We start from the raw sequence: 230,686 nt of genomic DNA, 5'->3' as shown, positions 1-230,686 counted from the left end.
TCCCTGCCCCACGCGCACCTGCGGCATGCCGTGTTCCCGGTCGCCCGAACCGTCCACGACCTCGTCATAGGCCACAACAGAATCGACCCGGCGTACAAAGGCCCCAAACGGCAGCTTGTCATCGGAATCGATGGTCCAGACCTGCGACGTCGACCCCTGATTATGCTTGACCCGCAACGGGTTCGTCGGCTGGACCGAAACATTGTGATAGGTGTTCGCTTCGAACGTCACGTTCTTGGATTTCGCAAAATCCAGCCCGGCAAAGCTGGTGTCGACACGGTCAGCCCGCTCAATCGACCCGTTGATGCAGCGGAACTTGTTTCCGGTCACGGTGACCCCGTTCAGATAATGGCCAACCCCGTATGGCTTGATCACGACAAAGGCAAACCAGTTTGCCACCGACCCGGCGAGAAAGATGTTATCGGTGATGCTGAGCGCGCTGAACGAAAACCCGTTGCTATGATCAGGGGTCGGATCGTGCTCGTTGGTCCACTCGATCAAGCAATTGTCGACATAGTTCCCGGAAATCGTCGAACTGGAATGCGATCCCGACAGAACGACCCCTGCCGAACGAACCCCGCTCACGTCGTCATCGCCCTGAAACAGGTGGTTACCGATGATCATGGTGTTGCTGCCTTGAAACAGCGCACAATGCAGGAACCGGGTCGACCTGTTATGGCGAAACTTCACGTCATTTGCGTTGGCATTCACTGCAATCGACGTCCGCGTTGCGACGCTTTCGCTGTCCTCGGATGACAGGAACTGACACTGGTCGATCAGCATGCCCTGACAGCCGCCACCAATTGACGTCACCCCGCGATCCTTCGGCCGGCTGATAAAGCAATCGCGAATGTTAAAGGTCGACCCGCTCGGTGACAGCCGGATCGCGCTGCATTCGCCTTCGCACTGCAGCTCGACGTCCGAAAGCCCGAACTTGCTGAACGACTCGAACCCACTGAAATCCAACATGTATTTGAACGACCGGAACGTGAAGGTCTGGGTGCCGGCCGCATCATACAGCGGCGCGCTCAGGGTGATTTCCTGAGCCCCGGCGTTCACCGACCGCACATAGACTTCACGCCCGACCCCGTTGCCCTCGACCAGGCAACCGACAGGGATATTGGCGGCGTTGCTGACATTGCTCAGCTTGCGTGAATCCGACGTAGAATAGGTCGCCTGCGAGGTGAAGACATCCGTGTCCCATGCCGAACTTTCGCTGGCCTCAAGTTGCCCATTCCGGATGACCCGCCGTGTCGCATAGCTGGTCTTGTTGGGCACCGCAGCCTGCATATCAATCGGCCCGGTCACCTTGATCTTGCGACCGCCCAGATCAAGACTGTCGTGGTCAGCATTGTTCAGCAATGCTTGAAACGCCTTGCGAAACGCCAGTTCTTCGCTTCCGAAGGCTGCGATATAGCTCGGAAGGCCGAAATCCTTTAGCAACAGCAGCATCTTGTCCGTCGGCATCTCGATGGTGCCTTCAAAGTCGACCTCGGCATTCAGCGTGACGGTTTCGCCCAGAAAATACTCGCCCTCAGGCACCAGGATCCGGCGCCCGCCGGCCGCCTCATCGGCCGCTTCAAAGGCTGCGGAATCATCCGTCACGCCATCGCCGACAGCCCCGAAGTCACGCACATCGACCACCCCAAGCATGTCGCGCAGAAAAACGTTCGACACATCCACGATCTCGACATCGTCAATCCGCACCACGCCGCCACTGGCCCCGATCAGGTCCAGCCCGAAATGGCCATAGACAGGGGCGGTGCCCCACACCATATCGACGCCGCCGCGCGTGCCTGACCCGACAATGGCCGTCACCTCGACCACTTCGCCATAGCTTGTCAGCGCCACCGACGGGCCGGTCTCGTCCAGATCCGACACATGGTTTTCATTACTATCGCCCGCCCAGGCCGCGATGCGCACCGACGGCAGGCTGCCACTGATCGCCTTGATCTTCACGCGCACCTGCAGGTAACAGCCCGGGACGATCGGCGTCTGCCCCGTATACCTCAGCTTTTGCGTCGAATTCACTTTCTGCAGTTCCAGACAGCCGCCGAAATCCTGATCCGCCGGAACGAACACCGCGTTTGTTGCGGTGTCATAAGTATCCGACCCTGACGTGCCGTTCCCGCTCGACCAGACGTTCAGACCGTCCTCGAAAGCAGTCGGCATGAACACCACGCCATCTGTGATTGCCTTGTTCATTCTGGTCCCTTTCCCAAATCAGCCCGCCAACCAATCGGGCGCGCGTCTCAACTTGGCACCGGGTCAGGCCCGGATGCGGGAAAGGGAGTAGCCTTTTGGCGTTAACCTTGGCTCACACCACCGTCACGGTGAGGTGATCAAGCGTTAACATCTGGCGGGGCGATGTACTGGACACCGTTGATTTTCCATCCGTTTTCGGTTTCGATCATCTGATAATCCAGCAGGTGCGCGGCGCCCGCAGTATCCCGGATCAGAATCCGCTGCCACAGCGCCCCGCCGATGTCGCGCAGCTCAAGATACTGCACCTCAGCCGGGCGCCAGACCATCGGATAGCCCTCGCGCACCATCCGCCCGAAATTCTCAGGTGTTCCGAAAATTCCTTGTATCGAAGGGCTGGCAAAGGTGAACGCGGTTTCGAAATCATCGACCAGAAACGCCTCGATCTGGCCCCCGATGGTGGTTTCGATTTCGCGTGATTGGGCAAAGCTGCCTACCGTCAGCGCGCACCAAAATGCCGCTGCTATCAGAATGATCCGCATCAAAACCTCCGCCGTTGCCTGACCAAACAGCTAGGCCGGCCACAGCGGACGTCAAAACCTAAAGTACAAACCGAAACGCCCGGCGCAATTCTTCCACTGCGTTGTCCTGGTACCAGCGCCCATGAGACACGATCACCTGCTCGGGGCCCCAGCCGATCATCGTTTCGACGGCTTCGCGCAGTTGATCCCGGTTCTTGCGGAACGTCATCCGCATGTCGCGCGGCATTTTACCGTCCGGATCCGCGATCCCCACCAAACGGAAAACAGGCCGCAGATACCAGCGCACTTTCCTGGGTTCGAAATTCTCGATCAGGTCGGTCAATATCAGCGTCTTCGAGGCTGTATGAAAGAACACCGCCTCGCGGTGCACGGTACTGCCTTCGACGATCATCTGGTCGATCTGGCCCAGCCACGGCAGGTTCGGCCCCGCCCATAATTCCTGATCAAACGTGATCGACCGGCCTTGCGACTCTGCCCGCTCGACAACGCCCGGCGCGGCCCAGGCCCGCGCTTTGGGATACGCGGCCTGCCATTCCGGGATCGAGGCATAGTGGATCCAGTTCGGCGCAACCAGATGGTCAACCGACCCCAGCGCGTCGATTTCCGCCCTCAACGTATTCGTCAACAAGGTCGGCGAATGCACCCAAAGCCCGCCACTGCGCAACCGCACCACGGTACACCGCGTTGGAAACGGCAATCCATAAAACCGGATCTCGGGCCCGTCGATGATCCAGATGTCCTCGCCCACCGGTTTCAGGGTGTTCAGCGGTTCATATCCGGTCATGGGAAACACTCCGTATTAATTAATCAAATAGCCGTTTCTTCAAGGTAAACACGTCTTTATTACAAATGCTTCGTTTCTCTGGCAATCAATTCCTTTAACCGGCATCCGACGACCCCAAGACAAAAGACCGTTTCGTAAAGGCCCGTCAATTAGACCCCGGCCCAACGTGACAAAACGGACGCATCCCCCCATTGGCAATCAACACGACAGCCGACAGACACCCAAGTCTATCCAACGCGCCCTGTCAGCCTGCCTAAACCGACAAGACTGCCAAACTGTTAACTGAATTCACCCGCCAGCGCCTTGTCGATCAAAGCAACCGTTTCATCGACACCATACAGCGCGATAAACCCGCCAAAGCGGGGTCCCTGACTTGCGCCCAGCAGAACCTCGTACAGCGCCTTGAACCAGCCCCGCAGCGGATCAAACCGATCCCGGCCCACGGCGTAAACCTCAGATTGCAGCGCTTCGTCATCGACCGGGCCATCCCAGGCTTTCAGGCGATCGCGCAGATCTTCCAGCGCCTCGCGCTCCAGATCGGTGGGCGCACGGAACACCTTTGTTGGCTTCACAAAATCGTTGTAATAGCGCACCGCATATCCGGCCGCATCGTCCAGATCCTTATGCGTTTCAGGCGTCGCATCCGGCGCATAGCGACGGATAAAGCCCCACAAGGTTTCCTTGTCCTCGGCCCCGGCCACAGACGCCAGGTTCAGCAGCATCGAATAGGACACCACCATCGTCGACTCAGGCACGTTACCGCCATGGATATGCCAGACCGGATTGGCAACCTTCTGCTTGGCATCCTGTCCCGGATAGGCCTTCAGCTGCTGATGATATTCATCCATCGCCCGCGGGATCACGTCGAAATACATCCGCTTTGCCGTTTTCGGCTTTTGATACATGAAATACCCAAGCGACTCGGTCGACGCATAGGTCAGCCATTCGTCAATCGACAGGCCATTGCCTTTCGATTTCGAAATTTTCTCACCATTCTGATCCAGAAACAACTCATAGGTGAAATGTTCGGGCTTTTTACCACCCAGAATTTCGCAAATCCGGTCGTAAATCGGCGTATTGGTCGAATGGTCTTTGCCATACATTTCGAAATCGACATCCAGCGCCGCCCAGCGCGCGCCGAAATCGGGTTTCCACTGCAATTTCACATTTCCGCCGGTGACCGGCAGCGTCCACTCGCGCCCATCCTCGTCGTCAAAGGTGATCGTGTGATCCTGTGCGTTCACCTCTTTCATCGGCACGTACAACACGCGACCGGTTTCAGGGTGGATCGGCAGGAAAATCGAATAGGTCTGCCGCCGCTCTTCCCTCAGCGACTTCAGCATCACCTTCATCACGTCGTCATAGCGTTCGCAGGCGCGTTTCAGCACCTCGTCAAACTGTCCGGTCCTGTAGAATTCGGTGGCCGAGTAAAACTCGTACTCAAACCCGAACGTATCCAGAAACCGTCGCAGCATGGCGTTGTTGTGATCCCCAAAACTGTCGAACTCGCCAAACGGATCGGGCACCGAGGTCAGCGGCTTTTGCAGGTGATCGTGCAATTCTTTGTTGTTCGGAACGTTTTCCGGCACTTTGCGCATGCCATCCAGATCGTCCGAAAAACAGATCAGACGGGTCGGGATATCGCTGATCGCCTCAAACGCGTTGCGCACCATCGTGGTCCGCGCGACTTCGCCAAAGGTGCCGATATGCGGCAGACCCGACGGGCCATAACCGGTTTCGAACAGGACAGTATCCTTGCCGGTTTTCTCCAGCCGTTTGACCAGCTTGCGCGCCTCTTCGAAAGGCCAGGCTTTTGATTCAAGGGCAGCTTCACGCAGGTCCGACATGTTTCACTCCGGAGGAAAAGGTTGCACATCCCGCGCAACGTTGCGCCGCTACCTATTGTGCTGGGGGAATGACGTCAATATTCTGCACTGCGACAAGGTATTTATTGAATAGGATCTGCCCGGTGACCGAATCCAACACAAACGTGCTCAGCCCACAGGATTGCCTCGTCGCTCTGATGATCGCAGTTTCCGCCTCCGATGATACCATCCGCACCGCCGAACTGGTCAAGATCCAGTCGGCCGTGAACATGCTGCCGGTCTTTGCCGACTATCAGGACGAGCGCACCAAACGCATGGCCCAGATCGTGTTCGACCTGTTCGATCAGGAAGACGGGCTAGACGCCCTGTTTGGTCTGATCCGCAACAACCTGCCCGAACGGCTGTTTGAAACCGCCTATGCGCTGGCCTGCGACGTCGCCGCCGCCGATGGATCACTCGCCGACACCGAGCTGCGCCTGCTCGAAGAAATCCGCTACGAGCTTGACATCGACCGCCTGCACGCCGCCGCCATCGAACGCGGCGCCCGCGCCCGGCATCTGACCTGATCCGCAATGCAAAATCCGCCAGCCAACCCAGTGATGCCCCGCCTTTACGCCCGGGTGCTTGCTGGGTTGGTGGCCCTTTTGATGACCACGATCCCTGGCTGGGCCGACCAGCTCAGGGTGTATATCGACAAATCCGAACAGATGATGTCGGTAAGTCTGGATGACGAGCTGCTCTATCGCTGGCCAGTCTCGACCGCCCGCCCCGGCAAAGTGACCCCAAACGGTGTGTTCACGCCCCAGTCGATGAAGCGCATGCATTACTCGACGCTCTACAACAACGCGCCGATGCCGTTTTCGATCTTCTTCTCCGGCAATTACGCCATCCACGGCACGACCCAGATCAAAAAACTAGGCTGCGTCGCCTCCGCCGGCTGCATCCGCCTGCACCCCGACAACGCCGAGATCCTGTTCAACATGACGCTTGAGGCCGGCATGCCCAACACCCGGATTATTATCCGGGATTAACGCATTTTTCCAAATATCTAGCGTTATTAATACCTTCTCAGGAATACGGCCCAGAGCGAAACACTTCGGTCGGAAGAGAGAACGCGTCACTCGCGCCACGGTTGATTTTCACTAAATAGTAAGCTAGTGTCCCCAACGTTTAATACGGTTTCTTTTTGAAAAACTCATTTGACTATTTATTGGAGGAGTTCAGCTATGGCTGGAATGCACCATGGACTTACACGGCTAGACCAACTTGTTAAAACATGTTTGCAAGGGGCGGGTCCCGCAAAACCATTTGCACAAACCCTTGGGCGCCTAATGCCGCCTAACCCTGTATATATCAAGAAAATCACACACACCGATGTCATCAATGCGCTACACGACCTGTCCGAGACTATGCGCGCCACCGATAACAAAGCCGGTCCCGCCGATGCAGGCATGACGTTTTTCGGCCAGTTCGTTGATCACGACATTACCCTCGACGCGACTTCTGCACTTGGCACCCGAATAGATCCGGCAACCATCCCGAACGTCAGGACACCCAGCCTGGATCTGGACTGTGTCTATGGCGCTGGACCCGAGGCCACTCCGGTTCTCTACGGCAAAGATGAGCAAGAACATTTCCTTGTCTTCGGGCGCCATGCAAACCCTCTCGACCTTGCGCGCACCTGTGCGGGCAAGGCTTTGATCGGCGACCCCCGTAACGACGAAAACGTGATTGTCGCGCAAATCCAAGGGCTCTTTATTCAACTTCACAACATCCTGATGAGCATGGCCCTGGAAGGAGGTGTCGCAGCTGACGACATCAAAACCTGCGCTCAGGACGGAATTGCAAAAAAGGTCTGGCACGATCACGTCAACCCGGCGCTGACCAATTTCGAAGAGGTTCGGCGTTTTATCAGGCTGCACTATCAATGGATCGTCTGGAACGAACTCTTGCCTGCATTTGTTGATCAAACCTGCCTGGACAGCGCCATTAATGGTGATCTTTTTGACTGGGATGCGCCGGTCATGCCGGTAGAATTCTCGGGGGCGTGCTATCGTTTCGGACATGCAACAGTGCAGTTTGAGTACAAGCTTCAATCGGATCAAGAGGCCAAAGGCCTGTTTGCAACGGTCGGCTTTGCACCCCGCCCCAAGGACGCAAACATCGATATGGGTTTGTTCTTTGAAATGACCGGTGGGTTGCAGGCGCAAAAAGCCCGCCCTGTCGGCCTTGGTCTCGGCTCAGCGTTGCTGGATTTGCCGTTTGTGCACAACCCGATCGAACTTGCGGACATCGAAGTAACGCTGACCCTGGCTCAATCTCGAAACCTTGCGCTCCGCAATATGGTGCGCGACCGGTACACCTATCAATTGGCCAGCGGGCAGCAGGCCGCCGCATTGTTCGGCACTGCGCTCGTGGACGTACCAGAACCGCTTGCCGCATTGGGCTTCAAGAAAACACCGCTTTGGTACTATGCTCTGCAAGAGGCCGAGGAGCACGGCAATGGCAAGCTGACCGGCGCAGGCGGGAACATCGTTGCAGGCGTCTTCGCCAATCTGTTGAAGCGCGATCCAACCACCTATGTGCATATTCCTCACTTCCAAACCTGGTCTGGCTTTGGTGGGCAGTCGTCCTGCATCGCGGGCATTGCGGCCTTTGTCGAAGACCACAGGGACATGATTGCTTCACCCGAAAAACTGATGTGTGGATGAATCTGAATTGAATAAGGGCGGGGTGTATTACCTCGCCCAACATTTCTTTTAGTTCGAAGAACAGTTGGCAGCCACTTTTTGCGCTGCTTTCGGCTTTTTCGTCAGCGCCAGCTAGTCCTTGTCTTTGTCTTTGTCAGAGACCAAGGGTAATCGACTGCACCATGCTCTGAAGATTCAACTCCCATAAAGCGATCCCCAGCGCTCGATCAGCTTCTGCTGCAGTTTCTTGGCCTGGCGGTTCCAATGGGCTCCGCCCTGCGGCCGCTCGCGATCGGCTTTCTTGATCCGTGCCCGGCGGCCCTCATCCGCTGCGAAGATGGCAAAGGCCAGCTCGGTCCCGTCGGCCGCCGTCATATAGCCGCCCAGCCCGGACACAAAGTTCAGCGTGCCGGTTTTGGCATCCACCTTGATCGGGTGCGCCTTGTTCACCCGCCCTTGTGAATCCCGCATCAGAAACGGTTTCAGCAGGTGGCGCAGGTTCTCTTCCTGACGCACCTTGACCAACGCGCCCACCAGATCAGAGGGCGGCATCCGCGACGCGCTGCCAAGCCCCGAATGATCGACCAGCTTCGTGTTCATCATCCCCAGCGCCATGGCCGCCCAACGCGACATCTCGGCCGCGGACTCGCGCAGCGATCCGGGCCGGTGCCCGCGCGCGACCGAGGCCGCCATCCCAACCGTTTCCGCCGTCAGGTTGTTGGAATACTTCAGCATCGCCTTCAGGATATCGTCCAACCGGCCACTGTCATGCGACGCAATCGTGCGCGCCCCCGGCGGCAACCTGTGGATCACCTTGGCCTGTTTCAGAACAATCCCGTTCGACCGCGCCAGCGTGCGAAACACATCGCCCGCATACAGCGCAGGCTTGCGCACCGGCAAGGTCCGCACCCCGCCCTTGCCCAATGCCGAACTGGCAACCGACCACTGATCCACACCGTTCTGATCCGAATAGGCGTAAACCGGCAAATTCCGCCGCACGATCCGCATCTTCGCCATACTGACCGCAGGGCGATACTTGGCCGTGCGCCCATCCATTGTGGCGACATAGCCATTGGCGGTCAGTTTCCACTCAAAATGCACCCGGTTGAAGTTCAGGCCAATCCCCGACACAGCCGGGCTATAGGCCAGATGATCGGGCTGGTCGGTGTCGATGGTCTTCACATAGGGCAGCATCCCGTCATACACCTCGAACGCCCCCCGCACCTCGCGCACACCGGCGGCCTTCAACGCAGCCGCCAGCCCGGCCAGCGCATCGGTATCCAGGGTCGGGTCTGCCCCGCCCGCCAAAATCAGATCGCCGTTCAGAACCCCATTCGCAATGGCCCCGCGCGTCAACAAACGGGTCCGAAACCGATGCCCCGGCCCCATGGCATCCAACGCGTACAAAGCGGTCAGAGCCTTGGCGACACTGGCAGGCGGCATACCGGTTTCACCGTTCACGGCCTCAAGCTGCAGGCCGGACGTCACATCTGCTACCGCACAGGCGACCTCTCCCGGCAGTCCGAACCGGGCGATCAGCCCATCGGCCCCGCCCCCGGCCCGGCGCGCAAAATCCGCACCGCGCAATTGCGGGCGCAACGACGCAACCGGCGCATTTGCCAGGGCCGCACTGTTCAAAGCGGTCGCAGCCACCCCTCCCAGAAACAATCGACGTGTGAACATGCTTTTCATGGTTCAGAAGAGTCTCAGATATTTGCGGCAATCAATCGAGCAGAAATGGGAGATTTAACGGAAAATTGAGGCAAAATGCGGCGGTTGATGCGCCGAGGCCTCATTTAGCCCAGCCGCCCCGCGCCCGGATCTTGGTGGAACTCAGGTTACTCATCGGGACATTGACAAAACACCAGGCCGGCGCCTCGGCCCGCGCCAACAGATGGCTCGCAACCCCGTCCAGCCGATGCTGCTGAAACAACCGCGCTGCCGGTGACATCCGCGCCGATATCCGGTCACCGGGCCGCGCGATCACGCCAATTGGCACCGCCTGCACGATATCGCGCCAATCCTGCCACAGATGAAACTGCGCCAGGTTATCCGCCCCCATCAACCACACGAACCGCACACCGGGATAGCGCTTGCGCAGGGCGGCAATCGTATCCGCCGTGGCGACCGTCCCAAGACGCGCCTCGATATCGGTGACCGTCACTTTCGGATGCTGCATGACGTCCTGAGCGACCGCCATCCGGTCACCCATCGGCGCGGGGCCGTTTTCTTTCAGCGGGTTACCGGGGCTCACCAGCCACCACACCCGGTCCAGCCCGAAGCGTTTCAACGCCTCGCGCGTGATGTGAACATGCCCGTCATGCGCCGGATCAAACGATCCGCCCAACAGGCCAATGCTTTGACCCGCGCGTGCAAATGGCCGATTTTCCACCGATGTCCCCAACTCGCCCCTCTTGGCGGTTGTCGCCACAGCAGCCCGAACTGTCAACGCCTGCCTTGCAGCCGCGCCCTGCCCCGCTAAAGTCTGTCCCATGACAGCGAAACCAGACATCTCCCTGCACATCGTCGACCCGCAAGACGCCGACGCCCTCTATTGCCTGACCGAATATTATGCCGAACTTGGCCGCCGCTTCAAAACCGGCTTCGACGTCTCGCTCAGCCGCGACCCCGACGCCGACGCCCTGCGCCCCCCGGTCGGCGCCTTCCTTATCGCCAAGTTCAACGATACCCCCATCGGCTGCGCAGGCCTCAAAGGCGACGGTGGCGCAATCGCCGAAGTCAAACGCGTCTGGGTCGCCCCCACCGCCCGCGGGCTTGGCCTTGGCCGCCAGATGATGACACGTATCGAGGCTCAGGCCCGAACCCTCAACATCACCACCCTGCGGCTGGACACCAACACCGCCCTGCCCGAAGCAATTACGATGTACAAATCCTTCGGCTGGACCGAAATCCCCCGATACAACGACGACCCTTATGCGCAGGTGTTTTTCGAGAAACGCCTGTAAAGCGCGAGACGCGCCAGACCCGGTATTCGTCGCCAAGCCGATCCCGTCACGCGAATTGGGCGCGCAGGGTTCCGCCCGCACCCACGTGGCCTGTTGTCGCATTCGGGGGCCGTTGACGTTGTGCACACCAAGCGCTGTTCGTAATTTCAACGCGTGCGCATCAAACCGGAGGCCAACGCAATGAGCACGGAAAGCCTGAAACCGTTATCCGATTTCGCCCAGAACACGTACTCTCAAACCGGCGAAGACGGGATTCTGGCCGAATGCCTGTCGCGCATATCCAAGACGACGGAACTTGATAAATGGTGTGTCGAATTCGGTGCATGGGACGGCGTCCACTTGTCCAATACCTGCCGACTGATCCGCGAAGATGGCTATTCCGCCGTTCTGGTTGAAGGCAACGAACAGCGGTTCAGGGAACAACAGCAGAACTTGCCCGAAGACCGCGTGTTAAAGTTCCTGCGGTGGGTGTCGCTGTCGGGCGAAGGGCGGTTGGAAACCATTTTGGCGGAAACCCCGATCCCGCATGATTTTGATTTCCTGTCGATCGACATTGACGGCTGCGACTGGCACATCTGGAACTCGATCGAAGCCTACCGCCCAAAGGTCGTCTGCATTGAATTCAACCCCACGATTCCCAATTGCCTGCCGTACGTGCAGCCCGCCGACTTTGAGGTCAAACACGGCAACGGCCCCCGTGCCCTGTGCGACCTTGCCGGCAAGAAAGGCTATGTTCTGGCCACGGTCACCGGGGCAAACCTGATTTTCGTCGAAGCCTCTCTGGCAGACGCGGTGCTTGGCTCGGCACGCCCTACGCTTGACGAACTGCGCCCCGAAGAAGGCTACGTGAGTTACGTCTTTGCGGGCTACAACGGCGAGGTCGTGTCGACCGGTCCGGTCAACCTTTTCTGGCATCACCTAAAACTGGGCCCGAACCGGATGCGGGTGCTGCCCAAAAGCCTCTGCACCTATCCCGACGACTACACCCCGTGGCAGCGGATACGCTACAAACTCCGACGTGAACTCTGGCGTGCGCGCTACGGCAAAAGCGGCTAGGCGTCGCAAATCCACCCGTCACGGGGTATCCCATCACGCCAGCCCTGCGCGGTCTGTACCGCTGGCCAATCGACGGAACAGGTACAGAATGGGAACACATCCTTCCCGGCAATCTATCTTGATCCGAAGGGGTGCAAATTTTCCTACACCTTGCTGTCCAAACGTGGCGACACACCCAGGTCAATCGACGTGTGCACCAACAAACCGTGATTGCAGCGCCGCCCTCAACCGGCTAAATCGCTTGCTAGTCGAGGTGAAGGAAAAATCATGGCAGCCTATCAGTACGTCTATCACATGTCCGGAGTCTCCAAGACCTATCCCGGCGGCAAGAAATGTTTCGAGAACATCCATCTCAACTTCCTTCCCGGTGTGAAGATCGGTGTGGTCGGCGTCAACGGCGCCGGTAAATCGACCCTGATGAAGATCATGGCGGGCCTTGATACCGATTACACCGGCGAGGCCTGGGCCGCCGAAGGCGCCAAGGTCGGCTATCTCCCGCAGGAACCGCAGCTCGACGAAAGCCTTAACGTGCGGGACAACGTCATGCTGGGCGTCGCCGCGAAAAAGGCGATCCTCGACAAGTACAACGAACTGGCGATGAACTATTCCGAAGAAACCGCCGACGAAATGGCCGCCCTTCAGGACCAGATCGACGCCGAAAACCTCTGGGATCTCGACAGCCAGGTCGACGTCAGCATGGAGGCCCTGCGCTGCCCCCCCGATGACGCCGAAATCGCCAGCCTCTCGGGCGGTGAAAAACGCCGCGTTGCGCTGTGCAAATTGCTGCTCGAAGCGCCCGACATGCTGCTGCTCGACGAACCGACCAACCACCTCGACGCCGAAACCATCGCCTGGCTGCAACAGCACCTGATCGACTACAAGGGCACCATCCTGATCGTCACCCACGACCGCTATTTCCTCGACGATATCACCAGCTGGATCCTCGAACTCGACCGCGGCCGCGGCATCCCCTACGAAGGCAACTATTCCGCCTGGCTCGAACAAAAAGCCAAGCGCCTCCAGCAAGAGGCCCGCGAAGACAAGGCCAAGCAAAAGACGCTGGAACGCGAACTCGAATGGATGCGCCAGGGCCAAAAGGCCCGTCAGGCCAAGTCCAAGGCCCGGATCGCCGCCTATAACGAAATGGCGGGCCAGTCCGAGCGTGACAAGGTCGGACGCGCCCAGATCGTCATCCCCAACGGCCCGCGTCTGGGCTCCAAGGTGATCGAAGTCACCAACATCGCCAAGCATTACGGCGACAAGCAACTGATCGAAGACCTGTCCTTTGACCTGCCCCCCGGCGGCATCGTCGGCGTCATCGGTCCCAACGGGGCCGGTAAATCGACGCTGTTCAAGATGCTCACCGGTCAGGAACAACCCGATTCAGGCACCATTGAATTTGGCGACACGGTCAAACTCTCCTATGTCGACCAGTCCCGCGACGACCTGCTGCCCAACGAAACCGTGTGGGAGGCCATCTCGGGCGGCGCCGAACTCATCGAACTGGGTGACGCCCAGGTCAACTCCCGCGCCTATTGCTCGTCCTTCAACTTCAAGGGCGGCGATCAGCAGAAGAAAGTCTCCCTGCTTTCGGGCGGCGAACGCAACCGCGTCCACATGGCCCGCCTGCTGAAAGAAGGCGGCAACGTCCTGCTGCTTGACGAACCGACCAACGACCTTGACGTCGAAACCCTGCGCGCCCTGGAAGACGCCATCGCCGACTTCGCCGGCTGCGCCGTGGTCATCTCGCACGACCGGTTCTTCCTCGACCGCCTGTGTACCCACATCCTCGCCTTCGAAGGCGACGCCCACGTGGAATGGTTCGAAGGCAACTTCGCAGATTACGAAGAAGACAAGAAACGTAGACTGGGGGCCGACGCGCTGGAGCCGAAACGCTTGAAGCACAAGAAGTTTGTGAGGTGAGACGATCGTAACTATTGCATGTATCGCACAAGAAATAGTCGAAAAATTACACAGCTGCTGGTGCTGCTTGAAATGAGCCAACATGTAACGAGTGCAACTAATTGAAAGAAATACCTAAAGCGACCCAAAACCAGATATGCAAGAAAATGCACCACCACTCTCCTGATCAGCTCATAGACGTCAATTTCTGTACAGAAATCATGAAACTGCCACTCGAACTCTACTGCAAACAAAACCCTGCTTAGGGAAACGCACTACAGCAATCATCTTTGAATTTTACATGCTATGCCATGCTGGATCAGCGTGTATAGTAAAGGCGTGAATCAGCTTAGAGGATTGCAGGATGACATCTTTCAACACCACTGGGAAATTCAAGAACGAATCTACTTTCATCGCCGAGACGGCGGCAATTTTTTCAACGTTCGTAACGTACGCAGAAGGTGCATCTGCAATTTTTGACTCGATCAACAAGGGAATAGAAACGGCGAAGTCTTTGTTTGACATCATCGATGATCTTTTCTCCGGAGATACAGATCCACGAGCTTGGGCAACTATTTCCATCGGAGCCAACGGATTTTTCATGGATCCCGTCGTAAGGCAGTTGGATGGTGGGAAAGTAATAGAAACTGAAGAACATGCCGCGCAAGTTGTTTCCACACTGAACGATATTATTTCGGGTGTCGGTATGGACCTTAACTCAATTAACTTCAGGGATAATATTGAATTTTTTCACGTTGCTCACTTTGAGGATAACTATTTTTTGATTACTGACTACTTAGTACTACCGTCAGGAGTTCAAGACGGAATTTTCACGAACCTTCAGAACTCAGGTGTCGCGTATGGCACCAAGGAGTATTCAGATTCCTTTTTCGGGAAGATGCTCATCAAAATCCTTCAACAAGTTGACTTCTCTGCGGCTGGATTGACTGACGTTGAAGTGGCGTACATCGCAACCAATTTGCAGTATGCGCTTGGATCAGCGAACCCTGTGGAGGCATTAAAGGGCGTTATGTCCTACAGTGAAGAACTGGGGCTAGAGATATATCCTAATACAACATTTGGAACTGCAGCCAGTGATACATTGAGTGGGGACAGTAAGTTTTTTGCCTCCGGTGAGGGCGCGGATACTATAAACGCCAACTCAAGAGATAACATTATTGATGCAGGAGACGGGGATGATTTCATCTATGCCCAGTCAGGGAATGACCTTGTTCAAGGTGGAATAGGAAGTGATCGCATTTGGGGAGGTGCAGGTAACGATCTGATTTACGGATCCTCGATAGCCTTAAACGGACAAAGTGATGTAGTCGATGGGGACGACCGTATTTTCGGCGGAAGAGGCAATGATGAAATATATGGAAATCAGTCCAATGATATTATCTCGGGTGGCGTGGGAGACGACCTATTGTTTGGTGGGCGCGGGAATGACCGAGTTGTGGGCGGCCCCGGAAGCGACCAACTGTTTGGCAATGGCGGCTCCGATAGACTGATTGGAGGCTCTGGTGATGATGAATTCTACATAGATGTCGCAGTAAGCGACATGGATAGAGTTGCTGATCGTTCTGGGAACGATGTTCTTTTCCTGCAAGGCGGTGCGACCGTCGAAAATACACAGGTTCAACATGGTAGGCGGACTACTACAATTCTGGTTAACGGTGAAGCAGAGGTAGTGATAGTAAACAATGGAGCTTTTAACCCGGTTGTTGAACAAATTTCATTTGAATCTGGAGACTACATTCTACTCTAGAACATGCTAGACGGATCACTTTTGGCCGTTTTCATGTCAAAATACAGTGTGGCACCCTCTGTCGATACCGTAAAAGCCACTGGCTAAGAACACGGCAATCTCTTGACCACAGAGATCCCTGACCTGATCGGGGATCTCTTCATTCCCAAATGCAAAAAGCCAACCCCATTGCCTTCCCCACCATCCCGACTATCCTGCCCAAGTCGAAGGTTTTTCCCTTCTCATCAGGCAGATCCGCCATGGCCACCGCACATCCGACGTTTGATCGTCCGCAGAACAACCTGCGCGGCCTTCTTCTGATGCTGGCCGGGTTTTTTATGTTCTCGATGGCTGATCTGGCGGCCAAAATCCTCACCGCCGAATTTCACCCGATTCAGATCGTCTGGACCCGCCAGTTGGGGTTAACCACCGCCGTGATCATCCTGATTGCCTTGCGCGGCCCGTCCCTGTTGCGCAGCGTTGCGCCCAGGTTGCAGATCGCGCGGGGCCTTTGTGCCATCGTCTCAGCGTTGTTGTTTGTCTATGCGCTGCGCTATGTGCCGCTGGCCGATGCGGTCGCCGTGACTTTCGTGGCACCTTTCATGGTCACCATTCTCAGCGCCCTGATCCTGCGCGAATCGGTCGGCATCCGGCGCTGGTCGGCTGTTGTGATCGGTTTTATCGGCACGCTGATCGTCATCCGCCCCGGGATGGGGGTGTTCCACCCGGCCATCTTCCTTGTCGTTCTTGCCGCCTCGGCCTTTGCCGCGCGCCAGATCCTGTCGCGTTATCTGGGCAGCCGCGACCGCACCGAAACGACGCTGGCTTTTACCGCCGGCACGTCGATCCTGCTGCTGTTCCCGCCCCTGTTCTTCGTCTGGAAAACCCCGACAGACCTCTCCACCATCGGCCTCATGGCGCTGATGGCCGTACTGGCCGCCTGCGGAGAGTTCCTGATCATCAAGGCGCTTGAAATCGCCTTGGCCGTGGTCGTGACCCCCGCGCATTATTCACTGATCCTGTTCGGGTCATTCTGGGGCTTCATGGCCTTCGGCCACCTGCCCGACGGCTGGACCCTGATAGGTGCCGCGATCATCGTCGCCTCGGGCCTCTACATGATGATCCGCGAGGCGCGTCTGGCTGCTGCCAAGTAACGGCCCCGCGTTAACAACCAATTAAATTTGCGGGGGTTTGAGCCGGTTTGGTTTTGTACAAAACGGGCAATGCCCCCCTTCAGGGCTGTACAAAACGGACCAAACGCAGGGTATTTACCTTCCGCGACGGTTGCGCATATGCAACCCGAGGGTGCGGAAGAAACGGGTAAAACTGAACTTCATACATTTCCAAAACTCGCGCATCGTTTTTATGTCATCCGACGCGGGTGACCTCCCTGGTGGCAGGCTGGCGGATGCACATCCGTGCAATCCAACCGCAGAGCGTAAAGCCTGCTGATTACAGTTACATCGTTGATTTTGAACAGTTTTTACTCACCTCACCCTCGGCTTTTCCGGACCAGAATGGTCTTTCGCCTGACATCGTGTCTGGCAACACATCGGCATCGCCTTCGTTCGGCGTGGGGTGGAAAATCCAAGAAACATGGGGGCAATCTTCTGGGTCATGGCAAGGGTCTCCCTGTTCAAAATTATCGTTTGATCCCCTACCCTTGCGCATAGAAACGGTTTCATCTGTGAACTCTGTCACACAATCGAAACAAATCCTGATTTTGCGTAAAAACGGCGAAATTGGCCAAATTCATGCCCTAATCTCGCCCCAATCGCCTGCTTTTCTGCCCACAATCAGAACAGTCGGACAGACGGACATCACATGGCCCTTATTCTTATCGCTTTCGGCAGTTTCATCGGCTTCGGCGTCGCGTTGGTACAATGCCTTGTGATGGAAGCCAGCGCCTTAGAAGGCCTAACTACGTATTTCGCGTTCGGGTTCGGCCTGCCGATCACAGTCGGACTGGCAAAGTGGAGCCAGATCAAGTTGCGCCACTTGTTCCAGACTTCACCTCTTCTTGGGGTTCAGCGGGCGGACAGCTGACAGGCTTTCGCCACTTTGGTTACATTCCGCAGTTCCTTTCAGCGTCGGTGGAATCACCCTGACCGTCCCGCCCGACAATCGAGTCCGTCGCACCAGAACGGCGCGCACCGCATTGACCCGGGTGAGTGATCACCCGCCGCCACGATCACCAGACATCGTGGCGGCGTAGGAAATCCTTTACCATCGGTCGGTATCGTGATTCGATGCCTCCTGAATACCGCCACACTCATTTACAAAGGCTTGCTTCATGAAACTGACCGCTCTGATCACAGCTTTTTCCGTCCTCGCCGCTCCCGCTGTTTCCGAGGATTTGTTGCTTAAGGATGCGCTTGCATTCAGCGGGCAGATTTTTCACATCGACACGGGCGTTCCCGGTCTGGTCATCGCAGCAGTCCGCAATGGCGAAACTGCGGTCTATGGGTTTGGCGAAACCGAAAAGGGCAACGGACAGGCGCCGGATGCGGATACGGTCATCGGGGTTGGATCGATCACCAAAACCTTCACGGGCCTCACGTTGGCAAATCTGGTCCAGGACGGAACGGCCTCGCTCACGGATCTGGCCGGCCCTTTCATTGATATCATCGAAAAAATGCCCGAACAGGATGGCCATCAGATCCGATTGATTGACCTTGCGACTCATTCTGCCGGAACACCGCGTGAGCTTGCGGCGTTTGACGGGATCGAACGTTACAGCGACGAGTCATTTGTCGCCAACGTCAACGGTGCCCCTTTGCTGTTTTCTCCAGGGACTGGTGTTCTTTACTCCAATGTCGGGTTTGATCTTCTAGCCATGGCGCTCGCCGGGGCGGCCGGAAAATCATATGATGCGCTTTTGCAAGAACAGGTTCTTGACCCCATCAAATTAACTGCGACCAGCTATGCCCGCCCCACCGGAAACAACGTGATGACTGGGTATGACTGGAATGGAAACAAGATGGACCCCGGCCCGGCGATCCCGAACAGGCAAGGCGCGTCACAGCTGCATACCACTGCGAACGACATGCTGGAGTATCTAAAGTGGAACCTTGATCGCTTTGCAGACCCGGATAGTGAGGCACGTAACATCAGCCACGCGGCCTGGTTGATCCGAGACGGGCTGAACCCTGTGTATGGCTTGGACGAATCCGGCCAGATGGATGCAATGGGCCTTGGTTGGGTCATCATGATGCCCGACGGGGATCGCCCCTTGATTCTGCAAAAGGCCGGGGGAACCAACGGTGTTTTCAGCTATGTTGCGTTTGCACCCAACCGAGATGTCGGGGTCTTTATGTCGATTAATCAATTCAATTTTGCAGCGGGAATTGAAATGGCCGAGCTCGTCAACGACCTGATCATGACTCTGGCCCCGCGCTAACGCGCCATCAGACGCGGTTTCCGCCCAAAAACAACGGCCCGATCCTATTGAGACCGCTGTGACAAGGTGTGTTGCTCGGCATTTTCCCGCTTAGGTTGATTTATTTTCAAAAATTTCTCGCTCATCTTATATTTTGAAGTTATCATTAGTTGAGGGATTCGATTCCCCACTCACCTTTAGGTTGCCCACACCCCACCTCATTCGATTGTTTCGCCCTTCTCACCAGTTTCGACTTACATCAGGACCGTTGCCGCATGGCACTTATCCTTATCATCGTCGGCAGTTTCATCGGTTTAGTAGTAGCTTTACTGAAGTGCACCGTCATGGATGCAAGTCTGACCGACGGCCTGATCAGCTATTTCGCCTTTGCTTTGGGGCTGCCGGTCACCGTCGGACTGGCCAAGTGGATCCAAGGCAAACTGCGCGGTGTCTTCCACTCCGCGCCGGTTCTGCGAATCAAACAAACAGACAACTGACAGGCTTTTCCTGAGCGGGCAGGCTTGCTCCTGCTCAATCCTGGGCTGGGACGACCACCAAGACATAGCCAAAACCCGGTGCGATTGATATGAACAAGGGCGTTGGCCAGCGCCCGAGCGGGCCCTTGATCACTAAAAAAGACCGTGGAATTGACGGAGCCTGACCATGCGTTTTCTTTTCCTCGCGCTTTCGGCTGTGATTCTGACGGCCTGTGGCCAAGTCGACTATGACAAAGCTCCGACAGGCACGTTCACGGGCAGTCTGTTCGTCATGTGGATCGGCGAAGGCGGGCGCAGCGGCGATGGCAGTTTCGTCTTTGTCCCCAACCCACGCGATCCATTGCAATTCGTTCGCGCCGAAGGCCATGGCAGCGTCAGCAGGATCCAGCCCGAGATGATCTATACCGACGGGGGATCGATCCCACGCGCCGCGCAGTTGTTTAACGGCTTTGCGCCCTGGGGTTATGCTCCGGCCTATATGATTCATGACTGGCTGTTCGTGGCCAGGCACTGCTTGACCGACGAAACCCCAACCAAGGCAGAAGAAACCATTTCCGCGATGGCGTTTCAGGAAAGCGCCGAAATCATCGCCGAGGCGATCAAGACGCTGATCGACTCGGGCAAGGTTCAGCAAAACGACATCGCACCGCGGGTGATTTCAGGAACCGTGGCTGGCCCGATTTCTTATGCAAAGTGGGAGGCCAAGGGCGCTTGTGCCGCAAATCGAGTGTCTGAGGCCGATAAAGCCGCAGCCGAGGCCGCGATTCCCGGATCATCAAAAGCCCAGTTGAGCCGCATGGGACGCGTCGCCGGGGACGGAACTGTCGTGCCGGTCAAACCTGCCGAACTGGTGGCGACCCTGACGTTCTGAACGTCAGGACTGAACCCAACCAACGATCTGGTTTTCCTGCATCGCGCCCGACTGACGTTTCACTTCGCGCCCACCCGCAAACGCGACCATCGTCGGAATGCCACGAATGCGATAGGTTGCGCCCGCCTTCTGGTGGTCCTCGGTGTTCAGCTTGACCAGTCTTGCCTGCCCTCGCAACGTGTTGGCCGCCTTGGAAAACTCTGGCGCCATCATCCGGCAGGGGCCGCACCAGGGCGCCCAGAAATCTGCAACCAGCGGCAGATCGTCGTTCTTGGCCGCCTTGGCCAGGATCTTTGGATCGACTTCGACGGCTTTGCCGGGCATCAGCACCGCACCGCAAACGCCGCATTTTCCGCCCGATGCCAGTTTGTCTTCCGGCACCCGGTTCAACTGTCCGCACTCCAAACAGGTCAGTTTCTTTCCAGCCATCTCTGGTTTTTCCCCAAAATCACATTCCAAAATCCATATAAGTCTAAGGTGCGGCGTTTCCAACCCCGCAGAAACCGTTGGAAAAACGTCCCACTTTGTACACGATCCCGTGCCTGCCCATTGACCAAAGGACGAACCATGGCATCATAAGCGTTCAGAATCTTTGTATCTCGGGCCATATCATGATTTCACGTCGCACGTTTCTTGCAACATCCGCCGCTACTGCAACAGCAGCCAGTCTGCCCGAACTTGGATTGGCTCAGGCCGACGCGTTCGACCCGACTCCACAATACGTTCGGATCAAGAAAGACTTTCAGCCCGGACAGATGCTGATCTTGCCGCGATCCTATTATTTGTACTACGTGACCGAGCCGCGTCAGGCGCTTCGGTACGGGGTGGGTGTTGGCAAGGCCGGGCTTGAGTTTTCAGGAACCGCCGTCATTCAGGTCAAGAAAGAGTGGCCAACATGGCGTCCGACCGACGAAATGATTGAGCGCAGCCCGCAGACTTATGGGCGGTTCAAAGACAATGATTACGTCCAACCCGGTGGCCCCGAAAACCCTCTGGGTGCGCGCGCGTTGTACCTGTTTCAAAACGGCGTTGACACGTATTTCCGCATTCACGGGACCACCCAGCCAGAAAGCATCGGGCAATCCTGGTCGAACGGCTGCATCCGGATGCTGAACGAACATGTCACAGATCTGTACGAACGGGTTCCGGTCGGAACCGTCGTAACGGTTCTGTAAACCTGGCATCAGAGATGACGCAGCGGACCCCGCTGAGGTGTCCGGCAGAACGACTGAAATCACCGAACGGAGGCGCGACATGCGTCAGGTCGCCAGCCCGTTAACAAGGCGTGTGGTGCAGAGCGTTTGTCTGTTGACGAGCGCTTTGTTGGCAGCCCCTGTTCTGGGCGAAACCGCCTTTACGCCGCCAGATCCGGCGCAGATCACCATGCTGAAAGACAGACTGGACCCGCTTCAGCTTTTGTCTTTTGCTGCCGGGTACGAATACTGCGGTTACCTGTTCCAAAAAGATGACGGGACGCTCGTGTTCACAGACATGGTGCGCGGCGGTCACAATGGATGCACGCCTGAGATGCCGGAAAACGGCCTGACACGGATTGCATCACTGCACACACACGGTGCCTATGACCCATCCGTTCCGGCCGAATTTCCAACCGTGCGCGATATGGAAAGCGACCGGGCCGAAGGCGTGAATGGATACATTTCGACCCCCGGAGGGCGGCTGTGGTACATCGACAGTCAGGCGATGGTGACCGTCCAGCTTTGCGGTCTGAACTGCCTGCCGCAAGATCCGCTGTTTCACGCGGGCGACGATGGTCCGATCGCTGAAACCTATACGTATGAACAACTCAAAGCCGTGGAAACGCTACAGTAATCGGCACAGCCTTACGGCGCATTCCAATCGACATCATCCGCTTTCTGAACGACCAGACGCCCGTCTGGCCAGGGCACCATCAGGGGCCTGGCAGCATCTTCATCGCCGTTCAGCCAAGTCCGGATATCCTCGGGTCGCAGGATGACCCCCATTCGGTCGTGAATTTCGGCCACGTCACCCGACGGGGCACAGGTCACGGTGGCCAGTTGCGGCACGGCCTGCCCGCCCGGAGCGGTCCAGACATCCGTGATCGCGGCAAAAAACAATCCACGGCCATCCACAGGCGCAATCCGCCATGCTGTCTTGCGCCGGGCCTTTCCCGTCCACTCATACCAGCCATCAAGCGGCACAACCGCCCGACCAACCCCGTCGAATGCCGATTTGTCGAACACCGTTTCTGACCGCGCGTTGATGATGGTTTCCATGACCGGTCGCCCACGTGCGTTGACGCGCCCGACGGGGATCATCCCCCAGCGCATCTGCTTCAGCCCGTCCGAGGTAATTGCGACTACCTCTTGCCCCGGCTTGATGTTGCGTCGGGGCGGGTCGTGCGCGTGATATCCGGGATCAAGCCCCAGATCCCGGGCGATACCGGCCACAGGTGTCGTCAGAAAAAACCGGCCGGGCATTGGCGGACCTCTTGCACAGATCAATCTGGGTGACAGTGTCCGACAGCCAAATGCCTCTGGCAAGTCATCTCAGTCAGCGTCAGCCCGTTCGACAAGGTCCAGCACAAAAGGCCCCAACCCGTTGACCACCCGTTTCACACCTTCAGCGTTAGGATGAATGCCGTCGGCTTGAAAAAAGTCGCGGGCTTGCGCCGGATCTTGCCCTTCGGACATCAACCCGATGAAAAAGCTTTCGACGAACAGAGCGTCATAATCCAGGGCCAGTTCGGGATACATTGCATCAAAAGCCGCTTTGTAGTCGGGGCCGTAGTTTCCCGGCGCCTGTATGCCGATCAACAGAACCTCGACACCCCCGCCCTGCGCCGCCTCAAGGATGGTCGTCAGGTTGGCGCGCGCTGCATCCGGATCAATCCCGCGCAACAGGTCGTTTCCACCCAGCGCAACGATCATCGCATCGACATCGGGCGTCAGCGTCCAGCCCGCCCGCGCAGCGCCACCCGCCGTTGTATCACCCGAGACACCGGCATTGATCAAAGCAACGTCCGCCCCTTTTGCGTCAAGCCAGGTTTGCAGCTGAGGAACGAACCCATCCTCGGGCGGCAGGCCATAGCCTTGGGTCAGACTGTCGCCCAGGGCGGCCACCGTGACGGTATCGGCCGTGGCCACAAAGCCGCACATCGAGAAAACAAGGCTGATCAGAAACTTGCGCATCGGCAGGAATGCTCCATATCCAAGTGACACCACAAAGGCGCGGGGGCCTATGACCGATCCCATCCTTTCGCTCAAAGATGCCGCTTTGTCGCTGAATGGCAATGCCGGACGTATCGATATCCTGCATGGCATCACGCTGGATGTCCGCCCGAAAGAGACCTTGGCGCTTGTCGGCCCCTCGGGATCGGGCAAATCGTCCTTGCTGATGCTGATGGGCGGGCTTGAGCGCGCCACAAGTGGCACGATATCCGCACTCGGCCGTGACCTGACAGCGCTGGACGAAGACGCACTGGCCCGGTTTCGGCGCGATCACATGGGCGTTGTGTTTCAGTCCTTTCATCTGATCCCGACCATGACTGCGTTGGAAAACGTGGCGACACCGCTGGAACTGGCCGGTGATCGCAATGCGTTTGCCCGCGCCGCAGATGAGCTTGCCAATGTCGGCCTGTCGCATCGCGCCGAACATTACCCGGCGCAGTTGTCCGGCGGCGAACAGCAACGGGTGGCTCTGGCACGTGCCGCAGCACCGAGGCCCGATATTCTGCTTGCGGACGAACCCACCGGCAATCTGGACGAAACCAATGGGGCGGCGATCATGGATCTGCTGCTCGACCTGCGCGACCAGTACGGATCGACGCTGGTGCTGGTCACCCATGCTACGGATCTGGCCAACCGCTGTGACCGGGTGATCCGGCTGCGGGACGGGCGTATCGCCGAAACCCCGGCACAGGACGCGGCTGAATGAGCCTTGCTCTATCGGCCCGCCTTGCCCGGCGCGAACTGCGCGGTGGCTTGCGCGGCTTTCGCATCTTTCTGGCCTGCCTTGCCCTTGGCGTGGCCGCCATTGCTGCGGTCGGATCGGTGCGTGCCAGCATCGAAGCCGGATTGGCCCGTGAGGGTGCTGCGCTTCTTGGCGGCGATGCCGAGATGGAGTTCACCTATCGCTTTGCCTCTGATGTTGAACAGGCGTGGATGACCAAAACCGCCCTGAACGTCTCGGAAGTCGTCGATTTTCGTTCAATGGCCGTGGTCGACATCAACGGTCAGGTCGAACGTGGCCTGACCCAGGTGAAATCCGTCGACGCGGCCTACCCCCTGATCGGAGCTGTGCAACTGACGCCCAACATGCCTCTGAACACTGCACTGGCCGGCAAAGACGGGCTGCCCGGGGCGGTGATGGAACGTGTCCTGATCGATCGGCTTGGTTTGTCGGTTGGTGACCGATTTCGTCTTGGCACACAGGATTTTGTGTTGATGGCAACGCTGGCCCATGAACCTGACGGCGCTGGCGACGGCTTTGGTCTGGGGCCGCGCACGTTGGTGACGACCGAGGCATTGGGCGCGTCGGGTTTGCTTGCGCCCGGCACGTTGTTTTCCACCAAATACCGGCTGGATTTACCCGAGGGCGTTGATCTTGCAAAGCTTGAGAACGAGGCCCAACAGGCCTTCGCCGACAACGGCCTGCGCTGGACCGATGCCCGCAACGGGGCCCCGGGCGTGGCCCTGTTCGTTGAGCGTCTGGGCGCGTTTCTGGTACTTGTTGGCCTGTCCGGGCTGGCTGTCGGCGGTGTCGGGGTTTCGGCAGCTGTGCGCGCCTACCTTGCCGGAAAGACCGGCGTAATCGCCACGCTGCGGACTTTGGGCGCGGATCGGGCGACAGTTTTCCAGACCTACTTCATCCAGATTGGTCTGTTGTCGATTGTCGGCATCACCATCGGTATCGCCCTTGGCGGGGTGCTCCCGATCCTGCTGGGGCCACTGATCGAAGCCCGGCTTCCGGTTCCTGCGGTGTTCACACTCTATCCCGCGCCATTGGGCGAAGCCGCGCTTTATGGCCTGTTGACCGCGTTCGTCTTCACCCTCTGGCCACTGGCCCGCACAGAAGAGGTTCGGGCCGCCGCCCTGTTTCGCGAGGCACTGACCGCAGCCCGATTGCTTCCCGGCCCACGCTATCTGGTCACAATTGCCGCCGGGCTGGCCCTGTTGATCGGGTCCGCTGCGTGGTTCAGCGGGTCGCCGCGTCTGACGCTTTGGACCGCCGCAGGCATCGCAGGGGCATTGGTTCTGTTGTCGATGGCAGCTTTTCTGATTCGCCTGATCGCCCGGAAAGGCAAAACCGCCGCCCGGGGCCGCCCGGCCCTCAGATGGGCGCTCGATTCGATCGGCGGCGGACAGGAAGGCGCGGGATCGGTGGTTCTGTCTCTGGGTCTGGGCCTGTCCGTTTTGGCCGCCGTTGGCCAGATCGACGGCAATCTGCGCACGGCGATTTCCGGCAACCTGCCTGACGTTGCACCGTCATACTTTTTTGTCGATATCCAGAAAGACCAGATGCCGGGCTTTATGGACCGGCTGGAAACCGACCCAGCCGTCAGCCGCATTGAAACCGCGCCGATGTTGCGCGGTGTGATTACCCGGATCAATGGCCAGCCTGCCCGCGACGTTGCAGGCAATCACTGGGTGCTGGACGGCGACCGGGGCGTTACCTATTCTGTCGCGCCACCAACCAACGCCCGCATCACCGCCGGCACATGGTGGGAAGAAGACTATTCTGGCCCGCCCCAGATCAGTTTCGCCGATGAAGAGGCGGAAGAGATGGGCCTGAAACTTGGTGATGCCCTGACGGTCAATATCCTGGGACGGGACATCACAGCCACCATAACCAGTTTCCGCGAGGTTGATTTTTCGACGGCGGGTATGGGGTTCATCCTGTCAATGAACCCATCAGCGCTGGCCGGTGCCCCGCACAGTTTTATCGCGACCGTTTATGCCCAAGAACAAGCCGAAGCCGCCATCCTGCGCGATCTGGCGGGCCAGTTCCCCAACATCACCGCCATCCGCGTGCGTGACGCGATCAACCGGGTGTCGGACCTGTTGGCGGGACTGGCCGCCGCCACATCTTATGGCGCAGGGATTTCGCTTTTGACCGGGTTTCTCGTGCTGATCGGTGCGGCGGCGGCGGGCGAAACTGCGCGCACCTATGAATCCGCCGTGCTGAAAACGCTGGGCGCGTCACGCCGCAGCATATTACTGAGCTTCGTGTTGCGCGGCGCCATGCTGGGCGCGGCTGCCGGGATCGTGGCACTGGCCACCGGGTTGATCGGGGGGTGGCTGGTCAGCGAACGTGTACTGGAAACCGGATTCACAGTGATCTGGCCATCGGCCATTGCGATCATTCTGGGCGGAATCGGGGCGACTCTGATCGCGGGTATCCTGTTTGCGTGGCGACCCCTCGCCGCCCGCCCGGCCCAAATTCTCAGAGCCCGCGAATAACCATCACCGGGAGCATTGCACCGGCTGCAGGATTTGCATCAACTCGGTGTTGTCACAGACCAGCGCCTCAAGCGTGATTTCGTCCAATGAGGCATAAAATGCCTGCGCCGCATCGGCCAAGGCCACTTTCAGGCGGCATGCCTTCACCAATGGGCAGGTGTTGTCGGCATCCGCAAAACATTCGGCAATCGGAAGCCCGCCTTCGATGTGGCGGAACACCTGACCGATATAGATGTCGTTAGCGTCGCGGGCCAAGGTCATGCCCCCATTGCGACCGCGCTGGGTTCGCAAATAGTTAAGCTGACTCAATTGGTTGATCACCTGAGCCAGATGGTTTTCCGATATGTTGCAGCACTCAGCGATCTCGGCCTTGGTGACAAGCCGGTCCCGATGGGCAGCGCAATACATCATCAGACGAATTGCTATATTGGTTCGCTTGGTAATACGCAATTGACGTCCCCCCATTTGACTATGACGATTATACATCGCACATCGCGCTAAAACATGGTTTGACATACATCAATTATTCCGAAATTGCGTCAGAAGGGCCAATCGAATGGCGGATCCCTATTTCTTTGGCTACGGCAGTCTGGTGAACCGGACGACGCATGATTTCCCAATGCCACGCCGGGCGACGCTAAAAGGATGGCGCCGCGCCTGGCGACACACAGATTTACGCCCGGTCGCATTTCTGACCGCAATCCCGGACAGCGACGGTGAGATCGACGGGCTAATCGCACATGTCCCGGATGACGATTGGGATGCGCTGGATCAGCGCGAATGGGCCTACGACCGAATCCCGGTGACTGATCGTGTGACCCACCCTCTCAGTCAGGACATCGAGGTTGCCGTTTATGCTGTGCCCGAAGATCGCCATAGCGCGCCAACCGACAAACACCCAATCTTGCTGAGCTATCTCGACGTGGTGTTACAGGGCTATTTGCATGAATTCGGCGAAGACGGCGTCAGGCGTTTTCTGTCGACCACCGATGGATGGGACGCGCCTGTTCTGAATGACCGCGCTGCGCCAAAATACCCCCGGCACAGGCTGTTAAGCGCCGGGGAAATCGCGTTTGTGGATGAGTGTCTGCAATCCGTAGCCGCGCGGATATCCGACACCACGTCCTGAACGCCGACTTGCGTTAGACTTTTGGCAAGGTCTGAAGCAACGGCATCAAAGCCGCCATTTCCGGTCCGCGCTCTTGCCCGGTCAGAGCCTTGCGCAATGGCATGAACAGTTTCTTGCCTTTGCGGCCCGTCGCGTCTTTCACGGCCGATGTCCAGTTGCTCCAGGTGTCACCGTCAAACGGGCCATCGGGCAGCATCGCCAGGGCCTGCGCAATAAAGTCCCTGTCTTCGTCATCGATCAGCGGCTCGGCCCCATCGCGGCACAGGCTCCACCACCGGTCGAGATCGCCCAAGGTCGAGATGTTGTCGCGCGCCATCAGCCAGAACGCCTCTGCGATCTCGTCAGGCACGCCCAGAGTGGACACCGTGTCCTTCACATCGGCCAGTGGCAGCCGCTGAAGGTAATGGGCGGTCAACGGAAACAGGTCCTGTTCGTCAAACTTGGTCGGCGCGGCGCCAAACCGGGTGATGTCGAACCCATCGATCAGCTCTGCCATCTCGTTGCGCAGATCCACCGGATCGGACGACCCCAGTCGCGCCATCTGGCTAAGCAATGCCATCGGCTGCACACCCTGCTCACGCAGATCACGCAGGGCCAGTGTGCCCAATCGTTTCGACAGCGCTTCGCCCTGTGGGCCGGTCAACAGCGAGTGGTGCGCAAATCGCGGATGGTCCTGTCCAAGGGCCGACATGATCTGGATCTGGGTGGCAGTGTTGGTCACATGATCCGATCCCCGCACCACATCCGTCACGCCCATTTCAGTATCGTCCACAACCGAGGCCAAAGTGTACAACACTTGCCCATCGCCCCGGATCAGCACCGGATCCGAAACCGAGGCCGCATCGATCGAGATATCGCCCAGAATACCGTCCGCCCATTCGATGCGTTCATGATCCAGCTTGAAGCGCCACACACCCGCGCCACGCTCGGCCCGCAACGCGGATTTTTCATCTTCGCTCAGCTGCAACGCCGCCCGGTCATAGACTGGCGGTTTGCCCATGTTCAGCTGCTTCTTGCGCTTGAGATCCAGTTCCGTGGGGCTTTCGAAGGCCTCGTAAAACCGACCCATGTCGCGCAGGCGGTCTGCGGCGTCGGCGTAGCGGTCCAGACGCGTGGACTGCCGTTCAACCCTGTCCCAATGCAGGCCCAACCACTCAAGATCCTGTTTGATCGCGTCGACGTATTCTTCTTTCGACCGCTCGGGGTCGGTGTCGTCGATGCGCAGAATGAAGGTGCCGCCAGCCTTGCGCGCGATGAGATAGTTCATCAGCGCCGTGCGCAGGTTGCCGACGTGAATATAGCCGGTGGGCGATGGGGCAAAACGGGTCGTGGTCATGGGAGACTCCTATCGGGCCAGCGCCCTTTCCCACAAGGCGCGTGGTTTGTCCAGCAATCCGCCTTTAACGCGCCTTCCGCGCGTGCCTGCGGCGCGGGTATTTATACCAAGAAAGAAGCCGGGATCAGGTTGGTGCGATCGGCCAGCGGGTCTGTAGGTCAGCCAACCCGGCGCGGATCAATTCAGCCAGAACATCCAGATCGATATCGGCCAGTTTGTTGACATAGAGACAGGACTTGCCGATGCGGTGTTTCCCAAGCCGAGCCAGGATCGGTGTGAAATCTGCATAACCGGGCATGATATAGATCGAGTGTGTCGTCTTGCGCGGTGAAAACCCGGTGGCCAGAAAATCACCCTCACGCCCGCTGTCATAAACATAGTGATACTGGCCATAACCAACGATGGACGGCCCCCACATGTGCGGCTGAAACCCGGTCACGTTTCGAAACAGGGCATCAAGCTGGCGAGACTCATCTGCTTTGCGATCCGGAGCGACGGACTCCAGAAAGGCTGAAACATCGACATTCGTCAGAATTGTCTTATTTTTGGTCATAACGTGATCGTTACCTGTGTTTGTCGATTTTCTCGCAGTAAACTTGGTGTCACGGTCGCCCTGACACAAAGCTGCGCTATCTTCACCTGCATGGCAACAAGAGGGTTCTGAACCATGACCAAGGATTTGACTACTATAAGCCGCCGGTCCCTTATGGGAGCCGCCGCCGCGCTGCCGCTGGCCGCTGCTGCCACCGGCGTGTCAACTGGCGCCGCCACAGCCGCCGGCCATGGCGGCGGCGCGCCGATGCCGAAGTCGCGGTCGTTCAAACTGGGCGATTTCAGCGTGACAACATTGCTGGATGGCAGCGTTTCCCGCGACGGCGTCAAGGACATCTTTGGAGGCAACGCCTCGGACGAGGCGTTTGCTCAAGTGTCTGCCGAGAACTTTATCTCGGCCGAAGCGGCGCAGTTCTATTTCACCCCGACGCTGGTCGACACAGGCAGCGAGCTGATCCTGTTTGACACCGGGTTGGGGCGTGGCGGGATCGTCGCCGCATTGGCAGAAGCTGGCGTGACCCCGGATCAGATCGACGTGGTTGTTCTGACGCACATGCATCCGGACCATATCGGCGGCCTGATGACGGACGGCGCGGCGACCTTTGCCAACGCGCGGTATGTCACCGGATCGACCGAGTATAATTTCTGGAGCAAGATGGAGGCCGGCAACCGGGTCGGCGATCTGGTCGCCAAGAACGTGACGCCGCTGGCCGAGAAGATGGCGTTCATCGAGGACGGAGCCAGCGTTTCCTCAGGCATCACCGCTATGGAGGCGTTCGGGCATACTCCGGGTCACATGACCTTCATGCTGGAAAGCGGCGGGCGGCAGCTGGTGCTGACAGCGGATCTGGCCAACCACTATGTCTGGTCCTTTGCGCACCCTGAATGGGTTGTCAGCTTTGACAGCGACAAGGACATGGCCACGGCGTCGCGGCGCAAAATCTTGGGTATGTTGGCCGCTGATCAAGTGCCGATGATCGGCTATCACATGCCGTTCCCTGCGGCCGGGTTTGTCGCCCCCCGCGGTGACGGGTTCCGCTATGTTCCGGTCAGCTATCAGTTGATGGGATGAGACAGGGTGGGGTCCGGCCTGTCCAGGCCCCAACGCCGCGCCCACATCGTATCGCCTGAAACGCCCGCTACAAGTGTATCCGGCTGCCGTCGGAAAAGCGCGACAGCCGGAACGGGGTCGGGTCAACCAAAGGCGTGTCGCCGGTGACAAGATCAGCAGCGAGCTTGCCAGCCGCCGGACCGATGCCAAATCCATGGCCCGAGAACCCGGTGGAAATCAGCAATCCGGGAAGCTCTTCAACCGGAGAGATCACCGGAATGGCGTCCGGTGTCACGTCGATCATCCCGGCCCAGCTTTGTACGATTTCGGCACTTTCAAGAACCGGAAAGGCAGAGCGTGCCCGCGCCCAGCTTTGTCGCAGAATGCGTTGTGATGGTTCGGGATCGAGGATCCGGCACAGCTCGAACGGAGTGCGCTCATCCGGGGCCCAGCGCCGTGCCTGCCCGGCTTCCTCGCGCCAGCGGCCCGACAGGCGGAAGCGCAGGGATTGCCGCTCTTCCATGAAGGCCGGCAGAAACCTGAGACCCAGTCGAAAGCTATCAGGAACAATGTCGACGATGTTTTCACTGCCCGAGGCAACGGTATAGCCGCCGTCTTCCCGTTTGCGCAGGGCAAAGCCCTTGGCCCAGATCGACGCTTCGGGGCCGCCTTCGATCGCAGTTGTCCGCATCACCGTGTTCAGGGTCTTGAGCTGAGGTAATTCGATCCCAGCATTGCCCGCGAACAACCGGGACCATGCGCCGCCCGCCAGCACAACCGCGTCACAGGCGACCCGGCCGCGTTCAGTGACGACACCGGTCACCCGCCCCGCCTGAATGTCGAGGCTGCGAACGGCGCATCCAGTAATCACCTTCGCACCCCGGTCGCGGGCACCTTCGGCAATCGCCGGGGCGACCCATTGCGGTTCGGCCCGGCCGTCCATCGGGGTATGGAGCGCCCCTTTGACTTTCATCTGGTGCCCCCGCATCAACTGGTCCAGATCTTTACCCTCAACCATCCGGCACTCGATCTGATGTGGGTCCAGTTGCCTGATCCAGCGGGCGTGCAGATCATAAGATTTCTGCGTCGCCGTGGTGAAGAGAATCCCGGTTTTGCGGTACCCTGTCTTGCGCCCGAGGCGGACATCAAGCCCTTCCCAGATGCGGACCGCTTCCAGCATCAGCGGAATTTCTCGGGGGTCGCGCATCGACAGCCGAACCCAGCCCCAGTTGCGGCTGGATTGTTCAGCTCCGATCTGGCCTTTTTCGCAGATCAGGACAGAGAGACCGCGTTCTGCAAGTTCCAGCGCTGTCGAGGTTCCGATGATGCCTCCGCCAATCACAATCACATCGACCTTTGCCGGCAGGGACGGATCGGGGTGGAACGCCGAAACGGCGGGACCTGGCATGTCGGGAACCTCTTTTAAGCAGCTTTCCGGATTCACCATTCAGATATGAATCGGTTAGACAATCCTCAAACGCTGTGCCCGGATCAGAAGACATAAGGATTGGGCAGGATCGCAACGGTATTGGCCTATCACGGCCCTTTTCCACGCCTGCCCCAGGGTCAATTGAGGGATCGTCCACAGAGGGTGAGATGTTGGATTGTGATCGCGCGTTTTTTACATCGGTGAGTTGACCGGATAGACCGGGCTTTTTCTATAACAAATGGGCGGTTTACGTGATGGTCCTGGTGGACGAGATTTCGGTGGCCCGATGTCTGCTGCAGATCGACCCTTCGAAACTGAAGGGCGGCGGGCGGGGCAAGGGGGCGCTGCCCCCTCTTGGCCATTGGCCAATTCACCCCCGGGGTACTTCCAACAAGAAAGAAGCCCTTGGACCGGTTTCAGCTGTCGTCGCGCCAGCGGTTGACGATGGGGTAGCGACGGTCGAGCCAGAAGGCGTGTTTGGTCAGCCGGGCACCCGGCGCGGACTGGAAGCGCTTGTATTCACTGATATAAATCAGATGTTCGACCTTTTTAGCAGTGGCCCGGTCGAACCCGGCGGCGACGCAATCGGCGATCGAGCCGTCCTGATCGACGAGAATGTCGAGCAATGCATCTAGTTCGGGGTAGTCCGGCAGGCTGTCGCTGTCTTTTTGATCTTCGCGCAACTCGGCGGTCGGGGGTTTGTCGATGACGCGTTGGGGGATGACTTCGCCCTCTGGGCCCATCATCCAGTCGCGTTTTGTACAATTCCGCCAACGGCAGGTTTCGAAAACGCGCGTTTTGTACATGTCCTTGATCGGGTTATAGCCCCCCGCCATGTCGCCATAGATCGTGGCATAGCCGACCGCGACTTCGGATTTGTTGCCGGTGGTCAACAGCATCTCGCCGAACTTGTTCGAGAGCGCCATCAGCAGCAGCCCGCGCAGGCGGGACTGGATGTTTTCTTCGGCCAGCCCTGGCTCGAGCCCCTCAAACAGCGGCGCCAGCGTGTTGGTGATTGCCGCGCGGCCTTCGCTGATCGGAACATAGTCATATCGACAACCCAGTGCCCTGGCGACGGCCTTGGCATCATCGAGCGACTCTTGCGAGGTGTATTCGGACGGCAGCATCACGCAGCGGACGTTTTCGGCGCCCAGCGCATCGACTGCGATGGTGGCGACAATGGCTGAATCGATGCCGCCGGACAGGCCCAGCAGAACCTTCTTGAAGCCGGTCTTGCGCATGTAATCACGCAATGACAGCACCATGACCTGATAGTCCTGCTCCCACTCGGACGCATGAACATGCACCTCGCCCGGGACGATCTGCCAGCCGTCGTCCCCCCGTTCGAGATCGACATGGCTGATCGCGGCATCGAATTGCGGCATCTGGAAGGCCAGTTTGCCACCGGGGTTCAGCCCGAAGGTGGCGCCATCGAACACCTGATCATCCTGACCGCCGACCATATTGAGATAGATCAGCGGCAGGCCGGTTTCGATCACCCGCGATACCATCAGCGTCAACCGCGTATCATGCTTGCCGCGGTAATAGGGCGAGCCATTGGGAACCAGCAGGAATTCGGCCCCGGTTTCAGCCAGAGTTTCGGCGACGTCCTCGTGCCAGGCATCTTCGCAGATCGGCGATCCGATCCGGGTGTTGCCAACCGAATAAGGTCCGCCCAGCGGTCCGGCATCATAGACGCGAACCTCGTCAAAGACGGTTTCATTGGGCAGATGGTGTTTCAGCACGGTGCTGGTGATCTTGCCGCCCTTGAGGATCAGGTAGGCGTTGAAAAGTTCGGCCCCTTCGACCCACGGGCTGCCGATGGCAAGCGCGGGGCCATCGGCGCAGGCCTCGGCCAGGGCACGAACCTCTGAGATGGCGGCGGTATGGAACGCCGGTTTCATCACCAGATCCTGCGCATTGTAGCCGGTGATAAACATTTCCGGCAGTGCAACCAGATCCGCGCCCGCGGCACGCCCCTGCTCCCACGCGTCACGGGCCTGTGCGGCGTTTCCCTTCAAATCCCCCACGACGGGATTCAGCTGCGCGAGTGTGATCCGGAACCGGTCGGCCATTGTCGCCCTCATGTCCTGCTTGCTTCCCTGTCCTTTATCAGATCAGGCCCCGGGGGAAAGGGGGTGGAAAAGCGGTTTCGCCCTGAACCGGAAAAGGCGTTGCCCGATGCGGCGGGCTCGCCTAAGTTTTAGAAACCCGGACATAACGGGAGATGGATGAGCAGGCGGGATACGCAGATGACCAATTTTGGCAAAACGGCTTTGGCCCTTGGTGCGGCTTTGGCCCTGAGCGGGCAAGCGGTGGCGCAGGATGCGCAGGTTCTGACAACGCAGGACGATATCGGCGGCGTGTACGAAGGGTCGTTTCGCGGCGGGCTGCAGCATGGGGTCGGCAGTTATTCGCTTCCGAACGGATATGATTATTCTGGCGAATGGGTCGATGGCGAGATCAAGGGCAAGGGCACCGCGCGCTTTCCCAACGGATCGGTCTATGAAGGCGAATTCGCCAAAGGCAAGCCCGAAGGCGTCGGCAAGATCACCTTTGCCGATGGCGGCACCTATGAAGGCGAATGGATCGGCGGCGTGATCAATGGTCAGGGCATTGCGGTTTATGCCAACGGCGTGCGGTATGAAGGCGCGTTCCAGAATGCCCGCCACCACGGTCAGGGCGTAATGACCAGCCCCGGTGGATACACGTATGCGGGCGGCTGGATCGAGGGCGAAAAGGACGGCAAAGGCAAGATCACCTATCCCGATGGCGCAACCTATGAGGGCGAAATCGTTCAGGGTCAGTTGCAGGGTGAAGGCACGCTCAGCCTGCCTGACGGTCTGATCTATACCGGGATGTGGGCCGATGGTCAGATCAGCGGGGTTGGCACGCTGACCCAGCCAAATGGCGATGTATACGAAGGCGAATTTGTCGCCGGACGCCGCGAAGGGCGCGGCAAGGTCATTTATGCCAACGGCTATGTCTATCAGGGTGAGTTCGCGGATGACCGCCGCCATGGGCAAGGCACGTTTACCGGCACCGATGGCTATGTCTATTCCGGGTCGTGGATTGCCGGGCAGATCGAAGGCGAAGGTCAGGTGACCTATCCTGACGGGTCCGTCTATGTCGGCCAGTTCCGCGCGGATCTGTCGGATGGCAAGGGCAAGATCACCTATCCCGACGGATCGACCTATGAGGGCGACTGGGTGGCCGGTGTGATCGACGGCGAAGGCACGGCGGTTTATGCGAATGGTGTGGTCTATAAGGGCGCTTTCGTGAACGCCAAGAACAATGGCTTTGGCATCATCACCTATCCCGACGGATATCGGTATGAAGGCGATTGGGCCGATGGCAAGCGCAGTGGAAATGGCAAGGCAACCTATGCCGACGGATCGGTCTATACCGGGCAGTTCGTCGACGGCCAGCGCGCGGGTGACGGCGAGATCAAGATGGCCAACGGCTTTAGCTATAAGGGCCAGTGGCAGGACGGCAAGATCAGCGGCAGTGGCGTGGCGACCTATGCCAATGGCGATATTTACGAGGGTAATTTTCTGAACGGCAAGCGTCAGGGTCAGGGCACCATGCGCTATGCCACCGGGCAGGAAGCGACCGGAGACTGGCAGAACGGCGCCCTGAGCGAAGATGGCTGAGGCCGTTTTGCGGGCATGAATACACTTGCTTTTCTGCTGCCAGACGCAGATTTAACGCGCCAGCGCGCGTTATGTTACAGCTTTTTGTCGGCTTTGAAACACAGCCCCGATCCGGATGCGATCCGCTGGGTAGTGGTAAGCCCCAAGGACGTAAGGCGGGACGATCTGCCAGCTGACCATGTGATCTTGCCACAGTCCGACACGCCCCGCATTACCGCGCTTCAGGCAGTTTGCGCCGATGCAACCGGCAAGGTTTGCCTGATCGATACCGCCACAGATTTCCGGGCCGATCCGGCGCGGTTGTTCGACCGGATCGACGCCGATCATGCGTTGCTGCACGGGGCCGACGGGGTGATGGGCGGGGCCGACGGAAGCAAGGCAATCGATGTTGATACGGTATCGGCAGAGGACGTGCCTTCCCGTGCACCGCGTTTCTCCCCCGCAGTGATCGGTCTTGATCCTTCAGGATTCACCCTGATCCCGGACATGCTGGCCCTGTCCGGGCAATTGCACGTTTCGAACGCGGAAGACCTGGCCATCTCGACCGCTTTATCGCGTACCCTGCAGATCGAAACCTGCGAAGACCTTATTGTGCGGCACACCGGCCATCGGCGGCACATTTATCACGGCCGATTGCAGCACTTGTTCCCTGACGGGCGCGTTGCCGATGCCCGTGCCATGGCCAACGCCCTGCCCCGGATCACGGCCCCGCCACAGCCACTGGCGCTCAAGATCCGGGCCCGGGTTTATGGCCTGACACATCGTCTGAACAAGCCCGAGCGCGCGGCCTATCTGGCCTATCTCTGCAGCCTGTCCGCTCCGACGCAGGATGGCCGCAGCGTGTGGGCCAATATCACCCTTGATATGATCCTGGAGAACGGAACCGATATCGACCGGTCTGCGCGGGTCTTCACAGCCTTTGCGCCAGATGCGCTGGCCGGAACAGGCTTGTCCCCCGACACGCAGGCGCGCTGGTCAGACTACTGGGCCAGCACCTCACGGTGACCCGCAATTACCACGGAACCACCTTGCCCGCCCAATCATAAAACCCACCGGTGTGCTCAGCCGTAAGCCCGTCGATCACAGCCAGTAAATTCTCTGCCGCGTCCACGGGCGGCACCGAGGCATGCCGGCCCACATACTTGCGCGTGAACTCTGTCTGCACCGTGCCCGGGTGCAACGCCACCACGGCCGCATCCGGGTGACTGCGCGCCAGCTCGATCGCAGCCGTATGCACGATCTGGTTCACGGCCGCCTTGGCCGCCCGATAGCTGACCCAGCCGCCCAACCGGTTGTCCCCGATGGAACCCACACGCGCCGACAACACGGCCAGCACCGACCGCCCCCGCCGTGGCAACAAGCGATGCGCCTGTTTCAGGATCAGCGCAGGCCCGACCGCGTTCAGCACGAACTGGTCCATCATCGCTTCAGCTGCCACCGCCCGGATCGATTTCTCTGGCGCCGCGCCGTCAATCTCCAGCGCCCCCGTGGCCACCACCACCAGATCAAAGGGCCCCGAAACAGCCTCCAACGCCGCTTCCGCCGCTGCGACCTGCATCAGATCGAACCCGTCAACTGAGCGCGACAACCCGGTCACCGCCACGCCTTTTTCCTCCAGCGCGACACCCAGCGCGCCACCAATCCCGCCGGAAGCCCCAATAATCAATGCATTTTCCATACGACTCGACCTAGCCGAATACCCCGCAACGTCCAGCTTCTTTCTTGACAAAAATACCCCCGCCGGAGGCATCCAACAGTCACATCCCCACAAACCGGCGATTTTCCGGCTTCCCATTTCAATTTGCAGTTCCTATACATTCTTGCATGAACAGCTTGGCGCATAATCCGACTCTGACCGCTTTTTGCGGCGCGTCGCTGCGCGGCCTCCTGCTCCTAATTCGCCTCTGAGCGTGCCCACCGGCGCGACCGCTCAGAGGGGACTGCCTGCGCGCCAATAGGCTTTAGGACAGAACGAAAGATACCAGACATGACCACTGCATCCGAACAAGACCGCGTCTTGATTTTCGACACCACCCTGCGTGACGGCGAACAGTCGCCCGGCGCGACCATGACCCATGACGAAAAGCTCGAGATTGCCGGGCTGCTTGACGACATGGGCGTCGACATCATCGAAGCCGGATTCCCGATCGCCTCGGAAGGGGATTTCAACGCCGTCTCCGAAATCGCGAAGAATGCGAAAAACAGCCGCATCTGTGGGCTGGCACGGGCCAATTTCGCCGATATCGACCGTTGTTGGGAGGCCGTGAAACACGCCAGGCAAAACCGGATTCACACGTTCATCGGCACCTCGCCGCTGCACCGTGCCATCCCGAACCTGACCATGGACGAGATGGCTGATAAGATCCACGAAACCGTCAGCCACGCCCGCAACCTGTGTGACAACGTGCAATGGTCGCCAATGGATGCGACCCGGACGGAATGGGATTACCTGTGCCGCGTGGTCGAGATTGCCATCAAGGCAGGCGCCACTACGATCAACATCCCCGACACGGTCGGCTACACTGCTCCCGTTGAAAGCGCGGATCTGATCAGGCGTCTGATCGAAACGGTGCCGGGCGGTGATGAGGTGATTTTTGCCACGCATTGCCACAACGACCTCGGTATGGCGACGGCCAATTCGCTGGCTGCTGTCGATGGCGGGGCGCGGCAAATCGAATGCACCATCAACGGGCTGGGCGAACGCGCAGGCAACACCGCACTGGAAGAAGTCGTCATGGCGCTGAAAGTGCGAAATGATATCATGCCGTATCGAACCCGCATCGACACCACCAAGATCATGCACATCTCACGCCGTGTCGCCGCTGTGTCCGGCTTTGCAGTACAGTTCAACAAGGCAATCGTCGGCAAGAACGCGTTCGCCCATGAAAGTGGCATCCATCAAGACGGCATGCTGAAGAACGCCGAAACATTCGAGATCATGCGCCCCGAGGATGTCGGCCTGTCAGGATCCAGCCTGCCATTGGGCAAACACTCGGGCCGGGCTGCGCTGCGCGACAAGCTGAACCAGCTTGGGTACGAGGTTGGCGACAATCAGCTGAAGGACATCTTTGTGCGGTTCAAGGCGTTGGCCGACCGCAAGAAAGAGGTCTTTGATGACGACATCATGGCGCTGGTCACGACGTCAACCGACCCGGAATCGGATCGTTTGCAGCTGGTGTCGCTTAGGGTGCTGTGCGGTACCGGTGGTCCGGCGGAAGCCACGCTTGAGATGGAAATCGACGGCACAGACATGACGGCGACCCAATCCGGCGATGGGCCTGTCGACGCGACGTTTCGGGCGGTGCGAGAATTGCACCCGAATAAGGCGCGCCTGCAATTGTATCAGGTCCACGCGGTCACCGAAGGCACCGATGCGCAGGCGACAGTTAGTGTGCGGCTGGAAGAAGACGGCATCATAGCCACCGGCCAGTCGGCGGATACCGATACCGTTGTTGCTTCGGCCAAGGCCTATATCCACGCTTTGAACCGCCTGCTCGTGCGGCGTGAAAAGACTGGTCCCGGTGCCGACGTACGTGAAATCTCGTATAAAGACGTCACTTGAGGACCTGCAAAGCGAAAGCCTCCCGCGCCCGCGGTCGACCGGCTTCGCCGACCGACCTGGCGGCCTTGGGCCCAGCGCCGCGCCGAAGGCGCGGCGCTGCCTCCCCCCAACGCTTTCGGCGACATCTTCGATGTTGCAAAAAGGGGCGGGAGCGCTTCGCTTGTGATCCGGACTTGCCCCAAATCCCACCCTTTCGGATGTGCCCTTACGCTTGACAGGCCAGGTTGAAACAAGTCGTCCTTGTTGGGCCAAGACACTCTGAACGAAAGGGCCAGGCATGGCAGACACTCTGATCACTTCAGAAGTGAACCTCGACGCCTTGGGCGGTCAAACGGGTTTCCTGCGCGTGCCGCATTCGGTGACCCGCAGTGCGTATGGATGGCTGCCGGTGCCGATCAGCGTCGTGAACAACGGCAAGGGGCCGACCGTCCTGTTGATGGCCGGCAATCATGGCGACGAATACGAAGGCCAGATTGCCATCGCGCGGCTTTGTCGGGACCTGACGCCAGACCAGATCCAGGGTCGGATCATCCTGCTGCCACAAGCCAACGCTCCGGCGGCGCAGGCCGGGACGCGGACATCTCCCATCGACAACGGCAATCTGAACCGGACCTTTCCAGGCGACCCGAAAGGCACGCCGACCGAGATGATCGCGCATTACATCGAAGAGGTCTTGCTGCCGCTTTGTGATTATGCCGTGGATCTGCATTCGGGCGGCGCATCGCTGTTTTATCCGCCAACCTTGCTGCGCAATCAAGGACATACGCCCGAGGCAGCGGCGGCGTTGGAGCAGTTGGAAACGGCGTTTGATCTGCCTTATGCATGGGTATTTCAAGGCGGTGGCGGGCCGGGGTCGACTGCACGCACCGCTTTGGGCGCTGCGAACCGAAAGGGTGTGATCTGCGTGATGGCAGAGCTTGGCGGTGCCGGGGCCGTTGACCGGGATATTCTGGCCCAGACCGAACGTGGCTTGAAACGAGTCCTGCATAGTTTGGGACTGTTGCCGGGCTATGCCCCCGACGCGGTACGGGGCACGCGCAGAGCGGCCACCAAAGGGTCGGTCTATGCCTATGATACGGGTCTGTTCGAACCGTTCAAAGATATCGGCGAAGATGTCACTGTAGGAGAGATCGTCGGATTGATCCATTTGGTCGACACGCCCTGGTGTGGTCCGATCCCGGTGCATTCGCCTTACGACGGATTCGTGCTGTGCAATCGCCCACTTGCGCAGGTGCAGCGGGGCGATGCCTTGTTTCAGGTGGCCGATGATGTCGCCTGACTTCGACTAAGAAATCGATCGCCGTGAGGTTCCAGCGCTCAAAACCCATCGCAGTGTGCTGGGCGCGGACGGGATGGATCTGTTTCCGGCAGGCGTTGCCGATATGGATTTCCGCGCGCCCGATTGCGTGACGCGGGCCATGCAGACCCGATTGGATCATGGCGTGTTTGGCTATGAAACCGTGCCGGACGGGCTGATGCCTGCGCTGACCGGCTGGTTGAAGCGGCGGCATGGCTGGACCGTGCAGACCAAGCATATCCTGCGGGCGCCAAACGTGTTGAACGCCCTGTCGATGGCACTTTGCGGGTCCACGGAACAAGGCGATGGGGTGATTGTTCAGCCACCCGTGTTCTTTGATTTTTACGATATCCTGCGCGAGAATGACCGAAAAATCGTGCGCAATCCGTTGGTTCTGGCTGACGGGCGATACAGTTTTGACTTTAACGGGCTTGAGCGCTGCGCCCGCGATCCGGACGTCAAGGTACTGCTGCTGTGCAACCCGCACAATCCGATGGGGCGGGTCTGGACAGAAAGCGAGTTGCGCAGGCTGGGCCAGATTTGTGCGCGCCACAAAGTTCTGGTGATCAGCGACGAAATGCACGGCGATCTGGCGCTGTCCGGGCACCGCTATGTCCCGTTTGCGTCGCTGGGGTCAGAGTTTGCCACCAATTCGGTGACCTGTCTGTCGCCCGCCAAAAGCTTCAACATCGCGGCCTGTTGTTCGGCATTTACCGTGGTGCCGGATGACACCCGCCGTGCAACGTTTATGGCTGCGAACAGCCGCCTGACGGTCAACAAGAACAACGCGTTTGCCAATGTAGCAATGCAGGCGGCGTATGCCGGGGGAGACGCATGGCTGGAGTCCGTTCTGGACTATATCGAAGGCAATCTTGACCTTGTGCGTGACCGGCTGGCCCGGCTGCCTCAGGTTGATCTGATCGACCCTGAAGGGACGTTCCTGCTGTGGCTGGATTTCCGGGCCTTGGGCCTGCCCCCTGACGAACTGACTGCGTTCCTAAGACAAAAAGCAGAATGGGCCGTAACGTCCGGGCAGGCCTTTGGGCCAGAAGGCAACGGGTTTGCCCGGCTCAATATCGGATGCACCCGCGCGCGGTTATCCCGCGCTTTGGACCAGTTGGAAACCGCGATTACCCGACACGGGTGACACTTATCCAGCTTACCGGATCTTACCAAACAGTTTGTCGATCTCGGCCGCCGCATCCTTGATGCCATAAGGCGCGTTCACGGTAAACAGACCTGATCCGATCATCCGGTGGCCGTCGCGCACCGGTGGGAACCGGACTTCGTGCCGGAATACGTCCGGCAGGTCTTGGGCCTCAAGCGCATCAAGCATCGATACATGCGCCCCTGACGTCAGGATCGGGTACCAAAGCGCGATGATCCCGACGTTCCACTTTCGGTGCAACCGCGCGATGCGGGTCGACATGTCTTTATAGTCGCTTTCAGTCTCATAACTCGGGTCAATCAAGGCCAGCCCCCGTCGCGGTGTTGGCGGGGTGATTGACTGGGCCAATTCGTAGCCATCCTGACGATAGACATTGGCCCCGAAAGGTCGCATCGCCTGTTTTAGGGCGGCGTATTCCTGGGGGTGCAGTTCGGCCAGATGCATCGTGTCGCCGGGACGCAGCAGGTTGGCGGCAAGCACGGGCGATCCCGGATAGGCCATCGCGCCGTATTGCGCCCGGATATCGGCGACCGCCTTCATCAACGGGTGATCCTGAAAACCGCCTGTTTCCAGCACTTTGGCGATCCCGGCCTGAGCCTCTCCGGTCTTGAGCGCCTCGGTTGCATCCAGCTGATAAAGACCCCGCCCGGCATGCGTTTCGATATAGCTGAGCGGCTTGTCCTTACGTGTGAGATAGCTGAGCATCCATGCCAGCAACGCGTGTTTCTGGACGTCGGCAAGGTTTCCCGCATGATAGATGTGTTGGTAGGACAGCATTGCGCGTATACCCTTTGAAGCGCCGGAAGCGGATTGGCGCTGATCTGCGTGGATTCGACCCTTTCACACGGGACCGACGCGCCCTATAAACCACATTTCCTGCGTCTGGCGAGTCGCAGGTTACCAATAAACATTTTCAGGCAGGATCACGGGATACATGTCGATCTTCGGAAACTTGGGCGGATTGTTCACATCCGACATGGCAATTGACCTCGGAACAGCAAACACGCTGGTCTATGTCAAAGGTCGTGGCGTGATCCTGAGCGAACCATCGGTTGTGGCGTATCACGTCAAGGACGGCGTGAAGAAGGTTCTTGCCGTAGGTGAGGACGCCAAGCTGATGCTGGGCCGTACCCCCGGCAGCATCGAGGCGATCCGCCCGATGCGCGAAGGCGTAATTGCCGATTTCGACACAGCCGAAGAAATGATCAAGCATTTCATTCGCAAAGTTCACAAACGGTCGACCTTTTCAAAACCCAAGGTCATCGTCTGCGTGCCGCATGGCGCGACTCCGGTTGAAAAGCGCGCGATCCGCTCGTCGGTTCTGGCCGCTGGCGCCCGTCGCGCCGGCCTGATTGCCGAACCGATTGCTGCGGCCATCGGGGCCGGCATGCCGATCACCGATCCGACCGGCAACATGGTCGTGGACATTGGTGGCGGGACCACCGAAGTGGCAGTTCTGTCGCTGGGCGACATCGTATATGCCCGCTCGGTCCGCGTCGGTGGCGACCGGATGGACGAGGCGATCATCAGCTATCTGCGGCGTCAGCAAAACCTGTTGGTCGGCGAATCAACGGCTGAGCGTATCAAGACAAGCATCGGCACAGCCCGGATGCCCGATGACGGGCGCGGAGCCTCGATGCAGATCCGTGGACGTGACCTGTTGAACGGCGTCCCGAAGGAAATCGAAGTCAGCCAGGCCCAGGTGGCCGAAGCGCTGGCCGAACCGGTGCAGGCGATCTGCGAAGCCGTGATGACCGCGCTGGAAGCAACCCCGCCCGATCTGGCTGCTGATATCGTTGACCGGGGCGTCATGCTGACCGGCGGCGGCGCGTTGCTGGGCGATTTGGATCTGGCGCTGCGCGAACAAACCGGGCTGGCCGTGTCGATTGCCGACGAAAGCCTGAACTGTGTGGCGTTGGGTACCGGCAAAGCGCTGGAATTCGAAAAACAGCTACGCCACGCGATTGACTACGAAAGCTAAGGCGCGCATTTTTTCGCAGTACGGCTGAGAACGTTGCGCCGGGTGCGCCGAAAGGAGCCCATTGGCCAAGGACCGATCACAGCGCGAGGATTATACCACCCCCCTGCGTCGTCTGATCCTGGGGATACTGGTGCTGTGCCTGCTGGGTGTCTTTCTGATTTGGCGCATCGACAGCCCCCGGGTGGAACGCTTTCGCGCGCAGGTGGTCGACCGGGTGGTGCCCTCGATGGATTGGGCGATGGCCCCGGTCACCGGGTTCATCAACCTGGTCCGCGATTTCCAAAGCTATCAACGGCTGGCCGAACAGAACCAGGAATTGCGCAGCGAGTTGCGACAGATGCAGGCCTGGAAAGAGGCCGCGCTGCAGCTTGAGCAGGAAAACGCTCGGTTGCTGGATCTGAACAATGTGCGGCTGGACCCACGACTGACTTATATCACCGGCGTTGTGATGGCCGACAGCGGGTCGCCATTCCGCCAGTCGGTGCTGCTGAATGTCGGCGCGCGCGATGGGGTCATTGACGGCTGGGCAGCGATGGATGGCATCGGGCTTGTCGGTCGAATCTCGGGCACCGGGCAGAATACGGCGCGGGTGATCCTGCTGACCGATGCCGCCAGTTCGGTGCCTGCACATATCCAGCCCTCGGGCCAGACGGCCATCATCGCGGGCGACAACACAGCGACCCCTTTGCTGGCGTTTCTTGAAAACCCCGATCTGGTGCGCCCCGGCGACCGCGTGATCACCTCGGGCGATGGCGGCGTTTTTCCTGCCGGGCTGCTGATAGGGCAAGTCGCCGCCGACCCCACCGGACGATTGCGCGTGCGGCTGTCGGCTGATTTCGAACGGCTAGAGTTCCTGAGGGTGTTACGCCACTACGGCACCGAAAATATCTCGGATCCGGGCGGGCTTATCGGGTCTGCCGTGGCCATCGATGACCCCGCACCCGAAGCTGAAGGGGATGGAGATGGCTAACATGTCACCATCGCACCTGTGGTTGATGCGGGGCGCTTTCATCGGGCTGGCGCTATTGGCGATGTTCTGCCACCTGCTGCCGCTTAGCACGTTGCCCAGCCGTCTGGCCCCTCCTGACGTGTTGCTGGCGTTCACGTTCGCCTGGGTGCTGCGACGCCCGGATTACGCCCCGGCCCTGTCAATTGCATTTGTGTTTTTCCTGGCCGATCTGCTGTTGCAGCGGCCACCGGGATTGATGGCGGCCCTCGTCCTTCTGGGATGCACATACCTTATGACCCGCGCGGCCGGCATGCGCGAAGCCAGTTTTGCCGGGGAATGGCTGGCCGTCTGTCTGACCATTATCGGCATTACGGTATTGAACCGTGTTACACTGTGGGTGCTTGCCGTCGACCAGGCGCAACTGGGCCCGGTCCTGATCCAGATGATTCTGACCATGTTGTTCTATCCCGTCGCCGCGCTGGTCACACATTTCGTTCTGCGTGTCCGCAAGCTGACCCCGGGTGACGCCGAAGCAATCGGAGCCCGCGCATGAGACGCAATCCACGCGAACTGGGCTTTTTGCAGCGTAAAACCGGGCGACGGGCGTTGCTTATGGGCGGTCTGCAAATGGCCTTTGCCGGCGGTCTGGCGATGCGGATGCGACATCTTCAGGTCGATCAGGCGGACCAGTTCAGGCTGCTGGCCGAAGAGAACCGCATCAACATCCGCCTGATCCCGCCCGCACGGGGCAAGATCTTTGACCGCAACGGCAACACGATTGCACAGAACGTGCCCAGCTATCGCATCGTCATCGTGCGTGAAGATGCAGGCGACGTCGACAAGGTCATCGCAAACCTGTCCCATCTGATCGAACTTGACCCCGAAGATCTGGACAGGGCACGGGCCGAGATGCGGCGCAGCCCACCATTTCTGCCGATTACCCTGTCCGACCGGATCGGATGGGAAGACATTTCAAAAGTGTCCGTCAACGCCCCGGCATTGCCCGGCATCACGCCCGAGGTCGGCCTGACCCGAGTTTATCCGCTGGGGGCGGATTTTGCCCATGTTGTGGGCTATGTCGGCCCGGTCAGCGACTATGACCTCAGCCGTATCGAAGACCCTGAACCGGTGCTCCGCATCCCGCGTTTTCAGATCGGCAAAGTTGGTCTGGAGGCCAAGCGCGAAGGGTTGCTGCGCGGTAAGGCCGGGGCCAAACGGGTCGAGGTCAACGCCACAGGGCGGGTGATGCGGGAACTGGACCGGCAAGAGGGGCAGCCCGGCGCCGATGTACAGCTGACGGTGGATGCGCAACTGCAGAACTATGTGCAGGCGCGGCTGGGGCTTGAAAGTGCGTCGGCCGTGATCATCGATTGTGAAACCGGCGATCTGCGCGCCATCGCGTCGTCGCCGACCTTTGATCCCAACCTGTTCGTGCGCGGCATCTCAGTTGCCGATTATCGCGGGCTGACCGAAGACAACTTCCGCCCCCTGGCCTCAAAATCGGTCCAAGGTATTTATCCCCCCGGATCGACCTTCAAGATGATCACCGCGTTGGCGGCTCTTGAAGACGGGCTGATCGGATCGGATGACACCGTGTATTGCCCCGGTTTTCTTGAAGTCGCGGGGCGCCGGTTCCACTGCTGGCGGCGGGGCGGGCACGGTCACATGGACCTGCTAAATTCGCTCAAACAAAGCTGCGACGTCTATTTCTATGATGTCGCTCTGAAAGTCGGGATCGACAAGATCTCGGCCATGGCGAAACGATTTGGCCTGGGGATGCGCCACGATATACCGATGTCGGCGGTGGCCAGCGGACTGGCTCCGAACAAGGAATGGAAGCAACGTGTCCACGGGCAGGACTGGCTGATCGGCGACACGGCCAACGCGTCCATCGGACAGGGCTTTATGCTGGCCTCGCCCATGCAACTGGCCGTGATGACGGCCCGCATTGCCACCGGGCGCAGTATCGAACCCCGGCTGGTCAAATCGATTGACGGGGTCGAACAGCCAAAAGGCACAGGGGAGCCGATGGGATTGAACGAAAACCATCTGCGCCACGTGCGCCGGGGCATGTATGAGGTGTCAAACAACCGACGCGGTACAGGCTATTCCAGCCGTATCATTGCCGACGGTCAGCGGATGGCGGGCAAGACCGGCACCAGTCAGGTTCGCAACATTACGGCCGCAGAACGCGCCGCCGGGGTGATCCGCAACGAAGATCTGCCGTGGGAGCGGCGCGACCACGCCTTGTTCGTGTGTTTCGCCCCGTTTGATCGCCCGAAGTATGCGGTTTCAGTGGTGGTCGAACATGGCGGCGGGGGATCCAAGGCCGCTGCCCCGATCGCCCGCGATGTCCTGTTGCAGGCGCTTTATGGTGACACTCCGCCACTCGCTGCCTATCCGAAAAAAGATCAGGGTCGCATCAAGGCCCAGCAAGAGCGCCTGAAACGCGAATTGCTCAAGGCCGCAAGCGGAAGCGACCGGGCATGAGTTATCTTGAAACCCGCGTCAAATCCACGCCGACCGGCCTGCGCAAGGTTCTGTTTCTGAACTGGCCACTGGTTCTGCTTTTGACGTCTGTGGCGGGTGTCGGGTTTCTGATGCTGTATTCCGTAGCTGGGGGGTCGTTTATACCCTGGGCCGAACCACAGATGAAACGTTTTGCCCTTGGTATGACCGGCATGTTCATGGTCGCCATGGTGCCGATCTGGTTCTGGCGCAACATGGCCGCTGTGGCCTATGGCATGTCGATCCTGTTGCTGATCTCGGTTGAGTTTTTCGGCGCTGTCGGAATGGGCGCGCAACGTTGGATCGACCTGGGTTTCATGCGTTTGCAACCATCCGAGTTGATGAAGATCACGCTGGTGATGTTTCTGGCCGCCTATTACGACTGGCTGCCCGCCAAGCGCAATTCGCGCCCTTTCTGGGTGCTGATCCCTGTCCTGATCATCCTTCTGCCCACGTTCCTCGTGTTGCGTCAGCCCGACCTCGGCACCTCGATCCTGTTGCTGACTGCGGGCGGAGCGATGATGTTTCTGGCCGGCGTTCACTGGGCTTACTTCGCCGCTGTCATCGCCGCTGGTGTCGGTTTGGTATCTGCCGTTTTCGAAAGCCGGGGCACTGACTGGCAGTTGTTGAAGGACTACCAGTACCGCCGGATCGACACGTTTCTGGACCCGTCCACCGACCCGCTGGGCGCAGGATATCACATCACTCAATCCAAGATCGCGCTGGGATCTGGCGGCTGGACCGGACGCGGGTTCATGCAGGGCACCCAGAGCCGGCTGAACTTTCTGCCCGAAAAGCACACCGATTTCATCTTTACGACGTTGGCCGAGGAATTCGGCTTTGTCGGGGGCATCTCACTTTTGGGGCTCTACACGCTGATCATCCTGTTCTGCATCGCCACGGCCTTGTCCTGTCGTGATCGGTTTTCGTCGCTGATGACCTTGGGTGTCGCGGTCACTTTTTTCCTGTTCTTTGCCGTCAATATGTCGATGGTCATGGGCCTCGCACCGGTCGTGGGCGTGCCCCTGCCAATGGTCAGTTATGGCGGCTCGGCGATGCTTGTGCTGATGGGGGCCTTTGGCCTTGTGCAAAGCGCCCATATCCACCGACCCAGATAAAGGTTTCCCGATGACTGTGAATGTCCTGTTTGCCGCCAAGGCAGAGCGTTGGTCCGTCTACGAAGGCCCCCTGACCCGCGCCCTGACCAAGGCCGGCGTCGATTTCGATCTGCGCACCGACTTTGCGCCCGAGCAGGTTGACTATATCGTCTATGCGCCCAACAGCGACGTGCAGGATTTCACGCCCTACACCCGTCTGAAAGCGGTTTTGAACCTGTGGGCCGGGGTCGAAGACGTCGCGCCAAACACGACGCTGACCGTTCCGTTGGCACGGATGGTGGATCACGGGCTAAGCCGTGGCATGACCGAATGGGTCACCGGCCATGTCCTGCGTCATCATCTGGGGATGGATGCGCATATCCTTGGCCAGGACGGTGTCTGGCGCAAAGACATCCCGCCTCTGGCCCGGGATCGCCCGATCAGCATCCTTGGCCTTGGCACCCTTGGCCAGGATGCAGCAACCGCGTTGACGATGCTTGGCTTCTCGGTGACCGGGTGGAGCAGGTCGGAAAAATCGATTGACGGCGTCACCTGCCTTTACGGGGACGTTGGCCTGCGGCAGACTCTGAGCGGTGCCGAAATCGTCGTCCTCTTGTTGCCTGACACGCCTGCGACGCGTGATATCCTGAACGCTGAAACGCTGGCCCTTCTGCCGCGCGGCGCGGTGATCATCAACCCTGGACGTGGCCCGCTGATCGACGATGATGCACTGCTGGCAGCGCTGGACAGCGGTCAGGTTGGCCATGCAACTTTGGATGTATTCCGAACCGAGCCCCTGCCGGCCAATGATCCCTATTGGGCCCACCCCAAGGTGACGGTGACGCCGCATATCGCATCGGAAACCCGGTCAGAAACAGCTGCAGAAGTCATCGCCGAAAACATCCGTCGTGGCGAAAGCCAGGAACCCTTCCTGCATCTGGTGGACCGCTCATTAGGCTACTGATACGTCCTCAGCCACCCGTGGTTTTTGAGTATTTGCAAAGAGAAGATGACCATGTCCCTCTATCTTCTCTTTGACAAATACTCTCGCCGAAGGCGGCGCCACGTTACAGCCCAAGGTCAAGTCTAAGCTTTTTCTTCAGCTTGGCGACGACCATGTCGTATGACGCCGCGATGTGCTGTTTCAGTTCCGGGTCTGACAAGCCAGGCGAGCCGTATTGCTGCACCCATTTCAGCCCACGTGAGGCCATGTAGGGCGCGGGACGCAGGCCCGGCATGTCGGACAGGATTTCAAAGGCAAGGTCTGACACCTTGAACGTGAACGCATCTGCCCCGTCATTCCAGCCGCAGATCGCAAAGACCTTGCCGCCCACCTTCCACACATCCGCATTGCCCCATTGCACAACGTGAGTGCTGGCGCGGAACGATGCGCAGAAGGTGTTGAATTCATCCCGGGTCATGCCGCGTCCAGCAGACCCCGGCCCTTAAGCAAAGCTTCGACCCCCGGAAGGCGGCCCCGGAATGCCGTATAAAGGTCAGCCGGGTCCTTCGAGCCACCGGTCGACAGAATGTTGTCTTCCAGCGCCTTGGCGCGTTCCGTATCGAAGGCACCACCTGCCTCTTCAAAGGCTGCAAAGGCGTCGGCGTCCATAACTTCGGACCACATGTAGCTGTAGTAGCCGCTAGAATATCCGTCACCTGCAAAGACATGCGCGAAATGCGGGGTCGCGTGGCGCATACCTATCGCGTGCGGCATCCCCAGATCGGCCAGAACCTCGGCCTGTTTCGCCATCGGATCTGCCGGTGCGTCGCCTTCGTGAAATGCCAGATCGACCAGCGCCGAGGCGACATATTCAACTGTCCCAAAACCCTGATCGAAGTTGGCAGCCTCAAGCACCTTGTCGAGCATCGCCTGCGGCATCGCGGCGCCGGTTTCAGCATGGGTGGCGAATTCGGTCAGCACTTCGGGGACTTCCAGCCAGTGTTCGTACAATTGGCTGGGCAGTTCGACAAAATCGCGCGCGACGGATGTGCCCGAGATGCTGTCATAGGTCACGTTTGACAGCATCTGGTGCAGCGCATGGCCGAATTCGTGAAACAGCGTGCGCGCATCGTCATAGGACAACAGCGCCGGGTCGCCTTTGGCGAAGTTGCAAACATTGATGACAATCGGGGTCTGCACCTTGGGGAACTTGGCCTGGCTGCGCATCGCACTGCACCATGCACCTGAGCGCTTTGATCCGCGTGCAAAATAATCGCCGATGAACACCGCGACATGTTCACCGTCGCGGGTGACGTCCCATGCGCGGCAATCGGGGTGGTAAAGCGGAACATCAAGCGGTGTGAATTCCAACCCGAACAAACGAGTGGCACAGCTAAACGCTGCCTCGATCATCCGGTCAAGCTGGAGGTACGGTTTGAGCGTCGCCTCATCCAGATCATGTTCGGCCTTGCGGCGTTTTTCGGAGTAATAGCGCCAGTCCCAAGGCTCAAGCTCGGCGTTGATACCATCCTGACGCATCATCGCTTCCAACACGTCCGCATCGGCTTCGGCGCGGGCGCGGGCGGGACCCCAGACATCCATCAGCAGCTTGCGCACCGCGTCCGGAGTTTTCGCCATTTCGGGCTCAAGTTTGTAGGCGGCGAAGCTGTCATACCCAAGCAGCTTGGCCCGCTCCTGACGCAGTTGCAGGGTTTCGGCGGCAATGGCGCGGTTGTCGGTCTCGCCGCCATTTGCTCCGCGTGCGGTCCATGCCTGATAGGCTTTTTCGCGTAAGTCGCGGCGGGGCGAAAACTGCAGGAAAGGTACAATCAGAGAGCGTGACAGGGTGACCACAGGGCCACCGGCCTCTTTTTCCACCCCGGCAGCGCGCGCGGCATCGACAACGAAACCAGGCAGGCCTTCCAGATCCTCTTCGGTCAGCGGCATGAACCAGTCGCGTTCATCCGCCAGCAGGTTCTGGGTGAAATTTGTTCCCAGCACAGCAAGCCGCGCCTTGATGGCTTTCATCCGGTCATCATCCGCGCCTTCCAGTGCGGCACCCGAGCGGACAAAGCCGCGATGGGTCAGCATCAGGACACGGGCCTGTTCGTCGGCCAGGCCAAGGTCATCTTTGCGCGCCCAAAGGTCTGCCACGCGGGCAAACAGCGCCTTGTTTGACGAAATCTCGGAGAAATGCGCTGCCAGTTTGGGAGAAAAGTCGCGTTGCAACTGCTCACGCGCCTGATTGCTGTCGGCCCCGGCCACGCTGAAGAATACGGAAAGAACCTTGTCCATTGCTTCACCCGCGGCTTCAAGCGCTTCCACCGTATTGGAAAAGGTTGCAGGGTCAGGATTGCCTGCGATCGCGTCGATTTCAGCCTGATGCGCAATCAGGGCCTCATCCAGCGCTGGCGCAAAATCTTCGTCAGAAATCATGTCGAACGGGGCAATCTGGAACGGGGTCTGCCAGTCGCTGAGGATCGGGTTCGTCATCGGGGTCTCCTTTGAGTGGCAAGCTATGCAGCCATGAGGCAATGTCCAGAGGGGTGATGCATTTCATGGGCGGGGACTTGCCAAACCCGCGTCCGCCACCGACGCTGCTGACAGCGCATGTCAGGAGGCCGCCATGAAACGAAACACACCCACCGGATTGATGACAACCGCCATTCACGCCGGCGAAACTCCTGACGTGGGGACAGGCGCGTCGTCGCCCCCGATCCATATGTCGTCGGCATATGTGTCACATGAGGTGTCAGGGTTTTCAGCCCATGATCTGACGGATGACAGCCCCTATTGCTATACACGCTGGGCCAATCCGACAGTTGCCATGCTGGAAGGCAAAATTGCTGCACTGCAGGGAACCGAGGCCTGTCTGGCCCTGGCATCCGGCATGGCCGCCGCTGCAGCACTCTTTTTCACGTTTCTGTCAAAAGGCGATCACGCGCTGGTTTCGGATGTGTCTTATGCCGGGGTGGCGGAACTGGCGCGCGACACCCTGCCCCGGATGGGCATCGAGGTGACGGCTGTGGATTTTTCGAATTTGGACGCCGTCGCGGCGGCGCTCCGGCCCAATACCAAACTTGTTCACTCGGAATCTCCGGCCAATCCAATCTTGCGACTGACAGATCTGTCAGCCGTTTCCAGGCTGGCCCACGACGCCGGGGCGCTGCATTCGACGGATGCAACTTTTGCCTCACCTCTGGGAATGGATACTGCGGCACTGGGGATCGATCTGGTGATGCATTCGATCACGAAATACGTCGGTGGTCATGGAGATGCCGTTGGTGGTGCTGTGGCGGGTCGGGCAGACCCGATCAAGCAGATGCGGGTTGAAGCCGGCATTCATCATGGCGGCATACTGTCGCCTTTCAACGCCTGGCTGATCGCCCGGGGGGCCTCGACCTTGCCGCTGCGGATGAAAGCACATCAGGCCGGTGCGCTGGCCGTGGCCGAGTGGCTGGAATCGCATCCGAAGGTGACGCAAGTCGTGTATCCCGGTCTGGCCTCGCACCCGCAGGCGGATCTGGTTCGGCGGCAGATGTCGAACACATCCGGCATGGTCTCGTTTCAGGTTGGAGGCGTTGCGACCGGAGAGGCGCTGGCCCAGCAGATGATCGACCGGATGGAAGTCATCCATTATGCCGTGTCGCTTGGCCATCACCGCAGCCTGATTTTCTGGATGGAAACCGAAGCGCTGATGAACACGTCTTTCCGGCTGGAGGGCGCCCAACGCGACAGTTATCGCGCGTTTGCTGGCGACGGCATATTCCGCCTGTCTGTCGGTCTGGAAGATGCCGAGGATCTGATCGCGGATCTGGATCGGGCGTTAAGCTAAACGCAGAGCTCCCGCCCCCCGGAGCCCCCCTCCTTCGGAGGACTGTCCGGGCGTTGGGCCAAGCCGTGCATGACCAAAGGCCATGCCCGGCGGTTGCGCCCTGTTTCAGCCCCCCCCGCAGACCGGACAGTCAGAACGACGTTTCAGGCGGATCTTGCGGGTCTCGCCATAGAGCGCGTCATAAATCAGCATCTCGCCCCGCAACGCCTGCCCTGCACCAGTCACGACTTTGATCGCCTCAACAGCCATCATCGCGCCCACAACACCCGGCAGAGGTCCAATTACCCCGGCCTCGGCGCAGCTGGGGGCAAGGCCAGGTGCCGGGGCTTCGGGAAAAATACACTGATAGCATGGCCCCCCCTGCGCCGGGTCGAACACGCTCAGCTGCCCTTCCCATTGCGACAGCGCGCCGGACACAAGCGGTTTGCCCAACGCCGCTGCGACGCGGTTCGACAGATACCGGGTTTCGAAATTGTCGGTGCCATCCAGAATCACATCATAGGCGGCGAAAAGATCCCTCGCGACCGTTTCGTCCAGCCGCCGGTGATACGGGCGCACCACAACATGCGGGTTCTGGGCCTCCATCGCGGCCTGTGCGGAAAACACTTTCGGCATGCCGATCCGGCCGTCCGTATGGATCACCTGACGCTGCAGGTTGGCGTTTTCGACGATATCGTCATCGATGACGCCGATCGTCCCGATACCCGCCGCCGCAAGGTATTGCAGCGCAGGCGCGCCAAGCCCGCCTGCCCCGATTACCAGGACCTGCGCCTGTTTCAGCTTTTTCTGGCCCGGCCCGCCCAATTCGCGCAGCACAATATGGCGGGCGTATCGCTCAAGCTCCGATGTTGTGAAAAGCGGCCCTTGGGTCTCGTCCATCATCTCAGCCTTGTCCTTTGAAACAACCTGCCGTTTCAGGGCCCGTATTCCGGCACCATACAAAACGGCCAAACCGGCGAAACCGCCCAAAAGCAGCCACAGAGCCGGATCTTCGCCGGTGGCCAGCCGCAGGGGATGCCCGTCGGGCAACACCAGATGCAATGCAAGCACGCTGGCGAACAACACGGCCAGCATCACGGTGCGGGCCTGACGCGATGCGCCGCTCGCGTACCCGACACCCCATAAGATCGCCGCAAGAGCGAAAACCAGCAGCATCAGCCCCGCCCGGTCGAACCGAAGCCACCCGTGCCCCGCTCCGTATCGCTCAATTCCTCGACAAGGTGGAAGGTGGCCTGCACCACGGGCGCGATCACCATTTGGGCGATCCGATCACCATGCCCTACTTCAAACGGCTCTTGCCCCGCATTCATCATGATCACACCAAGTGGACCGCGATAATCACTGTCGATGGTGCCCGGCGCGTTGAGCAGGGTGAGTCCGTGTTTCAGCGCCAATCCGGACCGCGGGCGGATCTGCACTTCGTACCCATCCGGAATTTCCAGCCTCAGCCCGGTCGGCACCAACACCCGCGCGCCCGGCAAAATCACCACCGCGCTCCGGTCCGGAAAACTCGCCCGCAGGTCCGCTCCCGCCGCACCTGCGGTCTCATAAGATGGCAACGGCACCGCCCGGTCCGCACTTTCGTCATAGATTACCCGGATCGCCACCATTGCCTGCGCTCCTGTTTCTTTCTTGTTTCAAATACCCAAAAATCCGACGTTAGCCACGCCCACCCAAGGCCTCGGCCATGCGTGCGGCCAGCCGCCTTGCGACCTCGTCCTTGCCCAGACGGGGCCAGTCCTCGGCGCCAGCGTCCGAGATCAGGACAACTGCGTTTTCCGACCCGCCCATGATCCCGGTTGCCGGGCTTACGTCATTGGCGACGATCCAGTCACAGCCCTTACGGATGCGTTTGGCCATCGCATGGGCCACGACATCATCGGTTTCCGCGGCAAATCCGACCACCAGGGCCGGACGGCCTTCGGTCATCTGCGACACGGTTTTCAGAATGTCGGGGTTTTCGGCGAACTCCAGGACTGGCAGGCCATCCCGGCTTTTCTTCAGCTTCTTGTCCGACGCGCTGGCCATACGCCAGTCGGCAACGGCCGCCGCGAACACGCCGGCGTCCACCGGCAGACTGCTTTGCACCGCAGCCAGCATTTGCTGAGCGGTCTCAACGGTCTTCACCTCGACACCCGCGGGTGGAGGTACGTCTGCAGGTCCGGTCACAAACACAACATGCGCCCCCAGATCCCGCAGTGCGGCGGCCATGGCCGCCCCTTGCGCGCCGGATGATCGGTTCGCGATATAGCGGACCGGATCGATGGGCTCATGCGTTGGCCCCGACGTCACAAGAACGCGTTTTCCGGCCAGCGCCCCCCCCGACAGCGCGGTTTCGACCGCAGCGACAATCTCAGCCGGCTCCGACATTCGACCAGCGCCAAATTCACCGCAAGCCATGCCGCCCTCATTCGGGCCGATGAACCGGATGCCGTCAGATTTCAACCGGTTCAGGTTGCGCTGGGTTGCGGGGTGTTCCCACATCCGCACGTTCATCGCGGGCGCGGCCAAGACATCCGTATCCGTCGCCAACAGCAGGGTCGATGCCAGATCATTGGCAAGACCGTTTGCCATTTTCGCCATCAGGTCTGCCGTGGCCGGGGCCACGACGATCAGATCGGCACTGCGTGACAGCTCGATGTGGCCCATTTCGGCCTCATCCGTCAGATCGAACAAATCGCGGAACACCTTGCACCCGGCCAGCGCCGAAACCGATAACGGCGTGACAAATTGTTCGCCCGCTCGCGTCAGAACCGGGGTGACCGTCGCGCCCTTGTCCTGCAGTCGTCGGATCAGCTCCAACGACTTATAGGCGGCAATGCCACCGCCAATGATCAGCAAAATGCGTTTTCCTGCCAGCATCTGTGCCGCCCCTTTGAAACCGATCCGACCATAGGCGTGCCACGCAGGATCTGCCAGAGCCTATTCGGACTCCTGCTTTTCGAACGCCGCGCAGGGATCAGGCCGCTCGACCGCCGGGCTATCTACCACCGCGTCAAAGATACCGCGCACGGATCCGTCTTCGGACTGGCCCAGTGAAAACACGCGCAGAGCCGGCTGTACCCGCTTGAGATAGACTGACACGCCCCAGTCCTTGCGCGCGTGACCGTTTCCGGTGACCACGACAATTGGTCCGCCCGTATCGTCAAAGGCTCTGATCGTGGCTTTGGCCAGCGTTGCATCACGCAGTCGTTGAACGTCGACCATTTTGGGCAGCAGTTCAGGCGGCATCGCATTACAATGCGCCTCTTGTTGATGCGCTTCACGCACTGATTGCTGCGCTGGATCCAACCTTATCCCTAAACCATATTCACCCGACCCCGCGCCAAAGGCGGGCCCGATGCCAAGCTCCATCGCCTTGCTCGCTGCGGCCCGAGGCACAAGCCCGCCATACTGTTGCAGGTCTTCGGCGGCCACCAGCACCGGGCGATAAAGGTCGAAATTGGGCCAGTGCGCCTTGGCCCATTCGATCACGGCCTCAAAGTTCGCAGGATTATCCAAGGCACCTGCATTTATGCGGGCGGCTGTCTCATCGGTCAGCATTTCCCATACAATGGCGCTGGGCTGCAGCGTTTCGATAATCTCAGCCTGCAGCATATGGTGGTCCGGATTATCGTGGATCTCTCCTAAAAGGATGACATCCGCCTGACGCATCCGGTTGACAAGGTCATCAGTCAAAGAAGCCGCCCCTGAAGGGACGGCCAGCAATGCCAACAGGGCACTTTTCAGAATCAAAGCAAGTTTCATGCGAGGAAGTGTTGCACCTCGCGCGACTGAGCTTCAAGGCTCTTCCGCATCTTCTGAAACGCTGCCGCCTCAAGCTGGCGCACGCGTTCCTTGGACAGGCTCAGTTCCTGTCCCAGACTTTCCAGCGTCCGTGGGCTTTCGCGCAGCTTGCGTTCACGGATAATCAACCGTTCGCGGTCACTGAGGCTTTTCATCGCCGCCAGCAGCCAGTCGCGCAGCTGTTCACGATCATGACTGTCCTCGACAATCTCGGCGCCTTGCGCACTGTCGTCTTCCAGCACGTCGATCCATTCGCGCCCATCTTCGTCAGCGGTCTGAACCGCGTTCAGTGAAAAATCAGAGCCCGCCAGCCGGCCCTCCATCATCTCGACATCGCGCATCGGCACGCCGATCTCGGTTGCGATCATCTGGTTCAACTGATGTCTATCCAGAGTCTCGCCCTGCGCCTGGGCCTCACGTTCGAACTGCGCCTGAACCCGACGCATATTGAAGAAGAGCGATTTTTGCGACGATGTCGATCCGGTCCGCACCATTGACCAGTTGCGCATCACATAGTCCTGAATGCTGGCTTTGATCCACCAGACCGCATAGGTCGAAAACCGCACACCCCGATCAGGGTCAAACTTGTCTGCCGCTTTCATCAGGCCCAGACCGGCCTCCTGGATCAGATCGTTCATCGGTGCGCCGTAACGTCGGAACTTGGCTGCCATCGATATTGCAAGCCGCATGTACGCAGTGATCAGACGATGCAGCGAAGCCTCGTCCCGCTGGTCGCGCCAGGCATAAGCCAGCTTCAGTTCCGTCTCTGCATCCAGAAGTTCAGCCTTCATGGCCTGCCGGGACATTGTCGTATCGTAAGAAGTGTCTAGTGGCATTGAATTTCCCCCGATTGACCGGTGTCTGCACACCTTCTTGCCTTGGTTGTCCTTGATAGATACGCAGGACCGGGGACGTTGGTTCAATCGAAGGGTAAAAAAGTTGCTCGCCAGAGTCACATTCATTTTCGGCGGAGCTGCGTCAGGCAAGTCCGAATTCGCCGAGAAATTCGTTGAAAGCTCAGGAAAACCAAAGACCTACCTTGCCACTTCACAAGTGCTTGATGGCGAAATGCAATCCAAGGTTGAGCTTCATAAAGCCCGGCGATCCAGCGACTGGGCCCTGCTGGAAGAACCGATGAACCTGGCTGATCCGTTGTCGCGCTTGTCGGCAGACGGGATTTGCCTGATCGATTGCGCCACGATGTGGCTAACGAACCAATTGCTGGCCGACACCGATCTGGACACCGCGCAAACCCAGCTTATCTGTGCAATCAACGCGTGCCCCGCCGAACTGGTCATCGTCTCAAATGAGGTCGGCATGGGCATTGTCCCTGACAACGCCATGGCGCGCAGGTTCCGCGAAGCGCAAGGGCGACTCAACATCGCCATGGCGGCGCGCGCCGACCTTGCCGTTTTTGTCGCTGCTGGCCTGCCCCTAGTTCTGAAAGGCACCCTTCCATGACCCGTCTGCACCTTGTCCGTCACGGCCCCACCCATGCCAAAGCCATGGTCGGGTGGACCGATCTGCCTGCTGATCTCAGCGACCACGCGGCGATTGCCCGGCTGGATGACCATCTGCCGGCAGACGCCGTGCTGATCTCATCTGACCTGACGCGGTCGGTTCATACGGCGGATGCTATACAAGGCGCCCGACGCCGCCTACCGCATGATGCCCAACTACGCGAGATCAACTTCGGGGCCTGGGAAATGCGCAATTTCCGCGAGATCGAGGCCGAAGATCCCGACCGCATCCATGCCTATTGGACCAATCCTGGCGACGTACGTCCGCCGGATGGCGAAAGCTGGCACCAAGTGCGCGCCCGGGTAGACGCAGCTATCGATACGCTGATCGCAGCGCACCCGGATCAGGATCTGGTGATCGTCGTCCATTTCGGTGTCATCGTAACGCAGATCCAGCGCGCGCTGGATCTGGAATCGACCGAGGCATTCGGGCACAAGATCGACAACCTGTCCGTCACCCGGATCACCCGACTCCCCGACGGCTGGGACGTTGGGCTGATCAATCACAATCCGTGACGCATACACGCACAAATCGTCACTTTACCTGCAGATTGAAGCGCATTTAACCTGCCTCCATGACTTATGATATTTATCTCGGCGACCAGACTTTTTCGAGCTGGTCTTTGCGCGGCTGGCTGATGCTTGAAAAGTTCGGCCTGCCTTATCGGGCTCACATGGTGGGTCTTTATAGCGGCACGATGGCTGACGATCTTGCCCCGCTTACCCCCGCCCGGCTTGTGCCCACATTGCGCACCCCCGAAGGCCTGGTTGTCGGCGAAAGCCTGACCATTGGCGAAACCCTGGCTGAACGACATCCGCAGGCCGGCCTGTGGCCCGCCGACCCCGCCCAACGCGCCACGGCCCGCTGGCTGTGCGCGGAAATGGTGTCGGGCTTTTTCGCATTGCGCGGCGATTGCCCGATGCAGTTGTTGCGCGTGTATCAGGGGTTTGCCCCCTCGGACGCTGTGAAAACAGATCTCGCACGTATCGAAACCCTGTGGGACCATGCCCGCGCCATATCGGGTGCGCAGTCTGGCCCACTGTTTGGCACTTACTCGCTTGCGGATGTATTCTATACGCCCGTCGCCGCCCGGATCGTCGGATTTGATTTGCCCGTCAGCGCTGCGTCGCGCGCCTATTGCCTTGATCTGCTGTCCGATCCGGCGGTCCGGGCCTGGCGCGCCGAAGGGCTGAAAACCCGCTACGACCCCGAGCCCTACGCTCAGGATCTGGCCGCAACCGATTGGCCCGTGCCCGCCTGAACCCTTTCATCTCTTTGCCAAATACGCGCAGCACGTGGCTGACATCCCGCACGCGTTAACCATTCCGAAACCACCTGTCCGTTAGCCGTTAACCAGTTGGCAATGGAGAGCAAGCATGGTGTCTCGCGCCTATACAGTCGCGTTTCAGGGGGTCGAGGCCCGGCTGGTCGAGGTGCAATGCGCCGTGACCCCGGGCCTGCCTGCCTTTGCCATCGTCGGCTTGCCCGACAAAGCCGTGTCCGAAGCGCGCGACCGGGTGCGCAGTGCTTTGACGTCCATGGCCATCGCGCTGCCGTCCAAGCGGATCACCATCAACCTGTCCCCCGCCGATCTGCCAAAAGAAGGCAGCCATTTTGACTTGCCGGTGGCCCTTGCCCTGCTCGCAGCGCTTGAGATCGTGCCACAAGACACTGCCGAATCCACTGTCGCGCTGGGGGAATTGTCGCTGGACGGCACGCTAGTTCCGGTGCTGGGCGCGTTGCCCGCTGCCATGACCGCCGCTGAAGAACACCGCACCCTGCTGTGCCCCGCCGCGTCAGGCGCCGAGGCTGCATGGGTCGGCGCAACGCAAGTGATCGGTGCCCAGTCCCTGACGGATGTTGTGCGCCATTTCACGGGCCAATCCCCGATTGCGCCTGCGCAACCCGGCGAGGTTTGCGCTGATCCGCTGACCCGCGACCTGCGCGAGGTCAAGGGACAGGAACGCGCCAAACGGGCGCTCGAAATCGCGGCTGCCGGGCGGCACCACCTGATGATGGTGGGTACGCCGGGGTCCGGCAAATCCATGCTCGCCGCCCGCATTCCCGGAATCTTGCCGCAACTGACGGCTGGCGAAGCGCTTGAGACCTCGATGATCCATTCGCTCAGCGGTCTGCTGGACGAAGGCGGCATCACCCGAACCCGGCCGTTTCGCGAACCCCATCACACCGCCTCGATGGCCGCCATTGTCGGGGGTGGGCGCGGCGCGAAACCCGGCGAGATCAGCCTGGCCCACAATGGCGTGCTGTTCATGGACGAGTTTCCTGAATTTCCCCGAACGGTGCTGGAAACGCTGCGCCAGCCGATTGAAACCGGCGAGGTCATGGTGGCCCGCGCCAATGCCCATGTGAAATACCCCTGCCGGTTCATGCTGGTGGCCGCTGCCAACCCCTGCAAATGCGGATACCTCTCCGACCCGGCCCGCGCCTGCGCCCGGGTGCCACAATGTGGGGATGATTATCTGGGGCGGATATCGGGGCCTTTGATGGATCGGTTTGACCTGCGGGTCGAAGTCCCGCCAGTGGCCTTCGCAGATCTCGACTTACCGCCTTCGGGCGACGATTCAGCCACGGTAGCGGCCCGCGTCGCCGCTGCGCGGGCCGTGCAGATCAATCGGTTCTCGCCGGAAACAGGCTTGCGTCAAAATGCCGATGCCGAGGGCAAGGCTTTGGAAAGCATGGCAACACCCGATGCAGAAGGCCGGGAATTGCTGGTGCGTGTGGCCGAACGATTCGGCCTGTCTGCGCGTGGCTATCACCGGGTGTTACGGGTCGCCCGCACAATCGCCGACCTTGAAGGATCACCAGACGTGCGCCGCCCGCATGTGGCCGAGGCGCTAAGTTTCAGGTTGACCACAGCCACGGCGATGGCCGCCTAGGACAGGCGCGCTTCGATTGCGTCCCAGACTTTGGCGGCAATGTTGACCCCGTCAAACCGCTCAAGCTCCTGAATACCGGTTGGCGAGGTCACGTTGATCTCGGTCAGGTAGTGTCCGATCACGTCGATCCCGACAAAAATCTGGCCCTTTTCGCGCAAAAGCGGACCAATGGCGGCACAAATCTCAAGATCGCGCTCGCTAAGGCCGATTTTTTCAGGTCGTCCGCCGACATGCATATTGGACCGGGTTTCACCCGCTGCGGGCACGCGGTTGATTGCGCCCACGGCCTCGCCGTCAATCAGAATCACACGTTTGTCGCCGTCCCGCACGGCAGGAAGGTATTTCTGAACGATCAGCGGTTCGCGGCTGAACCCGGTGAACAGTTCATGCAACGAACTGAGGTTGCGATCATTTGCGTCCAGACGGAACACTCCGGCCCCGCCATTGCCGTAAAGCGGTTTCAGAATGATGTCGCCATGCTTTTCCTTGAACGCACGGATCGTTGTCAGATCCCGCGCGATGGTGGTGGGCGGCGTCAGGTCCGGGAAATCAAGCACCAGCAGCTTTTCAGGGTAATTCCGCACCCAGAATGGATCGTTAACCACCAAAGTCTGGCCCTTCAGGCGATCCAGAAGATGCGTGGAGGTGATGTAGTGCATGTCAAACGGCGGATCCTGGCGCAACCAGACCACGTCAAAATCGGACAGATCGACCTCGCGTTCTTCGCCCAGTATCGCCGGTGTGCCGGCGACGCGCTGCACTGTCATATCCTGACCGCGCGCTGTGACCCGCCCTTCCTGATAGGCCAACTGGTCCGGGCCATAGAAGAACAAGTGGTGCCCGCGCGCCTGCGCCTCTTCCGCCAACCGGAATGAGCTGTCGGCATTAATGTCGACGGTCCCGATCGGATCCATCTGAAACGCGATTTTCATAAGCTTTCCCCTATCGGTGCACAGTGCTGGGAATTACATGGCCCACTGCGTCAGAGGGATCAATGGGATCAGGTCGCGAAAAAGGCGTTTTCGATGATTTGATATTGCCCGGCACCATCGACCAGCGCGACATCAAAGCGGACGTTGGTCATCATGCCGTCTGGTTCCGTTGCCAGAAACTCTTCCGCCGTACGGCTGATCCGCTGCATCTGACGGGCACTCAGATGTTCGGCAGCTTGGGCAAAGTCACGGCTTTTCTTGACTTCGACAAACACCAGCCCGTTGTCATGACGTGTCACCAGATCGATTTCACCCGTGAGCCCGCGCCATCTTCGTTTTGTGATCTCAAATCCGCGCCGCTCATAGTCCTGCGCGATTTGCAGTTCAGCCGCCTCGCCCGCAAGATGGGCCATTTGCCCACGTAGTATTCTGTTCAAGCCGCGCCCTTTCCGACAAACCTCACGCTTTGGCGAGTTGCAGGGCAAGCTGGTACACGGTACGGCGCGGCAACCCGTGCATCCGGGCGACCAAATCTGCGGCATCGCGCACCGATTGCGTTTCCATCGCCTGGCGCAGATCTGATTCTAGGTCTGAATCACTAACAGATGGTGAACGCCCGCGATCGACCAGCACGACAATCTCACCTTTCAGCTTTTCGGTTGCCAAGGCGCTGGCAAGTTCGCCCAGCGTATCCCGGCGGACTTCCTCGAACTTTTTGGTCAACTCCCGGCACATGGCCGCCTGCCGGTCATCCCCCAGAACCGCCGCCATATCCGACAGGCTTGCGCCAATACGTTTGGGGGATTCATAAAAAACCAGCGTGCCGGGCACGCCGCGCAATTCTTCCAGACGGGTGCGGCGTGCCGATTTCGCATTGGGAAGAAACCCCGCAAAAAAGAACGAATCCGTCGGTAGGCCCGCCAGCGTCAAGGCCACCAGAACCGCTGATGGCCCCGGCGCCGAGGTCACGGTAAACCCTGCCTCAGCCGCAGCCCGGCTGAGATCAAATCCCGGATCGGCAATAAGCGGCATCCCGGCTTCCGACGCATAGGCGACCGATTTGCCTTCGGCCAAAGCCTCAAGCAGCCGCGCCCGCGACCCGGCACCGGAATGGTCGTGATAGCTGAGCACGCGCCGGCCATTCAGCGGAACGGCGTGAATATCCATCAAACGCCTGAGACTGCGGGTGTCTTCAGCCGCAATCACATCGGCCGAGGCCAACACATCCAGCGCACGTAAAGTGATGTCTCGGGCCGTCCCGATCGGGGTCCCGACGAAGTAGAGTCCCGGGGACAAAGTGACCATCTGATGATTCAACGCTGGACCCGACCTTTCTGACGTTTATTATCCCGCTGCAACAGAGACACGGCACGCTATGCCGGAGCAGGGAGTTTTAGAGAGTACATGTTCGCCCTTTTCAAGCCGGCCCGCAAGGCAAGCACATTGCTTGCCAGCCTTGCCGCCGCCGTTTTCCTCTCCGCTTGCGAACCCATCAGCCTGGGTGGCGGCGGAGGGCCAACCATAAACACCTCGAACCCCGTGCCGGTGGCGTTGCTGATCCCGGCCGGGTCCGCTCAGTCCGGGGACGCCCTTTTGGCGAAAAGCCTTGAAAACGCCGCACGGTTGGCGATGGCAGACCTGCAGAACGTGACAATCGATCTGCGCGTATATGACACCGCGGGCAGTTCGACCACGGCTGCTGCGGTGGCGGCTCAGGCCGTGAACGAAGGCGCCTTGATCCTTCTGGGGCCAGTTTATGCCGAAGCGGCCAACGCCGCTGGCATCGCGGCCGCCCAGAAAGGCGTCAATGTTCTGGCCTTTTCGAACAACACAACGATTGCGGGTGGCAACGTCTTTGTGCTTGGCCCAACCTTTGACAACACAGCCAACCGGCTAACGAAATTCGCCGTCAAACAGGGCAAGTCCAACATCGTGATGGTGCACAGCAACGATGTGGCAGGTCAGGTTGGCCGGAACGCCATTCAGAAAGCTGTCGGGAACTCAAAGGCCAACCTGGCCGCGACTGTCCCGTTTGAGCTGTCCCAACAGGGCGTGATCAACGCGGTGCCACAAATCAAGAGCGCCGTCGATCAGTCGGGCGCGGATGCGATCTTTATGACCGCGAACACTTCGGATGCGCTGCCGCTGTTCACACAATTGCTGCCCGAGGCTGGCGTTTCGCCAACCGTGACCCAGTATATCGGCCTGACCCGTTGGGATATCCCCAGCCAGACGCTGGCATTGCCAGGCGTTCAGGGCGGTTGGTTCGCGATGCCGGATCCGGCCAAGACACAGCAGTTCAACGCCCGCTATCAGGCCACCTATGGTGGTGCACCGCATCCCATTGGTGGCTTGGCCTATGACGGTATTGCCGCGATTGGCGCGCTTGTGGGGGCCGGAAAATCCGATGCCCTGACCGGTGCGGCCCTTACGCAGGGTGCCGGTTTCCAGGGTGTCAGCGGTATCTTCCGCCTGCGTCCGGACGGCACCAACGAACGCGGTCTGGCCGTCGCCTCAATTCAGAACAAACAGGTGGTTGTGATTGACCCTGCCCCAACAAGCTTCTCCGGCGCCGGCTTCTGAGCCGGCCCACGGCCCGGCCCTCTTTCCCGAGGTTCCGGGCCCCCTGATCTGCAAGACCGCCGACATCTTTGATGCCGACTCAGTCCGGGCTGAAATCGACGCGTTTGCGGCGACGTCTCCGGACAATGCAGCTTTGCGCGCTGAAACCGTGCGGATTTTGCGGGCAACTAAGGACAAGGGCCGCGCAGCCATCGCCGATGCCTTTGCCGAGCAGCCGTTTGCCGCGCGTCCGTTGACCCGGTCCTATACCTATATGACCGACGGGCTTGTCACGATGGCGCTTTACGTCGCCCGAACCTATCTGCATCCGATGAACAACCCGACCAGCGGCGAGCGGATCGCACTGATCGCCGTTGGTGGCTATGGACGGGGCGAAATGGCGCCGTATTCGGATGTCGACCTGCTGTTTCTGACGCCCTACAAAATCACCGCCTGGGCCGAGAGCGTCATCGAATCGATGCTCTATATCCTGTGGGATCTGAAGCTGAAGGTTGGTCATGCCAGCCGCACCATCAAAGACTGCATCCGCATGGGTGGCGAGGATTATACGATCCGCACTGCGTTGCTGGAACACCGGTTTCTGGACGGTCACGCGCCGCTGGCCAAGGAACTCGACGAACGCCTGAACGCCGAATTGTTTTCGGATACCGGGCGCGACTTTATCGAAGCCAAGCTGGCCGAACGTGACAACCGCCACAAAAAGCAGGGCCAGCGTTATATGGTCGAGCCCAATGTCAAAGAGGGCAAAGGGGGTCTGCGCGATCTGCAATCGCTGTTCTGGATCGCCAAGTACATTCATGGCGTTCAGGACGCGGCCGAGTTGGTGCCCTTGGGCGTGTTCCGCCCCGAAGAATTCGAAACATTCGTTCAAGCCGAAGATTTCCTGTGGGCCGTGCGCGCGCACATGCATCTGGCGACGGGTCGCCCGACCGAACAGCTGACCTTCGACCTTCAGGTCGAGGTTGCTGAGCGGATGGGATATCGCGATCAGGCCGGGCGGCGGGGCGTTGAAATCTTCATGCAGCAGTACTTCCGCGAGGCCACTGCCGTTGGCGATCTGACGCGGATCTTCCTGACCAAGCTGGAAGCCACCCATGTGCGCAACGAACCGCTGCTGGAACGTCTGTTTCGCCGCAAACCCCGGGTCCGCGATGGGTTCTCGATCGTCAACGGACGCCTGGCAATCGCCGATCCCGACACGTTTTTTACCGATAAGACCAATATCCTACGCCTGTTCCAGGAAGGGCTGCGCACCGGTCTGCTGATCCACCCCGATGCCATGCGCCACATTCAGGCCAACCTTGATCTGATCGACGATGGCATGCGCAACAGCAAGGAAGCGCAGAAAATCTTCCTCGACATTCTGCTCAAGCACGGCAACCCCGAACGGGGCCTGCGGCGGATGAATGAACTGGGCGTGCTGGCGGCTTTCATACCCGAGTTCGAGCCCATCGTCGCAATGATGCAATTCAATATGTATCACAGCTATACGGTCGACGAACACACCATCCAGTGCATCAAGAACCTGGCTGAAATCGAACGTGGCGAACTGACCGAACCCCTGCCCATCGCGTCACGCATTCTGGCGGATGGCGTGAACCGGCGGGTACTGTACGTCGCGTTGATGCTGCATGACATCGGCAAAGGTCGGCCCGAAGATCACTCGATCCTGGGATCACACATTGCGCGCAAAGTGGCCCCCCGTCTGGGTCTGAAAAAGGCCGAAGCCGAAACCGTCGAATGGCTGGTGCGGTATCATTTGCTGATGTCGGATATGGCGCAGAAACGCGACATTGCGGACCCGCGTACGGTGCGCGATTTTGCCAAGGCGGTGAAATCGGTCGAACGTCTGGACCTTCTGACCGTGCTGACCGTTTGTGACATTCGGGGCGTAGGGCCGGACACGTGGAACAACTGGAAAGCGGCGCTGATCCGCGCGCTCTATCGTCAGACGCGGCGCGCCATGGAAGAAGGCATGGAAGACCTCAACCGCGAAAACCGCGGTACCGAGGCCAAGCAAACCCTGCGGGCCGCGCTTCCCGACTGGCCCAAATCGGCGCTTAAGGTCGAAACCGGGCGGCACTACCCGCCCTACTGGCAAGGGCTGCACGTCACTGCGCATGTTGATTTTGCTGAAATGCTGCGCGAACTTGAAGACAACGGCGACACGTCTGAAATCAAGATCCGCATGCACCCCGACGAAGACCGCGACGCAACGCGCGCCTGTTTCGTGATGGAAGACCATCCCGGCATCTTCTCGCGGCTGGCCGGTGCACTGGCGCTGGTCGGAGCCAATGTCGTCGATGCCCGCAGCTATACGACCAAGGATGGCTATGTCACCGGCGCGTTCTGGATTCAGGACGGCGATGGATCGCCTTACGAGGCCTCGCGCCTGCCCCGCCTGACCCAGATGATCCACAAGACCCTCAAAGGCGAAGTTGTCGCCCGCGATGCGCTCAAAACCCGCGACAAGATCAAGAAACGGGAAAAGGCGTTCAATGTGCCGACGCATATCACCTTTGATAATGACGGGTCGGATATCTACACCATCATCGAAGTGGATACCCGTGACCGCCCCGGCCTGCTCTATGATCTTGCGCGTTCGCTGGCGGGATTGAACGTTTATATCGCCAACGCGGTCATCGCGACCTACGGCGAACAGGTGGTCGATACGTTCTATGTAAAGGACATGTTCGGGTTGAAGTATTACTCGGCGTCCAAGCAGAAATCTCTGGAAGCCAAATTGCGCAAAGCCATCTCCGAAGGAGCCGAGCGGGCCGAGGACAATCGATAGCCCGGCCTTTCGGTCGCCGTTTCGACGGGGCAAACGCCGGGCATAAGGAGAAACACGGCGCCAGATGCGCGCCAGCAAGGAACCGCAGACGCCCATGAAACCCATCCGCCTGATGTCGGGCTTCTTCACTGTGGGCGTCTGGACGCTGGCCAGCCGGGTGCTGGGCTTCGTCCGTGATGCGATGATCCTGGCCTTTCTGGGCACCGGACCGTTGTACGAGGCCTATGTCGTGGCCTTTCGTCTGCCCAACATGTTCCGCCGCTTCTTCGCCGAAGGCGCGTTCAACATGGCTTTTGTGCCGATGTTCTCCAAAAAGCTCGAAAGCGACGACGCGCCGCGTGAATTTGCCGAACAGGCGTTTTCCGGCCTCGCCTCTGTCCTGATTGTTCTGACGTTGGTTGCACAGGTTGCAATGCCTTGGCTGGTCTATGGTCTGGCCAGCGGGTTTGCCGGGCAAGACCAGTTCGATCTGTCAGTCGAATTCGGGCGCATCGCTTTCCCTTACATCCTGTTCATCTCGCTCGCGGCGTTGCTGTCGGGTGTTTTGAACGCCACGGGCCGGTTTGCCGCCGCCGCCGCTGCACCTGTTTTGCTGAACGTCATTCTGGTCACCGCGATGGCGATTGCCGCTATGATGGGCAAAGACGTGGCGCGGGCGTTGATCTGGATGATCCCACTCGCCGGCGTGGCACAACTGGCCCTTGTGTGGTTTGCCGCCAAGCGGGCTGGATTTCCACTGTACCTCCGCCGCCCCCGCTGGACGCCAGAGATGGCCCGGCTGGTGGCCATCGCCGTCCCGGCCGCGCTGGCCGGTGGTGTGGTGCAGGTCAACTTGCTGGTGGGCCAGCAGGTTGCCAGCTATTTCGACAAGGCCGTCGGGTGGCTCTATGCGGCAGACCGGCTGTATCAATTGCCGCTGGGCGTTGTCGGCATCGCGATCGGAGTCGTCTTGCTGCCGGATCTGTCGCGCCGTCTGGCGGCTGACGATCATCACGGCGCGCGCAACGCGTTTTCGCGCGCGGGTGAGGTGTCGCTGGCATTGACCATCCCCTCTGCCGTGGCCCTGATCGTGATCCCGGTGCCGCTGGTGTCAGTGTTGTTCGAACGCGGGCAACTGGTGCATTCCGACAGTCTTGCCATCGCGCAGGCCGTAGCGATCTATGGCTTGGGATTGCCGTCTTTCGTGCTGCAAAAAATCCTGCAACCACTGTTCTTTGCCAGGGAAGACACCCGCTCCCCGTTCCGCTATGCGCTTGTTGCCATGGTGGTGAATGCTTTTGTCGCCGTCGGATTGACGCCAGTGCTTGGCTGGTTGGCCCCGGCTGTCGCCACCACTCTGGCGGGCTGGATCATGGTCGCATTGCTGGTCCGCGGGGGCCGCGCCTTTGGCGATGTCGCCCGGTTCGATGCCCGGTTCTGGGGCAGGATCTGGCGGATCGTGGCAGCGGCTCTGATCATGGGCGTGGTGCTGTTTGCGGCGCAGTATGCTTTGGCCGATGTCTTGCGCACCAGTGGCGTGCGGTATCTGGCGCTGGCCGCCTTGGTAGCCATCGGCATTGTCGTCTATTTCGGCGCGGGTCAGGTGATCGGCGCGTTTCGCTTGGCCGAGTTCAAACAAGCCGTGCGGCGCGGGAGCAGATAGCGAAATGGACACGGCACAACCGCTCTCCTGCCCGGCTGGAACGGTCCTGTTCCGTCCCGGTGAGGAATGCCCAGGTTTTGTGCGGCTGACGTCCGGCACGATCCGCGTGACCCTGACCGCCCCGAACGGGCGCGAAGTGGTGCTGTATCGCGTTGGCCCCGGCGATGTCTGCCTGCAGACCTTTGCCTGCCTGACCGAGGGGCGCAGTTATGCGGCGCAGGGCACGGCCGAAACCGCGATCATTGCCGAAGTTTTGCCCCACAGGCTGTTCAGGGCAGAACTGGCGCATAATGAAACATTTCGATCAGAAGTCCTGTCCGCCGTTGCTCGCCGTTTTGCTGACTATGAACGTTTGGTCGAAGACGTCGCGCTAACCGGCTTTGATGCCCGGCTGGCCCGCGCCTTGCTGCGGCTTGAGACGTCAGATGGGCGGATCACCATCACACACGAAGCCCTCGCGGCCGAAACCGCATCGGGCCGCGCGTTCGTCAGCCGCCGATTGCGCGAATTCACGCGGATGGGGTTGATCGAACAAGGGCGCGGCTGGCTGATCGTACGAAACCGGGGCGATTTGGTACGGATTGCCGCAGAAGAACGGTGACACTGTCACCGACGCACCCAAACCAGTCAGGGTAAACTGGCGCGAACCTGTTCCAACCCCGAAAGGACTCGCACCATGCTTCGTAACGAAGGCACCCTGGACCGCGCTCTGCGCATCATTGCCGGCCTCATCCTGTTGGCACTTGTGTTCATCGGGCCAAAGACCCTTTGGGGTCTGGTCGGTCTTGTGCCCCTGATCACCGGTCTACTGGGCAACTGCCCGGTTTATCAGATCTTTGGCTTCAACACTTGCCCGCTGAAAAAAGGGTGAAACGCCGCCTGAGAATTTTCGACGAAAATTCTTGCGCCTGAAACCACTGTTCAGTCCCGGCGGATGAGGTTGCGGATCGCGGCCCAGCCGCCCGGGACCAGAAAGAACGACAAGCCGAATCCGGTTGCGAACCCGGCCAGATCAGCGACCCAGTCGTTGTTGCCGCCGAACAGCAAGCCGAACAGCAACTGAATTCCCATCAGCATTGCGATCAGCGAAAACGCCCGCGTCTGGTTGGCGCCGACCGTCGCCAGCGACCGCCACAGCAAGAACGTGAACGCCCCGATCAGGCCATAGACGGCCGGGAACCCCCCGATCAGCCACGTCGCGTCGGGCAACACCAATCCATAAACAAGCGCGCCGCCAATGCCAGACACCACGAAGACCAGCAACATGGCGATGCTGCCAAAGGCTTCGGCCACCATTTTGCCCATCGCAAGCACGAACACCCCGGCAAACAGGGCCTGGGTGAAGGACACATGAACGAACGAGTAGGACACGAACCGGATCAGATGTTCGGTCGGCCAGACGTTATTCTGTCGCATCCATGCAAAAATCTCGCTCGAAAACGCATATCGGTTGATCGCGTCCAGCCTCCAGCCCACCGCTTCGGGGCCGCCGATCAACCCGCGCGTGCCCAAGAAAAACGTCACCTCGATGCCCATGATCACCAGAAACAGGGCCGCCACCACGGGCGGAAGCGGATTGACCGCTGGAATGTTGGGGTCGCTGCTCATGTGCCGGCCTCCTTGGGCTTCTATTCGTGCGGCGCCGGTTGACGCCACCCTGCCCCCTCGGTAAGCGACTGAGGCCGTATTTTCCAGACGGGAGTTTGCACGATGAGCGATACAGCCTTCACCCCACGAGTGTTTTCGGGGATCCAGCCTTCGGGCAACCTGCACCTTGGCAACTATCTGGGGGCGCTGAAGCGCTTTGTCGACTGGCAGGGCAAAGGCGTCGAAACCGTCTATTGCATGGTCGATCTGCATGCGATCACCGTCTGGCAAAACCCTGCGGACCTGCGCCATTCCACGCGCGAGTTGTGCGCCGGGTTTATCGCCGCCGGGCTTGATCCGGAAAAGTCGATCCTGATCAATCAAAGCCAGGTGCCGGAGCACGCGCAACTGGCGTGGATCTTCAACTGCGTCGCCCGTATGGGCTGGATGCAGCGGATGACCCAGTGGAAAGACAAGGCCGGCAAGAACCAGCAGAATGCCTCGCTGGGCCTGTTTGCCTATCCGGCGCTGATGGCAGCCGACATTCTGGTCTATCACGCGACGCATGTGCCGGTGGGCGAAGACCAGAAACAACATCTGGAACTGACCCGCGACATCGCGATCAAGTTCAACAACGACTTCGGCGTCGATTTCTTTCCGGTCACCGAACCGGTGATCGAAGGCGCCGCCACGCGGGTGATGAGCCTGCGGGACGGGTCAAAGAAGATGTCGAAGTCGGATGTGTCGGACATGAGCCGGATCAACATGACGGATGATGCCGACACCATCGCCAAGAAAATCCGCAAGGCCAAGACCGACCCCGAGGCGTTGCCCTCGGAGGCGGAAGGCCTGGAAGAACGCCCCGAAGCGCGCAATCTGGTTGAGATTTACGCTGCGTTGAACGAACAGTCGGTGGATCAGGTTCTGGCCGATGTCGGGGGCAAACAGTTTTCCGAGTTCAAACCGATGCTGGCGGAACTTGCGGTCGAAAAGCTGGCCCCAATTTCATCCGAGATGGCCCGGTTGATGAACGACACGTCCGAGATCGACAAGATCCTGTCGCGCGGCGCGCAACGTGCGCGCGAGGTCACGGCCCCTGTCCTGCGCAAGACCTATGACATTGTTGGCATGGTCCCACCGGTCGAGACGTGATGCGGAGCGGGGCGCGTCCAGCGCGCCCCGGCCCCAAATTTCTTACTTCGGCAGGATTACCGCGTCGATGACGTGGATAACGCCGTTTTCAGCTTCGATATCGGCGGTAACGACGTTGGCCGCGTCGACCATGACACCGTTGTCCAGATCGATGGTAATCATGCCGCCCTGAACTGTGGTTGCCTTCATGTCATCGACCAGATCGGTCGACATGACCTTGCCCGGCACCACGTGATAGGTAAGGATCGCGACCAGTTGATCCTTGTTTTCAGGCTTGAGCAAGGTTTCAACCGTGCCTTCCGGCAGTTTAGCAAACGCTTCGTCCGTGGGGGCAAACACGGTGAAAGGGCCGTCGCCTTTCAGAGTGTCGACCAAACCGGCAGCCGTGACGGCTGCAACCAGCGTGTTGAAGGACCCAGCACCCGCCGCAATGTCGACGATGTCTTTGGAATGACCGCCTGCAAGGGCGGCGGTTGCGGACGCAAAGCCCATGAGTGCGGAAACGGCGGTGGCGATGATTGTTTTACGCATGTCAGATCTCCTGATGTGACGCTCATGATCGAGCATGAGAGGACTACGCAGCAGTTTGGCGGCTGGATGTTGCCCTTACCGCCCGATTTGTCCTTGACCGGTTAAGGCAAACCGCTAAGCCCGTGTTTTCACTCCGGGCAAATCAACAAATAGTGACAGATTTTCGGTCGTTCTGACTGATCTGGTTGTGCTTACCATCCGCTGGCCGGCCCTCAGAAAAGGCAAAGTTCCGCTGGACGTTGCGTACCCTTCTTCCTAGTCTCCGCCCGTCAAGATGGAGGTCAGCATGGCAACCGGCAAAAACATCCGCACGTATTTCAACGGCACATGGCATGACGGTGACGTCCCGATCATGAGCGCCGCAGACCATGGTGCGTGGCTGGGATCGGGTGTGTTCGACGGGGCCCGCTTTGTGAATGGCCTGACCCCTGATCTGGACAAGCATTGCGCCCGCACCAACCGGTCAGCCGAAGCGCTGATGGTCACGCCCACCGTTTCGACGCAAGACATGGTCGAGATCGCGCTGGAGGGTCTGAAAGCTTATGACAGCGGAACGGCCGTTTACATTCGACCGATGTATTGGGGTATCGATGGTGATGTCACGGCAATTGTACCCAGTGCAGACACCACCGGCTTTGCACTGTGTCTCGAAGAGATCCCATTGGCCCCGGCCACAGCGTCAGCAACGCTGACCAAGACGCGATTCCGCCGTCCGGTTCTGGAAGACGCCGTTGTGAACGCCAAGGCTGGCTGCCTGTATCCAAACAATGCCCGGATGCTGGTCGAAGCACGCTCAAAAGGCTTTGCCAACGCCCTGGTTACCGATGCAATGGGCAATGTCGCCGAAACCGCCACCGCCAACATCTTTATGGTGCGCGACGGCGAGGTGTTTACACCGATTGCCAACGGAACCTTCCTGGCCGGGATCACCCGCGCGCGTCATATGCAGAACATGCGGGCCGACGGGATGACGGTTCATGAAACCGTGCTGACCTATAAGGACTTTGACGAAGCGGATGAGGTGTTCATGTCTGGAAACATGAACAAGGTCACAGCGGTTACCGCGTTTGACGATACGCAGTATCAATCGGGCCCCGTGACTCGCCGCGTGCGCGAGATGTATTGGGATTGGGCGGCCTCTGCCGCCTGACCCCTGCTGTTGCCAGACCACACAGGCTGCGGCAAGATCGCCCCAAAGGAGATGCCATATGCGCAAGTTTCTTGTTATTCTGGACGACAGCCGCGAATGCCTGAACGCCATGCGCTTTGCAGCGATGCGCGCCGCCCATACCGGCGGCGGTGTATGCATCCTGTCGATCATTCCGCCGGACGAGTTCAATCACTGGATTGGGGTTGGCGATATCATGCGGGAAGAAAGCCGCGAACGTATTCATGCGCATTACGAGGTCTTCGCCAAATGGATGCGGGACAAGCAGGGTGTCGACCCCGAACTGGTGATCCGCGAAGGCGATCCAATTCCTGAAATCATCGCTCAGGTCAAAGAAGACCCGGAAATCGGGGTGCTGGTTCTGGGGGCTGGTGTCGACAAGAAAGGCCCCGGTCCGCTGGTCACGCAGATGACTAAATCCGCCGGGTCTTTGCCTATCCCGATCACTATCGTTCCCGGTGACATGAGCAAAGAAAAGCTCGAAGCGATCACCTGACCGGCATGGCGCGTGTTTTGGAATTCTGGTTCGAATTCGCGTCGCCCTATTCCTATCTCAGCGCGATGCGGATCATGCCGATGGCCCATGCGGCAGGCGTAGACGTTGTGTGGAAACCCTTCCTGCTGGGGCCGATCTTTGCTGCGCAAGGCTGGTCGGACAGCCCGTTCAACATCTATCCCGCCAAGGGCCGGTACATGTGGCGTGACATGGAACGCCGCGCGGCCCAACTTGAATTGCCGTTTCAGCGCCCCGAACCCTTTCCGCAAAACGGGTTGATGGCGGCTCGTCTGAGTTTGGCGGCTCTGGATCACCCGCAAGGGCACGCGTTTTGCCAAAACGTCTATTCTGCGCAATTCGCCAAGGGTCAGGATATTTCCGACCCAGGCGTTCTGCACCAATGTCTTGAGGCGACCGGGTTGGATGCAGCTTTGTTCGAACAGGCAAAAAGCGACCGGATCAAGCAGGCGTTGCGCACACAAACCGAGGCCGCGCAGACGGCGGGAATCTTCGGCGCGCCCAGCTTTGTTGCAAGTGATGAGCTGTTCTGGGGCGATGATCGGCTAGAAGACGCGCTGGATCACGCGGCGCAAATTCCAGTTTAGAACCATTCCAAACCTTGACTTGGGCGGCTTTGGGCCGCATATCCAAGGGCGACACAATGGAGATGCGCGATGTTCATCCAGACTGAATCGACCCCGAACCCGGCGACTTTGAAATTCCTGCCCGGCCAGACCGTGCTGGATGCAGGTACTGCCGATTTCCCCACCGCAGAGACAGCCCAGAAATCACCACTGGCTGAACGGATCTTTGCGGTCAGCGGCGTGACCGGTGTGTTCTTCGGAAATGATTTCGTCACCGTGACCAAATCCGAAGGCGTCGAGTGGGATCACATCAAACCCGCAATTCTGGGTGCCGTGATGGAGCATTACCAGTCAGGCCAACCTGTCATGCAAGGCGACGCGAGCACAGATTCGGGCCATGCCGAGTTCACCGGCGAAGAAGCCGAAATCGTTGGCCAGATCAAGGAACTGCTGGACAGCCGCGTGCGGCCTGCCGTGGCGCAAGATGGTGGCGACATCACGTTCCACGGCTTTGAACGCGGTGTTGTTTACCTGCACATGCAGGGCGCATGCGCCGGTTGCCCATCTTCGACGCTGACCCTGAAAATGGGCATCGAGAACCTTCTGCGCCATTACATTCCTGAAGTAACCGAGGTTCGCCCGGTTGCCGTCTGACACAGACTCGGGGGGCAATTTTGGGGTTACCGGGCGCTGCTATTGCGGTGCGACGACGTTTTCGTCTGCCCAAGGCCCCAGCGTTGTCACCTATTGTCATTGTCAGGACTGCAGGCGCAGCACCGGGGCTCCGGTGGGCGCTTTTGCAGCTTTCGCAACAAAAAACGTACGGTTTTCGCCTGAACGGGGTACGCCGGTGTCGATCAATCCCGGTGTGAACCGTTGGTATTGTCAGACCTGCCACTCGCCTCTGGCAGCGACCTATGACTATCTTCCGGGCATGATCTACATCCCGCTTGGCACAATTGATCAGGCAGATGACCTGCAGCCGCAATTGCACAGCCATGATGATCGCCGGTTAAGCTGGTTTCATATCGACGATCATCTGCCCCGACAAACTGGCAGTGCGCGCGACGCTTTGAACGCAAAGTCCGGATCGCAGGGATAAATACCGCCGTGACCGACACGCCTTTGATCCTGGCATTTGACACGTCCGCCGCCTATTGCGCAGCGGCATTGATGTTGGGCGACCAGTTGCTTGAAACCCGCGCGGAAGACATGACACGCGGACAGGCTGAACGGCTGATGCCCTTGATGGAAGAACTGTTGCAGGATCACGCAAAGACCTGGTCCGATCTGGATGCGATCGGTGTTGGCGTCGGACCGGGCAACTTTACCGGAATTCGGATTGCGGTCTCGGCGGCGCGTGGTCTTGCACTGGGACTTGGCGCGCCTGCCTATGGGGTTTCGGGCTTTGATGCCCGCGCCGAGGCTGTCAGGTGTCCGGGTTTGGCATCGGTCCCGGCCCCGCGCGATCAAGTTTACCTGCGCGATGCTGCAGGCGAAACCGCCCTGATGCCGTTGGAACAAGCCAAAGCGACGGCGGCGCAAGCCGGTTTGGCGCTGTTGCCCCAACCCACCCCGCAGGATCTGGCCGCCGCCATCGGTCGGGTCGCGCTGTCCCGCTGGCCCAAGATTCCCGAAGCCCCGGCCCCGCTGTATCTGCGCGCTGCAGACGCGGCGCCGTCAAGCGACACGCCTCCGGTGCTGCTGGATCCATGACGCCCCACGACATGGCGGCGACGCACGCCGCTACCTTTACCCATTCGCGCCCATGGACCGAAGCCGAATTCGCGGCCTTCCTGAACGACCCCACCTGCTTTGTTGTCGGCGATGCCCGCGCGTTTGCTTTGGTGCGGGTCATTCTGGACACAGCCGAGCTGCTGACAATCGCCACACATCCCGACCATCAGCGCCAGGGTCTGGCCCGCGTCGTGATGAGAGACTGGCAAGCCAAAGCGCACGCAAAAGGGGCCGAACAGGCGTTTCTGGAAGTCGCGACGGACAACACGGCCGCCATAGCCTTGTACGAAGCATGTGGATTCGCACACAGCGGGACGCGGAGGGGGTATTACCGCCGCGAACACGGCCCGGCAGTTGATGCAATTGTCATGGCCTGCCCATTGCCCTCACGGCAAGTGACCTGATTCCCGACTAATTGGTAAAATACCGGTTGACCGTCCTGCCCGGCTGCGGCCTTAATTGCTGCATAATTCATAAACAGTTCGGTTGACTGACGGGTTCTGCCCCTTCGGTCCAAAACAGAACACCAATCGGGAGCACTCGAATGACTTTAATGAAATCCCTCATGGGCGCTGTTGCGTCGTTCGCATTGACCGCTGGCATGGCTTTGGCCGAACCGGCGTTGATCTTCGATTTGGGCGGCAAGTTCGACAAGTCGTTCAACGAAGCCGCCTTTAACGGCGCGCAGCGTTGGGCCGAAGAAACCGGCGGCAGCTTCCGCGAGATCGAGCTGCAGTCTGAAGCCCAGCGTGAGCAGGCTCTGCGCCGCTTTGCCGAAGCGGGCGCCAACCCGGTGATCACAACTGGCTTTGCCTTTGCCACACCGGTCGAGGCTGTCGCGGGTGATTATCCTGACACGAAATTCGTCAATATCGATGGCTGGATGCCCGAAGTTCCGGCTAACGTGCAGCTGATCGCCTTCCAGGAACATCAGGGATCGTACCTTGTTGGCATGCTTGCCGCGATGGCATCGAAATCCGGTACCATTGGCTTTATCGGCGGCATGGACATCCCGCTGATCCGTCACTTTGGCTGCGGATACGCTCAGGGCGCCAAAGCGGTGAACCCCGACATCAACATCGTTGCCAACATGACCGGCACAACACCGACTGCATGGAATGACCCGGTCAAGGGGTCGGAACTGACCAAGGCCCAGATCAGCCAGGGCGCTGACGTTGTCTATGCTGCTGCTGGTGGGACCGGCGTTGGTGTTCTGCAGACAGCCGCCGACGAAGGCATTCTGTCGATCGGTGTGGACAGCAACCAGAACCACATGCACCCGGGCAAGGTTCTGACCTCGATGCTCAAGCGCGTTGATGTGGCTGTTTACAACTCGATGAAGGCAGGTGCCGACATGGAAACCGGCGGGTTCACCGTTCTGGGTCTGGCCGAAGAAGGTGTTGGTTGGGCGCTGGACGACAACAACGCAAGCCTGATTTCGGATGAGATGAAGATGGCCGCCAATGACGCCCGTCAGAAGATCATCGACGGCGATATCGAAGTTGTTGCGTATTACACCAACGACAGCTGCCCTGTCCTCGACTTTTAAGACTTACACCTCAGGCCATGACAGATTGCATCCATACACTCTTCTCGGCCTGGGGTGACCCTTCGCCCGATGGGCGCGCCTCCAAGACGGACGCCGCCATCGGGCCCGACTTTTACTATGCCGACCCGAATGCAGCGGACCCGGTCGAGGGGCGCGACGCTTATCTGGCCTATATAGCTCAGTTTTCCGATATGATGCCGGGCGCCAGCGCCAAGGTGGTTTCCGTTTCGCAACACCACGGTCACGCCCGCGCCACGGTCGACTTTTTGAAGGGCGACACACTTATGATGCGTGGTCAGTATTTCGCCGATATCAATGACGCCAAAATTACCCGGCTGATCGGATTTACGGGTACGGGAGATACAGAGTGACCGCACCCGCCATCGAACTCAAAGGTATATCGAAATCCTTTGGCCCGGTTCAGGCCAACAAAGACATTTCGATCAGCGTCGCCCCCGGCACGATCCATGGCATCATTGGTGAGAACGGCGCCGGTAAATCCACCCTGATGAGCATCCTTTACGGGTTTTACAAAGCCGACAAGGGTGAGGTCTGGATCAACGGTAAGCACACCGAGATCCCTGACAGCCAGGCGGCCATCGCCGCAGGCATCGGCATGGTGTTCCAGCATTTCAAACTGGTCGAAAACTTTACCGTTCTGGAAAACATCATTCTGGGGGCCGAGGATGGCCCGTGGTTGCGCCCGTCGCTAAGCAAGGCCGCCAAAATTCTTGATGAACTGGCAACTGAGTACGAACTGAACGTCAACCCCGACGCGCTGATCGAAGAGATCGGCGTCGGGATGCAGCAGCGTGTCGAGATCCTGAAAGCGCTGTACCGGCAGGCCGACATTCTGATTCTGGACGAACCCACCGGTGTGCTGACGCCGCCCGAAGCCGATCAGCTGTTTCGCATCCTCTATCGTCTGCGCGATGAGGGCAAAACCATCATCCTGATTACTCACAAGCTGCGCGAGATCATGGACGCGACCGACACCGTCAGCGTCATGCGCCGTGGTGAAATGACGGCGACCGTGAAAACCGCCGACACCAGCCCCGAAGAACTGGCCGAACTGATGGTCGGTCGCAAGGTGCTGCTTCAGGTCGACAAGGTTCCGGCGAGCCCCGGTGCAAAGGTTCTCGAGATCGAAAACCTGCGCGTCACCGACGATCAGGGCGTCGAGCGCGTGAAAGGTATCGACCTGACCGTGCGCGCCGGAGAGATCCTTGGCATCGCTGGTGTGGCTGGCAACGGGCAGTCCGAACTGCTTGAAGTGCTGGGCGGTATGCGGCCCGGTGTTGGCGTCATCCGTCTGAACGGTGAGCCGCTTCCTTTGACGGGTCCCGGGTCGGATGGTCAGTCGCGCCGTGCAGCCCACATTGCCCATGTGCCAGAAGACCGCCAGCGCGAAGGTCTGATCATGGAGTTTTACGCCTGGGAAAACGTCGCCTTTGGCTATCACCGCGATCAGGCCTATCAGAAAAGCAAATTGTTGATGGACAACACGGCCCTGCGTCAGGATGCCGACGAAAAGATCGAACGCTTTGACGTACGCCCCGCCAATTCATGGCTGACGGCCAAGAACTTCAGCGGCGGCAACCAACAGAAAATCGTCGTCGCACGCGAGATCGAGCGCAATCCGGACCTGCTGCTGATCGGTCAACCAACGCGCGGTGTCGATATCGGCGCGATCGAGTTCATTCACAAGCAGATCGTCGCCCTGCGCGATGCGGGCAAGGCGGTTCTGTTGGTGAGTGTCGAACTGGAAGAGATTTTGTCATTGTCCGACCGTATCGCGGTGATGTTCGACGGGCGTATCATGGGCGAACGTTTGCCGGATGCGACCACCGAAAAAGAACTGGGCCTGCTGATGGCCGGTGTCTCCGGGGAGGCTGCCTGATATGGACAAGATGCCTCATTGGGCCGACGTCGTCCTGATCCCGCTTATCAGCCTGATCCTGGCGGCAATCCTGTCGGCGCTTGTGATCCTTGCAATCGGAGAGGACCCCGTCGCAGCCGTCAAGATGATGGTGAACGGCGCGTTGGGGTCGACCTATGGCTGGGGGTATACGCTGTACTACGCCACCAACTTTATGTTCACCGGGCTTGCCGTCTCGGTCGCCTTTCATGCGCGGATGTTCAACATCGGCGGTGAAGGTCAGGCGATGCTGGGGGGCCTGGGCGTGGCGCTTGTGTGCCTCTACATCCCTTGGCCACACTGGACGCTGGCGTTGGTGTTTGCGTCACTTGGTGCGGCGGTGTTCGGTGCACTCTGGGCCGCGATCCCGGCCTGGCTGCAGGCCAAGCGCGGCAGCCATATCGTGATCACGACCATCATGTTCAACTTCATCGCGGCGGCTGTTCTGAATTACGTACTGGTCAATCTTCTCAGGCCAGCCCGGTCGATGGACCCGGCCTCTGCAAAGTTTCCCGATGCCGTTCATCTGCCGACCCTGCACGATCTTCTGGCCCCGTTCGGGATCGCGTTTTCCAAGTCAGCCCCGGCCAATGTGACCCTGCTTATCGCTTTGGGTGCCTGCGTGCTGGTCTGGGCGCTGATCTGGCGGACCCGGTTGGGATACGAGATCCGCGCTTACGGCCATTCTGAAACCGGCGCGCTTTATGCCGGGATATCGCCAACAAAAATCATCATGATCGCGATGCTGATTTCAGGCGCGCTGGCGGGCATGATGGCCGTCAACAATGTGATGGGCGAGGCCGAGCGTCTGGTTCTGAACGCGACCGAGGGCGCGGGGTTCATCGGGATCGCTGTCGCGCTGATGGGGCGCAACCATCCGTTCGGCGTGTTCCTGGCCGCCATCCTGTTCGGGTTCCTGTACCAAGGCGGGGCTGAACTGGCGCTTTGGACAAAGATCCCGCGCGAATTGATCGTGGTGATTCAGGCATTGGTGATCCTGTTCACCGGCGCGCTCGATAATATGGTCCGGATGCCGCTTGAAAAGCTGTTCCTTGCGCTGCGGCGGAGAAACGCATGATGGATTTCATGACCCTGATTCAGGTGCTCGACAGCACCGTGCGGTTGGCGACCCCGCTGCTGCTGGCCTGCCTTGCCGGGCTTTATTCTGAGCGCGCCGGGATTTTCGACATCGGGCTTGAAGGCAAGATGCTGGTCGCGGCGTTCTTTTCAGCCGCTATCGCCTATGTCTCGGGCTCGGTCTGGCTGGGTCTGCTGGCCGGGATCGGGGCCTCGATGCTTTTGGCCGGGCTGCATGGGTTGGCGTCGATCACGTTTCGCGGCAATCAGCTGATTTCGGGCGTGGCGATCAACTTCCTTGCCGCCGGGATGACAGTGCTGATCGCGCAAGACTGGTTTCAGCAAGGCGGGCGCACCCCGTCGCTGGCCGGAAATGCCCGGTTCAACCCCATCGAACTGCCCTTTGCCGAGGCGCTCAGCGGCGTTCCGTTCTTCGGCCCAATCTATGCTGAGCTTCTGTCCGGGCACTCGATCCTCGTTTACATCGCCTTCCTTGCCGTGCCCGGCACTTGGTGGCTGCTTTATCGCACCCGGTTTGGCCTGCGCCTGCGTGCCGTGGGAGAAAACCCGGCCGCCGTCGATACCGCCGGTGTATCGGTTGTTGGCCTGCGGTACGCTGCGGTTGGCATCTGCGGGATCCTGTGCGGCATTGCGGGCGCGTATCTGGCCACAGCCCTGCAGGCTGGCTTTGTCAAGGACATGACCGCCGGGCGCGGCTTTATCGCGCTTGCGGCGTTGATCTTTGCCAAATGGCGGCCCTGGCAGGCTATGTGGGCCTGTCTGCTGTTCGGGTTTCTGCAAGCCATCGCGCTGAGGTACCAGAATATCGATCTCGGCGGCGTCGTGATCCCTGTGCAGGTGATGGATGCCTTGCCTTACATTCTGACAGTGGTGATTCTTGCCGGGTTTGTCGGCAAGGCAATTCCGCCCCGCGCGGGCGGTGAGCCCTATGTGAAGGAACGGTAGGTCACTTAAGGTGTGAATTATTTCGCACGGATTTGCTGCGCTGCGTCGTCCATGGTTGCTTTTCCCTAAAGGGGCGGTTTAACAAAGTATATGCAGATCTATCTTCCAATCGCCGAGGTTTCGGTCAACGCCTTCCTGCTTCTCGGGTTGGGCGGATTGGTGGGCATTTTATCCGGCATGTTTGGCGTCGGCGGTGGCTTTTTGATGACGCCGCTGCTGTTTTTCATCGGCATCCCCCCTGCTGTTGCTGTCGCAACCGAAGCGAACCAGATCGTGGCGTCGTCGTTTTCAGGGGTCCTCGCGCATTTCCGACGAAAATCCGTCGACATAAAAATGGGGATGGTCTTACAGGCCGGCGGCCTGATCGGCGCTGCTTTGGGCGTTGTCGTCTTCAACTATCTCAAAAAGCTTGGCCAGGTCGATCTGCTGGTCATGCTGTGCTATGTCGTCTTCCTGGGTGTTGTCGGCGCGCTGATGTTCATCGAAAGCCTGAATGCCCTGCGCCGGTCGCGCAAAGGTGGTGCAGGTGCCAAGCCGAAACGCCGCCAACGTGGCTGGATCCATGCCCTGCCGTTCAAGATGCGGTTTCGCACCTCGGGCCTTTATATTTCGGTCATTCCGCCGATCATCGTCGGCATTGTCGTGGGTATTCTGGCCGCGATCATGGGGGTCGGCGGCGGGTTCATCATGGTGCCCGCGATGATCTATATTCTTGGGATGCCAACGAAAGTGGTTGTCGGCACGTCCCTGTTCCAGATCATCTTCGTGACAGCCTTCACCACGATGTTGCACGCCACAACGAACTATACCGTCGATATCGTGCTTGCGGTTTTGCTGCTGATCGGCGGCGTGATCGGTGCACAAATCGGCACCCAGATCGGCGTGCGGCTAAAGGCCGAACAGTTGCGCATCCTGCTGGCCATGATGGTGCTGGTGGTCTGCGGAAAACTGGCGCTTGATCTGCTTCTGCAACCCTCCGAGCTGTTTACGCTTGGCGCAGCAGGAGGGCACTAAAGCATGTTGCGCTGGCTTGCCCCCCTTCTTTTGATCCTGCCAATTATGGCATCGGGTGAAGAGGTCGTATTGGGCCTGTCCCGTGACACCGTGTCGATCACCACCAGTTTTGACGGGTCCGAAATCCTGATCTTCGGCGCGGTCAAACGTGAAATACCGATCATCGACCCACCGCTTGAGGTGGTGATCACCTTGGCAGGCCCGTCTGAACCCGTGGTCGTGCGCCGCAAGGCACGTCGGTTGGGCATCTGGGTCAACACGGATGCGGTCGAGGTCGATGCCGCGCCCAGTTTTTATGCCGTGGCAACCAGTGCACCTTTCGATCAGGCCCTGCGTGACATCGAAGACCTGCGCCACAAGGTATCGATCAACCGCGCCATACGCTCGGTCGGGGCCCCGTCCAACATCACGGACAGCGAAAGCTTTACCGAAGCTGTGATCCGCATCCGCAGTGACTCTGGGCTCTATCAAACACTTGAAAACAAAGTGTCGTTTGACCAGCAAACCCTGTTTCGCACGTCAATCGCCATGCCCGCCGATCTCAGCGAGGGCGATTATGTGACCCGTATCCTGTTGACCCGCAGTGGAGAAGTCGTGTCGGAATATGAAACCACCATCGATGTGCGCAAAGTCGGGCTTGAACGGTGGCTGTACAATCTGTCCCGCCACCAACCCGTGCTGTATGGCCTGATGTCGCTGGCCATCGCTATCGCCGCCGGGTGGGGCGCGTCGGCGGCGTTCCGGATGCTGCGTAACAGCTAAATCTCTTCGGTTTCCAGCGTCAACGGCGCGGCCGGAACCCTAAGGTCATCGACGCGCAACTGGTCCTTTGGCTTGGACAGTCGGTTTCGCACCACCCAGATCAAACGGTCCTGCGCCCGCGTGATTGCTACATAGGCCAGCCGTTTCCACAGTGGTTGACCGGCTTCCACCCGCCCCATGCGCGCCGCGACAAACAGGTCGGGCGCAAAAACCTGCACCGTATCCCACTGGCTGCCCTGCGCCTTGTGGATTGTCACCGCCGCGCCGTGCAGGAACGTCGCGCCCATGCGGGCGGCAAACGGGATAAACGGTTCTTCTTCGTCCGGCTTTTCGATCTTGATGATCGAGGCTGCGCTGACTTGCGGGTCTTCGGCCCCGATGACGTGCAGCCGCGAAAACCCTTGCCGTTTGCCTGCGCCCAGGTACACGACCTGAGCGCCCTTGATCAGCCCACGGGCTTCCAGATCCAGCCGTTTCTTGCGGTGTTTCAACGGCAACTCAATGCCGTCACAAATCAGCGGTTCGCCTGCCAAAAGCGCGTCTTCCGGTGCTTCATAGACTGATCGGAACGCGTTGATCAGCCGAATCCGCGTGGCATTGCGCCAGACCAGAACCGGACTGCGCGCCATCAGATCAACCTCGACCCGCTGCCCCCAGACAACGCGCTCATCCTTCTTGGAAAAGTCTTCGATCATACGCTCGAAGTCCTGAAACTCCAGTTGCGGATCGGCCAACGCATGGGCCAGATCGAGGATCGGATTGTCGGCGTTCTGACGGTGGATCCTGTGCAGTTCCAATCTGCGCGGTCCGGTCAGGCTGTCAAACACCATAGCACCGGATTGGTTCACGGGTGCAAGCTGTGCCGGATCGCCGAACAGCACCAGGTTGGGAAAGATTTCCTGCAGATCGGCCATCTGGCGGTCGTCCAACATCGATGCTTCGTCGACAAACCCGATATCAAGCGGATCATCCCGGCGCTTCCATCCGGTGATGAAATCCGACCCCCGCAAGCCAGCAGCCGCCAAGGCACCGGGGATAGATTTGTTCTGTTCATAGAACGCCGCGGCCCGGTCCAGTGCCTGATCGGTCAGGCCCTCGACCTCGGGGCGTTCACCGTTTCCGGCCAGCCATTCAGCGATACGCTCGTATTCCGGGTCATAGACAGGTGTATACAGAATGCGGTGGATCGTAGTGGCCGGCACACCGCGAAACCGCAGCACACTGGCCGCCTTGTTGGTTGGCGCAAGAATGGCCAAAGTCCGACGATCTTTGCGTTTCTTGCCCTCGTAGTCGCCAGACACGACATCGACACCAGCGTTTTCCAGCGCTTTGTACAGCTCACTCAAAAGCAGTGTTTTGCCAGAACCGGCCTTGCCGATAACCGCTGCCACGCCAATTCCGGCCTCGCGCGGTGGCTTTAACAGGGCGTCGTCCAGATCGACACCGGCCTGCCGCAGCATATCGGAAATGCTGTCAAAGGCCGTTGCCTGATCGTCGGAAAAAGTAAGCTTGGGTGCCGTCATGGCGCGACCCTACAAGGGCTGCCCGGACGGCACCAGACGGATCTACCCGGTTTGTGCAAAGCGTGGCGCGGCGTCGTTGCCAAAATCGCGCGTAAACCAAAGCCGCGACAATTCAGGCGACACTCCGGCCCGTTGTGCGATATGGTTTCGGGCCTCTTGCGTGAACTCCCAAAGGCCAACGCTTATCCGGTCGCGCCCTTCCCCTTCCGAGCCAAGAACCTCGGGCGACGACCCGATCGCGCGATATATCCGCACCATCCGGGCATCGAACACACCAACAAAATGCCGGATGCCAAAGCCTGTCATGATCTCGCCCCCGCCCAGCATCAGGGCCGCCGCCACATTGGCCTTGGCCCCGCGCGCGAGGCAGAAACGAGTGCATTCCCAGATCAGCGGGCTAACCACCGGGCCACCGCCCGTCAGATGTCCGAACACGTCGTTGACCATGGTTCGCCCCGTGGTGGGCAAGAACCGCATCGATCCGCCGTGGCGGCCGTCCGGTTCTTCCCAGATCACGTAAAGCGGGTTCAGATCGTCATAATCGTCGCGTTCTTCACCGTTCACATCAACCCTGACATCCCACTCCAATCGGGTGCGAAACTGGTCGGCGCGATCGAGAAACATCGTGCGGCCAAGTTTGGGAAATTGAGTCAATTCATTCGCATAAATGTAACGCAGCATGAGCTTGTCCCCTTGTCGTCCTGCTGCGTCAGACTTGGGCAAAAATGGTTAATATACGGTCAGCGCGGCGCGCGTCCGGTTACACGACGATCAATCCACGGCTCATCGCGCGAGCAATCGCATGGGTTGTGTTCAACGCTCCCAACTTGAACCGAGCGCTTTCAATATACACGCGAAGCGTGTGTTCTGAGATCGACAACGTGTCCGCCACCTGAGCCCGGTTATAGCCCATCGCCAGCAACGTTATCGAATCCACTTCGCGTGGGGAAAGTGCACGGGCAGGTTCGGGCTGGCGACCGGTTTCAAACTCCAGAGCCTTTCGGTTGAAGAAATGGCCAATCAGGATCAGGTCCCGGTTGTTGGCCTCGGCAAACTCTGCCCATGCGTCATCGTCACAGGTATGGTTGACGGTAAACAGTGCAAATTGCCCGACCGGGCCGCGGATCGGGATCGAAAACCCCTGGTTGCCAACGCCGTGGGCCAGAGCATCCGAAAGAAACTGTCTGGCAGCCTTTCCCGACCAATCCAACTGCTTCCAGTCAACTGGGTGAAACCTTTGAAAACAACCGACAATAACCGGATCAATTCGGATATAGTTCTGGGCGACATAGTGGTTGACCCACGCCTCGCAATAGGTGCCGCATCCATATTGCTCCCCGGCACTGTCGACCCAGTGATAGACGATATGATCCACCCGGAACGCATTGCGCAGTTTCTCAGCAATGTTCTGCAGACCATCAAGCGCTGTGGTGGCGTCCAAGTCCTCCAGTATCTGGTCCAAGTCGACCCTGTTCACCATCAGTTTTCGCCAGCGCCTTTTCTTGCTTTGACGCGATTTCGGCGGCGGCGATCAGCGTGGTGTCATCCAGCTGTTCAGCCAAGGCCCCTAGGTCGTTTGCACTGGCAAATGTCTTCAGGTCCGCCAACACATCAAGTATCCAGTCATGTTGCATTTTTAGCCTCGCCCCGAAGTGGTTAATGAAAGATTAACACAACCATAGCAAGAATATATATGATGTGAAATTCACTGCTTTCCACTCCCCAGATCCGGTGAGGGGCAGGAAACTAACCCCCTGAGAATTCACCTGTCACATCCTCGAAATGGAAAACGCCCGCGAATCAGCAAGGTGATTCGCGGGCGTTGATTTCGTAAAATGGCGGGTCAGTTAACCGCGCGCATCCAAAACCTCTTCCAGCGTGCGCAGGCCAGTCTTGGGCGACTGGACAAGCACCGACATGTTGCCCGGCTTGTGTTCGTTGCGCATCATCTTCATGTGCGCTTCGCGCAGGTCATCCCACGAGAACACTTCGGACATGCACGGATCAAGACGACGCTCCAACATCAGCTGGTTGGCTGAAGCGGCCTGCTTCAGGTGCGCAAAGTGCGAACCCTGCAAACGCTTCTGGTGCATCCAGACATAGCGCACGTCAAAGGTCAGGTTGAAACCGGTGGTTCCGGCGCAGATCACAACCATGCCGCCCTTTTTACAGACGAAAGACGACACCGGGAAAGTGGCTTCGCCGGGGTGTTCGAACACGATGTCGACGTTGTTGCCTTTGCCGGTGATCTCCCAGATCGCAGCACCAAACCGGCGTGCTTCCTTGAACCATGCGGCGTATTCCGGGGTGTTGACTGTGGGCAGTTGACCCCAGCAGTTGAAGTCCTTGCGGTTGATGACGCCCTTGGCGCCAAGCCCCATGACAAAGTCCCGCTTGTCTTCATCCGAGATCACGCCAATGGCATTGGCACCTGCCGTGTTGATCAACTGGATCGCGTAAGATCCCAGACCGCCCGACGCGCCCCAGACCAGGACGTTCTGGCCCGGCTTCAGTTCGTGCGGGTGATGGCCAAACAGCATCCGATAGGCGGTCGCCAGCGTCAGGGTATAACAGGCGCTTTCTTCCCAGGTCAGGTGCTTGGGACGCGGCATCAACTGCTGAGCCTGAACGTTGGTGAACTGCGCAAACGATCCGTCCGGGGTTTCATAGCCCCAGATCCGCTGGCTGGGCGAATACATCGGATCGCCGCCATTGCATTCGACGTCGTCGCCGTCGTCCTGATTACAGTGGATCACGACTTCGTCGCCCACTTTCCAGGATTTCACTTTTGATCCCACGGCCCAAACGATACCCGAGGCATCGGAACCAGCGATGTGATAAGGGGCCTTGTGGCCATCAAACGGTGAGATCGGCTGACCAAGCGACGCCCAGACGCCGTTATAGTTAACCCCTGCGGCCATCACGAGCACGAGAACTTCATGGCTGTCCAGAACGGGCACATCGACCACTTCAAGCTGCATGGCGGTATCCGGTTCGCCGTGACGCTCTTTACGGATGGCCCATGAATACATCTTCTTGGGTACGAACCCCATCGGAGGGATTTCACCCATCTCGTAGAGGTCTTTTTCCGGTGCCTCATACGATACAACATCGTTATTGTTGTCCAAAGCCATCGTGGCCTCCTGTAAAAAAAGGTTGTCGCCGCAACGCAGAATCGCGGTGTTCAGGATGAAATATTGCCCACCACGCAACAATGCAACATCAATTATGCTGATTTTGTAATTTTATGACCCAGCAGGCGCAGAAATTTCCTTCGCAACCGCAGCATCGCCTTCCGGAACGCTGGGCATCAGATGCCGGATCGAATTGGCATAGTACCTAAGTACCGGTTCTTGCCCGGCAACCGGGCTAAAAAGCCCCTCGCCTTCCACAACAATGCCGCGCTCAGTCAGATCGCGCAGCGCGACTTCGACAGTGTATCCCCGGCTACCACGTGGAAGATGCACATAGGTATCTGGTATCTGCTTGAGCAGTGTGTTCAGCCTGCGCTCCAGTTCAATCCGGCTGAGGGGGCCGGTCCTGAGCATCATCCATGCAATCAACGGCACCGGCAGGATCGGGGTCAGCCCACCAATCTGGCGCATCAGGCTGCGGGCCAGCAGCCGTGACACATCCCCCTCGGTTTCGCTGCGCATCTGTTTCAACGAAACCGGAGCGCCAAAACTGACGCCGGCAAAACCAAACCGGTGATACCTGCCGGTGATTCGCAACCAGACCTGATGCAATGCCTGTCCGGTGATCACGCCAATCCGCGCATCAAACCGGCGTTTCTTGTCTTTTGCTGCGCTGATCAGAATTCGATCTTCCAACACATGATCGTAATTCAGGGCGACCGGGACAAATACGACGTCGCGACCATCCATCTGGTGCGCGTCGACGATGTATTTCAGCAGACCCAGTTTGGCGGGCATCAGGGCACCGCTTTGGCTTAGCCCGCCTTCGGGGAACATCGCTTGCGTCACCCCGGCCTGCGTGGCCAGTCGCACGTAACACGACAGCACTTTGCGATAGAGTTCATTGCGGGATTTGCGGCGAATAAAGAAAGCCCCCATTGCGCGGATCAACCGGCTGAGCGGCCAGACCTGCGCCCATTCGCCCACTGCATAAGACAACGCAGAACGTTCTGCCGCCAGATAGGTCACCAGGACATAGTCCATGTTGCTGCGGTGGTTCATGACGAAGACCACAGTCGCGTCTCGGTCAATCTTGCCCAAAGCCTCTTCATCCAGATGCCACAATCGCACCCGGTACAGCGCATTTGACAGGATCCGTGCGGCGCGAATCGCAAAGCCGAAATAGGCCGAGGCCGAAAAGGAGGGCACGATTTCCCGCGCATATCGGCGGGCTTCTTCAAAGGCGACATTCTCGGGGATACCCTGTGCCGTGGCATGTTCAGCCACAGCCTGTGCAACAGCGGGGTCATATATGATGCGTTGGATCATATCGAACCGGCGGGCCAGCTTGAACGGTTGGATTGGCCGGTCCAGGTTTTTGTTCAGGCGCGACACAGCCTTTTCCAACCGGCGCCGAAAAAACCACCGCACCGACGGAATCAACATCCTGTCGAGCGCTGCGATTGCAGCAAAGCCTAGAATCAGAAGCAGCAGCCACAGCGGCATTTCGACGGATTGCGTCATGGGCGCACCGTGCCATCAAATGGACGCGACGACAATCTGAGTTGTTGGCCGCAATGCCGCGCCGCAGCGAATTGACAACCGCACAAAATTGCGCTTTAGAGCGTTGAAGCGAAATATTATTACCGACGCCTGTTACGTGAGGTCCCCGATGACGCAGACGCAGAAAGATCGCCCCTGGTTGATCCGCACTTATGCCGGTCACTCGACCGCCAAAGCATCGAATGAACTGTACCGGAACAACCTGGCCAAAGGTCAGACCGGTCTGTCCGTGGCCTTCGATCTGCCAACGCAGACCGGATACGACAGCGATCATGTGCTGGCGCGTGGTGAGGTCGGCAAGGTCGGTGTTCCGGTCAGCCATCTGGGCGACATGCGCGCGTTGTTCGACCAGATCCCGCTGGAACAGATGAACACGTCGATGACGATTAACGCGACTGCGCCGTGGTTGCTGGCACTCTATATTGCCGTGGCTGAAGAACAGGGTGCGGATGTGTCCAAACTGCAGGGCACGGTGCAAAACGACCTGATCAAGGAATACCTTAGCCGCGGCACCTATGTCTGCCCGCCCAAACCGTCGTTGAAGATGATCGCCGACGTGGCCGAGTACTGTTATACTAACGTGCCCAAATGGAACCCGATGAACGTGTGTTCCTATCACCTGCAAGAGGCTGGCGCGACGCCCGAGCAAGAGCTTTCATACGCTCTGGCCACGGCCATCGCGGTTCTGGACGAATTGCGCCCTCGCGTTCCTGCCGAAGACTTCCCCGCGCTCTGCGGCCGGATTTCGTTCTTTGTGAATGCGGGCATCCGGTTCGTGACCGAGATGTGCAAGATGCGTGCTTTTGTCGATCTGTGGGACGAAATTCTGGAACAACGGTATGGTGTCGAAAACCCCAAATTCCGCCGCTTCCGCTATGGCGTTCAGGTGAATTCGCTTGGATTGACCGAACAACAGCCCGAAAACAACGTTTACCGCATTCTGATCGAGATGCTGGCCGTGACCCTGTCGAAAAAGGCCCGCGCCCGCGCCGTGCAGCTTCCTGCCTGGAACGAAGCCCTTGGCCTGCCCCGTCCGTGGGATCAGCAATGGTCGATGCGGATGCAGCAGATCATGGCGTTTGAAACCGACCTGCTGGAATATGACGACCTGTTCGACAACAACCCCGCCGTTGATCGCAAGGTTGAAGAGTTGAAGGACGGCGCCCGCGCCGAGCTGGCCAACCTTGACAGCATGGGCGGCGCGATCTCATCCATCGAATACATGAAATCCCGCCTTGTAGATTCAAATGCCGAGCGTCTGAACCGTATCGAGGCCGGAGAAACCACTGTTGTGGGGGTCAACAAGTTCACCACGACCGAACCATCGCCGCTGACAACCGGAGACAGCGGCATCATGGTCGTCGACCCGGCTATGGAGCAGGATCAGATCGACCGGTTGAATGGCTGGCGGACCGAACGTGACGATGCCGCCGTGACTGCCACGCTGACCGCGCTGCGCGAGGCTGCGAAAACCGGTGCAAACGTCATGGAGCCGTCAATTGCTGCCGCCAAAGCTGGCGTTACCACCGGCGAATGGGCCGAAGAGATGCGCAAGGTCTATGGCACCTATCGCGGACCGACTGGAGTGTCGGGATCGGTTTCCAACAAGACCGAAGGGCTGGACGACATCCGCGCCGCCGTTGATGCGGTTAGCGACAAGCTGGGCCGCCGTCTGAAATTCCTTGTCGGCAAACCGGGCCTGGATGGACATTCCAACGGGGCCGAACAGATCGCGTTCCGCGCTCGCGATTGCGGGATGGACATTGCCTATGACGGAATCCGTCTGACACCTGAAGAAATCGTGGAAAACGCCCAAAAAGACGACGCCCATGTTGTCGGACTGTCAATTCTGTCAGGCAGCCATGTACCGTTGGTCGAAGAGGTCATGACCCGTATGAAAGCCGCCGGTCTGACGCATATTCCGGTGATTGTCGGTGGCATCATTCCAGATGACGATGCCGAGAAACTGAGGAAAATGGGTGTTTCGAAAGTCTATACTCCGAAGGATTTCGAGCTCAATACGATCATGACCGACATCGTTACTTTGGTCGATCCGGGAAAAATAGCAGCCGAGTGACCGGTTACGTGTCAGATTGCCGCTGATTAGCGTCACCAAATTCCCTATTGTCGTTTCTAATGCCGCGAACTATTTCGCGCATTAGACAATGATAAGGGAGTCTAAAATGGCGATTAATCTCGACGCCATGTCACGCAAAGAACTAATTCAACTAAAGAGTGACATCGACGCGGCGTTGAAATCTGCCGAAGTTCGTGAACGCAAAGAAGCGCTGAAAGCAGCCGAGTCAGCAGCTGCTGAATTCGGGTTTTCTTTGGACGAACTTTCTGGTGGTACAAAAACGCGTGCAGGTAAAACCACTAAATCTCCGGCGAAATACCGGAATCCGGCAAACCCGGAAGATACCTGGACCGGTCGGGGTCGCAAGCCCCGCTGGGTGCACGAAGCCATTTCCAACGGTGTCGACATCACCGAACTGGAAATCTGATCAAGGCGCGTAGAGACAAAAATTGACCATTCATATTGGAGCCAAACCCGGCGATATCGCGGAAACCGTGTTGATGCCGGGCGACCCTTATCGGGCGAAATGGGCCGCTGAGACTTTCTTGACCGACGTAAAGTTAGTCAACGAAGTCAGAGGCATGCTGGGATACACCGGCATGTGGAATGGCAACAGGGTCACGATACAGGGCAGCGGTATGGGGATGCCGTCCTTATCAATCTACGTAAACGAACTGATCCGCGATTATGGTGCAAAGCAACTGATCCGGATCGGATCCTGCGGCGGGATGCAGGATCATGTGAAGGTGCGGGATATCATTCTCGCAATGACCTCAACATCGATCAGCACTCCGTCCAAAGGCATTCTGCGCGAAGTCAATTTCGCGCCTTGCGCCGATTGGCAGCTTTTGGAACGGGCGGCAAAAGCCGCCCGCGAAAAAGGCGCTGACACCCACATCGGAGGGATCTACTCCTCGGATGTGTTCTATGACGAACGTCCTGACCTGAATGAACAGATGGTGCGTCATGGCATTCTGGGTGTCGAAATGGAAGCGGCAGAACTCTATACTCTGGCAGCACGCCACGGGTGTAGGGCTTTGGCGGTTCTGACAGTGTCCGACCATTTATTAACCGGCGAAGCGCTTCCCTCGGACGAACGTGAGCGGGGTTTTGCCGATATGGTCGACATTGCGCTGAAAGCTGCTTTCGACAGATAGCCACCAAGAAACGCTCTGACGCCTCCAAGCGTCAGAGCAAACAAACCTGTTTTCCCCGTTTTCAGTCACACGTTAACGATCTGGTACCGTTTCGTGGTCACAACCCATGTGTACGGTCATACTGATTCAAATTCGGTGCCTTCCAGCCATCCAGTGCCTCGGCCGGCGGTTCAAAAATTTCGACCAAAAGCGGGAAACACGCTGCCGTATCGCTTGAATGTTCAGACGAACAATCTCCACCCGGACAAGCGCTCAACCCGCCCAGCAAATCGATTTCGGCAAAGAAATCCAGATGGTCCCCGGGCCGTACAGGGCTGGCCTTCATGAAATACTGTCCGGTGTCGCGAGTGAACCCGGTGCACATGAACACATTCAACACATCATGGACATGCGGTTCGGCCTGATCCGTCGCAACCCCCAGGTGGTTCCCCAGCGCCCGCGTCAGGTTCGAATGGCAACAATGGTGGTATTGCGATCCTGACAACAGGTTGCCGGTATAAGGGTCGCAGCGCGTGCCAATCACATCATGCACTGACCCTCCGAACGCATCCATCCCGTACCAGTCCAAGGTATCATCGATGATCGTCGCCATCGGCCGCAAACTGGGAAAGCTGCTCCACATCCGCTCACCTGTTGTCAGATGCGTGCCATGCAGCGCCCGTGTTTTGCCCGAATAGAACCGCTCGGACAGGTCATTGGCATTCCACAGATTCAGGTCGCCCACCTGCGGCCCTTCAACCGATGAGATCCGAAAGAAGTGGCCCTGCGGCACCGTAAAGCATCTGGCGTCCCGCGCGGGAACCAGAACTTCGTCCGTCTTGACTGCCCCAGACCGCGCTGAACGGTACAGATCAATGTCAACTTGAGGCAAAGTGTTATTGGGATAGCAAATCACTGGGGCAAGGGCGCGTCGGGCTTGTGCGTCTTCTGGCGGGTCATACGTCATGCGGATCATCCTTTGTGTCAAAAGAACCGAACCGTATTTGGACGCTTTTGGGAAGGGCGTTTACGTGATCAGCCCCGGTCACGGGGCAGCGCACCACAGTGGCGCGGAGTTTCCCCGATAGGGCACCGCGCCTGCGCCCCACAGGACGCACAGGCAAACTTTCGGGTGCCATCGCCGTCCGCCGAGCGATCTTCCCGCCAACGGCACGCACGCGTAAGGGTTGTGGTCCGGTGACGCCAGTATGAATACACAAAGACGCCCACAAGCAGGATCAGAAGCAGGGTCGGCATAGGTCCGTTATCGTAGCCTCTTCTCAGGCATGCAATGCAAAGCGCCCCAGCATCCGATGCCAGGGCGCTTTTATATGCCTGGGCAAGGCGGTCAGGCCGCGTTGTGGTACTGGAACAAGACCAGTTGGCTTGCGTCGATCACAGACTTTGGCATTGGCTCCGGCAAGTAATAGGACCATGCTTCTTCCAAAAGCCGCAGGGCTTCTTTTGCTGGGATTTTCTTGATGGGTTGCACGTTCTTCATGGGTTGCTCCGGAGTTTCGGACACCCTCCCTTGATGCCCATCTAACCCCGGACCGGGCCGCCGACACCCCCCATTTGTGCAGAACCGTATTGCAGGTTTTGCATCTCAGGAAAAAATCCGACGCCGGACATTAATCAGCGAAATTCGGAAACTCCGAAACCGAACATTCAATCATTAGGCACTCCTGCCGAGATACCGGAATGGTTGTTTCCTCATTTTTTGAGTCACTTGATATATTGGAAATGGAATTCATTATTAGCCACTCCCATAAAGGGCCGCGGCCGGACAAGGTGCCAAACAAAAAGAAAATCCCGCGCCTTTTTCAAAGCGCGGGACCAAGTTTCAATTCAATGTGTCGGTCAGACTGTGCGTTCGACCATCATCTTCTTGATCTCGGAAATCGCCTTCGCCGGGTTCAGACCCTTTGGGCAGGTCTTGGCGCAGTTCATAATCGTGTGGCAGCGATACAGCTTGAACGGGTCTTCCAGTTCGTCAAGCCGCTCACCCGTGGCCTCATCTCGGCTGTCGATAATCCAGCGATAGGCGTGCAACAGCGCGGCTGGCCCAAGATACCGATCACCGTTCCACCAATAGCTGGGGCACGATGTCGAGCATGAGGCGCACATGACGCATTCATACAGACCATCCAGTTTCTTGCGGTCTTCGATCGACTGCTTCCACTCTTTTGCGGGGCGGTTGGTTTTGGTTTCCAGCCACGGCATGATCGATGCGTGCTGCGCATAAAAATGCGTCAGATCCGGGATCAGGTCCTTCACCACCGGCAAATGCGGCAACGGATAAATCTTCACGTCGCCCTTGATCTCGTCCAGGCCATAGATACAAGCCAGCGTGTTGATCCCGTCGATGTTCATCGCGCAGGATCCACAGATGCCTTCGCGGCAGGACCGCCGGAAAGTCAACGTCGGATCAATCTCGTTCTTGATCTTGATCAGCGCGTCCAGAACCATCGGGCCGCACTTGTCCATATCGACGAAATAGGTGTCGACGCGCGGGTTCTGCCCGTCATCGGGGTTCCAGCGATAGATCTGGAACTTGCGCAACGTCCCGGCGCCTTCTGGCTTGGGCCAGGTCTTACCCGTTACTACTCTCGAATTCTTGGGCAGCGTGAACTCGGCCATGGTCAGGACTCCTCGGTCTGCGGTTCTTGCGTTTCTGATTTCGGCTGATAATTCAGCCGATCGATCCAGGTTTTATCGGTCTCATAACCCAGCGTGATCAGATCGTCGCCATGACGCTCAAGATATAGCTGAGCTGTTGTCGGCGGCAGGGCCGTGACCCATTGCGCGGCTTTGCCCGACTTGACGTGTGTTTTTGTCCGGCCACCGGAATGGCCACCGAACAGGGAATTCTTGACGAAGATCTCGCAGCTTTTCTGCACTTCTTCGTCGTTAAAGCCAAAGGACTTCAGCACCTGCGTGAACAGCGCGCAGTCTTCGTCGCCGATCAGATCCTCATACCGCAGGTCCAGCGCACGGGGGTTTTCAGCATCCCACTCCAGCATCTGTGTGAGGGTCTTCAGGTGCATCTCGCCCATTTCAAAGGCCAGCTTGTCATCCAGCGTCGCCAGACCCTGCATATGCGCCTGATAGGTCTTGCCGCCCAGATCGGGGCGTTCTTTGAACAGGAACTTCTCGGTCTGCATCTCGGTCGATTCGTGATACCGCGCGCCCGACAACAACACGTCACGCGGATCGCGGATCAGGTGGAACAGGCGCGCATCGGGACGATTGCGCAGCTCGGGCGCAAACCGACCGGCCCAGTTGACCACGATGACGCGGCCCGTATCGGGCACCCGGCCCCATTTTTCCGGCCGGTGAACGCCGATCATCGGAATATCCAGAAGCTGCCCTATCTCGCGAAACACGCGGCGCATCCAGACAGTTCCGGTCTTGTGATGCGTGCCCACGCACAGGACGCGCGGCTCTGTCATCGTCTCGGCATTTTGCTCGGTCATGGTCATCCCGGCACCTCGTCCGACTGAAACAGGGCTTCGCTGTCAAGGATCAGTTTGGCCACCTTGCGCCGTTCTGCGCGGGGCAATTTCGCCCCGTTCACCCGGCGCAAGAATTCAAGCGCCCCAGGGCTCAGGCTTTCATTGCGGCTGCCGCTGACCGGGTTCAGGCTTGCCAAAACAGGCTCGGACACGCCGCACAGGCGCAGCAAGCGTTGGCCAGGGCGATCCCGTTCAGGTTCGTCTTCGACCTTCAGGAAGGTCACGCGATCCGCGCCGACCTGCGCCGCGACGCGCGCCTCAAGATCGGCCCACGTCCCGCAATCAGCCGTCTGCTGCAAGAACGTTTCGCGAGTTTCGGCGTAAGAATCTGACCGGACGGCCTGATTGTAAACGCTGTTTTTCCACCCGGCCATGTCACGCGTGTGAAACACATAGTGCGTCTTGAACGGCGCGAGATGTGCGTCCAGCAAACCAAGGATGTCTTCCAGCTTGGGGTACAGTGTCACCACCCCATCCCGGCCCAGCATCGCGCCTGGCAGGTTTTCGTGCGACAGCAAGGCGGGCTTGCTGCCCTGCTCCAAAGCCTCCCGCATCTGGTCGATCAGACCCGTGAACGAAGCTTCCGGTTCATCCCCCAGACTGTACAGCGCGGCGGATCGCCCAAGGTTGCGCATCAGCGATCCCTTGACCGGCGTCTGGATATCAAGTTGCGCCGACAGCGCATCCCGGTTTTTCTGGACAAAGTGATGGAAAGCGGTCGACGCGGTTTTCTGAACACCACAATGGATGATCACGCGCCGGGCCGCTGTTCTGTCCGTGTCCTGTGCCAAACGGGTCGCCCTTCCGCCCTAGAACGTCCGCGCTTTGGGCGCGATCTTTTTCAGGCTGATGCCACCTTCGGCTTCGGTCGACAACGGGTCAACGATGACGGGACGATAGGTCAGATCGACCTTGGTGCCCTCAATCCGGCTGACCGTGTGCACCCGCCAGTTTTCGTCGTCGCGCGTGGTGAAATCTTCGTGCGCGTGGGCGCCACGGGATTCCTTGCGCGCCTCGGCTCCGACGATGGTCGCCAGCGCGTTGGGCATCAGATTGTCCAGCTCAAGCGTTTCCATCAGGTCCGAGTTCCAGACCAGCGAGCGGTCGGTGACCTTCAGGTCCTTCATCTTTTCAGCCACGGCTGTCATCTTTTCGACGCCTTCCGCCATGGTCTTGGCGGTCCGGAACACGGCCGCATCGGCCTGCATCGTGCGCTGCATCTCAAGCCGCAGATCGGCGGTCGGGATCGCACCATTGGCATTGCGCGCTGCATCGAACCGATCAAACGCCTTGTCAATCGACGCCTGGTTCAGCACCGGGTTGGGCCCATCTGCATCAACGATCTGTCCCGCGCGGATCGACGCCGCGCGGCCAAACACCACAAGGTCGATAAGCGAGTTTGAGCCCAAACGGTTCGCACCGTGCACCGATGCACAGCCCGCTTCACCCGCCGCCATCAGACCCGGCACGATTGCCGTCGGGTCTTCGGCAGTCGGGTTCAGGACCTCGCCCCAATAGTTCGTCGGGATACCGCCCATGTTATAATGCACGGTCGGCAGAACCGGGATCGGTTCCTTGTTGACGTCTACACCGGCAAAGATCTTGGCACTTTCCGAAATGCCCGGCAGGCGTTCGGCCAAGGCTTCGGCAGGCAGGTGGTTCAGGTTCAGGTGGATGTGATCACCATGTTCGCCCACACCGCGACCTTCGCGAATCTCCATCGTCATCGAGCGTGAAACATAGTCACGTGGCGCAAGGTCTTTGTACTGGGGCGCATACCGCTCCATGAACCGTTCGCCTTCGCTGTTGGTCAGGTATCCACCTTCGCCTCGCGCGCCTTCGGTGATCAGACAGCCCGAGCCATAAATGCCGGTCGGGTGAAACTGAACAAACTCCATATCCTGAAGCGGCAGGCCCGCACGGGCCACCATACCGCCACCGTCACCGGTGCAGGTATGGGCCGATGTCGCGCTGAAATAGGCACGGCCATAACCGCCTGTCGCCAGAACGACCATCTTGGCGTTGAAGACGTGCATGGTGCCGTCATCCAGCTTCCAGCAGACCACACCCTGACACTGTCCGTCTTCGGACATGATCAGGTCGATCGCGAAGTATTCGATATAGAATTCGGCGTTGTTCTTCAGCGACTGGCCATACAGCGTGTGCAGGATCGCGTGACCGGTCCGGTCTGCCGCAGCACAGGTCCGCTGCACGGCAGGGCCTTCACCAAATTCAGTGGTGTGTCCACCAAACGGGCGCTGGTAAATCTTGCCTTCTTCGGTACGCGAGAACGGCACACCATAATGTTCCAGCTCGTAAACCGCCTTGGGCGCTTCGCGGGCCAGATATTCCATCGCATCCGTGTCGCCCAGCCAGTCCGAGCCTTTGACCGTGTCATACATATGCCACTGCCAGTTGTCGGGGCCCATGTTCGACAGCGATGCGGCGATGCCGCCCTGTGCTGCAACTGTGTGCGACCTGGTCGGGAACACCTTGGTCACGCAGGCTGTGCGCAACCCTTGTTCGGCCATTCCCAGCGTTGCTCGCAGGCCGGCACCACCGGCGCCAACCACGACCACGTCATATTCATGCGTTTCGTATTCGTAAGCAGCCATACTTCAAAGCTCCGATCTTAAAGGGCGATGCGCGCCAGCGCGAACAGGCCGGTGGCGGCAATGGCGTAAGCGATGCAGGTGCAGAGGATGATAAGAAACTTTTTCTGCAGGCCGCGTGTATAGTCTTCGATGACCACCTGAATGCCGTGGCGGAAGTGGATCATCGACACGGTGATGGTCATGGCGGCGACAATCGCCGGGAACGGACGCTGGTAATAGGCCAGCACCTCTTCATATGTGCCGCCCAATGCGCCGCCAAAGGTCAGCACAAACAGCGGAATCAGAACGGCCAGCCCCACGGCGCTGATGGTCTGTCCCCAGAGGTGTTCGGTGCCGGTGCGCGATGATCCGCGATATTCGGCGCGTTTGCGGTCGGTCAGGAATGCCATTGTCTCAGTCCCCCTCAGACGATCAGCGCGATCAGGATTGTCAGAACACCCGACCCGACGATCACACCCATCGCCATTTTCTCGGCCACATCGACCTCAAGCCCGCGACCTGTGTCCCAGTAAAGGTGACGCAGACCGGACAGGAAGTGATAGCAGACGGCCCAAAGTGCCGCGAACATGACCAGATCGCCGAACATCGACGTCATCAACCCATTCACGGTTGCGAAATATTCAGGCCCGGTCGCAGCGGCCAGAAACCACCAGACAACAAGAAAGGCGGCACCCAGAAGGGCCACACCGGTAATGCGCGCGAAGATCGACGTGACCGAGGTCAGCTGCGGGCGATAGATCGTCAGGTGCGGCGAAAGCGGGCGGTTGCCCCGATTGTCATCGGCCATGATGGCTCCTTTGCGGTTAGCTGACCTTGGTTTTACTCTTTTTTCTCTGCAAGTCACGTCGTCAGACGGGCAATAGGCGCGGTTTTTTGGCGCGGCAACGCAGAAAAATCAAATATGTGATCACGGACCGGAAGGGTGTGATCACAGAAAAATCGCATGTTAGCGCAATACAGGAATCAGTTGCGATTAAAGGCGGCACGCCGAAGATCGTCAGCAGCCCCAGGCAAGGCAGACGACTGTTTGGACACTTCGCGTACCAGCTTCATGCGAATCTTCTCTGGATAGTCGCTAAACCCCGTTGCTGTCACCACAAACGCCCCATCCCCGGTAATCACGTTTTCGAAGAAATAGGCGGTCAGGTCTGGTTCGCTTTCCTCAATGGCAATTGCATTCACGGTGATACCGGCATCGCGCAACGCGCGCCTCAGGTCAGTCGGCGCAATGCCTTCGTTCGACGGGCCATCACCGGACAGATCGATCAGCTTGCGCCGACAGTCCGCCGCGTCTTCAAATGTGGCCAGCGCCACGCCCAGCGCTTCGCCAACGGCGGTGGAGTAGTTGCGCCAGACCCTCGGGTCATTGGCGATCCGCTCAGCCAGCATGTCCAGCGTCGCAAAGGAATCGATGTCGGTCCAGGGGATGGTGATCCGTTGGCGCGTTGATCCGGTCCATTGCAGCAACAAGATGCGCGACCGCCCCCGTACCAACGATTCAGACACCACCGGATCACGCAATGCTGCCGCCAGCCCATCCATCTGGATCCGGTACTCATCGCGGTCGACCGACCCTGAAACATCCACCGCCAACGCCAAGGCCAGATCACAGGCATGCGTCTGCGGTGCGAGGGCCAGAAGCGACCCGATCAGAAGGGTGCGAAAACGGTTCATCCCCGAACCGTAGCAAATCCGGCACGGGGAACCGATCACATTGCCGACAGATCATCGGACACCCTTGGTGTCCCCGCCCGCGAGCGGACCAGTTAAACGGCCCAGCCCGGGAAGATCACTTGGGCATCAAGGCCCAGTAATCCAGATCCAGCAACACATCGGGCAGGTATTTGCCATTCTCGCCTTTCAGCTCAAACGGAGCCCCGCCTTTGGTTGCCACCAGTCGCAGCCGGATTGCTCCGACACCCGGCGCGCTGGTATCGGCCTTGTCCAGCACCTCGGACCACGCTTTGATGGTCTGCCCGGCAAAACACGGATTGGCGTGCGCGCCGCCATTCAGGCCGACAATCATTTGCGCATTGGCCAGACCGTTAAACGACAACGCCCGCGCCATCGAGATCACGTGGCCACCATAAATCAGTCGCCCCTCAGGACGGAAAGTCAGGTCAAAATGCACCTTGGCCGTGTTCTGCCACAGGCGCGTGGCGATCATGTGCTCGGCCTCTTCAACGGTGACGCCATCGACGTGATCGATGGTTTCCCCAATCTCGTAGTCGCCCCAACGATGCGGTTCGCCAGCCAGATCGAAATCGTAATTCGTGAAATCCAATCCATCGGGAACCACCAGTTCGCCAGCAGGCAACACCTTGGCAAGATCCGGGATCACGGTTTCAGGTGCCGGGGCTTCCAGGTTCGCTTTGCGTACCATCACCCAGCGGCAGTATTCCATCACGACTTCGTCGTTCTGGTTCAGACCATAGGTGCGCACATAGACCACACCTGTTTTGCCGTTCGAGTTTTGCTTCAACCCGATCACTTCGGATTCCGAGCGCAACGTATCGCCCGGATACACCGGTTTCAGCCAGCGCCCTTCAGCATACCCCAAGTTGGCCACAGCGTTCAAAGATACATCCGGAACCGTCTTGCCAAACACAACGTGGAACGCCGCAAGATCATCAATCGGGCTGGCAGGCAATCCACTCGCCTGCGCGAACGTATCGGATGAATACAGCGCATGACGCGCCGGATACACCGCATGATACAGCGCACGTTCACCCCCGGACACGGTGCGCGGCACGGCATGTTTCAGCACATCGCCCACAGCGTAATCTTCGAAAAACCGACCCGGATTGGTCTTGGCCTGGGTTTGAGGGGCCATCTACTGCTCTCCTAATTTCATGTCTGCTGTGTAAGCAGCACTAATCTCTTTCGTGACCGCCTGCCCGCAGCGCATCACGCCGCGCGCCGCGTCAAACGCATAGGTCGGCGGGCCGTGAAGGACCCACCCCTTGGCCAGCGCATCGCTGACCTTGTGACAAAAGGCCGAGGTATCGTCTTCGGTCAGCAGGCGATAAATCACAGTCATCCGAACGCCGGTGCCCCCAGCCAGGTGTGGATATAGCCAATCACCACCAGCAGAACGACCGAGGCCGCAACGAAGATCGCGTCTTTCTTGATCTCGCCTTTTTCAGGTGGGGTCCAATCCGGCTCGGCCTTGTTGATCACCGACATCTCGACCACGGCCCAGACACCCAGACCGCCGAACAGGATAAAGGACGGCACATCGCCGTTCACCAGCAGGTGCGCCACAGTCCAGATCAGGAAACCGGTTAACATCGGGTGGCGCATCTTATAGAACAACGCGCCTTTTGACGGGCCGGGGCTGGTAAAGTACAGCGCGAAAACCATCAGCAGGTTGTTAATACCCACCATTGCCGGGCTGCGCCCCCAGAAGAACGCACCATCCGCCATACTATAGCCAAAGATCATCAACAGGATCGACGCGGCGATCGCCAACGCCACCAACCCCTTGCCACGATCGCCCATTTGGGCCCGTGCATCGGGCATGACCCGTTTGAACAGATGTGCGGCCCACCAAAGGGCCACGCCGAGGATCAAAAGAACAAAGCCCATTGCTTGCTACTCCGCTTGCTGGAAAAGACCCCGGCGATTCCCGATTTCAGGATTGCAGGGCGATGATTGCTTCTGCTTTTGCCAGAATCTCACGTGCAGTGACAACATGAAGGTTCTCGACAATCTTGCCTTCGACCACGGCAACGCCCTGCCCGCTGGCTTCGACCTCTTCAAATGCGGTGATCTGACGGCGGGCCAGATCGATCTCGGCCTCGGACGGGGCAAAGGCTGCGTTCGTCACATCGACCTGTGCCGGATGGATCAGCGTCTTGCCGTCAAAGCCCATATCACGCCCCTGATCGCATTCGACCTTCAGCCCCTCGTCATCCTTGAAGGCGTTATAAACACCATCAACGATGATCAGGCCTTCGGCTTTGGCGGCCAGCAGGCACAGCCCCAGACCGGCCATCATCGGCAAACGATCCGCGCGATAGCGGGTCTGCAATTCCTTGGCGAGGTCATTAGTTCCCATCACCATACCTGTCAGAAGCGGGTGCGCGGCGATCTCGGCGGCGTTCAGCATGCCGCGCGGCGTTTCCATCATCGCCCAGACCGGCAAATCACCCGTGATCGCGGCCAGTGCATCGACATCTGCCGCGCTGTTCACCTTGGGCAGCAACACCACATCGGCGTCCATATCCTTGACAGCCTCTGCGTCGGCCTTGCCCCACGGTGTATCCAACCCGTTGATGCGCACGATCTTGACGCGCGAGCCATATCCGCCCTCGGCCAGCGCCGCCTTCAGCGTGTCGCGGGCGTTGTCCTTTTCATCCGCCGATACCGCATCTTCCAGATCGAAGATGATGGCATCCACGGGCAGGCCACGGGCCTTGTCCAAAGCACGGGGCTTTGAGCCGGGAATATATAGAACGGAACGGTAAGGGCGCGAACGGGGATCCATGAATCTCTCCTTGGGTCATAAAGTTGCGCGGAAAGGGGCATTTTTGCACGGAAAGTTCAAGAGCGAATCGCCGCATTGCAGCAACTTGCCTCGACGGATCTGGCGCGCAACGGCCGCAGATCGCTCCGTTAACCCGTTTTCAGCCTTTGAAGCGCAAAGTTTCCCCTGCCGGATCTCGGGGTCGGGGGGCCTTTAGCGGGCACGCAACTGGTCCGGCGCAACTGTTCAATCGGGCGCTGTCACGCATCCGCAGGGGAGCCTGTGCGATGACGATACCGGCACGCCCACTGCCATCGGGGGCGATAAAATGATGAATACCATATTCAAAATGACATTCGGGCTGGGGATCATGGCCCTGGCCGCGCAAAGTGTATCGGCACGGGACAACCGCAACTGCGCGCCGCGCGACTTTGTGCTGGACCGTCTGGCCGAAGGGTACGGTGAAACCCGCCAAAGCATCGGGCTGGCCGCCCAGGGCACTGTGATCGAGGTCTTCGCCTCGGGCGATACCGGCAGTTGGACGATCATTGCCACCATGCCCAACGGGACAACATGTATGGTCGCGTCCGGTCAATCTTTCGAAACGGTGGCCGAAGCTTTGCCCGCCAAAGGCAACGACACCTAAAGCGGCTGGCGTTTCGGCGCGCGGCGCAGGGTCATGCCGAACTTCTCATCCGCCGTATAGCCAAGCTTTTCATAAAACCCGCGCGCGCCCAGATCTTTGCCTGTCAGCAGCATGATCTTGTAGGCGCCCGCCGCCCAGGCCGCTTCCGCCAGGTGCTCCATCACTCTGCGGCCCAGACCAAGACCGTGATGGGCGCGCAAAGTCACCACGTTTTCCACCAGCGCATAAGGCCGCCCGCCAAACGTCATGTTCGGCAACACATGCAGGGTGGCCATCGACACAGGCTGCCCCAGCAGATCGGCCACAAAGACGGTTGTTCCGGGATGGTCCAGCACCTGGGCCATCCGCGCCCGCCCGGCGTCGCCATCGGGCACCTCGATCGTGCCGACCAGATCCTTGTACAACCGTTGCAAAGCCTCAAAATCCGCCAAGTCGGCGGGCCGCAGTGTCACGTCAGTCATGTCATTCCGTCCCAAATCAGTTTCCCCCCGGCAATCAGCAACAGCACATAAGCCACCCGGAAAAATACGACGTCCGGCAAAAGACGATGCGCCTTGATGCCCAGCCAGATCCCGAACAGAGCAAAAGGCATGAGAATCAGGTCGGTCACAAGCAGGTCGACCGACATCAGCCCCAGATACACATAGCCCGCGAGTTTCAGGATATTGACCACCCAGAACGCCAGAACGGTCGTGGCCTGAAACGTGGTTTTCTCCAGCCGCAGCGAAAACAGATAGGCCGTCGCCGCCGGTCCCCCGCCATGGCTGATGAAACTGGCAAATCCCGAGACCAAACCCGCGACCACACCGACACCCTCCGGCAAGGCCGCCCGCGGCGGCCTGATCCAGCCAGACTCCAGCGCCACACGCCACAGCACGAACAAAACCGCAATTGCTCCGATCAGCACCCGCACCGCATCATCGTCCACGATCCGGTACACCAGCACGCCCAACGCCACGCCGGGGACAGCGCCAACCAGCAACACCCGCACAATGCGCGAATCCCATTTGCCCCAATAGGCGCGCAGGTTGGCCAGATCCATCAGCAGCAGTAACGGTATCAGCAGACCCAACGCCTGCCCGGGTGGCAGAACCAGCGCCAGAATCGCCATCGACACAAAATCGGCCCCTGATCCAAAACCGCCCTTGGAAACCCCAAGAAATATGACGGCAGGCACAGCGATCAGGTAAAAACCCGGGTCCGATATCGGCACGATGCGCCTCCGAAAATTCTCGTATTCCACAGACTTTATCGGCACTTCCGGTATGCGCCAACCTGCGACGGTGCGCTGCAGTGCGGCGCATAAAGCTTGCGTGACGGGCCGTTCCGCACTAGGCATCCCGCAAATTTAACCGGACCGGAGATGAATTCCATGGCCAGACCCAAGATCGCGCTTATCGGCGCAGGTAACATCGGCGGCACCCTCGCCCACCTCGCCGCAGTGAAAGAACTTGGCGACGTCGTTCTGTTCGACATTGCCGAAGGCCTGCCCCAGGGCAAAGCCCTTGATATCGCCGAGTCCGGCCCGTCCGAAGGCTTTGACGCCTCGATGAAGGGTACCCAGTCTTATGAAGATATCGCCGGTGCCGACGTCTGCATCGTGACCGCCGGTGTTGCCCGCAAGCCGGGGATGAGCCGTGATGACCTGCTGGGCATCAACCTGAAAGTCATGAAGTCGGTTGGCGAAGGCATTGCCGCCCACGCCCCCGACGCCTTCGTGATCTGCATCACCAACCCGCTCGACGCGATGGTCTGGGCCCTGCAGCAGTTCTCGGGCCTGCCTGCGAACAAGGTCTGCGGCATGGCCGGTGTTCTGGACAGCGCCCGCTTCCGTCACTTCCTCGCCGAAGAATTCAACGTCTCGATGCGCGACGTCACCGCCTTTGTTTTGGGCGGCCACGGCGACACCATGGTGCCGTCGGTTCGCTATTCGACCGTTGCCGGTATCCCGCTGCCCGATCTGATCGACATGGGTTGGACCACGCAGGACAAGATGGACGCCATCGTTCAGCGCACCCGTGACGGCGGCGCCGAAATCGTTGGTCTGCTCAAGACCGGCTCGGCGTTCTACGCCCCGGCCACCAGCGCCATCGAAATGGCCGAAGCCTATCTGAAAGATCAGAAACGCGTTCTGCCTTGCGCCGCCTATTGCGATGGCGACCTGGGCGTCAAGGACATGTATGTCGGCGTTCCGACCGTTATCGGTGCCGGTGGCGTCGAAAAGATCGTCAACATCAAGCTCAACAAAGAAGAGCAGGACATGTTCGACGTATCGGTCAAGGCTGTTCAGGGTCTGGTCGACGCTTGCAAGGCCATCGACAGCTCGCTGGCATAAATCGCTGGCAGAGATTCAGGGCCGGGCGTTTTTACGCCCGGCCTTTTTCGTTTTCAAAAGCCTCGGGTGACACGATACCAGCTGCGCAGCCGGTACAGCGCCTGCTTTACCCGACCGATGTGGCGCTGTTTCAACGGCACTGCATCAAACGATTTGATCGACAGATCTATGTCCTGACCAGCGAACACAGCCTCTAACGCCGGGCGCACGTCAAACGGCTCGCGTCGCAAAAGCCCCATCGCATCCAGCGCATCCGCCTGTTCCGCATCTATCATCTTGCAGCTGGCAACCAGACGGTCCAATCGATCCGTGTCCGCACCCGCCCGCCAGATTTCTTCCAGCTGAGCCCGCCGCCCCGGTGCCGGGAAGGTAAACCAACCCGGCTGCTGCGCAATCTTGCGCTGCATCTTGGCAAGGTAATGCGCCGGCGTCAGCCCATCAAAGTGCAGCAGCCCCGCCGGATAGCTTAAGTTCACAACGGGCAGTTCCTGCCCATCGGGCCCCGTCGGCCCATGCACACCGGGTTTCACATTCAACCCGGTCCGCACAAAGCTTTTGAAGGCACCGTTTCCGGAAAACCCGCCATCCAGATAGCGCAAATCCGCCCGGTATACATCCTCTAGCGCTTGCATCTGATCGGGCGACGGCAACCTTCGGAACAGGCCGTCAAACACCTCAGTCGGCGGCGTTTCCAGCAACCAGACCCGATCCAGCGGCGTGACACCCGCTGCGACCACCGTCTCTGGCAGGTCCGCCAGTTGCCCATGCACATCATCGGGCGCCACAAGAAACTCGTCGGCATCAATATGCAAAAGCCACTCTGTCTCAGCCTGTTCATAGCTGCGTGTGGCGTTCAGAACCTGCCTGACCGGAACCGGCGTCCGCCTGCCAGATTTTCGATCCACAGGAGGTTCGACGCGGCATCCTTCAATGGACCCAAGCGCCTGCATCGCAATCTGATCATCCGTGTCGAAATGCAACACGACCTGATCCGCACCCATGGCAAGGTGATGCGCCACAAACGCCTGCAACAGCGGCAGCGGTTCAGACACCGTGCTTACGACAGTCCAGCTGTTTCGGCTCGGCGACATGATGCCAAGGCTCCCTTTCCGTAAACTTGTCGCAACACAGCGCCCGCTTCAACCGGCTAAACCCATGGTGACCGCGAAACAGGGCGCCCAATGCGTCTTTTTCAAAAGAACCCGCATTATTCGACCGCCAGTTCTGGCAGGTAAGCCGCGTTGCCCCTATGTAGATTGGGGTAAGTTATTTCATAAAGATACAGGCGGTCCCATGGTTTCGGGTGTGCATCGCAAATTGACGACAATCCTCGCAGCGGACGCGGTCGATTACAGCCGTTTGATGGGCGAGGATGAAGTTGCCACCATTACCGCGCTGCGCAGATCACGGCAAATCATCGACGCAGGCATCGACCGGCATGACGGACGCATCGCAAACACGGCGGGCGATGGCCTTATCGCCGAATTCCCCTCCGTGGTCGAGGCCGTCACCTGCGCCATCGAAATCCAGCGCGAACTGACCAATTTGCCTCAGGTCCAGAACGGGGCATCAACACCGCTGCAATTCCGTATGGGCTTGCACCTGGGCGATGTCATTGTTGATGGGCAGGATCTGCTGGGCGACGGTGTCAACCTGGCCTCGCGTCTTGAAGCCATGGCTGACCCAGGTGGTATCCTGTTGTCACAGCAGGTCTATGACCACGTGCATTCCAAACTGTCGATCGGGTTCGAATTTCTTGGCGATAAACGCCCGCGCAATCTGGTCGAAGACGTCCCGGTTTATCGCGTGAAGCCAGTCGAAGCCTCCCGGAACGACCGCTGGACCGCCTCGCTCAGCCACGCTCGCCATGTTGCAGAGCAATCCGTTAACCAAAGTGTCGTTGATCTGACCCATGGCCAGGAGGCGGTGCAGGATGCCGCCCGCAACGCCAGGGTCAACCTCAGCCCACGGGTAAAGAAGGCCGCCATCGTTCTGGGCGTTCTCGCCGTGATCGACCTTTTGAACGGGTTGCCGTTTTTCGTGCAATGGCCCGCGCTGGGAGTACTACTGGCAATCGCCTGGGCGAACGTGCCGGATCATGTCCAGACCCGCCGGCAGCTAAGATATTACCGCGGGGGCGTTGCCCTTGCGGGTCTGTTCGGCATCATGCTGTTTTCTCTGACCGGGCTAGGATGGGTTATTTTGCTGGCTCTGGGGCTTGGCGCTCTGCATCTTCTTCGGCAGGCCAAACCGCAAAAGGCCTGATCCGCCGCACTGCAGCACCCAAAGTTGTCCACAGGGTGATTCTCTTTTTTGATCCTGCAAACCCGATTCTCCGAAATTTTGTGATCACACTTTTTTAACGTGTGATCACAAAATAAGATTTTCAGCACTATTCCCCCACCTGCGTCAAAAAAGCGTTCCCCGCCCCTTGTCTACTTGCGTATACCGACTCCAATCGCAGCTAGACGGGACAGTTTGAAATGAACATCCACGAATACCAGGCAAAAGCACTTCTTCGCACATATGGTGCGCCGGTCAGCGACGGGCGCGTCGTTCTCAAGGCAGAAGATGCAAAAACCGCCGCTGGTGAACTTGACGGGCCGCTTTGGGTCGTCAAGGCACAGATCCACGCCGGTGGCCGCGGCAAGGGCTCTTTCAAAGAAGCCGACGCTGGCGAAAAAGGCGGTGTGCGCCTTGCCAAGTCAGTTCAGGAAGCCGCCGAAGAAGCCAAGAAAATGCTGGGCCGCACCCTTGTGACCCACCAGTCGGGTCCGGCAGGCAAGCAGGTCAACCGCATCTACATCGAAGACGGTTCGGACATCGAATCCGAACTGTACCTCGCGCTGCTGGTTGATCGTCAGACCTCGCGCATTTCGTTTGTCTGCTCGACCGAAGGCGGCATGGACATCGAAGAGGTCGCCGCGTCGACCCCCGAAAAAATCCTGTCCTTCTCGGTTGATCCGGCCACCGGCTATATGCCTTACCACGGCCGCCGCATTGCGTTTTCGCTGGGTCTCAAGGGCGCTCAGGTCAAACAGTGCGTCGCGCTGATGGGCAATCTCTATAAGGCTTTTGTCGAAAAAGACATGGAAATGCTTGAGATCAACCCCCTGATCGTTCTCGAAGGCTCGGGCGACCTGAAAGTTCTTGATGCCAAGATCGGGTTTGACGGCAACGCGGTTTACCGCCACGCCGACATCGCCGAGCTGCGCGACACCACCGAAGAAGACCCAAAAGAGCTTGAGGCGTCCAAGTACGACCTGAACTATATCGCTCTGGACGGTGAAATCGGCTGCATGGTGAACGGTGCGGGCCTCGCCATGGCAACCATGGACATCATCAAGCTGTACGGTGCCGAGCCTGCAAACTTCCTCGACGTTGGCGGCGGCGCCACCAAAGAGAAAGTGACCGAAGCGTTCAAGATCATCACTTCGGACCCGCAGGTCAAAGGCATTCTGGTCAACATCTTCGGCGGCATCATGCGCTGCGACGTCATCGCCGAAGGCGTGGTTGCGGCTGTGAAAGAAGTCGGCCTGAAGGTTCCGCTGGTTGTGCGCCTTGAAGGCACCAACGTGGAAGCCGGCAAAGACATCATCAACAACTCGGGCCTAGACGTGATCGCCGCTGACAACCTCAGCGACGGCGCCGAAAAGATCGTGAAAGCGGTGAAGGGCTAACACACCGTCATGCTGGATCAGTCCGCATATCGCCACTGCCCCGCGTGCGAGGCAACCGGCTCTACGCAGGTGAATGCCTATTCGCCTGACCCGTGGAGCGTTGCGGACTGTGACACATGTAGCTTCGTCTTTCTGCGCAATCCGCCGGACTATGAGGCCCTGGAAGAAGACTTCGCCTGGGAAAAAACCTATCTCACCAAGCAAGACTCTTCCAAAGGCTCGACCGTGTTCAGCCCACTTGCCCGCAAGGTCCGGGTCCGGCTGAACATGTTCCGCGACCAGAACCGCTGGTTCGTGAAATGGTTCGGTACGGGCGGCAAGGTGCTGGATATCGGCTGTGGCACGGGCGACCGTCTTGCCCCGTCCCTGGTCCCTTACGGGATCGAACTGTCCAAAGCCCTGCACGCTCGGGCGGATGCCCATATGAAGGCCCGCGGTGGCGCGTGCGTTCAGGGGGCCGGTGCCGAAACGATCTGGGATTTCGATCCCGGGATGTTCGACGGCATCGTCATGTTTTCGTATCTCGAACACGAGGCCGAGGTCATGAAGGTCCTGAAAGGGGCGCATCGCGCACTGAAAGACGATGGGGGCGTGTTTATCCGCGTGCCCAACTACAGCTCCCTCAATCGCCGTGTAATCGGGCCGAAATGGTGCGGTTTCCGTTATCCCGATCACGTCAACTACTTCACGCTGCAAAGCCTGACGAATGTCGCCGCCCGCGCGGGGTTCACCACGCAACTGGTCAACAAGCTGACCTTGCCGGTGGACGACAACATCTCGGTGCTTTTGCGCAAAATCAAAACCTAAGGAAGGACCAGTAACATGGCTATCCTCGTCGACGAAAACACCAAAGTTATCTGTCAGGGCTTCACCGGAAGCCAGGGCACATTCCACTCGGAACAGGCCATCGCCTATGGCACCAAGATGGTCGGCGGCGTGACCCCCGGCAAAGGCGGCAACGAACATCTCGGCCTGCCCGTCTTCAACTCGGTCCACGAAGCCAAGCATGTGACCGAAGCCAACGCATCCGTCATCTATGTTCCGCCCCCCTTTGCAGCCGACTCGATCCTCGAAGCCATCGACGCCGAGATGGAGCTGATCGTCTGCATCACCGAAGGCATCCCGGTTCTGGACATGATGAAGGTCAAGCGCGCGCTTATGGACAGCTCCAGCCGCCTGATCGGCCCCAACTGCCCCGGTGTCATCACCCCTGACGCCTGCAAGATCGGTATCATGCCCGGCCACATTCACAAGCGCGGCTCGGTCGGCGTTGTGTCCCGGTCCGGTACCCTGACCTATGAGGCCGTCAAGCAGACCGCCGATATCGGTCTGGGCCAGTCGACAGCTGTTGGCATCGGTGGCGACCCGATCAAGGGCACCGAGCATATCGACGTGCTCGACATGTTCCTGAACGATGACGAAACGCATTCGATGATCATGATCGGTGAAATCGGCGGGTCCGCCGAAGAAGAAGCCGCCGAATTCCTGGCCGATCAGCGCAAGAAAGGCCGCTGGAAGCCGACCGCAGGCTTCATCGCAGGCCGCACAGCGCCTCCGGGCCGTCGCATGGGCCACGCCGGTGCCATCGTCGCTGGTGGTAAAGGCGGTGCCGAAGACAAGATCGAAGCGATGAAATCCGCTGGCATCATTGTCGCCGACAGCCCCGCCACATTGGGCGAGGCCGTTTTGAAGGCCATCGCCAAAGGCTAAAACACCTAGAGACGGGCCCGCCAAAGGCCCGTCTCATCTCACCCCGAAACGTCGCGACGGCGGCCTGATCACAGGCCTCTCTCCCGAAGCTTCACGGCGCACCGCATAACAGGACGAACGCAATGGCACATCCACAAGAGATATTATCGCGTTTTCGCGGTAAGCTCGGCTTGTGCATTGAAAAATCTGCGAGGCCGAAACCATGACCTTCACCGACTCCGTAAAGACCTGCTTCTCCAAATACGTCACTTTTTCGGGCCGGGCCAGCCGACCGGAATATTGGTGGTTCTTCCTGTTCGTCTTCATCGCAGGCGCTGTGGCGAACGTGGTGGACTATCAGTTCTTTTCCACCGTCACGACAGTCGCGAATGAAACCGGAAGCTCGACGCAGATCGTGTCGAACGCTCCGGTGGGCGCGATGGTCAGCCTGGTTGTGTTCCTGCCGCATCTGGCCGTGGCCTGGCGGCGGATGCACGATACCGGGCGCAGCGGGCTGTTTGCCCTGTTCCCCTTCCTGCTGACCATTGGCGCGGGCCTTGTGCTGTTCTTCGGCATTGGCGCGGCTGATGCCTTTTCCAGCGGCGGTTCGATGGACATCCTGTTCACCCGCCTGACACTTTTGATCCTGATCCCAACGATAATCGTCCTGATTGTCTCGCCGCTTCTGGTGCTGTGGTGGCTGACCCGCCCCAGCCAGCCCGGCGAAAACAAATACGGTCCCAACCCCCATGAGGCCCTGCAATGATGACGGCCTTACGCCACCTGTCCTGCGTCATCGCGGGTCTTGCACTGCTGTCGACTGCGGCGTGGGCCGAGATGTTCGGCCCCATTGCCGGGACTGTGTATCGTAACGGCGGTGCAAAACTGGTGCTGATTGTGCACGGGGACAGCGGCGCGGGCTACATTTCGGACTTCGCCGCGGACGTCGCCCGGGCCAACCCGACGGCAACCGTCATCCAGATGGCGCGTCCGGGCTATATTCTGAATGGCGAACGCAGCAAGGGATCAAATTCCGGGCTGCGCGACCACCATACGAGGACGAACAACAAGCTACTTGCCGAAGGGTTTTCGGCAGCGTCCCAGAAATATCCGCATGATGAACTGATAGCGGTCGGACATTCAGGCGGCGGCAACCAGATCGGGTCGATCGTGGGCACCGATCCGTCTCTGATCGATACCGCGATCATGTTCTCTGTGCCCTACGACATTCAAAGATGGCGAAACCTGCGCGGCAGCCCCTGGCCGAAAAGCCAATCGCCCGTGCGCTATCTCAAATCCGTCTCGCCCAACACCAAATTGATCGCAGCCACGGGGTCCGAAGACTCCAACACGCTGCCAACCTTTGCCAAAGACTATGTCAAAAAGGCAAAAGCCAAGGGCCTGAACGCCACATATATCGAACTTCCCGGTGGCAATCATGGTTTCAGAACGATCCAAGACCAGGCGCTGGAACTGGTGAACCGGGAAATCCGCAATTAAGTCCGCATCTGACGACTGAGGTACTAAAATGACAGACCAATCGCCCAACGATCTCTTCCACGCCTCAAGCTTCATGCAGGGGCACAACGCCGAGTATCTTGAACAGCTCTATGCCCAGTATGCCAACGACCCCAATGCGGTCGATGCGGCGTGGGCCGAGTTTTTCCGGGCCATGGGCGACAACGAACTGGACGTCAAGAAAGAGGCCGCTGGCCCGTCCTGGGCGCGCGCCGACTGGCCGCCGGTTCCTTCCGATGACCTGACCGCCGCGCTGACCGGTGAATGGGGCGAGACCGAGGTCAAAGCCGCAGGCAAGAAGATCTCTGACAAGGCCGCCGCCAAAGGCGTCGAGGTTTCCGAAGACCAGATCAAGCGCGCCGTGCTGGACTCGATCCGCGCGCTGATGATCATCCGCGCCTATCGGATCCGGGGCCATCTGGTGGCCGATCTTGATCCGCTGGGCATGCAGGATCAGACCCCGCATCCCGAGCTTGATCCCAAGACCTATGGCTTCAGCGATGCCGACATGGATCGCCCGATCTTCATCGACAACGTGCTGGGGCTTCAGGTCGCCTCGATGCGCCAGATCGTCGAGATCGTGAAACGCACCTATTGCGGCACCTTCGCGCTGCAGTACATGCACATTTCCAACCCCGAAGAAGCCGCCTGGCTGAAGGAACGCATCGAAGGTCTGGGCAAGGAAATCGCGTTTTCGCGCGAAGGCCGGCGCGCCATCCTGAACAAGATGGTCGAGGCCGAGGGCTTTGAGAAATTCCTGCACGTCAAATACATGGGCACCAAACGCTTTGGTCTGGACGGTGGCGAAGCGCTGATCCCGGCGATGGAGCAGATCATCAAGCGTGGCGGTGCCATGGGCCTGAAAGAGGTCGTGATCGGCATGCCCCACCGGGGCCGCCTGAACATCCTAGCCAACGTGATGCAGAAACCCTATCGCGCGATCTTCAACGAATTCCAGGGCGGCAGCTTCAAGCCCGAGGATGTCGACGGATCGGGCGACGTGAAATACCACCTCGGCGCCTCGTCCGACCGTGAATTTGACGGCAACACCGTGCACCTGTCCCTGACCGCCAACCCCAGCCACCTTGAGGCAGTGAACCCGGTTGTGCTGGGCAAGGTCCGCGCCAAGCAGGACCAGTTGGGCGATACCGACCGGACCCAGGTTCTGGGCATCCTTCTGCACGGCGATGCAGCTTTTGCCGGTCAGGGTGTCGTGGCCGAAGGCTTCGGTCTGTCCGGCCTGCGCGGCCACCGCACCGGCGGCACCATCCATTTTGTCGTGAACAACCAGATCGGCTTTACAACTGCGCCGCACTTCTCGCGCAGCTCGCCCTATCCGACCGACATCGCCCTGATGGTCGAAGCGCCGATCTTCCACGTCAACGGCGACGACCCCGAAGCCGTGGTGCACGCCGCCAAGGTCGCCACCGAATTCCGCCAGATCTTCCACAAAGATGTGGTCATCGACATGTTCTGCTATCGCCGCTTCGGTCACAACGAAGGCGACGAGCCGATGTTCACCAACCCGATCATGTACAAAAAGATCAAGGGCCACAAAACGACCCTGGCCTTGTACACCGACCGTTTGGTGAAAGACGGGCTGATCCCCGAAGGCGAAATCGAAGACATGAAGGCCGCGTTCCAGGCTTACCTGAATGGCGAATTCGAGACCGGCAAAGACTATAAACCCAACAAGGCTGACTGGCTCGATGGGCGCTGGTCACATCTGGACCGCGAAGGCGAAGAATACGCCCGTGGCGAAACCGCCATCGCCCCCGATACCATGGCTCAGATCGGCACGGCCCTCAGCCGCGCACCCGAAGGCTTTGCCCTGCACAAAACCGTCGGTCGACTTCTGGAAACCAAAGGCAAGATGTTCGAAACCGGCGCTGGTTTTGACTGGGCCACAGCTGAAGCCATCGCCTTCGGCTCGCTTCTGACCGAAGGCTACCCGGTCCGCCTGTCGGGCCAGGACTCGACTCGTGGGACGTTCTCGCAACGCCACTCAGGCCTGATCAGTCAGGACACCGAAGAACGCTACTATCCGCTCAACCACATCCGCGAGGGTCAGGCACATTACGATGTCATCGACTCGATGCTGTCTGAATACGCGGTTCTGGGCTTTGAATATGGCTATTCGCTGGCCGAACCCAACGCGCTGACCCTTTGGGAAGCCCAGTTTGGCGATTTCGCCAATGGTGCCCAGATCATGTTCGATCAGTTCATCAGCTCGGGCGAAAGCAAATGGCTGCGCATGTCCGGCCTTGTCTGCCTGCTGCCGCATGGGTTCGAAGGCCAAGGCCCCGAACACAGCTCGGCCCGTCTGGAACGCTTCCTGCAAATGTGCGGACAGGACAACTGGATCGTGGCGAACGTTTCGACCCCGGCCAACTACTTCCACATCCTGCGCCGTCAGCTGCACCGCTCGTTCCGCAAGCCACTTGTCCTGATGACGCCGAAATCGCTGTTGCGCCACAAGATGTGCGTGTCCAATGCCGAAGATTTCACCACCGGCTCCAGCTTCCACCGGGTACTGTGGGACGATGCCCAGAAAGGCAACTCGGACACCCAACTGGTTGCCGATGACAAGATCAAGCGCGTCGTGATGTGTGCTGGCAAGGTCTATTACGATCTTCTGGAAGAACGCGACGCCCGTGGCATCGACGATGTGTATCTGATGCGTGTCGAACAGTTCTATCCGTTCCCGGCGCATTCCCTGATCAACGAACTGAACCGGTTCAAGCAGGCCGAAATGGTTTGGTGTCAGGAAGAGCCCAAGAACCAGGGCGCATGGACCTTCATCGAACCCAACATCGAATGGGCCCTGACCCGCATTGGCGCCCAGAATCAACGCCCGATCTATGTCGGTCGCGCCACATCGGCCTCGCCCGCGACGGGTCTGGCCAGCCAACACAAAGCCCAACAAGCAGCACTCGTAAACGATGCGCTGACCATCAAAGGATAAAAACGACATGACGACCGAAGTTCGAGTCCCCACTCTGGGTGAATCCGTCACCGAAGCCACGGTTGCCACATGGTTCAAGAAACCGGGCGACGCTGTCGCCGTGGACGAAATGCTCTGCGAGCTGGAAACTGACAAAGTAACCGTCGAAGTCCCCAGCCCCGCCGCCGGTACACTGGGTGACATCATCGCCGCCGAAGGTGAAACCGTTGGTGTTGACGCCCTGCTGGCCACCATCGCCGAAGCCGGTGCAGGTGCCGCAGCGCCCGCCCCAGCGTCCTCTGCCCCTGCCGCCGCGCCCAAATCCGATGCGCCCGCATCTGTCGACGTGATGGTCCCGACCTTGGGCGAAAGCGTGACCGAGGCGACTGTCAGCACATGGTTCAAGGCCGTCGGCGATGCCGTCGCGCAGGACGAAATGCTGTGTGAACTGGAAACCGACAAGGTCTCGGTCGAGGTTCCCGCGCCCGCCGCTGGCGTTCTGGCCGAAATTACCGCTCCCGAAGGCGCCACAGTGGACGCTTCGGCGAAACTGGGCGTGATCTCGGGCGCAGGCGCCGTTGCGGCTCCCGCAGTTGCAGCCCCTGCCGCCGCTGCCCCGGCAGCTTCCGGCAAAGACGTTGCCAATGCGCCGTCTGCCGAAAAAGCCATGGCTCAGGCCGGCCTCAACTCCGATGCCGTCACCGGCACGGGCCGCGATGGCCGCATCATGAAAGAAGACGTGATGAAGGCCATGGCAGCCCCGGCCCCCGCCGCCGCTGCCCCCGCTGCGCCGCGCGCCCCGGTACCTGCCGACGACGCCGCCCGCGAAGAACGGGTGAAAATGACCCGCCTGCGCCAGACCATTGCCAAGCGTCTGAAAGACAGCCAGAACACCGCCGCCATGCTGACCACCTATAACGAGGTCGACATGGGCGAGGTCATGGCTCTGCGCAGCCAGTACAAGGACCAGTTCGAAAAGAAACACGGCGTGCGTCTGGGCTTCATGTCCTTCTTCACCAAGGCCTGCTGCCACGCGCTGAAAGAGGTCCCCGAGGTCAACGCCGAAATCGACGGCACCGACATCGTCTACAAGAACTTCGTCCACATGGGCGTCGCCGCCGGCACGCCGACAGGTCTGGTTGTTCCCGTTATCCGTGACGCCGACGCGATGTCGTTTGCCGAGATCGAAAAGGCCATCGCTGAAAAAGGCCGCCGCGCCCGCGACGGCAAACTGTCCATGGCCGAAATGCAGGGCGGCACGTTCACCCTGTCCAACGGCGGCGTCTACGGCTCGCTGATGTCCTCGCCCATCCTGAACCCACCGCAATCCGGCATCCTCGGCATGCACAAGATTCAGGACCGCCCGATGGCCATCAACGGTCAGGTCGTCATCCGCCCGATGATGTACCTCGCCCTCAGCTATGATCACCGCATCGTCGACGGCAAAGGCGCCGTGACCTTCCTCGTGCGCGTCAAAGAAGCGCTGGAAGATCCACGTCGTTTGCTGATGGATCTGTGATCTCGATGGAGAACTACTCTCCTGCTGAACACCGGTTTCGCTTCGCCGCTTGGGCGGCGTCGCGAGCCGCTTCCAGAGGCTTGAGCGGCTTTTCAACGGCTATCGCCCAAAAGGCACTTAAAGCTGCAAAGCTTTGTGCAATCTGCAATGGCCCTTCAAACCTCCCCGAGAATGCAAACGATTTCGATGCTGCTCATAGGGTTTGGTGCAAGAGTGTGATTGAAGCTTCGGGTCCGAACTCGGTTTTGAGCTACGGGCGAGCCGCAAAACTTGTGAATGTTTACCTGAAAGTTTTGTTTCTCAGCGATTTCGGACTGAAATCTCAGGCCCCTACGGTGGACCGGGCCAGAGTAGACGCGATCCATCCTCCGATAGACAGGGTTCTGCTGACCGAACTCGCGCGGCAAGAACCCACGCACAAAGATTTTTGGAAAGCCATGCGAAACAAGGGCTGGACCAACTTCGACCAAGATGAATACCAAGACGTGATAGCCAAGGTACGAGAGATTACCAACGGCCAGCTTTGGCGTATCGAAGCTTACTGGAAAGGGTCCCAATGACCCCGGAACTCACAGTTCTCACCCTCGCCGCCCTGCTGCAAGTGATCCAGTTCACCCTCTATTCGGTGACGGCACAAAAGCAGGTCGGCACCGACTATGCCGCCTCGCCCCGCGACGAGCCCCGCCAGATCACCGGCACCGCAGGCCGGCTGCAACGCGCCATGAACAACCACTTCGAAGGGCTGATCCTCTTCACCATCGCCTGCACCGTGATCACCCTGTCGAACCAGTCGACCCCGTTCACCGCGACCTGCGCCTGGATCTACCTGGCGGCCCGCATTCTCTATGTGCCTGCCTACGCCTATGGCCTCAGCCCGTGGCGGTCTCTGCTCTGGGTCATTGGTCTTTTCGCGACCGTACTCATGCTTCTGGCAGCTCTCCTATGACTCATCTTCTCTTTGAAAATACTCCGGGGGACGTTGAAAATACCTTCATTTTCAACGTGGGGCAGCGCCCCCTCTCCGGCCAACCGAAAAGGAAAACCTAAATGGCTCAATATGACGTCATCATCATCGGCGCTGGCCCCGGCGGCTATGTCTGCGCCATCCGCTGCGCCCAGCTGGGTCTGAAAACGGCCGTGGTCGAAGGCCGCGACACGCTGGGCGGCACCTGCCTGAACGTCGGCTGTATCCCGTCCAAGGCACTGCTGCATGCATCCCACTCGCTGCACGAGGCCGAGCACAACTTTGCCAAGATGGGCCTCAAAGGCAAATCGCCATCCGTCGACTGGAAACAGATGCTCGCCTATAAGGACGACGTGATCGGCCAGAACACCAAGGGCATCGAATTCCTGTTCAAGAAGAACAAGATCGACTGGCTCAAAGGCTGGGGCTCGATCCCCGCTGCTGGCAAGGTGCAGGTGGGTGACGACATCCACGACGCCAAGAACATCATCATCGCCTCGGGCTCCGAAGCGGCCTCGCTGCCGGGTGTCGAAGTTGACGAAAAGGTCGTTGTCACATCAACCGGCGCGCTGGAACTGGGCAAGATCCCGAAGAAAATGGTCGTGATCGGCGCTGGTGTCATCGGTCTGGAACTGGGCAGCGTCTATGCCCGTCTTGGATCCGAGGTGACGGTTGTCGAATTCCTCGACGTCGTGACCCCCGGCATGGACGCCGAGATCCAGAAGGTGTTCCAGCGCACGCTCAAAAAGCAGGGCCTGTCCTTCATCATGGGCGCCGCCGTGCAAAAGACCGAGGCCAACAAGACCAAGACCAAAGTCACCTACAAGCTGCGCAAGGATGACAACGAACACGTGATCGAGGCCGACACCGTCCTCGTCGCCACGGGCCGCAAACCCTATGTCGAAGGTCTCGGTCTCGACAAGCTGGGCATCGAACTGACCCAGCGCGGTCAGATCAAGGTCGGCGCCGACTGGCAGACCAACGTACCCGGCATCTATGCCATCGGTGACGTGATCGAAGGCCCGATGCTGGCCCACAAGGCCGAAGACGAAGGCATGGCCGCTGCCGAACAGGTCGCGGGCAAACATGGCCACGTCAACTATGGCGTCATCCCCGGTGTGATCTATACCGCACCCGAGGTCGCCAATGTCGGCGAGACCGAGGAAACCCTGAAAGAACAGGGCCGCGCCTATAAGGTCGGCAAGTTCTCGTTCATGGGCAATGGCCGCGCCAAGGCAAACTTTGCCGGGGATGGTTTCGTCAAGATCCTCGCAGACAAAGCCACCGACCGGATTCTCGGTGCGCACATCATCGGCCCCTCGGCAGGTGAGCTGATCCACGAGATCTGCGTCGCGATGGAATTCGGCGCCTCTGCCGAAGATCTCGCCCTGACCTGCCACGCGCACCCGACCTATTCCGAAGCTGTACGCGAGGCCGCTCTGGCCTGCGGCGATGGTCCGATCCACGCGTGATCACATTTTCCGGCCCCAATTGGGGCCGGAAACCGTATTGGTCCCAACGCGGTCCCGGCCGGATTTTTCTAGTTTTCAAACAACAGTTTTACGGTCGCGATGCGAGATCCAAAGAAAACCCTGCTTCTCTCGACTATTTGCGCCACTTGTGTCGCGACTGCTAGTCATGCGGACGGTATCTCCGAAACAAATTACCTTCATATTGACCCCAGAAACGCGATTTCCGTTTTTGCACGTTTCCCCGGTGTAGGCCGCGTGTCGCGACCATTCTTTTTTGACGGCGGCAAAGTTGGGCGGCGTTTGATCCATGGTCGTGATGGGCAAGTTGCGCTGGCTTTGGATGGCCAGGATCAGGCCAATGTCAGCATAGTTTTCGATGAGGATATTTGCGCGTTTGGCGCCAAGATCCGCATCGATACAAAAGGTATTCGCAACAGCGTGAAAGTTACATTTAGTTTCCAATCTCGCAAAGCCGAGAGTGTAGATCAGGAATTGCGCTGGCCCGCTGGCGGAACCACACTGCAATCGTTTAGCAGCGACAACTTCGCATCGCGTTTTGCAGGCGTTCAAATTTCGGCTAGTGCAGACTCTGATCTGGTGGTTAGCGACATCCTGGCGTTGCCATGCGCCATGGCAGTATCCTGAGCCGCTTCATGAGAACATTGCCTAAAGGGAAATTTCGCTACTAACAGCTCTTTCAAGTTTCAGGCCGTCAAAGACGGCGAACAAATCATTGGCCACGGAAACAACGATTTGACCTGCGAGATCTGCGTCGCCATCTAGCTCGGCGCCTCTGCCGAAGATCTCGCCCTGACTTGCCACGCGCACCCGACCTATTCAGAAGCTGTACGCGAGGCCGCACTGGCCTGTGGCGACGGTCCGATCCACGCGTGATCCAATGCGCCGGGCGGGCCTTCTGCCCGGCGCTTGACCTTCCTCTCCCTGCCCCGCACCTTGGCGGCAAGGAGACCCTATGACCCCCTTTGACCTAAACGCCTATCTGGCCCGGATCGGCCTGACGGACGTGCCTTGCACGGCAGACGGGCTGCGCGCGCTTCAGGTTGCACAGCTGCGCGCGATCCCGTTCGAAAGCGTCGATCCCTATCTGGGCCTCATCCCCGACCTGACGCCGCAGGCGATCTTTGACAAGACCGTGCACGACCGCCGGGGCGGATATTGTTTTGAACTCAACACGCTGTTTGGCGCGGCCTTGCAGGCGCTTGGCTTCGAAACGATCCAACGCCTTGGCCGCGTGCGCCGGGTCTCTCCGCTGGGCGGCCCGCGCAGCCACCTTGTCCAGCAAGTCACCATTGATGGCGTCAGATGGCTCGCCGATACCGGCTTTGGCGGCCCGGGGTCACTGGTGCCCTTGCAGATCAACCACGACGCCCCCCAAGAGACGCCTACCGGGCTCTACCGGCTGCGCTGGGACGACCTGACCGGAGAGCACGTGCTTGAAAAACAATCGCAAGACGCATGGACTGCGCTCTATGCTTTTGATGAGGCGTTTGTCGGTCCGTGGGACATCGCCGGGGCCAATCATCTTTGCGCGGTGTGGGATCAGATGCCGTTTCCAAACAACCTGATGCTGGCCGGGTTCGATGGCGACACCCGCATCGGCGTCTTCGGGCGCGATGTGACGATCCAGACCGCCGGGCAGGAAGACCGCCGAAAGATCGCAGACAAATCCGACCTTATCGCCCTGATCAAACGGCTTGGCCTGACCTTTGATCCGGCAACCGTCGACCGGGTCTGGACCAAACTGTCAACCGCCTAGCGCCGCCGCACCTCGACCCGCCTGTTCAGCGCTTTGCCATCAGCCGTCGTGTTGCTGGCAACCGGGGCGCTTTCGCCCTTCCCGACAGCCCCCAGCCGCGCAGCGTCGATGCCGTTCTCGACCAGCCACGTAACGACGGCCGCCGCCCGACGATCTGACAGGTTCTGATTGTAACCATCGTCGCCATCCGCATCGGTATGCCCTTCGATATCCACATTCAGCGCGGGCGCGCTCTGCAAAGCGGCCAGCAACCGCCGCAACGCAGGCAACGCGGAGGGTTTCGGCACATCGCTGTCATATTCGAAATGGATGCCATAAATCCGCACCTCGCCCAGGTCTTCCAACGCTTTCACAATCGGGTCGACTGGGACTTCTGGCGTTTCAGCAGCCACCGATTCGGGGCTGCAGGGGGTAATCGTGCCCTCCGGCGCAACCGGACCACCCCAAACCTTGCGGCTGCGGTGCCGGTACTTGGCCCCTGTCAGCGCGCCGGTACTGTCGCGCGTCAGAAACGCCGTGCCAACGATCCCTTGATCGGATGTCCAGGACAGCAGCGCCACACCCGACTGAACCGCGCCGCTTAGCGTCCCTGTGCTGAGACCGCTGTTTTCCAAATAGCATCCGCTCAGCAAATCGCCGTCCTGATGCAGCTCGATGAAATCCTTGCGCCCGCTCTGAAAGACGCCCGTAAACCGGTCGGGGTCGGTCGGAGGCGTCAGCGTGCCATGGGCGATGACTTCGGAAAAATATACCCATGCTGCCTCTGGCGTTTGCGGCCCCTCAACCGTGAACCGCAACCAGCGTATCGGCATGCCCGGTGCGATATCAGCCAGCGTGGCACCTTCTGGCGCCGCCTTGAACCGGGTAAGCTCCTGATATCCCTGATCCGGGCCCTCGTTCGATCCTGCAACACGCACAAACCCGGCCGACCCGCCCTGAACGCCTCCGGGCCGGGGACCTGCGCCATGCAGGCCCACAGCCGTCAATTCGGCAGGCGCGATCAGTTCAAACACAAAGCTGTAGGGCGGCGGAAATTTCTTGGTCGAGGTGTCCCAGTTGCTGGCCGGGTCTCCGTCAGTCAACGCCAGCGCCGTCGCCGGATCGACACTGGCCGACACCAGCACCGCACCGCTGGCCAGCGTCAACAGATCAGGCTCGGTGGCGTGATCCTGTGCCGCCAACCCGCTTGCCATCACAAGCCCCGCCACGATACCCGTCAGCCGCCCAAACATGTCACGCCCCCTCGCTGTGTCACTATGGGATCACAGGCTAGAACCCGATCGGCGAGTCATCAACTTTTTTCCGGGCTTGGCGCACCGCGCCCAAGCGGGATATCCTGACAGCAGGAGGTCATGATGCAACGACCTGTTGTCTTGTTCTGGGTACTTCTGGCGCTGTGGGCTGCGGCCTATGCCACGTCGCTTTGGCAGCTGTTGCTGACCGATGCCACCGGTGACGGCTTGACCCGTGGGTTGAATCGGGTCTCGGGATTTGTCGGCTGGCAGACGGTGGCCGCCATAATCGCCCTGATGCTGTGGATGGCGGCGCGCTCGTGGGCCGCGGGGGCACTGCGGTGGCTGGCCCGCATCCCCGGATTACTGGCTTTGGGGCTGGTCTTGCTGATCCTCGGCCTGATCGCATGGGCGCACATCATGAAACCCGGTCAAACGCCGACGCCGATGGTGCCCTCACCCGTAACCAAACCCGTCGATCAGTGACCTACCACAGCGTCTTGGACGCCCTTGGCGCCCATTCCCGATCATAGGATTCGCCACCAACTTCGCCATCGGTCAGCTCGGCCAGGATATCACCCGCTGTCGGCAAACCTTCGCTTTGATCGCCTGACACCCATGTCCCGGCCCGCAACAGCGCCCGGGCACATTGCGAATAGATCTCGGTAATCTTGATAACGATAACCGTCGCGGGCAGCCTGCCCTTCTTTTCGAACCGCCCGCGCAAAGACTCATCAACCGTCAGCTGAGCCGTCCCGTTCACCCGGATGACCGTGTTGGACCCGGGTACAAAAAACATCAGCGACACTCGATCGTCCCGCACGATATTGCGCAGCGAGTCCAATCGGTTATTGCCACGCCAATCCGGCATGGCCAGCGTGCCAGGATCCAGTTCCAAAACCACCGGCCCATCATCGCCCCTTGGCGTGGCATCGGTACCTTCGGGCCCCACCGTGCTCAGCACACACAGCCGCGATGTCATGATCCAACGCCGATAGGCCGGGGTCATACGCCGCGCGACTTTGCGCAAAGACGCCTCACCCGGCGTTCCATACTGCGCCTCAAGCGTTTCGATATCCTTAATGAAATCCATCCGGAGCAAACCCCGCTTCCCGCATCAGCTCATTCGACCGGGTTTCCACCCGTTGTTCCAGCTCGGCCATAAAGGCGCCTTTCGGCATGCCCGCCGGCAGAGGGTCCAGAAATTCGACCACGGCCAGACCCGGATTGCGCAGGATACCCTTGCGCGGCCAGAACAGACCCACGTTCAGCGCCACCGGATAACAATCTTCGCCCAGACCTTCGTACAGAACGGCACTGCCAACCTTGTATGATTTGTTGGTTCCCGGCGCCACGCGGGTGCCCTGAGGGTAAATCACCAGCTGCCCGGGTTCTTCGAATTCCTTCGCAACATCCTGCACCATCTTGGCAATCGCCGCGCCCTTGCGGCCCCGATCCACCGGGATACAGCCCAGACGCTTGGCATAAAGGCCGATAAACGGCACCCAAAGCAATTCGCGCTTCATGATGAACTTGGGCTGCGGCAAGGCGTTGAAAATGATCAGAATATCAAAGAATGACTGGTGTTTGGCGGCGACCAGCGTTTCGGTGTCGGGCACGCGTCCCCGCACTTCGGTTTTGATGCCGACCATCCAGCCTGCCATCCAGATCACCGTGCGGGCATAAATCTTGCACGCCGTCAGCGCGCCCTTCTTGGCAATCAGCGCGTAGGGAAAGAACATGATGCCCAGCACCGCCATGAACACATAGATCACGATCTCGAAGATCACGGACCGGGCCCATTGGATCGCCTTGGTCATCAGGCAAGCTCCCTCAATGTACTGCGCGCCGCCAGCCATGTGGCGATAAAGGCGACAACCCCGCCCAGTGTCGGGATCAACAGCGGCAACAGCCACCCCCAGCCCTGAAATCCAAGCCCGGTCAGAAACCCGCCCTCGTCTGACGCCGCTGGCATCAGCAAGACACCAGCCATGCCAATCACCACGCCCACAGCCGCGCCGATCAGGGCCCGGATGGTGAACCGGCGTACAAATGCCCCGGCGATATAGCGGTCGCGCGCGCCGACCAGCCGCAGCACCTCGATCACCTGCGCATTCGCCGCCAGCGACGATTGCGCGGCCAAGGTGATCATCGCCGCCATCGCACCGCCCAGCAACCCGATCGAGATCCAGCCCAACCGGCGCAAGCTGTTGGCCGCAGCCACCAGAGGTTCGCGCCAGCGCGTGTGATCATCCAGTACCGCGCCCGGGACTTCGGTGCTCAGCCGTAAGGTCAGGCCTCGCACATCGTATCCAGGGTCTGCGGCGATGATTTCGATCAGTTGCGGGATCGGCAAATCATCCAGCGGAAGATCCAACCCGAACCAAGGGGCCAACAGTGCGGCCTGTTCTTCCACACTCAGCGCGCGGGCACTGGCCACCCCCGGCGTCTGCTCCAGAATGGTCAGGGCCACCTTGGTCTGCGCTGCCAACTGACCGGATGGGGCCGAAATCCGCAAGGTCGCACTGCGGGCCAGTTCGTCAGCCCAGCGATCCGCCAATCGCCCCGATGCCAATGACAACGCCAAGGCAAACACGGTCAGAAACGCCATCGCGCCCGAAACGAACAAGGTCAGCCGCGCGGTAAACCCGCTGGGCGGCACCATACGGTCGGCCTGCGCGTCGCCGATCAGGAAATTTCGGATCGTTCCCTTGCTCACAAATCCGCCCCCGCCAAGTGTAGCTGCCGGTTCGAAATCCGCAAAACCCTGGCCTGCACATGCGCCTTGGCCGCGCGGATCAGTCCCAAATCGTGGCTGGCGATCAGCACCGCTTTGCCCATCCGGTTCAGCTCCAGCAGCAACTGCAACAGCCGCTGCGACATTTCCCAGTCGACATTGCCCGTCGGTTCATCTGCCAGCACAACATCCGGCGACATGATCAGGGCGCGGGCCAACGCGGCGCGTTGACGTTCCCCGCCAGACAATTCAGGCGGTAAAGCATCTGCCCGATCCGAAAGGCCCACCCAATTCATCAATTCGCGCAGATTGGCGTTTTCCTGCCCCATGTCATGTCCCGACACCATCAGCGGCAGCGCGATATTGTCGGCCAGCGGCAAATGGTCAAGAAAGCGGCAATCCTGGTGCACCACGCCGATCCGGCGGCGCATCATCGCCATCTCGTCCCGGTCACGGGTGCGCATATCTGCGTCAAAGGCCCGCACCGTGCCCGATGTCGGCAGCAGCGCCCCATAGCAAAGCTTCATCAGGGTGGTTTTGCCGGACCCCGACGGGCCGGTCAGAAAATGGAACGATCCGGGCGCAAGGCGCACCGAAACGTCACTCAGCAGCTCTCCGCCGCCATAGCTATAGCCCACATTGTCCAGCTCGATCACGGTTGCCCCCTGACACTCTCGCCACCTTGTGCCTCAGCAAAGCCCCCTTTTCAATGGGCTGAGCGTTGCACGAAACCCCATGTCGCGCGATCTTGCCATAAATTCCCCTTCCCGCAGTTCCCGCGAGCGCATATGATCGCTGAAAAAGAAAATACTGGTAGGCATTGGGGATAGGAGCAGCACATGCGTCTGACATGTCCGAATTGTGGGGCCCAATACGAGGTTCCCGAGGGTGTCGTTCCGACCGAAGGGCGGGACGTGCAGTGTTCGAACTGCGGCAACACGTGGTTTCAACCCCACCCGGACCACCCTCAAGAACAGCCTGAGCCGGAGTCCGAGGTCGAGTCCGAGCCAGATTTCACCCCTGTTCCGGACCCATCCGAACCAGAGCCCGAAACCGCGCCAGAGCCAGAGCCAGAGCCCGAACCCCGGCAGCCCGATCTGGCTGACCCGGCACCAAACCCGGTTGGCGAACGGCAGGAACTGGACAATTCCGTGTCGTCCATTCTGCGCGAAGAAGCCGAGCGCGAAGCCCAGCTGCGCGCCGAAGAAAACTCCGCGATTGAAACACAAGCAGATCTTGGGCTCGAGAATTTTCCCGGCGACGAGGCTGCAATACGCGCCAAACAGGCGCGCGACCGCATGGCCATGATGCGCGGCGAACCGACCGAACCCACCGACCCCGGGTCGCGCCGCTCGCTTTTGCCGGATATCGAAGAGATCAATTCGACCCTGCGCACCCAGAACGAACCGTCCAAAACCGGTAACACGGCGCTGGCCGACGTTGTCGCGCCGCGCAAGAAAAGTGGGTTTTCCCGTGGTTTCGCGCTGGCTCTGATCATCGTTGCGCTATTGGTCGCGATCTATGCCAACGCACCGCTGATTTCCGAAAAGGTGCCGCAGGTCAACTCGATCCTGAACGCCTATGTCGGAGTCATTGATCAGGCCCGTAACTGGCTAGACGATCTGATCGGATCAGCCATCCCGCGCTGATCCGCGTCGCTCAGAACCGGTCCAGCAGTCGTTTCAGGTAATCCAGTTCGATCTCGGGCCGTTCGCCGTCACCGGCGCGGCGCCGTATTTCGTCCAGCAACTCGCGGGCGCGCCGATACACGTCTTCGCCCTGCAAAAGCCCCTCTTCGGTGCCGATAGACCCGTTGTTGCCCCGGCTGCGGCCCAGCGGATCGTCATTGCGCGCCCGCATCTGGCCTTCGGCATTGCCCTGACCCTGCTGCTGGTTCTGCTGATCCTGCGCCATGGCTTCGCCCAATGACCGCATCCCTTCCCGCAACGCTTCCATCGCCTCGGCCTGTCGGTCAATCGCCTCGGCCAGATCGTCTTGGCGCAATGCGCCCTCGGCCTGTTCCATCGCCCGACCGGCCCGGTCCAGCGCGTCGCGGGCGGCATCGCCTTCAGCGGTGCCTTCGCCGGGCATGTTGTTCTGCTGGCGGTTCAATTCATCGCGCAAGGCCTGCTGGCGATCAGCCAAAGCGCCTTCGCCACCGCTTTGATCCCCGTCCTGTCCCTGCTGGTCTCCGCCGGTTCCATCATGGCTTTGGCCCCGACCCTGTCCGCCATCGCGGCCTTCGTTGCCCTGGCTCTGGCCGGATTGCGCGCCCGGATTGAACTGTTCCTGCAAATCGCGAAACGCCTGATCGCTCAGCCCCTGCTGATTGCGCAGGGTTTCCGCCAGACCTTCCATGGCGCGTTGGCCTTCGGACTGGCTGCCCTGTCCCTGGCCTTGGGTCACGCGCATGTTGTCCATCAGTTCCTGAAGTTCCTGCAACGCCTGCTGCGCCTCGGCCATGCGGCCCTGTTCCATCAGTTCCTGAATGCGGTCCATCATCTTTTGCAGATCGTCCTGCGTCATCTGCATCGAATTGCTGTTCTCGGACTGGCGTTCGCCGTTCTGATCGCCCTGCTGCTGCGCCTGACGCGACAACTGCCGCATGTAATCGTCGGTTGCCTCGCGCAGTTCCTGCATCAACTCGGCGATTTCCTGATCCGACGCGCCGTTCTTCATCGCCTCTGACAGGCGTTCCTGCGCGCGACGCAAGCGTTCCAGCGCATCGCCCAGATCGCCATCTTCCAGCAAAATGGCCAGATCCCACAGCGCCTGCGCGATCTCGTCCTGTTTTTCAACGGCCAACCCATGATCGGTAAACGCCTCCAGCCGCCGCAGGATCACCCGCAACCGCAAATAGGCCGTTTCTGACCGGAAAATGTCATCTGGCCGGTGCGAAATCGCGCGCAACATCATCGCAACACGCGGCGCATTTTCCCGCGACCACAACAGATCGCGGCGCTGTTCGATCACCGCCGCCGCCATCGGGTCAAAGAACCGCCGCGCTGGCAGAGCGGCGTGAAACGGCTCGGCCTCGCCGATCTGTCCCGCTGCGTCCTCAATACTCAAGCTGAACACAACCGGCAGGTTCGCCCAGGGGTGCTGTGAAAAATCTTCGATCAGATCTTCGGTGAATTCGTGCCGATCACCCGAGATCGGCATCGGCAATGGCACACTCAACACCTCTCGCGGTTCCGGATCGACCGCCAGACCATACCGCCGATCCAGCGCTGCCAGATCCAGCGCGATCAGCGCCGTGCCTTCCAGTACCCCATAATCATCGCTCGCCGTAAAGGGCAGCGTCATCTGGCCACCAGCGCCCACTTCGGCTTCGCCCGCGACAGCAACTTCGGGTGGCATGTCCGGGATCAGCCCCACGTTCCAACTGCGCCCGCCGGGTCCGTCGATCCGCAATTCACCGGCCTGAGCCGCCGTGAAATCCTGTTCCGGGTCCGAGGCCGAGGGCAATTCGCCCACCCGGCCCGACACGGTTTCAGCCAGCGTCAGCGCGCCAACCTCGCCATAAAACCGCAGCGTAATTCGGCTGCCCTCTGGGATTTCCATCCCGGCATCGTCAATATCGTTCAGGTAAATCGTCGGTCGGCCCGTATAGCGCGGCGGTTCAACCCAGCCTTCCCACGACGGCCCACCGGCCAGCGCATTCGCTGCACCCGGCGTCAGTTCACTGACCGATCCAACACGCCAGATCGATCCGAACACCAAGGCAACGGTCAACGCCAAAAGCGCCACATACCGCAAGGCAAACGGATCGCGCGGTGCCAGCCGCAGATCGGGTTTGGCCGGTTTGGCTTGCGCCGCCCGGTCCGCCATCCGCGCCTGATGCGCGTGCCAGACCGCCGCCGAGGCCGGATCATCGGCCCCGATCGCCTGATCGTCCAGCAAAGTCCGGATCGGATGGCCCTGCAACGTGCCGTCCAGGCGATCCAGCGCAGCATCCCGTGTCGGCCAGCTAAATCGGCGCGCGCCCAGAATCAGTGTCACCACCAGCCCAAGCAGGCTCAGAACCGCGACGCTCCATGTGATTTCGATCGCCAAATTGTCCTGAAGCCCCAGCATCAGAAACGCCAGAACCCCCATCAAAACCGAAATAAACGGCCAGAACGCGCGTAAAAACGCCTCGGCCAGCATGCCAAGACGCGTCAGCATCAAGGGCAGGCGAAGGGTGCGAATGATATTGTCAGGACCAGTTTGGTCTGCCATCGAACGGCGCGCTCCTATCGGCTCGCGCAGGATCGCGTCAGAGCCACTCAGGTATGGTATCGCGATTTATCATTTCGTCAAAGGTCGGGCGTGGGCGGATAACCGCGAATTGATCGCCATGCACCAGAACTTCGGGGATCAGCGGGCGCGAATTGTATTCGCTGGACATCACAGCACCATAGGCCCCGGCGCTGCGAAACGCGATCAGATCGCCAGCGGCCAGGGGGGGCATATCGCGTTGCTTGGCAAACGTATCGCCACTTTCACAGACCGGACCGACGATGTCATAGGGCTGTTCTTCGACACCGACGTCAGGTTCGATCACCGGAATGATGTCGTGATGCGCCTCGTACATGGCGGGACGCACAAGGTCGTTCATCGCGCCGTCCACGATCAGGAAATCGCGCCCCTCGCCGTTCTTCACATAGATGACCTTGGACACCATGATCCCGGCATTCCCGGCGATCAGACGCCCCGGTTCGATTTCGATCTCGCAGCCCAGATGGCCCAAAGTGCGTTTCACCAAAGCCCCATAGTCGGTTGGCAGCGGCGGCGCGTCGTTCGAACGGGTATAGGGAATCCCCAAACCGCCGCCCAGATCCAGCCGGCTGATCTCATGCCCATCCGCACGTAATTGTTCGGTCAGTTCGGCAACTTTCACATAGGCCTGCTCGAACGGGTCCAGTTGAGTCAGCTGGCTGCCGATATGTACATCGATGCCGATAACCTTCAGGCCCGGCAACGTGGCGGCATGGGCATAGACGTCGCGCGCCCGTGCAATCGGGATGCCGAACTTGTTCTCGGACTTGCCCGTCGCGATCTTGGCATGGGTCTTGGCATCAACATCCGGATTCACCCGAATGGTGATCGGGGTGACCTTGCCCAATTCCTCGGCAACTGCGTTGATCACTTCCATCTCGGGCTCGGATTCGACGTTGAACTGGCGAACCCCGCCGACCAGAGCGGTGCGAATCTCGCCTGCGGTCTTGCCAACCCCCGAGAAGACAATTTTGTCGCCGGACACGCCCGCCGCGCGGGCGCGTCGATATTCGCCCTCGGACACCACATCCATGCCCGCGCCCGCTTGCGCCAGCGTTTTCAGAATCGCCTGATTGGACGCGGCTTTCATCGCGTAGCAGACCAGATGGTCCATCCCGTCCAGCGCTTCGTCGAACAGACGGAAATGGCGCAGCAGGGTCGCTGTGGAATAGACATAGAACGGAGTGCCCACCGCAGCCGCAATCTCGGCCACGGGCACATCTTCGGCGTACAAGGCGCCGTCGCGATAAAGAAAGTGATCCATGAAAGCGCGCTTAGGGGAAAGCGCGGCGCGGATCAACGGAAATTGCGGGACGGCATCCGGTCAGAAGGTCGAAGGGGGCCAGCCCCCTCTGCCCTGCGGGCATTCACCCCCGGGATATTTTCAGCAAGAGGAAATGGCAGGCAGACCTCAGGCCTTCTGTTTTTTCTGTGACTTGCGGGCCTCGAACAGCTCTTTCTTGCGGGCATACATCTTTTGCGAGATCGCTGCGGTGTTTTCGAACACCGGCATGAAATCCGGGTTGCGAATGCCGCGCCCGAAAGCCAGTTGATAGAGCGCGTGGAACGGGTTGTCGTTGGCCTCAATAATGGTCGGGCCTTCGGGGGTGATCGCGATGTCCCAGCCGATCACACCGAAATCCGGGAACAGCGCATGGGCGCGGCTGGCGATATCGGGGATCTGGTCGAAGAACGGCACCCGGACATCGGCGAATTTCACACCCGAGACCGGATGTTCGTCGATCAGACGGGCGTTCAGGCCGGTACCGATGCGGCAGCGGCCAAGGCGGCCGTCTTCGGTAATCGAAGCGATCATGCTACCGTCCTGCCAGAAATTGTCCGACATCGCTTTGGGTGACGGAATTTTCCACAGCGAATACAGCATCCGGGGCATCACGCTGTCGCGCACGGTCACCACGCGGATGGTCCCAATGGCGGGACCGGCGACGTCAGTGAGGTCTGAATGCTGCACCAGCGCAGATTGGAACAGGAAGCCATCGGGGTAATCCTGCAGGATTTCGGTGCAGAACGCATCCAGATCGACCGTGCGACCATTGCCCAGCACCAGCTGATCGCCATCGACACCGCTGAGCAGGGCGGAACCAAAGCTGCCTGTGCCGCGCGCGGGCTTGGCAAAGACCGGATATTCGGCAGTGTTTTGCAGGAAGGACCGGATCTCTTGCGGGGTGGCCAGCGACGGGATGTTGCCGAACAACCGATCCGCCTGCGCCACGGCCTGGGTCCGTGTGGCGCGAAAGCCAAGCTCGTTCAGCAGCGCCGTATAGACCACCTTGTCCTGCACAAAGAACCGCGCGCCGGTCAGGTTCGTCGGCGACATGAACACGTTCAGATCATAACTGCCATTGACACCGACATAGGCCCGCTTTTCGTCCATCGACAGCGCCGGGTCATAAAGGCCCGCCGAGTAGTACTCATGTGTGGCCAGTCTGGATGTGCCGCGTGACAGCAGCACCATTTCCTTAAGCTGGCGCACCGGGCTGACGCCGAACTTGCGGGCGACATCGACAATGACAGGGGCTTTGGCGGCACCGGGCGCTTTGGGCGGGGTCACCAGGGCCTTGGTCTGTGTTGCGGTCATCGTCATGTCTCGGCTCCTCAAACAGCGATTTTGTGGCTTTTGAGACCGTCGTAAATGGCGAAAATGGCAAGAATTGGGCCGGATTGTTTCTAATTTGAAAAAAGTTCAGACAACCGGGCGGGTGCGTAAAAACAGATACAGAGGCAAGCCGCAGCTGACACCGATGCAGAACGTTGCCGGGATCGCCACCAGTGCGATCCAGTTGCGGCGCACCGCGACCTCGGCAATCACGAACACCGTCAGCGCAATGGCCGAGATCGTCAGATCCCAGACCAGACCGCTGCTGGCCGCATTGGCATGCCACGCATCGACCATTAACGACATGTTCACCCCATTGGCCGAAAACCACTGGATGAAGTAATACATCGGATGGATCGCGCCCCAGATGGCGAGGGCCAGATAAATCATGCGCAAGGGGGACATCAGGGTGTCTCTTTCATCGGTTGGGTTGGCGATGCCGGGCCAAGGCCGGTCGCCAGTATTGAGATAGCAGCATCGCGGCGCGCGGCAAATGCCTGCGGGTCGGGATTGAACAGCGCCAGGTGGATCGTCAGCCCGTCCAGCATCGCCACCACCGTACGGCCTGCCTGCCCGGGGTCCAGATCGCGGCGCACTTCACCCCGGTCCGCCAAAGCGCGGAACTGATCGCCATAGATATCGCCCAGCCAGTCGAAAAACCCACCGATGACCTCAACCGCACGCGGGTCCTGGAACCCCGGCCCCAGTACGTCAAAGAACATCGACGTCGCGCCCTGCCCATCTGTCGGCATCGACAATCGCACCCCATGCAGAAATTGCTCAAGCGTCTGCGGTGCCGGAAGCTGTGCAATCCGGGTCTGAATTTCCCCGAAGTACCGGCGCAGCAGCGCCAGCATCAACTCGTCCTTGCCCTTGAAATACAGGTACAACGTGCCCTTCGCCATTTGGGCCGCGCGGGCGACGTCATCCATCTTTGTGACGTGGAACCCCTGGGTCATGAAACAGCTTGCCGCCGCATCCAGAATACGGGTCTGCATCTCTTCCCGGTCGACGATTTTTGGCACGTGCGCCCTCCTGTTTGGCGCAATGTGACGCGCCGGCACACCGGGCGCAAGCTTATTATGACTTGACGGTCATTAAAGGACATCCCATTTATGACCCATCAGTCACTAAAAGGGACTACCCCATGACCCAAGCCGAATATCGCCTCGCAGACGGGCGGATCGATCCGTCCAACGCCCCATTGTCCACGGCGGCAAAACTGACGCTTGTTCTGGTGGCCAGCTTTGTCACGCTGGTGCCCGGCGGCCCGGTTGAGACCCGCGATTTCACCGCCCTTGGCGGCCCCGTCTTCTGGGGGTTCAACGCCTTCCTGATCGCCTTGGGCGTGCTGGCCGTGGCCTCATCCATCGCCATGCTGCGCGGATATCGCACCGCCGCGTGGGGCGTTATCGCCTGCGCCTGGGGATACATCTTCGTGGTTCTGCTGGACCTCGGCCATGTCTTCCCGACCTCGCCCGACCCGATCCCGCTGCTGCTGGGTCTGGTCGAAATCCTCGACGTCATCCTCGCCGGGTATGTGATCGCTCTGGCGCATCGCGCCCTCGGCCATTTCTAACCACCAAGCCTCTGACCTCAAACGGTTTTGCGGCGCGGTCCCTGACCCCGTCCCGAAACAGCTATTCCCAAAAGGACCTTAACAATGAAACGTCTTGCATTCTGCTTGCTGCCCCTGATCCTCACCGGTGCCTGCGCGGGCACCGGGGCACAACACCAACCGGTTTTGTCCGCCGTCCCCGGCCCCGGCTATGATCAGGATCTGAATGACTGCAGCGCGCTGGCCAAATCGCAAAGGATCTGGAACCCCGAGACCAAGACACAGGCCGTTCTGGGCGCGACAGTAGGTGCGTTGGCTGGTTTGGCCGATGACACGGTCGACAGTGCCGAAGGCGCAATTGCAGGGGCAATGGTCGGGGCTGCGTCCGGGGCCGCACTCGGAGCCGCCGACATGCGCAACACCCGCAAGGATATTCTTATCGAATGCCTGCGGGATCGCGGCCACCCGGTGGCCGGATAATCACTCGGCCAGTGGTGACACTTCTATTGCAACCGGGCTCAGCCATGTCGTGGCGTTTTGCGTGGGCGGAATGGGTTCCCCATCCACCCCGCAAGCGGCCAGCGCCAGAAACGTCAGCACAGCAGCAACAATTCGTGTCATCCCAGCATCTCCGTCCAGCGGGCCACCTGAGCGCGCACCTGCGCGGGCGCGGTGCCACCATAGGACATTCGTGAATTCACAGAATTCTCGACGCCCAGCACGGTAAACACATCTTCGGTGATGCCCTCGTGAACTCCGGTCATATCCGCAAGGCTCAGGTCGGGCAAATCGCATCCGCGACTTTCCGCCAGCGCCACCAGCGTGCCGGTGATGTGATGCGCATCGCGGAACGGCAGCCCCAGCACCCGCACCAGCCAGTCGGCCAGATCCGTCGCCGTGGAAAACCCTGATCCGGCAGCCGCAGCCAGCGAGGCCTGATTGGCTGTCATATCCTTGACCATGCCCTCCATCGCAGCCAGTGCCAGCATCCAGTTATCAGCGGCGTCAAACACCTGTTCCTTGTCTTCCTGCATGTCCTTGGAATAGGTCAGCGGAAGCCCCTTCATCACCATCATCAACGCGGTATTCGCGCCAAAGATCCGGCCCACCTTGGCGCGGATCAGTTCAGCCGCATCCGGGTTTTTCTTCTGTGGCATGATGGATGACCCGGTCGAAAACCGATCCGACAATTGCACAAACCGGAACTGCGCCGACGACCAGATCACCAATTCTTCCGCGAACCGCGAAAGGTGCATCGCGCAGATTGAGGCGCATGACAGAAACTCCAGCGCAAAATCCCGGTCTGACACCGCATCCAGCGAATTCGCGGCCGGGCGATCAAAGCCCAGCGCCGCCGCCGTCATCTCACGATCAATCGGGAAAGACGTCCCCGCCAATGCCGCCGCGCCAAGCGGCGATTCATTCATCCGCGCCCGCGCATCGCGCACGCGCGAAAGATCGCGGCCAAACATTTCGACATAAGCCATCATGTGATGGCCCCATGTCACCGGCTGCGCGGTCTGCAAATGGGTAAAGCCAGGCATCACCCAATCGGCCCCCGCTTCGGCCTGACCCAACAGCGCCTTGATCAGCGCCAAAATCCCTGATTCCGCCGCATCGAACTGGTCGCGCACCCACAATTTGAAATCGGTCGCCACCTGATCGTTGCGCGACCGCCCCGTGTGCAGACGCCCGGCAGGTTCACCGATCACCTCTTTCAGGCGCGCTTCGACATTCATGTGAATGTCTTCCAACGCGGTCGAAAATACGAAATCGCCGCTTTCGATCTCTGACAACACCGTGAGCAGGCCTTCCCTGATCGCGTCCGCATCGTTATCGCTGATCACGCCTGTTGCGGCCAACATCGCCGCATGGGCCCTTGACCCGGCAATATCCTGCGCCGCCATCCGCTTGTCGAATCCGATAGAAGCATTAATTGCTTCCATGATCGCGTCCGGTCCGGCGGCAAAACGGCCACCCCACATCTGGTTCGAGGTTTTGTCAGTCATATCAGTCCCGAGGAAATACATGCGCCTAGTTCGTCAGCTGATCCTTTATATGGCCCTTGCTCTGGGCGCAAATGCCGCTCTTGCCGCAGACACCGCAACGCTCGAGGCGCTGCGCGATGGCGACATGAAGAAGCTGGTCTTCCTCAGCGACCCCAAACCGGTCTCGGACAAAGAGTTTTTTCTGGCCGATGACGCAGGCACGGGCACGCTGGCAGATTATCAGGGCAAATACGTCCTGCTGAACTTCTGGGCCACATGGTGCGCGCCCTGCCGCAAGGAAATGCCGATGCTGTCCGAGTTGCAGACCGAATTCGGCGGCGACCGGTTCGAGGTCGTGACCCTCGCCACGGGTCGCAACAACCCGGCAGGCATCCGCAAGTTCTTTGCCGATACCGGCATCACCAACCTGCCCCGCCACCAGGACCCGAAACAGGCCATCGCCCGCGACATGGCCGTTCTGGGCCTGCCCATCACCGTGATCCTGAACCCCGAAGGCCTGGAAATCGCCCGCCTGCGCGGTGACGCAACGTGGAATTCGGACAGCGCCAAGGCGATTATCGCCGCCTTGCTCGACCGCTAAAGAAAAGCGACGGTTCGTAGCGATTTCCGGGTTCATTTTCGAGCCTGAAAAGGTCAGGGCGGCGTTCGCCAAACACGCTTTGCCGCGACGCGTCGGCGTCTACAGAAAGTCCTCCGCAGTGATGTCGGCCGCAGTCAGGGTACCGTCACTGTCCTTCACCACAAGCAGGTCACCATCCGCGACGATCTCGACATGTCCCGGTTCCACATCGGTTATCGTGACCGACGCGGTCGGCGCGCCAAAGGTGATCAGGTCAACCCCATCCTCAAAGTCCAGAATCGTGTCCGTTTCGCCATCGGCATAAAAGATGAACAGATCCGCACCGCCGCCGCCAAGATGCAGATCGGCCCCGTCGCCACCGTCCAGCACGTCGTCACCCGCCTGCCCGCGCAGCCAGTCGTCGCCCAGCCCTCCGGTCATCGTGTCGTTGCCCAGCCCGCCAAACAGATCATCATCGCCTTCGCCGCCGCCCAACTGGTCATCGCCCTGTTCGCCATGCAGATCATCGGCTCCACGGCCGCCTCTCAACTCATCGTCGCCGCGCCCGCCGAACAACTCATCGCTGCCGGTTTCGCCCAACAGCGTGTCATCCTCACTGCCGCCGAACAACTCATCATTGCCGATCCCGCCCCGCAGCGTGTCGTTGCCATGACCGCCAACCAGAATGTCCTCTCCGTGATCCCCCAGCAGGATGTCCCCGTCCATTCCGCCATACAGCCGGTCATCGTTGGCCCCGCCACGGATTCGGTCATTGCCACGCAAACCGAACAGCATGTCGCCACCCTCTTTGCCAAGGATCAGGTCATGCTGAAACGTCCCTTCGATAAAGTCGAAGGTGTCCGTGCCCTCGCGCCGATAACTCTCCATCGAAAGCCCAAGCTGTGCCCATGTTCGCCCCTCGATGCTCAGCCCGACAGCCGTTTCAGATATCACCTCCTCCACAACGCTCAGATCAACGCCGCCCCCCGAGCGCAGGTAAAACGCGATTGGCTCGTTGAGTTTTTCCGCATCGACACGAACAACCCGCATGGTTCCCACAACGCCCGCGGCGTCCAGGTACTCGATATCGACAAGCGTCATATGCGTGCCACCCGTTGCGAAATCCGAGTATCCAAGGTCGAAATGCGGGATTGAGACGCTTGGCTCATTCCCGATGGGGGCTGTCCCGGTTTCAGACGAGAACTCCACAAATCGGTCGTCATCATAAGCAAAGAACGTGACATTGGTCAGGTTGATCGGGTTGCCGAACTCATCAATGTCCACCCTCAGCGCGTCACCATATCGGGCTATCTGCCCTTCAGGCACAAAGCTGTACGGGAAGTAGTCGACTCCGAAAGTCGGCGGCAGAACGCCGTCAACCGTCGTGGTCAATCGAACAATGGCCTCGTTCGGATCATGAAATTGCGAGAGCACATAATAATCGTACACGCCGTCCGAAAATTGCAGCATTGGCGCGGTGTCGTCTAACCCGTTTCGCTCAAGGAACATGATGCTGCCAAAACTAATGACCGGCGCATCCGGGCCCAAAGACACGCCGTCGACGACAAATTCGGCCCCGGCTTCCTCAGACTCGAAACGATCATCATTGGGGTCGTTGACTTCCAACGTGACGACATCCACGTTTCCCAGCGCATCGACGCGGGCAACTTCTCCAACATAAACGGTCATGCAAAACACCTCCCAGAACCGAAAATCATTTGATGCAAAACATGCGCATTTTGCGATCCATCTGGATACGGATCAAGTCTTGTCCTGCGTCCCAGCGCTGCTCCGAACCGTGCGGCGGCTGCGCGCGCGCCCCCTTGCCCCCCCGCTTGACGTCGCGACTGCATTGACATCGCCCCTGCAAAACCGATGAAATCCCCCGCAAGGAGGACCCCATGCCGCTTGAACTCCTGCTCGCCCTCGTGGTGATCGGTATCGCTGGCATTGCGCTTTTGCTGCATCTGATGGGCCGGTCAGATCAAACCTATCTGACCACCGAAGACGCGCGCGCGCAGTGGCACCGCCATTTTCCCGATGATGACATCATCGACGTCACCCTGACGCAAGACGCCCACGCCGCCGTTGTACGCACCCGCGAAGGCACCGGGCTGCTCTGGTCCTTCGGAGCCGACACTGTTGGCCGTCACCTGATCGATTTCGACATGATTGAAACCGAACACGGACTGCAGGTGATGTTTCACGACTATGCCTCGCCCAAGGTCACCCTTCACCTGACCGAATTTGAGCGCGCGCATTTCCAGACCCTGATGAGGCCCCTATGAGTGACCTGACCTATCCCGACGTCGTCCAGTGGGCCGTGCCGTTCTTCATCGCCGCCATCCTTGCCGAAGTCGCATGGATCGCGTGGAAGGGGCGCGGCGGACGGTATGAAACCCGCGATGCGGTGACCTCGCTGGTCATGGGCGCGGGCAATGTCGCCTCGGGCATTCTGCTGGGCTTTATTGCCTGGGGGTTCTTCATGTGGCTCTGGCAGATCACGCCGCTGGATCTGGGCACCAGCGTCTGGGTCGTGCTGCTGTGCTTCGTGCTGGATGACCTGCGCTATTACTGGGTGCACCGTTTTGGCCACCGCATCCGCTGGGTCTGGGCCAGCCACGTCAACCACCACTCAAGCCAGCATTACAACCTGACCACGGCGCTGCGGCAGACGTGGACTTATACATTCACCTTCATGATGGTCGTGCGCGCGCCGCTGATCCTGCTGGGGTTCCACCCGGCGATGGTGCTGTTCGTTGGCGGTCTGAACCTGATCTATCAGTTCTGGATCCATACCGAGGCCATCGGCAGAATGCCCCGCTGGTTCGAAACGGTCATGAACACGCCCAGCCATCACCGCGTGCACCACGGTCGCAACGCGCGCTATCTGGATGCGAATTATGCCGGGGTCTTCATTATCTGGGACAAGATGTTCGGCACTTACGTCCCCGAACTGGACGAAGAAAAACCGGACTACGGGCTGGTCCACAATATCGGCACGTTCAACCCGATCCGCGTGGCGTTTCACGAATGGGTCGGCATTTATCAGGACGTCACGCAACCCGGCCTCACCCTGCGCCAGCGCTTGATGTATGCCTTTGCCCCGCCGGGCTACAGCCACGACGGCAGTCGTGACACGTCTGAAGGGATCAAGGCCAAGCATCTGGCACGAAACCCCGCCGACGCCGGAACGCCGGGGTTTGAAACCACCGTACCACACGCCCGCCCTTCTCAAGCAGCCGAGTAACGACCTAACATTCCGTCAGACGACCTTACCCAAAGACAAAATGCTCTGCCGTCAGATCGGCGGCGCTCAGCGTGCCATCGCCATTGTCGATGGTCAGCAATTCGCCGGCAACTGCGACCACAACAAAGTCAAACGCCGTATCGTGGATATCAAGTTCGTGGAATGCCACGCCGAATTCCGACAGGTTGATACGGTCCATATCAAGATCGAAATCCCGGATATGATCCACGTCACCGTCAAAAGACATCACGAAAGTATCACGACCAAAACCACCGAACAGCTGATCGACACCGTCGCCATCCTTCAACAGGTCGCGCCCTGTTCCGCCTGACAGACGGTCATTTCCGGCCCCGCCATCCAGAATGTCCCGCCTGACCTGGCCGCGCAGAAAATCGTTGCCGTCTTCGCCGATCAGCACATCATCTCCGCCGCGTCCGGTGACCACATCATCCCCGTCGCCCGCCGAAACAACATCGTCCGAGGACGACCCGATGATGACGTCGTCTTGTGTTGATCCCAGCGCAGTGCCGCCGCCGGGCGGGATCTCATAGGTGATCTCATCATAGGTCAGCGTTGACGTATTCACCCGAACCAGATCACCCTGAAACGCGATCTCGTCCGCCGTATCCAACCGGTACATGACATTGGGTTCCAGCGGAACGTAATAGAACTCCGCACCCGCTCGGATCACAAGGAAATCGGCATCCTGGGTAAAGCCGAAGGTTGTGGTGAACTCATAGTTGAACACAAAGGTTCTGGCGTTTTCCAGCGGGTCGCTTTGCCCATAGACATGTATTCCGTCCAGGAAAAATGGGCCGCCCGTATGGCTGTCATCCCCAAGAAAACCGTTCGATTGCCAGTCCGTGAAACCGATCAGAACGGTCGAGGATCGCTCAAAAGAGCTGTCATAAGCAAATCGATAGTAAGCCGTCGTGGACGAAATGTCAGAATTCATCAGGTCTGCCATTCGGGACCTCGCATATCAAAAAAATGAAAAGGACGCCCCGAGGCATACCAAAAAAACCGATTCTACTTAAGGATTTTAACCAAAAGTTTACTAAGCTGTGTATCACCCGCGAGTTCAGCATGCCTATGGCAGGTGACGATATGGTCGTTCACCATGCCCACCGCCTGCATGAACGCATAAACAATCGTTGGCCCACAAAACCGAAATCCGGCTTTTTTCAGGTCCTTCGAAATCTGCGTCGATAAAGGAGTCGATGCAGGCACGTCGGCCATCGTTGCCCGGTTGGCCTGCAACGGGGCGCCACCGACGTAATTCCACAGAAACGTGTCAAACCCCTGCTCGGCCTCGATCTTCTGCCACGCCTTGGCGTTGCCGATGGTCGCTTCGATCTTGCCGCGATGTCGCACGATCCCCGGATCCTGCAACAACCGCTCAACCTCGGGCTCGCCCCACTCGGCGATGATGTTCGGGTCGAACCCGGCAAAAGCCGCGCGAAAATTCTCTCGCTTTTTCAGAATGGTCAGCCAGCTCAACCCGGCCTGAAACCCGTCCAGGACCAGCTTTTCCCACAACGCGCGGCTGTCATATTCGGGCACGCCCCAATCGGTGTCGTGATAATCGACATAGATCTGTTCCGATCCGGCCCAGCCACAGCGTTCCATCATGTTCCCCCAGTATTTCAGCCAGTCAGCGATGCCAGATCCAGCAAGTTTGATCCAAATCCGCAGTTTAATGCTCTCGTAAGGCTTATGGCGAATTCTGCGTCCACTGGATAGCCAGATCAACGCCGTGGGGCCACCATGAAACACAAATCCAAGACACTTGCCGACTTGCCCGAAGGGGCAGACAGCCCGCTGAACGTCGCGGTGGCCAACCGCGACCGCTCGATCCTGACAATGGTGAAAGAAGCCGTCAAACACCGCGAATGCCTGCTGGCCTTTCAGCCGGTGATGCAGGCACGCCCACCACAAGGCACCGCGTTCTACGAAGCGTTGATCCGCGTGCTGGACGCCACCGGCCGGGTGATCCCGGCGCGAGACTTCATGCCCCTGGTCGAAACCAGCGAACTGGGCCGCGAAATCGATTGTGCCGCGCTCGAAATGGGCTTGCGCACGCTGGGCCGCAATCCGGGGCTGCGCCTGTCCATCAACATGTCTGCCCGGTCCATTGGGTACCGTCGCTGGATGCGCGTGCTGGACCGGTTTCTCAGCAAGGACAAGACACTGGGCGAACGTCTGATTTTAGAGATCTCGGAACAATCTGTGATGACCGTGCCCGAACTTGCCATCGACTTCATGGACCGGCTGCAGGACCGCGGGATTGCCTTCGCCCTTGACGATTTCGGCGCCGGGTCGATGACCTTCCGCTATTTCCGCGATTTTTTCTTTGACGCGGCCAAGATAGACGGCCAGTTCGTGCGCGGCGTCCAGTCCAATTATGACCAGCAATGCATGGTCCGCGCACTGGTCGGAATGGCACGGGAATTCGACATGTTCACGGTCGCCGAATCCGTCGAATCTGAAAAGGACGCCGAATTTTTGATCTCGATCGGGGTCGATTGCCTGCAAGGATACCTGTTCGGTGCCCCGTCCGTGCACCCCCCGTGGAAGCAACAAAACAAAGACACAGCAAGGGCTTGACCCTGCGGCACCCGCCCTTTGGACACTGAGACACACTGTCCGTTGCTGCAAATGCAGCAATCCGGTATCACCTTTTCCATTGGGACGGGGGTTTGCTGCTGAAAAAGGCGGATCGCCTTTAAGGAGAAAACAATCCGTCCACATGATGGCAGAGGACCGGATCACATGACCAACGTAGTAATCGCATCCGCCGCACGTACCGGTGTCGGCAGCTTCGGCGGATCGTTCGCCAACACACCCGCTCACGACCTGGGCCAGGCTGTTCTTGAGGCGCTTGTTGAACGCGCCGGCATCGACAAGGGCGAAGTTTCGGAAACCATCCTCGGTCAGGTTCTGACCGCAGCTCAGGGCCAGAACCCGGCCCGTCAGGCGCATGTCAACGCGGGCCTGCCACTCGAATCCGCCGCTTGGAGCCTTAACCAGGTCTGTGGCTCGGGTCTGCGCGCCGTCGCACTGGCCGCTCAGCACATTCAGCTGGGGGATGCCGACATCGTCTGCGCCGGTGGTCAGGAAAGCATGACACTCTCGCCCCACGCCGCCGCCCTGCGCGCTGGTCACAAGATGGGCGACATGAAATACATCGACACAATGATCCGTGACGGTCTGTGGGATGCCTTCAACGGCTACCACATGGGCCAGACGGCTGAAAACGTTGCTGAAAAATGGCAGATCAGCCGCGAACAGCAGGATGAATTCGCCGTTGCGTCGCAGAACAAGGCCGAAGCCGCCCAGAAGGCTGGCAAGTTCGAAGACGAGATTATTCCCTTCACCATCAAGACCCGCAAGGGCGACATCGTGATGGACAAGGACGAATACATCCGCCACGGCGCCACCATGGAAGCCATGCAGAAACTGCGCCCCGCTTTCACCAAGGACGGATCGGTCACCGCCGCCAACGCGTCGGGCCTGAACGACGGCGCCGCCGGTGCCCTGCTGATGTCAGCCGAGAACGCCGAAAAGCGCGGCATCGAACCGCTGGCCCGCATCGCGTCTTTCGCCACCGTTGGCCTTGACCCATCGATCATGGGTGTCGGCCCGATCTATGCGTCGCGCAAGGCGCTGGAAAAGGCCGGTTGGAAAGCCGAAGATCTGGATCTGGTCGAAGCCAACGAAGCGTTCGCCGCACAGGCCTGTGCCGTGAACAAGGACATGGGCTGGGATCCGGCCATCGTGAACGTGAACGGCGGCGCCATCGCCATCGGCCACCCGATCGGTGCCTCGGGCGCACGGGTTCTGAACACCCTGTTGTTCGAAATGAAGCGCCGCGACGCCAAGAAAGGCCTCGCCACGCTGTGCATCGGCGGCGGCATGGGCGTTGCCATGTGCGTTGAGCGGTCGTAACGCCCACGACTCGGATTGAATACCGAAGAGGGGCGCCAAATCAGGTGCCCCTTTTTCATTGGACGGTCACTATTTTTCTGCCCTGCGACAAAAAACATACCGCAGTGCGGCAATTTCCTTGCGCAAGAATATTGCGCACCAACCCTTAGTTGCGTAACAGAGTTACCAACACAGCACGCTAAATGGAGGACACCATGGCAAGAGTTGCACTCGTCACAGGCGGATCGCGCGGCATCGGCGAAGCTATTTCCAAGAAACTCAAAGCCGAAGGCTATGACGTTGCAGCAACCTATGCTGGCAACGACGAAGCCGCTGCTGCCTTTACCGAGGCGACCGGCATTAAAACCTACAAGTGGAACGTGGCGGACTACGAATCATCCAAAGCGGGAATCGCGCAGGTCGAGGCCGATCTGGGCCCCATCGATGTCGTCGTCGCCAACGCGGGCATCACCCGCGACGCACCGTTCCACAAGATGACGCCCGAACAGTGGCATCAGGTGATCGACACCAACCTGACCGGCGTGTTCAACACCGTCCACCCGATCTGGCCTGGCATGCGCGAGCGCAAGTTTGGCCGCATCATCGTGATCAGCTCGATCAACGGTCAGAAGGGCCAGTTCGCTCAGGTGAACTATGCCGCGACCAAGGCGGGCGATCTGGGCATTGTGAAATCGCTGGCACAGGAAGGCGCACGCGCAGGCATCACCGCCAACGCAATCTGCCCCGGCTACATCGGCACCGACATGGTCATGGCCGTTCCTGAAAAAGTGCGCGAATCGATCATCGCCCAAATCCCTGCTGGCCGTTTGGGCGAGCCCGAAGAAATCGCACGTTGCGTCGCCTTCCTGGCGGCAGACGATGCGGGCTTTATCAACGGCTCGACCATCTCGGCGAACGGCGCACAGTTCTTCGTCTGATCCCCGATCAAACCTGACCATCAGAACCGCCCCACTTCGGGGCGGTTTTTTTGTACAAAACGGTCAATCGCTGTATTTCCGCCCGTACAAAACGGACGAAGAGCCGCCCATCAGGGCGACTCTCCGCTATCCCGTAAGTCTGCGCGCGCAGCAGTCAGCGGGAAAATCTCGGTGAAAAAATCCAGGAAAACGTCCTGCGCAAAGCCTCACCGCGGTAGGCATGCGCACGTTTGATGGCGTGTTGCACGTTCGGGTTTGTTGTCGATTCAATCATCTTGGCACCCTTTCGGTTCGGTTCAGAATTGCTGGTCTGACCTGAATATGAGCCATTGCAGACAAGTCGACAAACGAGACTTTCCAATGCTTCAGTTAAGTAATACTTGTCTGACATGCCTGATCGTCTGCCCCCTCTGACAGCCCTGCGCGCCTTTGAATCCGCTGCCCGCCACATGTCTTTCGCCCGTGCCGCCGAAGAACTGCACGTCACCCCTGCCGCTTTATCCTTTCAAATCAAATCGTTGGAAGAACATCTCGGGCAACCCCTGTTCATCCGGCTGAACCGTGCCGTCGCACTCACCGAAGCCGGGAAAACCCTGGCCCCCGGGTCGACCGATGGCTTCCAATCTCTGGCCGCAGCCTGGCGTGCGACGCAACGATTGCAGGACAACTCAACGCTCACCGTCACCGCAGGCCCTGCCTTGACCGCCAAGTGGCTGGCACCCCGTCTGTTCGAGTTCGCGCGCCAGCATCCTGAGATCGAATTGCGGTTCTCTGCCTCCCTGCAAACCGTTGATCTTGCTCGTGATAATATCGATGTGGCGATCCGGTTCGGCGAGGGAAACGACGATGGCCTTTATGCCGTTCCCGTGCGCAAGGAATGGATGACACCGGTCATGACACCCGAAATGGCCGAACAGTTTCCAACCCCCCAAAGCCTGACAAAGGCACCGCTGTTGTTCGACGACTCGGTCAGTTTTCTGGACCCACCTTGTGACTGGCCCGCTTGGTTTCGCGCCGCAGGCGTCGATTTCCACCCCGAGCGCGGGTCGCACTTTTCCAACGCGGACCACGCCATCGACGCAGCGGTCGCGGGGGTCGGAGCGGTTCTGGGCCGCCGATCCATGATCATCGGAGACCTTTTGAACGGCAGTCTGGTCGCACCATTCAAGATCGCCGTCGAAACCAATGCCCGGTTCAGATTTCTTTGCCTGACTGGGGCCGAAACACGTCCGCAGATTGCCGCTTTCCGCGATTGGTTTCTTGCCGAGATCGACAAAACCGCGCATATCTCGGACGAATTCGAAATCATCCCAGTTGAGGATATTCCCCCCACATGACACGTGCCCGCGCAACAGCCATCGGCTTTATCGCTGTTCTTTTGTGGGCGCTTCTGGCGCTTTTAACTGTGAAATCGGCACCAACGCCTCCGCTTTTGCTGAACGCGATCTGCTTCACCATCGGCGGAATTTTGGGGCTGATCTGGACCTCGGCAACCGGTGGTCTGGCGCAGCTGCGCGATGTGTCGTGGAAGGTCTATGCCTTTGGAACATTGGGATTATTTGGCTACCATGCGCTTTACTTTTCAGCCCTGCGGCTGGCGCCCGCTGCCGAGGCCGGGTTGATCGCCTATCTCTGGCCGTTGCTGATCGTGCTGTTTTCGGGCCTCCTGCCCGGCGAATCACTGCGTGCGGGCCACCTAGTCGGGGCCTTGCTGGGGTTCGCTGGTGCTGCGCTGATCATTACAGGCGGCGGCGGGGCGGGTTTTCAGACCGAGCACCTGCCCGGTTACGCTCTGGCCCTGCTGTGCGCGCTGACTTGGTCAGGGTATTCGGTGTTTTCACGCAAATTGGGCACTGCGCCGACCAGTTCCGTCGCGGTGTTCTGTCTGGCCACCGCGGTCCTTTCGACCGGCCTGCATCTGGCAATCGAAGACACCGTCTGGCCGCAAGACACAATCGGCTGGATGGCCACGATCGGCCTTGGCCTTGGCCCTGTCGGGTTGGCGTTTTATGTCTGGGATATCGGGGTAAAACGCGGGGACATTCAGATGCTTGGCACGATGTCGTATGCAGCACCGTTGTTGTCGACGTTGATCTTGGTTGCGGTTGGCATCGCTGCGCCAACGTGGATGTTGGTCTTGGCGGCGTTGCTTATCACCGGCGGCGCAGCAATGGCCGCGCGCGCCAGCATGAAATCGGCCTAGGAGGATAGGCGCTCGATCTCTTCTTTAAGTCGTAATTTTTGCTTTTTCAGGGTCGAGATTTGCAGCGCGTCCATACCCGGAGCACGTTCGGCCTGTTCGACCTCTACACTCAGGTTCTCGTGCTTTTTCTTAAGTTCGATTACGTGTGCGCTGACGCTCATGTCGATACTCTCCTGTTTCTGAATAAGCCTGACGAGTTGAGCACAGAAAATCCGACCTGTCACGCCGCAGACGCAGTGCAGTCGTCACAAAACTTTCGACAATTCGTCACGTGAGCGAAGTCTGGCCGTTACGATGGCCAGGCAAGTGCCTTTCCGTGCCGAAGAATGTTCGAAATTTCGGGGAGATAGCTGTCGCCATCGCGGTCATGGCGATCACCTGCATGCAAAATAAGCGGCGCATGCAGGCGAAACGCCGCACGACCGCCTTTGCGGGCCCGCAAGATTACAAGGTCCGGCGCCCTGCCCGTGCGGGCGGCAAGCGGCAGGATTTCGACTGAGCCCAGCCTACCCGCACAGGCGGACAGCATTTCGGGCAGGCGGTCGGTTCTTTGGATCATGTGCAGCGCCCCACGCGGCGCAAGCCGTTTTGCGGCAACGGCGATCCAATCTGTTAGTGGTGTTTCGCCCCCCAAAGCCGTCTGGCGGCCCGGATCGGTCGCACCCGTATGGGCACCAACCCGGAAATAGGGTGGGTTGGCGATGATGTGATCGAACTGGCGTTGCCTCAGATCCGTCGGAAGTGCAGTCAGATCTGCCCGAATGACCTCAAGCGCAAGACCGTTGTTGTCGGCGTTGCGCTCAGCCAATTGCGCATAGTCATCTTGCAGTTCGACACCTACCAGATGCAGACCGTCAATCCTGCGTCCAAGACATAAAATCGCGGCCCCTGCCCCGCATCCAAGCTCAAGAACCGCCTGACCGGCCCGTGCAGGCACGCAAGCCGCCAGAAACACCGGATCCACGCCGGCGCGATATCCGTGGCGCGGCTGCCACAACTGCAATGCCCCGCCCAAAAACCCGTCAAGGGTCAGGTCCTGGTCCGAAAAACCGCTCACTGTCCCAAGGGAATCTGATTGTCTTTCACAACCCGAAGCGCTGCCGGATAATCGTCCTCACGGACCATCAAACGGCGGGGGAAAATCCCGATGCCACCTTCGAGGATGCTCATATTTACGTCCATTTGAAAGCAGTCTATACCCTCACCCTCAAGAAGGGCTGAGGCGAATGCCATCACGGTGGGATCGGTACTTCGGAGCAGTTCCTTCATGAAGGGGATCTAAGGGCAAGGCGCGGGGATTGTCGAGCCTTGCAAACGGGACATTATGAATATCACGACCGTCAGCAAACCGCATGACCGTCTGGCCGATGTGCTGTCAGGCGAGATGGACGCCGTAAATGTGTTGATCCGCGAGCGTATGGCGTCGGATCACGCGCCGCGCATTCCGGAGGTAACCGCACATCTGGTCGAAGCAGGTGGCAAGCGCCTGCGCCCGATGCTGACGCTGGCCGCAGCGCGGCTGTGCGGGTACGAGGGGGCGGATCACGTGAAACTGGCCGCCACCGTCGAGTTCATCCACACCGCGACGTTGCTGCATGACGACGTGGTGGATGAAAGCGGGCAGCGGCGTGGGCGACCCACGGCGAACTTGCTTTGGGATAATAAATCCAGCGTTCTGGTCGGCGATTACCTGTTTGCGCGCAGTTTTCAGCTGATGGTGGAAACCGGGTCGCTGAAGGTGCTCGATATTCTGGCCAATGCGTCCGCGACGATTGCCGAAGGGGAAGTGCTGCAGATGACAGCCGCACAGGATTTGGCGACCGATGAGGCGATTTACCTGCAAGTGGTCCGTGGCAAGACGGCGGCGTTGTTTTCGGCCGCGACCGAAGCCGGCGGCGTGATCGCGGGGGCATCCGAAGATGCGGTTCAGGCGCTGTTTGACTATGGCGACGCGCTGGGAATAGCGTTTCAGATCGCGGATGACCTGCTGGACTATCAAGGCAGCAGTGCTGCAACTGGCAAGAACGTCGGCGACGATTTCCGGGAACGCAAGCTGACCCTGCCGGTGATCAAAGCCGTCGCACAGGCCACATCGGACGAGCGCGCCTTTTGGGAGCGCACCATCGAAAAGGGCAAACAAGGCGACGGCGATCTGGAGCATGCTCTGGAGTTGATGGCCAAATATGCCACGCTCGCGGCCACGCGGGACGACGCGCGGGCCTGGGCCGAAAAGGCCAAAACAGCTCTGGATGCCTTACCCGACCACCCAATTCGCGGGATGCTGTACGATCTGGCGGATTACGTGGTGTCGCGTCTGAACTGAGCCCGGTTCGGGGGGCGTTGCCCCCTTTGGGTATTTATAACAAGAAAGAAGCAGGTAGGCTTACAGAAGCTTTCCGTGCGCGCGCCACCAGTCAGGCCGGACACGGCGGGCCGCCTGAGCTGCACTGCCGTCCTGTGGAAACAGGGCAAAGCAGGTGGCGCCGGATCCGGACATGCCAACATGTAAGGCACCGGTGGCTTCCAGCATGCCAAGCGTTTCTACAATGACCGGCTGCAGTGCAATGGCGGGGGCTTGCAGGTCATTACGGCACGTTTTCAGCCAGGCGATGAAATCAGGCACCCCGGACCATCGCGGCAGATTGACTGACATGGCCGGGTTCTGCTTTTGCCGAAGTGCGGTGAAGACGGATGGGGTCGGCACGCTGACGCGGGGATTGACCAGCAGGATGTCCATATCCGGCAAAGGGGGGGCCGGGCGCAGGATATCTCCGATTCCGAGCATACGACGGGGGGCCGTGTCGAGGCACACGGGCACGTCGGCCCCAAGCGGCAGCAGCGCCGCAAGGTCAGGTATCGGAAGGCTCCACAGGCGGCTTAGCGCCCGCAGTGTCGCTGCCGCATCGGCGGACCCGCCACCGATGCCCGAGGCCACCGGCAGTCGCTTGGTCAATTTGATTGCCGCGCCCTTGTCTGCCAGCAAACGAGCCGCACGCAGCACGAGGTTGTCAGGTTCAACGGCAAGAGACGCAGCTTCAGGGCCATCCAGGGTCAGTGACAGATCGGCGGCATCCCTGACGCAAATTGTATCCCCGATATCTGCGAACACCACCAGACTGTCGAGCAGGTGATAGCAATCCTCGCGCTGGCCGGTCACATGCAGGGTCAGGTTGATCTTTGCCGGGGCGAAGACCTCAATCGTCATTGGCCACGGTCAGGGGCGCGGCGCCTTCTTTGGCGAGGACGGCATCAAGACCGATTTCCAGTTTGCTGCGGATCCGGTCGGGATCGGCTTCGCCATCGGTGTCTTCGGGATCGATGAAGCTGAGCGCGCGTTTCCATTGAAACTCGGCCTCAAGCTTGCGGCCCACGGCCCAATAGACGTCCCCCAGATGGTCGTTGACCACCGGATCAACGGCCATAAGCTCGACGGCCCGCTCCATTTGATCGACGGCCTCGTTATACCGGCCAAGTCGGAACAACACCCACCCGAGGCTGTCGACGATATAGCCGCTGTCAGGACGCGCCGCGACGGCGCGTTCGATCATGTCCAGCGCTTCGTCCAGTTTTTCGTGCTTTTCGACCAGCGAATAGCCGAGATAGTTCAACACCTGGGGCTGGCCCGGGTTCAGGTCCAGCGCGGCGCGAAAATCGGCTTCGGACTTGGACCAATCCTTCAGACGTTCATGGCTGATCCCGCGGGCATACAACAGGAACCAGCGCGACGGCGCGTCTTGTTCTGTGAAGTCGAGCGCGCGGTCATATGCTGCCACCGCACCAGCATAGTCTTCTTGCTGCCGCATCAGATCGCCCAGCGACGAATGCACCAGAGGCAGGGTCGGATAGCTGCGCGACAGCTGTTCCAGAACCTCGATCGCAGCGTCGGGTTTGCCAGCCCGGCGCAGGACTTCGGCGCGGCCAAGTTCGGCGGCATAATAATCGGGGCTGGAGGTTGGCACCTGACGATAGGTCGCCACGGACAGATCAAACTGGCCAAGTTCATCCAGCAGTTCCGCGCTGAGCAACAGCGCATCGATGTGATCGGGGCGCAGATAGGTGGCGACGCGGCCGTAGATGAGCGCATAGTCATCCGCCGCTTCGCCGTTCAGGGCCGCGCCGATGGTGAAAAACACCTCGGCCATGCCATCCTGGACCCTGGACACATGGCTGAACGGCAGGGTTTCGCCAGCGGCAAGGCGGTCAGCCATGTCGGTCAGGCTGGGGTCAAGGCCAGCTCCGAACGCATTGGCAAGCATCTCCATCGCTTCCGGGTTTCTGTCGAGTTGTGACAAGATTTCAACCCGGGCCATGGCGGCGCGGCGTGTCATCGAAATGATGCCGCCGCTTTCATCGGCATAGATCGCCTCGGCACCTTCGAAATCGCCCACCAAGGCCAGCGCCATGGCCTTGTGATACAATGCAAAGCTGCGCAGGCCGTTTTCATCGGCGACCTTGTCGAATTGTTCGAGCGCTTTGGAGACCGATCCAGCCCCCATATGCGCCCAGGCAGCAACCAACCCATCGACCAGCGGGCCGATGCCCTGGGTTTCTGGTGAGAGTTCCAGCAGGGCGGCAAAATCCTGCGCTTTGATCAGGCCAGCGACGGTAACCATGTTGGCGACCTGGCTGTCCAGCCCTTCGGATTGCATGACTTTGGCCACGGGCAGGGCTTTGTCGATCTGGCCCAAGGCCAGTTGCGATAGTACAAGGTTTTCCAGCAGGGCCGGGTTCTTGCTGTCAGCGGCCAATGCGCGGGCATAATAGTCAGCGGCCTCAGAGAAATCGCTTTGGAAAAGCGCTTGTCGGGCGGCCAGATAGGCACCTGCGCCTGACTGGACAGTTACTGTCACCTGGGCTTGGGCCACCGGTGCGAACGATACGGCCAGGGCGGCTGCTGCAACTGCTGTACGAAGGTAGGAAATCACCTGAAACCGCCTCTTTTTCTTGCGTTGTCCTGCAAGCTAGGGCGTTCAGGGGGGCGAGGCAATGGCGCAAGCCGGTTCGCAGGCACCATTGCCGGTTTTCTGCCTACATGTTGGGATAATTCGGCCCGTCGCCGCCCTGCGGGGTCACCCAGTTGATATTCTGGCTGGGGTCTTTGATATCGCAGGTCTTGCAATGCACGCAATTCTGGAAGTTGATCACAAAGCGCGGGTCCTTGCCTTCTTCTTCAACCACTTCGTAGACGCCCGCCGGACAATAGCGCTGCGCCGGTTCGGCGTATTTGCGCAGGTTCATCACGATCGGGATATTGGGGTCTTTCAGCTGCAAGTGGCAGGGCTGGCTTTCTTCGTGGTTGGTCATCGCAAAAGACACGTTGGTCAGACGATCAAAGCTGAGTACGCCATCCGGTTTGGGATAATCGATGGGTTCAAACCGTTCAGCCTGACCCGTGGCCTCGGCGTCGTTCTTGCCATGTTTCAGCGTGCCGAACAGCGAGCCGCCGAACACAGTGTTCCACCACATATCGAACCCGCCCAGCGCGAGCGAGGCATTGAGGCCCCATTTTGACCACATCGGTTTGACGTTCTTGACCTTCTTCAGGTCATTACCGATCTCGCCGTTGCGCACCTCGACTTCATAATCGGACAGTTCGTCACCCGATCGACCACCCTGGATTGCCTTAAAGGCGGCCTCGGCTGCCGCCATACCCGACAGCATCGCATTGTGGTTGCCTTTGATCCGGGGGACATTGACCATGCCGACCGAACAGCCCAGCAATGCCACGCCCGGCGCGACCATCTTGGGCATGGACTGGTATCCACCTTCCGAGATTGCCCGCGCGCCATAGGCAACGCGTTTGCCGCCCTTCAGCAGTTCCGCGACCATCGGGTGATGCTTGAAGCGCTGGAACTCCATATAGGGGAACAGGTACGGGTTCTGATAGTTCAGGTGAACCACGAAGCCGACGTAAACCTGATTGTTGTCAATGTGGTAGATGAACGATCCACCACCGGCATTGGAGTTCAGCGGCCAGCCCATCGTATGGGTGACCGACCCTTCCTTGTGCTTGTCCGGGTCGATTTCCCAGATCTCTTTCATGCCCAGGCCGAATTTCTGCGGTTCTTTGCCTGACTGAAGGTCGTATTTCTCGATGACCTCTTTCGCCAGCGATCCGCGCACGCCTTCGGACAGGAACACATACTTGCCGTGCAGTTCCATGCCCGGTTCGGTGTTGGGTCCGATGGATCCGTCGGGCTCAAGCCCGAAGACACCTGCCACGACGCCTTTGACTTCGCCATTGTCGCCATAAACCAGATCAGAGCACGCCATGCCCGGGAAAATTTCAACACCCAGCTCTTCGGCCTGTTCAGCCATCCAGCGGCAGACATTGCCCATCGAAACGATATAGTTGCCGTGGTTGTTCATCAGCGGCGGCATCGGAAAATTCGGGATCCGCAAGGCGCCGGCTTCACCCAGCATGTAGAACTTGTCTTCCTTCACCGGCGTGTTCAGCGGTGCGCCTTTTTCTTTCCAGTCCGGGATCAGCTCGTTCAGGCCGCACGGGTCCAGAACCGCACCCGACAGGATATGCGCGCCCACTTCCGAGCCCTTTTCAAGGACAACGACGGTCAGGTCTGCATCCAGCTGTTTCAGACGAATGGCAGCCGACAGACCCGCAGGGCCTGCGCCGACGATCACAACGTCATATTCCATCGCTTCGCGTTCAATCTCGGCCATTTTGGGGCTCCTTGGCTAACTGGTCCCAGCTGGGGCTGCTGGCGCAACATTCTTTCGTGGGTGCATACCCTTTGGCAAGCGAAGCGGTCAATCGTAACACTGCGGCAAAGGGCTGCATCGCAGCAATTCAGGGCTCTGGAACGTCGCCCATCAGGTATCTGGGTCCCGCGCCACGGGCATTTGCCCGGTCATCGGGGTTATAGAGCTTGCATTTGGGCAAGCTCAGGCAGCCGCAACCGATACAACCATCCAGATTGTCGCGTAACTTCTGTAGCGTTTCGATTCGGGCATCCAGATGTTCGCGAAAGGTTTCGCTGATTGCGGCCCAGTCTTTCGGCGTCGGCGTTCGCCCGCCGGGAAGCTGGTCCAGCAAGGCGCGGATCTCGGGCAAGGTGAACCCGAACTTCTGTGCGATCATCACAAAGCTGAGCCGCCGGATATCTGCCCGTTCAAATCGCCGCTGGCCGCCGTCGTTGCGCCAGGGCGTGATCAGCCCCTGCGATTCATAGTATCGAATCGCCGACACCGCCAAACCCGTCCGATCCGCCAACGCACCAATTGATAAGCCCTTTGCTGCCATCAAAATTTTTCCTTGACCTAAAGTTAGGTTTAGCAATTACACCTAATGCTGTCAGTCAAACAAGAGGATTTATCATGACCGCTTCACTTGAACATACCAACATGACCGTTGCAGACGCTGATGCCAGCGCAGCCTGGATGTGTGATCTGTTTGGCTGGCATGTGCGCTGGTCAGGGCCCGCAATCAACGGCGGGCGCACTGTGCACGTGGGCACGGACGCACAGTATCTGGCCCTGTTTACCCCCAAAACCCCGACCGATCCAAAAGTGGAAAGCTATGATGTGATCGGTGGGCTGAACCATGTGGGCATTACCGTCGACGACATCGATGACATGGAGGACAAGGTCAAAGCCGCCGGGTTCAAGCCAATCAATCATGCTGATTACGAACCTGGTCGACGGTTCTATTTTCACGACACCGACGGGATCGAATTCGAAGTGGTGCAATATGATTGAGATGCTATGGCTGTGCGCCCCTTCCAACCGATGGCGCAATGGAAGGGACCCAAACCGGCGTCACAGGCGGTTGCCCGCCCTACCTAGGCGGCGCTAAGCCGCAAATTGGCGGGCGGAAACCCTGTCACCTCTTGCATTCCCATGCGCCTTTGAGTCAGGTAATCTGAATTCAGACACGCGCCCCGGCGATTTTAGCGTCGGGGCGCAAAACTTTGCGTGGACAAGAGAAGATGGAAAAACTCCCAATGACGCCCACGGGTTTCGCGGCTCTCGAGGCGGAACTGAAGCTTCTAAAATCGGTTGAACGCCCTGCAGTTATTCAGGCGATTGCCGAGGCGCGCGAATTGGGCGACCTGAAAGAGAACGCCGAATACCATTCAGCGCGCGAAAAACAGGGCTTTATCGAAGGCCGCATCAAAGAGCTTGAGGCTGTGCTATCGCTGGCAGACGTCATCGACCCGAAAAAGCTGTCGGGCGCGATCAAGTTCGGTGCAAAAGTCACGCTGGTGGATGAAGACACGGACGAAGAAAAGACCTGGCAGATCGTGGGCGAACACGAGGCCAAGATCGAAGCCGGGCTTCTTAACATCAAATCTCCTATTGCACGCGCCCTGATTGGCAAGGAAGAAGGCGATAGCGTCGAAGTCCGGACCCCGGGCGGGATTCGTTCGTACGAGGTTCTGGAAATCGCCTTTTCCTGACGGAGTTTGCCGATGACCGATGCGCCAAAAGACAATGATTCGGGCAAGTCCACTCCGTTGGGCCTGTATGACCGACCGCGTCGGGATCAGGTTACTGCCGTCGAGATCATTGCCGTTACGCTAAGTCTGCTCTGGCTGGCCGGGGCTGTGGCATTTTTCGTCTTCGCCCCCAAAGGCGCTACCCAGAACATCGACGGCCTGCGGTTCATCATGACGTTACTGGCCGTGTTCATGCCGGTGGCGATGATCTGGGTCGCGGCCACGGCGGCCCGATCATCACGGGTCATGCGCGAAGAAAGCCAGCGGCTGCAAACCGCGATTGATGCGGTCCGGCAAGCGCAGATCGCCCAGCAGCAGCGCGGCGCAGTCCCGCAAGAAGCCTCGGTTTCGCAAAAGCTGGATGAGATCGCCGAAGCTGCGAAAAAAACCGAAACCACGCTGGCAACGTTCCACACCACGCGGCATCAGCGGATCCGCCCCAATGTTCAACCCGTCGAAACCACCCAAACACCTGCCGATATCGATCAGGGGTCGCTTGCCCTGGGCACCCCGGCCGAAGAATTGTCCCCGCCCCTGCCCACGGATGATTTCATCCTGGCGCTGAATTTCCCGGAAACCGCAGATGACGAGATCGGGTTTGCTGCGCTACGCCGCGCGCTGCGCGACCGCAATGCAGCCAAGCTGATTCAAGCGGCACAGGATGTGCTGACCCTGTTGTCGCAGGAAGGCATCTATATGGATGACCTGCGTCCTGACATGGCCCGTCCCGAGGTTTGGCGCGATTTTGCGCAAGGCGCACGCGGACGGTCTGTGGCCTCACTGGGCGGCGTGCGGGACCGGACGTCGCTGGCACTGACCGCCGCGCGTATGAAGAAAGACCCGATTTTCCGCGACGCCGCGCACCACTTCCTGCGCCGGTTCGACCAGATGTTTGTCGAATTCGAACCGGTGGCAACGGACGCCGAAATCTCATCCCTCGGCGAAACCCGAACAGCGCGGGCCTTTATGTTGCTCGGTCGTGTGGCTGGAACGTTCGACTAACGGCGTCCACTCCTCCGCTGCCCCCTGCCCTGGCCAGACTAAATTGCAAAAGCGGCCTTGCTTTGGTTTTGCATTGCAACATGTTACCTCAAGACGAAGCATTCGCTTCAAAACGAAAAGGGACCCTGTCATGAGGTCAATCTGTAGTAGGCTCTTGTCTGCCAGCATATGCGCTTTTGCATTGTCGGGTCCGGCGTTGGCGCAAGCCCCGACTGGCTGGGGTCACCAGATCGACGGTTTGGCCATCTTTCAGGGAAGCGCGGATCTGAGCGGAGGCGGAACCGTCTCAGCCTCGCGCGCATTTGTGCGGGCTGGGTCATTGTATCGGTTCGGAGACGGCAACTCGATTGGCGTGTCAGCCAGCGTCGGTCAGTTCAACTATGATTTCAGCAATGCCGCGAACCAACCCTGGACCGATATCCGTGATGTCCGTCTGTCTGCCCCGATGCGCTTTCGCGTTGGCGACACAGGCAGCGTGTTTCTGGCACCCCAGGTCCGCTGGGATTATCAAAGCGGGGTCGCCGCGTCAGACGGTCAGACCTATGGCATTTTTGCCGGGATCGCATGGAAGGTCAGTGACCGCCTGACCATCGGTCCGGCCTTTGGCGCATATACCCAACTGGGTGAAGACGGCACCGAGCTTTTCCCCGCCCTGCTGATCGATTGGGATGTTGCTGACAAATGGAACCTCAGCACCGGCACTGGCCCCGGTGCGACGCGCGGCCCCGGCGTGACGCTCAGCTATGCTCACACTGAAAAACTGGAGTTCGCGTTGTCGGTCAGGTCTGAAAGCGTGCGCTTCCGGCTGGACGGAACCGGGCTGGCCCCGAACGGCGTCGGCGAGGATAAAAGTATCCCGGTCGCCCTGTCGGTCAGCTATCGGCCCAATCCCGGGATGTCGTTCAGCGCATTCGTCGGGGCCGAGTTCAATGGCGAACTGACGCTGGACGACGCAGCCGGCACCGAGATCAGCCGGCAAAGCTATGAAACTGCCCCAATTGCGGGTTTGGCGTTTCGCATCCGGTTCTGACCGTGCAATGCAAAACGGCCCCCGAAACCGGAGGCCGCTTGTCTGTTCAGGCTATGCCTTTCAGACTTTTTCTTGCGTGTATTTCTTCAGTTCGACACGGGCCACCTGACGGCGGTGTACGGCATCGGGGCCATCCGCCAGACGCAAGGTGCGAAGGTGGGTCCACGCCACCGCCATTGGCGTTTCCTGGCTGACGCCAGCGCCGCCAAACATCTGGATGGCTTCGTCGACGACCTTCAGCGCAACACGCGGAGCGACCACTTTGATCTGGCTGATCCACGGAGCCGCAGCGCGCGCGTCGCCCTGATCCATGTACCATGCCGCCTTGAGGCACAGCAGGCGGGCCATTTCGATTTCCATCCGACATTCTGCAATGATGTCATAGTTGGCACCAAGATAGGCCAGCTTCTTGCCAAACGCTTCGCGATCCAGCGACCGCTTGCACATACGCTCCAGAGCCATTTCAGCCTGACCGATCGCGCGCATACAGTGGTGGATACGGCCAGGTCCAAGCCGACCTTGCGAAATTTCAAACCCGCGGCCTTCGCCCAGCAGGAGACCGTCAACCGGAACCCGGACATTGGTAAAGCGGATATGCATGTGGCCGTGCGGCGCGTCGTCGTGGCCATAGACCTGCATCGGGCGCAGGATTTCGATCCCTTCGGCGTTGGCGGGCACAACGATCATTGACTGGCGCTTGTGCTTGGGCAGCTCATCCCCACCGGTTTTGACCATGGTGATATAGACCTTGCAGCGCGGATCACCGGCCCCCGAGGACCACCATTTTTCGCCGTTCAGCACGTATTCATCGCCATCCCGCACGCAAGACATACGGATGTTGGTCGCGTCCGAGCTGGCCACATCAGGTTCAGTCATCAAATAGGCCGAGCGGATTTCACCGGCCAGAAGCGGCTTCAGCCATTCTTCTTTCATGGCTTCGGTGCCATAGCGTTCGAACACTTCCATGTTGCCCGTATCCGGGGCAGCACAGTTGAACACTTCGGCTCCCAAAGGGGTTTTGCCCATCTCTTCGGCGAAATAGGCGTATTCGACCGTGGACAACCCAAAGCCCTTGTCGCTGTCGGTCAGCCAGAAGTTCCACAAGCCTGCGGCCTTGGCCTTGGATTTCAGCCCTTCCAGGATTTCGGTTTGACGTGCCGTATAGGTCCAGCGATCTTCTTTCGCGATTTCGGCCTGATACTCTTCTTCCAGCGGCATGATTTCGTCGCGGATCATGTCGCGGACGCGTTCCAGAAGTTTCTGGTTCTCCTCGCGCATGGCAAATGAAATGTTCATCAATAGTCTCCCTCCCGACTGGCAAAGACGGCCTTTGCCCGGCTCTCGCTGGGCAGATTGCGCGGGGATCAGACAAATGTCTAGCGCTCTGACGGTACGTCACACGGCTTCATCCCCCCGCAACCAATGGGTTTTTTCACGCCCACGTCACGCGCAGACGGGCCACTGTAAAGCAGCCAGAACTTGCGGAATGGAATTTCGCCAAGCAAAACAAGGCCTCAGCAGAACTTGGGCAGCCGGGATCCCAGAACACTGGCACATCTTGATGCGTGACATGGCAGTTCGAAACTTTTTTGCAGATATCGACCCAGACAGGATCTACATCGCTTACCCAATGCCTCAAAAGGCTCGCCTCACGTGATCCGGAACGAAAAACGGGCCCCGCAGGGCCCGTCGTCGCGACTCGATGTCAAAGGATCACTCTTTGAGGATTTCTTTTTTCTTCTTTTCGAATTCTTGCTCGCTGATGATCCCACCTTCATATGCGGCCTGCAGGTCCGTCAGCTCCTGACCGGTCGTGGTGGATTTCACACTCGTTTCGGTTTTGGAGTGGCTGCCACACGCTGCAAGCGACACGCTCATCGCCGCAACAACACCGATCAGCACAAGTTTCTTCATCATAATCTGCCCGTCCCTCAAAAATTATGCTCTGGCAAATTCATAGCCAGCCTTCTCTTTCAAGGCAACGGACAGACCATGGGATCATTCTGCCGCTTCGGCATAGTCCTCCATTGGCGGGCAGGAACACACCAGATTGCGGTCACCGAATGCGTTGTCGACCCGGTTTACTGGTGGCCAGTACTTGTCGACCCGGAACGCCCCACGCGGGAAACAGCCCTGTTCGCGGGTATAGGGTCGATCCCAATCGCGCACGAGGTCCTCCATCGTGTGCGGCGCGTTCTTCAGCGGGTTGTTCTCGGCATCCATCTTGCCGTTCTCAATCGCGCGGATCTCTTCACGGATCGCCAGCATCGCATCACAGAACCGGTCCAGCTCGGCCTTGGTTTCGGATTCCGTCGGCTCGATCATCAGGGTGCCAGCCACCGGCCAGCTCATCGTCGGGGCGTGGAACCCGGCATCCATCAGGCGCTTGGCGATATCATCGACATTGACACCTGCGCTGTCGGCAAAGGGACGCGTGTCGATGATGCATTCATGCGCCACCCGGCCTTTACCCCCGCGATACAGCACCTCGTAGGCACCTTGCAGACGTTCAGCCATGTAATTGGCGTTGAGAATCGCAACCCGCGTCGCTTGCGTCAGGCCTTCGCCGCCCATCATCAGGCAGTACGCCCACGAGATCGGCAGGAGTGACGGAGAACCATACGGCGCGGCAGACACCGGCCCTTCGGTCCCACCGGTTTCCGGATGGCCCGGCAGAAACGGGATCAGATGCGCCTTGACGCCGATCGGCCCCATGCCGGGGCCACCCCCCCCATGCGGAATGCAAAACGTCTTGTGCAGGTTCAGGTGGCTGACATCCCCGCCCAGATCGCCCGGGCGGCTCAGCCCGACCATCGCGTTCATGTTGGCCCCATCGATATAGACCTGCCCACCATGGGTATGCGTGATTTCGCAGACGTCCTTGACGGTTTCCTCGAACACACCGTGGGTCGATGGATAGGTGATCATGCACCCGGCCAGGTTTTCGCTGTGTTTCTCGGCCTTGGCGCGGAAATCGTCCAGGTCGATATCACCGTTCTCTGCCGATTTCACCGGCACAACTTTCCAACCGACCATATGGGCGCTGGCCGGGTTGGTGCCATGCGCGCTCATCGGGATCAGGCAGACGTTGCGGTGATTATCGCCATTGGCCCGATGATAGGCAGAAATGGTCAGCAATCCGGCGTATTCGCCCTGCGCACCTGAATTCGGTTGCATCGAAATCGCAGCGTACCCGGTGATATCGCAAAGTTTTGACGACAAATCGTCGATCATCTGCGTGTACCCCGCGGCCTGATCAACGGGCGCAAATGGGTGCAACAGCGAAAACTCGCGCCAACTGAGCGGCATCATCTCGACCGCCGCGTTCAGCTTCATCGTGCAGGACCCAAGCGGGATCATCGCTCGATCCAGCGCCAGATCGCGGTCGGCCAGACGCCGCATATAGCGCATCATCTCGGTCTCGGCACGGTTCATGTGGAAAATCGGGTGTTCCAGATAGGTGGTCTGACGGACCAAACCGTCCGGCAACCGGTATTCGGGAGAAAAATCATCATCCTTCTGGACGATTCCAAAGGCACGCCAAACTGCTTCGATCGTGGCAGGCCGGGTACGTTCGTCCAGCGTGATGCCAACCTTGGTCTTGCCGACCCGGCGCAGGTTCAGACCTTCGCCCACGGCTGCCTGCAACACGCCGCGCTGCAAAAGGCCTACATCCACGGTGACCGTATCAAAGAACTCTTTCGGCTCAACCTCGAACCCGGCGGCCTCAAGCCCTTTGACCATTCGCACGCTCTTGCGGTGAATCCGCTGGGCAATGGCTTTCAGCCCTTCCGGTCCGTGGAACACAGCGTAAAACGACGCCATAACCGCCAACAACGCCTGCGCGGTACAGACATTCGAGGTCGCCTTTTCGCGCCGGATATGCTGTTCGCGGGTTTGCAGCGACAACCGATAGGCCCGGTTGCCATGGCTGTCGATGCTGACCCCGACAATGCGCCCCGGCATCGAACGCGCATATTGCTGCTTGGTCGCCATATAAGCCGCGTGTGGCCCGCCATACCCCACCGGCACCCCAAAACGCTGGGCGCTGCCCACCGCAATGTCGGCCCCCATCGCGCCCGGTTCCTTCAACAGTGTCAAAGACAGCGGATCAGCCGAGATCACACCAATCGCCTTGGCCTCGTGCAGGGCTGCAATCAGGTCGGTGAAGTCACGCAGATGGCCGTATGTGCCGGGATACTGGAACAAGGCCCCGAACACCTGATCGGCCTCCAGATCATCGGGGCTTCCGACAATCACCTCGATCCCCAATGGCGCCGCGCGGGTCTGAACCACGGCAATGTTCTGCGGATGACAATTCTCATCAACAAAGAACGCCTTGGCCTTGGACTTGGCAAGCCGCTGCGCCATCGTCATAGCCTCGGCGCAGGCGGTGGATTCATCCAGAAGCGACGCATTGGCGATTTCCAGACCGGTCAGATCGCTGATCATGGTCTGAAAGTTCAACAACGCCTCTAACCGGCCCTGACTGATCTCGGGCTGATAGGGGGTATAGGCGGTGTACCAGGCCGGGTTTTCAAAGATGTTGCGCTGGATTGCAGGGGGCGTGACCGTGCCATGATACCCCTGTCCGATCAGCGAGGTCAGTACCGTGTTCTTCGCCGCAATGCCGCGCATGTGATGGATCAGCTCTCGCTCGGACATGGGTTTGCCAAAATCCAGCGGCGCGTCCTGCCGGATCGCCTGCGGGATGGTTTCGTCAATCAGCGCTTCCAGACTCTCGACGCCAACGACCTTTAACATGTCTGCCATTTCAGCGGGCGATGGCCCGATGTGGCGGCGATTGGCGAAATCATATGGCAGATAATCGGTCGGGGTGAAGGTCATTGCAGGTACTCCTCTACCGTGCGCCGCCTTGTCCAAGGCGCGCCCCATTCTTCTCTTTGAAAAATACTCCCGCCGGAGGCGTCCCCGGCCGAACCAGCGCGCTAGCCGATGAAGTCTTTATAGGCTGCCTCATCCATGTAGTCGTCCATCGGAGACAGATCCGACGGCTTCATCTTGAAGAACCACGCCTCGCCGGTCGGGTCTTCGTTGACCTTGCCGGGGGTGGCAACCAGTGCGTCGTTCACTTCGACAATCTCGCCGTCCAGAGGGGCCAGAATGTCCGATGCCGCCTTGACGCTTTCGATCACGACAACTTCGTCATCCTTACTGACCTCGGTGCCTTCATCGGGCAGTTCCAGGAACACCACATCGCCCAGCTGTTCGGCGGCAAAGGCGGTGATACCCACAACAATCAGTTCGCCTTCTTCCAGCAACCATTCGTGTTCTTCAGTGTATTTCATGGATTGGATTCCCCTTGGACTATCGTTTTATCGCTTGAAGTTGGCCGCCACGAAGGGCAGCTTTGTGACGGTGACGGGCTGGCGCTTGCCGCGCAATTCGCCGTAGATCGTGGTACCGGGTGCGGCCAGTTCGGCGGGCACATAGCCCATCGCCACCGGCCCACCAACTGTCGGACCAAAACCGCCGGACGTGATTTTTCCGATCACGCCACCACCCTCGGCTTCCGCAAACAGTTCGACACCTTCGCGCATCGGAGCACGCCCATCAGGACGCAACCCAACACGTTTGCGCGGCGCACCATCCGCGATCTGCGCCAGAACCTGCTGCCCCCCCGGAAATCCACCAGACCGTTCCCCGCCGCTGCGACGCACCTTCTGGATCGCCCAGATCAGCCCCGCCTCGACCGGCAAAGTATCGGTGTCGATGTCATGACCATACAGACACAACCCGGCCTCAAGGCGCAGCGAATCCCGCGCGCCAAGACCAATGGCCTGAACATCATCGTGGGCCAAAAGTTTGCGCGCCAGCTGGTCTGCCTGATCCGCAGGCACTGAAATCTCATACCCGTCTTCGCCGGTATAGCCCGAGCGCGAAACCCAGGCCTCGACCCCGTCCAGATCAATCGTACGCACATCCATGAACCGCATGTTCGCCGCGTCTGGTGAGAGTTCCGTCAAAACCGCTTCGGCTGCTGGCCCCTGCAGCGCCAGAAGCGCACGATCTTCAACCGGGGTCACGCGGATATCCGGTTCCAGCGCCGCTTTCATGTTTGCGATGTCCTGCGCCTTGCAGGCCGCATTGACCACAACAAACAGATGATCGCCGCGATTGGCGAACATCAGATCGTCAAGAATGCCGCCCTGTTCGTTCAGGAACAGCCCATAGCGCTGCCGCCCTTCGCCCAGCCCTAGCACATCAACCGGTACCAAGCGCTCAAAGGCACGCGCGGCGGCGTCATAGCTTTCACCCCGCAAGATCACCTGACCCATATGGCTGACGTCAAACAGCCCGGCCTTTTCGCGTGTGTGGGTGTGTTCTTTCATGACTCCCAGCGGATACTGCACCGGCATTTCATAGCCGGCAAAGGGCACCATCTTGGCCCCAAGTTCCACATGAAGATCGTATAATGGTGTTCTCAAAAGATCCGCCATCGTACCGTCCATTTTGTGACCGGAGCGATTTTGGAAATCTCCCGGCATCCCATATCCGACGTGCAGCTGCGCGCCATGCGATGCCCCCTCTGTCCTTTCGCCTGAGATCGTTATCCCTTCGGCGGGTGCGTTTGTGCACCACTCTCCAGAGTGTCGTCGGTAAGCCTGCGGTCCATTGGGCCTGAGAGTTTCCGGGGCGGTTGCTCCTTCGGCACCGGTTCTTGAAAACCAGTTCTCCCACATGCTTGCAGGCACATTAGCGCCACGTCACCCGTGGGACAAGCCCGCAAATGTCGCCCTCAGAACGGATAATGTCGCGATCAGGTCGCACAGGTGAAATCAGAACAGCCCGAAATACTCGGCCTGCTCCCATTCCGACACTGTCGACAGGTACCGCGCCCATTCTGCGCGCTTGATTCTCAGCAGATAATCAACCGTCGCATCGCCCAGTGTCGCGCGATACAGCGGCGATGCGTCGAACGCATCGATGGCGTCTGCCATCGTTTGGGGCAAACGCTCGGCAGCGCTGTCATAGGGGGACACGGTCGGCGGAGGCGGGGCCAAGGTCCTGTTGAGACCGTCCAGCCCGCTGATCAACTGCGCCGCCAGCGCATAATGCGGGTTGGCCGCGCTTTCGGGTGCCCGGTTTTCAACCCGGCTGGCCGGATCACCCGGCATCAGCAACGCCCGTACCATGGCACCGCGATTGTCTTCGCCCCATTGCACGCGGTCCGGGGCCAGTTGGAATGGCTGATAGCGTTTGTATCCATTCACCGTTGGCACAGTCAGCAGGCTGGACGCCCGCGCGTGGGTCAGCAGTCCGGCAATCCACCCCGCTGCTTGCGGTGTCAGACCGGCCTCGTCCGGCATGAACAGGTTGCGCCCGGTCTTCCGGTCAATCAGAGACTGATGGATATGCCAGCCATTGGCGGCGATGTTCTCAAGGTTTGGCTTGGCCATGAAACTGGCATGCAGCCCCTGGGCGGCGCAGACCTCTTTCACCAGCGTGCGAAACATCACCAGATTGTCGGCCTGAGTCATCGGATCGCCGGGATCAAACGTGAATTCGAACTGACTGGGCCCCATTTCGATCTCGACCGACCGCACCGGCAATCCCAGCTTCTGAGCATGGCGGCGCAGCGTGTCGAGGATCGGCTCGACCTCGCCATAGCGCGTTTCGGTGAGAAATTGATACCCTTGGGTCAGCGCCCGCGTGGTGGACGGCGCGCCGGGCATGGTGGTCTGTGCATGATCCAGTGACGGATCAAGGCGCTCAAACACATGAAATTCGACTTCAAGCCCGATGACTGCCGCCAACCCTTGCGCGTCCAGAGCAGCCACAGCGCCTTCCAGAACCGAGCGCGAAGCAAAAGGGATCTGCGTGCCATCGCGAAACACCGGTGTACACAACAGCCATGCAGAATGCGGCGACCATGGCAGCACGCGAAAGCTGTCCGGGTCAGGCACCAGCAACACGTCATTCGCGCCCTGCATCGGCCCGGCGTCGATCCCGGACTCATCCGACCAGACCGGGAACACCGTGCGATGCGACGTGTCTTTCAACAACAAGGTCGATGGCGCCGCAATCCCGCTGGTAAAGGCTGACCGCAAGGCGCTGGCCACAACCGTCTTGCCCCGCAAGACACCATGCTGGTCCGCAAACAGGATGCGCACGGTTTCAAGCCCGTCACGCTTAACCCGATCCAGCACGTCTTGCGCAGTGGCGCAGGCGTCTTTGCTCAGCAGCCCTTGGCGCGCAAGGGCGCCGTCCATCAGATCACTCATGTAATGCCTCTTTGCTCAGACCGGGTCCGGCAAGGCGGCATCCCAGCCGCACGCCTGTCGGCGCGCCATGTCGCTGTCGCGGGTTGCCTGCTCAAGCGCGCCGTCTTCGGCAATCGAGTCGTTGGACACCGGCCCGAAGATCGTCGTGGGGTCAGTGCCATTAAGCATCGGCAAATCGCCTTCGCGTCCTTCGGCCAGCGCCGCGATGGCGTTGCGCAACATCCGGCGATACCGGATGATGCCCACATCGGTTTTGCCCAGATGTTCCTGCGTGCGGTCCTGAATGGCCCCCATGCTTTCCACCGCCCACTGATCGTGCACGTTGATATCAAGGCCCATGCCCGTATAGGTCTGGCTGTCCTGCTCGTCCGGATCATAGCCGTAATTGTTACGCGCGTTTTTCAGCGGCGCATAGTCCGGCAGGCGGTGTTCTTTCAGTCGCTGGTCGCGCATGACCGTCTTGTCCACCGGATCGCCAAAGCTGGTGAACATGGAATACCAGTAACAATTGTGGTCATCGATCGGGACATGCCATTGCGTGATGGTCATTTCGCGGCTGATCGGGATGCAGATCGCTTCGGGAAAGATCTGGTTGGTCACGCGCACATGGGTGCGCCCGTTCTCAAGATGGCGCAGCGCGGTCAGCTTTAGCCCATAGTTGGTTTCATCCACTTTGATCTCGGGCCGGGGATAATCACGCAAAAGCTTCGTCATCGGGATTTCAGTCTTTGCAGCCCCGATCTGAACGCCGTCACGGAACTGCTTGCCATAACTGTCGGCTGGGTCTTCGTCCTGCAAAAACCGATGCAGAAACGATGCATGGGCAGGGTCAATACCAACCTCCATCGCCTGCAACCAGTTGCATTCCCATAGACCCTTGAACGCAAAGACATGCGTATCCGGGGCCCGGAAACAGTCGAAATTCGGGAAAGCGGGCGCATCGCCCGGCCCCATATAGGCCCAGACGATGCCGTTGCGTTCGACAACCGGATACGACGGAGACTGGATCTGTTCATGCATGCGCGAGCCTTCCGGCTCACCCGGTTGTTCGACGCACTGCCCGGTTCGGTCGAAATGCCAGCCGTGAAACGGGCAGCGCAGACCGTTGTCTTCCAAGCGTCCATAACACATGTCGGCACCGCGATGCGGGCAGCGGCGACCAATCAGCCCCAAAGCGCCCGAGCTGTCGCGGAACAAAACAAGGTCTTCGCCCATCAGGCGCACAGGCACCACGGGCCGCCCCGACACCAGCTCATCGCTCAGCGCGGCAGGTTGCCAGTAACGTCGCAAGACTTCGCCGGCATCTGTTCCACGCCCGACGCGGGTCAGGCTGTCGTTCATTTCCTGGCTGATCATGGGGATCTCCTGATTGGCTGTACAACCGAATTGACTTTCATGCACAAAGCGTGCGTTATACGAACAAATGGGTCTATATACGATCATACTGACCGCTTAGTCTGAACCCTGTCAAGCCGAGGCACCCGATGCCCGACGAAAACACTGCACAAAATCGCAATTTGGCGTCAACCTTTGCCAAGGGGCTTGCCGTGCTTGAAGCCTTTGACGGGCTGTCTCCATCGCTGACACTGGCCGAGATCGCCCGCGCTACCGGACAAGACCGCGCCGCCGCGCGTCGGGGGGCGCTGACCTTGCTGGACATGGGGTATCTGCGGCAGGATGATCGGCATTTTTCCCTGACACCCAAAGTTCTGTCGATTGCAGGCGGCTTCCTGCAAGCGCGTGGCTTTGGACGGTTGGTTCAACCCGTGCTGAACCGGCATGCCGTGACGCTCGACACCGAAATCAGCCTTGCAACGCGCGACAGCAGCGCGGTTATGCTGCTGGCCCAATCCACCGTGACCGACGGGCTTGTGTCGCAAGGGTTCACCGCTGGCAGCCGATTGCCGTTGCTACACACCAGCCTTGGCCGGATGCTTCTGGCTGGCGCCCCGGACGAAGTCGCGGCGCGCATCATTTCCCAATCCGGTATCCCGCGCCCCACCGATCACGCGTTGACCACGGCGGACGAAATCCTGACCCGTATCCGGGCAGCGCGGCGTGATGGGTACACGGTCACTGACAGCGAATTCGAACCCGGGATTATCGGGTTGGCCGTACCCGTGACCGGGCCGGGCGCGATGCCGGTCGTGTTGGGCAGTTCATTACCGCGGGGGCGTGATGGGGTCCTGGCCCCGGACCCGATCCTGAAAGGGTTGCAACGCTGCGCGGCAGAGTTGCGCCAGACCGGCGTGCTGGATCGGCTCTGAGCCTTACGGCTGAAGAATCCACTTTCCCTCGGCATTGCGACACACACGGCTGCGAATGTCCAAGGCCTGATCTTGCCCTTTGGGGTGCGCGATCTGCTGAATGGTGGCGCAGCCGTCGGCCATGCCAATCAGAGTCGTTGTCCCATACGCATTGCTGTCAGGATTGGTCCAGTCAGTCGACTTGCCCACCTGAGGGGCCGCAACATCGTACAACTTCCGGGCATTTTCGCTCATGATGGCAAGGTCTTCCGGGCTGAGGCCGGTTTTGCCGACGATCCGGGCAACGCCTTGTGCCTGAGCCGCCCCTGCGCCGATGGCAATAACTGCCAACAACATCACAACGAAACGCTTCATAGGGAACTCCCTTGGAAAAACCTGAACACATCCTGTCTACACTTGTGTTGCGGGCAAGTCCAAGTGACCAAAACCGGCGCTCGCAAGGAACCGGTATATCCCGGGTACCGTGATCACGAAATCGCATTCCTGTTGAATTTGATCAAAAGCCCTGCCAAGCCTGTCGCATGAGACTGGCAATTAATGGATTCGGACGGATTGGCCGCACCATTCTGCGGCAAATCCTGACCACCCCCGTGGGTCAGGAGATCGACGTTGTGCACGTCAATGATATCGCCCCTCTTGAGACCTGTGCGTACCTGTTCCAGTACGACAGCACCTTTGGCCCTTTTCCCGGACAAGTTGAAACCGACCCCGGTGCTCTGAGGATCGCGGACCGCCAGATCCCGATGTCCTGCACGCCGGATATTCGCGATATCGATCTGTCAGGTGTTGATGTTCTGCTTGAATGCACCGGCATCGCGCGCACATCCGATCTGGCCAAGCGCGGGCTTGAGGCCGGGGCGGCAAAGGTTCTGATCTCGGGGCCATCGCCTGCAGCCGAGGTGACGCTGGTGCGTGGCGCCAATGACGACATGTTGGGAGATGCCAAGATCGTGTCGAACGCCTCGTGCACAACAAATGCCCTTGCGCCGCTGGTTCGGGTTCTGGACGAGATTGCCGGGTTGGACCGGGCGCATATGACGACGATCCATTGCTATACCAACAGCCAACCGATGGTGGATGCGCCACGCGGCGATCTTGCCCGCAGCCGCGCCGGAGCGTTGTCGATGGTGCCGACGACCACCAGCGCGACGCAGTTGATCGACGTGGTCCTGCCACATCTGGCCGGGCGGATCAGCGGTGCGGCTGTTCGGGTGCCGACTGCCAGTGTGTCAGCGGTTGATCTTGTGGCGCAACTGCAGACCGACTTTACCCAAGACACATTCGTGTCGGCACTGCGCAAAGCTGTCGAAACCTCGCCAGTGCTGGGGCTGACCGACGTGCCGCTGGTATCATCCGACTTGCGCGCCCGGCCAGAATCCCTTGTGATTGCAACACCTGAAATCCTTATGTCTGGTTCGCGACAAATCAGGGTGTTCGGCTGGTATGATAACGAGTGGGGATTTTCGGCCCGCATGCTGGACGTCGCAGCCCTGATGGCGCAGTCCTGACGATCAGATCATCATCGCTACGCCGATCTTCGACACCCACCGTCAAAACACTACAGTTTGTGACCAACCACCGTATTTTGGGTTTCCTAAGTCTGGATATGGTATGTTACCAGTTAACAAAGACCCTGACACGACTGTTATTATCACCGTCAGGTCAACAGACAGGCAACCTGGGGCCTCGTGATGAGAATTTGGAATGACTTTGGCGCTTCATTGCGCAGCTTTGCGCTGATTTGCGCCCTATGGCCTGCTGGCGCCGCGCTTGCTTTTGAAACGTCGTTAACCGCTCCGGGGTCACCCGAAGAGTTGCAAGAACGGCTTAGCGGGGCCTCGGCTGTCATGGGCGCCCAGAACCGTGGGTTGACCACCCCGCACGAGTTGCTGGCGGCGGCCCAATCCGACTATAACACCATGGTGCAGGTGCTTTATGACGAAGGATATTTCAGCCCGGTCGTGAACATCCGCCTGAATGGGCGCGAGGCTGCGACCATCCCACCGCTGGACGTTCCGTCATCGGTCAGCACCATCGAAATCACGGTCACGGCCGGACCGCAGTTCAAGTTCGGCACCGCCGAAATCGCGCCTGTTGCGCCTGGAACCGAGATTCCGGAAACCTATGCAACCGGTCAGACGGCAACAACCGGCGCGATCCGCGACGCGGCCAGTGCCGGTGTGACCGGCTGGCGGGCTGTGGGGTATCCCAAGGCAGATGTCGGAGATCAGAACATCACCGCAAACCACGTTCAGGCCAGGATTGATTCGCAAGTGGCGTTGAATCCGGGACCAAAACTGAAGTTCGGCAATCTGCGGCTGGAAGGCGATACCGAGGTCCGCGAAAAATCGATCCGTGACATCGCGGGTTTTCCGACCGGCGAGGTTTACGACCCGGACGCCCTGCAAAAGGTCGGCACCCGTCTGCGCCGCACCGGAACATTCTCATCCGTGTCCATTCGCGAAGACGAGGTCCCCAATCCGGACGGAACGCTGGATTTCACCGCGACGATGGAAGACAACCTGCCGCGCCGGTTTTCGTTTGGCGGCGAACTGTCGTCCAACGAAGGGCTTGATCTTTCGTTTATCTGGATCCACCGCAACGTGATGAAGCGCGCCGCGCGGCTGCGTTTCGAAGCAAGCGTTCGCAACATTGGTGGAACCGAAGACATCGATGGTCGGATTGGCGTCAGGCTTGAACAGCCCGACGCGCTGGGTCCCGATGACAGTTTTTTCTATGTGGCCGAGTTTGAGCGGCTGAACCGCACACACTACAAGGTTACGCGCGGCCTGCTCGGCGTGGGTGTCCGGCGAACTTTCTCGGACAACCTGTATGGCGAGTTGTCGTTGCTTTACAACTATTCAAAAGCCGATGACGCGTTTGGGGACAATCGGAAGTTCCAGTATTTGTTCCTTCCTCTCCGTATCGAATGGGACAGACGAGATGACAAGGTAAACGCGAAACGCGGGTTCTTCCTGAACACCCAGTTCATGCCATTTGCGGGTTTGTCAGGTACCGATTCCGGAATCCAGATCTTGGCGGATGGTCGAACATATTTTCCGTTGGGTGAACGGATTGTGCTGGCCGGTCGGCTGCAGGCCGGTTCAATCATCGGTGCCTCGCAACAGGATGTGACTCCGGAACTTTTGTTCTTTTCGGGCGGCGCAGGTTCGGTCAGAGGCCAGCCCTATGAATCCCTTGGTATTCCGGTTCCGCCAAACGGCGACATCGCCGGCGGGAAGTCCTATCTTGCGGCCTCACTCGAAGTGCGGGGCAAGGTTACCGACAAGCTGTCTCTGGTCGGTTTCTATGATGTCGGCGCAGTCGATGCGGATTCTTTCATCAACAACAACTCTGCCATGCACGCAGGGGCCGGTCTTGGTGTTCGGTATGAACTGGGCGGGTTCGGGCCACTGCGTCTGGACCTTGCGTATCCGGTCGACGGGTCCACAGGCGACGGATTGCAGTTTTACATCGGGATAGGTCAGGCATTTTGAGACGGTTTTTATCACTCACACTGGTGCTGATCACCTTTTGCGCCACACCACTGTTCGCGCAGGACGACAAAGAATCCGGCGGCATGCTGGTACGTTTCCTGGAAGACACCCTGTCTTCGGATGACAGATACATCAGTGTACGCGGCGTGACCGGAGCGTTGAGTTCGCGCGCCACAATCGAAGAAATCGCCGTCTCGGACGATGATGGCGTCTGGCTGCGGATCACGGGCGCGGTTCTTGACTGGAACCGCCTTGCACTGGTGCGGGGCCGGTTTTCGGTGAATTCGCTTGCTGCGGACGAGATCGAAATCGCCCGCACGCCCAAACCGGTTCCCGCTGACCCCGAAATCCCGACAGCCGAGGCACAGCCGTTTCAACTGCCGGAACTGCCGGTTGCCATCGAAATCGGAGAGATCCGGGTCGACAAAATATCGTTGGGCGAGCCTCTGATCGGCGTGGCGGCTGAATTGTCGCTAAAGGGCGCGGTCTCGCTTGCCAATGGCGCGTTGGATTCCAACCTTGCCATCACCCGACTTGACCGCCCCGGTGACGAGATCGACCTGATCGCGAAATTCGAAAATGAAACCAGTGAAATCACGGTCGACCTGAAAGCCATCGAAGATCAGGGCGGGTTGATTTCGACCGTTCTGAAAATACCTGACTCGCCGCCCTTGTTGCTGACCGTCAAAGGGTCAGGGCCGGTCACCCAGTTCGCCGCCGATATCTCGCTGGCGACCGACGATGCCCAGCGTCTTGCCGGAACCGTCAAACTGGAAGGCGTGCCGACACCGGATACGCCTGAAGATCAGCCGAGCAACAGTATCGCGTTTACGGCCGATCTGTCCGGCGATGTGACCCCGATGCTACCGGAAGACTATCGCGAGTTTTTCGGCTCGAAAACGCTTCTGAGTGTTGAGGGCCGCAGCGACCCGGACGGACGGTTGGCGATCAACACGCTGGACCTGTCTTCGAATGCCCTATCGCTGCAAGGGCAGGTGTCGCTTGCGCCGGGTGGCGTGATTGAAAAGGTGCAGCTGGATGGCGACATCCTTCCGCCCAGCGGTGACTCTGTCCTGCTCCCACTGTCCCCGCGCACCACGTTGGGCAGCGCGCTGTTCACAGTCCAGCTGGACAAGGCTGCCGGGGATGACTGGAACCTGATCCTGACTGCTGACAAACTGAACCGCCCGGACCTGACGCTTGAACAGGCACAAGTTCTGGCAAACGGCAAACTAACGCAAGACGATGGGTTGAACCTGCAAGGATCAATCCGCGCAGGGCTGACAGCTTTGGTCTTTGCCGATGAAAAGCTGAATACGGCCGTTGGCGAAGACATCACGCTGAACGGTTTCTTCGCACTCGACAAAGACAAAACGCTCGATCTCAAAGGGTTTGAGCTGATCGGAACCGACTATACCGCGACGGTCGATGGTGAAGTCGCCGGACTGGACAGCGGGTTCGAGATGGACGGCGTTATGCGCATCGGCGCGGCGGATCTGTCGCGGTTTTCGGGGCTGGCCGGTCGTGACCTTGCCGGGTCGGTTAACGCCGAACTTGACGGCAAAGGCGCGCCTCTGGGCGGCAGTTTCGATTTCAAACTGGATGTACTGGGGCGTGACCTAAAGGCCGGAATCGATCAGGTCGACGCCTTGATTGCCGGGCAGACCAACCTGTCTCTGGACGCCAAGCGCAGCGAAACCGGGCTGGATATCCGTGACTTCGTCCTGAACGGGTCAGCGCTCAGCGCCAAGGCCAAGGGCCAATTGGCCAGCACCGACAGCGCGCTGACGTTCCAGGCTGCAATCGACAATCTTGGACGCGTTCTGCCTCAGGTCTCGGGCCCGTTGACTCTGAACGGTGATGTCAAACAAGACGGCACAGCTTGGGACGGCGACGTTTCTTTGAAGGGTCCACATTCATCGTTTGCCGATCTGACAGGCCGGTTCGACCCCAAAGGCACGACAGATGTCGATTTCGAAGCGGCCTTCAGCCAGCTTGAACGCTTTGTGCCACAGCTTGAAGGCGCGATGTCGGCCAAGGGCAACCTGAAGCAAACCGACGGAATATGGACAGCAGATGCGTCGATCAAGGGTCCACACACCTCTTTTGCCGACCTCAAAGGCACACTTGATCCGGCTGGCACAGCCGATATCGACTTTGATGCGGCCTTTAGCGAAATCGAACGCTTTGTGCCCCAGATCCGCGGCACGCTGACGGCAAAAGGCAACGCCAAACAAACCGACGGCATCTGGACCGCCGACGCTGCCCTGAAAGGCCCCGACAGTTCATTCGCCGATCTGAAAGGCACCATCGATCCGAAGGGCAAGGCCGACCTAATCTTTGATGCGGCCTTTAACGGTCTGGAACGGTTCGTTCCTGAATTGGTTGGCACGCTCACCGCCAAAGGTACCGCACAGCGTGACGGCACCCTTTGGACAATCAAAACCGATGCCACCGGCCCCGGTGCGATTGAGGCAAATGTGGCCGGAACCTATGACCAAACCGCAGGGACAGCCGATGTCGATGCCACGGGGCAGTTGCGGCTGGACACGGCCAACCTGTTCATTTCGCCCAATCAGGTGGCGGGTCTGGCCAAGTTCGACATGTCTTTGAACGGCAAACCCTCCCTTCAGGCGCTTAGCGGCACCATCACAACGTCGGGCACGACGCTGGCAATCCCGTCAGTGGCGCAGGCGATCGAAAACATCGGAGCGACGGTTGCAATCCGCGACTCGCAAGCCTCAGTAAACGTGACCGGCAATCTGCGTGCAGGTGGCGGGTTCAAAGTGCAGGGCCCGGTGGCACTGACACCACCGTTTGACGGGCGTATCGCGGTCGATCTGGTGAACCTGATCCTGACCGACAATGTCAGCTTTACGTCCTCGGCCAATGGTCAGATCGTGATGGCAGGCCCCCTGACCGGCGGCGCGAACATCGCCGGACAGGTCACGTTTGGTGAAACCAACATCAACCTGAACGCAATTTCGGGCGGCGTCGGTGCGGCCCCGATCCCGCCAATCCGTCACATATCCGAACCCTCCGCAGCTTTTACGACGCGCGAACGCGCGGGTCTGGTCCAGACCGATTCAGGCGGCGGAGGCGGCGCGGGCTTTGGTCTGGACATCGCTTTGCTGGCCCCAAACCGCGTTTTTGCCACCGGCTTTGGTCTGCAGGCAGAATTGGGCGGCGCGCTGCAGATTGGCGGAACAACGACAAACGTTGCGCCCTCGGGCCAGATCGAACTGATCCGCGGGACGCTTGACCTGATCGGACGGCGGTTGGAACTGACCAAGGGAATCGTGTCGCTTCAGGGCGACCTGTCGCCTTACGTCGACTTCGAATCCTCGACCACAACGTCTGACGGTCAGGCCACATTCCAGATCGAAGGACCGATTTCTGCCCCCGTAGTCAGTGTGACGGCCGATCCCGAACGCCCACCCGAAGAGGCGCTGGCAATGCTGTTGTTCGGCAATCGGTTCTCGCAACTCTCACCGTTTGTCATCGCCCAGATGGCCGCCTCGCTTGCCGCGATGAGCGGGTCTGGCGGCGGCACCAAAGCAGGGATCAAAGACGCAACCGGGGTCGACACGCTGGACATCGGCACCGACGCAGGCGGCAACGGCAAAGTCGGCGCCGGAGCCTATATCGCCGACAACATCTATACCGATGTCACCGTAAACACCCGTGGCGAAACCGAGCTGAACCTGAACCTTGATGTGACCGACTCCCTGACCCTGCGTGGAACAGTCGACAGCACCGGAGAATCCGGTATCGGCGTCTATTTTGAGCGGGATTACTAAGTCCCGAAGCCGGAGATATCGATGAGCTTTACCACACGCCCCGAACTTGCCGGGACTTTCGGCATGGCGACCTCGACCCACTGGATCGCGTCTGCCGTGGGCATGAAGATACTGGAACAGGGCGGCACCGCCTTTGATGCCGCTGTCGCCATGGGGTTCGTGCTGCATGTGGTCGAACCGCATCTGAACGGCCCGCTGGGCGATATGCCTGCATTGATCTGGCCTGCGGACGAAGACGCCCCAACGGTGATATGCGGACAAGGCCCTGCGCCTGCCGGTGCCACCATCGCGCATTACAAAGCCGAAGGGTTGGACATGATCCCCGGATCGGGGCTTTTGGCGACCGTCATTCCCGGGGCGTTCGACGCGTGGATGCTGATGCTGCGCGATCATGGACGGCTCAGCCTGCGCGACGTGCTGGAACCGGCGATTCACTATGCACGGCACGGTCATCCGCTGTTGGAGCGCGTCTCTGGCACCATCGCCGGACTGGCTGAGTTCTTTGAACAGGAATGGCCCAGTTCGCATGCCTGTTGGCTACCGGGGGGCGACGTGCCCGAAGCGGGGCAGCTGTTCTGCAATCCCGATCTCGCGCAGACGTGGGACCGGTTGCTGTCTCAGGCTATGACCGAAGGGTCCCGCACGGCGCAGATCGACGCCGCCCGACGGATCTTCCGCGAAGGGTTTATCGCCGAAACGATCGACACATACCTGTCCGATGCCTGCGTCATGGATGCGGCTGGTGGCCGTCGAAAAGGCGTGCTGACCGGCGCGGACATGGCGGGTTGGCAGGCAAACTATGAGCCCGCGCTGGCTCTGGACTATCACGGATGGACCGTCTGGAAATGCGGACCGTGGAGCCAGGGACCCGCGCTATTGCAGTCGCTGAACACCCTGAAGGGGGCCGATCTGGGGGAAATGGACCTGTCCGGGTCTGATTTCGTACATCTTGTGACCGAAACCATGAAACTCAGCTTCGCAGACCGTGAAGCCTATTATGGTGACCCGGTGCAGACGTCGCTTCCCATCGATCATTTGCTGTCGCCGCAATACGGGGCCGAACGGCTTGCGATGATCTCAAATCGCGCCTCGCACGATCAGCGCCCGGGCGCCGTGCCGGGGTACCAAGCGTGGGCCGATGCTGCAATCCACCGTGCGGCTCAGACGTCCGGCGCGCCTGTGGGCGCGGGTGCGGGCGAACCCACGATGGCGCATCTCAGCTCCCGTCGCGGTGATACTGTGCATCTGGATGTGATCGATCAATGGGGCAACATGGTCTCGGCCACGCCGTCTGGCGGGTGGCTGCAATCCTCGCCGATCATTCCCGGACTTGGTATGCCGCTGAATTCGCGGGCGCAGATGTTCTGGCTGGACGAAGGCTTGCCGACCTCGCTGGCCCCGGGGCGCCGTCCGCGAACGACCTTGTCGCCTTCGATGGCGCGTGGCCCGGATGGGACCGCTTTGGCCTTTGGGACACCGGGCGGGGATCAGCAGGATCAGTGGCAGCTGGTTTTCCTTCTGCGCCTGATCCATGGCGGGTTGAACCTGCAGGAAGCTATTGATGCACCGCTGTTTCACACCGGGCATTTTCAGGCTTCGTTTTACCCGCACGAGGTCCGACCCGGGCATCTGATGGTCGAGTCCGGAGTCGACGTGCAAACCATCCGGGCGCTGAAATCAAAGGGGCATAACGTCGAGCTGGCCGAGGCCTGGACCGTTGGCCGCCTGACGGCTGCCTCGCGCCGTCCAGACGGGATGCTGCATGCAGCAGCGACGCCGCGCCTGATGCAAGCCTATGCAATCGGGCGCTGAAAGATCAGACCGGATCGCGGTGTAGCAGACCTGCCGATGTGGCGACGCCGGCAATCCCGCCCAGGGCTGCAGCATCATCGTTGATCAATCGCACCGCCACCCTGTCGGTCTGATCTGCGAAGGGACCGGGTGACTTGAGCTTGTTCAGGAAATGACCGCGTGCAGGTGAGCCAAGGATCCCCCTCGCGACCCCGCCAGCGAAGTAAACGCCGTCAAACGGCAGGTACATATAGATCAGCTGCTGGGTCAAGAGACCCAGTAATTCTGCCAATAAATCAACGGTATGCGCAGCGGCCACGTCGTTTTCATAATTGGCCAGAATGTCCGGCCCAGTAAGCAATGTACCCCCTGCAAGCAGTTGGTGTACCTTTGCCAATCCACGGCCCGAAAACACGTCTTCGTTGGTCACAAACCGCTCGGGCGCATCGCCCCAGGCTGCCGCCAGCGCATGCGAGACCGAGGCCGGGGGACAGGCATGGCCCAGCTCGGCTTCCAGAACCACGGGTTGTTGTTGAGACAGCTTGACCAAGGCCACGTTGAACCCGGTTCCGATGCCCACGACCAGCGCCTGCCCGTTGGTACCGGCGCTGTTTTGGATGGGGCGGATGTGAGACAGCTGATCGGATCTGACCCCCGGCAATGCGTGACCCAAAGCTGCGAGGTCATTCATCAACCGCACGCTATCGGGACCCGGCAAACCCAATTGCCGCGCAATCGTCGGGCGGTGAAACACCCAGTTTCTATTGGTCAATTGCGCACGATCCCGGGTGACTGGCCCCGCAATCGCAATCACACAGCCGTCGAACTTTTGCGGGCCAAAGGCCTCTAAAACCGCTTCGAAACTGGCGTAGCTATCGTTGGAATACCGCTGTGGCGCGCTCAGATTTCCCGAGGGTTCAAGGATCGCGAGGCGCGTGTTTGTACCTCCGACATCGGCGACAAGAACGCTCATCGCCGACCTCTCAAATTCCGCTTTGACCAGACAGTATTACGCATCTTTTACGCTGCGGCCTCGCCCGGTTTTTTGCCCAGAATGATCATGCTCAGCAGGTCATCATCGGTCACATCGTCAACGTCAACAGTACCAACCAGCTTGCCATTCTTCATCACGCTGGCCCGGTCACACAGTTCCAGAACGTCATGAATATCGTGGCTTATCAAGAAGATACCGATACCTTCAGCCTTCAGCTGCTGGATCAGTTCCGACACCATCTGGGTTTCATGCGGACCAAGGGCGGCAGTTGGTTCGTCCATGATCAGGATGCGTGCGTCGAAGTATACGGCACGTGCGATAGCGACGGATTGGCGTTGACCGCCCGATAGTGCTGACACCGGTTCAGCGAACTTCTGGAAATTCGGGTTCAGCCGCGCCATGATCTTGCGGCTTTCGGCTTCCATGGCGTCTTCGTCGACAAATCCCAGCGGCGTTACCAGTTCGCGGCCCAGGAACAGATTGCTGGCCGCGTCCAGATTATCGGCCAGTGCAAGTGTCTGATAAATCGTCTCAATATTATAGGATCGCGCGTCACGAGGGTTTTGGATATCGGCCTTTTCACCGTTGATCAGGATCTCGCCGCTGTCCGCCTGATAGGCCCCCGACAGCATCTTGATCAGGGTCGATTTGCCAGCTCCGTTATGCCCCAGAAGGCCGACGACTTCGCCGGGATAGAGGTCGACGCTGACGTGATCGACGGCGTGGACGCCTCCGAAGGCGATGCACATGTCGCGCATTTCGACCAGCGGTGTACCGCCGTTTGTCCGTTTTGTACTGGTCATGACGCCCCCTTTGTCCGTTTTGTACAAATCATTTCGCGGCTCCTGCGCGCTTGCGGTACTGGATGTCGATCAGAACGGCGAGGACAAGAACGGCCCCGACAACAATGTTCTGAAGCGGTGCATCCACACCGACCATGGCCATGCCCGATTGCAGCGACTGCATGATCAGAGCGCCAAGGATCGCGCCGTAAATCGTGCCCACGCCGCCGCTGAGTGCGGTGCCCCCGATGACGGCAGCGGCGATGACGCGCAGTTCATCCAATGTGCCGATATCGTTCGAATGATTGGCCAGTCGGGCCGACGCGACCACGGCAGACAGAGCACACAGCGTGCCCATCAGGGCGAAGATCTTGACCGTCAGCCAGCGCGTGTTGATGCCGCTGAGTTCCGCCGCGTCGGGGTTGCCGCCGGTGGCAAAGATATAGCGACCAAGCCGGGTGCGCCGCGCCAGCACGGTCATGGCGATGGCCACGAAGATCAGAACCAGAACCGAGATCGGAATGCCGTAGGCCTGAGTGAAGCCTTCGGGCATCACCTCGCCCCGCGCTTCGAACATCCGCTTGAGCTTGCGCGTCGGGATTTCATAGGCATTCAGCGTCGCCACGAAGCCAAGGATCACCGCCGCGGTCAGCCCGGCCAGAACGCCTTCGGCCCAGAGCGGTTTGACGGTGAAGCCATGTTTCTGCTTATTGCGACGGGCCGAGTACAGCGCATACAGCGCGGCCGCAACGGCAATGAGGCCCAGAATCCATGACCCGGTTTCGCCCAGCGTGCCGTTGATGCCGCCGAATTTCATGAACGTCGGGTCCAGCGGGCCGATGGTTTTACCGCTGGTCAGATACCATCCGACGTTGCGCCAGACCAGAAGGCCACCCAGCGTCACGATAAACGCGGGGATTGTCAGATAGCCGACCAGCCAGCCGTGGAACGATCCGATCAGGGCCCCGACAAACAACCCGAACGCGATGGTGATCCACGGGATCAGCGGGTTGCCCAGTTCAAGGCCGAAAATGTTTGGCAGCCACTGGGTCTGCGTCATGGCCATCACAGCCGAGCAGGTTGCCAGAAGCGCGCCGACGCTGAGGTCAATATTGCGGGTGACGATCACAAAGACCATGCCCGTGGCCATGATCGCGACCGAGACGGTCTGGATCGTCAGGTTGAAGATGTTGCGCGGCGTCAGGAACCGGCCACCTGTCAGCAGGTCGAACCCGATGCACAGGATGGCGAACGCTCCGATCATGCCCAGCAGCCTGAGATCAAGATCAAGTTGTTGCACGAAATTCCGGCGCGCTGGCGCGCGGGTCTGGTCAGTATCAGAATGTGTCATGATGTATCCTGCGGTTCAGCACCCCTGCCCCGGACATATCCGGGACAGGGGGATCCGCGAGCGGTTTAGTTGCAGGGGGCCGGGCCGTTGGTCACGCCCTGGCACAGCGCGTCTTTGGTGATCCACTGGGCATCAACAACGGCTGTCAGATTGTCTTTGGTGATCGGCATCGGTGCAAGGAACACGGCGTTCATCTTGGTCCCGGCTGGCGACGTCCATTCCTGGCTGTCTTTGATGCCAAACATCTCGGTGCCTTTGGCAAGCGACACAGCGATAAGCCCGGCAGACCGACCCAGTTCGCGCGCGTCTTTCCAGACCGACACGGTTTGGGTGCCCTTGGCAACACGGTTCAGCGCGGCGTGGTCACCGTCTTGTCCCGACACCGGGATACCGTCCATGCCCTGCGCGGTCAGCGCGGCCACTACGCCACCTGCGGTGCCGTCATTTGACGCCACAACAGCATCAACACCGTTGTCGGTTGCGGTCAGGATCTGCTCCATGTTGCGCTGCGCGTTCGCGGGCAACCAGCCATCGGTGTAGGCTTCGCCAACGATGGTCACGTCGCCTGCGTCAATCGCTGCCTGCAGCACTTCCTGCTGACCGCCGCGCAGGAAATCCGCGTTCGGGTCGGTGGGCGAGCCTTTGATCATAACATACCGGCCCTTGGGCGCGGCTGACAGAACGGCTGCGGCCTGCATACGACCAACTTCGACGTTGTCGAAGGTCAGGTAGAACGCGCGCGGATCTTCGATCAGGCGGTCATAACCGACAACCGGGATGCCTTCGTCGGCTGCGGCCTGAACCGCCGGGCCGATGGCCTGAGCATCCTGAGCCAGGATGATCAGCGCGTCAGCCCCTTGTGCGATCAGGCTTTCGATGTCTGACAATTGCTTGGCCGACGAGCTTTGAGCGTCTGCCGAGATGTATGTCGCACCGGCCTGATCGAGCGCAAATTTGATGGCGGCTTCGTCAGTCTTCCAGCGCTCTTCCTGAAAATTGGACCAGCTGACGCCGACCACAATGTCTTCTGCGAGTGCAGCTGTGCCGATAATCGTACCGGCGATTACCGCCGTCGCGGCTGCAAATAATCTCATGATGTCCTCCCAAGACGTTTTTGGTCGCACCTGTTCACATGTGGCACGACCTGTAAGAGCATCGTGTTTGATTTTAATTTGTAAGTCAAATTAAATCGTATAAGCTGAACAGGCTCTTGATTGCGGGTTCGGTAACGGCCTTACCTGTCAGGACGTTTCCGGCGACCGGCTTTTGGCTGCTGTCCCGGTGAGGAGGAGGATAAATGGCTGTTCTGCAACGAGAACACGGGCGACGCGTCTTGCTGGAACAGATCCGGCAATCGGGGCGTGTGCCGCGGATCGAACTGGCCGACAAGACCGGGATCAGCCGGGCGACGGTCACCACGATCACCGCCGAGTTCCTGCAAAACGGGTTGATAGAAGAGGTCGCGCGCGAGGATTCAGACGGCGATGCCCGCCGCGGGCGTCCGCGAGTCGATCTGAAGATTCGCGGCGATGCCCGGCTGATCGCGGGGGTGAAAGTGTCGAGCCTGAAGCTGTCGCTGGTCTTGCTGGACTTCGAAGGCAGCCAGATTGCCACGTTGGAAACCGAACTGGACCAGACGCGGCAATCGCCGGACAAGCTGGCCGGTGACATTCGCGATGCGGTGGCGCAATTGGCCGAGGTTGCCGGGCATGCGCCTTCGGACGTGTCCGGCGTTGGTATCGGGATTGCCGGGATGGTGCAGGCCGGGGGCGGGTTTGTGCATTGGTCGCCGTCGCTGAACGAACGCAATGTGCAGTTCGGGGCGGTTTTGACCGACGTGTTGGGCGTGCCTGCATTTATCGACAACGATGCAAATCTGGTGGCCGTGGCCGAACATCGGTTCGGGTTGGGCAAGACCCACAACGATTTCATCGTGGTGACGATTGAAAGCGGCGTTGGCATGGGTCTGATGATCGGCGGAGAGCTGTACCGGGGCACGCGCGGCTGCGGGGCAGAATTCGGCCACACCAAGGTACATCTGGACGGGGCGCTTTGCCGCTGCGGGCAGCGCGGCTGTCTTGAGGCTTATGTCGCCGATTACGCCCTGCTGCGCGAAGCGTCGATTGTGGCGGCGACGAATGACGATGAAGACAGCAGCGCGCGGGTCAAATCACTACTGTCTGCCGCGAAACAGGGGGACCCTGCGGCGAAGACAATCGTGGATCGTGCCGGACGGATGTTCGCGATGGGGCTGGCCAATCTGGTCAACATCTTTGACCCCGAACTGATCATTCTGGCGGGCGAGCAGATGCAGTTTGACCACCTGTTTGCGGATGATGTGATCACCGCGATGCGCAAATCCATCGTCCAGATCGACAAGCCGCCCCCCGACGTTGTGATCCACAAATGGGGTGATCTGATGTGGGCGCAGGGCGCTGCGGCCTATGCGTTGGACAAGGTGTCGGAACTGGCGCTGGCCGGGTTGAGTGACCATGCGGCTTGAGGTGTGTCTGGCGCTGACGCTGGCCGGGGCGGCGGTGGCAGAGCCTCGGTTTGAACCGGTTCAGGCCCCCGCCCACAGCTATACCGGCGGATGGGAGCATTTTGTCGGCGGCGGATTGGCCGGGTTCGATTGCGATGCGGATGGCTTGCTGGACTTATACGCAGCGGGCGGCAGTGCGCCTGCGATGTTGATGCGCAACATGTCCACCGACCGGGTCGCGTTTCGGGCGGAGACGCCCAAGGCGCTGGCGGTGACGGGTGTCACCGGCGCGTATCCGTTGGATATCGACGGCGATGGGGTTCTGGATCTTGCCGTGCTGCGCGTTGGCGAGAACATGTTGATGAAAGGCGGCCCGGATTGCACATTTGCGCCCTTCACAGGGCTGGGCTTCACCTCGGGCGCGCGTTGGACCACCGCATTTTCTGCGATGTGGGAGGGTGGGCAGGCGCTGCCAACGCTGGCCTTTGGGAACTATGTCGACCGAACCGATGCCAAGGGGCCGTTTCGGGCTTGTGATGCCAACATGCTGTACCGTCCGCAAGGCGATGGGTATCGCCCGCCTGCCCCGCTGGTTCCCGGGTATTGCCCGCTGTCCATGCTGTTTTACGACTGGAACCGTTCGGGGCAAATGGCGCTGCGGGTCAGCAATGACCGGCACTATTATGTCGATACCGGGCAGGAGCAGTTGTGGGAAATGTCGCCGGTTCCGCGCCTGTACGGTGCAGCCGATGGCTGGCAGGATCACAAGCTGTGGGGCATGGGCATCGCTGCGCGCGATCTTGATCGGGATGGATCAACCGAGGTGTTTATGACCTCGATGGGTGATCAGCGGTTGCAGCGGCTGAGTGGCAGCGGCGGACCTGTGTTCGAAGATGTCCCGTTTGAGATGGGCACCACGGCGCACCGGCCCTATCTGGGCGGCGACGGGCGGCCATCGACCGGCTGGCACGTTGCCTTTGGCGATGTGCAGAATGACGGGCGGGACGATGTTTTCATCGCCAAGGGCAATGTCGAACAGATGCCTGATGCCGCGATGGACGATCCGAATAATCTGTTGATCCAGATGGCCGACGGGCGGTTTTCCGAAGCCGGGGACACAGCCGGACTTGCCAGCCTGCATCGCAGTCGCGGGGCGGTTCTGGCCGATTTCAACGGTGATGGCCTTCTGGACCTTGCGGTTGTGAACCGGCGAGCACCTTTGGAAATCTGGCAGAACGTAACGCCGGACGCGGGGCATTGGCTGTCTGTCAGCCTGTCGCAACCCGGGCCGAACACGCGGGCCGTTGGGGCGTGGATCGAAGTGGATGACGGCAAAACCGTTCAAACGCGCGAGATCACCGTGGGCGGCGGTCATGCCGGTGGCGTCGCGGGGCCTGAGCATTTTGGCCTTGGCCCGGTTGACACAGTGCGACTGCGGGTGATCTGGCCTGATGGCGTCATGTCAGACTGGGCCGACTTGCACGCCGATCAGTCGATTTCGAAAGATCGCGGCGCTGGGGGTCAGAACTAGCTGCCCTGCCCATCCACCGGCAGACCGCTTGGCACGGTGGCCGGGACGCCCAGCCTGCCTTTCAGGCTGATCTCATCGCTAAGCGCATGCAGAAAGGCGATCAGGTCGCTGACCTGCTGGTCGGTCATTGTGCGGGGAGCGAGCGTATTTGCAGCTTCGATCTGTGCGACCTCGCCGGGGTCAGAAAGCACCGCAAGGTCGTCGGCGCCGGGTAAATCGGGAAGGACCGCTGTTGTCAGGTCATACCCGTGCAGTCCGGCGACCGGGTTCAAATGGTGGCGGATAACGGATCCCAGATCCGGATAGCTGCCCGCATGCCCGTAAGGGGCGGTCAGGGCCACGTTTCGCAAAGATGGCGTGCGGAAGCGATAGGCATCTTCGGGATTGCCGGTCACCCGCAAGCGCCCGGTGTCGCGGCTGTGGCGTTCGAACCGCGCCGCTTTTCCGGGACCGATCTGCGGCATGGCGATGGCGTGAAAATCGTGGTCGGTCTGGAACAGGCCAGAGTGGCAGGTACTGCACCCGGCGTCGCCATAGAACTGCGCCATGCCGCGGGCTGCGGGGACGGAAAGAGCTGTGTTGTCTTTGAGGAAGCGGTCGAACGGGCTGTCATCGGCGCGCCATTCAAACGCGATGAAGGCGGCGATGACGTTGGCGATGTCGGTGAAGTGAACGGGTCGCTCGCCAATGACCTGATCGAAGGCGGTGCGATAGTCCGGGATCGCCTCGACCCGGTCCGACAGGATCGACCATGCCCCGCCCGGGCCGGTCAAAAGCCCCTGTCGCACGGCTTGCGCCACGTCGTTTTCCGAATAATGGCCCGCCATTTCATCCGGTGACAGAACCGGGAACATGGATTGTGCGGACAGGGCCGAGGCAAATCCGACTTCCATATCCGCGCCCAAAGGTGTGCGGATGCCGGAGGGGCGGGTCGCGTCCTGTTCCAACCGGCCATCGTGGAAGAACCGGGTGAATTCTGAGGCGCCGAGGTTGAACAGCGCGGGCGAATTGCGGGGAATGCGTTGTTCGGGGCGGTTTTCGGGATCGAATTTTCGGTTCGCTCCCAACCCATGTCCGCCATCGCCAAGGCCAAGGGACAGCCCATCGGAGGTGCCAAAATCGGGGTGGTGGCAGGTGGCGCAGGACACGGTTTTGTTGCCGCTGAGGATGCGGTCGTAGAACAGCAATTGGCCCAAGCGCACCTCGTCCATGTCCACGGCGGGGAAATGGGCCACGGGATCAGGCAGCGGGTCGGCAGCTGTGGTTGAGGCGGTGAAGGCCAACATGGCAGCCAAGAGGTGAGCGCGGATCATGATGCCCCCTTGGGCGCGATGCGCAGGCGCAGGGCCTGTCGATAGGGCTGATCCGGTGTGATCAGGGTCATCGGGAAGTCTGGTGTGTTGATGGCATTCGGGTATTGCTGCGCTTCAAGACAGATCCCGGCGAAGGGGCCATGCGTTTGCCCGGCAAGCGCGGGCGCAGTCGCCTGCAAGGCGTGTGCCGTATAAAGTTGCAGACAGGGCTGGTCGCTCCAAAGCGTCATCGACAGGCCGTTCGGGGCATGCAGGCGGGCCGCCGGAGCGGGGCCGGTCAGCACATAGTTCAGATCGCGGGGCGTTGTGCCGACGGGCCGGGGTTGGCGAAAATCGGCATCGGTGCCGGTGACCTCTGTCGTGGCGCCGGTCGGGATCAGGTGGGTGTCGGTGGGTGTCGTGCGGTCGGCGGCAATGGACAGCATATGGGCAGAGACCGGACCGCTGCCCATCAGGTTGTAATAGGCGTGTTGGGCCAGATTGACCGGCGACGGGCGGTCCGATCTGGCGCGGATGTCATAGGTCAGGTCAAACCCCGACAATGTGATCGTGACCGAGACATCCAGACGACCGGGATAGCCCTGATCCATGTGGGGCGATGTCAGCGTCAGCCGAACCGCCGTGTCACCATCGGGCTCCATATCCCAGATCCGGGTATGGACCCCTTCGGGGCCGCCATGCAGGTGGTTGGGCGGTTCGTTGGCCGGAAGGCGGAAGGTTTCGCCGTTCAGATCAAACTGCGCGCCCGAGATCCGGTTGGCAACGCGCCCGACAATCGCGCCGAGGTACCCTTGGGAGCCGACATAATCCTGCGGATCAGCAAAGCCGAGAACGACCGGCACGCGCCGGTCGCCCATGGGCACGCGCCAGTCTTGCAGGGTGCAGCCAATGTTCAGGATGGCAACGGACACGTCGCCATCGCTGAGAACATGGCGCGTCACGGACATGGCCTAGACGAACCGGTTGACGTAGTTTTCCAGCATTTCCTGACGGCCCGAACGCGGTTCTGGTGCAACGTTTCCGCTGAGGACGCTGGCAAAGATCGTGTCGAGATCGCTGTCGAGCATGGTTTTGGCGTCGGCTGTGTCCCATCCGGCGTAGCGGTCGCTCAGCGCGGTTTCAAGGCCACCATCCTCCAGCATCGCGGCGGCGGCCTTCAGCCCGCGCGCGCAGATGTCCATCCCGCCGACATGGGCGGCGATCAGATCTTCGGCGTCCAGCGATTGGCGGCGCAGTTTGGCGTCGAAATTGGTGCCCCCTGTGGCGAACCCACCTGACTTCAGGATGTGGTAATAGGCCAGCGCGACCTCGGGGACGTTGTTGGGGAACTGGTCGGTGTCCCAGCCGGATTGATAGTCATTCCGGTTCATGTCGATCGATCCCAGCATGCCTTCGGCGGTGGCGGTGGCGATTTCATGTTCAAAAGAATGCCCGGCAAGAATGGCATGGCCCTGTTCGAGGTTCAGTTTGACCTCGTCCTCAAGCCCGTACTTGCGCAGGAAGCCGATGCAGGTGGCGGCGTCATAGTCATACTGGTGCTTTGACGGCTCTTGCGGTTTGGGTTCGACCAGAATCGCGCCCTTGAAGCCGATCTTGTGCTTGTATTCGACCACCATGTTCAGGAAGCGGCCCATATGGTCAAGCTCGCGCCCCAAGTCGGTGTTGAGCAGGGTTTCATAGCCTTCGCGCCCGCCCCAGAGCACATAGTTTTCGCCGCCCAGTTTGTGGGTCGCGTCCATGCAGGTTTTCACGGTCGCGGCGGAATAGGCAAACACATCCGGGTCGGGGTTGGTTGACGCGCCGGACATCCAGCGGCGGTGGCTGAACATATTGGCGGTGCCCCACAACAGTCTGATCTTGCGGGTGGCCATTTTCTCTTGGAAATAGGCAATGATCTCTTCGAAATTGCGCAGCGAGGTTGCGAAATCCGGGCCTTCGGGGCGAATATCGGCGTCGTGCCAGCAGAAATACGGCTGGCCAAGGATGTCGAACATGTCGAAGGCGGCATCGGCCTTGACCCTGGCGCGGCCCATGTCGTCTTGCGGGTGCCAGGGACGTTCGAAGGTTTGTCCGCCGAAGGGGTCTCCGCCCTCCCACGCGAAGCTGTGCCAATAGGCGACGGCGAAGCGCAGGTGGTCTTCCATCCGTTTGCCCATGACGATTTCGTCCGGGTCATAGTGGTGGAAGGCCATGGGGTTTGTGCTGTCGGGACCTTCGAATTTGATCGGGGCGATATCTTTGAAAAAGGATGTCATGGCATGGCTTTCAAAACAGGATATGAGGCGGCGAAATCTGCGTGGGCCGCCGTAAAGGCATCACGCAGGTCAGCGCGCGGATGGATGGTTTCGGCGATGGGCGGCCGGGTCATGATCTGGGTCGGGCTGGTTCCGGTGACCCCGGACATCGCCAGTCGGGCCGCGCCCAGCGCTGCGCCGAAATCGCCCTGTTCGGGCAGGTCCAGCGGCAGGTCGAGCGTTGTGGCGAGCAAATCGACCCAATAGCGCGAGCGCGCTCCACCGCCGATGGCCAGCAGGGTTTCAAGCTGCGCGCCGGTCGATTTCAGCGCATCCAGATTGTCGCGCAGGGCAAAGCTGACGCCTTCCAGCACCGCGCGGGTCAGATCGGCGCGGCTGGTGGCGATATCGAGGTTCAGGAAGGTTCCGCGCACGGCGCTGTCGTTATGCGGCGTGCGTTCACCCGAGAGGTACGGCAAGAAGCGGACCGGGCCGGGGGGTTGAAGCGTGTCGCCCAGTTCTGCGGTCAGTTCGGCGGGTGTCGCGCCGGTCATCCGGGACAGCCAGTTCAGGCAGTCGGTCGCGGCCAATATCACGCCCATCTGGTACCAGGTGTCGGGAACAGCGTGGCAAAACGTGTGCACGGCGCTGTCAGGTTTCGGCGCAAACCCGTCGCGGGCGGCAAGAAGCACGCCGGATGTGCCGAGTGAGACAAACCCGTCGCCTTCGCGCAAGGCCCCTGCCCCGCAGGCCGCGGCAGCGTTGTCTGCGCCTCCGGCGACAACAGCGATGCCTTTGGGAAGGCCGAGATCGATGGCCAAAGGATCGCGCAGGGTGCCGATTACGGCGTTGCCTTCGACCAGATCCGGCATCTGGCTGGGTGCCATTCCGCTGCGGGTCAGCAGGTCATCGGACCATTTGCGCCCCCCCACATCCAGCCAGGACGTTCCGGCGGCATCCGACATTTCGGTGACGCGCCGTCCGGTCAACCACAGGGCAAGATAGTCCTTGGGCAGCATGACGGTGGCGACACGGGCGAACAGATCGGGTTCATGGTCGGCCATCCAGACCAGTTTCGGGGCGGTGAAGCCGGGAAACACGATATTGCCCGAGATGTCGCGGAATGCCGGATCAGCGTCCAGTCGCGCGGCCTGGGCGTGGCTGCGGGTGTCGTTCCACATGATGCAGGGGCGCAGGGGCGTGTCGGAGTGGTCCAGAATGGTCGCGCCGTGCATGTGGCCGGACAGGCCGATGCCGCGCACCTTGGCCACCTGATCGGGGGCTTTTGCAACCAGAGCCGTAAGCGCATCGGTGGCGGCGGTGATCCAGTCGGCGGGCTCCTGTTCGCTCCACCCCGCATGGGGATGCGCCATCGGTACAGCGGCTTCGGTGCTGTGTGACGGCTGCCCGTCCTCAGACACCAAAAGCGCGCGCACCCCGGATGTCCCGAGATCCAATCCGATGAACATGAGTTCCTCCCAAAAACCTGGGGCAAGTGTTTCCGCAATTAATTCAAGTGTCAAATTAAAAATGTTTCAGCCCGGTCAAACCGCGTCTGCCCTTGCGGGCGCTGCTTGTGCCGTTAGGGTTTTATCAGTCCCGAACCATCAGGATCTGCAATGCAAAACTTAGCCCCCCGGATCGACGCGGTCGTGATTGGCCGCAATGAAGGTGCGCGTTTGATCGCGTGTCTCCAGTCGTTGCAGGGGCGGGTTCAGCGTTTGATTTATGTCGATTCGGGGTCAACCGATGGCAGTGTCGATCAGGCCCGCGCCTTGGGGGCCGAGGTCGTCGCGTTGGACATGTCCCTGCCCTTTACCGCGGCGCGGGCGCGCAATGCCGGTTTGGCTTTGGCCCGCGCGGACCTTGTGCAGTTTGTCGATGGCGATTGCACGGTCGATCCCGGTTGGCTGGGCGCTGCGGAGCGGTTTCTAGGGGAACATCCGAACGCGGCCGTCGTCTGTGGACGCCGACGCGAGGCGCATCCCGAGGCGTCAATCTATAATGCGCTGTGCGACCGGGAATGGGACACGCCGGTTGGCGAGGCGCTGGCCTGTGGTGGCGATGCCCTGATGCGGCGCGCGGCGCTGGAGGCCGTGGGCGGGTATCGCGACAGCCTGATTGCGGGGGAAGAACCCGAATTGTGCGTGCGCTTGCGGCAAGCCGGATGGACGATCTGGCGGCTGGACGCCGAGATGACCCGGCATGACGCCAACATCACACGGGTCGGGCAATGGTGGAAACGCGCACGGCGCGCGGGGCATGCCTTTGCCGAAGGGGCGTTTTTGCATGGCGCGCCGCCGGAACGCCACTGGGTGCGCGAAACCCGTCGGGCTGTGTTTTGGGGGGCGGGATTGCCGGTGCTGATCGTGGTTCTGGTGCTGATCACGCCATGGGCATTGATGCTGAGCCTGATTTATCCTGCTCAGGTTGCGCGACTGGCCGTGCGGGACGGGGGCGGCAGATCCGGCTGGGTCTGGGCGTTTTTCACGGTGCTGGGCAAATTTCCCGAGGCGTTGGGCGTGGCCCAGTTTCATCTGGCCCGGCTGAGAGGCAAAAACGCGACGCTGGTCGAATACAAATAGCTCAGGAATTGGCGCGGCGCTGGCGCAGGGCGTTCAGCGTTTCGCGCGGCAGGATGGCAAAGCAACGCACATACCGGGGTACCATGCGGACCGGATCAAGCAGGGTTCGCCAGAACCATTCCAGCCCGACGCGGCGCATCCATAGCGGGGCACGGATCTGGTGGCCGCCCAAAAAATCAAGCCCTGCCCCGACCGAGGCAAAGCCGGTTTTCGGCGTGACCGCGCGCCCGCGCAAAGCCAGTTCTTCCTGTTTCGGGGCCCCCAGAGCGAGAAAACAGAACCCAATATCCTGGGCCTTGATCTGATTCAGAATATCAAGGGCTTCGGCCCCGTTGGGATCGAACTGACCCGAGGGCGATATCGTCAGAGCGATTTCGAGCCCCGGAACCCGTTCGGTCAGAATGCGCCTGGCATCGTCCAGCGCGACCTCGGTGCTGCCGACAAGGGCCAGTTTGACCTTTTCGTCGGCCGCAATCTGACACAACGGTTCTACCAGATCCGACCCCGGCATCACCTGAATCGGATGGCCGGACAGCCCGGAAAGGCGCCCCACGGGCCAGCCATCGGCGACCACCAGATCCTGCAGGGAATAGGCTTTGGCAAAGTCCGGCGATACCGACATCTTGGAGAGATGATCCAGGTTGATCGTGGCAAGCGCAAAGCCTTGGCCTGCGCGAAAACGGCGGCGGACCTCGTCCTCCAGCGCGGTGCGGGTGGGCATGTTGATCGTTACCTTGGTCTTGCCAAAAGTGAATTCCACGCCAATGCCTTTGTTGTTTCCGCTGTACAGCGGCCAAATGAATTGCCCAAAACTTGCCGTTTTGCGCCTTTCAATGCAAGCATGTGCGCATCAGATCCCAAAAATTACCCTGAACACGACACTGCTTGTCTGGCAGGGCGCGACAGTTGGCCAGCGCGGTGCTAGACTGTCTTCATCGCGGCACCTTAGCCGCCAAGAAACACGTTCGAGCATGCCTAATCTTTTCGCCTCATTCATGCTGCTGATCTGGCCGCTGATCTGTTTGCGGCTTTTGCGCAAGCTCCCGCTGGAGCGGGCGATCGTGTGGTGCCTGCTGGGTGGGTTTCTGATCCTGCCGCCCATCGCGGCCTTTGATCTGCCGCTTGTCCCGGCGATGGACAAGTTTTCGATTCCCAGCGTGGCGCTGATGGGGCTTTTGCTGTTTGTTCTGAAGGTTCCGATCACACTGTGGCCGCGCACCCTGATCACGCGGATTCTGCTGATCCTGTTTGTGCTGAGCGTGATCCCGACCGTTCTGACCAATCGTGACCCGATTGAATTCGAGGTTCTGGCGGGCAGTGATCCCGTCAAGTTTATTGTCGGCAGCCTGCCGGGCCTGAGCGTGCGGGACCTGTTTTCGGTCGTGGCCAGCCAGATCATCGTGCTGATCCCGTTTGTGCTGGGTCGGCAATACATGTCGACCGATACCGGGATGCGGGAAATCCTGCTGGGGCTGGTGATCGGGATGCTGATCTATTCGATCCCGGCCCTGATCGAGGTGAGGTTCAGCCCGCAGATCAACGTCTGGGTCTATGGGTTCTTCCAGCATTCGTTCGAACAGATGATGCGCAAAGGCGGGTTTCGCCCGCTGGTGTTCCTGCCCCACGCCCTGTGGCTGGCGTTTTTCATGTTGTCTGCGGTCATCGCGGCAGCGGCCCTGTCACGCATCGTTGGGCCGCCTTTGCGCAGGCGATATCAGGCGGCGGTGGTCTATCTTCTGATCGTGCTGTTTCTGTGCAAAAGCCTGGCGTCCTGGGTGTTTGCGCTGGTGCTGGCGCCGCTGGTTTTGCTTACCTCGGCCAAGATGCAGATCCGGGTGGCCATTCTGTGCGGGATCATCGCGGTGGGCTATCCGATCCTGCGCAATACAGGGGCGATCCCGCTGGATGACATTCTGGTGCAGGCTTATGCGTTCGATGAAGAACGCGGCGGATCGCTGGAGTATCGGTTCAACAACGAAGAGCAGCTGTTGGACCGGGCGGCGGAAAAGCCGTGGTTTGGCTGGGGCGGATGGGGACGCAACCTGATCCGCCATGGCGAAACCGGTGAGATCCTGACGATCCCGGATGGCCGCTGGATCATAGTCTTCGGCACGTTTGGCTGGGTCGGGTACGTTGCCGAGATGGGGTTGCTGGCCTTTCCGCTGATGCTGCTGGGGTTTCAGATGCGAACGTTGCGGTCAAATCAGCTGTCCCCTTATGTCGCGCCGATTTCGATCATATTGGCGGCAACGATGATGGATATGCTGCTGAATGCGACGCTGACCCCTTATACGTGGCTGTGTGCCGGGGCGGTTCTGGGATATTGCGAAAGGCTGCGATATCCTGAGTTCGAACGTCGAAAACCCCGCCTGTTCGGAGACGGGCCGGTGCTGGGTGGACGGGCCAAACCCCATACCACGCGCGATATGATGTGAGGATTGCGCCCTTGGGGTCGGTCCAATCAACATAGAGTTTCCGCCGATTGTCCTTAAAACGGCCACAACTTGGAACGATATGTAAACGTGCCGACAGATGGCGCCAAAAATTCCCCTTTTGGGTCAAACCCAGAATGTACAGATACAGGGTGTTTTCTGCTGAGGCACTGAAGAGAACGAAGCCAAATATTTCGGCCTGTCGTCATGTGTATTATAAGAGTTGTCAAAGTGACGGGCCTGATCGAACGAATGCAGACGCGTTTTGCGCGCTATGGGGACAGGTGATTTGAAACAGTACAGCGGCGACATTGCCATCGTTGGTATGTCTGTTTGCGTGCCGGGGGCGTCCTCGGCCGACGCGTTCTGGACAAATCTGCGTGATGGCGTTGAGTCGATTACCCGGCTTGACGACGAGACGCTGCTGGCCAATGGCGAGCGCCCCGAGACCCTTGCCGACAAGAATTATGTCCCCGCTGCCGCGCTGTTACAGGATTTCGATACGTTCGATGCAGACTTCTTTGGGTTCAGCCCGAAAGAAGCAGCGATCCTGGATCCTCAGCACCGCAAGTTTCTGGAAGTCGCCTGGGAGGCGATGGAAAATGCCGGGCATCCACCCGAGACAATCGATGGCCCGATTGGCGTCTATGCCGGGTGTGGCATGGGCAGCTATTTCTATTTCAACATCTGTTCGAACCCCGGGTTGGTTGACGATGTCGGCATGTTCCTGCTGCGCCATACCGGCAACGACAAGGATTTCCTGTCGACCCGTGTCAGCCATGTGTTTGACCTGAAAGGCCCGTCGATCAACCTGCAGACGGCCTGTTCGACGTCGCTGGTGGCGGTACATTATGCCGCCAAGGCGCTGCGTGACGGTGAATGCGCCATGGCGATTGCAGGCGGTGTGACCATCGAACTGCCGCAGGGGCGCGGATATCTGTACAAGGAAAACGAAATTCTCAGCCCGGACGGGCATTGCCACGCCTTTGATCACCGGGCGCAAGGCACGGTGTTCGGGTCGGGCGCGGGCGCGGTTGCCTTGCGCCGGTTGGAAGACGCGGTGGCGGATGGCGATCATATCTGGGCCGTGATCAAGGGCAGCGCGGTCAACAACGACGGTGCGGCCAAGGCCGGGTATCTGGCCCCGTCGGTGGATGGCCAGTCGGCAGCTGTCAGCATGGCGCTGGAGGCGGCAAAGGTATCGCCCGACACGATTGATTACGTCGAATGCCATGGCACAGGGACCTATCTGGGCGACCCGATCGAGGTCTCGGCACTGACCGAAGCGTATCGCAAATCGACCCGCGACACCGGGTTTTGCCGGATCGGATCGGTGAAGACCAATATCGGTCATCTGGACACGGCGGCTGGCGTCGCCGGGTTGGTGAAGACCACACTGGGCCTGAAGCACGGGCAAATCCCGCCGTCTTTGGGTTATGAAGCGCCAAACCCGGCAATTGATTTTGAGACCAGCCCGTTTCGGGTGAATGATACACTGTCGGAGTGGACCTCGCACAAAGGCCCGCGTCGCGCGGCGATCAATGCGCTGGGGGTTGGTGGCACCAATGCCCACGCGATTCTGGAGGAAGCGCCGGATCGGGGCGCTTCCGATGAAAGCGATTTTCCGTTTCAGATCTTGTGCCTGTCAGGCCGGACCCGCGCCGCGCTGGATGCCAACGCAAAGCAATTGGCCGCGCATTTGCGGGCGAACCCGGACTTGTCGCTGGCCGATGTCGCATACACGTTGAAAGAAGGGCGGCGCGGGTTTGAAAAGCGCCGCGTTTTGGTTGCTGAAACTGCCGCTGAGGCCATCGAAAAGCTTGAAACCGGCAATCCGCGCGAGGTTTTTACCCATGACCGGCTGGGCGATGCGCCAGACACCGTGTTCATGTTCCCCGGTGGGGGCGCGCAATACGCGGGCATGGCGCGTGATCTGTACGAGACCGAGCCGGTGTTTGCCGACTGGATGGATCGGGGGCTGGACCACCTGCAACCCAAGCTGGATTTCGATATCCGCGACGTCTGGCTGCCCGAGCCTGACGGGATCGAGGCGGCCAATGCCCGGCTGACGAAACCGTCGGTTCAGTTGCCGCTGATCATGATCGTTGAATACGCGCTGGCTCAGCTGTGGATCAGTTGGGGCGTGCGGCCAACGGCGCTGGTTGGCCATTCGATGGGCGAGAACACGGCCGCCTGTCTGGCCGGGGTGATGTCATTTGAAGATTGCATCGATCTTGTCCTGCTGCGCGGTCGCTTGTTTGATACGGTGCCAGCGGGGGGCATGATCAGCGTCTCGCTTAGCGAGGACGACTTGCGTGCGATGATCAGCGACGATCTGGATGTCGCCAGCGTGAACGCGCCGCGGCTGTGCGCCGTGTCGGGTCCCCAGGCGGCTCTGGACGCGTTTTCTGAGCGGCTGGACGCACAGGATATCGACCATCAGCGCGTGCAGATCGACATTGCCGCGCATTCGCGGATGCTGGATCCGATCCTGGACGATTTCCGCGCCTTCCTGCGTGGGATCACGTTGAACCCGCCTCAGATGCAGGTGATGTCGAACCGCACCGGAGAACCCCTGACGGCTGAGCAGGCGACCAGCCCGGACTATTGGGTCGAACAACTGCGCAATACGGTGCATTTCGACCAGTGCATCCGCAGCTTGTCAGCCAAAGGCGACCGGGTGTTTCTGGAAGTCGGCCCGGGCAAGGCGCTGAGTTCGCTGGCGCAGATGGCCGATACAGTTGATCCGGGTCAGGTGCTGAGTTCCTTGCGCCACTCCGATCAGGACATGCCGGATGACGCGTATTTCCTAAGCGTGATCGGGCGGCTGTGGGCGTGCGGCGTCACTGCCGACTGGCCGCAAATCTGGGGCGAGGCCACGCGGCACCGTCTGCCGTTGCCCACCTATGCGTTCCAGCGCAGCAAGTATTTTATTGAACCGGGCAAGCAGATCGCCGTGGCCTCGGACACTGCGCTGATGCGCACGGATGATCTGGCCAATTGGGGGTACCGCCCGGCGTGGCGTCCGCGTCTGGCCGACTGTGATCTGGATGTGGCGTCTGAGCTGGATACGCTTGCGCCGCAATCCTGGCTGATTTTTGAGGACGCATGCGGATATGGCGCGGCGGTGGCGGACCGGCTGGTTGAGGCGGGTCAATCGGTTGTCCGCGTCACCCCCGGAGATACCTTTGCGCAGCTGTCCGAAACCGCGTTCATCTTGCCAGCAGAACAAGGGCGGTTCGGGTATGACGCTTTGATCTCGGACCTGGCGGATCAGGGGCGTTTACCGGATCGAATCGGGCATTTCTGGCTGGTCACGCAGGACGAAACCCACCGTCCCGGCAGCAGTTTTTACGACCGCAACCTTGAGCGGGGCTTTTACAGCCTGATGTACCTGTCTCAGGCGTTGGCCGGGATCGAACACGCGGCACAGATGACCGTGATCACAACCGGTGCGGCGCAGGTGAAAGACGAACCACTGCCCTATCCCGAAAAGGCCCTGATCGCGGGGCCACTGGGGGTTATCGCGCATGAAATGCCGGGGATGACCTGCGCGTCGCTTGATATTGTCCTGCCAGACCGCGCCGAACCGGGGTTTTTTGCCAGTCTGCGCGGTGCGGGTGAGCCTGCCCCGGATCATGAGCTGATCAACGCCATTCTGGAAGATCTGTGTGCCGACCCCGGTGACGGGGTTGCCGCGTTGCGCGATGGCAAGCGGTACGGGCGCAGCTATAAGCCTGTGGCGCTTGACGCGCCGGACGATCAGGCCTGGAAACCGGGTGGCACCTATCTAATTACCGGTGGATTTGGCGGGATCGGCCTGACCGTGGCCGCCCAGTTGATGCGCGACAGTCAGGCCAATGTGATCTTGCTGGCCCGCGATCCATTGCCTGCACGATCAGAATGGGAAGCCTATCTGCGCACCCACAGCCCTGCCGACCGGGTTGCGCGGCGCCTGACCGCGCTGCAGGATCTTGAGGCAATTGGCACAGGCGCCGTGATGGCGATCGCCGCCGATGTCTGCAACATCGACCAGATGCGCAGCGCCGTGAGTGAGGCCGAAGAACGCTTCGGTGTGCTGACCGGGGTTCTCCACGCCGCCGGGCATATCAATGACGGCCCGATCCTGACCAAGACCGAAGCCGATGTGGCGCGCGTCTTTGCCCCCAAGATCACCGGCTTGCAGGTGCTGGATCAGATGTTCCCGGACGGGATGCTGGAACTGATGGTGCTGTTTTCGTCGTCCTCGACCGCGACGCGGCCTGCGGGACAGATCGATTATGTCGCCGCGAACGAATACCTGAACGCCTGGGCGCAAAGCCGTGCCGGGGCGGCGACCCGTGTCGTTGCCGTGGATTGGGGGGTCTGGGCCGATGTGGGCATGGCTGCGGATGCGATGGCCTTGCGCCGCAATGCGGGCCAGCCGACCGAGCGTGACCCCGTTGACCTACCGTTGCTGGACGAAACCGGGTTCGACGCGGCGGGCAACCGGATCTTTACCGCGACATACACTGCACAGGATCGCTGGGTTCTGGACCAGCACCGTACAGCGGCGGGCGATGCCCTGCTGCCCGGCACCGGGTTCATCGAACTGATATCAGAGGCGTTGCACGAGCACGGGATCGAAGAGCCCTTTGAAATCTCGGATCTCTATTTCTTCCGCCCGTTGCGGGTTGATGACTCTGCGCCCAAACGTGTGGTGCTGAGGCTGGAGCCTGCCCCCGGCGGGTATGGCGTGACCATTCACAGCAGCGCCGGGGCAGATGAGTCTGCCGGATACCTTCTGAATGCGCAGGCAACCGTTATTCTGGGACGTGCTGCACCCGAGGACGTGGATCTGGACGCCATCGCCGCGCGGTGTCCGCGCGTTGAAAAAGGCACTGTCGGCAGCCGATTGCGGTCTCCGCAAGAGACCCATTTGCGCTTTGGCCCGCGCTGGCATGTGCTAAGCAAAACTGCCTTTGGCGCGGGCGAAGGGCTGGCATCGCTGACCCTGCCCGCCGCGTTTCACAGCGATCTGAGCGACGGGTATCGTATGCATCCGGGTTTGCTGGACCTTGCCACCGGCTGGGCCATCGAATTGGCGGGCAGCTATGGCGGCAAGCACCTGTGGGTTCCGGTGTCATATGGCACGATCCGTATCCTGCGCCCGCTGCCGGCAGAATTGCGCAGCTGGATGCGGCTGTCTGGCGCGCAAGAGGCCGATGGGTTCACGTCGTTCGACATCACGCTGGCGACCCCGGACGGGACGGTTTGCGCCGAAATCCTGGGGTTCCGGATGCAGCGAACCGAAGCGCTTGATTTCTCGACCCCGGCAACACCGGATTCGGACGCCGCAGCCCTTGGGTTGGCGGCGGCGTCATCCGATGTGCCGTTGTCGCCCGACGAGCAGCGTTTGCACCACAACATCAGTCAGGGCATCCGCCCGGACGAAGGCCCCGAGGCCCTGCAACGCGCATTGGCGCTTGGGCTGCCGCAGGTTGTGGTCAGTTCGATAGATTTGCCCGGGCTGATCGAACAGGCGAACCGGGTGTCGGTTGCACAGACCGAAGACGGTCAGAGTTTTGATCGCCCGGATTTGGATACCGATTATGTCGCGCCGCGCAATGATGTGGAAAAGGCACTGGCCGGGCTGTTTGAATCGCTGTTGGGCGTCTCGCAAGTTGGCGTGGATGACAGCTTTTTCGATTTGGGCGGCCATTCCCTGATTGCCGTGCGCCTGTTTGCGCAGATCAAGCGGCTGTACGATGTCGAATTTCCGATCTCGGTTTTGTTCGAAGCGCCCTCGGTTGCGCGGGTGGCCGACATGATCACGACCCGCACCGGCATCACCGGCGAGACCCCGACAGACAACGGCGACGCGCCGCCATCCTTCACCCATCTGGTGGCGTTGCATAAGGGCGAAAGCGGTGGCGAAACGCCGTTCTTCCTGGTCGCCGGTATGTTCGGCAATGTGCTGAACCTGCGCCATCTGGCGTTGATGCTGGGCCGCGAACGTCCGGTTTACGGGCTGCAGGCGCGGGGCCTTATCGGGGATGACGAACCCCATCGCTGCATGGAAGAGGCGGCTGCCGATTACATCGCTGAACTGCGTCAGGTGCGGCCGCATGGCCCTTACCTTTTGGGTGGCTTTTCGGGGGGCGGGATCACCGCCTACGAAATGGCCCGCCAGTTGGAAGCCGAGGGCGAGAAAGTTGCGCTTCTTGCGCTGCTCGACACGCCGTTGCCGATGCGGCCCGCATTGGGGCGTCGGGACAAGGTGGCGATCAAACTACAGGAATTGCAGCGCAAAGGCATAGGGTATTTGTCCGAATGGGCGGGCAACCGACTCCGTTGGGAAATTGAGAAACGCCGCGCTTTGCCGCAAACTGTCAGCGCCGCGCCGGAGTTCAACAATCGCAAGATCGAAGACGCCTTTCGCGAGTCGCTGGGAGCCTATGATCTGCACCCGTGGGACGGGCCGGTCGTGCTGTTCCGTCCGCCTCTGGATCGGCATTGGAAGGTGTCGGGCGGCAAATGGGTCAGCAAGGAGCGTGAGTATGTGTTCGACGACAATGACTGGACGGGCTGGGCCCCGCACACGCAGGTCGTCGAAGTGCCGGGCGATCACGACAGTATGGTACTGGTGCCCAACGTGAGCGTTCTGGCCGAGGAAATGAAAGCGCATATCGACCGCGCCGAAGCTGAGGACCTCGCCTGGACCCCGCAAAGGGCGGCAGAGTAACCAGATGTCTGACCCTTCGATCCTGACGATCATCCTGAACTATCAGACGCCCGACATGACGCTGAAGTCGGCCGAAGCCGCGATGCGCGAAATGGCCGGGCTGCGCGGTGAAATCGTCATTGTCGATAACGGATCGGGCGACGGGTCTTTTGAACGGCTGACAGATCAGGCGAAGGCGCGCGGCTGGACCGGGTCGGGACGGTTGCGGGTGGTCGCGTCGTGCCGCAATGGCGGCTTTGGCGCTGGCATGAACTTTGGCATGCAGGCCGGGTTGTCGGATGGATCACGGGCCGATTTTGTCTATCTGCTGAATTCGGACGCGTGGCCAGAACCTGATGCGATCCGCATCCTGCGGGATTTCCTGATCGATCACCCCAAGGCGGGCATGGCCGGAAGTTATGTAAAGGGTGAAGACGGAGAGCCGCACCGCACCGCGTTTCGGTTTCCCTCGGCCGCCGGCGAATTCGAGATGAGCGCGCGGACCGGGGTGTTTTCGCGCCTGTTCGCCAAGTCTATCGTGCCGATCCCGATCCCGAAGGTCGATACCCGTATCGACTGGACCGCCGGGGCCAGCCTTATGTTGCGCAGCGACATGCTGGATCAGATCGGCGGGTTTGATGAGACGTTTTTCCTGTATTACGAAGAAACCGATCTGTGCCGGCGGGCTGCGCAGGCCGGGTGGGAAACGTGGTACATTCCAAGCAGCGAGGTGGTCCATGTCGGATCTGCCTCGACCGGGATGAAGGAATGGGGCCGTACGCCGCCCTATTGGCTGGATTCACGCCTGTATTATTTCTCAAAGAACCATGGCGCGATCTACGCCGGGCTTGCCACGGTATCGCGCCTGTCGGGCACGCTGATTTATGACCTGCGACGCCTTGTGCAGGGCAAGCCGCAAGCCGATGCCGATTACTTTTTGCGCGACCTGACGGCCCATGCGTGCCGCAACCTGTTCCGCCGTCCGGACATTGCGACGCAAGCCACGTCGATGAAAACCGCCCCTGTCACCGAGGACCGAAAATGACCCAATTTTCCTGCGTTGTTATTGGCAATGAATCGCTGCTGATCGGATGCTCCGAGGCGTTGCTGGACCGGGGGCATGTGATCCGGGCGGTGGTGTCGCGCGACAGCGATATTCGCAAATGGGCAGAGGCCAAGAACCTGCCGGTTCTGGACCGGGTTGGCGCGCTGGAGGACCGGTTTGCACAAGGGTCGTTTGACTGGTTGTTGTCCATCGCGAACCTTGCGGTGATCCCGGACGCGGTGTTGGCGATGCCGTCAAAGGGTGTGATCAATTTCCACGACGGGCCGCTGCCGCGCTATGCCGGTCTGAACACACCGGTCTGGGCGCTGATCAATGACGAAACCCGCTATGGCGTGACGTGGCACATGATCGAAGGCGGCATCGACGAAGGGGACATTCTGGCCCAGCGCATGTTCGATGTGGCCGGGGATGAAACCGCGTTTTCGTTGAATTCCAAGTGCTACGGCGCGGCGATGGATTGCTTTGGTGATGTGGTCGGCCAGCTGGAGGGCGACGGGCCGGAACGTCAGAAACAGGATCTGGGCCAGCGCAGTTATTTCGGGCGCGAAGACCGCCCCGCGGCTGCCGGTCGGATCGATTTCCGGCGCACGGCTGCCGAGATTTCGGCCTTGGTGCGCGCCTTGGATTTTGGGGATTACTGGAACCCCCTGACCCGCCCCAAGATCGATGTGGCAGGCCGGGTGCTGCTGGTGCGCCATGCGTCGCCGGATCCGACATCGTCGTCGGCTTTGCCCGGCACCATTGTTGCGGCAGAACGCGACGCTTTGGTCGTCGCCACCGGTGACGGTTGCGTCCGGTTGGGCGGGTTCAGCGATGTCAGCGGGCTGGGAACCGAAATCAGCGAATGGGTCACGTCGGGTGAAGTTCTGGCCTCGCCCACCGCCGAAGAGGCCGACGCGTTGAGCGCCGTGATCCGCGCAACGATCAACGGTGAAGCCCATTGGCGGCGGGCGTTGCAAAATGCACACCCCGTGGTTGTGCCCCTGGCCACAGGCGGCGGCGCGCCGGATTGGGAATCGGTTCGGCTGTCGGCCCCGGATGGGGTGACCGGAGAGACAGGAGCGCTTGCCGCGCTGGTCTGGGCGCTGCGCAGTGGTGGCGAAGAGATCGCAGATGTTGCGCTGACCGGCCCTGCTGCCGAAACGGCGGCGCAGCAGGCCGAAGGCTATGTGAACGGCTGGGTGCCGTTGCAGATCTGTACTGGCGATACGCTGGCCGAGCTGTCGCAGAAACTGGATGATACAACGGCGCGTTTGCAAACCACAGGGGCCTTTGCCTGCGATCTGATTGCCCGGGATCCTGCCATCACGTTGTCCGCCGTGCCGGGTATCGGTTTGGCCCTGGGCGGTGCTGGCCCAATCGCAGGAACCTGCGCAACCGTGGCCGTGCGCGACAGTCGTGTCACCTTGCACGTCGATCGTGCGCGGTTGGATGAAGACACCGTTGAACTGCTGGCGAAACGGCTGGAAACCGCGATGCAAACGGTCATCGCAGGCAGCGCGGCTACGATAGATCGGGTTAATGTCCTGCCAGCATCCGAGCGGCGCCAGATCCTGGTCGACTCGAATGCCACCGCGCGCGACTATGACCGGTCAGAGACGATCCATCATGCGTTCGAGACGCAGGTCGAACGGACCCCGGGTGCCATTGCCTTGGTGTTCGAAGACCAGAGTTTTACCTATGCCGAGCTGAACGCCCGCGCGAATGCCGTGGCGCAGCAGCTGAGCGATCTGGGCGTTGTGCCCGGTGCGCATGTGGGGCTGTTCGTGCATCGCTCGCCGGATTTGTTGATCGGGGCGCTGGCGATCCTGAAGGCAGGCGCGGCGTATGTGCCGCTTGATCCCGCCTATCCCACCGACCGTCTGGCACATTTTGTTGCCGACAGCCGCGCCAGCGTGATCCTGACGCAAGACGTGCTTGCCGCGCAGATGCCGCAGACCGACGGGCAGGTTCTGGTGCCGGTGGCTGCACGTCAGGACAACAACGTCGATGGCGGGGCCACGGCGGATGATCTGGCCTATCTGATCTATACGTCGGGCTCGACCGGGACGCCGAAGGGCGTGATGGTCGAACACCGAAACGTGGCGAACTTTTTTGCCGGCATGGATGACCGGATCGATCATGATGCGGGCGGTGTTTGGCTGGCGGTGACCAGCCTGAGCTTTGACATTTCGGTGCTGGAATTGTTCTGGACCATTGCGCGTGGCTTCAAGGTGGTGCTGACCAGCGAAGAAAATCGGGCGGTGATTTCGAACGGGCCGATTGCGGTCAGCGACCGGCACATCGATTTCAACCTGATGTACTGGGGAAATGACGACGGACAGGGCCCGAAGAAATACGAATTGCTGCTGGAAGGCGCGAAGTTTGCCGATGCGCATGGATTCAACGCGGTCTGGACCCCTGAACGGCATTTCCATGCGTTCGGCGGCCCCTATCCCAACCCGTCTGTGACCGGTGCCGCCGTGGCTGCCGTGACCGAGAACCTGAGCGTGCGGTCGGGCAGTTGCGTTGCCCCGCTTCATCACCCGGCGCGGATTGCCGAAGAATGGGCGGTGATCGACAATCTGACCAATGGCAAGGCGGCTTTGGGCATTGCGTCGGGCTGGCAACCGGACGATTTCATCCTGCGCCCCGAAAACACGCCGCCGCAGAACAAGCCTGCGATGTTTGAAACCATCGAAATCCTGCGCAAGCTGTGGCGCGGCGAGGAAGTTGCGTTTCCCAAGGCGGACGGATCGAAGCACAGCGTCATCACGCAACCGCGCCCGGTGTCACAAGAGCTTTCGGTCTGGGTTACAACGGCCGGCAACCCCGAGACTTGGCGCGAAGCGGGCAGTATCGGGGCCAATGTGCTGACCCACCTGCTGGGTCAGTCGATTGACGAGGTCGCGGAAAAAATCCGGATCTATCACGCCGCCCTGCGCGAGGCCGACCATGATCCGGCAAAGTTCACCGTCACGCTGATGCTGCACACCTATCTGGACGAGACCAAGGAAAAGGCCGCTGACATCGCGCGCGAGCCGATGAAGGATTACCTGCGCGCGGCGGCCGGGTTGATCAAGCAATATGCCTGGGCGTTCCCGGCGTTCAAGAAACCCAAGGGCGTGAGCAACGCCTTCGAGATGGATCTGGGCGTGCTGAGCGAGGACGAGCTTGAGGCGATCCTTGATTTTGCGTTTGAACGGTATTTTGAGGATTCCGGCCTGTTTGGGACCATTCGGGATGCGCTGGTGCGGGTCGAACAGTTGAAACGGATCGGCGTTGATGAAATCGCCTGCCTGATCGATTACGGCATCGCGCCGGATGTGGTTTTGGAGGGGCTGAAGCCGCTGGCACGGGTTCTGGAACAGGCCAATGCGCCCAGTACCCTGTCCGACAACGATCATTCGATGGCGGCGCAGATCATCCGCCACAACGTCACACATATGCAATGCACCCCGTCGATGGCGCGGATGATTGCGATGAATGACGAAGCGCGGATTGCCCTGGGGCATGTCCAACACCTGATGCTGGGCGGTGAGGCGCTGCCGGGCGAACTGGTCGAAGACCTGCGCGAATGCACTGGCGCCAAGATCCAGAACATGTACGGGCCGACCGAAACCACGATCTGGTCGACCACCGATGATGTCGCGCCCGGGGCGAAGGGCATCGTCAATGTCGGCACGCCCATCGCCAACACCTCGGTCTATGTGCTGGACGCGGCGGGGCAGCCTGCGCCCATCGGCGTGCCGGGAGAGTTGTTCATTGGTGGTGAGGGTGTGACACGGGGCTATTGGCAGCGGGCCGAACTGACCGATGACCGGTTCCTGCCCGATCCGTTTGCGGATGAGGCCGGGCTGACCGTTCCGATGGGCGCGCGGATGTACCGGACCGGCGATCTGGTGCGCTGGCGGGCCGATGGGCGGATCGATTTCCTGGGGCGCACCGACCATCAGGTCAAACTCCGCGGTCAGCGGATCGAACTGGGCGAGATCGAAACCGTAATGGCGGGTTTCCCCGGTGTGCAGGCCGCGGTTGTCATAGCGCGCGAGATTGGATCGGATACGCGGCTGGTGGGCTATATCACGACGAATGCGCCAGTGTCGGATACGGCATTGCGCGATCATCTGGTACAGCATTTGCCGGATGTGATGGTGCCCGCGCATGTGGTCACGCTGGATGCGTTTCCGCTGACGCCGAACAAGAAAATCGACCGCAAGGCCCTGCCCGAACCGATGCTGACCCGCGCCGCGTCTCCGATTGGGGACAGCGCCCCGGTCCAGGGCGACGGGGTCGAAGCACAGATTGCTGCGATCTGGTCGCGCATTCTGGGCGTCGATGGCATCCGCGCCGAGGATAATTTCTTTGCGCTTGGGGGGCATTCTTTGCTGGCCGTACAGGCGCATCGTGAAATCCGCGACAAACTGGGCCGCCCGGATCTGTCGATCACTGACATCTTCCGCTTTCCGACGTTGTCGGGGCTGGCGGGACATCTGGGATCGGACGCGGAGCCGGAAGCGCCGACCGTCGATGAACCGGCACGGGCTGATACCATGTCAAAACGCCGCGCGATGCGCGACCGGCGTCGCATGCGGACCAGTTAAGCGTGCTGTCGCAAGCCCCGCATCAGTCTTGCCTGCGTCTGGCGCGGACTCTGTTCGCACCAGATATCGCCATTGCGGCCTCCGACCCTCGGGTGCTGCACGACATGTTGCCCGATGAGGCGGCCAGCCTGCTGGCGTCGGTGCCCAAACGTCAGCGCGAGTTTTCTGCCGGGCGAAGCGCTGCGCGTCAGGCCATGACCGATCTTGGGCACCCCGCCTTGCCGGTGCTGCAGGGCGCAGACAGAGCCCCGGTCTGGCCGGGCGGGCTTACCGGTAGCATATCGCACTCCAAAACCGCCTGTCTGGGGGTCGTCGGATCGGTGCGCGCGTTGGGTGTGGACGTTGAAGAGGCCGAACCGTTAGAGGCGAACCTGATCCCGATCATCTGCACGCCGCGCGAACAAGACTGGCTGGCGGGGCAAGACCCGGTGATGCTGCGGCTGATTTTCAGCGCCAAGGAATGCGCCTATAAAGCGCAATATACGCTAAGCCGCACGTTGTTCGGGTTTGACGCGCTTGAGCTGACGATTGACGGCTTTGACTTTACCGCCTGCTTTCTGCGCGATATCGCTCCGTTCCAAACCGGCGATACGCTGACCGGGCGTTTTGCGATGGATCGCGATCATATCATCACGGCCATGACGCTTCGGGCGTGAAAGGCGTGTTCAGGTAGGGTAAACCAAGATCATGTTGCACCCCGAAGGAAACCGGATTCCCTGATGCCTCTGCGTGTTTTGTTCGTTCTTGTCCCCGTTCTTTTGATCGTGGTGGCCGTTGTCTGGTGGCTGTGGTTGCGGCCAAGGCAGCCTGACCCGGCAATGGTGGACGCGGCCTATGCCACGTCCTTGCCAGCGCCCGATCGCCCGTTGCGCGTCTTTCATCTGGGTCACAGCCTGGTTGGCCGCGACATGCCTGCGATGCTGGCACAGCTGGCCGCGCCTGAGCATCAGTATGAAAGTCAGCTGGGGTGGGGCACATCGCTGAAACAGCATTGGGAGCCGGGCGAAACCATCAACGGGTTCGACGCGGAAAACGACCATCCCCGGTATCGCGATGCAAAAGAGGCAGTGTCATCGGGCGAATATGATGCCGTGATCCTGACCGAGATGGTCGAGCTGAAAGACGCCATCAAGTATCACGACAGTGCAAAGTACCTGTCGAAATGGGCCGATCTTGCGCGGGCCTCGTCGCCGACCACTCAGGTGTATTTGTACGAAAGCTGGCACCGATTGGATGATGCTGTTGGATGGTTGGCACGCCTGGATACGGATCTGGAAAAGTTGTGGGAGAATAAGGTGCTGCTGCCGGATCTGGCTGGATCCGCTGATCGCGCGATCCATGTGATCCCTGCCGGGCAAGTCATGGCGCGGTTTGTGCGTGCGGTCGAAGACAGGGGCGGCGTTAAGGGTATCAAGGGGCGCGAAGACCTGTTTGCGCGGGAATCCGACGGCACCCTTGACCCGATCCATGTCAACGATCTGGGTGCCTATCTGGTGGCCCTGACGCATTATGCCGTTCTCTATCACCAATCCCCCATCGGGCTGCCGCATGACCTGCTGCGCGCCGACGGCACCCCGGCAGATGCGCCCAGCGCCGAGGCCGCTTTGCTGATGCAGGAGACGGTCTGGGACGTTGTGCGCGGGTACCCCAAGACGGGAGTTGCACAATGAGCTGGTTGTCATCTCTGGTCGGCGTGATCTTTGTCGGGCACAGCCTGTTCGGCCAGACCAATCCGCAGATGCTGAAAGAGGTTCTGGAAAAGACCGCACCACAAGTGCAGGTTTCGGCCCAGATCATCAATGGCGCCCCTCTCAAGCACAATTGGGAGCATGGCGCGGATACTGAAACCAACGCGCGCGATGTTCTGCTGCAAGGCAACACCAACGTCGTCATCCTGACCGAAGCGATCCCGCTGCAGAACCATCTGGAATGGAGCAGCACGACCGAATACGCGCAGCGTTACTATGACCTCGCCGTTGCGTCGCGGCCCGATACCCGGGTGTACCTGCAGGAAACATGGCACAACCTGCTCAGCGGCACCGGGGCCGAGGTGCAGTATGACGACAATGCTGACATCCCATGGCGCACCCGACTGGATCAGGATCTGGCGAAATGGCAGGGCGTCGTTAATACAGTGAATGCGTCGCGCAAGGGCGATACGCCTGAAATGGCGTTGATCCCAGCCGGTCAGGCGATGGCGCGCCTGCAGGATCTGATCGCCGAAGGGGCCGTTGACGGGCTGGGCGACATTCGTGACGTGTTTGAAGATGACATTCATCCCAATGATGTCGGGTTCTATTTCCTGACCATGTTGCAATACGCCGTGCTGACTGGCGAAAGCCCGGTCGGCCTGCCGCACCGGTTGAGTGATCCTTGGGGCGGGTCATACAAGACACCCAATCCGGCACTGGCCAAGGACTTGCAAACCATCGCCTGGGAAACCGCGACAGACCTTGGCACGGTGCCCGAAGGCGCAGCACCCTCCGCGTCAGCCCCCGTCGAAACGGCTGAGTTTGTCGCCGTGGATCCGGCCCCTGTTGCCGTCGCCCCCGACAGTCCTACCCCAGTCGGCCCCGTGCCACTGGCCATCGGTCTGTCAGGGGTCACGGACTGGAGCGCCCAGTCACCGTTTATCGATGTGATGAAAACCGCCCGCCCGTGGATCGGACACCTGCCCCGGCAGTGGGGCGGTGTCACACACGAAGATCTTGAGACTGCCGGATACCTGGACGACCACGGCTGGCCACTGGAAAAACCGCCCGAACTGGGGTCAATCGGGACGATGCTGCTGACCGATCTGCCGGAAGAGGCGGTGTCTCTGGCGGGGCGTTATCGGGTGACGTTCGACGGCAATGGGATCATCGAGGTCAGAGGCCGCGCCCGCAACGTGCGCTATGGCAAGAACCAGATTGAGTTTGATTTCAGCCCCGGCCCCGGATCGGTCGATATGCGCATCCAGCGCACGGACCGGGCGCGCAAGGGCGATTATGTGCGCAACATCACCGTGGTGAAACTGGACCACATCGCGGCATTCGAAGCGGGCGCTGTATTCAACCCGGATTGGCTGGACCGTTTGATGGGATTTCAGACCGTGCGGTTCATGGACTGGATGCTGACCAACCATTCGACCCAATCAGCGTGGGAAAACCGCCCCAAACCTGACGATTATACCTATGCCCGCAAGGGTGTTCCGGTTGAGATCATGGTTGAGCTGGCGAACCGGATCGGGGTGGATGCCTGGTTCAACATGCCTCACCTTGCTGATGACGACTATGTGCGCCGGTTCGCCGAGACCGTGAAGCAAACGCTTTGGTCCGATCTGAAGGCCTATGTGGAATTCTCGAACGAGGTCTGGAACTGGCAGTTCCAGCAGGCCGTCTGGGCCGACACGATGGCGTTGGAGCGGTGGGGCAAAAAGAACGCGTGGCTGCAGTATTACACCATGCGGGCCAGTGAGATTGCCGATATCTGGACCGAGGTTTTCGCGGACGAGGCGGATGACCGGCTGGTCCGGGTGATCACCACGCAGACCGGGTGGCTGGGGCTTGAGGTCGATATGCTGGCGGCCCCGCTGTGGATGGCCGAGAACCCCGAAATGATCGCCCCGCATGAGCATTTCGATGCCTATGCTGTTACCGGATACTTCGGCGGCGGTCTTGGTCTGGAAGACCGCTGGCCGATGATTTCGCAATGGATTGAAGACAGCCGGTTGCAGGCTTTGACCATCGCCAACGACCGCGGGTTGACGGGCGAGGCGCGCACTGCGTTTCTGGAAGACCATCAGTATGATACCGCCATGGCACAGGCGGCTGCGGAAGTGCGGGACGGCATTGTCAGCGACGATCCTGAGGGGTCTTTGAGTGATCTGGTCGAACGGGTGTTCCCCTATCACGCCGAGGTCGCACAGCAGCATGGGCTGGACATGATCATGTACGAAGGCGGCACGCATGTTGTTGGAATTGGCCCGATGGTCGACAATGCCGAGCTGACCGCGTTTCTGCACCGCCTGAACTATAGCGCGGAAATGGGGGCGTTGTATGTCGATCTGATCAAGGGCTGGCAGGCGGCGGGCGGTACATTGTTCAACGCCTATGTCGATGTCTATACGCCGACGAAGTGGGGAAGCTGGGGCACGCTGAGGTATCTGTCTGACGACAACCCGCGTTGGGACGCCCTTGAAAGCTTCAAATGACCCGCATCGCCAGCATTATCCTGCCTGCCCACAACGAGGCGGGTTACATCGAGGCTTGCCTTGGCGCGGTGCTGGAGTCGGCTCCCTTGCCCAAGGGCTGGCGGGGCGAGCTTCTGGTGGTCGCCAATGGCTGTACTGACGATACCATCGCGCTGGCGCAATCTGTCCCGCGTGGCAACGACTGGCCGGTCCGGGTGCTTGAGGTACCAGAGGGCGGAAAGCTGGGCGCGTTGAACCGGGGCGAGGCCGAGGCCCGGGGCGAAGTTCTGATTTATCTGGACGCCGATGTGATCGTCAGCCCTGCGTTGTTGCCCAGTCTGGTGCAGGCGCTGGATGTCCCTGCCCCGCTTTATGCCGGCGGGGTGCCACAGGTGGCCCCGGCCGACAGCCGGGTCACCCGTGCCTATGGCCGGTTCTGGACGCGCCTGCCGTTCACGCGCGACGGTGTGCCGGGGTTTGGGATTTTTGCGATGAACCGCGCCGGGCGAAATCGCTGGGGGGCATGGCCCGACATCATTTCGGACGACACCTTTGCCCGGCTGAGCTTTGCCCCCCAGGAACGCATTGGGGTGCCTGCGGACTATACGTGGCCAATGGTCGAAGGGTTCACCAATCTGGTCCGGGTACGCCGACGTCAGGACGCCGGTGTCAATCAGATCAAGGCCCGCTTTCCCGAGCTGTTGGCAAATGACGACAAGCACCGCGTGTCTTTGGATATGCTGATGCGGCTGTTTCTGTCCGATCCGCTGGGGTTCTGTGTGTATGCGGCGGTTTCAGTCGCGGTTTGGGCTGGGCTGTTTCGCAGCCAGTCCCGCTGGGCGCGTGGGCGTTAAGTGCCTGAAACCGCGCCTTCGATGAACCCGGCAAGCTTGCCCGCCTCGACATCCACGTCATGGCGCATCAGCACGCGCAGGCGACCGGCCTGCCCCATCCGCGCCAGATCCTCATGCGGTGTTGCCGCCATATCCTTGATCGCGCGGGCCAGCGTGTCTGTGTCCCCTGCGGGCACCAGCCAGCCTGTGATCCCCGGCTGAACCAGTTCGGGCATGCCTGCGATATAGGTGGCGATCACCGGGCGGGCGGCGGCCATCGCCTCCATCACCACCATCGGCAGGCCTTCGGCAAAACTGGGCATCACCAACGCATGGGCTGCGGCCAATTCGGCGCGCACTCCGGTTTCCGGCAACCAGCCGGTGAGGGTGATTTTATCCTGCAAGCCATGCGCGGCAATGGCCTGTTCAAGATCACCGCGCATGTCGCCATCGCCCACCAGCGTCAGATGAACCGGGCTGTCGCGTAGCTGGGCCATGGCGTTGACCAGCACCATCTGGCCCTTTTGTTCGACGAACCGCCCGATTGACACCAGACGCAGTGGGCCTGTGGGCAGGGGTTCGGGATCAGAAAACGCGGACGGTTCGATACCGCAATGGACCACCTTCAGGCGTGGCCATGTTGTAAAGGCCGCCCAGCGCGAAAGCTGGCTGCGCCCGAACTGGCTGACACCAACCGCAAAGGCCGCATTGTCGAGCTTGTCGCCCAGCGACAAGGCGCGCGGGGCATCAAATTCTTCCGGGCCGTGGGTGGTAAAGCTGTAGCCTGGCCCGCCAAGCGCCCGCACCAAACGCGCCACCATCGCTGCGTTGGTACCAAAATGCGCATGGATGTGTTGAACGCCGTCCTGATGGCAGCGATCCGCGATGCAAGCGGCCTCGGCCAGATAGATCACATGACGTAGCCTGCCAACCTCGGAGAGGCGGCCTGCGCGCAAGGCGATCCGCAACGCGGCAAAGGTTTGGCCGGGTGATTTGAAAAAGGCCGCTGCCAGCCCGGTCAGCAAGCGTAGCCCCCCCTGATCAAGGATGTATTCGGTACGCTCTGCCTCGCCCAGATCAAGCGGGTCGACCAGTTGCGCATCCGACCGGCGCATCGCCAGTCGCAGCACCGAAAACCCGCGCCGTTCCAACGCCTGCACTTCGCGACGTATGAAGCTGTGCGATGGCTGCGGATAGGTGTTCAGAACATAGGCAATTTTCACGGGCGGCCCTAACGGTTGGTACTGCCACACACCTAGCCTTTGAAAGCCAATGTGAAAAGCGTGCCGCCTGCCTGTGCCGTCAATGGCAGATCGGGGGTAGGATTGTTTCGCAACCGTGGGAATTCGGGACCGTTTTTCCCTGCACCTCGGGGTAACCATCCAGATGGCATGACGCTAAGTTGGTTCCATCACTGACAGGCAGCGTCCCCGATTCGGCAGGACGTGTTCGGGAACAGGACTGACGCAGACCAGATGAGCAGGGTTTCCGCCATCTTTCTTGGTAACAGCCTGATGTCGCGCGTGCTGCGCGGCGGATCGTGGTTGGTCATCGGCTATGGCGGCAATCAGGCCCTGCGGCTGGCCGCAAATCTGATCCTGACGCGGCTGTTGTTCCCCGAAGCCTTCGGTCTGATGACGCTGGTCAACGTGATCCTTGTCGGCTTGCAGATGTTTTCGGATTTCGGGCTGGTGCCGTCGATTGCGCAGAACCCGCGCGGCGATGACCCCGATTTTCTGGATACCGCCTGGACACTTCAGGTGATCCGCGGGTGTGTTCTGTGGGTGGTGACCTGCATGTTGGCCTGGCCCGCCGCACAGTTTTATGGCGAACCGGACCTTATGCTGTACCTGCCCATCGCCGGGCTGACCGTTTTGATCAGCGGGTTCAACACGACGGCGATTGAAACCGCCCACCGGCATCTGTTGGTCGGGCGGGTGACGGCCCTTGATCTGATCAGTCAGGTGCTGGGCGTGGCGATGATGGTCTGGCTGGCCTGGGTCACGCAATCGGTGATCGCGCTGGTGTTGGGCGGGATCATACAAACCACGGTGCGGTGGTTTCTGACCTGGTATCTGCTGCCCGGGCACAGAAACCGCTTCCGGCTGGAACCGGCGGCGGCAAGCAACCTGCTGCATTTCGGCAAATGGCTGTTTTTCAGTACCGTATTCTGGTTCTTCACCAGTCAGGGCGACCGGGTGATCCTTGGGAAATTCCTGCCGCTTGAGATGCTGGGCCTGTACAATATCGGTTTTTTCCTAGCGAGCTTTCCGACCCTGATGGCGCAAAACATCAACGGGCGGCTGCTGATCCCGGTCTATCGAGACAAGCCTGCAAGCGAGTCGCGCAAGAACTTCCTGAACCTGCGCAAGCTGCGGTCAGGCATCACCATGAGCCTGCTTGTGATGTCGATGATCTTTGCGTTCTTCGGGCCGGCCCTTGTCGATCTGATGTATGATGCACGTTACACGCTGTCGGGGCCGATGGTCACTCTGATCGCCTGTTTGCTGACACCTGCGATGATTGTGGTGACCTATGATCAGGCCGCTTTGGCCGCAGGCGACAGCCGGTCTTATTTTTTCTATTCGGCGGCCCGCGCTGCGGCGCAAATCGGATCGATCCTGCTGGGAGTCACCTATTTCGGGCTGGTTGGCGCGATTGTCGGGATGGGGGTGGCAAGTGTCATCAGCTATCCGATGGTCGTCTGGCTGTCGCGCAAACACGGAGTCTGGGATCCGCTGCATGATGCCATCTTTGCGGTTCTGACGATCTTTCCGTCATCGCTTGCGATCTGGCTGCACTGGGATCGGATCGTTGCACTGGCAGCGGCCAGCTAGGCGTCCCCGATCAAAGAACCGCTTCATCCTTCTGCTTGACCTTCGGTCCAAGCCCGAACCACTTTCGCTTGGGGCGGGTGTCAAGAAACGGCACCGACACCACCGGACGGAAGCCGATTTCGCGCTGCATCTGCGCGGCTGAGCGGATCACCGGGCGACGCAGATCGAGCAGGAAGGCGATAAGCAGGGCAAGGCCAACGCTGGCCACGCCCCCCATCAGCGCCAGCTTTTTGCGGCTGCCTGTGATTGGATAATCCGGGATTGTGGCTGGCTCCAGCACGGTCAGGCGCCCGGACTGGGCCTGTGTTTCCAACCGATAGCCGACTTCAGCCTCGGTACGGCGTTCGGCCAGGTTATCAAGCTCGGCCTGCAGCTGTTCCAGTTCGCGTTCATACGCGCCGACGCGCCGTTCCACTTCCGGGGCGGTTTCAACCGAGGCTTCAAGTTCCGCCTTACGATCAGCCAAAAGGACACGTTGCGCTTCGAGCGTGGCAAGTTGTTCGTTGAAATCAGCCAGTTTACGCTCGGCTGTCGCCTTACGCTCGGTCTCGCTGACGTTTTGGGCGGCGCGCTCGATCTCGATCCGCTCGCGCGCGATATCCAGCAGGCCCTGATTAATGGTGGCGATTTCAGAGCGGCGGAATTCGATACTGCCGGGCATCGAGACTTCGTTGGCATTGCGATAGGCCGCAAATTCGTCATCCACGCGCGCAATTTCAGCCCGCAACGTGTCAGCCCGCGCTTCGAAGAAGGCCAGCGTTTCACGCGCCTGTTCGATCCGGGATTCGTTCGTCAGTTCGATTGTGCGTTGCGAGATTTCATGCGCGACCTGTTGGGCCTGCAACGCGGTGGGCATGTCGGCGGAAATTGTCAGGATCGACACCGCGCCATCGTCAAAGCCGCCACTGGGCGCCGCGGCGGTTCCCTGAACCCGCACCGACTGGCGCAGTCTCAGCACAAGTTCGGCCTGGGTCAGACCACGGTACTGTGAATAAAGGTCGTATTTGTCGATGATCTCAAGGACGCTGTCGCGCGCCATCAGGCGTTGTTCGATAAGTTGCAGACGCCGGGCCGATGACCCTTCGGCGGTCGAACGCGCCAGTTCGTCCGCGATTTTGGGTTGCGAGAACTGGATGACTTCGATCGAGCGATACATGTGCTGTTGGCCAAGCGCGAACAGCACGGACAAAACACTGCCAAGAACGATGACCATAGCAATCACAACTGCGCGACGACGCAGCATGTCGATGGCATCATCAAGCGAAAAAATAGAACCCATTCGCCTTTTCCTGTAAATCGGACTTGCCCAAGGCGGCAAACTGCCCGCCCGTTCGCCGGGCCTTGTCGAGTTTAGACCAAATTAAACCGGCAAAACTATGGCGAATTCGCGGTTCCGGAGGGATCAGCTGTCGTAGTCTTCGACGCTTGACCGCCGGGCCCGGTTCAACACCACGCCCAACAAGCCAACCTGATCGCCCATGACCTCTTCGCAGGCGGCAATCTGCGCCGCTGTGGTCTGTTCTGCGTCCGACACCAGCAGCACACAATCGACATGGGCCAGACAGGCCACAAAGTCGTCATGCGACAGCACAGCCGGAAGATCGCAGATCACCACATCCGGATGCACAGTATCGACCATCGCCTCAAGCGTCTCGGTCGCGCCGGTTCCATGCAACAGTTCGGCCGCGAAACGGTCGGGGCTGTCCGCAAGACCCAGGGCCAGCGTATCGCCGACACGCACCAGATGATCGACCGTGGGCACATCCCCCCGCAAAAACCCGTGCATGTCGCCGTGTCCGTGAATATCCAAGGCAGAGGCAACACCGGGGTCGCGCATGTTGAGATCCATCAGAACGACACGGCTGTCAGGAATGCGTGCCAGGCTGAGCGCCAGATTCACCGCCGTAAACGTCGCACCGCAACCTTTGGTCGGGGCCGCAATGGCAACGCGCTTCCAGCCTTTCGATTTGATCCCCTGCAACAATCTGGACCGCAACAGATCAAAGGCCCGGGCCGCCGGATCATCGCGAAAGAAGCTGATGAGAGGCAAATTGCCAAGGATGTGCTTGCGCACGCCGGGACGGACCTGATGCAGGCGATTCCAGTCTTCGGGCAGCGGCACCGGCAGGTTTTCAACAGTCGGTTTAGCCGATGTTTTTTTCTGAACGGGTTCGGTGATCTTTTCCGGTTCGGGCTGATGCACCGCCACCAACTTTCGGTTGGCGGCCTTACGGCGAAAGATCCGGCTTTCCTGCTGATCATCGCTCATTACTTTTTGGTCTTCCCACTGGGCCAGGTTCGGTTGCAGGGTCCGGTCCCCCGCGTCAGCCCACTTAACATAGTCTTTCATACCGCTTACCCCAAATGCTCATTCTGGCCCGGCCCCCCGCGCCCCCGGACGTTTCGGCGTCTGACGTGTTCAGTACCCGGTACGGCGTGCAACCACGCCCACTGTGCGAAACATGATGGCAGCATCCGTCCAAAGCGAAATAGACTGGAAATAGGCGGCATCCACCTGGCACCGGTAATCGAACCGGTTTTCGTTGCGCGCCGACACCTGCCACAATCCCGTGATCCCCGGTTTCACCGCGAAATAGGCTTGCGGATCACCATACAAAGGCAATTGATCAGGCATCATCGGGCGTGGGCCGACAAGGCTCATCTCGCCGGTCAGGACATTCCAGAGTTGCGGAAGTTCGTCCAGCGATGTCGCCCGCAAGAACGCGCCCACATGGGTAATGCGAGGGTCGTTCTTCAGCTTCTGGGTCGCGTCCCATTCGGCCCGCATTTGCGGATCATCCGCCAGGACACGTTCCAGCATCCCGTCCGCATCCCGAACCATTGTCCGCAGTTTCAGCAGATGGAAGACCGACCCATGTTCGCCCAGTCGTTTCTGACGATAGAACGGCAGGCCGCTTTCGAACCAAAGCGCGATGGCGCTTAGCAAAATCACCGGCAGTGCAACGGGCAGTGAGATCGCGACCAGACACAAATCAAGAACCCGCTTGCCGAACCGGCCATACGCGCTAGTTTTCTGGTCAGGTTGAAGAGACCGCGGGGCGTGCGTTACGTTGGCGGCCGCTTTCCCGGGAAACCCGGCGATCTCGGCGCTCGGCAACAAATTGGTCAGAGCGGATGATGCAGCGATGCTGATCTCGCTGCGATCAAGCAGCGCGACCATATTGCTTTCCTGAAACCCATCTTTCATCTGTCACCCAGTCATCTCGGCGTCCTGTGCAGGCACAGTCCATGCGCATGCAGTCCAACCGGTCTTATTTTCTTTCAACCTCGGGAAAAGCAGCTCCCCGGGAATACGATCTGTCTTGGCGGTTAAGGCCCCCCACAGAGCCATTTTGCCGTTGCAGCTAATCAGCGCCAACTTTCGCCCTGAAATCGCCATGATTGAATGTACGTCCGATCTCGAAAGTTTTCAGTACTTCTGAATAAACAGTTTGTTTCCTGCCTCATAAGTGGGAAAAAACCCTGTTTTTTCACCGGGATGAGGAACCAATCGCAGCAGAATTATTCGGATTGTTCACAGATCAAAGGGCAAACCCCTTCCGAATCAAATGCGCGTCAAACCCCCCATCAGTTGACCGACTTTGTGTCACCCTACACCTAAAACGTATAAATTCTTACGAAAATTTCAAATCATGACCCGACGTCAGCCAAGGCTACTGCCCGCTGATTGTCGGTCAAATCCTGGGAAAATCAGTGAGAGCGGAATTGGCCCGGAGTTTTCCCCGTCCACCGTCTGAAGGCATCGTTGAAGGCCCCAGATTGTGAATATCCGAGCAGATATGAAATCTCGGCCAGGGTCAGATCGCTGTCCTTCAGGTAGGATTTCGCAAGCGATGCCCGCAACGAATTCAGCGCCGCCTTGAAACTGGTGCCTTCTTCGGCAAGTCGACGCGACAGCGTGCGCGCGCTCATCCCCAGAGACGAAGCGACGTGGACATGTGTCGCCCGCCCGACCGTCAGATGGGCGGCAATTGCGCGCTCGACATCAAGGATCAGCGACGGGACATTTCGGGATTTGTCGCGCAAGACCATTTCGCAGTGATCCTGCAGTACCAGATGCAAATCATTGTCAGCCGTCAGCAGCGGCAGATCCAGATCCTTCGGCGCAAAATGAACCGCGTTCTCGGCGTCTGCAAACCGGACTTCGCTTTTGAAAAAGCTTTCGAACGCGTCAAGGTTTGTCCGCCGCGCGTGCCGGAAAGACACGCAGCGCGGCGAAAAATCCCGGTTCGCGGCCAGCCGTAAGTCATGGATCAGGCCAGATGCGCCAAATTCGACAAACTGCCGACGGTTGACGTCATGCGGCACGACATACCGCCAGACCAGTTTACCGGTGCGCTGCAGTTCAGACGGGTCAAGTTCGACTGCGTCAGAAAACACCCGCATGTAGCGGATCATGTTGCCAAGGGCATCGCGGATCGTCGGTGACGACATCCCGACATAGCTGATCAGACCCGCCTTGCGGAAATCGCGCTTCTGGCCGCGCTGATGGCCAAGTATGTCGTTCTGGGTCAGGTGAGATGCGTTTTCAAAGAACTGCGCGATTTCGCGAAACGGCAGAACCGGGTGATCGCGAGTCAGAATGTCCGGGCCGACGCCGGTCCCCTCAAAGATCTGCGCTTCGGAATACCCTTCCCGCAGCAGAAACTGCGCCAGGTATTTTACCGCGAATGCCCCGTGGTTTGGCCCTGTGGTCACCGATCCGCCCTGCCTGACCATGTCGTGTTCTTGCGCGGAGCGTTCAGGTAAATGCGTGTCATATTGAGGTCGTTCCGAAATTGAATGCCGAGATATTTTAGGAACCTAGCTGATATCGCAACGACTTTGGCCGAAAATCTGAAAAATCTGTCCAGTTTTCCAAGTGCATTGGCCGCACCCCTGCCCACATGACCTAAAGGCAACTTGCAATGGAGGACGAATGGACCGCCTGACAGAAATGGAAGTTTTCGCGACTGTGGTTGAGCAAGGCGGCTTTACGGACGCTGCCCGCGAACTTGGAATGTCCAAGTCAGCCGTGTCAAAACACATCACCGCGCTAGAGGGTCGTCTGGGCGCACGACTGTTGAATCGCACGACCCGCAAGGTCAATCCGACAGAAATCGGTCTGGTTTATTACGACCGTACAAACCGCGTTCGGACCGAAGCGGATGCCGCCGACGCGTTGGTGGCAGAATTGCATGGCGTTCCGACCGGCGTTCTGACGGTGGCGGCCCCACCGGATCTTGCGGTGCACGTCATCGCGCCACAGCTGGGCGGGTTCCTTGAGCTCTATCCGGGGATTTCGGTTCGGATCGAGCTTGAGCATGGCAAGCTGGATATGATTGGCGAGGGTATCGATGTCGCCATCCGGTGTGGGCATCAGCCTGACAGTACCTTGCTGGCGCGCAAACTGTTCACCTATGGTGCCAGACTGGTGGCAAGCCCGGCCTATATTGCCCGCCACGGAGAACCACGCCTGCTGGATGACCTGAAGGACCATCGCCTGCTGACCCGGTCCAGCCGTCCGGGCAAGACATGGCGATTGGTGTCCTGCGATGGCGATATGCGGGTGATCCCGGTTGATCCGGTCCTGACAGTGAACGACGGACAAGCCCTGCTTGATGCGGCGATCTCTGGCCTTGGCATTGCCCGGTTGCCCGGATTTTTGTGTGATGACGCGATAGAGATGGGGCTTCTGGTCGATGCGATGCCCGCTTTGCCGGTTATGTCCACCGACGTCACGGCCCTGCATGCCTCGGGCAAGTTTACACAACCCAAGGTCAGGGCGTTTGTCGACTATATCGCAGGCGCGCTGGCCCCAAGACGGCATTGATCAGAACGTCTTTGACTTTGACATTGGCGACGGTGCGCGCCCAAATAGACGACGCATCTATTATGCATTTCAGGGAGGACCACGTTCATGCCGAATACACTTCAGGTGTTGTACCCAATCTCGGACGACACGAATTTTGACTATGACTATTATCTGTCCACACACATGCAGCTGGTGGGGGAACATATGGGTCCGCATATCGACCGAACGCTGGTCACCAAAGGGCTTGCCGGCGGGCCAGACGTGCCGCCCGGGTTCTATGCTGTGGCGTCGATCGTCTTCAAAAGTGACGAGGCCATGGGCGCAGCCATGAAGGCGTCCGGACCTGTTCTGGCTGACATCCCGAACTTCACCAACGTTAAGCCCCTCACCCTGATCGGCGAGGCCGTCGGCTAGCAACTTTGCCCCTGCGCCCCCGGGGCCGAACTTCGTCCCGGGGGCGTGCCCCCTTTATCGGCGCAGGCCCAGAGGGGCTCCGATTTGAGGGGACGGCTCTAACCCGGCATGATCGGCTTTCATTCTGGCGAACCGTTGGACCGCCCAGTCAGGATATTCGGCAGATCGGCCCGTGCCGTGATCCACGTTCATCAGGATGGATTCCTGCGTGGCCGTGATGTCGCCGGTTCTGTCCGACACCATTTCCGCAAAGAAATGCAGCCGCTTGCGATCATGATCCAGCAGCCGGAAGCGGACCGCAAACGTCTCGCCCTCCAACATCTCGCGCAGATAGTGCTGATGTGACTGAAGGATGTAAGGCCCCTGCCCGCTGGCGGCGGCATGTTCTTCGCCGATGCCAAGATAGTCTGACAGCAACACGTCCGACGCCTGATCAAAGGCGATCCCATAATAGCCGACATTCATATGCCCGTTATAGTCGATCCACCCCTGTTCGACTTGCCGTTTCTGCACTTCGACCGGCGCTGGGTATGGCCCGTCATGGCCGGTAATCGGGTCTCTGCTCATAACTGCCTCGCAATTGGAACCATGCGGGTCACTTTGCCCGGAACGTGATGGTCCGCCAAGCCATGAACAGTTGCCTTTTGAACGACATCCGCCATTCTGACGACCGAACACGCGACAATGGCAGAGGGCCCCATGAAAGACATTTATCTTACCAAAGACGCGACAGGCCTTGCTGCATTGGTCGAAACCGGCGAGGCGACGCCGGATGAACTGCTTGATATCGCGCTGGAGCTGACAGCCGAGCGCAATCCGGCCTTGAACGCCGTTGTTCATCAACAAGAGGCCGTGGCGCGTTCGGCGATTCAGTCCGGGCTGCCCGATGGGCCGTTCAAGGGCATTCCGTTCCTGATGAAGGATCTGGGGGCCGAGGCGCGCGCCTATCCCACCAACAACGGGTCGCGCCTGTTCGCGGATATGACCTGGGGCTATGATTCCGAGATCTTCTTGCGGATGCAGGCCACTGGCATGGTCAATTTCGCACGCACCACGTCGCCCGAACTTGGCATCGGACCGGTGACGGAATCCCAAGTTTACAACGGGCCGACGCGCAATCCATGGAACACCAACCACACGTCGGGCGGGTCGTCTGGCGGGTCGGGGGCGGCGGTGGCAGCAGGGATTGTTCCGGCCGCGCATGGGTCGGATGGCGGTGGATCTGTGCGTATTCCGGCATCGTCCTGCGGGCTGGTCGGGTTCAAACCGACGCGCGCGCGGTTGCCGGATGGGCCGCAAGCGGGTGAAGGTTGGGGCGGGATGGCGATTGACGGGTTCCTGACCCGGTCCTTGCGCGACACAGCCGCGTTGCTGGATGCCTGCGCCGGGCCGGACCTTGGCGCGCCCTATGCGGCGCCGCCGATGCCCTGCAGTTTTATGCAAGCCATGGGCAAGGACCCTGCGCCGCTGCGGGTGCGCTATAGCCACACGACGCTGAGCGGTGGAACCTTGCATCCAGAGTGTATTGCCGCAGTCGATGCTACATCCACTTTGCTGGCCGGGCTGGGCCATGAGGTTGAGGCGTTCAATCCGGGATTTGATCTGAATGTCGAGGCCATGATGATGGCCTGGACCAAAATCGTGGCCTGCGGTACCGCATTGAGTGTAAACGGAAAACTGGGCGGAAGCCCCTTGGATCCGACCATGATCGAAGGCGTGACGCGCGGGGCGATTGCCTATGCCGAAACCGTGTCCGGAGCGGACTATCTGGCGGCCGTAAATGAGGTCCACGCCTTTGGCCGTCGCATGTCGCGGGCCTTGGTGGATTGCGATGTTCTGGTGACCCCGACGCTGGCTGCGCCGCCGGCTGTGGTGGGGCAATTCAAGCCCGACAATGACGACTTCGTGGACTATCGCAATGGTCCTGGCGGGGTGTTTGAATACTCGCCCTTCACCGCGATTTTCAACGCGTCGGGGCAACCTGCGGTGTCTTTGCCGCTGCACTGGAGCGCGGATGATTTGCCGGTTGGCGTGCATCTGGCGATGCGGTTTGGCGAGGACGCAGAACTGATGTCGCTGTGTGGTCAGATCGAACGCGCGGCCCCCTGGTGGGACAAACAGCAGAGTCTGGTGCTGGGCGGGGTGCGCACGGGCTGAACCGGATTGGAGGGTTTCGGCGGCGTTTCGTACGATCCGGACTCCCGCAAATGGGCCTGATTTGGGCGCTTTGGGGAGTTTGCCCGCGGTTTCGTACGATTGGCAGGTTGCGCACGGTCTGAACAGGCCGCGTTAACCGTTTGAGGTCAGGATGGTCGGGCTTTCGGAGATTAGCCCAATGATCCAGATGGTCACCCTGACCCAGCTACGCGACAACCTTGGCCGATATGTCCGCGCCGCCCAATACGACCAGTCCCGGTTCGTGATCCTGAAAAACGGCCGCGAACGCGCCGGGCTGGTGCCGATGTCGGACCTGACCCTGCTGGACAACGCCGCCACCCGGTCGATGGATTACAAAGCCCTGCAAATCGCAGAAGAGATGCTGCGCTGGCGGATCATTCGGGAGGGGATGGAGGAGGTTGAGAGGTCGAGCTAGTCAATGACTGGCCACCAGATGCGGCTGGGGACATGTTCGAAGCCGAATAAAATACACTTAAGCCCATGACACTGGTATGAAAATGACGGCCACTCATTTTGTGCCAGATCGTCCTGTTCAGGATATTTTCATGGTGTTTCTCCGAATTCAGGTCATAGTCTGAGAACGAAAGAACCCTGGGGAGGAAGACTGAATGCTAAGAAAACTGCACATCGCTGCGGTGCTATCCATTGGATTGAGTGCGGGCGTCACATCGGCACAAGAAGTGCCCACAATGAAGATGACAACCGAAATCCCCGACGGGGTTACGACGCCTGACAACATTCAGACACGTGTGGGTGCACTGAATTTCTTTGACGGGGTGCCAGACGTGGAGTCGGCGCAGAAGGTTTACAACCTGCTCGACTTCACGCATGCCTATCAGGCGTTCCTGGATGGAACAAAGATCGCGTCGATGGACGCCATTCGCAAAGGCATCCTTGAATTTGGCCCGGCGAATACGACGGCTGTTCTGTTTGAAGGCCTTATGGATTCGAAGGCACTGTTTCTGACCGCCAACACAACCAGTGTCTACATGTTCTCGTGGTTGGAACTGGGCGATGAGCCGATGGTCATCGAAACACCACCCAACGTGCTGGGGTTCATCAACGATCACTGGTTCCGTTATGTGATCGATTTCGGGAACCTTGGACCTGACGAAGGCAAAGGTGGCAAGTTTCTGGTCTTGCCCCCGGGTTACGACGGCGAGATCCCGGACGGATATCACGTGGCGCCGACCACGACCTATGGAAACTGGGTGATCTGGAGAGGGTACCAAAAGGACGGATCAACGGATGACGCGATAAACAACACCAAAGAGTTGTTCCGGATGTACCCTCTGTCGCAAAAGGATAACCCACCGGATATGAACTTTGTGAATGCGTCGGGTCAGTTCATGAACACGATCCACCGCATGGATGAAAACATCTTTGACGAAATCAACGATGTTGTTCAGGCTGAACCCCTGATGGGAGAACGCCCTGAGCTTCTTGGTCATCTGGCTGCGATTGGCATCGTGAAGGGGCAGGAATTTGCGCCCGATGAACGTATGCGTGCAATCCTAAAGGCCGCTGCAAGCGCGGGTTCGGTCACCGTCAAGACAATCGTTTCCAAGCCGCGTGACGAACGGTTTTACTGGTATCCCGGCGAAAGCTATTGGCTGACAGCGTTTCCCGGTGGTGCCTATACGTGGGAACTGGATGGCGTAACGGTACATGACATTCGTGCTGGGTTTCATTTCTATGCGACCGGGATTACGCCAGCGATGGCGCTCAAGAAGGTTGGCAAAGGGTCACAATACGCCTTTACCTATCTCGACTCGAATGGAAACCCGTTGGACGGCTCAAAGACCTATAAGGTAAATGTGCCGAAAGACGTACCAGCCAAGGATTTCTGGTCGTTCACGCTGTATGACAACCAGACCCGGTCGATGTTGCAGACCGATGCGCAATTCCCGGCGATCGGCAGCAATGATACGGATGTCGCCCAGAACGAAGATGGCTCATACGACATTTACTTTGCGCCCGAGGCTCCGGAAGGCAAGGAAAGCAACTGGGTCCAGACGGTGCCCGGCAAAGGGTGGAATACGATCTTCCGGCTTTATGGGCCGCTTGAGTCCTGGTTCGACCAGACCTGGCGCCCGGGTGAGATCGAATTGATCGACTATGCCAAGAGCACTGGTGCCTGCTCTTGCGACTAGCAGAGTGATTGGGATAACCCTTGAACCAAATGGTTTTGGGCGGCGTCAGTTTGGCGCCGCCTTTTCTTTTTCCGGGCGTTCCGGGCTATGCGGCGCGCGCTCGGGTTGAAGCGGAATCGCGGGTTTCGGGGTGTTTCGCTCGATGCGTCGCATGACGTCTGCGCCGGGCTGGCGCCGATGTCAGACCTGACCCAGCTGGACAACGCCGCCACCCGGTCGATGGATTACAAAGCCCTGCAAATCGCCGAAGAGTGCTGCGCTGGCGGATCATTCGGGAGGGGATGGAGGAGGTTGAGAGGGGCAACAGTGAGTGAGCCTGGTTCGTCTTGCGTGATGCGACGGACATGCGGCCATCGCATCAATGGCAGCTATGCGGGACAATGCGGCCATCGATGCGCCTGCGCCAAAGTCGGCTTCGTGGATTTCAATCCGCTTTTGAAAACGCAAGATCGGCAGAGTTGCGGTTTGTTATGCCACCAGCCATACAGTCAGGACATAAGCCTTATCCGAGAGTGAACATGGACAATGTCCAACAAAACTGGCGCAACGACGTCGCCCATTTCCTTGCAGGAACTTTGCCCAAGGCTACGGATCGGCCAGGCTGGAATGACATGGCGTCTACGGCCTACCAAATCGGATGCATGGCCTTGGTAAAGCTTGGTTTTGCAGATGCAACAAATTGGGGGGCAGTACCTAAAGATGTTCCTGAACTTCCTGCGACTATGCCGCGATGGGATGACATCTGCATTTCTGTTCTTTGGCTTGCGAACCAACAAAACAAGCTTTCATTCCGCCTACCAAACGGAAGCCTCCCCCCAACTCGCATAGGAAACGGCTTTGTGATCGCGATGAAAGATCCACCACCGTCTCCGACCCCAAATATTACAGCTCGTTTTGGATTGGGCTGCGCACTCTGCAATGATGACGTTTTGCTATTGCTTCAGCAACTTAACCTTGTCTCGAACGGCGGTTGGACGCAACAGGCGGAATTCATTCTGTGGAGAACTTCGCCGAAGAATTGGTCCTTAGAGTTCCTGCACGACGAGCGTTTTTTGGGTGCGGTTCAAAAGGCTTCAGCTACCATTCCCGATGACATAGCGGCAGAGATTTCGGAGTTAACTGAGATTAGCGAAGAACACATCGACGAGCTAATAGCGTTGCATGAGGAGAAGCTCGATGAAGGGCGAGAGAAGTACGGGCCGAAGGCGCGGCTTGGTGAGGTTCCTACACGAGAGCAAGCACAACGCTCTCTCGAATTCTCGCGCAGAAACGCAATAGATTGGGTGTTCTTTCGCCACTGGAGAATCGACGATGGTTGGCTTTCTACGAAAGAGGCTGAAGCAACTCTGGACATCTTTCATGACAGGCTTGCGATTTCGATGCGCAGATCAGTTTTAAATGAATTGCACCCCTCGAAGCCTCAGTTTTTTGAATGAAACCGCATATCGTCCTTAAGGCTCGATCAGTAGCCTTCAGGATTGCCGACGTTCGCGACGAGCGCAGCATCCGGTAGAATGGGCTCTTACCGGACATTAGCTGCATCCCCAATCGAGGGTCGCTTTGGCAGATCCTTCAAAGCCTCCTATTGCTCAAATCCATATAGAAACAATACCAATTGGGTTTTGGGCATTGGCGTATTGCCGTTTCGCCGGGTTTTTTTGAAAACCCGGGACCCCGAGGCGCGGTTGTCCCCGCGAAAGCGGGGATTGGGTGCGCTGAGGGGGGCCCGATCAGGTCGAGGATGCGAGTGGGTCAGACCCATTTCGCCAGGGGGGGCAGGCTCATCAGGACGGCGTTGGCGTCGTGGCCGGTTTCGAGGCCAAATTTGGTGCCCCGGTCGTAGACGAGGTTGTATTCGGCGTAGAGGCCCCGGTGGATCAGTTGGGCGTCCTTGTCGGCGTCGGACCAGTCCTGAACGCGGCGTTTTTCGACCAAGGGGACGAAGGCGGGCAGGAAGGCGCGGCCGATGTCCTGGGTCAGGGCGAAATCGGCCTGCCAGTCGCTGGTGCAATAGTCATCCATAAAGATGCCGCCGACTCCGCGGGCGCGATTGCGGTGGGGGATGTAGAAGTATTCATCTGCCCATTCCTTGAGACGCGGGTAATGTGCTGCGCCGTGGGGGTCGAGGTGGGCCTTTTGCGTGGCGTGGAAATGCGCGGTGTCATCGTCATATTCGATGCAGGGGTTCAGGTCGGAGCCGCCGCCGAACCACCAGGCGTGCGGCGTCCAGAACATGCGGGTGTTCATGTGCACGGCGGGGGCGTGCGGGTTTTGCATGTGGGCGACCAGCGAAATGCCCGAGGCCCAGAAGCGCGGGTCGTCGGCCATGCCGGGCAGACCCTTGCGGGCCATCATCGCGGCCTGTGCGCGCTCACCCAGTGTGCCGTGGACGGTCGAGACATTGACGCCGACCTTTTCAAAGACGCGACCGCCGCGCATGACGCTCATTAACCCGCCGCCGGCGTCTTCGCCGTTGTCGCTGGCGCGCTTGGTCTGGGTGACCTCGAAGCGGCCCGGTTCAGCGTCTGACAGGGGGCCGGTGTCGTGGCTGTCTTCGAGGGCCTCAAACGCGGCGACGATGTCGTCACGCAGTTGGCGGAACCAGGCGGAGGCCGTGGTTTTTTCGGTGTCAAATGGGTTGGTCATCGCAGCTCTCCCTCGGGTCGGGTCGCCTTAGCATGGGCGTGTGCGGGATGCTATGCGCGTGCCAGTCGCAGGCGGTAGTCGCGGAACAGGAGAGCGGAGGCGGTGAGGACGGTGATCGAGAGCGGGATCATAACGACGACCGGGTGCCAGAAGGGGACGAAGGAGGAGCCGTTTTTGTCGGGGTCGTTCGCCTGTGCGGCGATGAGGTCGCCATAGCGGCAGGTGTCCCAATTGGTGAACAGCGTGCAGTTGGGCACGTTCTGGAACAGGCCGTAGACCTGTGTGGGATCAGCCCTGAGCCAGGCGCGGCCTTCGGGAAATTCGCTCCACGCCCATGCAAATCCGATCACGGGCAGCCAGCAAGTTGCCCAGGCCGAGACACGTTGCCAGATCAGGTCAAGTTCGGCCGTGTCCTGATCGGTCATCCAGAGTTTTGGGAACACGGCCTGAGTGGCGGGGACATGGCGCAGGTAGACGGCGACGAGCAACAGGCCGACGAGGTGGATGGCCTGGCCAAAGGTCAGCAGGATCAGGGGCACTGCCGAGGGTTCGGGGTAGAATTTGCTGAAGGCGGAGTTTGTAAGGCCCATTTGCCCATGGAACATACCGAAGAGCTGTTGCGCTATGACAAAGGTGATGATGGCGGAGAGGATGACTTTCATCGGTGATCTCCTGCTTTATTGCGGCAGCCGGAACAGGAGTCCGGCCAGTGCGGGCATGCCGAACTGGCTGAGCATCAGCGCCTGCGCGGCGGCGCGATCAAGGCTGAGGTCGGTGGTAATGGTCAGCCCTGCGGCACCCGGCGGTGCCGAGACCTGCAGGCTGTGGACCTGCGGGGCCAGCGTGCTGAGCAGGTCATGATCGCCCAGCGGTACCTCTAACTCATCCGACAACCGAACGCCCGAGGCGCGCAGGGCCGCTTCGAAATCGCCGGGGACGTTGTGGATGTTAGTGATTTCGACCTTCAGGCTCAGCCCCGGCGGGTCTGGGTGCCAGATGGGGGTGAGCGCCAGATCAACGGTTTTGGTATCCCGTATCAGGCGGGTCTTGAACGGGCTGCAGGCCCAGAATTCGCCCCGGACCCGCGTTGTCAGGTCGGCGCGGTCGCCTTGGGCGGATGTTACGCGGGTTGGTCCCTCCCAATACAGGCGGGCCTCGCAGGAGCCAAGATTGCCTGCATTGCGGGCGAGCGTGTCCAACTGATCGAGCACGGTAGGAGCAGCGGCGGATAGCGACAGGTCAAGCCGGTCGCCATTGGGTGTCAGGCTGTTGACGCTTAACGTGCCGCTGACCGGTGTGTCAGGATCAAGGGACGAGAAGGCAACGTTGCCCAACGGCTGCGCGAGACCGGGCTGGCCCGCAAGCATCACCGCGGCCATCGCGAGGGCGCACAATTGTTTTTGCATAAAATCGGCTCCGTTCAATGGGCCGATTGTAACATGGATCGGCGTTGCGCCAAAGGATCAATGGGCGGGGGCGGCGACGGGGTCGAGCAGCGTGCGCCCACCATCCAGCGTCAGAATCTGGCCGGTCATGAACCCGGCAGCGTCCGAGGCCAGAAACTGGGCTGCATCGGCCAGTTCGCGCGGGGCGGCGATGCGGTTCAGGGGCGTGTGGTCTTCGATATCCTGCCGGTATTCGCGGTTGTCTTTGAGCGTGCTTTTCAGCGATGTGCTCATCACCGAGCCGATGGCAATTGCATTCACGCGGATGCGTTTGGGGGCCAAAGCCACGGCAAGCGAGCGGGTGAGCTGATCAAGCGCTGCCGAACTGACGGAATAACCCAGCAGGTCGGGATGGGTGCGGCGCGCGGCGATTGAACTGAGGTTGATGATCGCCCCGGCTGAGCCTTCTTCCTGACCTTCGGACTGTTTGATCATGCGTTTGGCAACCAGCTGGCTGAGACGCAGGGCCGGCATCAGGTTCTGGTTCAGCAGGGCGATGACCGAGTCGTCGTCGGGATCAAGCGGGTCCGACGGGATCACCTGACGCGCGCCGTTCACCAGAATATCGACCTGATCAAAGGCATCGAGCGTGGCCGAAAGCAGGTTTGCGATGGTCAGCTTTTCGCGCAGATCGCCTGCGAAATAGCGGACATTGCTGTCTTCGGCCTGTTCGCCAAGTTCGTCGATCAGGCGGGCTTCGTCCATGTCGGCAAACATGACGTTTGCGCCTTTTTGAGCGAATTGACGGCCAATGGCGAGACCGATGCCGTTGGCGGCACCGGTGACAATCGCGGTCTTTCCGGCAATAGCGAATGACATAGGAGAATCTCCGTTGAGTTCGGGCGAGACTAGCCGGGTTCAGCGTCTGGGGCGAGAGGGGCGTGTGGCGCGCAGAACTTTGAACCGATAGTTGCTGGCGACACTGTCGACATGGGCAAAGCGCGTGGCCAACGTCGTCTCGTAGGGCAGATGGCGGTTGGCGACCATCCAGAGCGTACCGCTCGGAGTCAGACAGCGCGCGGCGGCTTCGATAAAGGCCTGCCCGATGCCGGGATCAGCGGCCCGACTGGTGTGGAACGGCGGGTTCATCACCACAGCGTCGACACGGTGATCGGGCGTCCATCGGGTTGCATCGGCCCAGTGGAACCGGGCGCGCGGGTCGGTGACGTTCAGGCGGGCACAGTCCAGTGCGATATGATCGGCTTCGACCAGATCCAGGGTTTCAAGCTTTGGGTCGGCCAGCAGATGCCGGGACAGGTAACCCCATCCGGCCCCCAGATCGGCAACGCGTTTGCCCAGTTGTTTCGGCAGGGTGTTGACCAGAAAGGCCGAGGCCGGGTCGATCCCGTCAGCGGAAAACACACCTGGGGCGGTATGAAACCCGTCAACGATCTGTGTTTCAGGCGGGCGCCAGTCTTGGAACATGTCGGGCGCGGCCGCGAGCCAGAAAATCTTGCCATGCGCTTTGGACACCGGGCCGCCGATGTCAGTGCGCTTGCGGATGTCTTTCAGGACGCTGTCGATGCCGTCGGTCTTGCCCCCATCAATGACAAGCGGGCCATCGGTGCAGGAGGCAGCCGTGTGTATGACAGCGCGGATCAGCGCCTTGGCGCGCGGCAGGCAAATGATCGATGCGGCGTAGGGACCTTCGGCGGCGGGTGTACAGTCGAACCCCTGCGCCGCGAACCCGTCATGGTCTGGTTTGAAGGGCTGGATGATCTGAACCCGGTCTTTAGGGAGGTCAGACAGATCCATATCCAGACGCGGATGAAACACGGCAATGCGCCCGTCTTCGGGCAGCACCAAGCCACCCTGCTCAAGGGCCAGAGACAAACGAGGCGACATAAGCGGCCCCTATTCCTCTTTTTCCATGGTGCACTGCAGGGGATGCTGGTGGCGCAGCGCGAAATCCATCACCTGCCCCACTTTGGTTTCCGCGATTTCGTGACTGAACACGCCAACCACCGCCACACCCTTTTTGTGAACGATCAGCATGATTTCAAAAGCCTGCGCGTGCGTCATGCCAAAGAATCGCTCTAACACGTGCACGACGAATTCCATCGGCGTGTAATCATCGTTCAGCAACAGCACCTTAT

213 protein-coding genes, 1 pseudogene and 1 riboswitch (2 of these 215 cut by a window edge) are annotated in these 230,686 nt (G+C 59.8%); of the genes and pseudogenes, 113 read left to right on the top strand and 101 right to left on the bottom strand.

Annotated features, from left to right (window positions below; translation table 11 throughout):
* The 4 genes from FOY56_RS11670 to FOY56_RS11655 all read right to left on the bottom strand — a co-directional run.
* Positions 1-2,205, bottom strand: partial view of a glycosyl hydrolase family 28-related protein gene (locus FOY56_RS11670; RefSeq protein ID WP_146346012.1) — the 5' portion only. 81 nt of this gene lie to the left of the window's left edge; only the first 2,205 of its 2,286 coding nucleotides appear in the window; the start codon lies at positions 2,203-2,205; its stop codon lies off the left edge, out of view.
* Positions 2,206-2,342: 137 nt separating this feature from the next.
* Positions 2,343-2,744, bottom strand: a complete 402-nt coding sequence (locus tag FOY56_RS11665) for a DUF4864 domain-containing protein (protein WP_146346011.1) — start codon at positions 2,742-2,744, stop codon at positions 2,343-2,345.
* A 58-nt stretch (positions 2,745-2,802) separates the two neighbouring features.
* A complete protein-coding gene (locus FOY56_RS11660; protein WP_146346010.1) occupies positions 2,803-3,528 on the bottom strand; it encodes a DUF4336 domain-containing protein in 726 nt (241 codons plus the stop codon).
* A 278-nt stretch (positions 3,529-3,806) separates the two neighbouring features.
* Entirely contained in the window at positions 3,807-5,375 is a 1,569-nt protein-coding gene (locus FOY56_RS11655) for a lysine--tRNA ligase (RefSeq protein WP_146346009.1), read from the bottom strand.
* 176 nt (positions 5,376-5,551) lie between these two features.
* Between FOY56_RS11655 and FOY56_RS11650 the strand changes: the two genes are divergently transcribed.
* The 3 genes from FOY56_RS11650 (at position 5,552) to FOY56_RS11640 (ending at position 8,065) form a co-directional block, all read left to right on the top strand.
* Positions 5,552-5,920 carry a tellurite resistance TerB family protein gene (locus FOY56_RS11650; protein ID WP_425468363.1) on the top strand — a complete coding sequence of 123 codons (369 nt, stop codon included), beginning with the start codon at positions 5,552-5,554 and terminating at the stop codon, positions 5,918-5,920.
* An 81-nt stretch (positions 5,921-6,001) separates the two neighbouring features.
* Positions 6,002-6,385: a L,D-transpeptidase gene (locus FOY56_RS11645; protein WP_146346007.1), complete on the top strand. Its 384-nt coding sequence runs from the start codon at positions 6,002-6,004 to the stop codon at positions 6,383-6,385.
* Between the two features lie 300 nt (positions 6,386-6,685).
* Positions 6,686-8,065 carry a peroxidase family protein gene (locus FOY56_RS11640; RefSeq protein WP_186766317.1) on the top strand — a complete coding sequence of 460 codons (1,380 nt, stop codon included), beginning with the start codon at positions 6,686-6,688 and terminating at the stop codon, positions 8,063-8,065.
* 174 nt (positions 8,066-8,239) lie between these two features.
* On the opposite strand, the gene dacB is transcribed toward FOY56_RS11640, so the two are convergent.
* Both dacB and FOY56_RS11630 read right to left on the bottom strand, forming a co-directional pair.
* Positions 8,240-9,736, bottom strand: coding sequence for a D-alanyl-D-alanine carboxypeptidase/D-alanyl-D-alanine endopeptidase (gene dacB, locus FOY56_RS11635; RefSeq protein WP_425468361.1), 1,497 nt, complete (start codon positions 9,734-9,736; stop codon positions 8,240-8,242).
* 100 nt (positions 9,737-9,836) lie between these two features.
* Positions 9,837-10,436 (bottom strand): nicotinate-nucleotide adenylyltransferase, encoded by a 600-nt coding sequence (locus FOY56_RS11630; RefSeq protein ID WP_246139469.1) that lies wholly within the window; start codon positions 10,434-10,436, stop codon positions 9,837-9,839.
* 100 nt (positions 10,437-10,536) lie between these two features.
* Between FOY56_RS11630 and FOY56_RS11625 the strand changes: the two genes are divergently transcribed.
* From FOY56_RS11625 to FOY56_RS11585, 9 genes are all read left to right on the top strand, one after another.
* Positions 10,537-11,010 (top strand): GNAT family N-acetyltransferase, encoded by a 474-nt coding sequence (locus tag FOY56_RS11625; RefSeq protein WP_146346004.1) that lies wholly within the window; start codon positions 10,537-10,539, stop codon positions 11,008-11,010.
* A 180-nt stretch (positions 11,011-11,190) separates the two neighbouring features.
* Positions 11,191-12,066, top strand: coding sequence for a class I SAM-dependent methyltransferase (locus tag FOY56_RS11620; RefSeq protein WP_146346003.1), 876 nt, complete (start codon positions 11,191-11,193; stop codon positions 12,064-12,066).
* Positions 12,067-12,333: 267 nt separating this feature from the next.
* The gene (ettA, locus tag FOY56_RS11615) at positions 12,334-13,989 is read left to right on the top strand and encodes an energy-dependent translational throttle protein EttA (protein ID WP_146346002.1); all 1,656 of its coding nucleotides are present in this window, start codon (positions 12,334-12,336) and stop codon (positions 13,987-13,989) included.
* A 343-nt stretch (positions 13,990-14,332) separates the two neighbouring features.
* Positions 14,333-15,736 (top strand): calcium-binding protein, encoded by a 1,404-nt coding sequence (locus FOY56_RS11610; RefSeq protein WP_146346001.1) that lies wholly within the window; start codon positions 14,333-14,335, stop codon positions 15,734-15,736.
* A gap of 239 nt (positions 15,737-15,975) precedes the next feature.
* Positions 15,976-16,869: a DMT family transporter gene (locus tag FOY56_RS11605; RefSeq protein ID WP_246139468.1), complete on the top strand. Its 894-nt coding sequence runs from the start codon at positions 15,976-15,978 to the stop codon at positions 16,867-16,869.
* Positions 16,870-17,539: 670 nt separating this feature from the next.
* Entirely contained in the window at positions 17,540-17,761 is a 222-nt protein-coding gene (locus FOY56_RS11600; RefSeq protein WP_146346000.1) for a hypothetical protein, read from the top strand.
* A gap of 247 nt (positions 17,762-18,008) precedes the next feature.
* On the top strand, positions 18,009-19,115 hold the full coding sequence (gene ampH, locus FOY56_RS11595) for a D-alanyl-D-alanine-carboxypeptidase/endopeptidase AmpH (RefSeq protein WP_146345999.1): 1,107 nt from the start codon (positions 18,009-18,011) through the stop codon (positions 19,113-19,115).
* A 254-nt stretch (positions 19,116-19,369) separates the two neighbouring features.
* The gene (locus tag FOY56_RS11590; RefSeq protein WP_146345998.1) at positions 19,370-19,591 is read left to right on the top strand and encodes a hypothetical protein; all 222 of its coding nucleotides are present in this window, start codon (positions 19,370-19,372) and stop codon (positions 19,589-19,591) included.
* Positions 19,592-19,757: 166 nt separating this feature from the next.
* Entirely contained in the window at positions 19,758-20,462 is a 705-nt protein-coding gene (locus FOY56_RS11585) for a hypothetical protein (protein ID WP_146345997.1), read from the top strand.
* 3 nt (positions 20,463-20,465) lie between these two features.
* On the opposite strand, the gene trxC is transcribed toward FOY56_RS11585, so the two are convergent.
* Entirely contained in the window at positions 20,466-20,891 is a 426-nt protein-coding gene (gene trxC / locus FOY56_RS11580; RefSeq protein ID WP_146345996.1) for a thioredoxin TrxC, read from the bottom strand.
* 182 nt (positions 20,892-21,073) lie between these two features.
* Here trxC and FOY56_RS11575 point away from each other — a divergent pair, with 182 nt between their 5' ends.
* Both FOY56_RS11575 and FOY56_RS11570 read left to right on the top strand, forming a co-directional pair.
* Entirely contained in the window at positions 21,074-21,637 is a 564-nt protein-coding gene (locus FOY56_RS11575) for a L,D-transpeptidase (protein ID WP_146345995.1), read from the top strand.
* Positions 21,638-21,785: 148 nt separating this feature from the next.
* Positions 21,786-22,292 (top strand): DUF4329 domain-containing protein, encoded by a 507-nt coding sequence (locus FOY56_RS11570; protein WP_186766316.1) that lies wholly within the window; start codon positions 21,786-21,788, stop codon positions 22,290-22,292.
* 11 nt (positions 22,293-22,303) lie between these two features.
* On the opposite strand, the gene FOY56_RS11565 is transcribed toward FOY56_RS11570, so the two are convergent.
* Together FOY56_RS11565 and FOY56_RS11560 are read right to left on the bottom strand one after the other, a co-directional pair.
* Complete coding sequence (locus FOY56_RS11565) at positions 22,304-22,921, bottom strand: SOS response-associated peptidase (protein ID WP_146345993.1); 618 nt, start codon at positions 22,919-22,921, stop codon at positions 22,304-22,306.
* A gap of 69 nt (positions 22,922-22,990) precedes the next feature.
* Positions 22,991-23,632 carry an arylesterase gene (locus tag FOY56_RS11560; protein WP_146346039.1) on the bottom strand — a complete coding sequence of 214 codons (642 nt, stop codon included), beginning with the start codon at positions 23,630-23,632 and terminating at the stop codon, positions 22,991-22,993.
* Between the two features lie 49 nt (positions 23,633-23,681).
* Here FOY56_RS11560 and FOY56_RS11555 point away from each other — a divergent pair, with 49 nt between their 5' ends.
* Positions 23,682-24,377, top strand: a complete 696-nt coding sequence (locus FOY56_RS11555; RefSeq protein WP_146345992.1) for an ABC transporter ATP-binding protein — start codon at positions 23,682-23,684, stop codon at positions 24,375-24,377.
* Positions 24,374-26,902, top strand: a complete 2,529-nt coding sequence (locus FOY56_RS11550; RefSeq protein ID WP_146345991.1) for an ABC transporter permease — start codon at positions 24,374-24,376, stop codon at positions 26,900-26,902. The genes FOY56_RS11555 and FOY56_RS11550 overlap by 4 nt, the downstream gene beginning before the upstream one ends.
* Before the next feature lie 3 nt (positions 26,903-26,905).
* On the opposite strand, the gene FOY56_RS11545 is transcribed toward FOY56_RS11550, so the two are convergent.
* The gene (locus FOY56_RS11545; RefSeq protein ID WP_146345990.1) at positions 26,906-27,352 is read right to left on the bottom strand and encodes an RrF2 family transcriptional regulator; all 447 of its coding nucleotides are present in this window, start codon (positions 27,350-27,352) and stop codon (positions 26,906-26,908) included.
* Positions 27,353-27,458: 106 nt separating this feature from the next.
* Here FOY56_RS11545 and FOY56_RS11540 point away from each other — a divergent pair, with 106 nt between their 5' ends.
* Positions 27,459-28,031, top strand: a complete 573-nt coding sequence (locus FOY56_RS11540) for a gamma-glutamylcyclotransferase family protein (protein ID WP_146345989.1) — start codon at positions 27,459-27,461, stop codon at positions 28,029-28,031.
* 13 nt (positions 28,032-28,044) lie between these two features.
* Here the strand turns inward: FOY56_RS11540 and gltX are convergent, their stop codons facing one another.
* A complete protein-coding gene (gene gltX, locus FOY56_RS11535) occupies positions 28,045-29,367 on the bottom strand; it encodes a glutamate--tRNA ligase (protein WP_146345988.1) in 1,323 nt (440 codons plus the stop codon).
* 124 nt (positions 29,368-29,491) lie between these two features.
* Positions 29,492-29,920: a DUF1801 domain-containing protein gene (locus FOY56_RS11530; RefSeq protein WP_146345987.1), complete on the bottom strand. Its 429-nt coding sequence runs from the start codon at positions 29,918-29,920 to the stop codon at positions 29,492-29,494.
* Positions 29,921-30,034: 114 nt separating this feature from the next.
* Between FOY56_RS11530 and FOY56_RS11525 the strand changes: the two genes are divergently transcribed.
* Positions 30,035-30,991 (top strand): MBL fold metallo-hydrolase, encoded by a 957-nt coding sequence (locus FOY56_RS11525; protein ID WP_146345986.1) that lies wholly within the window; start codon positions 30,035-30,037, stop codon positions 30,989-30,991.
* Positions 30,992-31,058: 67 nt separating this feature from the next.
* Here the strand turns inward: FOY56_RS11525 and FOY56_RS11520 are convergent, their stop codons facing one another.
* Both FOY56_RS11520 and FOY56_RS11515 read right to left on the bottom strand, forming a co-directional pair.
* Positions 31,059-32,378: an NAD(P)/FAD-dependent oxidoreductase gene (locus tag FOY56_RS11520; protein WP_146345985.1), complete on the bottom strand. Its 1,320-nt coding sequence runs from the start codon at positions 32,376-32,378 to the stop codon at positions 31,059-31,061.
* A gap of 437 nt (positions 32,379-32,815) precedes the next feature.
* Complete coding sequence (locus tag FOY56_RS11515; RefSeq protein ID WP_146345984.1) at positions 32,816-34,474, bottom strand: NAD+ synthase; 1,659 nt, start codon at positions 34,472-34,474, stop codon at positions 32,816-32,818.
* 177 nt (positions 34,475-34,651) lie between these two features.
* On the opposite strand from FOY56_RS11515, the gene FOY56_RS11510 reads away from it, so the two are divergent.
* Entirely contained in the window at positions 34,652-36,052 is a 1,401-nt protein-coding gene (locus tag FOY56_RS11510; RefSeq protein ID WP_146345983.1) for an MORN repeat-containing protein, read from the top strand.
* A 15-nt stretch (positions 36,053-36,067) separates the two neighbouring features.
* Positions 36,068-37,057, top strand: a complete 990-nt coding sequence (locus FOY56_RS11505) for a hypothetical protein (RefSeq protein ID WP_146345982.1) — start codon at positions 36,068-36,070, stop codon at positions 37,055-37,057.
* 7 nt (positions 37,058-37,064) lie between these two features.
* Here FOY56_RS11505 and FOY56_RS11500 read toward each other — a convergent pair whose 3' ends face one another.
* Positions 37,065-37,730: an SDR family NAD(P)-dependent oxidoreductase gene (locus tag FOY56_RS11500; RefSeq protein WP_146345981.1), complete on the bottom strand. Its 666-nt coding sequence runs from the start codon at positions 37,728-37,730 to the stop codon at positions 37,065-37,067.
* Between the two features lie 309 nt (positions 37,731-38,039).
* Between FOY56_RS11500 and FOY56_RS11495 the strand changes: the two genes are divergently transcribed.
* The 3 genes from FOY56_RS11495 (at position 38,040) to FOY56_RS11485 (ending at position 42,058) form a co-directional block, all read left to right on the top strand.
* On the top strand, positions 38,040-39,614 hold the full coding sequence (locus FOY56_RS11495) for a 2-isopropylmalate synthase (protein ID WP_146345980.1): 1,575 nt from the start codon (positions 38,040-38,042) through the stop codon (positions 39,612-39,614).
* Positions 39,615-39,891: 277 nt separating this feature from the next.
* A complete protein-coding gene (locus FOY56_RS11490) occupies positions 39,892-40,893 on the top strand; it encodes a succinylglutamate desuccinylase/aspartoacylase family protein (RefSeq protein WP_146345979.1) in 1,002 nt (333 codons plus the stop codon).
* A 13-nt stretch (positions 40,894-40,906) separates the two neighbouring features.
* Positions 40,907-42,058 (top strand): MalY/PatB family protein, encoded by a 1,152-nt coding sequence (locus FOY56_RS11485; protein WP_281288825.1) that lies wholly within the window; start codon positions 40,907-40,909, stop codon positions 42,056-42,058.
* A 12-nt stretch (positions 42,059-42,070) separates the two neighbouring features.
* Here FOY56_RS11485 and FOY56_RS11480 read toward each other — a convergent pair whose 3' ends face one another.
* A complete protein-coding gene (locus tag FOY56_RS11480; protein ID WP_146345978.1) occupies positions 42,071-42,856 on the bottom strand; it encodes a 23S rRNA (adenine(2030)-N(6))-methyltransferase RlmJ in 786 nt (261 codons plus the stop codon).
* Between the two features lie 157 nt (positions 42,857-43,013).
* Between FOY56_RS11480 and FOY56_RS11475 the strand changes: the two genes are divergently transcribed.
* The 6 genes from FOY56_RS11475 (at position 43,014) to FOY56_RS11450 (ending at position 49,578) form a co-directional block, all read left to right on the top strand.
* Positions 43,014-44,060 carry a rod shape-determining protein gene (locus FOY56_RS11475; RefSeq protein ID WP_146345977.1) on the top strand — a complete coding sequence of 349 codons (1,047 nt, stop codon included), beginning with the start codon at positions 43,014-43,016 and terminating at the stop codon, positions 44,058-44,060.
* Positions 44,061-44,121: 61 nt separating this feature from the next.
* Complete coding sequence (gene mreC / locus FOY56_RS11470) at positions 44,122-45,030, top strand: rod shape-determining protein MreC (RefSeq protein ID WP_146345976.1); 909 nt, start codon at positions 44,122-44,124, stop codon at positions 45,028-45,030.
* A complete protein-coding gene (locus FOY56_RS11465; protein ID WP_146345975.1) occupies positions 45,023-45,562 on the top strand; it encodes a rod shape-determining protein MreD in 540 nt (179 codons plus the stop codon). Before mreC ends, FOY56_RS11465 begins: the two co-directional genes overlap by 8 nt.
* The gene (gene mrdA, locus FOY56_RS11460) at positions 45,559-47,499 is read left to right on the top strand and encodes a penicillin-binding protein 2 (RefSeq protein ID WP_146345974.1); all 1,941 of its coding nucleotides are present in this window, start codon (positions 45,559-45,561) and stop codon (positions 47,497-47,499) included. The genes FOY56_RS11465 and mrdA overlap by 4 nt, the downstream gene beginning before the upstream one ends.
* Positions 47,496-48,635: a rod shape-determining protein RodA gene (gene rodA / locus FOY56_RS11455; protein WP_146345973.1), complete on the top strand. Its 1,140-nt coding sequence runs from the start codon at positions 47,496-47,498 to the stop codon at positions 48,633-48,635. The genes mrdA and rodA overlap by 4 nt, the downstream gene beginning before the upstream one ends.
* Before the next feature lie 10 nt (positions 48,636-48,645).
* Positions 48,646-49,578, top strand: coding sequence for a 2-hydroxyacid dehydrogenase (locus FOY56_RS11450; RefSeq protein ID WP_146345972.1), 933 nt, complete (start codon positions 48,646-48,648; stop codon positions 49,576-49,578).
* 103 nt (positions 49,579-49,681) lie between these two features.
* Here FOY56_RS11450 and FOY56_RS11445 read toward each other — a convergent pair whose 3' ends face one another.
* Together FOY56_RS11445 and FOY56_RS11440 are read right to left on the bottom strand one after the other, a co-directional pair.
* Positions 49,682-50,035, bottom strand: coding sequence for an MmcQ/YjbR family DNA-binding protein (locus FOY56_RS11445; protein ID WP_146345971.1), 354 nt, complete (start codon positions 50,033-50,035; stop codon positions 49,682-49,684).
* Positions 50,032-52,050, bottom strand: a complete 2,019-nt coding sequence (locus FOY56_RS11440; protein ID WP_146345970.1) for a M3 family metallopeptidase — start codon at positions 52,048-52,050, stop codon at positions 50,032-50,034. The genes FOY56_RS11445 and FOY56_RS11440 overlap by 4 nt, the downstream gene beginning before the upstream one ends.
* 133 nt (positions 52,051-52,183) lie before the next feature.
* Between FOY56_RS11440 and FOY56_RS11435 the strand changes: the two genes are divergently transcribed.
* Positions 52,184-53,392, top strand: a complete 1,209-nt coding sequence (locus FOY56_RS11435) for a trans-sulfuration enzyme family protein (protein WP_146345969.1) — start codon at positions 52,184-52,186, stop codon at positions 53,390-53,392.
* A gap of 105 nt (positions 53,393-53,497) precedes the next feature.
* Here FOY56_RS11435 and FOY56_RS11430 read toward each other — a convergent pair whose 3' ends face one another.
* From FOY56_RS11430 to FOY56_RS11410, 5 genes are all read right to left on the bottom strand, one after another.
* Positions 53,498-54,547 (bottom strand): HesA/MoeB/ThiF family protein, encoded by a 1,050-nt coding sequence (locus tag FOY56_RS11430; protein ID WP_146345968.1) that lies wholly within the window; start codon positions 54,545-54,547, stop codon positions 53,498-53,500.
* Positions 54,547-55,002: a dUTP diphosphatase gene (gene dut, locus FOY56_RS11425; protein ID WP_146345967.1), complete on the bottom strand. Its 456-nt coding sequence runs from the start codon at positions 55,000-55,002 to the stop codon at positions 54,547-54,549. The genes FOY56_RS11430 and dut overlap by 1 nt, the downstream gene beginning before the upstream one ends.
* A gap of 49 nt (positions 55,003-55,051) precedes the next feature.
* Positions 55,052-56,254, bottom strand: a complete 1,203-nt coding sequence (coaBC, locus tag FOY56_RS11420; protein WP_146345966.1) for a bifunctional phosphopantothenoylcysteine decarboxylase/phosphopantothenate--cysteine ligase CoaBC — start codon at positions 56,252-56,254, stop codon at positions 55,052-55,054.
* Positions 56,255-56,314: 60 nt separating this feature from the next.
* Positions 56,315-57,070 carry a ChaN family lipoprotein gene (locus tag FOY56_RS11415; RefSeq protein ID WP_246139466.1) on the bottom strand — a complete coding sequence of 252 codons (756 nt, stop codon included), beginning with the start codon at positions 57,068-57,070 and terminating at the stop codon, positions 56,315-56,317.
* Positions 57,071-57,135: 65 nt separating this feature from the next.
* Entirely contained in the window at positions 57,136-58,014 is an 879-nt protein-coding gene (locus FOY56_RS11410; protein WP_146345964.1) for an RNA polymerase factor sigma-32, read from the bottom strand.
* A 103-nt stretch (positions 58,015-58,117) separates the two neighbouring features.
* Between FOY56_RS11410 and cobU the strand changes: the two genes are divergently transcribed.
* The 4 genes from cobU (at position 58,118) to FOY56_RS11390 (ending at position 61,596) form a co-directional block, all read left to right on the top strand.
* Positions 58,118-58,639 carry a bifunctional adenosylcobinamide kinase/adenosylcobinamide-phosphate guanylyltransferase gene (gene cobU / locus FOY56_RS11405; protein ID WP_146345963.1) on the top strand — a complete coding sequence of 174 codons (522 nt, stop codon included), beginning with the start codon at positions 58,118-58,120 and terminating at the stop codon, positions 58,637-58,639.
* Entirely contained in the window at positions 58,636-59,214 is a 579-nt protein-coding gene (locus FOY56_RS11400; RefSeq protein WP_146345962.1) for a histidine phosphatase family protein, read from the top strand. Before cobU ends, FOY56_RS11400 begins: the two co-directional genes overlap by 4 nt.
* Positions 59,215-59,273: 59 nt before the next feature.
* Positions 59,274-59,960, top strand: a complete 687-nt coding sequence (locus tag FOY56_RS11395) for a glutathione S-transferase (RefSeq protein WP_146345961.1) — start codon at positions 59,274-59,276, stop codon at positions 59,958-59,960.
* Between the two features lie 115 nt (positions 59,961-60,075).
* A complete protein-coding gene (locus tag FOY56_RS11390) occupies positions 60,076-61,596 on the top strand; it encodes a YifB family Mg chelatase-like AAA ATPase (RefSeq protein ID WP_146345960.1) in 1,521 nt (506 codons plus the stop codon).
* Here the strand turns inward: FOY56_RS11390 and gshB are convergent.
* From gshB to rsmI, 3 genes are all read right to left on the bottom strand, one after another.
* Complete coding sequence (gshB, locus tag FOY56_RS11385) at positions 61,593-62,528, bottom strand: glutathione synthase (protein WP_146345959.1); 936 nt, start codon at positions 62,526-62,528, stop codon at positions 61,593-61,595. The genes FOY56_RS11390 and gshB overlap by 4 nt on opposite strands.
* Before the next feature lie 68 nt (positions 62,529-62,596).
* Entirely contained in the window at positions 62,597-62,941 is a 345-nt protein-coding gene (locus FOY56_RS11380) for a YraN family protein (protein WP_246139465.1), read from the bottom strand.
* A gap of 46 nt (positions 62,942-62,987) precedes the next feature.
* Positions 62,988-63,845 (bottom strand): 16S rRNA (cytidine(1402)-2'-O)-methyltransferase, encoded by an 858-nt coding sequence (gene rsmI / locus FOY56_RS11375; protein WP_146345957.1) that lies wholly within the window; start codon positions 63,843-63,845, stop codon positions 62,988-62,990.
* An 87-nt stretch (positions 63,846-63,932) separates the two neighbouring features.
* Between rsmI and FOY56_RS11370 the strand changes: the two genes are divergently transcribed.
* The 5 genes from FOY56_RS11370 (at position 63,933) to FOY56_RS11350 (ending at position 70,418) form a co-directional block, all read left to right on the top strand.
* On the top strand, positions 63,933-65,111 hold the full coding sequence (locus FOY56_RS11370) for a penicillin-binding protein activator (RefSeq protein WP_146345956.1): 1,179 nt from the start codon (positions 63,933-63,935) through the stop codon (positions 65,109-65,111).
* Positions 65,071-67,905, top strand: a complete 2,835-nt coding sequence (locus tag FOY56_RS11365) for a [protein-PII] uridylyltransferase (RefSeq protein ID WP_146345955.1) — start codon at positions 65,071-65,073, stop codon at positions 67,903-67,905. The genes FOY56_RS11370 and FOY56_RS11365 overlap by 41 nt, the downstream gene beginning before the upstream one ends.
* 94 nt (positions 67,906-67,999) lie before the next feature.
* A complete protein-coding gene (murJ, locus tag FOY56_RS11360) occupies positions 68,000-69,547 on the top strand; it encodes a murein biosynthesis integral membrane protein MurJ (RefSeq protein WP_146345954.1) in 1,548 nt (515 codons plus the stop codon).
* 4 nt (positions 69,548-69,551) lie between these two features.
* Positions 69,552-70,148, top strand: coding sequence for a Crp/Fnr family transcriptional regulator (locus FOY56_RS11355; protein ID WP_146345953.1), 597 nt, complete (start codon positions 69,552-69,554; stop codon positions 70,146-70,148).
* Positions 70,149-70,223: 75 nt separating this feature from the next.
* Positions 70,224-70,418, top strand: a complete 195-nt coding sequence (locus FOY56_RS11350; protein WP_146345952.1) for a YgaP family membrane protein — start codon at positions 70,224-70,226, stop codon at positions 70,416-70,418.
* A 50-nt stretch (positions 70,419-70,468) separates the two neighbouring features.
* On the opposite strand, the gene FOY56_RS11345 is transcribed toward FOY56_RS11350, so the two are convergent.
* Positions 70,469-71,155: a rhomboid family intramembrane serine protease gene (locus FOY56_RS11345; protein WP_146345951.1), complete on the bottom strand. Its 687-nt coding sequence runs from the start codon at positions 71,153-71,155 to the stop codon at positions 70,469-70,471.
* Positions 71,156-71,257: 102 nt separating this feature from the next.
* Between FOY56_RS11345 and trpS the strand changes: the two genes are divergently transcribed.
* Positions 71,258-72,286 carry a tryptophan--tRNA ligase gene (gene trpS / locus FOY56_RS11340; RefSeq protein ID WP_146345950.1) on the top strand — a complete coding sequence of 343 codons (1,029 nt, stop codon included), beginning with the start codon at positions 71,258-71,260 and terminating at the stop codon, positions 72,284-72,286.
* A 42-nt stretch (positions 72,287-72,328) separates the two neighbouring features.
* On the opposite strand, the gene FOY56_RS11335 is transcribed toward trpS, so the two are convergent.
* Entirely contained in the window at positions 72,329-72,817 is a 489-nt protein-coding gene (locus FOY56_RS11335) for a fasciclin domain-containing protein (protein ID WP_146345949.1), read from the bottom strand.
* Between the two features lie 286 nt (positions 72,818-73,103).
* On the opposite strand from FOY56_RS11335, the gene FOY56_RS11330 reads away from it, so the two are divergent.
* The 14 genes from FOY56_RS11330 to FOY56_RS11265 all read left to right on the top strand — a co-directional run bounded on the left by FOY56_RS11330 (position 73,104) and on the right by FOY56_RS11265 (position 84,088).
* The gene (locus FOY56_RS11330; protein WP_146345948.1) at positions 73,104-73,967 is read left to right on the top strand and encodes a branched-chain amino acid aminotransferase; all 864 of its coding nucleotides are present in this window, start codon (positions 73,104-73,106) and stop codon (positions 73,965-73,967) included.
* Between the two features lie 58 nt (positions 73,968-74,025).
* Positions 74,026-74,481, top strand: coding sequence for a universal stress protein (locus FOY56_RS11325; RefSeq protein WP_146345947.1), 456 nt, complete (start codon positions 74,026-74,028; stop codon positions 74,479-74,481).
* A gap of 5 nt (positions 74,482-74,486) precedes the next feature.
* Positions 74,487-75,086: a 2-hydroxychromene-2-carboxylate isomerase gene (locus FOY56_RS11320; RefSeq protein ID WP_146345946.1), complete on the top strand. Its 600-nt coding sequence runs from the start codon at positions 74,487-74,489 to the stop codon at positions 75,084-75,086.
* Positions 75,087-75,155: 69 nt separating this feature from the next.
* Positions 75,156-75,719, top strand: a complete 564-nt coding sequence (locus tag FOY56_RS11315; RefSeq protein WP_146345945.1) for a NifU family protein — start codon at positions 75,156-75,158, stop codon at positions 75,717-75,719.
* Positions 75,709-76,167, top strand: coding sequence for a GFA family protein (locus tag FOY56_RS11310; protein ID WP_146345944.1), 459 nt, complete (start codon positions 75,709-75,711; stop codon positions 76,165-76,167). The genes FOY56_RS11315 and FOY56_RS11310 overlap by 11 nt, the downstream gene beginning before the upstream one ends.
* Before the next feature lie 8 nt (positions 76,168-76,175).
* Entirely contained in the window at positions 76,176-76,781 is a 606-nt protein-coding gene (gene tsaB, locus FOY56_RS11305; RefSeq protein ID WP_146345943.1) for a tRNA (adenosine(37)-N6)-threonylcarbamoyltransferase complex dimerization subunit type 1 TsaB, read from the top strand.
* Entirely contained in the window at positions 76,778-77,206 is a 429-nt protein-coding gene (rimI, locus tag FOY56_RS11300) for a ribosomal protein S18-alanine N-acetyltransferase (protein WP_246139463.1), read from the top strand. The genes tsaB and rimI overlap by 4 nt, the downstream gene beginning before the upstream one ends.
* Positions 77,207-77,346: 140 nt before the next feature.
* Positions 77,347-78,351 (top strand): BMP family lipoprotein, encoded by a 1,005-nt coding sequence (locus FOY56_RS11295; protein ID WP_146345942.1) that lies wholly within the window; start codon positions 77,347-77,349, stop codon positions 78,349-78,351.
* Between the two features lie 17 nt (positions 78,352-78,368).
* On the top strand, positions 78,369-78,722 hold the full coding sequence (locus FOY56_RS11290) for a nuclear transport factor 2 family protein (RefSeq protein ID WP_146345941.1): 354 nt from the start codon (positions 78,369-78,371) through the stop codon (positions 78,720-78,722).
* Entirely contained in the window at positions 78,719-80,251 is a 1,533-nt protein-coding gene (locus tag FOY56_RS11285) for an ABC transporter ATP-binding protein (protein ID WP_146345940.1), read from the top strand. The genes FOY56_RS11290 and FOY56_RS11285 overlap by 4 nt, the downstream gene beginning before the upstream one ends.
* 1 nt (position 80,252) lies before the next feature.
* Positions 80,253-81,347: an ABC transporter permease gene (locus FOY56_RS11280; RefSeq protein ID WP_146345939.1), complete on the top strand. Its 1,095-nt coding sequence runs from the start codon at positions 80,253-80,255 to the stop codon at positions 81,345-81,347.
* Positions 81,347-82,312, top strand: a complete 966-nt coding sequence (locus FOY56_RS11275) for an ABC transporter permease (protein WP_146346037.1) — start codon at positions 81,347-81,349, stop codon at positions 82,310-82,312. The genes FOY56_RS11280 and FOY56_RS11275 overlap by 1 nt, the downstream gene beginning before the upstream one ends.
* 90 nt (positions 82,313-82,402) lie before the next feature.
* Positions 82,403-83,326 (top strand): sulfite exporter TauE/SafE family protein, encoded by a 924-nt coding sequence (locus FOY56_RS11270; protein WP_146345938.1) that lies wholly within the window; start codon positions 82,403-82,405, stop codon positions 83,324-83,326.
* A 3-nt stretch (positions 83,327-83,329) separates the two neighbouring features.
* The gene (locus FOY56_RS11265) at positions 83,330-84,088 is read left to right on the top strand and encodes a TIGR02186 family protein (protein ID WP_146345937.1); all 759 of its coding nucleotides are present in this window, start codon (positions 83,330-83,332) and stop codon (positions 84,086-84,088) included.
* Here the strand turns inward: FOY56_RS11265 and FOY56_RS11260 are convergent.
* The 6 genes from FOY56_RS11260 to FOY56_RS11235 form a co-directional block, all read right to left on the bottom strand.
* Positions 84,085-85,611: an ATP-dependent DNA helicase gene (locus FOY56_RS11260; protein WP_146345936.1), complete on the bottom strand. Its 1,527-nt coding sequence runs from the start codon at positions 85,609-85,611 to the stop codon at positions 84,085-84,087. The two genes, FOY56_RS11265 and FOY56_RS11260, sit on opposite strands and share 4 nt — an antisense overlap.
* 42 nt (positions 85,612-85,653) lie before the next feature.
* On the bottom strand, positions 85,654-86,292 hold the full coding sequence (locus FOY56_RS11255; protein ID WP_146345935.1) for an acyl-homoserine-lactone synthase: 639 nt from the start codon (positions 86,290-86,292) through the stop codon (positions 85,654-85,656).
* A gap of 79 nt (positions 86,293-86,371) precedes the next feature.
* A complete protein-coding gene (locus FOY56_RS11250) occupies positions 86,372-87,091 on the bottom strand; it encodes a helix-turn-helix transcriptional regulator (protein WP_146345934.1) in 720 nt (239 codons plus the stop codon).
* Positions 87,030-87,245, bottom strand: a complete 216-nt coding sequence (locus tag FOY56_RS11245) for a hypothetical protein (protein WP_146345933.1) — start codon at positions 87,243-87,245, stop codon at positions 87,030-87,032. The genes FOY56_RS11250 and FOY56_RS11245 overlap by 62 nt, the downstream gene beginning before the upstream one ends.
* Positions 87,246-87,458: 213 nt before the next feature.
* Positions 87,459-88,745, bottom strand: coding sequence for a crotonyl-CoA carboxylase/reductase (gene ccrA / locus FOY56_RS11240; RefSeq protein WP_146345932.1), 1,287 nt, complete (start codon positions 88,743-88,745; stop codon positions 87,459-87,461).
* Between the two features lie 111 nt (positions 88,746-88,856).
* Complete coding sequence (locus tag FOY56_RS11235) at positions 88,857-90,269, bottom strand: 1-acyl-sn-glycerol-3-phosphate acyltransferase (protein WP_146345931.1); 1,413 nt, start codon at positions 90,267-90,269, stop codon at positions 88,857-88,859.
* A gap of 136 nt (positions 90,270-90,405) precedes the next feature.
* On the opposite strand from FOY56_RS11235, the gene FOY56_RS11230 reads away from it, so the two are divergent.
* The 3 genes from FOY56_RS11230 to deoD all read left to right on the top strand — a co-directional run bounded on the left by FOY56_RS11230 (position 90,406) and on the right by deoD (position 93,542).
* Complete coding sequence (locus tag FOY56_RS11230) at positions 90,406-92,385, top strand: methylmalonyl-CoA mutase family protein (RefSeq protein WP_281288821.1); 1,980 nt, start codon at positions 90,406-90,408, stop codon at positions 92,383-92,385.
* Positions 92,386-92,491: 106 nt separating this feature from the next.
* Positions 92,492-92,812 carry an H-NS histone family protein gene (locus FOY56_RS11225; protein WP_146345929.1) on the top strand — a complete coding sequence of 107 codons (321 nt, stop codon included), beginning with the start codon at positions 92,492-92,494 and terminating at the stop codon, positions 92,810-92,812.
* Between the two features lie 22 nt (positions 92,813-92,834).
* Positions 92,835-93,542, top strand: a complete 708-nt coding sequence (gene deoD / locus FOY56_RS11220) for a purine-nucleoside phosphorylase (RefSeq protein ID WP_146345928.1) — start codon at positions 92,835-92,837, stop codon at positions 93,540-93,542.
* Positions 93,543-93,639: 97 nt separating this feature from the next.
* Here the strand turns inward: deoD and FOY56_RS11215 are convergent, their stop codons facing one another.
* From FOY56_RS11215 to FOY56_RS11155, 13 genes are all read right to left on the bottom strand, one after another.
* Positions 93,640-94,488 (bottom strand): urea carboxylase-associated family protein, encoded by an 849-nt coding sequence (locus tag FOY56_RS11215; protein WP_146345927.1) that lies wholly within the window; start codon positions 94,486-94,488, stop codon positions 93,640-93,642.
* A 381-nt stretch (positions 94,489-94,869) separates the two neighbouring features.
* Positions 94,870-95,022, bottom strand: a complete 153-nt coding sequence (locus tag FOY56_RS23580; RefSeq protein ID WP_186766315.1) for a hypothetical protein — start codon at positions 95,020-95,022, stop codon at positions 94,870-94,872.
* 359 nt (positions 95,023-95,381) lie between these two features.
* Entirely contained in the window at positions 95,382-96,161 is a 780-nt protein-coding gene (locus FOY56_RS11205) for a succinate dehydrogenase iron-sulfur subunit (protein ID WP_146345925.1), read from the bottom strand.
* Positions 96,162-96,163: 2 nt separating this feature from the next.
* Entirely contained in the window at positions 96,164-97,003 is an 840-nt protein-coding gene (locus FOY56_RS11200) for a sulfotransferase family protein (RefSeq protein ID WP_146345924.1), read from the bottom strand.
* Positions 97,000-97,827 carry a hypothetical protein gene (locus FOY56_RS11195; protein ID WP_146345923.1) on the bottom strand — a complete coding sequence of 276 codons (828 nt, stop codon included), beginning with the start codon at positions 97,825-97,827 and terminating at the stop codon, positions 97,000-97,002. The genes FOY56_RS11200 and FOY56_RS11195 overlap by 4 nt, the downstream gene beginning before the upstream one ends.
* 18 nt (positions 97,828-97,845) lie before the next feature.
* On the bottom strand, positions 97,846-99,651 hold the full coding sequence (sdhA, locus tag FOY56_RS11190) for a succinate dehydrogenase flavoprotein subunit (RefSeq protein WP_146345922.1): 1,806 nt from the start codon (positions 99,649-99,651) through the stop codon (positions 97,846-97,848).
* A gap of 17 nt (positions 99,652-99,668) precedes the next feature.
* On the bottom strand, positions 99,669-100,040 hold the full coding sequence (gene sdhD / locus FOY56_RS11185) for a succinate dehydrogenase, hydrophobic membrane anchor protein (RefSeq protein WP_146345921.1): 372 nt from the start codon (positions 100,038-100,040) through the stop codon (positions 99,669-99,671).
* A gap of 14 nt (positions 100,041-100,054) precedes the next feature.
* Positions 100,055-100,438, bottom strand: coding sequence for a succinate dehydrogenase, cytochrome b556 subunit (gene sdhC / locus FOY56_RS11180; protein WP_146345920.1), 384 nt, complete (start codon positions 100,436-100,438; stop codon positions 100,055-100,057).
* Between the two features lie 176 nt (positions 100,439-100,614).
* Positions 100,615-101,325: a DUF1194 domain-containing protein gene (locus FOY56_RS11175; RefSeq protein ID WP_146345919.1), complete on the bottom strand. Its 711-nt coding sequence runs from the start codon at positions 101,323-101,325 to the stop codon at positions 100,615-100,617.
* Between the two features lie 115 nt (positions 101,326-101,440).
* Positions 101,441-102,484 carry a MaoC family dehydratase gene (locus FOY56_RS11170; RefSeq protein ID WP_146345918.1) on the bottom strand — a complete coding sequence of 348 codons (1,044 nt, stop codon included), beginning with the start codon at positions 102,482-102,484 and terminating at the stop codon, positions 101,441-101,443.
* A complete protein-coding gene (locus tag FOY56_RS11165) occupies positions 102,485-102,691 on the bottom strand; it encodes a DUF1737 domain-containing protein (RefSeq protein ID WP_146345917.1) in 207 nt (68 codons plus the stop codon).
* Positions 102,688-103,239 carry an NnrU family protein gene (locus FOY56_RS11160; protein WP_146345916.1) on the bottom strand — a complete coding sequence of 184 codons (552 nt, stop codon included), beginning with the start codon at positions 103,237-103,239 and terminating at the stop codon, positions 102,688-102,690. Before FOY56_RS11160 ends, FOY56_RS11165 begins: the two co-directional genes overlap by 4 nt.
* 46 nt (positions 103,240-103,285) lie before the next feature.
* Positions 103,286-104,140, bottom strand: coding sequence for an HpcH/HpaI aldolase/citrate lyase family protein (locus FOY56_RS11155; protein WP_146345915.1), 855 nt, complete (start codon positions 104,138-104,140; stop codon positions 103,286-103,288).
* Between the two features lie 307 nt (positions 104,141-104,447).
* Here FOY56_RS11155 and FOY56_RS11150 point away from each other — a divergent pair, with 307 nt between their 5' ends.
* The gene (locus FOY56_RS11150) at positions 104,448-104,765 is read left to right on the top strand and encodes a hypothetical protein (RefSeq protein WP_146345914.1); all 318 of its coding nucleotides are present in this window, start codon (positions 104,448-104,450) and stop codon (positions 104,763-104,765) included.
* On the opposite strand, the gene FOY56_RS11145 is transcribed toward FOY56_RS11150, so the two are convergent.
* Positions 104,762-105,226: a GNAT family N-acetyltransferase gene (locus FOY56_RS11145; RefSeq protein ID WP_146345913.1), complete on the bottom strand. Its 465-nt coding sequence runs from the start codon at positions 105,224-105,226 to the stop codon at positions 104,762-104,764. The genes FOY56_RS11150 and FOY56_RS11145 overlap by 4 nt on opposite strands.
* Positions 105,223-105,978 carry a sulfite exporter TauE/SafE family protein gene (locus FOY56_RS11140; RefSeq protein ID WP_246139462.1) on the bottom strand — a complete coding sequence of 252 codons (756 nt, stop codon included), beginning with the start codon at positions 105,976-105,978 and terminating at the stop codon, positions 105,223-105,225. Before FOY56_RS11140 ends, FOY56_RS11145 begins: the two co-directional genes overlap by 4 nt.
* A 159-nt stretch (positions 105,979-106,137) precedes the next feature.
* Between FOY56_RS11140 and mdh the strand changes: the two genes are divergently transcribed.
* Positions 106,138-107,100, top strand: a complete 963-nt coding sequence (gene mdh / locus FOY56_RS11135) for a malate dehydrogenase (RefSeq protein ID WP_146345911.1) — start codon at positions 106,138-106,140, stop codon at positions 107,098-107,100.
* 53 nt (positions 107,101-107,153) lie between these two features.
* On the opposite strand, the gene FOY56_RS11130 is transcribed toward mdh, so the two are convergent.
* On the bottom strand, positions 107,154-108,191 hold the full coding sequence (locus FOY56_RS11130) for a glycosyltransferase family 2 protein (protein WP_146345910.1): 1,038 nt from the start codon (positions 108,189-108,191) through the stop codon (positions 107,154-107,156).
* Positions 108,192-108,417: 226 nt separating this feature from the next.
* Between FOY56_RS11130 and FOY56_RS11125 the strand changes: the two genes are divergently transcribed.
* From FOY56_RS11125 to FOY56_RS11060, 14 genes and pseudogenes are all read left to right on the top strand, one after another.
* Positions 108,418-109,365: an adenylate/guanylate cyclase domain-containing protein gene (locus FOY56_RS11125; protein WP_246139461.1), complete on the top strand. Its 948-nt coding sequence runs from the start codon at positions 108,418-108,420 to the stop codon at positions 109,363-109,365.
* A 218-nt stretch (positions 109,366-109,583) separates the two neighbouring features.
* A complete protein-coding gene (gene sucC, locus FOY56_RS11120; protein WP_146345908.1) occupies positions 109,584-110,780 on the top strand; it encodes an ADP-forming succinate--CoA ligase subunit beta in 1,197 nt (398 codons plus the stop codon).
* A 9-nt stretch (positions 110,781-110,789) separates the two neighbouring features.
* Positions 110,790-111,587 (top strand): class I SAM-dependent methyltransferase, encoded by a 798-nt coding sequence (locus FOY56_RS11115; RefSeq protein ID WP_146345907.1) that lies wholly within the window; start codon positions 110,790-110,792, stop codon positions 111,585-111,587.
* 15 nt (positions 111,588-111,602) lie between these two features.
* Positions 111,603-112,490, top strand: a complete 888-nt coding sequence (sucD, locus tag FOY56_RS11110) for a succinate--CoA ligase subunit alpha (protein WP_146345906.1) — start codon at positions 111,603-111,605, stop codon at positions 112,488-112,490.
* A gap of 202 nt (positions 112,491-112,692) precedes the next feature.
* Entirely contained in the window at positions 112,693-113,235 is a 543-nt protein-coding gene (locus FOY56_RS11105) for a DUF805 domain-containing protein (protein WP_146345905.1), read from the top strand.
* A complete protein-coding gene (locus tag FOY56_RS11100) occupies positions 113,232-113,969 on the top strand; it encodes an alpha/beta hydrolase family protein (RefSeq protein WP_146345904.1) in 738 nt (245 codons plus the stop codon). Before FOY56_RS11105 ends, FOY56_RS11100 begins: the two co-directional genes overlap by 4 nt.
* A 28-nt stretch (positions 113,970-113,997) precedes the next feature.
* Positions 113,998-116,952, top strand: a complete 2,955-nt coding sequence (locus tag FOY56_RS11095) for a 2-oxoglutarate dehydrogenase E1 component (protein ID WP_146345903.1) — start codon at positions 113,998-114,000, stop codon at positions 116,950-116,952.
* A gap of 7 nt (positions 116,953-116,959) precedes the next feature.
* Positions 116,960-118,450 carry a 2-oxoglutarate dehydrogenase complex dihydrolipoyllysine-residue succinyltransferase gene (odhB, locus tag FOY56_RS11090; RefSeq protein WP_146345902.1) on the top strand — a complete coding sequence of 497 codons (1,491 nt, stop codon included), beginning with the start codon at positions 116,960-116,962 and terminating at the stop codon, positions 118,448-118,450.
* A 5-nt stretch (positions 118,451-118,455) separates the two neighbouring features.
* A complete protein-coding gene (locus FOY56_RS11085) occupies positions 118,456-119,010 on the top strand; it encodes a hypothetical protein (RefSeq protein ID WP_146345901.1) in 555 nt (184 codons plus the stop codon).
* Entirely contained in the window at positions 119,007-119,396 is a 390-nt protein-coding gene (locus FOY56_RS11080) for an MAPEG family protein (protein WP_146345900.1), read from the top strand. The genes FOY56_RS11085 and FOY56_RS11080 overlap by 4 nt, the downstream gene beginning before the upstream one ends.
* A 101-nt stretch (positions 119,397-119,497) precedes the next feature.
* Positions 119,498-120,886 (top strand): dihydrolipoyl dehydrogenase, encoded by a 1,389-nt coding sequence (lpdA, locus tag FOY56_RS11075; protein WP_146345899.1) that lies wholly within the window; start codon positions 119,498-119,500, stop codon positions 120,884-120,886.
* Between the two features lie 99 nt (positions 120,887-120,985).
* Positions 120,986-121,531, top strand: a complete 546-nt coding sequence (locus FOY56_RS11070) for a hypothetical protein (RefSeq protein ID WP_146345898.1) — start codon at positions 120,986-120,988, stop codon at positions 121,529-121,531.
* 24 nt (positions 121,532-121,555) lie between these two features.
* Positions 121,556-121,780, top strand: a pseudogene (locus FOY56_RS23960) (oxidoreductase dimerization domain-containing protein); the annotation flags it as partial.
* Positions 121,781-121,859: 79 nt separating this feature from the next.
* On the top strand, positions 121,860-122,663 hold the full coding sequence (locus tag FOY56_RS11060; protein ID WP_146345897.1) for an arylamine N-acetyltransferase family protein: 804 nt from the start codon (positions 121,860-121,862) through the stop codon (positions 122,661-122,663).
* Here the strand turns inward: FOY56_RS11060 and FOY56_RS11055 are convergent.
* Positions 122,660-123,895 carry an OmpA family protein gene (locus FOY56_RS11055; RefSeq protein ID WP_146345896.1) on the bottom strand — a complete coding sequence of 412 codons (1,236 nt, stop codon included), beginning with the start codon at positions 123,893-123,895 and terminating at the stop codon, positions 122,660-122,662. The two genes, FOY56_RS11060 and FOY56_RS11055, sit on opposite strands and share 4 nt — an antisense overlap.
* 123 nt (positions 123,896-124,018) lie before the next feature.
* Between FOY56_RS11055 and FOY56_RS11050 the strand changes: the two genes are divergently transcribed.
* Positions 124,019-124,381, top strand: a complete 363-nt coding sequence (locus tag FOY56_RS11050) for a hypothetical protein (protein ID WP_146345895.1) — start codon at positions 124,019-124,021, stop codon at positions 124,379-124,381.
* Position 124,382: 1 nt separating this feature from the next.
* On the opposite strand, the gene FOY56_RS11045 is transcribed toward FOY56_RS11050, so the two are convergent.
* The 4 genes from FOY56_RS11045 to FOY56_RS11030 are packed head-to-tail and all read right to left on the bottom strand — an operon-like array spanning position 124,383 to position 127,288.
* Positions 124,383-124,988 (bottom strand): pyridoxamine 5'-phosphate oxidase family protein, encoded by a 606-nt coding sequence (locus tag FOY56_RS11045; protein ID WP_146345894.1) that lies wholly within the window; start codon positions 124,986-124,988, stop codon positions 124,383-124,385.
* Positions 124,975-125,715: a lysophospholipid acyltransferase family protein gene (locus tag FOY56_RS11040; protein ID WP_146345893.1), complete on the bottom strand. Its 741-nt coding sequence runs from the start codon at positions 125,713-125,715 to the stop codon at positions 124,975-124,977. The genes FOY56_RS11045 and FOY56_RS11040 overlap by 14 nt, the downstream gene beginning before the upstream one ends.
* Positions 125,715-126,560, bottom strand: a complete 846-nt coding sequence (locus tag FOY56_RS11035; RefSeq protein WP_425468362.1) for a cell division protein FtsX — start codon at positions 126,558-126,560, stop codon at positions 125,715-125,717. Before FOY56_RS11035 ends, FOY56_RS11040 begins: the two co-directional genes overlap by 1 nt.
* 50 nt (positions 126,561-126,610) lie before the next feature.
* Positions 126,611-127,288, bottom strand: a complete 678-nt coding sequence (locus FOY56_RS11030) for a cell division ATP-binding protein FtsE (RefSeq protein ID WP_146345891.1) — start codon at positions 127,286-127,288, stop codon at positions 126,611-126,613.
* Between the two features lie 183 nt (positions 127,289-127,471).
* On the opposite strand from FOY56_RS11030, the gene FOY56_RS11025 reads away from it, so the two are divergent.
* The gene (locus tag FOY56_RS11025) at positions 127,472-128,281 is read left to right on the top strand and encodes a zinc-ribbon domain-containing protein (RefSeq protein WP_146345890.1); all 810 of its coding nucleotides are present in this window, start codon (positions 127,472-127,474) and stop codon (positions 128,279-128,281) included.
* 10 nt (positions 128,282-128,291) lie between these two features.
* On the opposite strand, the gene FOY56_RS11020 is transcribed toward FOY56_RS11025, so the two are convergent.
* From FOY56_RS11020 to FOY56_RS11000, 5 genes are all read right to left on the bottom strand, one after another.
* Positions 128,292-130,853, bottom strand: a complete 2,562-nt coding sequence (locus FOY56_RS11020; protein WP_146345889.1) for a TIGR02302 family protein — start codon at positions 130,851-130,853, stop codon at positions 128,292-128,294.
* 37 nt (positions 130,854-130,890) lie between these two features.
* Positions 130,891-132,156 (bottom strand): diaminopimelate decarboxylase, encoded by a 1,266-nt coding sequence (gene lysA, locus FOY56_RS11015; protein ID WP_146345888.1) that lies wholly within the window; start codon positions 132,154-132,156, stop codon positions 130,891-130,893.
* 147 nt (positions 132,157-132,303) lie between these two features.
* Complete coding sequence (locus FOY56_RS11010) at positions 132,304-133,497, bottom strand: sugar-transfer associated ATP-grasp domain-containing protein (RefSeq protein ID WP_146345887.1); 1,194 nt, start codon at positions 133,495-133,497, stop codon at positions 132,304-132,306.
* Positions 133,498-133,596: 99 nt separating this feature from the next.
* The gene (locus FOY56_RS11005; protein WP_146345886.1) at positions 133,597-133,914 is read right to left on the bottom strand and encodes a DUF2834 domain-containing protein; all 318 of its coding nucleotides are present in this window, start codon (positions 133,912-133,914) and stop codon (positions 133,597-133,599) included.
* On the bottom strand, positions 133,914-134,534 hold the full coding sequence (locus tag FOY56_RS11000; protein WP_146345885.1) for a TetR/AcrR family transcriptional regulator: 621 nt from the start codon (positions 134,532-134,534) through the stop codon (positions 133,914-133,916). Before FOY56_RS11000 ends, FOY56_RS11005 begins: the two co-directional genes overlap by 1 nt.
* Before the next feature lie 122 nt (positions 134,535-134,656).
* Here FOY56_RS11000 and FOY56_RS10995 point away from each other — a divergent pair, with 122 nt between their 5' ends.
* Together FOY56_RS10995 and FOY56_RS10990 are read left to right on the top strand one after the other, a co-directional pair.
* On the top strand, positions 134,657-135,088 hold the full coding sequence (locus tag FOY56_RS10995) for a DUF8051 family protein (RefSeq protein WP_246139460.1): 432 nt from the start codon (positions 134,657-134,659) through the stop codon (positions 135,086-135,088).
* 84 nt (positions 135,089-135,172) lie between these two features.
* Complete coding sequence (locus tag FOY56_RS10990) at positions 135,173-135,547, top strand: YMGG-like glycine zipper-containing protein (protein ID WP_146345884.1); 375 nt, start codon at positions 135,173-135,175, stop codon at positions 135,545-135,547.
* Here FOY56_RS10990 and FOY56_RS23575 read toward each other — a convergent pair whose 3' ends face one another.
* Entirely contained in the window at positions 135,548-135,688 is a 141-nt protein-coding gene (locus FOY56_RS23575) for a hypothetical protein (protein ID WP_186766314.1), read from the bottom strand. It abuts the gene before it with no gap.
* Positions 135,685-137,076 carry an argininosuccinate lyase gene (gene argH / locus FOY56_RS10985; RefSeq protein WP_146345883.1) on the bottom strand — a complete coding sequence of 464 codons (1,392 nt, stop codon included), beginning with the start codon at positions 137,074-137,076 and terminating at the stop codon, positions 135,685-135,687. Before argH ends, FOY56_RS23575 begins: the two co-directional genes overlap by 4 nt.
* Before the next feature lie 19 nt (positions 137,077-137,095).
* Here argH and FOY56_RS10980 point away from each other — a divergent pair, with 19 nt between their 5' ends.
* Positions 137,096-137,656 (top strand): TlpA disulfide reductase family protein, encoded by a 561-nt coding sequence (locus FOY56_RS10980; RefSeq protein WP_146345882.1) that lies wholly within the window; start codon positions 137,096-137,098, stop codon positions 137,654-137,656.
* A 99-nt stretch (positions 137,657-137,755) separates the two neighbouring features.
* Here the strand turns inward: FOY56_RS10980 and FOY56_RS10975 are convergent, their stop codons facing one another.
* Positions 137,756-139,324: a calcium-binding protein gene (locus tag FOY56_RS10975; protein WP_146345881.1), complete on the bottom strand. Its 1,569-nt coding sequence runs from the start codon at positions 139,322-139,324 to the stop codon at positions 137,756-137,758.
* 212 nt (positions 139,325-139,536) lie between these two features.
* Between FOY56_RS10975 and FOY56_RS10970 the strand changes: the two genes are divergently transcribed.
* Positions 139,537-139,923 carry a hypothetical protein gene (locus tag FOY56_RS10970; RefSeq protein WP_146345880.1) on the top strand — a complete coding sequence of 129 codons (387 nt, stop codon included), beginning with the start codon at positions 139,537-139,539 and terminating at the stop codon, positions 139,921-139,923.
* On the top strand, positions 139,920-140,885 hold the full coding sequence (locus FOY56_RS10965; protein ID WP_146345879.1) for a sterol desaturase family protein: 966 nt from the start codon (positions 139,920-139,922) through the stop codon (positions 140,883-140,885). Before FOY56_RS10970 ends, FOY56_RS10965 begins: the two co-directional genes overlap by 4 nt.
* A gap of 25 nt (positions 140,886-140,910) precedes the next feature.
* Here the strand turns inward: FOY56_RS10965 and FOY56_RS10960 are convergent, their stop codons facing one another.
* A complete protein-coding gene (locus FOY56_RS10960; protein ID WP_146345878.1) occupies positions 140,911-141,852 on the bottom strand; it encodes a calcium-binding protein in 942 nt (313 codons plus the stop codon).
* A 62-nt stretch (positions 141,853-141,914) separates the two neighbouring features.
* Positions 141,915-142,514 (bottom strand): DNA-3-methyladenine glycosylase I, encoded by a 600-nt coding sequence (locus tag FOY56_RS10955; RefSeq protein WP_146346035.1) that lies wholly within the window; start codon positions 142,512-142,514, stop codon positions 141,915-141,917.
* Positions 142,515-142,652: 138 nt separating this feature from the next.
* Here FOY56_RS10955 and FOY56_RS10950 point away from each other — a divergent pair, with 138 nt between their 5' ends.
* From FOY56_RS10950 to yddG, 5 genes are all read left to right on the top strand, one after another.
* A complete protein-coding gene (locus FOY56_RS10950; protein ID WP_146345877.1) occupies positions 142,653-143,492 on the top strand; it encodes an EAL domain-containing protein in 840 nt (279 codons plus the stop codon).
* A 165-nt stretch (positions 143,493-143,657) separates the two neighbouring features.
* Positions 143,658-144,833: an acetyl-CoA C-acetyltransferase gene (locus FOY56_RS10945; protein ID WP_146345876.1), complete on the top strand. Its 1,176-nt coding sequence runs from the start codon at positions 143,658-143,660 to the stop codon at positions 144,831-144,833.
* Positions 144,834-145,027: 194 nt separating this feature from the next.
* Positions 145,028-145,750, top strand: coding sequence for an acetoacetyl-CoA reductase (gene phbB, locus FOY56_RS10940; protein ID WP_146345875.1), 723 nt, complete (start codon positions 145,028-145,030; stop codon positions 145,748-145,750).
* 389 nt (positions 145,751-146,139) lie between these two features.
* Positions 146,140-147,087: a transcriptional regulator GcvA gene (locus FOY56_RS10935; protein ID WP_146345874.1), complete on the top strand. Its 948-nt coding sequence runs from the start codon at positions 146,140-146,142 to the stop codon at positions 147,085-147,087.
* Positions 147,084-147,953 carry an aromatic amino acid exporter YddG gene (gene yddG, locus FOY56_RS10930; protein WP_146345873.1) on the top strand — a complete coding sequence of 290 codons (870 nt, stop codon included), beginning with the start codon at positions 147,084-147,086 and terminating at the stop codon, positions 147,951-147,953. Before FOY56_RS10935 ends, yddG begins: the two co-directional genes overlap by 4 nt.
* Here yddG and FOY56_RS10925 read toward each other — a convergent pair.
* From FOY56_RS10925 to FOY56_RS10915, 3 genes are all read right to left on the bottom strand, one after another.
* Complete coding sequence (locus FOY56_RS10925) at positions 147,950-148,114, bottom strand: YdcH family protein (RefSeq protein WP_146345872.1); 165 nt, start codon at positions 148,112-148,114, stop codon at positions 147,950-147,952. The two genes, yddG and FOY56_RS10925, sit on opposite strands and share 4 nt — an antisense overlap.
* 128 nt (positions 148,115-148,242) lie before the next feature.
* Positions 148,243-149,010, bottom strand: a complete 768-nt coding sequence (locus FOY56_RS10920) for a tRNA1(Val) (adenine(37)-N6)-methyltransferase (protein ID WP_146345871.1) — start codon at positions 149,008-149,010, stop codon at positions 148,243-148,245.
* The gene (locus FOY56_RS10915; protein WP_146345870.1) at positions 149,007-149,222 is read right to left on the bottom strand and encodes a putative signal transducing protein; all 216 of its coding nucleotides are present in this window, start codon (positions 149,220-149,222) and stop codon (positions 149,007-149,009) included. Before FOY56_RS10915 ends, FOY56_RS10920 begins: the two co-directional genes overlap by 4 nt.
* Before the next feature lie 55 nt (positions 149,223-149,277).
* Here FOY56_RS10915 and FOY56_RS10910 point away from each other — a divergent pair, with 55 nt between their 5' ends.
* Positions 149,278-150,276, top strand: coding sequence for a polyprenyl synthetase family protein (locus FOY56_RS10910; RefSeq protein ID WP_146345869.1), 999 nt, complete (start codon positions 149,278-149,280; stop codon positions 150,274-150,276).
* Positions 150,277-150,336: 60 nt separating this feature from the next.
* Here FOY56_RS10910 and FOY56_RS10905 read toward each other — a convergent pair whose 3' ends face one another.
* The 4 genes from FOY56_RS10905 to soxR all read right to left on the bottom strand — a co-directional run bounded on the left by FOY56_RS10905 (position 150,337) and on the right by soxR (position 155,214).
* Positions 150,337-151,158, bottom strand: coding sequence for a 4-(cytidine 5'-diphospho)-2-C-methyl-D-erythritol kinase (locus FOY56_RS10905; RefSeq protein ID WP_146345868.1), 822 nt, complete (start codon positions 151,156-151,158; stop codon positions 150,337-150,339).
* Positions 151,148-152,878 (bottom strand): tetratricopeptide repeat protein, encoded by a 1,731-nt coding sequence (locus FOY56_RS10900; protein WP_146345867.1) that lies wholly within the window; start codon positions 152,876-152,878, stop codon positions 151,148-151,150. Before FOY56_RS10900 ends, FOY56_RS10905 begins: the two co-directional genes overlap by 11 nt.
* 103 nt (positions 152,879-152,981) lie before the next feature.
* Complete coding sequence (locus FOY56_RS10895) at positions 152,982-154,634, bottom strand: electron transfer flavoprotein-ubiquinone oxidoreductase (protein WP_146345866.1); 1,653 nt, start codon at positions 154,632-154,634, stop codon at positions 152,982-152,984.
* A gap of 127 nt (positions 154,635-154,761) precedes the next feature.
* Positions 154,762-155,214, bottom strand: a complete 453-nt coding sequence (soxR, locus tag FOY56_RS10890; protein ID WP_186766313.1) for a redox-sensitive transcriptional activator SoxR — start codon at positions 155,212-155,214, stop codon at positions 154,762-154,764.
* A gap of 74 nt (positions 155,215-155,288) precedes the next feature.
* Between soxR and FOY56_RS10885 the strand changes: the two genes are divergently transcribed.
* The 4 genes from FOY56_RS10885 (at position 155,289) to FOY56_RS10870 (ending at position 158,441) form a co-directional block, all read left to right on the top strand.
* Positions 155,289-155,669, top strand: a complete 381-nt coding sequence (locus tag FOY56_RS10885) for a VOC family protein (RefSeq protein WP_146345864.1) — start codon at positions 155,289-155,291, stop codon at positions 155,667-155,669.
* A 230-nt stretch (positions 155,670-155,899) separates the two neighbouring features.
* Positions 155,900-156,370, top strand: coding sequence for a transcription elongation factor GreA (gene greA / locus FOY56_RS10880; RefSeq protein ID WP_146345863.1), 471 nt, complete (start codon positions 155,900-155,902; stop codon positions 156,368-156,370).
* A gap of 12 nt (positions 156,371-156,382) precedes the next feature.
* Positions 156,383-157,411 (top strand): hypothetical protein, encoded by a 1,029-nt coding sequence (locus tag FOY56_RS10875; protein WP_146345862.1) that lies wholly within the window; start codon positions 156,383-156,385, stop codon positions 157,409-157,411.
* A gap of 130 nt (positions 157,412-157,541) precedes the next feature.
* The gene (locus FOY56_RS10870) at positions 157,542-158,441 is read left to right on the top strand and encodes a hypothetical protein (RefSeq protein WP_246139459.1); all 900 of its coding nucleotides are present in this window, start codon (positions 157,542-157,544) and stop codon (positions 158,439-158,441) included.
* A gap of 60 nt (positions 158,442-158,501) precedes the next feature.
* On the opposite strand, the gene FOY56_RS10865 is transcribed toward FOY56_RS10870, so the two are convergent.
* The 7 genes from FOY56_RS10865 to FOY56_RS10835 form a co-directional block, all read right to left on the bottom strand.
* Positions 158,502-159,737 carry an acyl-CoA dehydrogenase family protein gene (locus FOY56_RS10865; RefSeq protein ID WP_146345861.1) on the bottom strand — a complete coding sequence of 412 codons (1,236 nt, stop codon included), beginning with the start codon at positions 159,735-159,737 and terminating at the stop codon, positions 158,502-158,504.
* A 417-nt stretch (positions 159,738-160,154) separates the two neighbouring features.
* Positions 160,155-160,358 carry an SHOCT domain-containing protein gene (locus FOY56_RS10860; RefSeq protein ID WP_146345860.1) on the bottom strand — a complete coding sequence of 68 codons (204 nt, stop codon included), beginning with the start codon at positions 160,356-160,358 and terminating at the stop codon, positions 160,155-160,157.
* Positions 160,359-160,439: 81 nt separating this feature from the next.
* On the bottom strand, positions 160,440-163,289 hold the full coding sequence (gene gcvP, locus FOY56_RS10855; protein ID WP_146345859.1) for an aminomethyl-transferring glycine dehydrogenase: 2,850 nt from the start codon (positions 163,287-163,289) through the stop codon (positions 160,440-160,442).
* Between the two features lie 101 nt (positions 163,290-163,390).
* Positions 163,391-163,750 (bottom strand): glycine cleavage system protein GcvH, encoded by a 360-nt coding sequence (gene gcvH / locus FOY56_RS10850; RefSeq protein ID WP_146345858.1) that lies wholly within the window; start codon positions 163,748-163,750, stop codon positions 163,391-163,393.
* Between the two features lie 27 nt (positions 163,751-163,777).
* On the bottom strand, positions 163,778-164,902 hold the full coding sequence (gene gcvT, locus FOY56_RS10845; RefSeq protein ID WP_146345857.1) for a glycine cleavage system aminomethyltransferase GcvT: 1,125 nt from the start codon (positions 164,900-164,902) through the stop codon (positions 163,778-163,780).
* 158 nt (positions 164,903-165,060) lie between these two features.
* A riboswitch (glycine riboswitch) is annotated at positions 165,061-165,152 on the bottom strand.
* Positions 165,153-165,241: 89 nt separating this feature from the next.
* Positions 165,242-166,687 (bottom strand): glutamine synthetase family protein, encoded by a 1,446-nt coding sequence (locus FOY56_RS10840; protein ID WP_146345856.1) that lies wholly within the window; start codon positions 166,685-166,687, stop codon positions 165,242-165,244.
* Between the two features lie 15 nt (positions 166,688-166,702).
* Positions 166,703-168,043 carry an aromatic ring-hydroxylating dioxygenase subunit alpha gene (locus tag FOY56_RS10835; RefSeq protein WP_146345855.1) on the bottom strand — a complete coding sequence of 447 codons (1,341 nt, stop codon included), beginning with the start codon at positions 168,041-168,043 and terminating at the stop codon, positions 166,703-166,705.
* Positions 168,044-168,171: 128 nt separating this feature from the next.
* On the opposite strand from FOY56_RS10835, the gene FOY56_RS10830 reads away from it, so the two are divergent.
* A complete protein-coding gene (locus FOY56_RS10830; RefSeq protein WP_146345854.1) occupies positions 168,172-168,954 on the top strand; it encodes an IclR family transcriptional regulator domain-containing protein in 783 nt (260 codons plus the stop codon).
* 3 nt (positions 168,955-168,957) lie between these two features.
* Here the strand turns inward: FOY56_RS10830 and FOY56_RS10825 are convergent, their stop codons facing one another.
* A complete protein-coding gene (locus tag FOY56_RS10825) occupies positions 168,958-169,308 on the bottom strand; it encodes a hypothetical protein (protein ID WP_146345853.1) in 351 nt (116 codons plus the stop codon).
* Between the two features lie 167 nt (positions 169,309-169,475).
* Between FOY56_RS10825 and FOY56_RS10820 the strand changes: the two genes are divergently transcribed.
* From FOY56_RS10820 to FOY56_RS10805, 4 genes are all read left to right on the top strand, one after another.
* Positions 169,476-170,462 carry a type I glyceraldehyde-3-phosphate dehydrogenase gene (locus FOY56_RS10820; protein WP_146345852.1) on the top strand — a complete coding sequence of 329 codons (987 nt, stop codon included), beginning with the start codon at positions 169,476-169,478 and terminating at the stop codon, positions 170,460-170,462.
* 183 nt (positions 170,463-170,645) lie between these two features.
* Positions 170,646-172,451, top strand: coding sequence for an autotransporter assembly complex protein TamA (locus FOY56_RS10815; protein WP_146345851.1), 1,806 nt, complete (start codon positions 170,646-170,648; stop codon positions 172,449-172,451).
* An 83-nt stretch (positions 172,452-172,534) separates the two neighbouring features.
* Complete coding sequence (locus FOY56_RS10810; protein WP_146346033.1) at positions 172,535-176,251, top strand: translocation/assembly module TamB domain-containing protein; 3,717 nt, start codon at positions 172,535-172,537, stop codon at positions 176,249-176,251.
* A 21-nt stretch (positions 176,252-176,272) separates the two neighbouring features.
* The gene (locus FOY56_RS10805; protein ID WP_146345850.1) at positions 176,273-178,063 is read left to right on the top strand and encodes a gamma-glutamyltransferase family protein; all 1,791 of its coding nucleotides are present in this window, start codon (positions 176,273-176,275) and stop codon (positions 178,061-178,063) included.
* A gap of 4 nt (positions 178,064-178,067) precedes the next feature.
* Here the strand turns inward: FOY56_RS10805 and FOY56_RS10800 are convergent, their stop codons facing one another.
* From FOY56_RS10800 to xylF, 4 genes are all read right to left on the bottom strand, one after another.
* Positions 178,068-179,015: a glucokinase gene (locus tag FOY56_RS10800; protein ID WP_146345849.1), complete on the bottom strand. Its 948-nt coding sequence runs from the start codon at positions 179,013-179,015 to the stop codon at positions 178,068-178,070.
* Positions 179,016-179,062: 47 nt separating this feature from the next.
* Positions 179,063-179,839: an ATP-binding cassette domain-containing protein gene (locus FOY56_RS10795; RefSeq protein ID WP_146345848.1), complete on the bottom strand. Its 777-nt coding sequence runs from the start codon at positions 179,837-179,839 to the stop codon at positions 179,063-179,065.
* A gap of 28 nt (positions 179,840-179,867) precedes the next feature.
* Positions 179,868-181,169, bottom strand: a complete 1,302-nt coding sequence (locus FOY56_RS10790; RefSeq protein ID WP_146345847.1) for a sugar ABC transporter permease — start codon at positions 181,167-181,169, stop codon at positions 179,868-179,870.
* A gap of 65 nt (positions 181,170-181,234) precedes the next feature.
* The gene (gene xylF / locus FOY56_RS10785) at positions 181,235-182,263 is read right to left on the bottom strand and encodes a D-xylose ABC transporter substrate-binding protein (protein ID WP_146345846.1); all 1,029 of its coding nucleotides are present in this window, start codon (positions 182,261-182,263) and stop codon (positions 181,235-181,237) included.
* Between the two features lie 203 nt (positions 182,264-182,466).
* Here xylF and FOY56_RS10780 point away from each other — a divergent pair, with 203 nt between their 5' ends.
* Together FOY56_RS10780 and FOY56_RS10775 are read left to right on the top strand one after the other, a co-directional pair.
* On the top strand, positions 182,467-183,672 hold the full coding sequence (locus tag FOY56_RS10780) for an ROK family transcriptional regulator (RefSeq protein ID WP_186766312.1): 1,206 nt from the start codon (positions 182,467-182,469) through the stop codon (positions 183,670-183,672).
* A complete protein-coding gene (locus FOY56_RS10775) occupies positions 183,662-185,182 on the top strand; it encodes an FG-GAP-like repeat-containing protein (protein WP_146346032.1) in 1,521 nt (506 codons plus the stop codon). Before FOY56_RS10780 ends, FOY56_RS10775 begins: the two co-directional genes overlap by 11 nt.
* Here the strand turns inward: FOY56_RS10775 and FOY56_RS10770 are convergent.
* From FOY56_RS10770 to xylB, 4 genes are read right to left on the bottom strand one after another with little or no spacing between them, the layout of a single operon-like run.
* Complete coding sequence (locus FOY56_RS10770) at positions 185,179-186,495, bottom strand: cytochrome-c peroxidase (protein ID WP_186766311.1); 1,317 nt, start codon at positions 186,493-186,495, stop codon at positions 185,179-185,181. The genes FOY56_RS10775 and FOY56_RS10770 overlap by 4 nt on opposite strands.
* Entirely contained in the window at positions 186,492-187,436 is a 945-nt protein-coding gene (locus FOY56_RS10765) for an aldose epimerase family protein (protein ID WP_186766310.1), read from the bottom strand. The genes FOY56_RS10770 and FOY56_RS10765 overlap by 4 nt, the downstream gene beginning before the upstream one ends.
* A 9-nt stretch (positions 187,437-187,445) precedes the next feature.
* On the bottom strand, positions 187,446-188,750 hold the full coding sequence (xylA, locus tag FOY56_RS10760) for a xylose isomerase (RefSeq protein ID WP_146345844.1): 1,305 nt from the start codon (positions 188,748-188,750) through the stop codon (positions 187,446-187,448).
* The gene (gene xylB, locus FOY56_RS10755) at positions 188,747-190,198 is read right to left on the bottom strand and encodes a xylulokinase (RefSeq protein ID WP_146345843.1); all 1,452 of its coding nucleotides are present in this window, start codon (positions 190,196-190,198) and stop codon (positions 188,747-188,749) included. Before xylB ends, xylA begins: the two co-directional genes overlap by 4 nt.
* Positions 190,199-190,348: 150 nt before the next feature.
* Here xylB and FOY56_RS10750 point away from each other — a divergent pair, with 150 nt between their 5' ends.
* Entirely contained in the window at positions 190,349-191,314 is a 966-nt protein-coding gene (locus FOY56_RS10750) for a glycosyltransferase family 2 protein (RefSeq protein ID WP_146345842.1), read from the top strand.
* Between the two features lies 1 nt (position 191,315).
* Here the strand turns inward: FOY56_RS10750 and FOY56_RS10745 are convergent, their stop codons facing one another.
* Positions 191,316-192,074, bottom strand: coding sequence for a WecB/TagA/CpsF family glycosyltransferase (locus FOY56_RS10745; protein ID WP_246139458.1), 759 nt, complete (start codon positions 192,072-192,074; stop codon positions 191,316-191,318).
* A 211-nt stretch (positions 192,075-192,285) separates the two neighbouring features.
* Between FOY56_RS10745 and FOY56_RS10740 the strand changes: the two genes are divergently transcribed.
* The 8 genes from FOY56_RS10740 (at position 192,286) to FOY56_RS10705 (ending at position 211,123) form a co-directional block, all read left to right on the top strand.
* The gene (locus FOY56_RS10740; RefSeq protein ID WP_146345841.1) at positions 192,286-193,749 is read left to right on the top strand and encodes an O-antigen ligase family protein; all 1,464 of its coding nucleotides are present in this window, start codon (positions 192,286-192,288) and stop codon (positions 193,747-193,749) included.
* 271 nt (positions 193,750-194,020) lie between these two features.
* The gene (locus FOY56_RS10735; RefSeq protein ID WP_146345840.1) at positions 194,021-200,470 is read left to right on the top strand and encodes a type I polyketide synthase; all 6,450 of its coding nucleotides are present in this window, start codon (positions 194,021-194,023) and stop codon (positions 200,468-200,470) included.
* A 4-nt stretch (positions 200,471-200,474) separates the two neighbouring features.
* Positions 200,475-201,494 (top strand): glycosyltransferase family 2 protein, encoded by a 1,020-nt coding sequence (locus tag FOY56_RS10730; RefSeq protein ID WP_146345839.1) that lies wholly within the window; start codon positions 200,475-200,477, stop codon positions 201,492-201,494.
* On the top strand, positions 201,491-206,098 hold the full coding sequence (locus FOY56_RS10725) for a MupA/Atu3671 family FMN-dependent luciferase-like monooxygenase (protein ID WP_146345838.1): 4,608 nt from the start codon (positions 201,491-201,493) through the stop codon (positions 206,096-206,098). Before FOY56_RS10730 ends, FOY56_RS10725 begins: the two co-directional genes overlap by 4 nt.
* A 2-nt stretch (positions 206,099-206,100) precedes the next feature.
* Positions 206,101-206,754 (top strand): 4'-phosphopantetheinyl transferase family protein, encoded by a 654-nt coding sequence (locus FOY56_RS10720; RefSeq protein WP_246139457.1) that lies wholly within the window; start codon positions 206,101-206,103, stop codon positions 206,752-206,754.
* Between the two features lie 63 nt (positions 206,755-206,817).
* Positions 206,818-207,768 carry a hypothetical protein gene (locus FOY56_RS10715; protein WP_146345837.1) on the top strand — a complete coding sequence of 317 codons (951 nt, stop codon included), beginning with the start codon at positions 206,818-206,820 and terminating at the stop codon, positions 207,766-207,768.
* Positions 207,765-210,290 (top strand): hypothetical protein, encoded by a 2,526-nt coding sequence (locus FOY56_RS10710; protein ID WP_146345836.1) that lies wholly within the window; start codon positions 207,765-207,767, stop codon positions 210,288-210,290. Before FOY56_RS10715 ends, FOY56_RS10710 begins: the two co-directional genes overlap by 4 nt.
* Entirely contained in the window at positions 210,287-211,123 is an 837-nt protein-coding gene (locus FOY56_RS10705; protein ID WP_146345835.1) for a glycosyltransferase family 2 protein, read from the top strand. The genes FOY56_RS10710 and FOY56_RS10705 overlap by 4 nt, the downstream gene beginning before the upstream one ends.
* On the opposite strand, the gene FOY56_RS10700 is transcribed toward FOY56_RS10705, so the two are convergent.
* On the bottom strand, positions 211,120-212,325 hold the full coding sequence (locus tag FOY56_RS10700) for a glycosyltransferase (RefSeq protein WP_146345834.1): 1,206 nt from the start codon (positions 212,323-212,325) through the stop codon (positions 211,120-211,122). The two genes, FOY56_RS10705 and FOY56_RS10700, sit on opposite strands and share 4 nt — an antisense overlap.
* A 252-nt stretch (positions 212,326-212,577) precedes the next feature.
* Here FOY56_RS10700 and FOY56_RS10695 point away from each other — a divergent pair, with 252 nt between their 5' ends.
* The gene (locus FOY56_RS10695; RefSeq protein ID WP_146345833.1) at positions 212,578-213,939 is read left to right on the top strand and encodes an oligosaccharide flippase family protein; all 1,362 of its coding nucleotides are present in this window, start codon (positions 212,578-212,580) and stop codon (positions 213,937-213,939) included.
* Positions 213,940-213,949: 10 nt separating this feature from the next.
* Here the strand turns inward: FOY56_RS10695 and FOY56_RS10690 are convergent, their stop codons facing one another.
* The 4 genes from FOY56_RS10690 to FOY56_RS10675 all read right to left on the bottom strand — a co-directional run bounded on the left by FOY56_RS10690 (position 213,950) and on the right by FOY56_RS10675 (position 218,658).
* Positions 213,950-215,218, bottom strand: coding sequence for a GumC family protein (locus FOY56_RS10690; protein WP_146345832.1), 1,269 nt, complete (start codon positions 215,216-215,218; stop codon positions 213,950-213,952).
* A gap of 123 nt (positions 215,219-215,341) precedes the next feature.
* Positions 215,342-216,289, bottom strand: coding sequence for a CpsD/CapB family tyrosine-protein kinase (locus FOY56_RS10685; protein ID WP_146345831.1), 948 nt, complete (start codon positions 216,287-216,289; stop codon positions 215,342-215,344).
* A gap of 69 nt (positions 216,290-216,358) precedes the next feature.
* On the bottom strand, positions 216,359-217,147 hold the full coding sequence (locus tag FOY56_RS10680; protein WP_246139456.1) for a sugar transferase: 789 nt from the start codon (positions 217,145-217,147) through the stop codon (positions 216,359-216,361).
* Positions 217,148-217,650: 503 nt separating this feature from the next.
* Positions 217,651-218,658, bottom strand: a complete 1,008-nt coding sequence (locus FOY56_RS10675) for an AraC family transcriptional regulator (protein ID WP_186766309.1) — start codon at positions 218,656-218,658, stop codon at positions 217,651-217,653.
* 220 nt (positions 218,659-218,878) lie between these two features.
* On the opposite strand from FOY56_RS10675, the gene FOY56_RS10670 reads away from it, so the two are divergent.
* Positions 218,879-219,772 (top strand): LysR family transcriptional regulator, encoded by an 894-nt coding sequence (locus FOY56_RS10670; RefSeq protein WP_146345829.1) that lies wholly within the window; start codon positions 218,879-218,881, stop codon positions 219,770-219,772.
* An 87-nt stretch (positions 219,773-219,859) separates the two neighbouring features.
* Positions 219,860-220,168: an EthD family reductase gene (locus FOY56_RS10665; RefSeq protein WP_146345828.1), complete on the top strand. Its 309-nt coding sequence runs from the start codon at positions 219,860-219,862 to the stop codon at positions 220,166-220,168.
* Positions 220,169-220,222: 54 nt separating this feature from the next.
* Here FOY56_RS10665 and FOY56_RS10660 read toward each other — a convergent pair whose 3' ends face one another.
* On the bottom strand, positions 220,223-220,735 hold the full coding sequence (locus tag FOY56_RS10660; RefSeq protein ID WP_146345827.1) for a thioesterase family protein: 513 nt from the start codon (positions 220,733-220,735) through the stop codon (positions 220,223-220,225).
* Positions 220,736-220,867: 132 nt separating this feature from the next.
* Here FOY56_RS10660 and FOY56_RS10655 point away from each other — a divergent pair, with 132 nt between their 5' ends.
* The 4 genes from FOY56_RS10655 to FOY56_RS10640 all read left to right on the top strand — a co-directional run bounded on the left by FOY56_RS10655 (position 220,868) and on the right by FOY56_RS10640 (position 225,935).
* Positions 220,868-222,325: an amidase gene (locus FOY56_RS10655; RefSeq protein WP_146345826.1), complete on the top strand. Its 1,458-nt coding sequence runs from the start codon at positions 220,868-220,870 to the stop codon at positions 222,323-222,325.
* Between the two features lie 178 nt (positions 222,326-222,503).
* Complete coding sequence (locus FOY56_RS10650; protein ID WP_186766308.1) at positions 222,504-222,761, top strand: type II toxin-antitoxin system prevent-host-death family antitoxin; 258 nt, start codon at positions 222,504-222,506, stop codon at positions 222,759-222,761.
* Positions 222,762-222,954: 193 nt separating this feature from the next.
* Positions 222,955-224,499 carry a DUF1254 domain-containing protein gene (locus FOY56_RS10645; RefSeq protein ID WP_222434978.1) on the top strand — a complete coding sequence of 515 codons (1,545 nt, stop codon included), beginning with the start codon at positions 222,955-222,957 and terminating at the stop codon, positions 224,497-224,499.
* A 518-nt stretch (positions 224,500-225,017) separates the two neighbouring features.
* Positions 225,018-225,935, top strand: coding sequence for a hypothetical protein (locus tag FOY56_RS10640; RefSeq protein ID WP_146345824.1), 918 nt, complete (start codon positions 225,018-225,020; stop codon positions 225,933-225,935).
* Between the two features lie 316 nt (positions 225,936-226,251).
* On the opposite strand, the gene hemF is transcribed toward FOY56_RS10640, so the two are convergent.
* The 6 genes in view from hemF to clpS are tightly spaced (at most 57 nt apart) and all read right to left on the bottom strand, a layout consistent with a single transcriptional unit that may run on beyond the window.
* Complete coding sequence (hemF, locus tag FOY56_RS10635; protein ID WP_146345823.1) at positions 226,252-227,145, bottom strand: oxygen-dependent coproporphyrinogen oxidase; 894 nt, start codon at positions 227,143-227,145, stop codon at positions 226,252-226,254.
* Between the two features lie 50 nt (positions 227,146-227,195).
* The gene (locus tag FOY56_RS10630; RefSeq protein WP_146345822.1) at positions 227,196-227,807 is read right to left on the bottom strand and encodes a hypothetical protein; all 612 of its coding nucleotides are present in this window, start codon (positions 227,805-227,807) and stop codon (positions 227,196-227,198) included.
* A 15-nt stretch (positions 227,808-227,822) separates the two neighbouring features.
* A complete protein-coding gene (locus tag FOY56_RS10625) occupies positions 227,823-228,551 on the bottom strand; it encodes a hypothetical protein (RefSeq protein ID WP_146345821.1) in 729 nt (242 codons plus the stop codon).
* A 57-nt stretch (positions 228,552-228,608) separates the two neighbouring features.
* Positions 228,609-229,409, bottom strand: coding sequence for an SDR family NAD(P)-dependent oxidoreductase (locus FOY56_RS10620; RefSeq protein ID WP_146345820.1), 801 nt, complete (start codon positions 229,407-229,409; stop codon positions 228,609-228,611).
* Between the two features lie 39 nt (positions 229,410-229,448).
* Positions 229,449-230,435, bottom strand: a complete 987-nt coding sequence (locus FOY56_RS10615) for a class I SAM-dependent methyltransferase (protein ID WP_146345819.1) — start codon at positions 230,433-230,435, stop codon at positions 229,449-229,451.
* Positions 230,436-230,444: 9 nt separating this feature from the next.
* On the bottom strand, positions 230,445-230,686 hold the 3' portion of the coding sequence (gene clpS, locus FOY56_RS10610; protein WP_146345818.1) for an ATP-dependent Clp protease adapter ClpS. It continues 100 nt past the right edge of the window; 242 of the gene's 342 nt are visible here — the last part of the coding sequence; the start codon falls outside the window, past its right edge; it ends in the stop codon at positions 230,445-230,447.

Origin of the sequence: Falsiphaeobacter marinintestinus (assembly GCF_007923355.1) — a bacterium.
GTDB lineage: Bacteria > Pseudomonadota > Alphaproteobacteria > Rhodobacterales > Rhodobacteraceae > Phaeobacter_A > Phaeobacter_A marinintestinus.
The sequence above is the reverse complement of the archived record's forward strand: the minus strand, read 5'-3'. Positions and strand labels throughout refer to the sequence as shown.

Excerpts from the sequence above, each read along its gene's own strand:
- FOY56_RS11665 (WP_146346011.1), bottom strand. The coding sequence starts at position 2,744 with ATGCGGATCATTCTGATAGCAGCGGCATTTTGGTGCGCGCTGACGGTA.
- FOY56_RS11660 (WP_146346010.1), bottom strand. The coding sequence starts at position 3,528 with ATGACCGGATATGAACCGCTGAACACCCTGAAACCGGTGGGCGAGGAC.
- FOY56_RS11655 (WP_146346009.1), bottom strand. The coding sequence starts at position 5,375 with ATGTCGGACCTGCGTGAAGCTGCCCTTGAATCAAAAGCCTGGCCTTTC.
- FOY56_RS11650 (WP_425468363.1), top strand. The coding sequence starts at position 5,552 with ATGATCGCAGTTTCCGCCTCCGATGATACCATCCGCACCGCCGAACTG.
- FOY56_RS11645 (WP_146346007.1), top strand. The coding sequence starts at position 6,002 with ATGACCACGATCCCTGGCTGGGCCGACCAGCTCAGGGTGTATATCGAC.
- FOY56_RS11640 (WP_186766317.1), top strand. The coding sequence starts at position 6,686 with ATGCCGCCTAACCCTGTATATATCAAGAAAATCACACACACCGATGTC.
- dacB (WP_425468361.1), bottom strand. The coding sequence starts at position 9,736 with ATGAAAAGCATGTTCACACGTCGATTGTTTCTGGGAGGGGTGGCTGCG.
- FOY56_RS11625 (WP_146346004.1), top strand. The coding sequence starts at position 10,537 with ATGACAGCGAAACCAGACATCTCCCTGCACATCGTCGACCCGCAAGAC.
- FOY56_RS11620 (WP_146346003.1), top strand. The coding sequence starts at position 11,191 with ATGAGCACGGAAAGCCTGAAACCGTTATCCGATTTCGCCCAGAACACG.
- ettA (WP_146346002.1), top strand. The coding sequence starts at position 12,334 with ATGGCAGCCTATCAGTACGTCTATCACATGTCCGGAGTCTCCAAGACC.
- FOY56_RS11610 (WP_146346001.1), top strand. The coding sequence starts at position 14,333 with ATGACATCTTTCAACACCACTGGGAAATTCAAGAACGAATCTACTTTC.
- FOY56_RS11605 (WP_246139468.1), top strand. The coding sequence starts at position 15,976 with ATGGCCACCGCACATCCGACGTTTGATCGTCCGCAGAACAACCTGCGC.
- FOY56_RS11600 (WP_146346000.1), top strand. The coding sequence starts at position 17,540 with ATGGCCCTTATTCTTATCGCTTTCGGCAGTTTCATCGGCTTCGGCGTC.
- ampH (WP_146345999.1), top strand. The coding sequence starts at position 18,009 with ATGAAACTGACCGCTCTGATCACAGCTTTTTCCGTCCTCGCCGCTCCC.
- FOY56_RS11590 (WP_146345998.1), top strand. The coding sequence starts at position 19,370 with ATGGCACTTATCCTTATCATCGTCGGCAGTTTCATCGGTTTAGTAGTA.
- FOY56_RS11585 (WP_146345997.1), top strand. The coding sequence starts at position 19,758 with ATGCGTTTTCTTTTCCTCGCGCTTTCGGCTGTGATTCTGACGGCCTGT.
- trxC (WP_146345996.1), bottom strand. The coding sequence starts at position 20,891 with ATGGCTGGAAAGAAACTGACCTGTTTGGAGTGCGGACAGTTGAACCGG.
- FOY56_RS11575 (WP_146345995.1), top strand. The coding sequence starts at position 21,074 with ATGATTTCACGTCGCACGTTTCTTGCAACATCCGCCGCTACTGCAACA.
- FOY56_RS11565 (WP_146345993.1), bottom strand. The coding sequence starts at position 22,921 with ATGCCCGGCCGGTTTTTTCTGACGACACCTGTGGCCGGTATCGCCCGG.
- FOY56_RS11560 (WP_146346039.1), bottom strand. The coding sequence starts at position 23,632 with ATGCGCAAGTTTCTGATCAGCCTTGTTTTCTCGATGTGCGGCTTTGTG.
- FOY56_RS11555 (WP_146345992.1), top strand. The coding sequence starts at position 23,682 with ATGACCGATCCCATCCTTTCGCTCAAAGATGCCGCTTTGTCGCTGAAT.
- FOY56_RS11550 (WP_146345991.1), top strand. The coding sequence starts at position 24,374 with ATGAGCCTTGCTCTATCGGCCCGCCTTGCCCGGCGCGAACTGCGCGGT.
- FOY56_RS11540 (WP_146345989.1), top strand. The coding sequence starts at position 27,459 with ATGGCGGATCCCTATTTCTTTGGCTACGGCAGTCTGGTGAACCGGACG.
- gltX (WP_146345988.1), bottom strand. The coding sequence starts at position 29,367 with ATGACCACGACCCGTTTTGCCCCATCGCCCACCGGCTATATTCACGTC.
- FOY56_RS11530 (WP_146345987.1), bottom strand. The coding sequence starts at position 29,920 with ATGACCAAAAATAAGACAATTCTGACGAATGTCGATGTTTCAGCCTTT.
- FOY56_RS11525 (WP_146345986.1), top strand. The coding sequence starts at position 30,035 with ATGACCAAGGATTTGACTACTATAAGCCGCCGGTCCCTTATGGGAGCC.
- FOY56_RS11520 (WP_146345985.1), bottom strand. The coding sequence starts at position 32,378 with ATGCCAGGTCCCGCCGTTTCGGCGTTCCACCCCGATCCGTCCCTGCCG.
- FOY56_RS11515 (WP_146345984.1), bottom strand. The coding sequence starts at position 34,474 with ATGGCCGACCGGTTCCGGATCACACTCGCGCAGCTGAATCCCGTCGTG.
- FOY56_RS11510 (WP_146345983.1), top strand. The coding sequence starts at position 34,652 with ATGACCAATTTTGGCAAAACGGCTTTGGCCCTTGGTGCGGCTTTGGCC.
- FOY56_RS11505 (WP_146345982.1), top strand. The coding sequence starts at position 36,068 with ATGAATACACTTGCTTTTCTGCTGCCAGACGCAGATTTAACGCGCCAG.
- FOY56_RS11500 (WP_146345981.1), bottom strand. The coding sequence starts at position 37,730 with ATGGAAAATGCATTGATTATTGGGGCTTCCGGCGGGATTGGTGGCGCG.
- FOY56_RS11495 (WP_146345980.1), top strand. The coding sequence starts at position 38,040 with ATGACCACTGCATCCGAACAAGACCGCGTCTTGATTTTCGACACCACC.
- FOY56_RS11490 (WP_146345979.1), top strand. The coding sequence starts at position 39,892 with ATGGCAGACACTCTGATCACTTCAGAAGTGAACCTCGACGCCTTGGGC.
- FOY56_RS11480 (WP_146345978.1), bottom strand. The coding sequence starts at position 42,856 with ATGCTGTCCTACCAACACATCTATCATGCGGGAAACCTTGCCGACGTC.
- FOY56_RS11475 (WP_146345977.1), top strand. The coding sequence starts at position 43,014 with ATGTCGATCTTCGGAAACTTGGGCGGATTGTTCACATCCGACATGGCA.
- FOY56_RS11465 (WP_146345975.1), top strand. The coding sequence starts at position 45,023 with ATGGCTAACATGTCACCATCGCACCTGTGGTTGATGCGGGGCGCTTTC.
- mrdA (WP_146345974.1), top strand. The coding sequence starts at position 45,559 with ATGAGACGCAATCCACGCGAACTGGGCTTTTTGCAGCGTAAAACCGGG.
- rodA (WP_146345973.1), top strand. The coding sequence starts at position 47,496 with ATGAGTTATCTTGAAACCCGCGTCAAATCCACGCCGACCGGCCTGCGC.
- FOY56_RS11450 (WP_146345972.1), top strand. The coding sequence starts at position 48,646 with ATGACTGTGAATGTCCTGTTTGCCGCCAAGGCAGAGCGTTGGTCCGTC.
- FOY56_RS11445 (WP_146345971.1), bottom strand. The coding sequence starts at position 50,035 with ATGACCCGGGATGAATTCAACACCTTCTGCGCATCGTTCCGCGCCAGC.
- FOY56_RS11440 (WP_146345970.1), bottom strand. The coding sequence starts at position 52,050 with ATGACGAACCCGATCCTCAGCGACTGGCAGACCCCGTTCCAGATTGCC.
- FOY56_RS11435 (WP_146345969.1), top strand. The coding sequence starts at position 52,184 with ATGAAACGAAACACACCCACCGGATTGATGACAACCGCCATTCACGCC.
- FOY56_RS11430 (WP_146345968.1), bottom strand. The coding sequence starts at position 54,547 with ATGCTGCTGGTTTTCGCTCTTGCGGCGATCTTATGGGGTGTCGGGTAC.
- dut (WP_146345967.1), bottom strand. The coding sequence starts at position 55,002 with ATGGTGGCGATCCGGGTAATCTATGACGAAAGTGCGGACCGGGCGGTG.
- coaBC (WP_146345966.1), bottom strand. The coding sequence starts at position 56,254 with ATGCTGGCAGGAAAACGCATTTTGCTGATCATTGGCGGTGGCATTGCC.
- FOY56_RS11410 (WP_146345964.1), bottom strand. The coding sequence starts at position 58,014 with ATGCCACTAGACACTTCTTACGATACGACAATGTCCCGGCAGGCCATG.
- FOY56_RS11400 (WP_146345962.1), top strand. The coding sequence starts at position 58,636 with ATGACCCGTCTGCACCTTGTCCGTCACGGCCCCACCCATGCCAAAGCC.
- FOY56_RS11395 (WP_146345961.1), top strand. The coding sequence starts at position 59,274 with ATGACTTATGATATTTATCTCGGCGACCAGACTTTTTCGAGCTGGTCT.
- FOY56_RS11390 (WP_146345960.1), top strand. The coding sequence starts at position 60,076 with ATGGTGTCTCGCGCCTATACAGTCGCGTTTCAGGGGGTCGAGGCCCGG.
- gshB (WP_146345959.1), bottom strand. The coding sequence starts at position 62,528 with ATGAAAATCGCGTTTCAGATGGATCCGATCGGGACCGTCGACATTAAT.
- FOY56_RS11380 (WP_246139465.1), bottom strand. The coding sequence starts at position 62,941 with ATGGCCCATCTTGCGGGCGAGGCGGCTGAACTGCAAATCGCGCAGGAC.
- FOY56_RS11370 (WP_146345956.1), top strand. The coding sequence starts at position 63,933 with ATGTTCGCCCTTTTCAAGCCGGCCCGCAAGGCAAGCACATTGCTTGCC.
- murJ (WP_146345954.1), top strand. The coding sequence starts at position 68,000 with ATGAAACCCATCCGCCTGATGTCGGGCTTCTTCACTGTGGGCGTCTGG.
- FOY56_RS11355 (WP_146345953.1), top strand. The coding sequence starts at position 69,552 with ATGGACACGGCACAACCGCTCTCCTGCCCGGCTGGAACGGTCCTGTTC.
- FOY56_RS11350 (WP_146345952.1), top strand. The coding sequence starts at position 70,224 with ATGCTTCGTAACGAAGGCACCCTGGACCGCGCTCTGCGCATCATTGCC.
- FOY56_RS11345 (WP_146345951.1), bottom strand. The coding sequence starts at position 71,155 with ATGAGCAGCGACCCCAACATTCCAGCGGTCAATCCGCTTCCGCCCGTG.
- trpS (WP_146345950.1), top strand. The coding sequence starts at position 71,258 with ATGAGCGATACAGCCTTCACCCCACGAGTGTTTTCGGGGATCCAGCCT.
- FOY56_RS11335 (WP_146345949.1), bottom strand. The coding sequence starts at position 72,817 with ATGCGTAAAACAATCATCGCCACCGCCGTTTCCGCACTCATGGGCTTT.
- FOY56_RS11330 (WP_146345948.1), top strand. The coding sequence starts at position 73,104 with ATGGCAACCGGCAAAAACATCCGCACGTATTTCAACGGCACATGGCAT.
- FOY56_RS11325 (WP_146345947.1), top strand. The coding sequence starts at position 74,026 with ATGCGCAAGTTTCTTGTTATTCTGGACGACAGCCGCGAATGCCTGAAC.
- FOY56_RS11320 (WP_146345946.1), top strand. The coding sequence starts at position 74,487 with ATGGCGCGTGTTTTGGAATTCTGGTTCGAATTCGCGTCGCCCTATTCC.
- FOY56_RS11315 (WP_146345945.1), top strand. The coding sequence starts at position 75,156 with ATGTTCATCCAGACTGAATCGACCCCGAACCCGGCGACTTTGAAATTC.
- rimI (WP_246139463.1), top strand. The coding sequence starts at position 76,778 with ATGACGCCCCACGACATGGCGGCGACGCACGCCGCTACCTTTACCCAT.
- FOY56_RS11295 (WP_146345942.1), top strand. The coding sequence starts at position 77,347 with ATGACTTTAATGAAATCCCTCATGGGCGCTGTTGCGTCGTTCGCATTG.
- FOY56_RS11290 (WP_146345941.1), top strand. The coding sequence starts at position 78,369 with ATGACAGATTGCATCCATACACTCTTCTCGGCCTGGGGTGACCCTTCG.
- FOY56_RS11280 (WP_146345939.1), top strand. The coding sequence starts at position 80,253 with ATGGACAAGATGCCTCATTGGGCCGACGTCGTCCTGATCCCGCTTATC.
- FOY56_RS11275 (WP_146346037.1), top strand. The coding sequence starts at position 81,347 with ATGGATTTCATGACCCTGATTCAGGTGCTCGACAGCACCGTGCGGTTG.
- FOY56_RS11270 (WP_146345938.1), top strand. The coding sequence starts at position 82,403 with ATGCAGATCTATCTTCCAATCGCCGAGGTTTCGGTCAACGCCTTCCTG.
- FOY56_RS11265 (WP_146345937.1), top strand. The coding sequence starts at position 83,330 with ATGTTGCGCTGGCTTGCCCCCCTTCTTTTGATCCTGCCAATTATGGCA.
- FOY56_RS11260 (WP_146345936.1), bottom strand. The coding sequence starts at position 85,611 with ATGACGGCACCCAAGCTTACTTTTTCCGACGATCAGGCAACGGCCTTT.
- FOY56_RS11255 (WP_146345935.1), bottom strand. The coding sequence starts at position 86,292 with ATGCTGCGTTACATTTATGCGAATGAATTGACTCAATTTCCCAAACTT.
- FOY56_RS11250 (WP_146345934.1), bottom strand. The coding sequence starts at position 87,091 with ATGGTGAACAGGGTCGACTTGGACCAGATACTGGAGGACTTGGACGCC.
- FOY56_RS11245 (WP_146345933.1), bottom strand. The coding sequence starts at position 87,245 with ATGCAACATGACTGGATACTTGATGTGTTGGCGGACCTGAAGACATTT.
- ccrA (WP_146345932.1), bottom strand. The coding sequence starts at position 88,745 with ATGGCTTTGGACAACAATAACGATGTTGTATCGTATGAGGCACCGGAA.
- FOY56_RS11235 (WP_146345931.1), bottom strand. The coding sequence starts at position 90,269 with ATGACGCAATCCGTCGAAATGCCGCTGTGGCTGCTGCTTCTGATTCTA.
- FOY56_RS11225 (WP_146345929.1), top strand. The coding sequence starts at position 92,492 with ATGGCGATTAATCTCGACGCCATGTCACGCAAAGAACTAATTCAACTA.
- FOY56_RS11215 (WP_146345927.1), bottom strand. The coding sequence starts at position 94,488 with ATGACGTATGACCCGCCAGAAGACGCACAAGCCCGACGCGCCCTTGCC.
- FOY56_RS23580 (WP_186766315.1), bottom strand. The coding sequence starts at position 95,022 with ATGAAGAACGTGCAACCCATCAAGAAAATCCCAGCAAAAGAAGCCCTG.
- FOY56_RS11205 (WP_146345925.1), bottom strand. The coding sequence starts at position 96,161 with ATGGCCGAGTTCACGCTGCCCAAGAATTCGAGAGTAGTAACGGGTAAG.
- FOY56_RS11200 (WP_146345924.1), bottom strand. The coding sequence starts at position 97,003 with ATGACCATGACCGAGCAAAATGCCGAGACGATGACAGAGCCGCGCGTC.
- sdhA (WP_146345922.1), bottom strand. The coding sequence starts at position 99,651 with ATGGCTGCTTACGAATACGAAACGCATGAATATGACGTGGTCGTGGTT.
- sdhD (WP_146345921.1), bottom strand. The coding sequence starts at position 100,040 with ATGGCATTCCTGACCGACCGCAAACGCGCCGAATATCGCGGATCATCG.
- sdhC (WP_146345920.1), bottom strand. The coding sequence starts at position 100,438 with ATGGCCGATGACAATCGGGGCAACCGCCCGCTTTCGCCGCACCTGACG.
- FOY56_RS11175 (WP_146345919.1), bottom strand. The coding sequence starts at position 101,325 with ATGAACCGTTTTCGCACCCTTCTGATCGGGTCGCTTCTGGCCCTCGCA.
- FOY56_RS11170 (WP_146345918.1), bottom strand. The coding sequence starts at position 102,484 with ATGGCCCCTCAAACCCAGGCCAAGACCAATCCGGGTCGGTTTTTCGAA.
- FOY56_RS11165 (WP_146345917.1), bottom strand. The coding sequence starts at position 102,691 with ATGACTGTGATTTATCGCCTGCTGACCGAAGACGATACCTCGGCCTTT.
- FOY56_RS11160 (WP_146345916.1), bottom strand. The coding sequence starts at position 103,239 with ATGGGCTTTGTTCTTTTGATCCTCGGCGTGGCCCTTTGGTGGGCCGCA.
- FOY56_RS11155 (WP_146345915.1), bottom strand. The coding sequence starts at position 104,140 with ATGGATCCCCGTTCGCGCCCTTACCGTTCCGTTCTATATATTCCCGGC.
- FOY56_RS11150 (WP_146345914.1), top strand. The coding sequence starts at position 104,448 with ATGATGAATACCATATTCAAAATGACATTCGGGCTGGGGATCATGGCC.
- FOY56_RS11145 (WP_146345913.1), bottom strand. The coding sequence starts at position 105,226 with ATGACTGACGTGACACTGCGGCCCGCCGACTTGGCGGATTTTGAGGCT.
- mdh (WP_146345911.1), top strand. The coding sequence starts at position 106,138 with ATGGCCAGACCCAAGATCGCGCTTATCGGCGCAGGTAACATCGGCGGC.
- FOY56_RS11130 (WP_146345910.1), bottom strand. The coding sequence starts at position 108,191 with ATGTCGCCGAGCCGAAACAGCTGGACTGTCGTAAGCACGGTGTCTGAA.
- sucC (WP_146345908.1), top strand. The coding sequence starts at position 109,584 with ATGAACATCCACGAATACCAGGCAAAAGCACTTCTTCGCACATATGGT.
- FOY56_RS11115 (WP_146345907.1), top strand. The coding sequence starts at position 110,790 with ATGCTGGATCAGTCCGCATATCGCCACTGCCCCGCGTGCGAGGCAACC.
- sucD (WP_146345906.1), top strand. The coding sequence starts at position 111,603 with ATGGCTATCCTCGTCGACGAAAACACCAAAGTTATCTGTCAGGGCTTC.
- FOY56_RS11105 (WP_146345905.1), top strand. The coding sequence starts at position 112,693 with ATGACCTTCACCGACTCCGTAAAGACCTGCTTCTCCAAATACGTCACT.
- FOY56_RS11100 (WP_146345904.1), top strand. The coding sequence starts at position 113,232 with ATGATGACGGCCTTACGCCACCTGTCCTGCGTCATCGCGGGTCTTGCA.
- FOY56_RS11095 (WP_146345903.1), top strand. The coding sequence starts at position 113,998 with ATGACAGACCAATCGCCCAACGATCTCTTCCACGCCTCAAGCTTCATG.
- odhB (WP_146345902.1), top strand. The coding sequence starts at position 116,960 with ATGACGACCGAAGTTCGAGTCCCCACTCTGGGTGAATCCGTCACCGAA.
- FOY56_RS11085 (WP_146345901.1), top strand. The coding sequence starts at position 118,456 with ATGGAGAACTACTCTCCTGCTGAACACCGGTTTCGCTTCGCCGCTTGG.
- FOY56_RS11080 (WP_146345900.1), top strand. The coding sequence starts at position 119,007 with ATGACCCCGGAACTCACAGTTCTCACCCTCGCCGCCCTGCTGCAAGTG.
- lpdA (WP_146345899.1), top strand. The coding sequence starts at position 119,498 with ATGGCTCAATATGACGTCATCATCATCGGCGCTGGCCCCGGCGGCTAT.
- FOY56_RS11070 (WP_146345898.1), top strand. The coding sequence starts at position 120,986 with ATGCGAGATCCAAAGAAAACCCTGCTTCTCTCGACTATTTGCGCCACT.
- FOY56_RS11060 (WP_146345897.1), top strand. The coding sequence starts at position 121,860 with ATGACCCCCTTTGACCTAAACGCCTATCTGGCCCGGATCGGCCTGACG.
- FOY56_RS11055 (WP_146345896.1), bottom strand. The coding sequence starts at position 123,895 with ATGTTTGGGCGGCTGACGGGTATCGTGGCGGGGCTTGTGATGGCAAGC.
- FOY56_RS11050 (WP_146345895.1), top strand. The coding sequence starts at position 124,019 with ATGCAACGACCTGTTGTCTTGTTCTGGGTACTTCTGGCGCTGTGGGCT.
- FOY56_RS11045 (WP_146345894.1), bottom strand. The coding sequence starts at position 124,988 with ATGGATTTCATTAAGGATATCGAAACGCTTGAGGCGCAGTATGGAACG.
- FOY56_RS11040 (WP_146345893.1), bottom strand. The coding sequence starts at position 125,715 with ATGACCAAGGCGATCCAATGGGCCCGGTCCGTGATCTTCGAGATCGTG.
- FOY56_RS11035 (WP_425468362.1), bottom strand. The coding sequence starts at position 126,560 with ATGGTGCCGCCCAGCGGGTTTACCGCGCGGCTGACCTTGTTCGTTTCG.
- FOY56_RS11025 (WP_146345890.1), top strand. The coding sequence starts at position 127,472 with ATGCGTCTGACATGTCCGAATTGTGGGGCCCAATACGAGGTTCCCGAG.
- FOY56_RS11020 (WP_146345889.1), bottom strand. The coding sequence starts at position 130,853 with ATGGCAGACCAAACTGGTCCTGACAATATCATTCGCACCCTTCGCCTG.
- lysA (WP_146345888.1), bottom strand. The coding sequence starts at position 132,156 with ATGGATCACTTTCTTTATCGCGACGGCGCCTTGTACGCCGAAGATGTG.
- FOY56_RS11010 (WP_146345887.1), bottom strand. The coding sequence starts at position 133,497 with ATGACGATGACCGCAACACAGACCAAGGCCCTGGTGACCCCGCCCAAA.
- FOY56_RS11005 (WP_146345886.1), bottom strand. The coding sequence starts at position 133,914 with ATGTCCCCCTTGCGCATGATTTATCTGGCCCTCGCCATCTGGGGCGCG.
- FOY56_RS10995 (WP_246139460.1), top strand. The coding sequence starts at position 134,657 with ATGACCCAAGCCGAATATCGCCTCGCAGACGGGCGGATCGATCCGTCC.
- FOY56_RS10990 (WP_146345884.1), top strand. The coding sequence starts at position 135,173 with ATGAAACGTCTTGCATTCTGCTTGCTGCCCCTGATCCTCACCGGTGCC.
- FOY56_RS23575 (WP_186766314.1), bottom strand. The coding sequence starts at position 135,688 with ATGACACGAATTGTTGCTGCTGTGCTGACGTTTCTGGCGCTGGCCGCT.
- argH (WP_146345883.1), bottom strand. The coding sequence starts at position 137,076 with ATGACTGACAAAACCTCGAACCAGATGTGGGGTGGCCGTTTTGCCGCC.
- FOY56_RS10980 (WP_146345882.1), top strand. The coding sequence starts at position 137,096 with ATGCGCCTAGTTCGTCAGCTGATCCTTTATATGGCCCTTGCTCTGGGC.
- FOY56_RS10975 (WP_146345881.1), bottom strand. The coding sequence starts at position 139,324 with ATGACCGTTTATGTTGGAGAAGTTGCCCGCGTCGATGCGCTGGGAAAC.
- FOY56_RS10970 (WP_146345880.1), top strand. The coding sequence starts at position 139,537 with ATGCCGCTTGAACTCCTGCTCGCCCTCGTGGTGATCGGTATCGCTGGC.
- FOY56_RS10965 (WP_146345879.1), top strand. The coding sequence starts at position 139,920 with ATGAGTGACCTGACCTATCCCGACGTCGTCCAGTGGGCCGTGCCGTTC.
- FOY56_RS10960 (WP_146345878.1), bottom strand. The coding sequence starts at position 141,852 with ATGGCAGACCTGATGAATTCTGACATTTCGTCCACGACGGCTTACTAT.
- FOY56_RS10955 (WP_146346035.1), bottom strand. The coding sequence starts at position 142,514 with ATGGAACGCTGTGGCTGGGCCGGATCGGAACAGATCTATGTCGATTAT.
- FOY56_RS10950 (WP_146345877.1), top strand. The coding sequence starts at position 142,653 with ATGAAACACAAATCCAAGACACTTGCCGACTTGCCCGAAGGGGCAGAC.
- FOY56_RS10945 (WP_146345876.1), top strand. The coding sequence starts at position 143,658 with ATGACCAACGTAGTAATCGCATCCGCCGCACGTACCGGTGTCGGCAGC.
- phbB (WP_146345875.1), top strand. The coding sequence starts at position 145,028 with ATGGCAAGAGTTGCACTCGTCACAGGCGGATCGCGCGGCATCGGCGAA.
- FOY56_RS10935 (WP_146345874.1), top strand. The coding sequence starts at position 146,140 with ATGCCTGATCGTCTGCCCCCTCTGACAGCCCTGCGCGCCTTTGAATCC.
- yddG (WP_146345873.1), top strand. The coding sequence starts at position 147,084 with ATGACACGTGCCCGCGCAACAGCCATCGGCTTTATCGCTGTTCTTTTG.
- FOY56_RS10925 (WP_146345872.1), bottom strand. The coding sequence starts at position 148,114 with ATGAGCGTCAGCGCACACGTAATCGAACTTAAGAAAAAGCACGAGAAC.
- FOY56_RS10915 (WP_146345870.1), bottom strand. The coding sequence starts at position 149,222 with ATGAAGGAACTGCTCCGAAGTACCGATCCCACCGTGATGGCATTCGCC.
- FOY56_RS10910 (WP_146345869.1), top strand. The coding sequence starts at position 149,278 with ATGAATATCACGACCGTCAGCAAACCGCATGACCGTCTGGCCGATGTG.
- FOY56_RS10905 (WP_146345868.1), bottom strand. The coding sequence starts at position 151,158 with ATGACGATTGAGGTCTTCGCCCCGGCAAAGATCAACCTGACCCTGCAT.
- FOY56_RS10895 (WP_146345866.1), bottom strand. The coding sequence starts at position 154,634 with ATGGCCGAGATTGAACGCGAAGCGATGGAATATGACGTTGTGATCGTC.
- soxR (WP_186766313.1), bottom strand. The coding sequence starts at position 155,214 with ATGGCAGCAAAGGGCTTATCAATTGGTGCGTTGGCGGATCGGACGGGT.
- FOY56_RS10885 (WP_146345864.1), top strand. The coding sequence starts at position 155,289 with ATGACCGCTTCACTTGAACATACCAACATGACCGTTGCAGACGCTGAT.
- greA (WP_146345863.1), top strand. The coding sequence starts at position 155,900 with ATGGAAAAACTCCCAATGACGCCCACGGGTTTCGCGGCTCTCGAGGCG.
- FOY56_RS10875 (WP_146345862.1), top strand. The coding sequence starts at position 156,383 with ATGACCGATGCGCCAAAAGACAATGATTCGGGCAAGTCCACTCCGTTG.
- FOY56_RS10870 (WP_246139459.1), top strand. The coding sequence starts at position 157,542 with ATGAGGTCAATCTGTAGTAGGCTCTTGTCTGCCAGCATATGCGCTTTT.
- FOY56_RS10865 (WP_146345861.1), bottom strand. The coding sequence starts at position 159,737 with ATGAACATTTCATTTGCCATGCGCGAGGAGAACCAGAAACTTCTGGAA.
- FOY56_RS10860 (WP_146345860.1), bottom strand. The coding sequence starts at position 160,358 with ATGATGAAGAAACTTGTGCTGATCGGTGTTGTTGCGGCGATGAGCGTG.
- gcvP (WP_146345859.1), bottom strand. The coding sequence starts at position 163,289 with ATGACCTTCACCCCGACCGATTATCTGCCATATGATTTCGCCAATCGC.
- gcvH (WP_146345858.1), bottom strand. The coding sequence starts at position 163,750 with ATGAAATACACTGAAGAACACGAATGGTTGCTGGAAGAAGGCGAACTG.
- gcvT (WP_146345857.1), bottom strand. The coding sequence starts at position 164,902 with ATGGCGGATCTTTTGAGAACACCATTATACGATCTTCATGTGGAACTT.
- FOY56_RS10840 (WP_146345856.1), bottom strand. The coding sequence starts at position 166,687 with ATGAGTGATCTGATGGACGGCGCCCTTGCGCGCCAAGGGCTGCTGAGC.
- FOY56_RS10835 (WP_146345855.1), bottom strand. The coding sequence starts at position 168,043 with ATGATCAGCCAGGAAATGAACGACAGCCTGACCCGCGTCGGGCGTGGA.
- FOY56_RS10830 (WP_146345854.1), top strand. The coding sequence starts at position 168,172 with ATGCCCGACGAAAACACTGCACAAAATCGCAATTTGGCGTCAACCTTT.
- FOY56_RS10825 (WP_146345853.1), bottom strand. The coding sequence starts at position 169,308 with ATGAAGCGTTTCGTTGTGATGTTGTTGGCAGTTATTGCCATCGGCGCA.
- FOY56_RS10820 (WP_146345852.1), top strand. The coding sequence starts at position 169,476 with ATGAGACTGGCAATTAATGGATTCGGACGGATTGGCCGCACCATTCTG.
- FOY56_RS10815 (WP_146345851.1), top strand. The coding sequence starts at position 170,646 with ATGAGAATTTGGAATGACTTTGGCGCTTCATTGCGCAGCTTTGCGCTG.
- FOY56_RS10810 (WP_146346033.1), top strand. The coding sequence starts at position 172,535 with ATGCTGGTACGTTTCCTGGAAGACACCCTGTCTTCGGATGACAGATAC.
- FOY56_RS10805 (WP_146345850.1), top strand. The coding sequence starts at position 176,273 with ATGAGCTTTACCACACGCCCCGAACTTGCCGGGACTTTCGGCATGGCG.
- FOY56_RS10800 (WP_146345849.1), bottom strand. The coding sequence starts at position 179,015 with ATGAGCGTTCTTGTCGCCGATGTCGGAGGTACAAACACGCGCCTCGCG.
- FOY56_RS10795 (WP_146345848.1), bottom strand. The coding sequence starts at position 179,839 with ATGACCAGTACAAAACGGACAAACGGCGGTACACCGCTGGTCGAAATG.
- FOY56_RS10790 (WP_146345847.1), bottom strand. The coding sequence starts at position 181,169 with ATGACACATTCTGATACTGACCAGACCCGCGCGCCAGCGCGCCGGAAT.
- xylF (WP_146345846.1), bottom strand. The coding sequence starts at position 182,263 with ATGAGATTATTTGCAGCCGCGACGGCGGTAATCGCCGGTACGATTATC.
- FOY56_RS10780 (WP_186766312.1), top strand. The coding sequence starts at position 182,467 with ATGGCTGTTCTGCAACGAGAACACGGGCGACGCGTCTTGCTGGAACAG.
- FOY56_RS10775 (WP_146346032.1), top strand. The coding sequence starts at position 183,662 with ATGCGGCTTGAGGTGTGTCTGGCGCTGACGCTGGCCGGGGCGGCGGTG.
- FOY56_RS10770 (WP_186766311.1), bottom strand. The coding sequence starts at position 186,495 with ATGATCCGCGCTCACCTCTTGGCTGCCATGTTGGCCTTCACCGCCTCA.
- xylA (WP_146345844.1), bottom strand. The coding sequence starts at position 188,750 with ATGACATCCTTTTTCAAAGATATCGCCCCGATCAAATTCGAAGGTCCC.
- xylB (WP_146345843.1), bottom strand. The coding sequence starts at position 190,198 with ATGTTCATCGGATTGGATCTCGGGACATCCGGGGTGCGCGCGCTTTTG.
- FOY56_RS10750 (WP_146345842.1), top strand. The coding sequence starts at position 190,349 with ATGCAAAACTTAGCCCCCCGGATCGACGCGGTCGTGATTGGCCGCAAT.
- FOY56_RS10740 (WP_146345841.1), top strand. The coding sequence starts at position 192,286 with ATGCCTAATCTTTTCGCCTCATTCATGCTGCTGATCTGGCCGCTGATC.
- FOY56_RS10735 (WP_146345840.1), top strand. The coding sequence starts at position 194,021 with ATGGGGACAGGTGATTTGAAACAGTACAGCGGCGACATTGCCATCGTT.
- FOY56_RS10730 (WP_146345839.1), top strand. The coding sequence starts at position 200,475 with ATGTCTGACCCTTCGATCCTGACGATCATCCTGAACTATCAGACGCCC.
- FOY56_RS10725 (WP_146345838.1), top strand. The coding sequence starts at position 201,491 with ATGACCCAATTTTCCTGCGTTGTTATTGGCAATGAATCGCTGCTGATC.
- FOY56_RS10715 (WP_146345837.1), top strand. The coding sequence starts at position 206,818 with ATGCCTCTGCGTGTTTTGTTCGTTCTTGTCCCCGTTCTTTTGATCGTG.
- FOY56_RS10710 (WP_146345836.1), top strand. The coding sequence starts at position 207,765 with ATGAGCTGGTTGTCATCTCTGGTCGGCGTGATCTTTGTCGGGCACAGC.
- FOY56_RS10705 (WP_146345835.1), top strand. The coding sequence starts at position 210,287 with ATGACCCGCATCGCCAGCATTATCCTGCCTGCCCACAACGAGGCGGGT.
- FOY56_RS10695 (WP_146345833.1), top strand. The coding sequence starts at position 212,578 with ATGAGCAGGGTTTCCGCCATCTTTCTTGGTAACAGCCTGATGTCGCGC.
- FOY56_RS10690 (WP_146345832.1), bottom strand. The coding sequence starts at position 215,218 with ATGGGTTCTATTTTTTCGCTTGATGATGCCATCGACATGCTGCGTCGT.
- FOY56_RS10685 (WP_146345831.1), bottom strand. The coding sequence starts at position 216,289 with ATGAAAGACTATGTTAAGTGGGCTGACGCGGGGGACCGGACCCTGCAA.
- FOY56_RS10680 (WP_246139456.1), bottom strand. The coding sequence starts at position 217,147 with ATGAAAGATGGGTTTCAGGAAAGCAATATGGTCGCGCTGCTTGATCGC.
- FOY56_RS10670 (WP_146345829.1), top strand. The coding sequence starts at position 218,879 with ATGGACCGCCTGACAGAAATGGAAGTTTTCGCGACTGTGGTTGAGCAA.
- FOY56_RS10665 (WP_146345828.1), top strand. The coding sequence starts at position 219,860 with ATGCCGAATACACTTCAGGTGTTGTACCCAATCTCGGACGACACGAAT.
- FOY56_RS10660 (WP_146345827.1), bottom strand. The coding sequence starts at position 220,735 with ATGAGCAGAGACCCGATTACCGGCCATGACGGGCCATACCCAGCGCCG.
- FOY56_RS10655 (WP_146345826.1), top strand. The coding sequence starts at position 220,868 with ATGAAAGACATTTATCTTACCAAAGACGCGACAGGCCTTGCTGCATTG.
- FOY56_RS10650 (WP_186766308.1), top strand. The coding sequence starts at position 222,504 with ATGATCCAGATGGTCACCCTGACCCAGCTACGCGACAACCTTGGCCGA.
- FOY56_RS10645 (WP_222434978.1), top strand. The coding sequence starts at position 222,955 with ATGCTAAGAAAACTGCACATCGCTGCGGTGCTATCCATTGGATTGAGT.
- FOY56_RS10640 (WP_146345824.1), top strand. The coding sequence starts at position 225,018 with ATGGACAATGTCCAACAAAACTGGCGCAACGACGTCGCCCATTTCCTT.
- hemF (WP_146345823.1), bottom strand. The coding sequence starts at position 227,145 with ATGACCAACCCATTTGACACCGAAAAAACCACGGCCTCCGCCTGGTTC.
- FOY56_RS10630 (WP_146345822.1), bottom strand. The coding sequence starts at position 227,807 with ATGAAAGTCATCCTCTCCGCCATCATCACCTTTGTCATAGCGCAACAG.
- FOY56_RS10625 (WP_146345821.1), bottom strand. The coding sequence starts at position 228,551 with ATGCAAAAACAATTGTGCGCCCTCGCGATGGCCGCGGTGATGCTTGCG.
- FOY56_RS10620 (WP_146345820.1), bottom strand. The coding sequence starts at position 229,409 with ATGTCATTCGCTATTGCCGGAAAGACCGCGATTGTCACCGGTGCCGCC.
- FOY56_RS10615 (WP_146345819.1), bottom strand. The coding sequence starts at position 230,435 with ATGTCGCCTCGTTTGTCTCTGGCCCTTGAGCAGGGTGGCTTGGTGCTG.